The organism is Halorussus limi (assembly GCF_023238205.1).
Classification (GTDB): Archaea; Halobacteriota; Halobacteria; order Halobacteriales; family Haladaptataceae; genus Halorussus; species Halorussus limi.
This window is the reverse complement of the sequence record NZ_CP096659.1, coordinates 333,357-551,140: the sequence shown is the minus strand read 5'-3', so window position 1 is coordinate 551,140 and position 217,784 is coordinate 333,357. Positions and strand designations below refer to the sequence as shown.

Genomic DNA, 217,784 nt, shown 5'->3' with positions numbered 1-217,784 from the left:
TCCCGGAGACGCCACCGATGGTGCCGAGCATGTTCGCCAGCACGGCCAGCAGGCCGACCAATGCGCCGCCGATGACCGTCACCTGCGGGATGTAGCGCTCCATGACCTTCTCGATGACGCCCGTGTTCTGGCGGAAGCCGGGAATCTGCATCCCGGAGTTCTGAATCTGCTCGGCGGTCGCTTCCGGACCCATGTCGGTGGTCTCCACCCAGAAGACCGCGAAGATGGCACCGCCGACGACCATGAACGTCAGGTCGATGAGGACCCGAATGAGGACCTGCCACGGCTCTTGGCCGACCGTCCCGGTCCACCACATCCACTGCCCGCGCGCCTGAATCGGCGCGAGGTAGTAGAACAGCCCGCCGGTCGGCGAGCCGCCCGAGTACGTCCCGAGCCAGTTGGGCATCCCGCCCGCGCCGAGTTGGCTGTAGAGGATGCGGCCGAGGAACTGGATGTTGGCCTGCAGCGCCCGGACGAGAATCATCGGCAGGACGCTGGCGTAGATGAGCTTCACGGGGAACCGACCGCGAGCGCCCTTGACGCGGGCGTGGCTCAGCGGAATCTCGACCCGGACGCTCTCGGCGTACACGACGATTGCGAAGATGAGGACCGTCGTGACGAGCGCGAGGATTCCGCCACCGTTGAGCATGAGATACTGAATCCCGCTCCCGGTCAGCAGGGACGGCGCGTTTTCGGCACTACCGGTGATCAGGCCGATCCACGTCGGGACGAGACCGGTCTGACCCGGAAGGCTCGGCCACGCGAACAGGCCGCCGAGCAGCTTCTGGCTGACTCCTGCGATGATGAACAGCCCGATACCGGAGCCGACGCCCCACTTGCTGATTATCTCGTCCATGAACAGGACGAGGATGCCGCCGACCGCGATTTGGGCGAAGATGAGCCACTTGACGCCCATCGTACCGAACGGCAGGCTCTGGGCGACCTGCTGGTCCACCTGCAGGAAGCCGCCGGCGAACACCATCGGCAGACCGGTCAGACAGATCATCACGCCCACCAGCAGCTTCTGCAGACCCTGATACAGCACCTGGTCGCGGGGGTCGTCGGTGTCGAGTCCGAGCAGGTCGGCACCGCCGAGCAATTGGAGGACGATGCTCGCGGTGACTATCGGACCGATACCGAGTTGCAAAACTGTCCCTTGTCCGCCCGCCAGAATCGAGCGGAACTGGCCGAAGGCGTCGTTGCCTCCGATGTTGACCCCGTACAGGAATACGTTCGTGAGGAAGAAATACAGAACCAACACGCCCGCGGTCCATCCAAGCTTCCGCTTGAACGGAACGTGGCCATCCGGACGCCTCACCGACGGCATCCGGGTGAGTACTGGTTCTGCGGCTTCTTTCCAACTCATATATCGCAATACATCGGACGGGGGCTTGTATGTGCTTCGCTTTGAGTCACGGTCGGGGAGTGAGGCCTTCACACGTTTCGGGCGAACACTGCCACGCGCTCGCGGCGACCGACCCGATGCGAGCGATTTTCCCGGCTTCGATTCGTAGCGAGCGCATGACCGACGAGCGGGCTTCCGACGGCGACGGAATCGGCGACGACGCTCGGACTGACGACGACACTCGAACAGACGACATCTGGCGCACGGACGACCGGTCGGCCGACGGTCGGGCCGCGACCGACGACGGAACCGAGGAGGCCGACGCGGGGGACGGGGACGACCGAACCGCGGACGCCGACCGGACGGCCGACGAGAGGCGCTACCGCGTGCTGGCCGCGCCCGAGGACGGCCCGGTTCGACTTCTCGACCGCCAGACCTTCGAACCGGTCGTCACCGCCGAGTCGGGCCACGACGCTCCCGTCGCGGACCTCCGGCCCGGGTATCTGGTGGACGCCGACCTCGACTGGTCGAGTCCCGACCCGACCGTCCGGTCGCTGTCGGTCCGCCGCCCGACGCTGTACGTCTTCGCCGACGACGCCGAACCCATGTTCGACGCGGCCCGCGAGACGTGGACCGAGGCGCGCACCGCCGGCGACTCGATGAACAGCAGGGTCACGCGCAACACCGACAGCGAGGTCAACGGCGTCCTCTACGTCTTCGGCGAGGACCCGACGAACGGCATCTTCGAGGCGTTCCGCGACGGCACCCGTCCGGTCGAACCGCTGGTCGATAGGGTGAACGAGCAGGAGGGGTCGGCCCCGCGCGAGGTGTTCGTCCTCCGGCCCGAAGGCGGGGAGTTCGTCGTCGTCACCATCGCGCTCCGGAAGGGCGGACAGTTCGCCGACACTCTCCGGGAGACGTACGACGCGACGCGGCCGTCCGAACCGCTCGGATAGCCGTGGACTGCTCTCGTGACGCCGTGGCTCAACGTCTGGAGCTCGCGCCCCGCCATCAGTCGTTCCCGAGGAGGACCGCTCCGAGAACCCGACGCTCGCCGCGGCGCAGTATCTCGCTCGCGGTGGACTTGTCGATTTCCAGCGTCTCCGCAAGGTCGGCCAGCGTACACTCGCGAGGCACCTCGAAGTAACCCTCGCGGAGCGCCGCGTCGAGACACTCTCGCTGGCGGTCGGTCAACAGGCCGCCGTGGCCGGTTAGCCCGCCCTCGCGGTCGGTCCGACTGTCCGTCTCGTCGCCGGTCTCGACCACCGACAGGAGGTCGTAGTCGAAGGCGCTCTCGTCCAGCGCGGTTCCGACCGCTTCGAACTGCTCGCGGGTCGCGGTCAGGTCGAACTCGAAGCGCCCGTCGGTGACGACGACGGGGAACTCCGGCGGGAGCGACGAACGGCCCAGAAACTCGTAGAGCCCCTGATCGGTCGATTCGTACTGGGCGAGTGTCCGCTCCTCGTCGGCGTAGAGCGAGTCGTAGGCGACCACGGCGGGGTGAGTCCGAATCGCTTCCGCGGCCGACTCGCAGTCCCCGCCGACGATTTCGCCCAGTTCCATCGCTCGGTCTTCGACCGGAACGCCGGTGAGTAGCCGGAACGTGGCGTCGGGATGCGACCGCGAAACCGACGAAATCCACGTATCGGGCGGGAGCGTCATTCGGAATCGCGCTCGAATCACGGAGTCGCCTCCCGCTCGGCGGACCCGGTCGCTCGTGCTGGGCAAACCGCCAACATGTTGGTGAAACGTCTAACTTCGGTCGGGATAAATCTACACCTCGTGACCGACGCGAATCGAGTCCGCACCGAGCGCACCACTGCGGAGATGGACGGGGAGTTCGTGGTGTTCGTCATCGGGATGCGAATCAACCGCCTCCGGAAGGTACACAAGTGGCTCCCGGTTGCGCTGGCGATGCCGCGGATGCTCCGGGAACTCGACGCCGACCCGGAGTCCGGACTCCTGCACTACGAAACTGTCGTCGGCTGGCGCGTACTGCTGACGATACAGTACTGGGACTCGTTCGAACGTCTCCGGGAGTACGCCCGGGACTTCGACCGGGAACACGTCCCGGCGTGGGCCTCGTACAACGAATCGAACTCCGGGACGGGTGACGTCGGTATCTTCCACGAGACGTACGTGGTGGACCCCGGCGACTGCGAGAGCGTCTACAACAACATGCCGCAGTTCGGTCTCGGGGCGGCCGGGACGCTCCGTCGGGCCGAGGGTGCCGTGGAAACGGCAGGCAAGCGACTGGGCGTTGCCGACGACGAACTGCTCGTCTCCGAGGACGGACACCGGTCAGGCGGCGAGTGACGCCTCTCGCTACCGCTCGACCAGCGGCCAACCGAACCTTCCGCCTTCCTCAGGCGCTGCAGATTCGGTGGAGGTCGTCCAGCGAGTCGATGTCCCACGTCGGCCAGACGTTCAGGTCCCAGTCTCGGCGGTGGGGCCGACGGATGAACGCCGAGTCGATGCCGGCGTTCTCGGCGGCCCGGATGTCGGACTCGTTGTCGCCGACGAACAGCGCCGAGTCGGCGTCTAAGTCAGACAGCGCCCGGTCGATGTAGTGGGAGTTAGGCTTCCGGCGGTCGAGGCTCTTGATGGTCGCCTCGCGGCCGTACGCTGTCTCGAACAGGTGGTCAACCTCGAAGTGGTCGATGAGGAAGTCGACCGTCTCCTGTTGGTTCGAGCTGACGATTCCCATCGAGGTATCGAGGTCCGCCAGCGTGTGTACGTCGTCGTAGGGCGTCTTGCGGCCCTCGCGGGCCTCCCGCTGCTGGGCGCGCGACGACGTGCTGTCGAGCGCGCGCCAGAACGTCTCGGGGTCGAGGTCGTACGTCCCACAAACTTCGCTGACGCGACTCGGCGTCGCGCCTACCGTCATGTCGTCCACGTGGTCGGGGTCCGGGTCGGTCACGCCGAACTCCTCGAACGTCTCGCAGGTTGCTTCCCGCAGGACTTCGAAGCTCGTCCGACCGACGAGGACACCGTCGTTGTCGAAGACGACGGTATCGTAGGTCATACACCGTATTGAAGTGGTGGCCTCATAAGCGTTTCACCCGCTCGTCGCTGAGCCGTCGGCTCTCGCGTCGAAAAAGAAACGGAAAAGAACGCGGAGATTTCCGCGGAACGGCGCGACTACTCGTCGTCGTCCGATTCGTCGTCGTCTTCGGCTTCCTCGGCTTCCTCGGCGCGGTCGCTGAGGACTGCGTCGCCGCCTTCCTCCTCGATGAGTTCGACCGCGCTCGCGGAGAAGGCGTCGGCGGTGACTTCGAGTCGGTTGCGGACTTGACCGTCGCCGAGCACCTTCACGGCGTCGGCGCCCCAGCCGTCCTCGACGACGTCGCGTGCGTCGAGGCGGTAGCCGGAGTCGGTCTCCTCGGCGTCGCCTTCGGCGGCCAGCAGGGCCGCGTCCTCGTCGAGCTTCTGGACCGTGACGGTCAGGACCTCGTCCTGAACCTTGTCCGGTCGCGAGAAGCCGTGCTTGCCGAGCGGTTCGTAGTTGTGGAACTCGTGTTTGGCGCGACCCGCGCGTCCGCGACCGCCGCGGTGACCGGCTCCGCGCCGGTTCTTGTGACTACCGCCGCCGTGCGTGCGGGAGCCGCGCTGTCGTCGTTTCTTGTCCGTCATGGTTATCGCATCGCCTTCAGGAGCGAATCGATCTGCTCGGTGTCGTGCTTGCCGAGCTGACCGCCCTCTTTAGTGGGGTGTTTGATGCCGTCGTGACCGCCGCGCGGCGGGTGAAGCCGGAGGACCGGGGAGAGACCCTGCTCGCGCAGCGTCGTCTCCTCGTCCAGCAGCGCGCTCGCGAGGGCGCTCACGTCGTCGTAGTCGGTGTTCTCCGCGACCCACTCGTCGTCGACGTCGGCGTCGCCCTCCTCGGGTTCGGCGCGCTTCTCGAGCACCGTCTCCAGCACGTCTTGGCTGGGTTCGCCGTACGCGGTGTAGTCGTTGACCTTCGTGACCATGCCGCGGTAGGCGTCGGTGTCCGGGACGAGCGTGCAGTGGTTGACGCGGTGCAGGTTCAGCATCTTCAGCGTGTCCTGCGTGTCGCCGTTCATGTCGACTTCGCCGCGAATCTGAACGACCGCCTTCATCACTCGGCCACCTCCTCGCTGTAGTCGGTCCGGCCGCGCGGGCCGCGGGACTCCGCGGCGTTCTCCAGCGCGTTGTACGTCGCCTTCGCGAGGTTGAGCGTCGTCCGGGTGTTGCCGTGGCTCTTGGTCCACGCGTTCTCGACGCCGCCCAGTTCAAGAATCTTGCGGACGGTGTCGGTCGCCGCGAGACCGAGGCCGGTCGGGGCCGGAATCAGTTCGACCTCGACGCTGCCTGCCTTGCCTTTCGTCCGGCGGGCCAGCGAGTGAGGTCGTTCGCTTCGGTCCTCCCACGACCCCGCGCCGCGGTTGACCTGAATCATGTTCAGCTTCGCGATGTCGATCGCCTTCTGGATGGCACCGCCGACCTGGTCGTCGCGGCCCTCGGCGTAGCCGACGTAGCCGTCGCGGTTGCCGATGGCGACGACGCAGCGGAACTTCACGCGGCGACCGGAGTCGGTCATGCGCTGGACCATGTTGATGTCCAGCACCTCGTCTTCGAGTCCCGGCAGCAGCTGGTCGACAAGCTCCGGCTCCTTCAGCGGGAGTCCGGAGTTGAGGGCGTCAGCCATCGTGTCGATGTCGCCCTCGGCGACTTTGCGGCCGAGACGGGTCTGGGGTTCCCAGCCGTCGTGGTTAGCACACATACGTTAGTCCTCCATGAGCGTCTCTCGCACTTCGTCGAAGTGCTCGGGTAGTTCTGTGGCGTCGAAATCCCCGCTGTACAGCGGTTCGTCCAACTGCTCGGCGTACTCGGCGATGTGTTCGCCGCGGTTGCGCGACCAGTCGGCCAGCACGCTGTCGTTGTGGGGAATTTCGAGCCCGGCGTCGATTGCGCCTTCCTGTATTGCGAATACTTTGCCTCCGGGTGTCGCGGTGTTGAGACCGATGTCGAGGACGGCCTCCTCGATGCCGGCTTCGAGCGCTCGCTTCCCGGCCAGCAGCCCCGTCAGGTACGCGCTGGGGAGGTTGCCCGTGGGGGCTTCCCAGCCGTACTCTTCGAGGTCGCCGGAAAACGCGCTCGCAACCGTCTCGTCGCCGTTGGGACCCATCGTGACCAGCTGCGCCCTGACGTGCTGGTTGCTCTTGCGAGCGACCAGCCGGGGCTTGCCCGATTTCAGCAGGCGCAACCTCTGATGGTAGTCAGTCCGGACCTCGCGGCGACGGCGCATCGGCACCGTGTATCGTGGTCCTGTTGCCATTGTTAGTAGTTACTCTCGATGTAGTTGAGCAGGTACTGGACGCTACGGAACTCCCCGCCCTTGGCTTTGTCGTACAGGTCTCGGTACTGAGACTGCGTGATTTCGCCTTCGGCGCGGAGTTCGCGGAGCTTCGTTCGCTGCGCGCGAATCGTCTGCTGCCACTGTTCTTTGCCCTGCTGGCGGCCGCCCGACTTCCCTTTTCGGGTGCCAGCGCCGGTCTGATGACCGTAGTCGCGCTTGGCCTTCCGCTTGCGGGCGCGACCGCGGGAGTTGCCCTTCTTGTCTTTCGCCTCTATCGAGCCGTCCTCGACGAGTTCGCGGATGTCTTCGCGGGTAATCGCTTCCGCGATGGCACCCTGCGCTTCGGGGTCGAACCAGACGCGGTTCTCGCCGACGTCGAGGACGTCGGACGCGAGTCGCTTCTGTGCGCTCAGGTCGCTCATTCTTCAACCTCCACTTCGACGTAGGTCGGGTTCAGGACGCGAACGCCCTGTTCTTCGGCCTGTTCCTCGATGCGCTCGCGCTTGCGAGCGCCGACCTTCGAGGCGATGCGGACCGCTTCGCGGTCGCCGTCGACGCCTTCGAGGTCGTCGGTGTTGTGGACGCGGACCTCCTCGAAGCCGCTGGGGTGCTTGCCGCGCACCTCGGTCGGCGTTCGGAAGCCGGCCTGAACCGTGTCGCCTTTGCCCTTGATGCCGCGGCGCTGCTTCGATAGCTTGCCGCGCGGGCGTCGCCACGAGGTCGGGGTCCGCTTCTTCTTGTGGTAGTCCTGCCGGTTGAACTGCGGCTTGCCGACGCGCTTGCGCTGCGTGAGGAGTTCCTCCTCGCGCTCGGTGAGGTCGGGGGTCTTGTCGACCAGCCCGCGGGGCTGGAGTTCGGTCTCGACCTCCTCCTCGGTCTCGGCTTCCGGTTCCTCCGGCTCTTCCTCTTCGATTTCGGCCTCGGTCTCCTCTTCGACTTCGAGACCGCCGACGTCCGCCTTGATACGGGCGGCGAGGGCGTTCCCGATGCCTTCGACCTCTGCCAGGTCGTCCTGACTCGCGGCCTTCACGTCCTGTACGGACTCGAAGCCTGCGTCGCGGAGCGCTTCGGCCTTGCTCGGGCCGACCCCGCTTACGTCTTCGAGCGATTGGGGTTCGTCGTTGTCGTCTGCCATTCGTTAGACACCTCCAGTCTGGGGCTTCTCGGTGATGTAGACGCCGTCCTGGAAGACGCGGGTGTCCTTGTCCTGCACGCGGGTCAACTGCTCGATGTCCGCGGCCGTTTGGCCGACGTCCTCGATGCTCGGCCCGCTCAGGGTGAGGACCTCGTCGTCCACGTCGACGGTCGTCTCGCCGTGAATTTCGGTGGTTCGGGGAGCCTTCTCACCGAGGAAGTTCTCGATGACGACCTCGCCGTTCTCGGCGCGGACCTGCATCGGGAAGTGGGAGTAGAACACCTCCATGGTGTACTCCCAGCCCTCGGTCACGCCGTGGAACATGTTGCGAACGTGGCTCTCGAACGTGCCCACGGTCGCGTTGGTCTTGGCGTCTTCCTCCTCGCTCTCGATGGCCACGGAGCCGTCCTCGACGGTCACCGACACGTCGGGGTACCAGAGGCGTCGCGTAACGGCGCCTTCCGGTCCCTCGACGGTGAGTTCGAGGTGGTCCATCTCCGCGGTCACGTCGTCCGGAATTTCGAGTTCTGTTCGTGCCATTGTTAGTAGACGTAGGCGATGACCTGGCCACCGACGCCCTGTTCGCGGGCCTCGTAGTGGCTCATGACGCCGCGGCTGGTCGTGACGACGAGCGCCCCGTAGTCACGGGCGGGGAGGAACCGCTTCTCCCACTTCTCGAAGTCGTCGGACCCGGCGGAGTACCGGGGTTTGACCGCGCCGCACTCGTTGATGGCGCCTTTCAGTTCGACCTCGAACTGACCGGCCTTACCGTCGTCGACGAACTCGAAGCCGTCGATGTACCCTCGGTCGTAGAAGACTTCGAGTACGCTGCCGATCTCGTTCGAGGCGGGCTGTACGGTGTGGTCCAGATGACCGACGCTCTCGGCGTTGTCGATGCCGGAGAGCGCGTTGGCCAGCGGATCGTTTCCTGCCATAGTTATCGATACTTCTTGAAGCCCATGCTTCGGGCGACTTCGCGGAAACACTGCCGACACAGGTTGATGTCGTACTTGCCGACGAGACCCTGCTTCCGACCGCAGCGCTGGCACTCGTCCGTCTGGCCGGTGCGCTTGGCGGCGTGTTCTCCGGTCGCCTCGGAGTCTATTTCACTTTCACTCATCGTTCAACCTCCACGTCGAAGTTCGATTCGAGGAACGCGATGGCGTCCTCGGCGTCCAGCTTGTGTGCCGAGGGGACCGACCGCGTGACCTTGTCCCGCTTGCTGATTCGGTAGCCCGGTCGCACGAGGTTGACCGTCACGTCGAGACCGTAGATGCCGACGTTCGGGTCGTACTCCTGGCTCGGGAACTCGGTGTGTTCCTCGACGCCGAAGCTGAAGTTCCCGGTCTCGTCGAACTGACGAGCCGCGATGTCGGCCAGCGGTAGCGCCTTCTGGAGGAACTCCCGAGCCTCGTCGTCGCGCAGGGTGACCTTCGTGCCGATGGGGTCGCCCTGCCGGATGCCGAACTCGGGCTTGGTGGACTTGGCCAGCGTCCGCACGCTCTGCTGGCCGGTCACGTCTTCGAGGATGTCCTCGGCGTCCGCGAGTTCCCGACCACCTTCGCCGACGCCCATGTGGACGACGACCTTCTCGACGGTCGGTTCGCGCATCTCGTGGAAGTCGGATTCGGCTTCGCTCATTCGTCATCACCCACGAAGTTCTCGTCGATGACCACGACGTACTCCTCGACCGTCTCGAAGGTGCCGTCGTCGGTCTCGACCACGACGTTGTTCGAGCCGCTGCCCGGCGTGACCTGAATCTCGGTGACTTCGCCGATGTCGCCCGCGTGCGAGCCGCGGACCGCGGTCACGAGGCTGCCTTCCTCATAGGGGAAGTGAGCGACGATTTCGTCGTCGTCGTTGCTGACGACGACCGAGTCGCCGGCGCTGTACTCGTCGTCCTCGACGAGGATGTTCTGCCCGTCGTGGAGGTTGAGTTGGGTCCGGCCGCCCGAAATCATCGTCTTGTCCTCTATCTTCCCGAGTTTGCTCTCGGCGTCGTCGCCGTCGATGGGGGTCAGCGTGAGCCGACCGCCCTCGTCGGGGAAGACGCGGTAGTACTCCTCGCGCTCGGTGAACGCGACGATGTCGAACATCCCGATAGGTCGGTCCTCGGCGGCGTTCTCGTCGCCGTTGACCAGCACGTTGCCCTGGTCGAGGGCGTAGCGTGCTTCCTTCCGGGACTGGACGTAGCCCAGCACGTCCCGCAGCAGGATGATGAGGGGCACGCCGTCCTCGCCGTGCGGGCCGGAGTCGGCCTTCACGGTGAAGGTGTCCGTCTTGCGCTCGACCGGCCAGGACTTCGGAACTGAGAGTCGCTTCTGGTGTTTCGTCATTCGTTCTCACCTCGGAGGCGCTCCTCGCGCAGGTCGTCTTCGAGGTCGAGGTCGGTGACCTTGAGGTTGCTCGCGTCGAGCGGCCGGGGCACTTCCTCGCCGTCGGCCTTCTCCAGGGTCACGTCCTCGACGTGAACGACCGCGTCCCGGAGGTCGACGTTGACGACTTCGCCCTCTTCGCCGGCGAAGTCCCCGCGCATCACCTCGACGGTGTCGCCCGCGTTGACGCGGACGCTGCGGGTGTCGAACTCCTCGCGGAGGTCGTCGGCGAGCGTCGCCTTGACCTGCTCGTGTCGCTCGTGGAGCGAGGCGCGCTCGGTCTGGTTTCGTTGTTTGCGTGGTTGCTGAGTCATACTATCATCGTAGCGGTGCTCGCGATACTTCCGAACCGCTCTGCGACTTCCCGCGCGATGGGACCCTTGATCTCGGTCCCGCGCGGTTCCTCGACGTCGTCGATGATGACGGCCGCGTTGTCTTCGAACTTGACGCGGGTACCGTCGGGGCGACGAATCGGCTTGCGCTGGCGGACGATGACCGCCTCCAGCACCTGCCGTCGCATCTCCGGGGTACCCTTCGTGACCGAGACGGTCACCTTGTCACCGATACCCGCCTTCGGGTGGCGGCTCTTGGTGCCGGAGTAGCCGGAGACGCTGATGAGTTTGACCTCGCGTGCGCCCGTGTTGTCGGCGCAGTTGAGGAGCGAGCCCTTCGAGAGGCCCTGCGTGACGTCGGCTTTGAGCGCTTCCATTATTCCTCGCCCTCCGTTTCGTCTTGCTGTTCGGTTCCGCCCGCTCCGAAGCTCCGCGTCGTCTCGAACTGCTCGACGACGACGTGGCTCTTCGTCTTCGAAAGCGGTCGGGTCTCTGCGATACGAACCGTGTCGCCGACTTCCAGTTCCATGCAATCCGGGTGGTGTGCCGGAACGCGGGACCGGCGCTTCATGTACCGGTCGTACTTCGGAACCGGAACGTCGTACTCTCGCTCGACGATCACGGTTTTGTCCATGTCTGTGGAAGCGACCTCTCCTTCGAGCGTCTGACCGCGCACGGACAGCGTTCCGTGGAACGGGCAGTTCTCGTCGGAGCAGGTCCCTTCCGGCTCTGATACGTTCAGTCCTATTGCCATGTGGATTCACCTGCGTTTTCGGTGCGCAATTCGGGTCGTGAGAGCAGCCGCGCGCCATCCACCGTAACGTAGGCCACGCCCTCGCAATCGCGGGGGTGTCCCCCGGAGTCCGGCGAGCCAGTCTCGCCGGACACACCAGACTGACCGGAGCGTACTCCGGCAGTTTCCGATGCAAGTTTGGACGCGGTCCCCGACCCCTTCGCGAGGTCGGCGGATTCATCTGTGAGCGCGAACTCGAATGTCGAGCCCTCTTTGGGCACCTGCCGCACCCGAGAGTCGGACGCGACGCTCAACGTGCCCTGCGTCTCGGCGACGACCCGGCCCTCGATTCCCACGAGGTCCGGGTTCGGCGCGTCGGCGACGCGGACGTGGAGTCCGTTGAGTTCGTGTCGCGTCAGGTTCTCGGGTGTGAGTGGCATCGTTATTCGTCTAGGTCGCCTTCCTCGCGCTGGACCGTCTTGATCCGCGCGATGGTGCGGCGAAGTTCCTTGAATCGGCCGGGGTCCTCCGGTGCGCCACCGGCGGCCTTCACGGCCTTCGCGTTGAGGAGTTCGGTTTCGAGGTCTTCCAGTTCCGACTCGCGCTCTGCGGGAGTCATGTCGCGGATTTCCTCGGTGTGAAGGATGGCCATCAGTCGTCACCCTCCTCTTCGTCGCTCTCCTCGCCTTCCATCTCGTCCATGAGGTCCTCGGCTTCCTGCTCGACTTCCTCCTCGAGGTCGTCGAGTTCCTCTTCGACGGACTGGTCGGATTCGGTCTCGTCGGCCGACTCCTCGTCGGTCTCGTCCTCGATGACCTCCTCGACGACTTCCTCGTCGAGTTCCTCCTCGCCGGGTTCGGCGGGCTCCTCGCCCGCCTCGTCCTCTTCGCGGAGTTCCTCGAGTTCCTCGTCGGTCGGCTCTTCGAGGAGTTCCTCGACGCCGGCCTGCTCGTTGGCCTCGACGGCCTCGGGGACGACCTCTTCGGGGCTCGCGCCCTCCTGAATCTCGAAGTCGTCGGGCAGGTCGGCTCCCGGCGGGATGATCTTGACGTCCACGCCGATGGTGCCGAGTTTCAGGACGGCGACGCCTTGACCGTGGTCGACTATGTCCTCGGCGGGTTCGCCGTTGTGCTTGATGTACCCGCGGTTGAACTTCTCGACGCGCGAGCGGGCGCCCGTAACCTTCCCGGAGAGGACGATTTCCGCACCGAGCGCACCGGCGTCCATGATGCGGTCGATGGTGGTGTGTCCGGCCTTCCGGAAGTACCAACCGCGCTCGAGCGCGTTGGCGAGTCGGTCTGCGACGATGCGGGCGTTGAGGTCCGGTTCGTCCACTTCCTGGACGTCGATCTGCGGGTCGTCGAGGTCGAACTTCTCCTCGAGTTGCGTGGTGATCTTCCGGATGTTCTTCCCGCCCTTGCCGATGACCATACCGGGCTTCTCGGCCTTGAGGACGATCTGGGTACCCATCGGGGTCTTGGCGACGTCCATGCCGCCGTAGCCCGCACGGCCGAGTTCGTCCGAGAAGAACTCGTCGATCTGGGACCGCTGGAGTCCGTCGTGAATGAACTGTTGTTCGTCTGCCATTATTCCTGCACCTCTTTGAGTACGAGTTCGACGTCTACCTCGGGCGTGTTCCACGCGCTCGCCCGTCCCATCGCTCGGGGCTTGCGGCCCTGCACTTCGCCGATCTTGTGGGCGGCGACGTGCATGATCTCCATCGACTCGCCGTCGAAGCCCTGCTGGTCGGCGTTGTTGACGACGTTCTCGATGAGGGTCAGGAAGGCCTCGCTGGCCTTCTCGGGGTAGCGACCGGCGTCCCAGCCGTCGATGTCGCTACGGTGGCCGACGCCGCTGTTGTGCTGCTTGAACGGCACCGACCGCTCGCCGTCGATGACCTGCTGGAGGTACTCTTGGGCGTCCTCCACGGTCATGCCCTTGATTTCGCGGGCGATGGCTTTGCTGTGCTTGTGGCTCATGTGCCGCTCCCGGAGCATCCCCTTGGCGGTGGTGTCCGGGTCGGTCTCGACGCTGTAACTGATTCCCATGGTATCACTTGAGTGGCACGAACTTCGAGGAGCGGGTCGCGCCGATACCGGCCTGTCCGTGTTCGACCGATTTCCGCGTCAGCTGGAACTCGCCGAGGTAGTGGCCCAGCATCTCCGGTTCGACGTACACGCGCTCGAAGCTCTGACCGGTGTACACCGAGAACGTCTTCCCGACGAACTCGGGAAGAATCGGCATGTTCCGGAGGTGTGTCCGAATCGGGTCGTTGGCCGAGCCTTCCTCGGTGGCCTCGCGGGCCTCTTCGAGCAGCTTCTCCTGCTCGGTGGACAGACCGCGCTCGATGGTTCGCCGCTGGCGTGCGGGAAGCAGTTCCGCGACTTCCTCAAGACTCATGTCCTGCAGTTCGTCGAGGTCGTAACCGCGGAAGGTGAACTCACCTTCGCGGCCGGTTCGGTATTCGCCTTCGCTCATGCTAGTTTCCTCCCCGTCCCGTGCGCCGGGACGAGATGTCCCCGACCTTCCGTCCGGGCGGCGCGTTCCGCGAGACGGACTTCGGCTTGCCGGGGTGCTGGCGGCCACCGCCACCGAACGGGTGGTCGACGGCGTTCATCGCGACGCCGCGCACGTTCGGCCACTTGGTGCCGCGCGATTTCATCTTGTGGTACTTGTTCCCCGCCTTGACCATCGGCTTCTCGGTTCGGCCGCCGCCTGCGACCACGCCGATGGTCGCCCGACAGTCGGGCGAGAGGCGCTTGACCTCGCCGCTGGGCAGTTCCACGACGGCCGCGTCGCGGTCGTGCGTGACGAGGTTCGCGCTCACGCCGGAGGCGCGAGCGAACTTGCCGCCGTCGCCGGGCTGGCGCTCGACGTTACAGACCGGGACTCCTTCCGGAATCTCGGCCAGCGGCAGGGTGTTGCCTTCCTTGATTTCGGCGCTGACGCCGACCTGAATGGTCTCGCCGACGCCGACGCCCTCGGGCACGAGGATGAGGCGCTGGTCGCCGTCCTCGAACTCGACGGCCGCCACCGGTGCGCTCCGGGCCGGGTCGTGTTCGATGTCCACGATGGTGCCGGAGACGGTGTCGACCTCTTCGGGCTTCTTGTGCGTGAGGTCCGCCTTGTACTGGTGCGACGGGGCGCGGAACGTCGGCGTCCCGCGACCGCGTCGCTGTCCTTGAATTCGTCGTCCCATGTGTCAGAACACCCCGATTCGGGAGGCGACTTCCTGCGCGTCGTCGTCCTCCGAAAGTGTCACCGTGGCCTTCTTGTCGCCGTTCATGGTGACTTGCGTGTTGATCTTCTCGATGGTGACCTCGTACTGCGCCTCGATTTCGTCGCGAATCTCGGGCTTCTCGGCGTCGAGGTCCACGATGAACTGAAGCTTGTTGTCGAAGTCCATCTGGTTCATCGCCTTCTCGGTGACCCACGGGTACTCGATGACGCTCATCGGTCGGCCACCTCCTCGATTGCGCTCTCGGTCCAGACGGTGAGTCGGCCGGGATGCGCGCCGGGCGCGAGGTCCTCGGCGTTGAGTTCCTGCGCCGTCGCCACGTCGGCGCCCGCGAGGTTGCGGGCGGCCTTCGAGGGTTCGTCGCCGGTCACGAACAGGACCGACTTGGGCGTCTTGTACTTGCGCCCACGGGTGGTACCGCGACCCGCTCGGACCGTCTTGTTCTCCTCGGCACGCTCGATGTCGGCGTCCGCGCCGACGGATTCGAGGAAGGAGACGACCTCCTTGGTCTTCACGAGGTCCTCGAAGTCGTCGCTCACGACGAGCGGCAGGTCGAGGTCCTCGTCGAACCGGTGGCCGCGCTCGGCCACGAGGTCGGCGTCGGTCGTCGCCGCGATGGCCGACCGAACCGCCTTCTTGCGCTCCTTCGTGTTGATGTCGAGCGAGCGGTCCTTCTCTTCTTTCGGCGGGTGGGCCTTGCGACCCCCGACGGTCTGGGGCACTCGTGCGCCCTGTCCGTTCGTTCGGGGGACGTGAGCCATCCCGCGACCACTGCCGGGCGACTCCGCCGAGGTTCGCATCCCGGCGTAGTCGTCCGCGCCGTAGTCCTGCTTGCGGTTTGCCTGCGCGGCGAGAACGGCGCGCTTGATGAGGTCCGGCCGGACCGTCTTCGAGAAGACGTCCGGCAGGTCGAGCGTGCCGTCTTCCTCGCCGTCGAGGGTGCGGATAGTTGCCTGCATAGTTTATCCTTGGTTGGATTCGGTGCTTACGTACCGCACCTCGGGGTCGAGGCGCGGCTGGTCTTTCGGCCGGATGGCCGGGCGGAAACGCAGGAGACGCTTGTCCGGACCGGGGACCGAGCCCTTGACCAGCGCGTAGGAACCGTCGACTTCGCCGTAGTTGACGAAGCCGCCGTCGACGTTGATGTCGTCGTCCTCACCGATGTCGATGAGGCGCTTGTTGAGTTCGGTGCGCTGGTGGTAGCCGGTCTGGCCCTGCTGGGGCACCGTCGAGCGGACCCGGGAGGGGTTCCACGGACCGAGGTTGCCGATCCGTCGGCGCCATCCCTGACGGGCGTGCTTGCCCTTCCGCTTCTGGACGCCCCATCGCTTGACGGGACCCTGCGTGCCTTTGCCTTTCGTGACACCGCTGACGTCGGTGTACTCGCCCGCGCGGAACACGTCGTTCATGTCGTGTTCCCCGCCGTCTTCGAGGAGGTCCAGTCCGAAGTCGACGCGGTCGCCGAGCGACCCGCCGCCGACGCGAGTCTCCATCACGTCGGGCTTGTTCTTCGGAACGCTGGGCACCTCGTCGGGAACGGTGTGGGTGACGACGCGAAGGTCGGCGATGTCGCCGTCCTCGAGCGCCGCGCGAAGTTCGGACTCGGCGGCGTCGACGTCGTGGTCCTCCGGCACGTCGAGCGTGCGCGAGAGGTCGTCGTGGAAGTCGTCGCCCCACACTTCCGTCAGCGGCTTCTTGCCGTACGGCGTGTCTTCGTAGGCTCGCAGAGCGACCGCCCGCATCGGCGGCGTCTCCACGATGGTGACGGGAACGGTCTCCTCCATCCCCTCGCGCGGGGAGTCGGATTCGTCGTTCACCATCACCACGTGGGTCATGCCTGCCTTGTAACCCGCGAAGCCCTGAAGGGACGGATTACCGTCTCCGTCGGGCCACGAGTTGAAGCGCGGCACCTCACTGGTCGCGCGCTGGCGGGGGCCGAACCCTAGCGAACCTTTACGTGGTCTGCTTGTTTCTGGCATCGTATCACTTCTCTTTGAGGTTCAGGCAGGCGAGGGAGGCGAACATCGCTTCTTCCGTTCGCACGACCTCGCTGCCTTGATTCGGAACCGCGTTCAGCCAGAGGTCAAACCGGCCGGGTGCGCCCGATTCGACTCCGGACTCCGCGTCCGCCTCGTCCTCCCCGTCGTCGCTCGGCCGTTCGTCGGCCAGCGAGTCGGTGGGGAGATCGAGTATCTCCGGCAGGCCGCGACCCGGTGAACCGAACACGACGGTCATACCGTCGCGTTCGGTCCGGCCGACCACGTCGGTCAGCCGCCGGGTCGTCAACTCGACCCCGTGACGGGACGTCGCGATTCGGACGCCCGCGTCGTCGCGGTCGAGTGCCGCCGGAAGGTCCGTGCGCGTCACCGACCAGCCCGGAAGGGGCTCGTCTACGAGTTTCGCACGGACCGGACTTCGCGAAGAGATCCTGACGGTTACGCGCTCTCCCTCGTCGACCTCCATTTCTGGTGGCACGACGAGCGAGATCGGGTGTTGCAGTCCGCAATTGACCCGAACGCGCCCTTCAGGTCCGACCTCGGTCACGATTCCCTGTCTTAACGACCCCGAACCCTCGGATTCGGAGCCGGTCAGCGACGGGGCGCGGAGCGGCGGTAGGATGCCCGCGTACTCCAGTTCGTCCCGCTTGCCGAATACCTCCTTTCGGAGGTAGGGCGGCGTCGCGGCGTACTTCAGCACTGTACTTACGAACCCGCCACCCCACTTCTCCTCCCCCTTGGGGTCGGGAAAGACCCCGAGGCGGTCGGCCCGGAACACCGTCGCCGCGCGGGCGACGTAGCCGATTTTGCGAGTCGCCTCGCGCTTGTCTTCGGCTTCCCGGACGAGGGATGACGGAACGAGTAGGCTGACGGTCATACCGTGACGCTTCGACGCCCCGTCACTAGACTGTAGCGAATCGTACCGGCTTGGTTCTTAAAAGGGTGCCGCTTTGGTTCTACCCGTGGGGGCGCGTCACAAAGCTCGTAGCGCCGGAAATCGGACCTTGAATCGTGTCACCGTCCCTCGATTCTGGTTCGATTCGGAAGCCTTATTTAGTATCCGGGCATTATCGGTAAATGCACTCGCAGGGCGCTGGTAGTGTAGTGGTATCACGTGACCTTGCCATGGTCGCAACCGGGGTTCAAATCCCCGCCAGCGCACTTCTCCCGTTCACAACGCCTCTAACGGAGTCTACGTTCTTCTTCGAGTTCCGGAGATGACGCTACGCGGCAAGTGGAGAGACAGTTCTCCGTCGACGCCCGGACTGCCCGACTCGGTGTACGCAGAGACGTCGTCAATCTCCCGATCATTTCCGGCAAGATGGCCTCCGACTACCTGCGCGAGAACCCTCGTCATCTCTCGTCGCTCCCAGTTCGGTAAGCAGTTCGGGGTTTTCGAGATGGCGAACAGCGTTCTATCGGAGCGACGGGCCCGACCGCAGGCGTTCGATGGTAGCTGTGAGAACGGGCGACCGCCCCAGCAGCGCGCCGAGTGACCCGAAGACGAGTGGCGAGAGGACGACGAAAACCAGCCACCTGCCGTCCCGAACGTTGACCGTCAACGAGGCTGATGCGGTCACGGGGCCGACCGCGCCTGCGAACGCGACCGTCGAAACCAGCATGGCGAACAGATGCCCGGGAATCATGTGTGCGCCGACGCTCACCGGGACGGGCGACGAACGACTCGTTGCGGTCACCGCCACCCCGACCAGTAGGCACGCTACCATCGGGACGAGTCCCAGCCACCCGGGGATTATGCCGAGCCACATCGCCCCGTCGGAGACGAAGTTGACGTCGCCCGACCCGACGTTGATGGGAACTGCGTGGGCGTTCAGCGTGAACCAACCGACGGCCTGCCACAGCGGACTCCCGGCCGAGTGGTACGCGTCGAGGACGCCGACGGCGTTGCTCGGGTCGTGTGTGAGGTACTGGTCAAATCGGGGGACGGTCACCAGTCCAATCAGGACGTACGAGACGACGTAGGCGAACGCACCGGCACCGATGCGACGGAGGGAAGTTCGCATACTAAAACTGCATCTTTGACATTCAGATAAGCCTTGTGCCGCTGGAAATACTGGTATCACTCGAACGTGAAAATACGGGTGACATCGGCTATTTGTAGCTACTTCTGCGTGAAATCGCAGACGGGGTGAGTCCGCTATCTATATTACGGCGACCGCGAACGGGTTCGTCGTGACTTCCATCGAGGAACTCGTCTCGAACGCGGAGGGAGAGTCGGTATCGAGCAAGAAGCTAACCGGCGAAAAGCGGTACTACTCGAACGTGACGCATCTGTGTGAAGACGAGGAGCCACATCATCTCTTGTTCACGAAGTCCAGTGGCGATTCCGTCGAAATCGACAGGACCGAATTGGGCGTCGAATCGGCCTCGTTCCTCCTGACCGATAAGTCGATACAGGTCTACGGCGAGTCCGACCGGGGGAGAAACACCTCTACCGCCCCTACGGCGAACTGACCTCCGCCTACTACGACTCGGTTCAAGCGGGCACCGTGCTTATCGTCCACGCGCGAGGCGTCCGGTACAAGTTCGCGTTCTCCGGGCGACAGAGCGGTGGGTTCATCGACGACGCGTTCGACTACTTGCTCCGAAAGATACGAACGGAGTGACCGTCGGCGGTTCGGCGGTGGCGCGGATTTCTTCGCCCGGCGTCGTCCCGAGAGGCCGACCCACCAGCGCAGACGTCAAAGACAAAGGAACTGCCGCCCGTCCGTCTACTCGCTATGACCGCAATCGCACTCCTGAGTGTCGCGCCCGTGACCGAGGACAGCATGGCCGACGAGGTGGCGAAGGCCGTCGCCGCGCTCGACGACTACGACGTGTCCTACGAGACCAATCCGATGGGGACAGTCATCGAGGCCGACACCGTGAACGAACTGTTCGCCGCCGCGCAGGCCGCCCACGAGGCGGTGGACGGCGACCGCGTGAGTACGTTCCTGAAGATAGACGACAAACGCACGCGCGAGCAACGCGCGCACGAGAAGGTCGATGCGGTCGAAGACGCGCTCGGCCGGGAGGCCAAACGGGAGCGATGACCGAAAAGACGACAAAGCACTTACTACATCGCGGTGACTCCCGACCGTGAACTCCCCCAGACGCCGATTTCTGTGCGCCGCGGGCGGTTCGTCGGCGGTTCTCCTCGGTGGCTGTACCGGGGATTGGAGGACCGAGTCGCCGGACACTGCGCCCGGAGAGACACCGACGACCGAACAGACGCCGACCGCGCTTCCGCAGGAGCGACACGAACTCCCGGAAGGGCCGAAGTCGCCGCCCGAACCTCCCGAGACGTGGACCGAGGAGAGCGCCGAACGATACGCGGTCGCTTACGAGGAGCGTCGGATGTACAACTCGATGTACGGTTCGACCGTGGACGAGATAACCGTCGGCTGTAGCGTCAACGCGGTAGAGGCCGTCCGCGGCGGCTATCGGGTCGTGGTTCTCTGTCAGGGCGCGGCCTACTACGGCGACGACGGACGACACGGCGACTACGTCGGAAAGCCGGTCGCGTATCTCGTCGGGAACGGGGCGGCGATTCGGACCGACGCTGCCTCGCGCACTGCTGACTGATAAACGGTTTACGGAGCGACGCCCAACCCACGCCCATGGACAGTCTCAATCGGAACGCGTTGGAACTTGCCGACGAAGCCCTCGACTTCGCCGAGGAGTTGGACATCGGCGCTCGCGAACTCGAAAACGGAGCCACGGTCCTCGACTTCGGCCACGAGTTCGACGGCGGCGTCGAAGCCGGACTCCTGCTCGCCGAGATGCAGACCGCGGGCCTCGCCACGGTCCAGACCCGGATGGACGAGGTTGCGGGCGCGCCCTTCCAGTACGTCGAACTGACCAGCGACCACCCCGCGCTGGCGCTGCTCTGCTCGCAGAAGGCCGGATGGGAGGTCACGACCGAGGACTTCGAGGGACTCGGGAGCGGCCCGGCCCGCGCGCTCGTCGCCGAGGAGGACGAGTTCGCCCGCGTCGGCTACGAGGACGTGTCGGACTTCGCGGTGCTGGCGGTCGAGAGCGGCGACTACCCCACCGAGTCGGTCGCCGAGCAGGTCGCGGACCTGACCGGCGTCGAGACGAGCAGCGTCTTCCTCGCGTCGGTCCCGACCGCGAGTCTCGCCGGGAGCGTCAGCATCGCCTCGCGCGCGGCCGAGATGGCCGTCTTCCGACTCGCGGAACTCGGCTACGACCCCCTCGACGTGGTGAGCGCCACCGGGTCGGCCCCGGTCGCGCCCGTGGCCGGCGACGAGGAGACCGCCATCGCGCGGACCAACGACGCGCTGGCCTACGGCGGGACGGTCCACCTCACGGTCCGCGAGGAGTTCGACCGCTTCGACGAAATCGTCTCGACCGCGAACGACGAGTACGGCACCCACTTCGCCGACATCTTCGAGTCGGTCGATTGGGACTTCTACGAGGTCGAGGAGAGCGTCTTCGCGCCCGCTCGGGCGACCGTCGACGTAATCGGCGGCGACACCTACGTCGTCGGCGAGCGCGACGAAGACATGCTGGCCGAGAGCTTCGGCATCTGAGACCCGGCGAGGAGACGAGGTGATACCAGATGCAATTCAAACTTGTCCCCGAACCTCCCGAGAATCTCGACTTCGTGGCGGACGCACAGCGCGCGGTTCCGCTGGTGCCGGGGAGCGAAGACGACTGCTGCGCCCGGATGCTCGACCGGACCGACCTGACGAGTCGCGACGAAGCACGGACGTGGCTGACGTTCCTGCGCGCTCTCGGACTGGCCGAAGAGCAGTCGTCGGGATTCACCCGGACGCGCGAGGACCCCGACCCCAAGTTCCTGCGCGAGCAGTTCCGCGAGAACGTCTTCGGCGTGCCCGCGTTGTTGGCGATTCTGGCGGACGCAGAGAGGCCGCTCTCCGCCGAAGAAGCGTTCGAGGAGTTCGAGAGCGAGGTGCCGACGTGGGAACACCACAAGAATCCGAGTTCGTGGCAACAGATTTGGGGCGAGAGGGTGAAGTGCCTACTGGACTGGGCGGTGTTGCTGGGATTGGCCGGACGAGTGGACGGAGAGTACGTAGTCGAGTGACCGCGCCGGTACTCCTCGGCGGTCCGCGCTTGGCCGCTCGCTTAAGTGATTATGGCGACAACAGGCAGATTCGAAGGACTTACTCGCGGGACGTTGCTCTCACGAGCGTCGCTGTCACGTAGCCTACATAACCGAGCTTCAGTAAGCGCCGCTACAGAAATATAATACAGATTACAGTTATGGGCGCGAGGTCCGTATGTTCACGCGCAATGAGATACCCACCTAACGAAGACCCGCGCTCGGACCACAGCGTTCGACGAACCGTCGCGGCAACGGTCCTGACGGCGCTGTTGGCTCCCGCGCTGGTGCTGTTCGTCTCGTATCCGGTGACGGCGACCGGTGTCGCCGCGCTCGGTCTCGCCGGGTTGTTCGCCGCGAAGACGGCGCAGCGCTTCCGTCGGACCCGTCGCCGCGAGAACCGCACTCGGAACGTCTGCGTCGACAGAATTGGGGTCTGCGTGGAGGTGTAGACGAACGTCCCGCCCTGTTTTCGGTCCCCACTGACTCTCTCACCGGATCTTCCGGACGTTACTGACGTCGAAGCCGCCGTCGTGAATCTCGGTCTCGAACCGGATGATGTCCTCCTCCTCCAGTCGCGAGAGGACGCCGCGGAACTCCCGGACGAACATCACCCGGTCGCGCTCGTTGCCGCCGGTCTCCCACTCGAAGGCGATGGTGCCGTCGGCCGCGCCCATCAGACTTCCCATCTGGGTGTCCGACAGGGCCTCCTGATTCACGAGGACGAGAATCAGGCCGTCCCACGCGCGAGACGCTTTCTGGAGGCCCTTCACGAGCAGTGTGATGTTGCTCCAGTCTAGGTGTTCGTTCGGCGCGCGGGCGAGGTCGGTCAGCGAGTCAATGACGACGAGGTTGCCCGTGGCGTGTTCGTTGAGGTACTCGCCGAGGGCCTCCAGCACGCCCCGCCGGTCGCTCCCCTGTCCGAGGTCGGTGATGGTCTGGGTCTTTCGGGTGTACCACTCGCGGGGAATCGCCGAGAGTTGGAAGTACTCCTGGCTGAAGTCGGCGAACTCCACGGTCTCGACGCCCGCGCGGACCAGTTCCTCGCTCATCGTGAACTCGATTTCGCGCCGGAGTTCGTCGCCGCTGGCGGTGAACGAGACGTAGTGGATGTCCTCGGGCACCGCGGCCCGGTCGGACACCTCGCCGTAGTGGAGTTCGAACTGGTCCTCGTCGGTGTGAGCCAACCCGTTGATGGTCGCACTGGTGTAGCAGAACTCGCGGGCACCGGCTCCGGCCTCGCCCGCCAGCAGGACCACGCTTCCCGGCGGCGCGCCGCCGCCGATGATGTCGTCCAGTCGGGAGATGCCGAACGGAACTCGGTCCATGTAGCTCTCGTTACGGGCGTCTCAGCGGGGGTGCTTGGGTCTTTCGTCTACGAGGCCCGCCCGTCCGCTGATTCCCTCGAAATTGCCCCCCGACACGAATCTTCAAATACGAGAACGGACGAACCGTTTTCGGACGTCTCGTGCGGTCGCAAATGGGAAGCCGACGAACCGCTCGGCAGCGTCGCTCGGCGGTGAAACCGCCTCGATAACGGCAGTAAAGCCGCTCTCCTCCCTCGACCGCCAGTCCGACTACTCCGAGAGGACTGCACCAACTCACCCGTCGATGTCAGCGCCTCGATTCCGGGGTTCTGCGACCAGCACCTCGCCGCCGACGCCCGCGGCCGAGAGCGCCTCGCGGGCCGCCTCGCGGGCCGCGGCCGCGCGGCGCTCGGTCGTCACCGCGTAGACGGCGGGACCCCACGACGACTGACCGGCACCGGCTACCGCGGGCGACCCCGAGAGTTCCGCGACGAGTTCTCCGACCGGCGGACGGTAGACCCCGCCCTGCTCGTCGGCGTACCACGCGCCGTTGAGTCGGCCCACCTCGGCGACCGCCGCGCCGAACGCCTCGGGGTCGTCCTCGGCGACGGCCGGGAGGACGCGGCGAGTCACGACCGCGGCGATTTCGTCGGCGAGTTGCGGGTCCGCGCGTTCGACGACCGACCGCATGCTCGCGTCCTCGTCGTCGCCGTTCCGACCGGGTTCCGCGTCGGGGAGGACGACCACGAACCGCCAGTCGTCCGGAACCTCGTGGCTGGCCGCAACCGACGGGACCGACCACGCCCCACGCTCGGGCCGGTCGGCCGTGAATCGCTCGGTCGGGTGGCCCGAGTCGAGGACGAACCCGCCGGACTCGAAGGTCGCTACTCCGATACCGCTCCGACCGCCGCGACCCAGTTTCGGAGCGCGCTCGCGGACCCGTGGCTCGCGGCCGTGAGCGCTCGCGACCGCCGCGAGTACCGCGAGCGCCAACTGCGTCCCGCTCCCCAGACCGACGTGTCGGGGCAGCGTTCGCTCGACGGTCACGTTCGCGCCCGGTACGCCGAGGAGTTCGACCGCGCGGCGGACGTACGCGTCGGCGTCGTCGTGAGAACAGCGTACCGCCTCCGCTCGCTCGGCGGTCACCTCGACCGCGGGCGAGTCGAGCGCGACCCCGAGCGACCCGTATATGCGCTCGTGCGCCAGCGAGAGGTTCTGAAAGCCGAAGTGGAGGCGCGCTCCGGCTGCGACTCGTGCCATATCCTCGGTTGTCGGGGAACGGGGTTCGTAGTTCCGACAGTGGCAAAAACTGGTCAGGTGAGTTCTTCGAGGACGTGGTCGGCCACGCGTTCGACGCCGTTGTCGTGGCTCGGGGACGCGGGCGGGTGGCGAACCGCGCGAGCGACGTGCGTGACCGAGTGTTCGACTTGGAATCCCTCGACGCCGCGGCGCTCGATGACCCGAGTCACGCCGTGTTGCTCGTCGGTGAAGGGGTAGATCACGCAGGGCGTCCCGCCGACCGCGGCCTCCATCACGGTCGAGTAGCCCGAGCAGACCACCACGTCGGCGGCTCGAATCCACGGCAGGAGCGCGGGCACCGCCTCCCAGTGGTCGTCGCCGACCAGCGTCACGCGGTGGCCCTCGGTCCGGAGCGTCTCGGCGAGCACGTCGAAGTTCGTGGAGTAGACGCTCGGCACGACCAGCACGCCGATTTCCTCGTCGGGACCGCGACAGCCCGCGGGGTCGAGCGCGACGGGCGGGACGTGAGTCACGCCCGGCGGGTCGCCCTCGTCGGGCGGCCAGACCGCCGGGTAGAGGAACGACTCGGCCGCGCCCAACTGGTAGCGGTTGAGCAGCCACGTGAACACCTGCTCGACCGCGGCGTCGTAGTAGGAGGCCGCGTTGTGGGTGACGATGTAGAGCGGCGTCCCGGTCAGCGACGCCGCCATCGCGGCGAACATGTCGTCGGTCACCAGCGCCGCGGGGTCCACCCGGCGGAGCCACCGCACGAAGTCGAAGACGCGCTTGCCGCTGTAGGGGAGGCTTCTGGTCAGCACTCGGCCGAGCGACCCCTGCTGGTAGTCGCCGATGTAATCCACCGGGGCGGCCCGGAACACGTCGTAGCCGTTGTGTTCGATGAAGCGAGAGCCGGGGCCGCCGCCGGCGAGCGCGATGTCCGCCCCCGCGTCTTCGAAGGCCTGCCCGACCGCGAGCATCCGAGTGGCGTGGCCAGCGCCTTCGGGATAGTGGGCGACGGCGACCGTCAGGTCCATGGCATCCCTTCGGCGGCCTCCCGAAAAGTATGTTCTCATTCTAGGATTTCGGCGGGTCGCGGACCGTTCGGCCCCGAGTCGCCGGAGCGCGCCCGTCCGCGGTTCGTTTCCCGGCGGGACGACCGAAAGACGCCGGTCCAGCGACGAAGTCGCCCCGAAGTGACAGGAGCGACCGACCTCAGCCTTCCATCCCGCTGAACGACAGTCCGCCCTCGATGTACCGCTGGGCGAACAGGTAGACCAGCATGATGGGCGACGCGAACGTCAGCGCGAACGCCGAGAACCGCGCCCACGGCACCGAGTACTCCGAGACCAGCGAGAACAGGCCGACCGGAAGGGTGTAGTTCTCGGTCCCGAGCAGGGTCTGGGCCACGACGAACTCGGTCCATCCCGTGAGGAAGGTGAAGATGAACACGGTGGCCAACCCCGCCTTCGACAGCGGGAGGATGACCTCGACCACGACCCGCCACGCGGGCGCGCCGTCGACGACTGCGGCCTCCTCGTAGGAGACGGGGATGCCGTCCATGTAGGTCTTCAACAGCCACGTGTTGAACGGGACGGCCGTCGCCGCGTAGTAGACCGACAGCGCGAGTTTGCTGTCGTTGAGTCCGACCTGCACGAACACGGTGTAGAGACCGATGAGCAGCGCGATACCCAGTCCGCCGCCGACCTGCGTGAGCAGGACGTAGCCGAACAGAATCTTCCGGCGGCCGACGAACTTCCGGCGGGAGAGCGCGTACGCGCCGGGCACGACGAGACACATCGAGAGGATGACCGTCGGAACGGCGACCGTGAGGCTGTTCCAAAAGAACTTCTTGAAGTCCGAGGGGTTGTCCACGCCGTGCGCCGACGCGTCGAGGAACGTTATCTGTGGCGTGTCGAACACCAGCGCCGACTCGGTGAACGGGATGGCCAGTCCGATGCGATAGCTCGGAACGATGAGGTCGCCCAGCACCCATACGAACGGCTGTATCGAGGGTTGCTCGGGGAACAGTCGCAGGCCGTCGACCGAGTGTATCGACCCGCCGGACCCCGACAGCGCCGAGATGAGTATCCAGTAGATGGGGAACAGGAGCGCGAGGACGACGACCAGCGCGCCCACCGTCAGGCCCAGACTCTTCAGCGGCCGGACGGGCGAGATGTCGCCCGCCAGCACTCCCTCGGCGGTGTAGCGCGCCTCGCGGTACGTGTCGACGGGCGTCGTCGCCAGTCCGACCGCGTCGTCCTTGACGTTCCGGACGACGGAGCGAAGCAGACTCACGCGTCGTTCACCCCGTCGGCGAGTTTACCGCGCTTGACGTTCAGCCACATGAACACGCCGATGAACGCGACGGCGATGAGGCTAATCGCGGCACCTTGCCCGTACTGGAAGTAGGTGAACGCCTCGCGGTAGCCGTAGACGACCATGAGTTCGTTCGCGCGCGCCGGGCCGCCCTGATTGAACACGTACGGGATGAGGAACTGCTGGAACGAGGCGGCGGCCGTGAGGATGGACGCGAACAGCACCGGGCGCTTGATGGACGGCAGCGTGACGTGAAGAAACCGGGCGAGGTAGCCCGCGCCGTCCACCTTCGCGGCCTCGTGCAGTTCCTCCGAGACGTCCTGCAGCGCGCTCACGGTGATGATGACCATGAACGGGTACGCCAGCCACGCCTCGGTGACGTTGTACGCGAGGAACGCCATCCAGCGGTCGCTCAGCCACGACACCGACGAGAGGCCCACCGCCCGGAGGACCTGATTCGCCAGTCCGAACTCCGCCGAACTGAAGATGCCCCGCCACACCGTGATGGTGAAGATGGCGGGCAGGCCCATCGGAATGATGATGAGCGAGCGCATCAGTCGCTTGCCCCGGACCCGGTCGCCGGTGACGATGAGCGCGACGCCGATGCTCAGAGTTATCTTCAGCGTGACGCTCGTGGCGACGAACAGCCACGTGACGCCGAACGAGTTCCAGAAGTTCGGGTCGGTCAGCACCGTGACGTAGTTGCGGACGCCGACGAACGCCGCCTCCCCGAAGGTCAGCACCGACAGCGCGCCGTCGCCCGCGAACAGGTTCGACGGTTCGGCGTTCGTGAACGAGATGCCCAGCAGGTAGAGGATGGGGAACAGCATGAACGCCGAGAAGACGAACAGTCCGGGGAGGACGAGCAACAGCGACGCGTCTTCTCGTTCGAGGAATGGCACGTCCTCGACGCGCCGGGCGACGCTAGAGGCAGTACTCATGGGTTCGGTCTACTCCCAGTTTTCTCGGACGGTCTTCTCGGCCTGTTTCATCGCCGCCTCGACGCCCGCGTCGCCGTTGAACACCTTGGTGAGCGCGTCGGTGAGCGGTTGCCACACCTTCCCCATCTTCGGATGGGTCGGCATCGGGGCGCCCTGCTGGACCGTCTCGGAGAAGGCCCGGACGTCCGAGGGGAGCGCGTCACTCCCCGCGAGGCTTTCGAGAACCGGGATGCTCCCCTGATTCTTGGCGGCCTTCTCGAGCAGGTCCTCGTTGGTGGTGTACCACTCGGCGAACGACTGGGCCGCGGCGGTGTCGGCGTCGTCCTCGCCCATGGCCTTCGCGAAGTACCACATCTGGATGCCGGTGAGCGGTCGGGCCTCGCCGCCCTTCGGCGAAGGGAGCTTGGCGACGCCGAAGTCCACGCCCTTCTCCTTCAGCGTGGCGAGGTACCACGGGCCGTTGATGGCGAACGCCGCGTTACCCTCCGAGAACGGGGCGGCCTGCGCCTCGTAGCTGGGGTCTTTCGGCATGTAGGGTTTGAAGTTGTCGAGCGCGAACTGGATTCCCTTCACGGTCTCGGATTTCGACAGACCGAGCATCGGGTCCTTCTCGGGGTCGAAGTAGTAGCCCCCGAACGACTGCGCCCACGCGCTGACGAAGTAGGGGTCGAACGGGTAGGCCAGGCCGTACGTGTTGTTCTTGGGGTCGTGGTGTTCGTCCATCACCGACTTCATGTCGGCGACGGTCTCGGGCGCTTCGTCCACCATCTCCTCGTTGTAGACGAGCGACACCGTCTCGGCGGCGTACGGGAGTCCGACCACGTTCCCCTCGAACTGGACGGCCTCGGCCGCGGCGTCGGTGTAGGTGCCGAGGTCCACGTTCAGTTGGTCGCTCCGGTCGGTGACGAACCCGCGCTGGTAGTAGTCGCCCACCCAGTCGTGCGCCCAGTCGAACAGATGCGGCCCCTGTCCGGCCGGAATCGCGCTCGTGGTCTTCTTCTTCAGGTCCGAGACGTCCGAACCCTCGATGGTGTGCTTGGAGTTCTCGTTGAACTGTTTCAAGGCGGCTTTGCGGGCCTGTAGCTCCGTGTCCTGCAGGCGGTACCACGCTTTCGCGGTCCCCGCGGGACCGGACGCGGTGGTCGTCTCGGAGTCGTCCGCGGCAGTCGTGTCGTCAGCGCCGTCGTCGCCGGACGTCGTCGTTTCGTTCTGCTGCTGGACGCTCGCGCAACCCGCGAGACCGCCGATAATGCCCGTCACACCGATGCTCTTGAGCGCTTTTCTGCGATTCATTGTCATGGGGTGAATAAGTGTTGAATTAGTTGTTCATAACTTAAAGCCTTGGGTTTCCACATGGTCTTTCACGCGATACGACCGTTTCGTGAAACCCCCGCCGACCGCCCAGAACGTCGTTTCGTACTCTCCGTCGCGTCGTACGTGGTAAAACCGTCGGTTTCGCTCGGGCGTCGACCCGAACGACCGGACGGTCGTCGTTCCAAACAACGACGAAATAATGCGTCACACATTCACCGAAGAGGGCAAGAACTAAACCATGGGGGACGTACTCACGGAGAAGGATGGCGACAGTAACGCTGGACGACCTCAGAAAAGAGTACACTAACGGTCAGATAGTGGCCGTGGAGGACATCGACTTGGACGTGGACGACGGGGAGTTCGTCACCGTGGTCGGCCCGTCCGGCTGCGGGAAATCCACCACCCTGCGGATGATTGCGGGACTCGAACGCCCGACCTCGGGCCGCATCTCGATAGGCGGAGAGGACGTGACGGACGTCCACGCCCGCAAGCGCGACGTGGCGATGGTGTTCCAGAACTACGCGCTCTACCCCCACAAGACGGTCGAGCAGAACATGGCGTTCGGTCTCCGGATGAGTACCGACCTCTCGAAGGACGAGCGCCGCGAGACGGTGCGCGAGACGGCCGAGATGATGGGCATCGAGGACCTGCTGGACCAGAAACCCGACGAACTCTCGGGCGGCCAGAAACAGCGGGTCGCACTGGGCCGGGCCATCGTGCGCGACCCGGACGTGTTCCTGTTCGACGAACCGCTGTCGAACCTCGACGCCAAACTCCGGACGACGATGCGCACCGAGATTCAGCGACTCCAGAACGAACTCGGAACGACCTCCGTCTACGTGACTCACGACCAGGAGGAGGCGATGACGATGGGCGACCGCATCGTCATCCTGAACGACGGCGAACTCCAGCAGACCGGAGTTCCCAAGGAGGTGTACGACGACCCGGCCAACGAGTTCGTCGGCGGGTTCATCGGGTCGCCGAGCATGAACTTCCTGACAGTGAGCGTCGAGGACGACGGCGCGACGACCCGACTCCTCGGCGAGGACGGGTTCGACTACGAACTCACCGACGAGCGTCTGCGGGACGCGGTTCGGGGTCACGACCGGGTCCGAATCGGCATCCGGCCCGAGGACGTGTCGGTCTCCGGACCGGGGCGCAACGCCGTCGAGACCACGGTCGAGGTCATCGAACCCGTCGGGTCGGACAACTACCTCCACCTCGGCGTGGGCGAGGACTTCATCGCGCGAGTCGCCTCCGACGTGGAACCGGAACAGGGCGAGCAGATTCACGTCGCGTTCGACGCGTCGAACCTCCACTTCTTCGACGCCGACGACGGCGAGTCGCTGCTGTACGAGACCGAGCAGTCGGCGGCCCCGACGGTCTGAGCGACGCAGTGACGCGGAGAAACTGAACGCGGGACCGTCTCTTCTACAATCGCCGTCTTCCGAGCGCTTCCTACTCTTCGGGGACTGCGGCCGGTTCCTCGACCGGCGCGTCGTGCTGGTCCAGCAGTGAGAGCGTCGTCGTCCGAAGCGCGTGCGGCCACCCCAGCGGCGTGGCGCTGTCGGGAGTCCCGTCGTCGAACACTTGCTCGGGGAGTAGCGCCCCGTTCGGACAGAGCGCGCCGTCGGGGAGGACGAGTCCGAGCAAGTCGCGGGCCGTCGCCGCGAACTCCTCGGCGCGGCGGTCGCCGCGGTCGTCCAGCAACGTCGCGAGGTTCGCGCAGGCGAACGCGCCCCACGCGGTCGAGACAGTCCATATCTTCTCGCCGTCCTGCGAGCGCGCCCGCCAGTCGTCGCCCTCGTAGCGCGCGAGACCGCGGACCGAACTCTCCGGCGGGTCGCGGTGGAGTTCGTCCACGACCGTGCTGACGTGCGAGACCAACCTGTCGAGGCGGCGGTCGTCCACCTCTCCCACGCGGGCGTACGCGACGTGAGCGCTCGCCAGCGCGAGCGACCCCGAGTCACACCGGGTGTCGATGTCGCCCGGTTCGAGTCGGTCGAGCGAACCGTCGCCATCGTCGTCGGTCTCGGCGACGAGTCGGTAGCCGTAGATGCCGCGCTCGGGGACCCAGAGGTCGTCGAGCGCCTCGTAGACGCGGTCGGCCTGCTCGGCGGCCCGGTCCGGCAGGTCGGCCGCGCTCTCCGGGAGGTCCGCGCCGGCGGCGGCGACCGCGGCGTACGCTTCGAGGAACGTCGCGGCGGTGTGGACGAACCGGCCGGTCGCGTCCTCCCACGCGTTCTGACACGCGACCGGAAGCCCGTCGGGTTCGAGCGTCCGGTCGAGTCCGTCGAGCGCGTCCGCGAGCGTCCCGGCCGTCCTGTCGGCGAGGTCGGCGTCGAGTTCCGGGAGCGCGTCCGCGAGGAACGCGACGACGCTGGCGGTCTGGTCGGCCTGATACTCGCTGTAGTCGGTGTCGCCGCCGACCGAGAGGTGACTGTTGGCCCACCCCGGCGCGAGCGTCCGGTTCCGCGGCCAGACGCGGTGGGGCCACGTCCCGTCGGCGAGTTGGGTCTCGCAGTAGCTCTCGGCGCTCCGGGCGTGCCAGTCGTCGAGTCCGAGGTCGAACCGGCGGTCGGCGCGCAGGAGGAACCGCGATATCTCGGCGTCGTCGCGGAACCACGTGTAGCCGTACCCGCCCGAGTGGGCGTAGTAGGGGTCGAACTCGGGTCCCGCGATGCGGAGACCGGTCGGGGCCGACAGCAGGCCGAGCGCCCGGAGGTCGGCGGCTACCACGTCGCCGTCCGGCAGGTCGTCGGGGACCTCGGGCGCGCGTTCGGCGGCCGCCCGCGCCAGCGCGTCGGGGTCGGCGTACTCGGCGAGGACCGCGTCGAGGAGGTCGAGCGCCGCCGCGCGGTCGGTCTCGCTCGCGTCGGTTAGCAGAGTCACCAGCGTCGTCGCGCCGTCCTCGAAGGGGAGTTCGCAGAACAGGTCGCCGCTCAGACTCGACTCCTCCCGCCGACCGTCCGCCTCGGCCAGCGGTCGCTCGACGGGTTCGTCGTCGAGGAGTCGCTCGAAGTCGGCGGGGACGCACCCGCGAGCGGTCTCGAACCCGGTCGCGCTCGCGGCGTAGTCGTGTTCGGCGTCGTGGTACAGTTCGACCGCGTCGGCGTGGTGGAGTTGGCTGACGCCCGTGTCGCGGCCGTCGGGCGCGAACCCGAGGAACGCGACGAGTTCGCCGGCCGCCGAGTCGTCGCGCCCCTCGCGCTCGACGTGGGTCACGTGCGCCTGACCGAGCGTGAGGTCGTACTGCGTCACCGTCTCGCCGTCGGGGAGTCGGTGTTCGGTGACGACGAGCGTCGTCTCGCCCCGGTAGCACTGAGAACTCGTCTCGCACTCGTCGAACCAGCGGAGAGCGCCGTCGCGGCGCACGCCGAGTCTGGCGACGTCGAGTCCGTGGCGGCCGGTCAGCGGCGACCCGAAGTCGCGGGGACTCCCGTCGCGGCCGACGTGGACGAGTCGGCCCGCGCCGGCGGCGGGGGTGTATCCCGAGAACCGTCCGGTCGTGGTCCGGCGCTCGCCGGGAAACAGCTTTTCGTGGCTCTCGTGACGCTTGAAGTCGTCGAGAGCGTCGCGAAGTTTCATTGGCGAAAGCTTGCGGGGAGTCGCTTAATAACTTTTGGTGTAATTGTTTTTCACACGTACACGATTTGCAGAACAGTGAAGTGGGTCGCCCCGTCTCGTGGAGGTATGCACGAACCCGGTCCACCGAGATTCGTCCACGCGGGCGAGTCGGTCGAACTCGCGCCGCGCCGCCCGGACCCGACCGCAGACTTCTCGTGGCGGGTCCGCGACCGTCCCGCCGAGAGCGAGGCCAGCGTCGGCGACGGCGCGATCGTCCACTTCACGCCGGACGAACCCGGCGCCTACGAACTCGAACTGACCGCGCCCGACGGAACCCACCGACAGACCGTCCGGGCGTTCCCCGACCCCCGGCGAGAGACGCGGTTCGCGGTCGCCGCGTCGGAGTTCGACCTCCCCGACGAGGAGATAGCGTCGGTCTCGCTGACCGGCCCGTTCAACGACTACACGCTCGGCCGGGACCGGATGACCCGGGAGGGCGAGGAGTACGTCGCGACGTTCGACCTCCCGCCGGGCGACCACGAGGGCATCTGCGTGGCCAACGACGACTTCGAACACTCCCGGACCGTCGACGTCTCCGTGCCGGGCCCCGGGCGTCCCCGGATTCACCTCGACGGGCGCGTCGAGGACGGGACGCTGGTCGTGACCGCGCGGACCGAGGCCGCCCCGGACGGGAGCGACCCCGACGCGGAGTTCCGCCTCGACGACCGCGACGACCTCGACGAGTCGGCCGTCTCGGTCGAGGGGTCCCGACTCCGCGTGCCGGTCGCCGACCTGCCCGACCGGGCGCGGATTCACGCGGTCGCGGTCGCCGAGCGCCACAGCGTCGCCGACACGCTTCTCGTGGAGTCGGATGACTCGGACGCGGGGAGCGCGACCGTCTCGCGGCCCAACGACCCGCCCGAGTGGGCGACGCACGCCACCGTCTACCAGATATTCGTCCGGCGGTTCGCGGGCGAGACGGTCGAGACGACGTTCGAGGAGATAGAGCGCCGGGTCCCCTACCTCGAATCGCTCGACGTGGACTGCCTCTGGCTCACCCCCGTGGTCGAGAGTCCCACCGACCACGGCTACCACGTGACCGACTACTTCGACACCGCCGGCGACCTCGGGACGCGCGCGGAGTTCGAGTCGCTGGTCGCCCGACTCCGGGCGGCCGATATACGGGTCGTGTTCGACCTCGTTCTCAACCACACCTCGCGCGACCACCCCGCGTTCCAGATGCACGCGGCGGGCGTGCCCGAGTACGCCGACTACTACGAGCGAGTGCCCGCGGACCCCGACGAGACCGACCGGGACGCGACCGACGTAGACGACGTCGACTGGGCGGGCGAGGGCACGCCGGGATACCTGTTCAACTGGACCCGCATCCCGAACCTGAACTACGACTCGCCGTCGGTCCGGTCGTGGATGCTCGACGTAGTCGAGGAGTGGGCGCCGCTGGTGGACGGTTTCCGGGCCGACGTGGCGTGGGGCGTCCCCCACGGCTTCTGGAAGGAGGTCCGCGAGCGCCTGAAGACCGAGGACCCCGAGTTCTTCCTGCTGGACGAGACGGTCCCGCGGGACCCACAGTTCCACGAGAACGAGTTCGACGCCCACTACGACACCGCGCTCTACGGGGCACTCCGGGAAATCGGCCGGGGGGACGCCCCTGCCGAGACGCTGTTCGACGCGCTCGACGCCACCCGACGCGAGGGGTTCCCCGAGTCGTCGCTGCTCCTCCGGTACGTCGAGAACCACGACGAGACCCGCTACCTCGCCGAGTGCGGCGAGTCGGCGCTCCGGGCGGCCGCGGCCGCGACGTTCACCCTGCCGGGCGCGCCGATGATTTACTACGGGCAGGAGCGGGGCGTCGAGGACCAGCGCGGCGAGATGAAGTGGTACGACGGGGACGCCGACCTGACCGCGTTCCACCGCCGTCTCTCGGCCCTGCGCGACCAACGGTCGGTCCTCCGGACCGGCGCGGTCGAGCGAGTCGAGTGGACCTGCGAGGGCCGGACGGACGGGGACCGCCCGGCGGACGACCGTTCGGGAGACGGCCGAACGGGCGGTCCGGACGACTCGACTCCCGACCCCACCGTCGCCTACGCCCGCGACGACGGCGACTCGCGGGTCGTGGTCGTCCTCAACTTCGGCGACGACCCGCACGAGGTCTCGGTCGGCGAACCGGTCGGGACCACCGACCTGCTGACCGGCGAGTCGGTCGCGGCCGGGGACGGCGTCGCGGTCGCGGACGCGGTCGTCCTCGAATCCGAGGACTGAGCGCGAACGAGGGACCGAGCGCGCCGGACGAGAACCGCGGTACCAGCCACTGTTAAGTGGCGTCATCGGAGAGATGTGAACAATGGACGACTCGACGCTCTCCCGGCTACTCCGGGAGTTCGGCTTCTCGGACAAGGAGATAGACATCTATCTGACGGTCCTCGACCACGGCGAAGCGAAGGCCAGCGTCGTCGCCGACGACGCGGGGGTCTCCAAGCGGTACGTCTACAGCGTCAGCGAGGAGTTAGAGGAGCGGGGCTTCGTCTCGGTGAACGACCACTCGGTCCCGACGACGGTCCGGGCGGTCCCGCCCCAAGAGGTGGTCGACTCGCTTACCGAGGACGTAGAGCGCATGGGGCCCGCCCTCGAAGCCCGCTACTCGCGGGCCACGCCCCAGACCGACCAGTTCGAGGTCATCAAGTCCCGCGTGACCGTCTTGAAGCGCGCCACCGCGCTCATCGAGGCCGCCGACGAGGAGGTCGCGCTGTCGATACCTCACGCCCACCTCTCGGAGGTCGCCGACGAACTGCGGGACGCGGTCTCGCGGGGCGTCCTCGTGTTGCTGGTCGTGACCGGGGCCGACCCCGGCGACGACCTCGGACTCGAGGGAGTCGCCACGGTCGCCCGCGCGTGGCAGGAACCGATGCCGACCATGATAACGGTCGACCGGACCCGGAGCCTCGTCGCGCCGCCCGAGATGATAGCCCGGTCGAACAGCGGCGAGCGCGCCATCGCGTTCACGCAGCGACAGCTCGCGCCGGTGCTGATAGGCTCGTTCTTCGGCAACTACTGGCCGATGGCCGAGGAGGTGTACGTCGCCGAGGCCCACGATTTCCCCGAGACCTACGACGACTTCCGGCAGGCGGTGCTTCAGGCGACCCTCAAGCTACGGGCGGGCGCGGAACTGACCGCCACCGTCCGGGGTCGTCCGGTCGACGCCGACGACGGTCCCGACGAGATAACCGGCCGGGTCGTCGCGGTCCGACAGGGACTGGTCGAACCCGCGAACAACTCGTTCCCGGTCGAGGCGGCGCTGGTCGTCGAGACCGGCGCGGGGAGGTACAGCGTCGGGGGCGACGGCGCGTTCGTGGAGGACTACGAGGCCCAGTCGGTCGTCCTCGACCTCGCGGAGTGAGCGGACCCGCGGGAGCGACGCTCCCGGAGATGTTCGGCCGTCCCGAGGTGTGACAGCAACATCTGTCCGAGGGCGGCAACTTAAGCACCTCCGCCGTCATGCGGACGTATGACCGAGAAACCCGGAAATCTGCGGAGCAGCGAAGTCACTGACGGCGTCGAGCGGGCGCCGCACCGCGCGATGTTCCGCGCGATGGGGTACGACGACGCCGACCTCTCGTCGCCGATGGTGGGCGTCGCCAACCCCGCGGCCGACATCACGCCGTGCAACGTCCACTTGGACGACGTGGCCGCCTCGGCCTACGAGGGCGTCGACTCGGCGGGCGGGATGCCTATCGAGTTCGGCACCATCACCATCTCGGACGCCATCTCGATGGGGACCGAGGGGATGCGCGCGTCCCTGATTTCGCGCGAGGTCATCGCCGACTCGGTGGAACTGGTCGCGTTCGGCGAGCGCATGGACGGTCTGGTCACGGTCGGCGGGTGCGACAAGAACCTGCCGGGGATGATGATGGCCGCGATTCGGACCGACCTGCCCTCCGTCTTCCTCTACGGCGGGTCCATCATGCCCGGCGAACACGACGGCCGGGAGGTCACCGTCCAGAACGTCTTCGAGGGCGTCGGCGCGGTCGCCCAGGGCGAGATGAGCGAGGACGAACTCGACGACCTCGAACGCCACGCCTGCCCCGGCGCGGGGTCCTGCGGCGGGATGTTCACCGCGAACACGATGGCCTCCATCTCGGAGGCGCTCGGTCTCGCACCGCTCGGGAGCGCCGGCGCGCCCGCGGAGTTCGACGAGCGATACGAAGTCGCCGAGCGGTCGGGCGAACTCGTCCTCGACTGCATCGAGAACGACCGCAGGCCCTCCGACATCCTCGACAAGCGGTCGTTCGAGAACGCCATCGCGCTACAGGTCGCCATCGGCGGGTCGACCAACGGCGTCCTCCACCTGCTCGCGCTCGCGGCCGAGGCCGGCGTGGACCTCGACATCGAGGAGTTCGACGCAATCTCGCGCCGGACGCCCAAGATAGCCAACCTCCAACCCGGCGGCGAGCGGGTGATGTACGACCTCTACGAGCAGGGCGGCGTGCCCGTCGTGATTCGCCGCCTCGTGGACGCGGGACTGTTCGACGGCGACGCGATGACCGTGACGGGTCGGACGATTTCGGAGGAACTGGAACAACTTGATTTGCCGGAAGATTCGGAAATCGACGCCGAGTTCATCCGGCCCGTCTCCGACCCCTTCCACGAGGAGGGAGCCATCAAGATTCTCACCGGCAATCTCGCGCCCGACGGCGGGGTCCTGAAGGTCACTGGTGAGGACGACTTCCGCCACGAGGGACCCGCCCGCGTCTTCGAGGCCGAGGAGGACGCGATGCGCTACGTCCAAGAGGGCCGCATCGAGTCGGGCGACGTCATCGTCATCCGCAACGAGGGACCGCGAGGCGGTCCCGGCATGCGCGAGATGCTCGGCGTCACCTCCGCTGTCGTCGGCGCGGGCCACGAGGACGACGTGGCGATGGTGACCGACGGCCGGTTCTCGGGCGCGACCCGCGGGCCGATGATCGGTCACGTCGCGCCGGAGTCGTTCGACGGCGGTCCCATCGGCGCGCTGGAGGACGGCGACCACGTCACCATCGACATCCCCGACCGAACGCTCGAAGTCGACCTCTCGGACGACGAACTTGACGCCCGACTCGACGCCCGCGACGACCCGGAACCGGCCTACCGGAACGGCGTGCTGGCGAAGTACGGCGCGACGTTCGACTCCGCGGCGAACGGTGCCGTGACGAATCCGGGCGTGAAGCACGACTAGCGGTTCGTCGGGGCTCGTTCGGACTTCCGTTCTACTTCTCGGCCCGCGCCTCTCCGTTCTACTCCTCGGCCTACGTCCCCGCCGCGCGCCACTCGTCGGCCAGCAGTCCGTAGCGCACCACGTCCACGAACTCGCCGCCGACGAACGCCTCGTCGCGGAAGACGCCCTCTCGCTCGAAGTGCAGTTTCTCCAGCACGCGCCGGGACGCCGCGTTGTCGGCGAACGCCTTCGCCGTCACCTTGTGGAGACCGAGGCGGTCGAATCCGTGGTCGAGCAGACTCCCGGCCGCGTCGGTGGCGTAGCCGTTCCCCTGCGCGTCGGGCGCGACCCAGTAGGCCAGTTCCGCCCGGCGGTAAGTCGGGTCGTTCGGTCGCTCGCGTATGAGGAGGACGTGGCCGACGCGCTCGCCGTCGGCCCGGACCACGAGCGAGACGGTGTCGTCGCTGCGGCCGAGCGTCCCGCCCAGTCGGCGGCGCACGTCGTCGGGGCCGGTCGGTGCGGTGGCGCTCCGGGTTGCTCGGACCGCGGGGTGGTTCTCGTTTTCGACCAGAAACGCCACGTCGGACTCCCGGGGAACGCAGAGAGTCACGCGGTTGCCTTCGAGAAACGTCTGTTCGGGCATGTGTGCGGAGCGTCGGGTGCCGGGGTAATAAGCGTCAGTTCGCGGTCGTTTCCGACTCGGACGCGGATGGCCAGCAGTTCGCTCGCGCCGCGTTGGAACGCGAAGGGAACCGGTCGAACTTCTGTCCGGGGTCCGCGGCGGAAAGCGCCCCGCGAAGGTCGTCCATTCGGGGGTCGGTACCGCGGTGGCCAGCCCTGTCCGCGACCTGCGCGCCCCTCTTCGCCGTCGAGTCGCGCCGTTCCACGACACGTGCCGCCGAGCGTGTCGGCAGGCAGTTATGTTTGTAATTCTCCAAATATATCGTTGTATTATCGTATTGAATTGCCAAGAGGGATAGCCTTTTCAACCCTCAATTATCAACCTGATTACGATGTCAGATAAAGAGACGAAAGACAGGATTCGTTCAATTTGCCTAGTGGCGTTACTTCTATTCTCACTACTTTCGTCCGTCCCGGTGGGCGCGGAGGTGACCAGTTCGGGGAACGTGAGCGTCGGAAACACGGCGCCGAGCGTCTCAGTCCCGGACGCGACGATAAACGACACCGCTTCGGCGTCGACCATCGAAGTCGCGTACAACGCGAGGGGTCACGCGGACCTGAGCGACCTGAAACTACGGGTGGCCGGTCCGAACTTCACCGCTGAAGCGACGAAGTCCTCGAAAGCGGGAATCAATCAGACGCTGTCCTCCACCAGCGACGTCGTGGCGTTCACGATTCCGAAGGACGCCTACGGCGGCGGTGCGTTCCGGTTCTCGGCGTTCCTGTTCAACGAGTCCTCGGGTGAAATCGTGGCTGACGACTTCTCGACCGTCACGGTCGAGTCGCCCGTCAGCGTGTCCAACGTCAGCGTCTCCCCGTCGACGGCCTACGCCGAGAACAACGTGAGCGTTGAGGTCACCCTCGACAACGGCGGGAGTTCCGCGGAACCGTTCACGGTCGCCGTCTCGGCCGGTCGCGAGCGCGTCCGCAGAGTAACGGTCCCCGCCGGCGGAACGACCGAGACGTTCAACGTCTCGTTCGAGGAAGCGGGAGAGCGATACGTCCGAGTCAACGTCGAACCGACGAAGTCGGTCACTATCGAACCGAACCCGATCGAAACGCGGGCGGTGACCGCGTCCGAGACCGCCCTGAAGACGTACCAGAACGTCACCGTCAACGCGACGTTGCACAATCCCACGTCGTCGTCGGTCAGCAAGAGTGTCGAACTGGAGGCGTACGATCCCGATTACGGCTTCCGGACGCTGGTCGCCACCGAGACGGTCACGCTGGACGCCGGGGAGACGCGGAACGTCTCGTTCGTCCGCCACTTCGAGTACGCCACGACGAAGCGGTTCTACGTCTCCTCGAAGTCAACCGAGCAGATAAACGTGACCGAGAACCCGGTGAACGTCCTCACCGACGAGACCACTGTCGGTAGTGACGTTTCGGCGGGTGAGTCCAGCGAGATCAACGTCTCGCTGTACAACAGCGGCGAGCGGACGGCCTCGAAACTCGTCTTCCTCGAATGGGGCGGGTCGAAGCAACTCGTCGGGAACGTCACCGTCGACCCCGGTCAGACGGAGACAGTTTCGTTCTCCCCGACCTTCGACGTCGGCGGAACCCACCCGATATCCGTGAACGAACGCGGCGTCGGCGTCGTCAACGTGAGCGTTCCGAGCGTGACGGTAACGAGCTACGACGTTGCCGCGACCGACGTCTACCTCGCGGACGATATCGAAACGAGTGCGACCGTCGAGAACACCGGTGGCTCCGCGCGGGAGTTCGTCGTGACGGCAGTCGCCGAGAGACGGAACGAGGATTCGTGGCGGTACCGCTCCAAGACGGTCTCCGTCGGGGCTGGCGAGAATCGGACGGTCAACCTCACGGCCTCGGTGTATCGCCCCGGTACGTACGACGTGCGAGTCAACGAGCGCGCGCCGACGGCGGTAACGGCCGAGTACGCCGTCAAGACCAGAAGCGCGTCGCTTTCCGCCGACGTGGTCAGCGTCGGTGAGAACGTCACGGTCACCCAGACGTACGAGAACCCCACGAACGAGACGCGGAGTCGGCGAGTGTCCGTCTCGGCGTACTCCCGCGACGGATCGAGTCAGTACGAAAGCCGCGAACTCGTACTCGGTTCGGGGAAAACCGCGACTGAAACGTTCAACTTCAGCTTCGAGTCGACGGGCCGCAAGTACGTCTGGTTCAACCAGACCAGCCACCAACTTATCGTCAGGAACGAGACGGGCGGAACACCGAACCTGACCCTCTCGCGGGTGTACCCCCCGAGCAATCCCGTCAACAACACTACGGCTGGAGTCTACGCCGAAGTGACCAACGACGGTGATGGCGCCGCGGTTCGGTCCGTCAACCTGACCATCGACGGCGCGGTCGTAGACTCGCGGTCCATTTACGTGCCCGCGAACGAGTCGGCGTCGGTGTTCCTCGAACACCGCTTCACAGAAGAGGGCAACTTCAGCGGTGCCATCGTCTTCGGGGACGGAAAGCGCCACACGTTCGACGGAACGGTTCGAGGGTCCGTCCTCGTCTCGGACAGCGTCAGCGTGGACTTCCTCGGCGGGACTCGCCCGTCCACCTCACCGACCGCCCACGCGGAGTACAACGGTGGGTTCGTCAACGCTTGGCTCTCGTCGGGCGATCGCTACGACTACGATCTCTCGGAACTGGGCGTCGATAACAGCTCTCGCTTCGAGATCAGCTTCACCGTCCGGAACTACACGCCCCGTACCGTGATCGGTCGCGGTCAGGGGCTCGAATGGACGACGTCCGAGGGCCCGACGGAGAACACGACGAACGTCACCGTCGAGGTTCAGCCGTCGCAGTTAGACTACAAGACCGAGTTCTCGGGTAGTTACCCGAGTAGCCCCGCCGAGTGGTCCGCCAACGTCAAGAACGACTCGGCGGACATCGGATTCGACGCCGCCGTCATGCTCGGCGTCGGGACTGTCCAAGACGGTCTTGCGGGCGAGAACGCGAGCGCGGTCACCGGGATGCAGGTGACGACCGACGCGCAGATGTACAGCATGCCTCGATACGTCGACGGCAGCGACGGGACCCGGCCGCATCTCGAAATCAGTCTCGCGGCACCGCACCGGACCGCCGAGGGGCGTTTGAACTACGGTCACTACGACGCGTTCCTTCCGAACTCGCTACTCGACGCGTGGGGAGTCACAGATCCGAAGAGCCAACTTCAGGCCTCTTTCACCGGACAGGACGTCCACAGCGACGTCACGGTCGTCAAGAGCGGTGCGTACGTGAACGTGAGCCTCCACTACTCGACCGGAACGCTCACCATCGCGAAGCGGTCGAGTTCCAGCGACGACGCGTCCGGGGCAAGTGCCTCCGTCGGGGGAATCGGCGGTACCTCGGCCGACGAGACCACTACGGAGACGACCGCCGCAGCGACCACGACTGTGAAACCGACGCCGATGGAAACGTCGACGGCGACGACCACCGGGGCGGCACCGACGACCGAAACGACCGCGACTTACACGACCGAAGCCGCGACCACCGAGACCGCTACCGCGAGCAGTGACGGTGGCGTCCCCGGTTTCGGTGCGAGCGTGACGCTCGTTTCCATCGTCGCTGGCGCACTGCTGGCGCTCCGTCGCAGCGACCGAGCCTAACCGACCGCTAGCCGGAATTTCCGGTTTTGCAAATTCCGTTTTTTCGCACACTCGACTCCCCGTTCGGGACGAGAGCGGCAGCTTCGAACGTGAGAACGCGCGAAATCGAGATGGAGAGGCGGCCTGTCGATTGACTGTAGCTATCGCTCTCCAGTTGGCTTCGCGGAAAAGTGGGACCGCCGAGATTCGAACTCAGGTCCTACCGACCCCATCGGCAGAGGATACCACTACCCTACGGTCCCGCAATGCACTCTGCGTGCAACTGGACAAAAGCCCGTCTCCGAGTTAAGCGCTTCGTTTCACGTCGAGCGATTTCGGGCCGAATCCCGACTCACTCGCCCGACTCCGCGTCGGCGTCGCGGGGGACCACGACGTCGCCATCGTCGCGGACCGCTATGCTCGCCAGCGGGTCGTTCTCGTAGACCGCGACTCCGTGCAACCTGCCGATGACGTAGCCGTCGTGGTCGGACTCGACGGTCGCCTTCGTCTCGCCGTGGGGCGTGCAGACGTCGGCGATTGGGTCGCCCTCGGCGACCACGTCGCCCGCTTCGACGCGGTGTCGCGCGACGCCCGGCGTGTCGGTGTGAGGATGGACCGCGCGCTTGACGGGGTACTCGACCGGCGGTTCGGGACCGACCGCGTCGGGGTCGGGGTCGCCCGGGAGCACGCCGAGTTCGCGCATGACGTTCCGGACGCCCGTGACGCCGGCCTCGCGGGTGTCTTCCTCCACGACCTCGTGGCCGCCCAACTCAGCGGTGAACGCCGGGATTCCGGCGTTGTTCAGGGCCGCGCCGGCTGTCGAACGCTGGAGGTTCTGCTCGGTGTACTCCGCGGCGGCGTACTCGTTGACGACCGGCATACCGAACGCCTCGACGAGCGATTCGAGGTCGGCGGCGAGGTCCTCGGCCTCCGATTCCGTCCGCCAGTCTCGCGGCTCCGCCGCTCCACTCTCCGAGGCGCGTTGCGCCTCGCTCTCCCCGTACAGCACGCGGTCCCGAATCAGGAACGGCATCGACCCGACGTGGGCAGTGTGGAGGTCCACGAGCGCGTCGGCCGAGTCGGCGAACGCCTCGTAGACGCGCTCGTCGACCAGTTGCTGGACGCTCGGCGGACGACTGCTCTCGGCGTCGGGGTCGGGGAAGTAGCGATTGGGGTCCTCGTCGTCGTAGTAGGAGGTGCGGGAATTGCGGCGCAGGCCCGCGGGGTTCAGATTCGGGATGCAGACCACGGTGCCCCGGATTTCCGACGCGAGGTCGTCGGTCATCACGTCCTGTGCGACCGCGAGGCCGGTGACTTCGTTACCGTGGATGGCCGCCGTAATCCAGAGCGTCGGGCCGTCCTCTTCCCCTTCGGCGATTAGGACGGGAAGGCGCTCGGGGGCGCCGGTCGGCAGGTCGGTCGCGTCGAGCCACCCGGTAGCGAGTTCGCCGGGTTCGGAGTCCGCGGTTCCGAGTTGCATGGCTTGCAGGTGGCCGGGCGGGGTGAAAAAGATGGGTTTGGCGGCAGGGGACAACCGGTGGAGAGCGGATGTCGGTTCGGTCCTCGTCTGTCACTCTGTCCCGGCCTACACGCGCGATACTCCGAACACGGCGCTTCGAGACCGGACGACCGACTACACCAACACGCGCTCTAACTCCACCACTACCCCCGATTCCGCGTCCGCGTCGCCGACCATCGTTCCCAGACAGACCGCGGCGTCTTCCGGCGTGAAGCACGCGACCAACTGCCCCTCCTCGGCGTCTTCGGCCTCGATGACTCCCGGCGCGTACACCTGCGCGCCCCGCGCGACCTGTTCGGCCGCGCTCGGCGCAATCGTCACCGCGGGGAGGTGCGTCAGCGCGCGCTCGGCCGGGCTGACGACCTCTCGGAGCCAGTCGTCGCTCCCCGCTGCTCGCGGTTCGTCGCTTCGCGCCTCGCCCTCGCGCCACCTCGCTAACCCGTCCGCGAGGTCCTCCATCGTCGCCAGCGTCGAATCGTCGAAGGGGTCGGTCGCGGTCCGGCGGAGGTCGCCCATGTGCGCGCCCGTCCCGAGCGCGAGTCCGAGGTCGTGACAGAGCTTCCGGATATACGTCCCGCTCTCGCAGCGAATCCGGAGCAGGACTCGGCGGTCCGTCACCTCCAGCGCGTCGAGGTCGTAGATTTCCCGGACGCGCAGTCGGCGGGCGACCGCGCTCTTTCGCGGTGGTTTCTGATAGAGCGGCCCTTCGAACTCTGCGACGACGTCCTCCACGTCGGCGGGCGCGTCGTCGTGGAGTTCCAGCACTGCGACGTACTCCTTGGCACCTTCGAGGAACACCTGCGAGAGTCGGGTCGCCGCGCCGGTCAGGACCGGGAGACAGCCCGTGACCTTCGGGTCGAGCGTACCGGCGTGGGCGGCCTGGTCGATAGGTTCCGCGCGCCGGTCGGCGCGCTCTACGGAGGCCACGGCCTCCCCCGCCATGTCGCGGACCCACGCCGCGACCTGGTGGGCCGAGGGGCCGGGCGGCTTGTCGAGGTTCACGACGCCGAAGGCGAGCAGTTCGTCGGGCGACCGTTCGTCTGGGGGTCCGCGGAGCATGGCGTCAGAAATCGTAATCGGTGTCCACCGGGTACCTGCCCTCGTCGGTCTCGGGGTCGTACTCCTCGATTGCGGTCACGAGCATGTCCAGCACCGCGGGGGCGTCCCATCGAGCAGTGTTGACCGAGAGGTCGTAGATAGTGAGGTCGGTGATGTCGATGCCGTAGTACTCCAGATAGCGCTCGGCCTCGCTGCCCTGCCGGGCCGCGGTCTCCTCGCGGGTCGCCTCGACAGACTTCCCCTCGCGGTCGGCGATGCGTTCGGCGCGGACTTCCAGCGGCGCGTCGAGCCAGATGCGGAAGTCGGCGTGGTCGCCCGCCAGCCACCCGGCGAGGCGCGACTCCAGCACCACGTCGTCGCGTTCGGCGGCTATCTGCTGGAGGCGGCGGTCGAGGTCCCGGTCTATCTGGTCGTCCTCCTCGGCGAGTTTGTTGAACTCCAAGGTGGTGTAGTCTCGCTCGTCGGCGAGTTCGCGGAAGATGTCCCCGCCGCTGATGTGGTCGAAGCCGAGCGTCGCCGCCAGTTCGGAGGCGGTCGTGCTCTTGCCGCTACCCGGTGGTCCGGAGACCGTAATTAGCATATCTCATCTCGGAGCGGCGCTCTGAAAGAGGTTTTGAACTTCTCCGGCCGGGGGTTCGTGTCGGGTCGTCTCCGTGCGAGAAACGGCGGGCGCGTCCGTGGCCGCGGAGGTTGCGCGGTGCGGGCAGTGCGGGGCGGTGTCGGTGATATGGGCCAGTGTCGGTTCTGTGGGCCAATGTCGGTGACGTGGCTCGGTGTCGGCGTGTAGAACGGTGTAGGAAATGTAGCGCGGTGGGGTCGATGCGGTGCAGTCTAAGTCGTGGAGTCGATAGCAGCACGCTTCCCCGAAAGTTCCGGTCGAAAAAACGCGACCCGGAAAAACGGAACCCCGGACTCGAAACTTCGGTTCAGGTCGGGGTCGTCTGGATGTTCAGCGACTTCCGGATGAGTTGGGTCAGGCTCATCGAGCAGAGGAAGTACCAGACGATCCACATCTGCATCGGGCCGAGGATCTTCGCGGTCCACTTGGCCTCGCCGACGAGCGGTGCGACGATTCGGAACTCGCCCGGAGCCACGTGGCCGTCCAGCACCATCCAGTATATCCAGAGGAAGACGGGGATGGTGACGAACATCGTCCAGACCATCGGGCGGAACTGCTCTTTGAACATGCCGAGTTGGTCGCCCATGGCGTCCATCTGCTCCTCGCGAATCTGTTCGAGCGCCTCGTCGTCGCCGCGCTCGCGGGCCTGCTTGCGCTTCTCCTGGATGTCCTTCATGCGGTCCTGATACGCGCTCATCTTCTCCATGTCCATCAGGTTCGCCTGCAGGAGGGTGCTGAACAGGCCGGTCAGGAGAGCGACGACCAACACGACGATGTAGAAGGGCAACACCTTGTCGACGGGACCGATGAAGATTTCGACCGTACTCCCCACGATGTTGCGAATCGGCTGCTGGGAGTAGCCGAGGAACAGTCCGCCGGCGCCGACCGCGGCGAGTTTGTCCCACGTGGTCCACGACGACTCCTCGACGTCGTCGTCGGCGTCGACGTCCGGCGTCGCCGTCGAGACCGTCGCGGTCGGTTCGTCGTCCAGCGCCGCCTCGACTGCGTCGGGGTCGGCGATTCGGAACTCGTCGCCGACGCTCTCCAACACGTCCTTTTCGATGAGTCGGCCCCACTGACCGCTCGTGAGGTCGTCGTTGACGTCGGCCCACTCGATGCGCTCGGAGCCGCCGTCGGTGCGGTCGTAGACGACCGCCAAGGCGTCGGCCATCGCCGAATCGTCGGCGATGAGCGACTCGATTTTGTCCGCGGTCCGTGCCATTGTGACAGATTTGGAATCCCCCGGTTAATCAACTTTCGCTCTCGTGCGGCCGCAGTGGGCAGCGCCAGTCGCCCGGACCGCGCGTCGCGGCCGGAGGAGTTTTAAATGAGCTGTCAGACTGTTGCGTATGAACCGTCGGAAACTCCTTTCTTTCGCTACCACGGCCACTCTGCCGTCGCTCGCGGGATGTCAGGTGTTCGGAGGAGCGCTCGACAGCGGACCAGCGACGTTCGAGGACGTGACTCTCTCGGGACCGGACGAGGTCGGCGTCGGCGAGACGTTCTCGCTGTCGGTCTCGGCGACGAACGCGGGCGGCGAGTCGGGGAACTTCACAGACACGCTGACCGCGGACGGTCGCGGGCCGGGCGACGACACCCGGATTCGAATCGGCGACGTGTCGGCCTCGGAGTCCCGGAGCGTCGAGGTCGGACCCTTCTCGCTCTCGCACGCGGGACGCCACCGGTTCCGACTCACCGGGACCGGCGCCGCTCACACCGTCTCGGCCGCGACGCAGTCGCTCCCCGGCGGCCAGCGGTTCGCCTTCGCCGACGGTCTCGCGCTGTCGGTGGCGGACCCGGCCTACCGCGACGCGCTACTGTTCGACGCGCCGGACGGGCGCGACGTCCTCGCGTCCGGCGACGCGTTCGCGTCCGACGACGAGTCCGCGCCCGACGAGTCGGTCCTCGCGGTCGTCCGCATCTGGATGGAGAACCGGACCGGAGGGTCGCTCCCCGTTGGCCCGTCGTCGTTCTCCGTGTCGGACGGCGAGGTCGTTGCGACCCTCGACGGCGCGGCGGACGGTCTCGCGTCCCTCGACGGCGTCGACGGCGACCCGTTCGGCGCGTCGGCGCTCGCGCCCGGCGACTCCCGGACGGGATGGCTGGTCGCCGACGTGGCGACCGAGCGCGCGACCGAGGGGCTTCAGGTCGCGTGGAATCGCGCACGGGGCGACGCCCGCGGCGGCGAGGCCGACGAAACCGCGTCGGGCGAGACGAGCGACTCCGCCCCGGAGGTCCGCTGGCAGTTCGACGCGACCGAACTACCGCGGTTCGAAGTCACCGACCTCTCGCTGCCGGCCGAGACCGAAGTCGGCGCGGCGCTCTCCGCGACTGCGACCGTCGAGAACACGGGGTCGGTTCCGGGGACCTACCGCGGGGTCTTCGAGCACCGATACGCCGACGAGGACGAGTGGCGTGCGCGCGAGACCGTCGAAGTGGAACTCGCGCCCGGCGAACGTCGGACGTGGACGACCGAGCGGACCGCCCCGGAGGCGGGCCGGGCCGAGTACCGCCTCCGGCCGGGACGCCCCGTCGAGACCGTCGGCGTCCGCGCGGCCGAGCGCGGACTCGGCGAGTCGTTCACGACGCCCGACGGCGCGGAGGTGCGCGTGAACGTCGGGAGCGACGCGTTCGACGGCCTGCTCCAGTCGTACGTCTACGACGACGGCCAGAACCAGTCGTTCCGGGCACCCGCCGGAAAGACGTTCGCGTTCGTCCGGGTCGCGGTCCGGAACGCGACCGACGAGCGAATCGCGTTCCCCGGCCCCGGTCGGTTCTCGGTCGCCGTCGGCGAGGAGTCCTACGGCGTGTTCCACCAGTCCTCGAATGGGAACACGACGTTCGCGTCGCCGGTGGAGGGGCCGTTCTACGCGCCGACCGCGGCCTACGACCCCGACGAGACCGAGCGGGGGTGGCTGGTGTTTCAGGTCCCGGCCGACGCGACGGTCGGCGACCTCGCGGTGCGGTGGTCGCCGTCCGAGGACGTGGGCGCGACGTGGTCAGAGTGAGTGTTCAGGCAGGAATATATTTCTCTCACCTGACTATTCCTTTCTAAAACATCGGATTTCGATTCTCTGTCGGAGTGTCCTGAAAAATACCGTGCGGCGAAAAGAGCGGCGGTCTCAGGCGTTCGACTCTATTGCGCCCTTCACGTCGACCCAGACCTCGTCGGGCGTCTGCTCGCCGTCGATGCGGACCAGACGGCCCTCGTCGTCGTAGAACTCCACGACGGGCGCGGTGTTCTCCTCGTAGACGCGGATGCGCTCGCGGGCGGTCTCCTCGGTGTCGTCCTCCCGCTGGTAGAGTTCGCCGCCGCACTTGTCACAGACGCCCTCCTCCTCGGGCGGGTTGAAGTCGACGTGGTAGGTCGCGCCGCACTCCTCGCAGACGCGCCGACCGGTCAGGCGGTCGACCAACACGTCCTCGTCGACGTCGAGGTAGAGGACCGCGTCGAGGTCGGTCATCTCCGAGAGGGTCTCGGCCTGTTCGAGGTTCCGCGGGTAGCCGTCGAGGACGTAGCCGTCGGCCTCCGAGAGCGCCTTCTCGACGATTTCGTTGACCACGGCGTCGGGGACGAGTTCGCCCTGGTCCATGTACTCGCCCGGCGTGTCGTACTCGAGGTCGAGGTGGCTGATGTCCATCTCCTTGTTCGCCCGGAGCGCGTCGCCCGTCGTGACGTGTTCGACGCCGAACTCCGAGACGATGCGGTCGCTCTGAGTCCCTTTGCCTGCGCCCGGTGCGCCCAGTATCAGAATGTGCGGGTCCATGTGTCTCGACCTGCGTCGCCCACATATAAAGGTCTTAAAGAAAGTCGTCGGCCCGGGACGGCGGGTCCGCCCCGCGTCGCCCTCGCGGTTCGGTTTCGGTCGCGCGGAGTCGCCGGTCCGGCCCGGCAGATTTTTGATTTGGCCCTGATTAGCCACGGGCATATGCTCACGGTGCGGGCCCCGGCGACGAGCGCGAATCTCGGCAGTGGCTTCGACGTGTTCGGGGCGGCGCTCGGCCACCCCGCGGACGTGGTGCGGGTCGAGCGCGCCAGCGAGACGACGATTTCCGTGACCGGCGCGGGCGCGGAGTTCGTCCCGACAGACCCGTCGGAGAACACCGCCGGCGTAGTCGCGCGCGAACTCGACGCGCCTGCCCACATCCGAATCGACAAGGGCGTGCGTCCGTCGTCGGGGCTCGGTTCGTCGGCCGCGAGCGCCGCGGGCGCGGCCGTCGCGCTCAACGAACTCTACGACCGCGGCCTCTCGGACGAGGAACTGGTCCGACTCGCGGCCGAGGGCGAGGCGGTCGTCTCCGGGGAGGCCCACGCCGACAACGTCGCGCCCTCGATTCTGGGCGGGTTCACCATCGTCACCGACGACGGCATCACGACGATGGACGCCGACCTGCCGGTCGTGGTCTGCCTGCCCGACATCGTGGTCTCGACCCGCGACGCCCGCGGCGTCGTCCCAGAGACGGTCGGAATGGACCAACTGGTCGAGACGGTCGGCAACGCCTCGACGCTGGTCGCCGGGATGGCCCGGGACGACCCGGAACTGGTCGGCCGGGGCCTGACCGACCCGGTGGTGACGCCCGCCCGCGCCGAACTCGTGGACGGTTACGACGCCGTCACCGAGGCGGCCCGCGAGGCGGGCGCGACCGGCGTGACGATTTCGGGCGCCGGGCCGGGCGTCCTGGCGGTGTGTCGCCACCGCGGCCAGCGGCGAGCGGTCGCCTCGGCGATGGTCGGCGCGTTCGCCGACGAGGGCGTCGATTCGTTCGCTTACCAGACCGAAATCGGTCGCGGTGCGGAAATATATCGCGCGTAAGTGTAGAATCAACGGACGCCGGTGCGGACCGTTTCGTCGGCTTCGCCGTGCTACTCGGTCGAACTCCGCTCGTCCGAGACGGTGACGCCGGTGACGTCGATGCGCGCGCCGCCCGACTCGCTCTCAGTGACCGTCACGTCCCACCCGTGGGACTCGGCGATGCGCTCGACTATCGAGAGTCCGAACCCCGTGCCCTCCTCGCTCGTGGAGAACCCCATGTCGAGCGCGTCGTCTCGCCGGCCGGCCGGGATGCCCGGCCCGTCGTCCGCGACGTAGAACCCGTCGGTCGAGCTCCCGACCCGGACGGTCACGCTCGGACCGCCGTGTTCCACGGCGTTGCAGAAGAGGTTCCCGAGCAACTGCTGGAGTCGGCTCTCGTCGGCGCCGATGGAGCACTCCGCGTCGTTCACGAGGGCCGCCTCCGGCGCGTCGGCGGTCCGCCAGGCCGCCTCGACGGCCGCCCCGAAGTCGACCGATTCGGTCTCTATCGCGGCTTGCCCCTCGTGGGCCAGCGCGAGCAGATCCTCGATGAGCGAATCCATTCGGTCGTGAGCGCGGGCCACGTCGTCGAGGTGGTCGCTGTCGCACTCCCCGCGGGCGAGTTCGAGTCGCCCCGCGGCCACGTTCAGGGGGTTACGCAGGTCGTGGGAGACGACGCTGGTGAACTCGTCGAGTCGCTCGTTCTGCTGGCGGAGTTCGCGCTCCTTCTCCAGTTGGTCGAGCGCCCGCTCCGCGTGCGAGACGAGCAGTTCGGCGAGTTCCAGGTCGTCCTCGTCGAAGGCGTCGACCTGGTCGCTGACGGTCTGGAAGACGCCGTGGTCGCCGATGGGGATGCTGAGCGCCCCGCGGTACGGTCCCTGCGGGTTCGCCTCTTCGGCCTCTCGGACGTCGGCGAAGCGGAACGACTCGCCGGACCGGTAGGTCTTGCCGACGATGCCCTCGTCGACCGACATCGGCGTGGCGCCGTCGGGCGGGACGCCCTCCGATATCGTGGCTATCGGGAGCATCCCGTCTTCCTCGAGATTGATGACGCACCTGTCGAAGTCGAGAATCGTCTCCGCCACGTCGATGGTCCGCTCGCAGACGGCCTCGGGAGTTTCGAACGTCGTGATGTCCGTGGCGATGCCGTGGAGTCCCCGGAGAGCGGTTTCGCGCTCCTGCTGCTTGCAGTTCGAGAGCAGGCGTCGGAACTGGTCGGCGATCTCCCCGGCGAACCGGCGCTCGTCGTCGGTCCACTCGCGGGCGTCGCCGACGTGCTCGTGACAGACGACGCCGATGACCTCGCCGCCGGAGCGGACCGTCGCGTCGAGCATCGAGCCGATGCCCAGCGGTTCGAGGTACGGCTCCGCGAGCTCGGCAGTCCGGGGGTCCTCGCGGGCGTCGGTCACGGCCATGGCTCGGTTCGCCTGCAGTGCGTCGAAGTAGTCGCCGTACTCGCTGGCGGTGAGTTCGCTCCCCGACTCGTGGCTGTCCGTCGACCGCTCGTAGAGGTCGACGTTGCGGAGGACCGTGTTGTCGTGCTCGAACAGCCAGACGCCGACGCGGTCGACGCCGAGCGTCTCGGCCGCCGCCTCGGTTATCGTCCGCGCGCCCGCTTCGAGGTTCCCGCCCGTCACGTCCGCGTCGACCGACACGTCGATGATGGTCTGTCGCTGTCGGCGCTGGCGCTTCCGCTTGCGGTACTCGTCGGTGACGTCCCGGAAGACGATGACCACGCCGTTGACCGCCCCGCTCTCGTCCTCGATGGGGGCCGCGCTGTCGGCGATGAATCGCTCCGAGCCGTCCTTCCGCACGAGCACCGTCCCGTTGGCGAGGCCGACGACCTCCCCTTCCTCGAGCACCCGCTGGGCGGGGCTCTCCTCCGGTTCGCGGTCGTCCTCGCTGAGGATTTCGAAGACGGCGGGGAGCGGCTCGCCGACCGCGTCGTTCTCGTCCCACCCGGTGAGTTCCTCCGCGACCGAGTTCATCCGGGTGACCCGCCCCTCGACGTCGGTGGTGATGACGGCGTCGCCGATGGATTCGAGGACTATCTGGAGGTTCTCGTCGCGCCGGTGGAGCTGACGTCGAGTGCGGTGGTGTTCGACCTCCTGTTCGATGGCCTGCGCGAGTACGCCGTACTGGGAGGTCGGGTCACCCCCTTTCTGGATGTAGCGGTCGGCACCGAGGTTGAGCGCCTCCACGGCCACCTCCTTGCGGCCTCTCCCGGTGAAGATGACGAACGGGATGTCGCTGTCGCGCTCCGAGCGCACCGTCTCGAGGACGTCGAGACCGTCGAGTTCCGGCATCTGGTAGTCGCAGACGACCGCGTCGAACTCCCGCTCGGCGAGCAGCGAGAGCCCCCGCCGCGGGGAGTCGGTCGTCTCGACCTCGATGCGGTCGGTCTGGGTCTCCAGAAAGTCCTTGGTGAGATCGAGGAGGCTCCGGTCGTCGTCGATATAGAGGGCGGATATCGGCGCGTCTGACCGGTCGTCTCGGTTCCGTTGCATTCTGCGGCCTCATTTCGCGGATGACGACAAAAGAGTTATCATCGTTCACCCCCCGACGCGCCGCGTCGAGCGACCCCGCGGCGGACGACGGACCGACTGCCGCCAGCGGTCGTCCGGCGAGGCCCATCGAGTTGGACTCGGTGAACGCAGCCTGCTCAGTTCCCGCGGCCCTGTAGCTTCTCTTCGTCGGGCAGGTCGGCGTTGGCCTCGCCCTTCATGCCCGACCCGATGTCCTTGCTGATGGCGGCGAGTCGCTCGGGGTCGTCCCAGTTGTTCGTCGCCTCCACGATGGCGTCGGCCATCGCCTCGGGGTCCTCCGCGCCGAAGATGCCCGACCCGACGAAGATACCGTCACAGCCGTGGTGCATCATCAGCGCGGCGTCCGCGGGCGTGGCGATGCCGCCCGCCGCGAAGTTGACGACTGGCAGGCGACCCTCCTCGGCCGTCTCGTGGACGAGGTGGGCGGGCGCCTCGATGTCGCGAGCGAACGCCTCGCGCTCCTCCTTGGTCATGCCCTCGATTTCGCGAATCGCGCCCTTGATGTTGCGCTGATGGTGAACCGCCTGATTCACGTCGCCGGTGCCCGCCTCGCCCTTCGTGCGAATCATCGCCGCGCCTTCCTCGATGCGGCGCAGGGCCTCGCCGAGGTTTCGCGCGCCGCAGACGAACGGCGAGGTGAACTCGCGCTTGTCGATGTGATACTTGTCGTCCGCGGGCGTCAGGACCTCCGACTCGTCTATCATGTCCACGCCGACGGCCTCCAGAATCTGGGCCTCCTTGGCGTGACCGATGCGGGACTTGCCCATCACCGGGATGGACACCTCGTCGATTATCTCCTCGACGTCGGCGGGGTCGGCCATCCGCGCGACGCCGCCGCGCTTGCGGATGTCGGCCGGGACGGCTTCGAGCGCCATCACCGCGACGGCGCCCGCGTCCTCGGCGATGCGGGCCTGCTCGCGGTTCACCACGTCCATGATGACTCCGCCCTTCTGCATCTGCGCGAACCCGCGCTTGACGAGTTCGCTGCCTCGCTTTAGCTCCTCGATGTCTGTCTGTTCGGCCATGCGGGTTGGTTGCGACGCGAACGGTTAATGGCTACCGATTGCCACTGTCGCCTGCCGGGACTTCAGAGCGCCCGAGACCGCCAAAGCTTTGCGCCGGACGTGAGACGACTCGGGTATGCTTCCGGACCGCGCCGACCTGCCGCGGTATCTCGCGCCCCTCCCGGAGTCGCTGGAGGACTTCGCGCTTCGGTTCGCGTGGGTCATCGTCGCAGTCAATCTCGCCGGGACCGCGTTCGGCTTCTGGTACTACGGCTTCCATCCGCTCCCGCTCTCGGACCCGCTGATAACGTGGCAGTTCGCGGTCGAACCGCCGGTGATGTGGCCGTTCGTCCCCGACAGCCCGATTGCCACGCTATTCATCGCGGCCAGTCTCGCGCTCTGGAAACTCGGTCGCAACTCCGAGGTCGTCAACGCCTTGGCCTTCTTCGGCTGTCTCAAACTCGGTCTCTGGACGCCGTTCACCCTGTTGGCGTTCATGGAGGGCTTCTCGTACAACTCGGTGCTGATGTACAACTTCCTGTTCTGGAGCCACCTCGGCATGGTCGCCGAGGCGTTCCTGATTCATCGGTACAGCGACTTCCCGGTCGGCGCGGTGCTGGTCGCGGTGGTCTGGTACGGGTTCAACGACGTGGTGGACTACTTCCTCCCCGTCGTCGGTACACCCCACCACACCGCGCTGCCCGGTCAGGAGGCGCTGGTCGAGGGGTTCTCCCACCCCTCGCCGACCCACGAAATCGCGGCGGCCGGAGCGGTCGTGATAACCGTCGCAGCGACGTTTCTCGCGCTGGCGACGCGGGTGAAGAAGTTGGAAGCGAGAACGTAGGCGCGGAACGCTGAAGTGGCAGACCTGAGAGGGAAGCGGTATGAACGAGATTCGGGTCAGAAGCTGGGAGCACCTCCAGTCGCTCCTCTTCGAAGACGAGCAGAACGAGGACCTCGGGCGGTATCGTTCGCCGTACGTCTTCCGAGGCCAGTCGGACGTCGAGTACGACCTCCGGACCTCGCTGATTCGACTCATCGAGGAACAGGACGAGGATGCGGACACTCCTCCAGTCGAGAAGTACGAGAATATCGAAAGCCACCTGCTCCGGAATTTCAGCAAGTACGCGTATCAGGATGTTCCAACTCAGTCTGTATGGCACCTCCTTTCGGTAGCACAACACCACGGGCTTCCAACACGGTTACTCGATTGGACGTTCTCGCCTCTCGTCGCTGCACACTTCACAACGGAGAATACAGAGAAATTCGATTCAGAAGGAGTCATCTGGCGAGTAAATCAGAGAAAGGCTCACGAGCAACTTCCGGACGTGCTGTCTCACGTTCTCAAAGAGGAGCAATCGAGCATCTTCACGGTAGATATGTTGGACGGGGCAGTCCCGTCAATCGTTGAGGAGAAAGAAAGAGTCCGTGATATTAGACGAGAGATGGAACCCGAGATTCGGAAGTCTAAATCGATGGAGGAGAAGCGGAGGGAGTGGGAAAAACAATTTACGGTCGATCCGGAGTCAATCTCCTTCCCGAGCGTTCAGGATTCACTTAGAGAATTCGATGAACTGGGGCACTTCGCTCTCTTTTTCGAACCGCCGTCCCTTGACGAACGAATAATTAATCAATCTGCACTCTTCTCAGTGATGCCAAGTCCGAACGCGAAGTTAGATGAGTGGCTTGAGGACAATCCCGGAGTCGGGGACAAAATAATCATCCCAGCTGATTTGAAACCACAGATCCGGGATTATTTAGACCAAGCAAACATCACTGAGCGAGTTCTGTTCCCCGGACTTGACGGACTTGCGGACTGGCTCAAACGGTACTATACGCCGAAACACAAGTGGGAATCATTGACGCCGGACGAATGAAGACAAGCGGAGTCACCAATCAATCGCCGTTTGCGTGCGCTCGGACCCACAGCTCTCCGATTCTCGACAGGCGCGTTCGGTAGGACTTCCCGTGTTCCTCCTGCTCGATGTACCCCTTGCCGCCCGGTCCCAACCTATCGACGTTGTAGATGACCTTCGACCGGAAGCTGTCGGTGTACTCCTCGTTCAGTTCGCGAGCGAGGGCTTCCGCGAGTTCCGAGACCGACTCGAACTCGCCCTCCTCGCCGAGTTTGAACAGGATGACCTCCTCGAAGGGCTTGACGTTCGAGAACAGCGCGACGGGGAGTTCCACGATGTGGTCGCCGTCGATTTCCTTCGCGCCGATGGTGGTGCCGCGCTCGTCGAACTCCGAGAGCAGGTCGCGGGCGCTCCCGAGTCGCTCCTCGATGCGGTCGTCCTCGACCTCTCCGGAGAGGTCCTCGAGCAGGTCCATCTGACGGCGAAGCTCCTCGGCGAGTTCGGTTTCGAGGTACTTCTCCGGGGCGGTGTAGTAGGTGTGAATCTTCTCGCGGTCCTCCTCGCGTTCGACCATCACGGAGTGGGCCGCGGTGGCGAACGCGAAGCTGACGGTCCGGGGCATCGCGGAGATGTTGACCCAGACTTCCCGGCCTTCGTCCAGTTCGGCGTTGATGAGGTCGTAGGCCTGCTCGAAGGCGGCGTCGTAGTCGTACACGTCCGCGACCACGACGCGCTCGGTGGTCGCCCCGAGCAGGTTCCGGAAGTCCTGCTCCAACCTCTGGGAGAGGTTCCGGGAGTACTCGACGTTGGCCTCGCTCCCGACCGCGCCCTCCAGCAGGATGACGCGGTCCACGTCCAACTGGTCGCGCACGAGCGGCGCGATGAGCCGGTCGTAGTCGAATCCGACCGGGACGATGTGGGTCTGCATATGCTGTACTTAGCAGGGACGTTTATTAATCCCCTCAAGTGGCGTACGGTTCAATTACACATCGTTCTTGCTTGCCCCTTCGCCGTCATGGACTTCACAAGAACCGATAAAGGCTATCGGCTTAATCGTTTGACAGACAAGGACTCTCGGGCACAAGCGTCATTCCGGTGCTAACCAAAGTTGAGAAGCGGGGTAATATGCCGTATTTCAGACGTATTATATCGTAGTGTCAAAATCAAAGGGAGATTTGAGTTCAGGTCTCGAAGTCGGTAGCTATCTATTGAGAGCTGTAATCTATCATATGAAACATGTCGGGTAGGAATGGATAGAGGGCGGTCGGGATACAGATTTAGGTTATCGCGTCAAAAGCCACAGTAGGAGACCGACAACACCGACAACAGCACCGACGACAAAATACGTTATCTGAAGCGGTGCGAACAACGCAACCCGTTCTAACCCGAATCCTACCACCGAGTAGACTCCAATACCGATGAAGAAGATGGACAAGTTAAGGACTCGGCTAATGGCGGAATGGGTCGGCTTAAGCTCACTGACAGATTCTGTTTCATTTGATTCTGACATCGTATCCAACAATGGATATCAATACCTCATTAAAATATTGGCCAGTTAGAAATCATGATGCGTCGAATACTCCAGAGTAAATGCGGTACTGTCGACCAGCGACTGCGGCCGACCGGGGCTTTCTGAAACGGCACGACCTCGAGATACTCCAATTCGTCTATAATTTTCCCGACACTTCTCCGCCGCAGAACCGCCACCTTTACCCAGATTACCGCCCCGATTCAGACCGATGAGCCTCCGAAGTGCAGTCGCCGCTCCGTTCCAGCAGAAGGGCCGCGAGTCGATGCCCGAGAGCGAGTTCGTCGTCGCGCTGTCGCTGGACCGCGACTGGTTCTCGCCCGACCAAGCCGAGCGACTCGTGGACGTAGCGACCGGACAGGGCCTGCTCGCCCGGGAGGACGGCGAAGTCGTCGCCGAGTTCGACCCGAGCGAGGCCGAGATTCCCGAGGAGTTCGTCCCCGACGAGTCCATCCTGCAGGAGCAGTCCACCTTCGAGAAACTGCTCGACAAGGTGGTCTCGGCCGGGACCGACAAGCAGACCGCGGTGGCCGAAATCAACGACCTGCAGGGTCGCCTCGGCGTGACCATCGAGGCCGCCGCGGTGGTCTACGCCCGGCGGCGCGGCGTGGACGCCAGCGCGGAGGCCGCCGAGGCCCGCGAGGAACTGAAAGGCGAGTAGGCGCGCGAGTCCGATTTCGAAGTTCGGCCCGTTCGCTCCGCCACTTCATCTCACCGGGTGGTCCGTCGCATCGAGCGCGCCCCGTCCGGGCCGTCGCCGCGCCGACGCGACCGAAAGCCGAAGGCTGATTCGCCCGCGGTCCGACTCTCCGGGCATGGTCGAGGACCGAACCACCGACGGCAAACGCATCGCGCAACTGCTCTCCTCCGAGGTGTCGAGTCGCGAGGACTCCGGACTCGACGCCCTCGAAGTCGTCAACGCCGAACCCGACGTGGAACCGTCGGCCGACGGCGAACTGGCGTACGAAGTCGCCGTCGGGGATGGCGCGGCCGACGACTCCATCCTCGCGGCAGTCTACGTCCAAGAGGACCGGGTCCGCGTCGAGTTCCGCGAGCGCGTGGACGCCGCGGCCGAGGCCGCCGAGGAGGCCGACCTCCGGGTCCGTCCGAAGGCGGTTCGACCGCCGCGAACGCTCGTCTTCGTGGAGGACGGCGCGGCGGTCAAGCGCGCGACCGACGTGTTCGTTTCGGTGTTATAGGGTCTTCAGTACCTCCGGCAACTCGGTCGCCAGCGCGTCGCGCGAGACGTGGGCGTCGGCGTCGGGATGCGGGTCGGGACCGTCGTCGAAGACGACTTGCACCGCGTACATGCCGGCGTTTTTCGCGCCCTCTACGTCGGCCTCGGGGTCGTCGCCGACGTAGACCGCGTCCTCGGATTCGACGCCGAGGTCCGCGAGGACGGCCTCGAAGGCGCGCTCGTCGGGCTTTCCGGCGTCGAGGTCGCCCGTGATGACGACCGCGTCGAAGTTGTCCACCCAGTCGAAGCGGTCGAGTTTGCTCTGCTGGGCGTCGGTCGGCCCGTTCGTGAGCAAGCCGAGCGCGTACTCCTCCCGGAGGTCCGCGAGCAGACCCGCCACGCCGTCGACCGACACCAGCGAGTCGGCGACCTTCTCGCGGTAGGCCGCGGCCAACTCCTCGGGGTCGGTGTCGTCGCCCTCGGGGAGGATGTCGGCGAAGATGGGCACTCGGTCGGGGCTATCGAGGTGCCGGGAGTGAGCTTCGAGATATTCCTCGCGGGATAGGTCGGGGGCGCTGACCTCCTCAGTGGCGTCGTCCAGCACGGCCTGTCGGGGCCGGTCGGGTACCGTCAGCGTGTAGTCGAAGTCGAAGACGACGGCGGAGAGAGTCATGGCGTGGCCTACTCGGGACTCCCCCTTGAGAGCTACGGGAGCGACCGAATCTACCGCCGTTCCGCGACGCCGACGCGCCCGACGACCCGGAACCTGCCGAAGGCAAGAGCCTTGTCGGACCCGCGGCAACCCCCGGTATGACCGTCTTCGACCGCCTCCGCGAGCGAACCCGGCGGACGGAGGGCCTGCTGGCGGTGGGCCTGAACCCCGACCGCTCGCGGCTTCCCGACGACTGCCGGGAGTACGACTACCCCCGGCGGGCGTTCACGCGCCGAATCGTGGACGCGACCCACGACAGTGTCGCCGCCTACACCGTCAACCCGGCGTACTACGCCGACGCGGAGGGGTGGACCGCGCTGGCCGAGACCGTCGCCTACGCTCGGGGCCGGGGCGTCCCGGTCGTCCTCGACGGCAAGTACGCCGACCTGCCCGACCCGAGCGCCGACCTCCTCGACCGGGTGGACGCCGTGACGGTCTCGCCGTATCTCGGCCGCGCCGCCCTCCGGCCCGCGTTCGACTCGGACCTCGGGGTCTTCGTGACCTGCCGGACGCCAAACCCGGGCGCGGCGGACCTGCAGGACCAGCGGATTGCGACCGGGGAAAACGAGGGGCAAGCCTGCGCCACCGGTGAGAAAGACTTCGGCGACGCCGGAGACGAGGGCGACGACGAGAGCGACGGGGAATCTGACGCCGAAGAGCCGACGCTGGCCGACGGCGTCGCAGACCTCGCGGCGTCGTGGGCCGCCGACGCGCGTGCCGACGTGGGCCTGCTGGTCGGCGGGTCGAGCGACGACCTCCAGCGACTCCGGGAGCGCGCGCCCGACCTGCCGTTCCTCGCGGTCGGCGGCGCTCGCAACGACCCCGAAGTCGCGGCGCACGTCGCGCCCGACGGCGGCGCGAACGAAGCCGTCGGACTGGTCGAAGCCACCCGAGAAGTCCTCTACGCGGGCGAGACCGCCGGTCGCAGTCGGACGCCCGGGCGGGACGACCACGCCGCGGCGGCGGGCCAGTCGGCCCGCCGACTCGCCCGTCAACTGAACCGCCACCGGGAGTGACGGCGGCCGTCGCGCGACTCAGAACCGCATCACTTCGTCGTCGTCGAGGTCGTCGGGGCTTACCGCGCCCTCGTCGGGGCCGCCCCGTTCGACGGTCGCGGCGCACTGCGCGCAGAGACCCCGCGTCTCGTCCCAGTGGTCCTCACACGCGAGGGTCCCGCAGTTGGGGCAGGAGTGTTCGGCTTCGTTCTGCTCGCAGATTTGACAGAGACCTGTGACACTCATTGGCGTCTCACTCGCCTTCGATAGGGCGTCGAGGCGTATGAGTGTGTGGGAGTACTGGGCACGGTAGCGGCGAGACGGGGCGGGAGCGGAGAAAACGTGAGTATGGGGAGGTAGCGATTCTCCGCATCAGAAACGGATATGTACCGGGTGTGCGATGTTCGGGGAAGACGAACCATGAAAGGCACATCGGTCGTGGTTCTCGTGGGTCTGGTCGTCGTTCTCGCCGGACTCGCCATGCCATCGACTCAGACGAACACCGTCGAGGGGTGCGTGGAGGGCGAGCGAGCGGTCTCGGGGGACGGATACTGTTCGGGGATAGAGTCGTCGGCGGAAGTCACTACGCCGAACCCGGCGAAAGCGCCGACCATCGGATTCGGGTTCCTGCTCGTCCTCGTCGGCGGCGCGATGAGTTACAGCGCCGGACGCAGCGGCGGAAGGTCGGACGACCGGAGCGACACCGTCCTGCGGGTCAGTGGCGAGGTAGTGGACCGAGACACCGGCGAGACCACGACGCTGGCGCTCCCGGTTCACACGGACAGCGTCGACGCGGCGACGAGACGGTTCGAGTCGCGATGCCGCAGTGAAGGATACGACGTAGCGGGCGACCCGAGCGTGGACGTGGAGTCGAAATCCGATAACTCGCCCGGACCCGAACCAGCGCGAGTCGCCGACGGCACTGGTGAGAGCGGCAACCTCGTCGTCCGGCGGTGGCGGGCGGCGGACGGCGTGCTCGAGAAGGCGTATCTAGCCGTCGTCGGACTGCTCATCTTCTGGGGCGGTCTCGTGGTCGTCCTCGCGATACTTGGGAGCGTCGCGTAGGGAGAGCGACGAACGACGTCCCGCAGTGCGCTCGAAATTCTCCGTGCGGGCGGAGTCAGCGGAGAACGTCTTCAGAGAGGCGTTACTTGTCGAGCTCTTCGCGGAGCGACCCGACCTCGGCCACGCGCTCGGCGTGGGCGTTGTGCTGGTAGAAGACGAGCGCTTTCGCTCGTCGACACCGCTAAATACTTCTCAGGCCCGCCACCAAAACTGACAAACATCTGCCTTGAGCACGTACTGAATAGATGGTACATAGTCCACAATTACTCTGAGTTCTGGAATCGGATTTAGTCCAGACCGATTATTGGTCAGCAGAGTAGAATGAGATCCGGAACTTTAACGATTGATCAACGAATTGGACAGAGTATGAAAACTTTTCGCTCGTTTGAATACACACATGAGAAGGAGTTACCGACGGGTCACACTAACGAGATTCGTGCTCCAGAGGCTCTTGTTGAGGAGTTTTTAACGGAGTATTCCAGCCCCGGAGATCGAGTCCTCGATATTTTCGCCGGATACGGAACGACTCTCACGGTTGCAGAGCAATTAGACCGAATTCCGTATGGTCTTGAGTACGAACCCGAACGCGCCTCCTATATTAAGGAACAAATCCAACATTCTGACAACGTTCGTCAAGGAGACGTTCTCGAATTAGACCCTTCGTGGTTCCCGGCCTGCGACTGTTGTTACACCTCACCGCCATTTATGGTGCAGTCAGATCACCGCAATCCCTTGCAGAATTACAGCGGAGAAAGTACGTACAAGGAGTACCTCGACGACCTCGAAACTGCGTTCACTCGTCTCGAATCAGTACTAACGTCCAATGCGACCGTCATCGTTGATGTTACAAATATGAAATTTGAAGGACGGGTGACTCCCTTGGCGTGGGATGTCGCCAAACGTGTCTCGAACGTCTTTCACTTCGAAGGAGAAACGGTAATCACCTGGAAGAGTACCGCCAACGACGGGGAGGAATCCTTTGGCTACGGCTACGACCACTCCTACTGTCACATATTTACGACCGGCGATGAGTGAGGGGTTGATATGCCGTTCCACCAGCCAAGTTACTCATAATTGACAAGAACCGCGGGATACATTCGCACCACTTATTTATCAAAAGGAGCCTTCTCTTCTCCTCAGCGTATTCACAATCAGGGCCACCTCAATCTACATTTGACGTGATGTTCCCAGACAACCCAAACCAGAATCTGTCGGGCGGAAAAGTATTTATCTGGCAAAATAATTAAAGAAATATCGCACGACACAGAAGGGGACACTGCACGAGCGGAGATGGGTCTCCTCAGAGATAATTGACTTAAAGGGAGGTCGAATGCACTTCCGAAGGTTTATGTATTTAATTTCTTATAAATTAGATGTAATCGCTATACGGCAGAGACCACGCCCACATGACGTAACAGAATGTAAGCGTCTGAGTCGGCGCTATCAGTGGATCGGATTCAGGAGAAGAAACCCTCTCGACGGCTTTAGCCGTCGAGTTCCTCGCGAAGCGACCCGACCTCGGCCACGCGCTCGGCGTGGGCGTTGTGCTGGTGGATGGACTCGTCGTTGCTCTGTTTCATCGTCACCACGGCGTCGTCCGGCAGGTCGGGGAACTCCGAGACCACGCCCTCGGCCATGTCGCGCACGCAGTCCTCGACGAACTTGGCGTTCGCGTGGGCCTCGAAGGTCATGTGGTCCTCGTCGGGGCGCTTGGCGAGGTTGTAGATGCGGGCGCTCATCGAGTCGCGCGCGACCTCGATGAGGTCCATCAGGTCGACCTCGGGCGCGCCCTCGCTCTCGACGGTCAGGGTCGCGTGGCCGCGCTGGGAGTGGCCCGCCTGCGGGACCTCCTGAAGGAACTCCCGGACCTCCTCCTCGCCGACGCCGAGCGATTCGAGTTTCTCACGGGCGGTCTGACCCATCATGCCCTGCGAGCAGGGACAGACCGTCATGCCCGTGACGCGCGCGCCGATTTCCTCGCGGGTTCCCTCGTCGGTCGCCGTCGCGCTGGCGAGGATGTCGGCGGTCGCCTGCGTCGGCCGGTCGCTCTCGGGCGTCCGGTCCTTTATCATGTACTCGGCCTCCATCTTGACCTCGGCCTTCGAGGTGTAGTCGTGCTTGTCGAGGAGTCGCTCGGCGGCCTCGCCGCAGACGTCCTCGACGCGGTAGGTGGGTTCGCTCACCGCGTCCTCCAGAATCTCGTCGACGACCTCCATGTTGCGACTCATGTCCGCGCCCTTCCGCCAACTCGGCAGGTCGACCAGTACTTCGAACTCCGCGGTCAGCACGATGGGTCGCTTCTCGGGACGAGCGAGTTCGACCAACTTCTTGACGCCAGTCACGCCGACGCGGTTCAGTCCCACGGTCACGTCGGGTTCCGAGGCCTGAACGTCCGGCAGTTGTTCGTCCATTATCGCATCGTAGCCAATCCGACGGATTAGGGCTTTCCTTTCCGGAAAGGCTCGGCGGGTCGGTCGTCCGACCCTCTCAGTCGAGTTTCCCGAGGGCCTCGAAGAAGTCGCTGGAGGGTTCGGCGATGCGGGTCGGTTCCGGGTCGGCGCGGACCCGGACCGACTCGGGCATCTCGAACCGCTTGCGGGTGCTGTCGGAACTCACGTAGCCGAACTCCGCGCCCGTCGCCCGAATCTCGACCGCAGCGTCGCCCGGCACGACCAGCGGCGGCATCGACTCGGCGGCGCACATCTCCGTGACGACGAGCGCGTCGGCGTCGGGGTGGACGAGCGGACCGCCCTCGCTCAGGTTGTACGCGGTGCTTCCGGTCGGGGTCGAGACCAGCACGCCGTCGCCGCGGCCGGCGGTGAAGGTGCGGTCGTCCACCCGGACCTCGTAGTCGAGGCCCTCGCCGTGGCCCCGCTGTGGTCCCTGCACGACGATTTCGTTCAGCGCGGGGTGAACCGACCACTCGCCGTCGCCCTCGGCCCGGAGGCGGGGCACGTCCCGCGAAGGAATCGTGTCGGTCTCGCGGTATCCGGCGACGACCGCCTCGACCGTCTCGACCGCGTCGTCGGGCGCGACGCCGTTCAGGAACCCGACCTCGCCGAGGTTGACGCCCAGAATCGGCGTCGGTCCCGCGCCGCGGGCCGCGAAGAGGAAGGTGCCGTCGCCGCCGATGGACACCACGAGGTCGCAGTCGTCCATCTCGTCGACGGGGCGGCCCTCGAGGTCCAACCGCTCTGCGGTCGCGTCGTCCAATCGGACCGACACCTCGTCCGGCAGGGTTTCGCGTATCTGGTCGGCCAGCACGGCGGCCCGCGAGTTGCCCTTCTGCGCGACGATGCCGACTCTCATCGTCGGTAGTTCTCGCCCGGTCCTGAAAAGTCCGCCGACGCGTCGGCGAGAAACATTGAAATGCGGTCGGTCCGAGGTGCCGGACGTGCATCGCGCTCGACCGACGAGGAGGTGGCTCCCGTGACCGAAGACGACGACTGGTTCGAGCGCGCGCTCCGCGAGGAGGAGACCGAGGAAGACGCCGACGAGCGCGGAGTCCGCGATGGCGAAACCGACGACTCGGCGGACGGCGACTCCGTAACCGACGACGCCGAGAACGCCTCCACCGGCGGGTTCGCGGACGCGCCGGACTTCGACGCCGACGCGGACGACGCCACCGAGACCGACGCGGATGCGGCCGACGCCGACGCGGCCGGGTCGCTCGCGGAACCGTCCGAGGACCTGTCGTCCGTGAGCGAATCTTCCGACTCACACTCGTCGGCGGGCGAGTCTTCCGAACCGGAGTCGTCCGCGAGCGAGTCCGCCGCCGGCGGATTCGCGGACGCCGACCCCTACGACGGCGGGGACGACGAGGACCTCTTCGAGGAGGACTTCGCCAGCGCGTTCGAGAGCGCGCCCGGCGCCGGAGGCGGCCCAGACGGCGACGACTTCGGCAGTGGCTTCGGCGGCGAGGCGGCCGGTAGCGACGACGGGGGCTTTGGCGGCGGGGGCGGCGAGTTCGGTATGGGCGGCGACGACTTCGACGGCGGGTTCGGCGGGGGCGAACCCTTCGAGGACGAGGCGTTCGACGACGAGGAGTTCGAGTCCGACATCCCCCGAATCGACCTCGGAATCGAGGGCCTCGACAACATGATTCAGGGCGGAGTCCCCGAGCGCTCGCTCGTCACGACCATCGGGTCCGCCGGGACCGGGAAGACGACGTTCGGACTCCAGTTCCTCCACGAGGCGCTCGAACGCGGCGAGAACGCGGTGTTCATCACGCTCGAAGAGAGCCACGACCGCATCGTCAACACCGCGACCGAGAAAGGGTGGGACTTCGACGAGTACGAGCGAGAGGGGAGCCTCGCGGTCATCGACTTGGACCCCATCGAGATGGCGAACAGTCTCACCTCCATCCGCAACGACCTGCCGCGACTGATAGAGGACTTCGGCGCGACCCGCCTCGTGCTGGACTCGGTCTCTCTACTGGAGATGATGTACGACGAGCAGGCCACCCGCCGCAACGAAATCTACGACTTCACCAAGAGCCTGAAGGAGGCCGGGGTCACGACGATGCTCACCAGCGAGGCCAGCGAGGACACCGCCTACGCCTCCCGACACGGCATCATCGAGTACCTCGTGGACGCGGTGTTCGTCCTGCGGTACATCCGGAGTTCCGACGACTTCCGCGAGACCCGACTCGCGGTCGAGATTCAGAAGATTCGGGACGCGAACCACTCCCGGGAAATCAAGCCCTACTCCATCACGAACGAGGGTATTAGCGTCTACCGGCAGGCGAACATCTTCTAGCACTTTTTTCCTCGTCGGGTGTCCTCGCTCGCTCCCTCCGGTCGCTCGCTGTGGGCACCGCTCCTCGAAAAAATCTGCACCAAAAAAGGCCGCTCGCTCACTGCGTTCGCTCGCGGTACGACTGCTGAAACTCGACGTGGAAAGACGAGCCCGCGCTCGACTGTTCGCCGACTCAGCGCACCACCGTCACCGGCATCGAGGCGCGCCGGACCACCGTCTCGGCGACGCTCCCGAGCAGGATTCGCGAGACGCCCGACCGGCCGTGGCTCCCCATCACGATTTGGTCGAAGCCCTCGTCTTCGGCGTACTCCACGATGGTCTGGGACGGACGGCCCATCTCGGTGGCCGAGTCGAGGGTGACGCCGTACTCGTCGGCGACCGCTCGGGCCTCATCGAACATCGCCTCGCTGTCCGCCTTGGCCTCCTCGTACCACTCCTCGGACCCGCCGGGGATGCCGACCGGCGCGCTGTACCCCGCGTCGATGGGGTCGATGACGTGCAGCAGCGTGATGTCGTCGTCGGCGAACTCTTCGAGCGCGTATTCGAGCGCGTCGTCGGACTGGGACGACCCGTCGACGGGGACGAGAATCCGCTTGGTCATGACAGACCGTTGGCGGGGAACGGGGTTAAGCTTTCAGGTCGGTAGAGATGTCTCTTCGTCTACCACTCCCGGCAGTCGGACCGAGACCGTGGTGCCGTCGTCGCGCTCGAAGGAGACGTCGCCGCCGAGCGCGCTCGCACACCACTGCACCACCCAGAGGCCGAGTCCACTCCCGTGTTCGAGCGCGTTCTCGCCGCCCTCGGTCAGGACCGCGATTTCGTGGTCGGGGATTCCCGGCCCGTCGTCGCGCACTTCGAGGACCGCCGACCGCGTGTCGCCGCCCGTCCCGTCGGCCGCCGCGCTCCCGTCGACTAGCGCGACTTCGACGCGGGGGTCGTCGGACCCGTGTTCGAGCGCGTTCTCCACGAGGTTCGAGAGCAGGAGTCGGACGATAGCCGGGTCCGTCTCCAGTTCGAGTCCGTCGGGGACCGCCACCTCGAATCGCCCCGCGGAAGAGCGCTCCCGCACGTCGTCGGCGACGTCGGCGACGAGCGCTGCCAGTTCGGCCCGTCGGGAGTCCCGGTCGCCGTCCATCACCTGCTCGAACTCGCGGGCCTTCTCGCCGAGTTCGGCCAGTTTGCGGCCGTTCCGCCGCACGGTCTCGGCGTGGCGCTCGACGGCGGGGTCGTCGGTGCGCTCGCCGATCAACTCGGCGTAGCCCGTCACCGTGGTCAGGTCGTTGCGGAGGTTGTGCCGCAGGACGCGGTTGAGAACTTGGAGTCGCTGTTCGCGGCGCCTGTCGGCGGTCACGTCCTGAAAGACGAGCGTGTGGCCGACGTGGGTTCCGCTGGAGTCCGACACCGCCGAACTGGTGACGCTGTACTCGCGGCGTTCGCCCTCGATGCGGACGGTCGTGGACTGCTCGCTCGCCGACACGTCGACGTCCGCGTCCACGAGGCCGTGGAGGGGGTCGCCCGCGTTGGCGGTCGCGTCGACGGCGAACACGCGCTCGGCCTCCCCGTTGGCGTCGAGGAGTCGGCGCCTGCTGTCGACGATGACGACCGGCGCGCCGAGGTCGGAGATGGCGGCGCGCTCGCCGATTCGGCGGGCCGCGGGCGTCTGCTCGAACATGTTCCGACGGAAGAACGCGTAGTAGTCGAACCCGAGGTGTATCGCCAGCGCCGTCGTCGTGAGATTCAGGCCTTGCGCGGGACCCAACTCGAACAGCCACGCCAGATTCGCCACGAACGGCGCGACGAGCGACAGCGCGACGGCGACGGTCTGGCCCCGGTAGAGTTCGCCGTAACTGACGAACGCCTCGACGAGCAGGACCATCGCGCCCCCGCCGAGGAAGTAGAAGACGAGCATGGTCACGAACAGCCACGGCTGGTGGGTGTAACTGACCGTGGCCGCGCCGAACACCGGGTCGATGTGGTAGTTGCTCCACGCGACGTGGTGGAGCGGGTTCGTCGCGACCAGCAGGACCGACACGGCCTGAATCGCCGCGACCAGACCCATCCACTTCGACCGGACGAGTTCGCCCCGCCCGGTGTACTGGAGGACGAACCCGAGGAAAAAGACCAGGATGAAGCTCTTCGCGAACCAGATGGGTATCTCGAGCAGCCACCGGAGCGTCGGGTCGAAGACCATCAGCGCGAGTCCGTAGCAACCGGTCCAGACGGCCTCGCAGACGATAGTGGCGATGAACAGCCAGCCGCCGGGTTCGTCCCGATAGCGCCAGAGGTGCCGCAGGAAGTACAGCGACATGGCGAACGCCGCGAGCGGACCGAGCGCCAGCCACGTCGGGGAGACGTCCATCTCGGTCGGTACGTGAGAGCCGACCGGTAAAAAGGTACGCCGAACGCGCCGCCTCGCGGCCGCGACGACCGGTTCGCACGGGGCGGCGGGATTCAGTCCCGGCCGTGCTTGGTCACGCACTTCGAGAGGCCGATAATCTCGACCGGTTCGGAGTTGTCCGGCGAGTAGACGACCATCTGACCCTTCTCCATGTAGGGCACCTTCCCCTCCAGTTTCGAGGGGATGTTGACGCTCTTGATGGCGTCCTCGTCGCCCAGATTCAGGACGACGGTGGTGTTTATCTGCTTGAAGACGGCCTCGTGGATGTCTTGGGGGTCCTGCGTGATGAGGAACAGGCCGAGTCGCTCCTTGCGGCCCTGCTTCGCGGCCTCGGTGAACTTCCCGATGACCTTCCGGGCCTGCACGCTGTCGGCGTCGGTCAGGAAGTTGTGGGCCTCGTCCATCCCGACGACGAGCGGCGTCTCCTTCACGCGCCGGTACTGGGGCGCGTTCGACAGTTTCTCGTCCACGAGCAGGCTGGCGAGCGCCAGCACGACGACCTCCGTCGCCCGCGAGTCGTTGACGTGGTAGGTCGGCACCACGGTCAGTTGGCCGGGCTTGACGAACGACTGTATCTGGTCGGTGATGGGCCGGGCGTCTTGGTCGAAGACGTCGGCGAACGCCGACCCGATGACGCGGCGCTTGACCGCGTCGTAGGTGGCCTCGTGGACCCGACCGGACTCGTCCAGTTCCTCGCGGAGCGCGGGGTCGTCGATGTAGTCCACGAACTCGCGGTAGGTCCCCGAGTCGCCGAACTGGTCGAAGAACCGCTTGATGAGCATTCTGAGCGCGTTGTACTGGTTGTCGTTGAGGCTCGCGCCCGCGACCAGCCACGGCCGCGAGCGAACCATCGAGAACGGGATGGTGAACTCGACCTGCTCGGCCCGGTGGTGGTCGGCGGCGTAGGTGCTGTCGCCGACCTTCGGCACGAAGGCGACGGTGTCGTCGTGACCGCCGTGGGCGACGTTCTCGGCCTCCCACCGGCGGCGGTCCGCGGCGGTCACGTCGGGGTTGTCGTCGTGCATCTGGGCGTACTCGTCCTGCGGGTCGAACTGGACGACCGCGGCCCGCCGGGACGCGCCGTCCTCCATCTCGTAGCGGCGCTCGTCGGCGAGGAACTGCCGGAGGACGTTCTTCGCGCCGTGGGTCTTCCCGGACCCGGTGCCGCCCGCGACCAGCGTGTGCCGGAAGACCAGCGGGTCGCCGCCGTCGTAGTCGTCCTTGAGTCGGTAGTCGATGGTCGGCGGTTCCGCGGCGGTCCGGACCTTCTCGCCGCCGACCGAGAGGTGACCGAGGAACACGCCGTCCTCGGGCATCTTGAGGCCGGTCTTGATTTCGGGCTTGTCGCTGGCCTCGCGGACGACCGACTTGGGCTTGGGCACCCGGTCGGTCATGCGGCGCTTGAGTTCGGCCCCGTCCGCCTCGCCCTCTCCGTCCTCGTAGAGAACTGCGACCGGCTCTAAGTCCGCCATCAGTTTGTAGTCGGTCTCCTCGATGTCCTCGCGGCGCATCGCGCGCTTCGAGTGAATCTCGGTCGCGTCGTCCACCCGGTACTCCTGTCGGTACTCCAGCGCGGCGACCCGCGCGAACAGTTTCTCGCCGTCGGGATAGGGGACGAGCAGGTACTTGCCGACCCGCACGTCCTCGCGGTTGTCGGCGGTGACGTACGCCTGCAGGTGGGTCTCGTCCTCGTCCTCGCCGATGCGCAGTCCTTCCGCCGCCGAGAGGGTCCCGATGCCCGTGTCGGTGCCCTGCGGGTCGGTAGTCATGGGGTCGAACCGGTCGTCGTCGCGCGCGGCGGAACTCGACGCGGTCTCGAAGTCGCCCACGTCGGGGTCGCCCGCGCTGTCGAGGTCGCCCGCACCGTCGGGGCCGGGGTCGTCGGACGCGCCGGTCCCCGCGCTCCCGGGTTCGGGAGCGTCTGCGTCGAACTCGCCGGTCTCGGAGGGGTTCGACTCGGAGGCGTCCGCGTCGTCGTCTCCGCTGGACCTGCTGAAGTCGCCGAGGTCGGTCATCGTTCCTCGGCAATGAGCGCATGAGACAAACCGGTTTCCCTCCGGCGCGCAACCGGACTCGCTCGCGACGCCGGCGGTCGAACGGTCGTCGCGCCGCGCCGGGCGGCGCTCGACCGCCGTGAGTGAGAATACTTCCCGCGAACGGGTCGCTTTTACCTCCACGAGACGTACTCGGAGTCATGCTACTCATCCGTGGCGAAGCGGGGGGAACCACCCTGACCGGTACGCTGTACGAGCGGGGGGAGCGCGCGCCGCGGTTCAAGGGCGCGCCCGACGAGGACGCGCCCTACGTCTGGGTCTGCGACGAGTTCTATCAGGTCGAGAGCGGCGGGACGGTCCAGAAGGTCGACGGCGAGGAGGTCAACGTCGCGTTCGAGTCGCCGATGCCCCGCGGGTTCGACACCCGCGACCAGGCGACAGCGGCCGCCGAGGACCACATCCGGACGCAGTTCGCGCGCATCGGCATCGAGGCCGACGACGTAGAGGTCACTATCGAGAAGCAGGACGTCGAGACGGCCGAACCGCAGTAATCTGATTTCCGCGGCTGGTTACCTCTTTCCGGCTATCTTCGCTTCATGGAACAGCGCGGTGTGTCGCTGCCCGTAGATTACGCTATCGCCCTCTACGCCGAGCGAAGCGAGGCGTTTCCCCGACTGCTCGGCTTCCAGCCTCGCAGTCGGCCTTTTTCATCGACGTTTTTGGAGTAGCGAGGGAAAGAGTCCCTCGTACCGTGCGAACGGCGGAGCCGTGAGCAGAGAGGGGTTCCCGAAGCGCCACAGGCGCGAGGAAACCCCTCTACGAAAAGGGTCGCGGTTAGTAATCGCGTCCCCACCGGACCGCGTTGTAGTTCTCGTCGAGTTCGGTGTCGAGCGAGTTCTCGAACGACTTGACGAGCGACCCGACGCTGCCGCGGTCGATGGCCGCGAGGTCGTCGGCCTTCGAGATGGCCCGCGGCGGGCCGCGCTGGAGCGCGACCTCCTGAAGAATCTGCCGCTCGATTCGCCCGCGTGCGTCGGCGTCCTCGGTGAACGCCTTCGGAGCCTCGATTTTGAACACGAGGTCGCGGCGCGGGTCGTAGACGAGACAGAACGTGACCTTGTACTGCTCGGGGTCGAGGCTCCGGTCGAGGTGGCGGTTGGGTTCGTCGTCGAAGAAACCGTCGAGGCCAGCGCGCGACTCGAACCAGTTCGTCAGGGTCAGGTCGTCGGTCAGGCGCTCGAACTCGCCGTCTACGAGTTCCCTGCGTTCGAGAATCTGGGCGAACAGGCCCGCGTCGTGGGCCCACGGCACGGGTCCGAAGTCGGTCTCGCGCTTGAGCGTCCGGACGACCGACTTCGCCGAGACGTTCTTGACGAACCCCGCGAACGGGACCCCGCGCTCGGTGAACGTCTCGACCAGTTCGACGTAGTTGTCGAGGATTCGGGCGACGTGGTCCGAGTCCTCGAACAGGTCGGTCAGGACCGAACTCCGGGAGTACCACCGGAGGACGCCCTTCGGGTATATCGGACCGTCGAGCAGGAGGAAGTCGGTGACGCGCTCGGCGTGTTCGAGCGCGTGACTGCTCTCGGCGAGGTAGAGCGCCAGCGCGTGGACCACGTCCTCCTCGTACTGGTTCTGCGGGAGGTGAGTGTGGACGATTCTGCGCTTGCTCCCGTCGTCGTACTCCTCCCACTCGGTGCCGAACTTCTTCGAGGTGTCGTTGGAGTGGAGCGCCTTCACCACGGTCCGGCAGTCGTGGAGGTCGAGGTCCGACGGTGTGGCGCTCATCGCGGCGTGGGCCACGTCGAGGACCAGTCCGTTCTTGAACGGTCGCGGGTTGAGCGTCCCGGCGTCGAGTCCGTGGGTCGTCGGGAACGGCGGGTCTTCGAGCGCGATGTCCTCGCAGTTCGCCCGGCGGCGCGTCTGCTCGTCGAGCGGTTCGAGAATCGGTTCGGCGTTCTCGCCGCGGAGCGGGTCGAGGAAGTTCTCCCAGACCGCCTCGGCGGAGTCCCGGTGGTCCTGGTCCTCGGCGTCGTAGTCGATGCGGTCGGCCAACCCCGCGATGCCGTCGAAGTGCACCGGGTCGAGGGTCATGGGGCGTTGGTTCTCGCCTCCTCACGAAAAGGATTGGGTTCGACCACCCGCTTCGTTCGCGGCATCGATTCGCCGGCGGTCCGGGGAACCCCGACTCGGTTCGGCGTCCGCCGAAGCCGAAGAGTAGTTAGGACGCGACGCCCTGCCTTCGCGCATGAAAGCCGCGCTCATCGTTCTCGACGGGTGGGGACTCGGAAGCGAAGACGGTGGACGGAACGCCATCGAAGCCGCCGACACGCCGAACTTCGACCGGTACGCCGAGTCGGGCGCGTACGGCACCCTCGACGTGACCGGGCGACGGGTCGGCCTGCCCGAGGGCCAGATGGGCAACAGCGAGGTCGGCCACCTCAACATCGGCGCGGGCCGGGTGGTAAAACAGGAGTACACCCGCATCTCCGACGCAATCGAGAACGGCGAACTGGGCGAGAACGACGCCATCGCGTCGGCGTTCGAGTACGCGCGGGACAACGACGGCACGGTCCACTTCATGGGCCTCGTGAGCGAGGGCGGCGTCCACTCCGACCAGAAGCACCTCTACGCCCTCATCGAGTTGGCCGCCGAGCGAGGAGTCGACGCGGTCACGCACGCGTTCACCGACGGCCGGGACACCCCGCCCGAGAGCGGGGCAGAGTTCCTCGGCGAACTGCAGGAGGTAATCGACCGGGAGGGGACCGGCGACGTGGCGACCGTCTCCGGGCGCTACTACGCGATGGACCGCGACCAGAACTGGGAGCGCACCCGGCGCGCGTACGACGCCATCGTGAACCGAGAAGCCGAGCACTCGGCCGCGTCGGCGGTCGAGGCGGTCGAGGAGAGCTACGAGCGAGACACGACCGACGAGTTCGTGGAACCGACCCTCGTGGAGGGCGGCCCCGCGATGGCAGACGGCGACGCCGCCGTCTTCTTCAACTTCCGGTCGGACCGCGCGCGCCAGTTGACCCGCATGGTCGCCGACATCGACCCCGTCTGGGAGTTCGACACCTCGCCGCCCGAGGTTCTGCTGGCGACGATGACCCAGTACGACGCGGAGTTCGACCTCCCGGTCGCCTTCCCGCCTCACCAACCGGAGGACACGCTCGGCGAAGTCCTCGCGGCGAACGGTCTCACGCAACTGCGCATCGCAGAGTCCGAGAAGTACGCCCACGTGACCTACTTCCTGAACGGCGGCCGGGAAGTCGAGTTCGACGGCGAGGTCCGGAAAATCGTGGAGTCGCCCGACGTGCCGACCTACGACCAGCGACCCGAGATGAGCGCCGCGGAGGTCACGGACACCGCCATCGACACCGTCGAGAGCGACGACCCGGACGTGCTGGTCCTCAACTACGCGAACCCCGACATGGTGGGCCACACGGGGGACTTCGACGCCGCGGTCGAAGCGGTCGAGGCCGTGGACGCGCAACTCGGCCGACTGGGCGAGGCGGTCACGGCCGCGGGCGGCCACGTCCTCGTGACCGCCGACCACGGCAACGCAGACGACATGGGCACCCCGGAGGACCCTCACACCGCCCACACCTACAATCTGGTCCCGTTCGTCTACCTGTCCCCCGAGGCCGACAGCGGGGGTAAACGGGTCCGCGGGGGCGGGTCGCTCTGCGACATCGCGCCGACGATGCTCTCGCTCGTCGGTCTAGAGCAACCCGAGGCGATGACGGGCGAGAGTTTGCTGTAACGGGAGGGCTCACTTTAGATACAGAACCGATAGCGCGAGGAGTCCGGCGAGTCCGCTTCCGACGACGATTGATGCGACGGCTTCGTTACCGCTTTCAAGGTCTGCGAACACTATTATCAGGAGTACTGGGATTGGCGTAATGGGTGCAAACTGTGGGCGCTTCGTGTAAAACCCTAGTCGATAGCAGATGGCTATGGAGACGAGGAGAACGCCCGCCGTTACAAATAAGTAACGTACTGAGAGGGATTGAGAAGTACTCCATACGTAGTAATTCCCGAACAGTATCAGTCCGATGCTCAGGAGAAACGACAGGACGACATCTCGGTCTGCCATATCGCCATATACGGATTGAGGGAATAAATTTCTTCCCCCATATATAATACATATTATAGGAACATTTATTACCTCTCTATTTGATAGTAATCTTTCATGATAGAGGATAATCCAACTAGACGTACAATGTTAAAAACAGCTGGGCTCGCTATCGGTGGCACTTGTTTCACCGGGACGGCTTTTGCGAAGGAATCGAAACAAGAAGGAACGAAGGTCAACGCGAACGTGCCTGAGTTTTCGGTACTCGCCGAGGACAACCAGTCCGGTCTCTACGCAGTCGAGAGCAGGAACAAAATCAGCCTCTACCGAGTCGACGAATCGAAGGGTGGCCAAGTTACCAAGACTCCCCTTGGTAGTGCCGCTGACATAGAGTCGATTTCCGCCTCGGACACGAAGACCGTCGATGTCGAGTGGTCGGGCGTCCAGACCCAGAACGTCGGAATGCAGGACGTGACGACCCAAGGTGCAGGCGTATCGGTCGTCGAACAGTCGAAGGAAATCGACCGTACTATCGGCGATTGCAAGACTGACAACGGCTACAATCACCAGTACAACGGTGTCACCTTCACTCTGAGCGCGACTGCCGACGTTCTCGGGAAAGCAACTATTACGGAGGCTATCGGTGCCCTCGTTGTGTACTACCTCGGAACCGGCATCGTCGGCGGTATTCTCAGTTCGCTGGCGGCCATCGCGGCGACAGCTATCCTTTCACTGTACACCGGTCGAAACTACACGGTCTGTGCTAAAGACGGATACATCGACTGGGACGCGGGCTACTCGCCGCAGATCAACGGCGTCGTCGCCAACAGCTACAACGCCTCCGCGTCGTCAACCACGGACGTTGCGTTCATTCCGGACGTTCACATGGGCGGAGAACACGAAATCAGTAATAGTCTAGCCCACAACAATCCGTGGCAACAGTAGAATAGTACGAACAGTCTGTTCACCCCGCTTTATTATTTTCTCCCTCATTAATAGAGTTAGTAAGTCCGGGGTTATAAGCTCCGACTCTCTAAACGGTAATCCAGCTAGCAGCCTTCGGTCCAAGTCCGAACGCATTTGGTTCGGCGAGTCCGAAGAACACGGTATGTTCCCGCCGCTTCACCTCGGTTTCGAGCATCCGAACGTGCTCTGGATAGCCGCGACTGGTCTGCTGGCGTTCGTCGTCGGTCTCGTCGTCAACCTGTACCGCTCGCCGGACGACGCGCCCGACGCCGAGTTGCGCGGTCCGGACGAGGACCCCGAGTAACTCTCACTCCCCGGTCCGGAACGACAGGTCCAGCGAGTCGGCCGAGTGGGTCAGCGACCCCATCGAAATCACGTCTACTCCGGTGGCCGCGTACTCCGGGATATCCGAACGGTCGATACCGCCGCTCGCCTCGGCCAGCACGCCGTCGGGGAGCGTCTCGACTCCCTCCCGGACTTCGTCGGGGGTCATGTTGTCGAGCAGGACGACGTCGGCCCCGGCCTCGGCGGCACGAACCGCGTCCCTCGGTCGCTCGACCTCCACCTCGATTTTGGTCGCGAACGACTTCTCCTCGCGGAAGCGGCGGACCGCGCGCTCCAGTCCCATCTCGGCGACGTGGTTGTCCTTGACCATCACCATCCCCGAGAGGGTGAGGCGGTGGGTGTCGCCGCCGCCCGCCGCGATGGCGCGCTTCTCGACGCCGCGCAGACCGGGCGTGGTCTTCCGCGTCCCGGCAATCGCCACGTCGTCGCTGACCTCGCGGGCCGCCTCGACCGCTCGCCGGGTCGCGGTGGCGACGCCCGACGCGTGGCCCGCGACGTTGACCGCCACGCGCTCCCCCCGGAGGACCGCCTCGGCCGGCCCCTCGACTTCGAGGAGGACGTCGCCGGGCGAAATCCGGTCGCCCGCCTCGACCGTCGTCTCGCACTCCGCGTCGAGGTAGTCGAAGACCGCGCTGGCGGCGTCGAGTCCGGCGGCGACGCCCGACTGCTTTGCGACGAGTCGCCCCGTCGTCTCGCCGGGAACGTGGTTGGTCACGTCACGGTGTCCCACGTCTTCACGAAGCCAGTCCTCGACTTTCCGGTCAGTCGGTCGCACGGGCATCGACCTCCTCGGGGTCGGCGTCGTCCGTCTCCGGCGCTTCGTCCGCCAGCGCGTGACAGCCCACCGGTTCGGCCTCCGTCGCCTCGCGGGCGACCAGCAGGGCGACCACGCTGGCGTTCCGTAACTCGTAGAGGCTCCGACTCGTCCGGGTCCGAGTGTAGGCGTCCACCTCGCCCTTGAGTCGCCGGAGGACCGCGGTCGCTCGCCGCAGCCCCTCGGGCGTCCGGCGCAGGCCGACGTACTCGTCCATCACCCGGCGCAGGCGGGCGAACTTCTCGCGGGCGAACCCCGCGGGGAGGTCCGGGTCGCTGTCGCGCAGGTCGGGCGCTTCGACGCGCTCGGGCGAGAATCCTGCCGCGGTCTCGCCGGCGCGCAGGCCCCAGACCAGACCCTCCAGCAGACTCGTGGAGGCGAGGCGGTTCGCGCCGTGGACGCCGGTCCGGGCGCACTCGCCGACCGCGAACAGGCGGTCGAGGTCGGTCCGGCTGCGGTCGTCAACCGCGATACCGCCACAGAGGAAGTGTTCGCTCGGTTCGACCGGAATCCCCTCGCGCCAGTCCACGCCGCGCTCCTCGCACTTCGCCGCGAGGTCCGGGAACGCCTCGGCGAAGTCGAGCGGACTCACGTCCAGTCGGACCTCGCCGGTCGCCTCGCGTTCGTCGGCGACGGCGCGAGCGACCACGTCGCGGGGTGCGAGTTCGGCGTCCTCGTGGTAGTCCGGCATGAACCGCTCGCCCTCTCCGTTCCGGAGGACCGCGCCCTCTCCGCGGACCGCCTCGCTGACGAGGAAGGGGTCCTCGCCCGAGTACGCGGTCGGGTGGAACTGCACGTAGGCCATGTCCTCGACCGTCACACCCGCGAGCGCGGCCATGGCGATGCCGTCCCCGGTCGCGGTCTCGGGGTTGGTGGACGTTCCGTAGAGCGCGCCGATGCCGCCCGTGGCGAGGACCGTCGCGCCCGCGAAGACGGGTTCGGGGTCGGTCGCGTCGTCTCGGCCCCCGTCCACGATTGCCCCGTGTACTCGGCCCTCGCGGGTAATCAGGTCGAGCGCGGCGGTGTCTTCCCAAATCGTCACGCGCTCGTGGTCGTCAAGGTAGTTCAGGAACGGCCCGAGGACGTGCTTGCCCGTGCTGGCGTCGACGTGGAGGATGCGCGACTCAGAGTGGGCGGCCTCCCGGCCGTAGTCGAAGTCGGGTCCCCCCGCGCTCGCGTCCGCCCCATCCGCCTCGTCCGCCTCCTCCGCTACGTCCGCGCGGTCGAACGGCACGTCCAGCGTCTCGACCAACACGTCCTCGACGGCGTGGCGCGCCTCCTCGACGAGTACCTCGACCGCTTCGGGGTCGGCGGTCCCGGCGCTGGCGTCGAGGATGTCTCGCTCGAAGGCGTCGGGGTCCGAGCGCGTCGTGGCGACCCCGCCCTGCGCCCAGTGGGATGTGGTCTGCTCGGGCCGGGACGCCTTCGTGACGACCAGCACCTCCGCGCCCTCGCGTGCGGCCGAGAGCGCGGTCGCACACCCCGCGACGCCGCTCCCCACGACGAGAACGTCGGTCTCGGTCGAGATTTCCCCGGTCATATTTCGAGCATGCGCTCCATCGCCACGTTCGCCAGTTCGGCCTCCCGCGGCGCGACCTCGATGACGTTGCGCTCGCGGCCCGCGACCAGTTCCTCCAGCACCCACGTCAGGTAGTTGGGGTCTATCTGGCGCATCGCGTTGCAGTCCATGCACGCCTCGCCGCAGAGCGGCACGACGTTCACCTCGGGGTGCCACCGCTGGAGGTGGTTCGTGAGGTGAATCTCGGTGCCGATGGCCCACGTCTCGCCGGGGTCGGCCTCCTCGATAGTCCGCGTGATGGTCGCGGTCGAACCGGCCCTGTCGGCGGCCTCCACGACTTCTCGCCGACACTCGGGGTGGACGACGACCTTGGCGTCGGGATACTCGTCTCGAATCCGCTCGACGTGGTCCACGCGGAACCGCTCGTGGACCTGACAGTAGCCGTCCCACAGAACGATGTCGCTCTCGGCGACCTCCGCGGCCGACTTGCCCTCGGGGTCCCACGGGTCCCACTCGGCGACGGAGTCCGCCATGCCGAGGCGGTGGGCGGTGTTCTCCCCGAGGTGCTTGTCGGGGAGGAAGAGGACTTTGTCGCCTCGGTCGAACGCCCACTCGAACACCTCGTGGGCGTTCGAGGAGGTGCAGACCGCGCCGCCCTGCTCGGCGCAGAAGGCCTTCAGGTCGGCGTAGGAGTTCATGTACGTGACGGGCACGATGTCGGCGTCGGGCGCGGCCGCGGTTATCTCGGCCCACGCCGCGTCCACCTGCAGGGCCTCGGCCATCCCGGCCATCGGACAGGAGGCCTCCATCGACGGCAGAATCACGGTCTGGTCGTCGTCGGTGATGATGTCGGCCGACTCGGCCATGAACGTCACCCCGCCGAACACCACGTACTCGGCGTCGGCCTCGGCCGCCTCGACGCTCAACTGGTAGGAGTCGCCGACGAAGTCGGCGTGTTCGACGATTTCCCGGCGCTGATAGTTGTGGCCTAAGATTACGAGGTCGTCGCCCAACTCCCGCTTTGCCGCCTCGATGCGCTCGGTCCGTTCGTCCTCGTCCAGTTCCCGGTACGCTTCGGGCAACTGTTCGAGGTTGTCGTATTTGAAGAGACTCAGGTCGGTCTCGATGTCCGCCGTTTCCATTTTTGGCACAGTTGACCACCTACGATTATGATAGGCTTCGGTAGCCACTGTTGAAAATATTTCCTCTTCATATTCCTCCTGTGAACCCGATTTGGTTCTCTGATGTCCCCCGTACGGAATAATGACGACGAAAGACGTAACTGAACTTAAATTACCTTCGTTTATCACCGGGTAGTGGAAAGGAAGTGCAAACAATCGAGCGCGAAAGTCACGGAATCGAAAACGAGAGCGCATCGAGAGCAGTTCCGAGCGTCGCGTACCACCACGCCGCCCGGGAGCAAAAACAGTAACTGAACTGCTACGAAACCCCGGAGACATGAACGAGGTTCTCCCGCGTATCCGCGAACTGTGGGGTGACGAAGACGACTTTCAGGAGGGCGGCTTCGAGTACGTCACGTTCGTCATCGAGAACGACATCCGAGACATGGCCGCAGACGACTGGGACGAGGACGAATGCGTCGAGGAGATGGCGGACATCGCCATCAACGCCCTCCGCGCCCTCGACGAACTCGGCGACGAAGCGCCGTCCGACCTCATCATGCAGCGACTCGGCGACAGGATGGAAGGAGAAGTCGACGAGATAATCGACGAGTACCGGACGATGTACGACAACCGGGACGAGCGCGAATGCACTCTCGTAGACCGGTGACCGAGCGCACCGTATCGCCTCGTCTCCGGGCGGAGACCGAACTCAGTCTCGTCCGTCGTACACCACGTCGCCGTCCACGACGGTCATCGCCACGTCGATGTTCTCGATGTCCTCGGGATGCTCCCACGGCGACCGCTCCAACGCCACGAAGTCCGCCTTCTTGCCCGCCTCGATAGTTCCCAGTCGGTCCTCGTCGAACCCGGCGTAGGCCGCGCCCCGAGTGTAGGCCCGGAGCGCGTCCGTGACCGGGAGGCGCTGGCGCTCCTCGGGCGCGTTGACGGTCTGGTGGACGCCGAACAGCGGGTCCAGCGGCATGCAGTCGCTCCCGAACGCGAGGTGCGCGCCGGCGTCCAGCAGGTCGGCGTAGCGGTTCGAGCGCTTCCGGCGCTCCGACCCGAGTCGGTCGTCGTAGAGTCCGCCCTCCCGTGCCCACTTGAGGAAGTTCGGCTGAACCGACGCCACGACTCCGGTCTCGGCGAACCGCTCGACGCTCTCGTCGTCGGTCAGTTCGGCGTGTTCGACTCGGTGGCGCGCACGTCCGGGGTCGCCGGTCGCCTCGTAGGCCGAGAGGACTTCCTCGACCGCCTCGTCGCCGATGGCGTGGGCGGTCAACTGGAATCCCTCGCCGTCGGCCTCGGCCACGAGGTCCCGCAACTCCTCGGGCGAGACGACCCACTGGCCGGTGGCGTCGTCCGGACCGTCGCCCGCGTCGGCGTAGGGTTCCGAGAGTTTCGCGGTCCGGCCGCCGAGGCTTCCGTCGGTGAAGGTCTTGACGCCGCCGGTCCGGACGAACTCGCTCCCGTGGTCGGTCGCGAGACCGGTCTCCACGAGCGCGTCGAGGTGGTCCGACCAGTAGTTGATTCGGACCCGGAGCGCGAGGTCGCCGTCGAGGTCCATCCGTCGGTAGACCGCGGGGGCGCGCGACTGGCGGACCATGTCGTGGACGCCCGTGACGCCCTTCCGGTGGGCTTCGCGCTGTGCCGCCTCCAGCAGTTCGCGCATCTCGTCGGCGTCGGGTTCGATGGCCTCGTAGATTACGTCCACCGCCTCCTCCACGACGACGCCCGTCGGGTCGCCGCCCTCGGTTCGCACGTCGTCGTCGGGCATCTCGTCGGCGTAGCGGTCCAGCGCCGCCGAGTTGACCGCCGCGATGTGCATGTCCTCGCGGAACGCCGCGACCGGTCGCTCCTCGGAGACGCGGTCCAAGTCCTCGCGAGTGAGATACCGGGACTCCGCCCACGTGCTCTCGTCGTAGCCGAACCCCAGAATCCACTCGTCGGAGGTCCGCTCGCCCTCTTCGGCCGACTCGGCCAGCAGAGCCACGCTGTCGTCGGGCGAGTCGGCCTCGGCGAGGTCGGCGTAGACCAGCGAGCGCCCGAGGTGCGAGAGGTGCGTGTGGGCGTCAATGAAGCCCGGGAGCAACACGCGACCCCCGAGGTCTATCTCCGTCGTCTCGACGCCGTTCAGGAAGTCGAGTTCGTAGGCGTCACCGACCCGGACGACCTCCCCGTCGCGCACCGCGACCGCCGTTGCGGTGCTGTCGGCGTCGTCGAGCGTGTGGACGTTCGCGTTCGTGAAGATGCAGTCTGCGGCCGCTGTCATGCCAGTGACGTGCGTCGGAGAGGCGATAATCGTTGGGGAATCGGAGAACCGACCGGACGAAGAGCCGCCGTAAATCAGGAGTCGTCCAGCACGGAGACGAGACCGTCGCCGTTCACGACGACTTCGTAGCCCGCGTAGGAGAACTGAACTAGTCCGGTCCCGCGGGCCGTGCCGTCGTAGTGGTCCGCGAACAGCGCGTCCACCGCGTCCGGGTCGATGCTGGTCGCGAGCGGTTCCATCGCGCCCGGGTCGGTCCCCGAAGCAGAGGATACGGCCGCTACGACGCCCTCGCTGGGAGTCTGGTCGGCTTCGAGTTCGTGGGTCAATAACGTTTTTCGACGTACTGCTGATTGCTTCTCGCTCATTGTGTATTCGAACTTGCGGAGCGCACGCGTCTCCCCGAAGTCGCTGTCACCCAATTCGGGTTCCGGAAGGGTACCCGGTCCGGTTCGATGCTGAACGGGTTTATAAGGGGCTACTCGTGAGTTGTCAGCGTCGCCGTGACGAGGTTCCGGAGTCCTCCCCGGAGTCGCTTCGAGACCGCCCGTGAGGAGATGTCGAACTCGTCCCCGAGTTCTTCGAGGGTCGTCTGCCGGGGGTCGTCGAAGTAGCCCGCCTCGAAGGCGGTCACGATGGTCTGGCGCTGGTCGTCGGTCAGGCCGTACTGCTCGCCGGTCTCGACCTCTGTGAGGCTGTTGATGCGGTCGAGACGGAGGTCGATGTCGTTGTCGGCGCAGTACCGCTGGAGGCTGGCGACCGCCTCGCGGTCGGGCGACCTGAGCCGGAACCGCCAGACGTTCTCGTAGCGGTTCACCTCCAGCAGGGTGGCCGCCGACTGGAGGATGCCCTCCACGAGACCCGGCGTCGAAGTCCACGTCGCTCGGATGAGCGCACCGTCCTCGACTCGGTCCAGCACGGTGACCGCGTCGATGTCGGTCTGGTCCTCCAGTTCGGCCACGAACGTCTCCACGTCGTCGCCCCACACCCAGAAGAACGGGAGCGCACCGGTGTCCGTCGGGACGATGCGCTCTAACTCGACCTGCATGTCCGGCGTGGCCGCTAGCGCGCGACCCAGCGGAAAGTCCTCGACCGGGACGGACAGTTCCGCGATGACGCTCATTAGTCGTACTTTACCGGCGCGGGGTAAGGCCGTTGCGGTGAGACTGGAACGCGGTGTCCGGCAGGGTACCGACCCGGAGTCGGGGTCGCCCGCTTCCGGAACCACTATGCGAAGGGCGGCCGAACCGCGGCGCATGAACCGCATCATCGGCGAACGCGACCTCTCGGAGACGCCGTTCTCGCCCGAGCAGGCGCGGGAGACCTACCGGGAACTGGTCCGGGCGCGGGCGTTCGACGAGCGAGCGCTGGCGCTCCAGCGCCGGGGTTGGATGAGTAGCTGGCCGCCCTACCGCGGACAGGAGGGTTCGCAGGTCGGGGCCGCGATGGCGATGGCCGACGACGACTGGCTCTTCCCGACCTACCGGTCGAACGCGATGCAACTCGCCCGCGACGTGCCCATCAGCGACGTCCTCCTCTTCCGGCGCGGGATGCCCGAGTACCACTCTGGCCACGAGGTGCCGAACTTCCCGCAGGCGGTCCCCATTGCGACTCAGATTCCCCACGCCGCGGGCGTCGGCATGGCGATGAACTACGAGCGCGCGGTCAAGGGCGACGACGCGGACGGCGAGCGAACGGAAGCCGAGGGCGTGGAAGCCGACGGCGGCGACGGACCGGCGAACCCCGCGGTCCTCTGTTACTTCGGCGACGGCGCGACCAGCGAGGGCGACTTCCACGAAGGGATGAACTTCGCGGGCGTCTTCGACGCGCCCACCGTCTTCTTCTGCGAGAACAACGAGTGGGCGATTAGCCTGCCGCGCCACCGCCAGACCGCCAGCGACACCATCGCCCAGAAGGCCAACGCCTACGGCTTCGAGGGCGTGCAGGTCGACGGCAACGACCCGCTCGCGGTCCGAGAGACGGTGGCCGACGCGCTCGACTCGGCCCGCGACGGCGACCCCGTGCTGGTCGAGAGTCTGACCTACCGGCAGGGCGCTCACACCACCAGCGACGACCCGAGTCAGTACGAGGACGCCGCGAAGGAACTGCCCGACTGGAGGACCGCCGACCCGGTCGAACGCTACGAGGAGTACCTCCGCGAGCAGGGCGTGATAGACGACGAGTTCGTCGCCGAAGTCGAGGACGAGGCCGACGCGGAACTCGACGAGGCGGTAGAGCGCGCCGAGTCGGCCGACCCCGGCGACCCCCACGACGTGTTCGACCGGGTGTACGAGAACCTGCCGCCGAACCTCCGCGAGCAGAAGGCGTGGCTCGACTCGTTCCTCGCCGACCACGACGTGAAAGAGATAGACCACTGACGCGCCGGGAGAAGACCGGACCTCTCAGTCGAGGGCCATGTACGTCTTGGTGTCCGCGACCCCGTCTATCCCCGAGATGTCCGACGAGGCGGCCTGCAGTACGTCGTACACCTCGTCGGCGTCGGCCTCCACGATGACGTCGAACTCGCCGGCCACGACGTGGGCCTCGGAGATGCGGTCCAGTTCGCGGACCGCCGCCAGCACGTCCTCGGAGCGCCCGGCGGCGGTTTTCACCATGATAAAAGCGTGAACCATCGCACTGTGTGGTTCAGTACCATACGAGAAAAACCTTTGGGGGAGAAAAGTTATTCAGGCAGTGTCGCGTAAGCACTACCATGCGATTCGTTATCATAGGCTCGGGTCGGGTGGGGCTTCGGACGGCCCGCGTCCTTCGGGAGGAGGGCCACGAGGTCACGCTGGTCGAGCGAGACGCCAACAAGGTCGAGCGCGCCCGGAACGACGACTTCGAGGTCGTCGAGGGCGACGGCGGCCGCGAGGAGATTCTGAACCGGGCCGACCTCGAATCGGCCGACGCTCTCGGCGCGCTGACGGGCAACCTCAACGTCAACCTCGCGGCGTGCATGGTCGGCAAGCACTACGACTGCCGGACGGTGCTGCGCATCGACGAGGACTACCGCGAGGACATCTACCGGAAGTTCGCCAGCGACGTGGACGAGGTGGTCTACCCCGAGCGCCTCGGAGCCATCGGCGCGAAGAACGCCCTTCTCGGGGGCAACATCCGAGCTATCGCCGACATCGCCCAGAGCCTACAGGTCGTGGAACTCACCATCACCGACGAATCGCCGGTGAAGGGCTACTCCATCAGCGAACTCTCGCTCCCGGCCGACTCCCGCATTCTGGCGTTCGGCAAGGCCGACGAACCGATGGACATCCCGCTGTCCGACGACTCGCTCGAAGTCGGCGACCGTCTCGCGGTCCTCGCGGACTTCGAAGTGCTGGAGGACGTGCGACAGATTCTGGTCGGGGACGCCAGCAGAGCGAGCGCGCAAGCGATGACGGGAGGGAACTGAGATGGTCACAGCCTACGTCATGGTCAAGGCGAACACGGGCGAGGCGGACAGGCTCAAGAGTTCGATTCTCGACATCGACGGCGTGGTGGACGCCCACATCGTCGCGGGCGACGTGGACCTCGTCGCGAAACTCGACGTGGACTCCACCCCGGAGGTCAAGGAAATCGCGGCCGACGGGATTCAGGGCATCGAGGGCGTCGAGGGCACCCAGACCTACATCGCGATGGACTGAGCGGTCTCAGAGGGGCGCGCCGCCCGACTCGGCGGGGCCGTCGGACCCACCCGGCCCGCCGGAACCGTCCTCGTCGTAATTCTGTCTCGCGCGTTCACGTAACCCCGCGGCCGGTTCCCGGTAGTCGTAGCCGGGGATGATTCCCTGTACCCACGTCCCCTCGACGTACTCGACTACCGCCAGCGCGTCCTCGACGGCCTGCTCGGGGTCCGACGACGCGAACTCGACGGTCACGACCACCTCGTCGCCCTCGCGCTCGACGTCCGGCGGCGCGGCGTCGGCGTTGGTGACGGTGTGAGCGTCCTCCAGTCGGAGTTCCAGCGTCTCGAACCAGCCATCTTCGACGACCTCGGCGACCTCCTCGCCCTCGACCACGGCGTCGAGCATCGGCGTTCGGACTTCGACGCTGTACGCGTCGCTCGTCCCCTCACCGTCGTCCTCCGCGTCGGTCACGGAGACGACGCCGGGGAACGGTTTCTCGGGCGTCTCGAACCGACCATCGTCGGCTTCCTCGAAGTCGGGGTGCTCTCGGAACGCGCGCTGGACTCGTTCGTCGGTCATTGTATCCGAGTAGTGGATTCGGGAAAATGGGGGTTTCGACCTCGTTCTGACTGTCGGTAGACTTCGCCGTAGGCGCACGGCCAACGCTTTCGAATCCGTCCTGACCGATTTCCGCGGCGCACTGAACGTGCGAGCGCACGAGGCGCTCGCGGCGTAGCGCGCCGAGAGAAATGCGAGGGATGGGATTCGAACCCATGGACTCCTACGAGAGCGGGTCTTAAGCCCGCCGCCTTTGGCCGCTCGGCAACCCTCGCGCAGGAGAGGATTGACCGTTCGTACCGAAGTGGGTTTCGGTACGGAAGTCCGGCCCCGGTGATTTTTCCCCCGGTCGGCGAAAATTCGGGGCGGACCGTCGGCGGTGGTTAATCATGCCGGTCTCGCCCGGGATTCGAGTCCGAACGCGGGACGGACTCCCTCGAAAAACCGCTCGAAACGGACTGCTCAGTCGTGAATCTCGACGCGTTCGAGCGTCACGTCCTCGTTGGGGCTGTCGTTGTGGTCGGTCGGGACCGAACCGATTTCCTCGACCACGTCCATCCCGTCGATGACCTCGCCGAAGACCGCGTGGCGGTCGTCCAGATGCGGTTGGGCGTCGAGGGTGATGAAGAACTGCGAGCCGTTGGTGTCGGGACCGCTGTTGGCCATCGAGAGGATGCCCGCGTCGTCGTGGCGGAGTTCGTCGTGGAACTCGTCTTCGAACTCGTAGCCGGGGCCGCCGCGGCCGGTGCCGGTCGGGTCGCCTCCCTGAATCATGAAGTCCTCGATGATTCGGTGGAACGGCACGTCGTTGTAGAGCGCGTCGCCTCGGACTTCGCCCGACTCGGGGTCCTCCCACGTCGTCGTGTCGGGCGCGGGGTCCTCGCTCGCGGCGGGGTCGTGTTCCGCCAAGTTGACGAAGTTCTCGACGGTCCTCGGGGCGCGCTCGTCGAACAGTCGGACTTCGATGTCGCCGTGACTCGTGTGCAGCGTCGCAGTCAGGTCGTCTGCCATGCCTTCGAGAAGGAACGCTGGACGGATAACGGTGCCGAACGCGAACCGGGTCCACCGCGCGTAGCGGGTGCTCCGCGCCGAGTGGTCCCCGCGCCGAGAGGTGGGATTACCGCAAGTCCACGTCTGCGGCCGCTCGCAGGCACTCCGCGACGCCCGGCGAGTCGGCGAGTCGAACGGTGTCCGCGTCGGCGTCGTGGACCACGACGCCGACCTCGGTCAGTTTCGGCAGGTGCATGCGGTGGAGTTCGGTCCGGGTCTTCTCGATTTCGGCCGACGTGAGGACCGCGCGGGTCTTCTCGGTCATCGACGCGGCCAGCAGTTCCGCGAGTTCGTCCACCGGCATCGGCCCGCCCTCCTGTGCGAGGTAGTGACAGATACACCGGCGTCGGTGGTCGGAGAGCGCCCGAAATATCGCGTCGAGCGATTCGCTATCGCTGTCTATCGGCAGCACGTCCTTTTCGGAGACGTTCGGTGGGGAGACGGACTCCCCGTTCTGGTCTTGGCTCATAGCTAATCTGGAACGGACGCGGCGCGTCGCCGCTTTCCGCGACCCTCGGTTCGGTTCTCCGCGGTCGATGTCCGAGGGCCGCGCGAGGTGTCGTTCCGTAGTTCGACCACTACGCTGACGGAAATAAGGGTGATGCCCGACTATTCAAGCCGGCCCGGTTAAACGCCCGAAAAGGATAAGAAGCGGCCGTCAGTCGTCGGCCGTCTGCTCGGGCGCTCGCTCGTCAGTTTCGAGCGGCGGACTCTCCCAGTACTCGTGGGACTCGACCCGTCGGAAGCAGGCCGCGCGGTGGTCCTCGTCGTCGACCGGGTAATCCTCGGGGGGCGACTGCGCGCAGGCCTCCCGTGCGTACGGACACCGCGTGTGGAACCGACAGCCGCTCGGCGGGTCCCGCGGCGAGGGCACGTCGCCCGAGAGCGTCTCGACGTCCCGGCCCTGCTCGCTGGTGTCGGCCCGCGGGACGCTCTCCAGCAGGGCCTCGGTGTAGGGGTGGCCGGGGTTCTCGAATATCTCCTCGACCGGTCCGACCTCCACGATTTCGCCCAGATACATCACGGCCACGCGGTCGGAGATGTGCCGAACCACGCTCAGGTCGTGGGCGATGAACAGGTACGTGAGACCGAACTCGTCCTGCAGGTCCTCTAGCAGGTTGAGAATCTGGGCCTGCACCGACACGTCGAGCGCCGACACCGGTTCGTCGCAGACGACGAAGTCCGGTTCGAGCGCCAAGGCCCGCGCGATGCCGATGCGCTGGCGCTGGCCGCCCGAGAACTCGTGAGGGTAGCGGTCCACCTGTCCGGCCGACAGGCCGACTCGCTCCATCAGTTTCGCGACGCGCTCGCGGCGTTCGGCCTTGGTGCCGATGCCGTGAACGTCGAGCGGTTCGCGGACGATTTCGCCGGCGGTCATCCGCGGGTCGAGGCTGGAGAACGGGTCCTGAAAGACGACCTGCGCCCGCTCGCGGAACTCGGTCAGGTCGTCCTTGTCGAAGACGTTCTCGCCGTCGAAGTACATCTCACCGCCGGTCGGTTCCCGGAGTTTGAGCAGGGTCTCGCCCGTCGTGGACTTGCCGCACCCCGACTCGCCGACGAGGCCGAGCGTCTCGCCCTCTCGGACCTCGAAGCTCACGCCGTCGACGGCCTGCACGCTCTCGGGTTCCCGGCCGAGGAGTCGGTCGGTGAGGTTGTCCTGCTCGTAGTAGTACTTCTGGAGGTCCTCGACGCGGACCAGCGGGTCAGTCATCCGCGCTCACCTCCTCGGGTTCCGAGTCCTGCTCCCGACGCGCGTCGCTCTCGAAGTAGTCGTCCGGAAGCGCCCGCGTCGGGTCGTACTCCTGTTGGGCGAGGACGCACCGCGCGCCGTGTTCGCCGGCCTCGGTCCGCCCGCCTCGGGGCTCTCCCGTCTCCACGTCGAACTCCGGCGGGTGGTTCAGACACTCCTCCATGGCTTTCGGACAGCGGTCGGCGAAGTAACATCTGTCTTCCATCTCCTCGTCGTAGAGGTCCGGCACGTTGCCCTCGATGGGTTGGAGTCGCGGCGCTGGGTCGTCCAAGTCCGGAATCGACCCGAGCAGGCCCTGCGTGTAGGGGTGAACCGGGTCGTCGAACACGTCTTCGAGCGTGCCGCGCTCGACGACTTCGCCGGCGTACATCACGCCGACTCGGTCGCACATCCGGGCGATAACCCCGAGGTTGTGGGTAATCATCATGATGCTCATCCCGGTGTCCTCCTGCAGGTCACGCAGGAGGTCGAGAATCTGGGCCTGAATCGTCACGTCGAGCGCGGTGGTCGGTTCGTCGGCGATGAGCAGGTCGGGTTCGCCCGCCAGCGCCTGGGCTATCATCGCGCGCTGGAGCATCCCGCCCGAGAACTCGTGGGGGTACTCGTCGGCCCGTTCGGCCGGGTCGGGAATGCCGACCTGTTCGAGCAGGTCGATGGCCTCGGCCCGACTCTCCTCGCTGACGTAGCTCCGAGACGGGAGGACCGTGCTCGTGAGCAGGTCGGCGAGTCCGAACCCCTGCGTTCGCGACCGAGTCGTCCGCGGGTTCGAGCGCGCGCGGCGCTGGACCTCGACCGCTTCGGCAATCTGCTCGCCGACGGTCAGCGAGGGGTTCAGACTGCTCATCGGGTCTTGGAAGATGGTGCTGAACGACGGCCCGCGGAGCGCCCGCCGGACGTTCTCGGGCACCCGGCGCACGTCCACGAACTCGCCGTCCACGGCCTCTGGGGCGTCGTCCCGGACCTCGTCGGCGAGGTCGGCGTTCCGATACCAGACCTCGCCGCTGGTGATGCGGCCCGGCGACTCCACGAGGTCGATGACCGAGAGCGCGGTCACGCTCTTGCCCGACCCCGACTCGCCGACGATGCCGAAGACCTCGCCGTCTCGCACGTCGAAGTCCACGGACTCGACCGCGTTGACCTGTCCGTCCTCGGTGAAGAACCGAGTCGAGAGGTCCCGGACGCGGAGGAGGTCGTCGGCCATCAGACGCCACCTCCCTCGCCCTCGATACCGGGGTCGAGCGCGTCGCGAAGCCAGTCGCCCACGAGGTTGATGCCGATGACCGTCAGCACGATGGCGACGCCGGGAACCGTCGAAATCCACCACGAGGAGGCCAGATAGTCCCGGCCCTGCGCGATGTCGAAGCCCCACGAGAGGCTGGTTCCCGAGAAGCCGAGGAACGACAGCGCGGATTCGAGCAGGATGATGGCCGCGATTTGGATGGTCGCCAGCACGAGGATGGGCGTCACGCTGTTGGGCAGGATGTGCTTGCGAAGGATGAAGCCGTCGCCGGCGCCCACCGAGCGGGCGGCCTTGACGTACTCTTGGCCCTCGATGGAGAGCGCCTCACCCCGGGCGACGCGCGCGAACCACACCCAGTTGACCAGTCCGACGACGAGGATGACCGTCCCCGGAAGCGCGAAGGTCTCGGGCATGTTCGGCGCGATGCCGGCCTGCACCAGCGGGTCGGGCACTCTGACGACCGCCCGGCCGAACAGGCCGACCAGCGCGACCGCCAAGACGAGCGAGGGGAACGCGAGCATGACGTCGGCGCTCCGCATCAGCGCGTCGTCTACCTTCCCGCCGTAGTAGCCGGCGACCAGACCCACGGTCACACCGACGGTGGCGGCGATGGCCGTGCCCAAGAGACCGACCAGCAGAGAGGTCCGCGCGCCGTAGATGACCCGCGAGAGCATGTCTCTGCCGAGCGAGTCGGTACCGAGGGGGTACTTCGGCGTCGCCGACACCGTGACCGTCTCGTTGACGACCTCTATCGAACCGTTGACCATCTGGGAACTGGTCTGGGTCGTCGTCTTGCTGAACCCGAGCGGCGGCAGTTGCGACCGGTCGAGGTTCTGGTTCGTGGGATTGTGGGGCGCGAACAGGGGCGCGAACAGCGCCACCAGCACGATTGCGACCACGACGACGATACCGACCTTCGCCAGCGCGCTCTGGCGAAGTTCCTTCCGGAGGTTCCGGACGGTCCGCGGGGAGACGCCCCGCTTGAGTCCGTTCCAGAACAGGTCTACGAGTCTCTCTATCGGTCCGGCCATTAGTGAACCACCTGCGGGTTGATGTAGGCGTACAGCGCGTCCACGAAGATGTTGATGACGACGAATCCGGTTCCGATGACGATGAGCGACCCCTGAATCAGCGGCCAGTCGCGGGCGTTGATGGCGTTGATGAGCAGGGTTCCCAGTCCGGGCCACGCGAAGACGGCCTCGGTGATGACCGCGCCGCCGATGAGCGTGCCGAGTTGGAGGCCCAGCACCGTGATGACCGGTATCAGCGTGTTCCGGAGCGCGTGCTTGTATCGGACCAGCGTCTCGGGAAGGCCCTTCGCGCGCGACGACCGGACGTATGGCTTGCCGAGTTCGTCCAACATGCCGCTTCGCGTGAGCCGCGTGATGAGCGCGGTGAAGTAGGTTCCGAGCGTAATCGCCGGGAGCGTGATGTGGGCGAGCCACGTGACGAGTCCGGAGAACTCGAACTCGGTGAACAGCATCGCCACCGCCGGGAGGAACCCGATGCCGCGCCGACTCGTCGGGAACAGGCCGAACTGGACCGACAGAATCAGCACGAGCATGATGCCGAGCCAGAAGTTCGGCGTCGAGATGCCGACCAGCGAGAAACTGGTCGCGGCGTAGTCGGCCGGTTCGTGTCGCCGCGTCGCGGAGATTACGCCCAGCGGAATCGAGATGACGACCGCGACGATACTCGCGGCGACGGCGAGTTCGAGGGTGGCCGGGAGTCGAGCGAAGATGAGTCCGCTCGCCTCGACGCCTCGAATGTAGGAGTAGCCCATGTCGCCCTGCAACAGGTTCCAGAGGTAGTCGAAGTACTGGACGTAGAACGGTCTGTTGAGACCCAACTCCGTGGCTATCTGCCGGCGCAACTCCTGGCTCGCGTCCAGCGGAGCCACGAACGTAACGGGGTTGCCGGGCGTGATGTACCGGAGTCCGAACACCACGGTCACGACGCCCCACACGACCAGTACGCCCTGTGCGCTACGCTTGAGCAGGAATCGTCCCATCGACATCAGGCATCACTCCGTCGAAAACGAAACATGAGTCGAGGCTTACTGACCGTCGGCCGGTGCCATCGCGTAGGCGTCGATGCGCTCGTCGCGGCGAGCCTTCCACTGAACGCGATTTTGGACGCCGTAGACGCTGTACTGGCGATTCAGGAATATCCACGGCGCTTGGTCGTGGAGAATCTTGTTGACCTCCTGCAGCGTCTTATCGCGCTTGCTCTTGTTGCCCTGGTTCTGGGCCTGCTCCATCATGCTGTCGACCTTGTCGTTGCTGTAGGACGTGAGCGCGCCGTCGGTGGTCAGCAGCGGGATGATGGTCTGGCTCGCGTCGAACGTCGCGTTGCCCCAACCGATGAGGTAGAAGTTCGGCGCCGTCTCCAGCTTTCCGTCGGTGAGTTCGCCCGCCAGCGTCGCGAACTCGCGCTGCTTGACCGAACACGAGACGTTCGAGAGCTGGTCGATCTGGTTGGCGACCGCTTGGGCGATTTCCACGTCCTTGAGGTAGCGACCGACCGGGGTGTGGAGCGTGATAGACGCCCCGGCGTGGCCGCTCTCCTCGACCAGTTTCTCGGCCTTCGACTTGTCGTGAGGGAACGGGTTCACGTCGGAGTTGTAGCCGAAGAAGCCCTCGAGCGTGGGCTGACCGGTCGGGTCGGCGAAGTTCGAGAGGACGTTCTTGATGATGCTCTGGAGGTCCACCGCGTGGTTCATCGCGCGGCGGAACTTCGGACTGGAGAACGGTTCGACGTTGTACTTCATCGCGTTGTAGATGATGCGCGTACTCGGTGCCGCGCTGAGTCGGGTGCTTCCCGTACTCTTGACCCGCGAGATGTCCTGTGGCGGCACGTTGACGATGACGTCCGTCTCGCCCTCCAGCAGTTGATTCACCCGAGTGCTCGACTCCTTGGCCGCACGGAACGTCAGCGACGTGACCGCGGCCGGTTCCCGCCAGTAGTCCTGGTAGTTAGAGAACTCGACCTTCACGTCGGACTGGTACTCTTCGAGCTTGAACGGACCGGTACCGTTCATCTGCTTGGCGATTTCGGACTTCGAGCGCTCCTGCACCCACGACTTCTGCATCACGTCGCAGTACGTCGCGAACAGCGAGAACACGACGGGGTTGACGCCATCGGACATCACGTCGACCGCGCGCTGGCCGTCGACGACCTTCGCGCCCGTGACGCCGGCGAGTTGGTCGGACTGAGGGCTCGCGATACCGACGTTCTCCTTGACGATGCGGTTGATGCTGAACGCCACGTCCTCCGGCGTCAGTTGGTCGCCGTTGTGGAAGGTGACGCCTTCCCGGATGGTGAACCGGACGCGACCCGGCTCTTGGCGCTCGTACTTCGTCGCGAGCTTCTGGACGATTTTCCCCTTCCGGTCCCGGCCGAGCAGTCCCTCGTAGGCGTGGAGGACCACGTTGTCGGTCGGCGTCGAGCGGTGGTTCTGGGGGTCCAGCGTGGTCGGCATCTGACCCTGCGTGATGGTGACGGCGAACTCCCCACCGCCACCGCCGCTCTCCTCGGTCGTCTCGGTCGATTCGGCGGTCGTCTCCGCCGTCGTCGTGTCCGTCGCGGTCGTCGTCCCCTGTCCACCGCCGCCGCCGGTACAACCTGCCACCGAGGCGGTCGCGGCCGCGGCACCCGCGGCCGTCAGAAACTTCCGTCGAGATGTGCCTTCGTCGTGTGCCATATCCAGTACAACAGCTACTATGGCATAAATATGCTGTGGTGACACACACCATTCGCCGCTCTCGCGGTTCACTCGGCCGTCCGGTGGTTCGCGGCCGTAAGTTTAAGTTACACCGGACCGATACGTCGTATATGGCCGTTCACGGCCGTTCCTCCCCACTGCGGGCACTGTTCGACGAATCGCCCACGCCGCACATCGCACACCCGCCGCGGACGCACCACCGCGATTTCTACGTCGCCACCGACGGTTCCTACAGCCTTCAGAGCGGCGACGGCGGGTTGGGCGCTATCATCGAAACGCGAGACGGTGAGCGGGTCGCTCGCCTCTCGGTCCCCGACGAATCGGTCACGGACAACAACGTGGCCGAGTATCGGGCGCTCCACCTCGGACTCGACGTACTCGCGGCGCGCGCGCCGACCGGGGCGCGGGTCGGCGTCCTCGTGGACCACGACGACCTCGCGGCCAACGTCAACAGCGCGGCGTTGGCGACCCGTCGGACGGACCACACGCCCCCGCGGGAACTCTCGGTTCCGCCCGCCGGCAAACACCACTGGCGCGGGATTCGAGCGCGGGTCTGTCAGTTCGGCGAACTCCGGGCCGCGGTCCTCGAGAGCGGTCAGAACCCGGCCCACGCGCTGGCGAACGCGCCCGAGGAGTTCGCCCACGTCAACCGCGAACCCGACCGCTGTCTCCTGCCCGAGCGACCCGCCTCCAGCGAGGCCCAGATTCCGCCGCCCTCGCGGGCCGACCGGAAAGCCAGCGACTGACGGAACCGCGGCGGGCGAGCACCGCCGTTTCGCGTTCGGCGGACCGAACCCGCCGTCCGAAGATGCGCCGCGTTCGACAGTCGGTCGCAAACGACGTGGCCGCCGCTATCGGGACTCGCGGAGGGCGGTCGAACGCCGCGTCCGGTCGTCGTTGGGCGGCGGTTTTCCCCGAGCGTGCGGCGGCCTACTCGACCATCCCCACGGCGTACACGTGCCTGCGGAGTTCCTCCTCGGAGTCGAACGACTCCCCGCACGCCTCGCAGACGTACTTCCTCTGCTCCCCCATGTCAGTGCGGACGCCCGGGAGCGGGGTAAACGTTGCTCGAAGCGTCGGATAACGCGCACGAGTAGCGCCGCGACTGGCGGGTACGTCGGCGAAACGGTGCGAGCGAGGCGACGACCGGACACGCGCCGAGTTGGTCTCGCTTTCGGGTTTAAGCGTTCGTGGGACTCGGTACGGCTTCGCACACCACCCTCGCGGATGAAGATGGTATCGAGCAAGAAGCGGTCAGCGTTCGAGGTGAGGTCCGGCGTCGAACCTGTCGCGCGACCGGAAACGATACGGCCCGCCGCCCCGCAGGTTCGAGTATGAACGCCCGCGACCTGATGACCACCGACGTGAAGACGGTCCACGAGGACGACGAAATCAGCGACGTGCTGACCCGTCTGGCCCGAGCGGACTTCAACGGCTTCCCTGTCGTGGACGACGACGAGCGCGTGGTCGGCATCGTCACGCAACACGACCTCGTCCACATCTTTCAGCCGAGCGACCGGACGCTCTGGATTCCGGTCGGCTTCCCGCCGTTCCTCGAAACGCTGGAGTACGCCATCGACCTCTCGTGGGACGAACTCGACACGGAACTCGACCTGCTGAAACACTCGAACAAGCCCGTCCGGACGGTCATGACCGAGGACGTGGTGACGGTCGACCCCGACACCGACTTCGACCGCATCCTCGACCTGCTGGCCGACGACGAACGGGACATCAACCGCCTGCCGGTCGTGGACGAGCGCGGCGGACTCCTCGGAATCGTGGCCCGACAGGACGTGCTTCGGGCGGTCCGCGACGAGCGACGCGCGGCCGAGGCGTCGGCGGAATAACCGGCAAGCGCCGAGGCCCATCGAAACGTTCAGGCCCCGAGAGACGCCAGTGAGAGCGTGAGCAGATATCGGAACGTCGCGCTGTTCGTCGCGCTGGCCGCGGTCTGGGGGTCGGCGTTCATGGCCATCAAGGCCGGACTCGACTACTTTCCGCCCGTACTCTTCGCCGCCATACGCTACGACATCGCGGGCGTGCTGATGCTGGCCTACGCGGTGTACGCGACCGACCGCTGGCGGCCCAGAACCCGCGGCGAGTGGCGACTGGTCGCAGTGGGGGCGACCCTGCTAATCGCGGGGTACCACGCCTTCCTGTTCGTCGGCGAACAGTACACGACCAGCGCCGTCGCGGCGGTCATCATCAGCCTGAACCCCGTGCTAACGACCGGGTGCGCGCGGCTCTTACTCCCGAGCGAGCGACTGACCCCGGCGGGCATCGCGGGTCTCCTGCTCGGACTCGTCGGCGTCGTCGTCCTGAGCGACCCGAACCCGAACAACCTCGTGACCTCGGACGTGGTCGGTCAGGCGCTGGTGTTCGCCGCGGCCGGGTCGTTCGCGCTCGGGAGCGTCCTGACTCGGCGCATCAAGGCCGAACTCCCCATCGAGACGATGGAGGCGTGGTCGATGGTTCTGGGCGCGCTATTGATGCACGCCATCAGTTTCGCCCGGCCGAGCGAGTCGCTGGCCGCGGTCCGGTGGACGCCCGAGGCGATTTGGGCGATGGCGTACCTCTCCGTCGCGGCGAGCGCGCTCGGTTTCCTCGTCTACTTCGACCTGCTGGACCGACTCGGTCCGATCGAAATCAACCTCGTCTCGTACGTCGCGCCCGTCTTCGCGGCTATCTCCGGTTGGTGGTTCCTCGGCGAGGTCATCGACCTCACTACGGTCGCGGGCTTTCTCGTCATCTTCGCGGGGTTCTGTCTGGTGAAACGCGAGGCGCTGGCCCGCGAACTCCCCAAACTCCGCGCGGTCGTGAGTCGGTAGTGGCGCTCGGCCGTGGCGTGGCGGTGACGCCCGGTATGGTTTCGAGGCGGCACTCGACTGTCGCGCGGTGACGTTCGGCGCGGTTCGCTGGTGACGGCCCGGGGCAACTCGGCGAGAGCGCTACCCGGACCAGAAGGACTTTGACGGCCCGCCGAACACCACCGACAAATGACCGAACGGGGAAACGAGTTCACCGGGTTCGCGCCCGAGCGTACCGAAACCGACCGGGGTCGGGCGGAGCGGGTCCGGTCGCGGGCCGCGAAAGTTCTCTTCGTCGTCGGACTGGTGGTCGTCGCCGCGAACAGCGCGCTGTACTTCTTCGACGTGCAATTGCTGTCACACCCGGCAGTCTCGGTCCTCGGACTCGCGCTGTTACTGCCGCTGTATCTGCGTGAACGGTAGGAAACCGCGAGAGACCGCGAGACGAGAGAGCCGCGGAGATCAATCGCGGCGGAGCGAATCTACTTCGCCTCGGCGAGTCGCTGGAACTGCTCGGCCGAGAGGTCGATGTCGGTGGCCGCGAGGTTCTCGCTCAACTGTTCGACCGTCCGCGCGCCGACGATGGGGGCCGTGACCTGCCCGTGTTCGGTCAGCCACGCGAGACTGACCTGCGCGGGACTGGCACCGACCTCCTCGGCGACTGCCTCGACGGCCTCTAGCGCGTCGAAGTTCTCGTCGGTGAGGTACGAATCGCGGAATTGCTGGTCGGTCGCGCCCCGGGTCCCCTCCGGCGGTTCCTCTCCACGACTGTACTTGCCCGTGAGGAATCCGCCCGCGAGTGGACTCCACGGGACGACGCCGATGTCGTAGTCGGCGCACATCTCGAGGTAGTTCCCTTCGATTTCGCGATTGGCGAGGTTGTAACGGGGCTGTGCGAGTTTGAACGGTTCGTAGCCGCGCCTGTCGGCCAGTTCGTTGGCCTTGGCGACCTTCCACGCGTTCGGTTCGAGCGTCGAGGCACCGAGGTAGTTGACTTTGCCGTCGCGGACGAACTCGTCTAACGTGCGCACGAACTCCTCGGCGGGCGTCTCGTCGTCCCAGCGGTGGATGTAGAGCAGGTCCACGTAGTCGGTCCCGAGACGCTCCAGAATCTCGTCGACGTTGTTCCGGAGGTGCTTGCGCGAGAGGCCCTGACCGTTCGGGTCGTCGCGGGTCGGCCAGTAAATCTTCGAAGCGACGACGAAGTCCTCGCGCTCGCGCTCGGAGAGCCAGTCGCCGATGTACTCCTCGGCCCGCCCGTCGCCGTACATGTCCGCGGTGTCGATGAAGTTCCCGCCCGCGTCGGCGTAGGCGTCGAGGAGTTCGTGGGCGCGCTTCTCGCCGATTTCGACCTCGCCCTCGTCGTCCTCCCGACCGAAGCGCCACGTTCCGAACGCCATTTCGCTGACTTTCGTCCCGGTCGGACCGAGCGAGACCGTGTCGAGTTCCATGTTCCGACGTTTCCCGAGCGACCGGTTAAACTCGTCCTTTCGGTCGAGCGACCACCGGTCGGACACTCGCGGAAACGAGCGCGAACGGCGAGCCGAGGAGGGGTCGAGAATAGTAAAGACCGTAGCGAACAGGACAGAGACGCTGAAACGAGACGGAAGCGGGCGAAGGGAGGGCGGTGGAAACGTTGGGGAGGCAGCGGCGAGACGGAGGGAGGGCCGAAGCGGTCGTCACTCGCGCTTGTGACCGTGCCCGGCGAGGAGGGCAGCGAAGTTCAGCGCCAGCAGGCCGACGAAGGTCAGCGATTCCCCCGTCGAGGAGATACCGTTGAACAGGAGCGGGACGTAGAGGAACGGGAGCGCGATAGCCGACCAGAAGCCGAGGACTTCGAACGGCGTCGTGAGGGTGTGTTCCCGATACTGGTCGTACAGCGATGCGAGCTTGGTGCGCCCTGCGGTCGCTTCACCGGCCTCTGCCGGGGAGCCGATCGCGGAGTTGCTTTCGTTTTGGAGGGTGGATTCGGTCATGGGGGCCATCTCGACCTCAATAACTCGTTGAACCGGGAGGGCCATATAACGGGGCGAGCGTTAGCGCGATTTCAGAATAGTTCATCGGCGAACGCGCAAAAATAGTACCTTTCAAAACCGCCTCTAACGCCTTCGTAAAATTTAAAGCCGTTTCTGAGGGTTTTTCTCTCAGATAATCTCTGTTTAGAAATGTGTCCATACTGCGGGGGAAAGCGGGGTAATCAGGCGTTGCCTGTGTCGGAACAGGCGGTGCCGACGGCTGTTTCGGTCGGAGTAGGGCGTCGCCATCGCACCCGTTAGAGAGTCGGTAAGGAGTCGGCTTCTACCGCTGTACCGACAGCGCCGAAAACGCCGACCTGTCGGCGTCGCCGATAAAACGTGAAGGGAGAGCGCGAGAAACGGGTTCGTATGAGCGAGCGAGCGGACTGGATGCACCCCGAGGACGAACACCTGCTCGCCCTGCTCCGGACCGAGCGCAAGGACACGTTCACCGCCATCGCGGCCCAGTTACCGCTGCCCCGAGAGCGGGTCGCGGAGCGTTGTCGGACGCTGGCCGCCCACGGACTCGTCGAACACCTCGGAAGCGACATCTACACCATCAGTCCGCTCGGAGAGCGGTATCTCGACGGTGAGGTCGGGCCGGCCGAACTCCGAGTCACGGAGCACGAGGACGAGTAGTCGTCGGCGCGTTCCGGTCGCCGCTCCCGTCGCTCGGAACGACAGCGGGACGGAACCCTTGCTTGTAGACCGAACTGCAACGGACACAACGGTCGGGAATCGCCGGGAGTGACGGTGGCGTTTACGATACCCCGCTGAGTTGGGAGCAGTAGACGCGGGCACCCCCCGCGACGAACGACCAACCATGGCCGCAACAAACCCCGAACACGTCAGCTTGGAAACGACCTTCGACCTGCTCGGTAGTGCCGTACGCCGGACCCTCGTCCGCGTCCTCGACGAGTCGGGAACCGTCACCCGAGACGACCTCACCGAGAGGGTGGCGAGCGTCGAGGCTGACGGCCCTGCCGACGAACGCGCGCGTCGTCAAGTGCGCATCGCGCTCCACCACAACCACCTCCCGCGACTCGCCGAGGCCGGTCTCGTCGTTTACGACGACGAGACGGTGACGGGAACCAGCCGCCTGGACGCTGTCGCCAGTGAGATTACGCGGTTCGACGAGAGCGAGCGAACGCTCGTTCGGTCCTAACTCGGATGGTCGTTCACGCCCTTCAGTGCACCGAGTGCGAGCAGACTCGCGTCGGGCGCGACACTCGCCGCGGCGTCGAACCGGTCCAGAAGCGATGTCCGGATTGCGGTTCTCGGTCGTACGAACGCTTGGCCGCAGTGCGGAGCGACTGAGTCGCGGCCCGCCGGTTCACTCTTCTCGTGACGGAGTGGAGACTCGTTCGGTAGCGTCTCGAAAAACGGCCGGGAGGGTTCCGCACCCGATTTCCCGTGCCCGACGTGAGTGACTCCATTTAGATGAGCGATAATCCGAGTGACGCTATCGACATACTGCTTGCCGGCCTCGGGGACCCAGTACTTGGCGGAGAAGGGGTTACTCGTCGTACGTGTTCCTGACGGTCTTCCGGTCGACTTCTTCACCATCTACGGAGAGGATAACTCGAAGCTCGAACGGTTCACCGTCTTTGAAGGATTCAGGCGGGTTGATATCGTCGTTGAACTCCTGCATCGTACCGCTCGTGGACGTCCCCTCGAACGTACGCTGGTCCGAGCGTTCTCCATCCGTAATCTGAACGGTGAGCCGAGCAGTATCCTCGAAGTACGTCTCGACATCGAACCCGATGTTGTTCGTTCCGATATCCGATTGGACGTCCACGTCGATTTGACTTATACGAGGGTCGACACTGCTCGAACTACTCTCGGTTTCCATCGATTGAGTCTCAGAACTGTCCGGGTTCGATTGCTCGTTAGAACTACCCGAGCTAGATTGATCTCCGCTCCCACCGCTGACATCGCTTTTTTCTTGGACGTTTGGGTCCTTAGGCGCGTAATCCTCCGAATCAATCATCCCGTCTCCGTCACTGTCGGATGGACCACTGTTACCGGAACAGCCTGAGAGGCCCGCAATTCCGAGTAAGCCAATACCGGTAAGGCACTGCCGTCGTGTTTTCTCCATAACAGCCAGGATTTCCGTGATTCGGAAAAGCATATTGGTCTCGAAAGGTTCTAGATAGAAAGTAGACCAGTGGCGAAGTGCTACCCGAGTCGAGCGAAATAAGCGGAATCGCTCACCGAACCCAACCGCGATTGGAGGTCGTCGATGACCTTCGTTGCTGTCGGCGGTGACAGGTTCGACATCCTCTCGTTTCCGAGTTCGACCGGAGGAAGGACACCACACTTTTCGCAACGCTGCCGGTCCTTATTCGTAGTTATAGAGAACGTGCGCCAAGTCGAACCTCGCACGGGGGGTCTAGAGCTTTCGCAGTTATCGGTCGTCTTTCACCTAAAAGAATGAGATGTTACGTAGAAGGGTCTGTTTCTTTCTGCAGAGTTAGTTAGAGACGGGATTACCTCCGTTTCCCCACCTTCGGTACCCACGGATTTCCCTACGAACTCCGAAGTTGATGAACTGCCGGGACGATAACCCAAAACACGAGCACACCGACTAGAGCAAACCAAAAAAGCGCGTCTTTCAGTACGAGCGCAAACTGTCCATAGGCTCCAACGTTCGTTGGATCCGGAGCGAGCAGCTGTGGTTCCTGTCTCGCTGCGAACGTTGGCGTGTTGTACCAGCCTGCGATAACCATCGAACCGAGACCACCGACGGTGGCAACACCGAGTCCTTTGATAAACTCGTCAGCCATATTACAGCTTCTGGCGGGGGCGAATGTGAACGGATGGGGGCATTGCAGGAGTGTAAGAATACCCACAAGAAATATACCGCGTTTATCAGTAGAACATAATGAGATACCTACAAAGAACGGTTCTCTGTGTACTTCTCGTCACCCAGGAGTGTCATCCGGAATATCTCGAGGTCAAGTAGCCGACGACTGCCAGTTAACGCAGGACGCTTTCGGCTACTGAGGGGGTGTCGTCGGGGCGTGGAGAATGGTCGCGTTGCTCTGTCACCAGATTACTCCGCCATCAAAAGCTTCGGGAGATGCCCGGGGAGGGCTCCGAACCCTCGATCTCCGCATGACCCAGGTACGAGGCTCGGCGGGCCTCTCGGGCATGGGAGGCTTCCAAGGCCTGAGCACCGAATCTCAGTAACCCTATGAGTGCGGCGCTATGTCCAGCTAAGCCACCCGGGCTCAGTTCTCCGTAGGGGGGTGCTACTCTTTAAAGTTCTCATCTTCTCTCGGTTCGGGACTCCGAGGCACGGTGATTTCGGGGCGGAGAAGTTGACGTGCTTACTGTTTCGCGTGGAACTGTTCCGGTTCGGCGGCAGCGAATCGACCTGTAGTTACTTCCCCTCGCGCAGACGCCAGAAGACAAACCGCGACTTTCGAGCCTCTGCTCTCGCAGACGCTCGTACGCATCGGAGTCGAACTCACTCCGAGTACAGGCGAAGCGCGCGAGTCGCCGGGTCTCGCGCAAGCTTTAATCCGATTCGCGGGAGAATCCGGAGTGATGGCCGACGACGAGGAACCGGCGAGCGACGGTCCCGCGGACGACGCCGACCCCGTGGAGGTCGGCGTGGAACTCCTCTCGAAACTCGAGGACCCCGAACTCTCGGTCGCGGAGGCCGTGGACCGCATCGAGACCGTCACCACTCACCCCGCCACGACCCGGAAGATTCTGGACGAGGCCGAGAAGCGCGGCGTCATCGAACGCGAGGACGGCATCGTCCAGACGACTGGCGGCGGCTACGTCAGCTTCCAGAGTGAAGTCGTCACGAAGGAGGGCGATTTCTCCTGTCGGCGGTGCGGCGCGGGCATCTCTACGGGCCACTTCATAAAACTCGACGCGGGGGAACACGGCGCGTTCGGCCCGGAGTGCATCCGAAAAGTCACCGGACGAGACTGACCCGGTCTGACGGCGACGCGTCGAATCAGTCGGCGAGAGGAGTCGACTACCGACCGCGGCTGAGTTCTTCGATGAGTTGCTGGAGCGTGTGCTGTTGCTCGGCCAGCAGTTCGTTCTGTCGCTGGACCGCCTCGGTCAGCGCCGCCAGTTGCTCCTCGGTGGTGTCTCGCTCCAGTTCCGAACTCGCCGGCTCGAACCCCGAGTCGGCGAACCCGCTCGATTCGCCGACTTCGGCCTCCGCGTCTGCGGTTTCGGCGCTCCCGTCGGCGGTGTCGGCTGTTGCGGCGCTGTCGGTCGTAGCGGTGCCGGTAGCGGCGGGGCCGGTCGTTCGTTCCGCCGATTGTGCGCTCTCGGTCGTCTCTTCGAAACCTTGTCCCACGTCGCCGTCCGCCGAGGCCGACTCGGACGACTCCGCTACCTCGGGACCGGCGTCCGCGCCCGCGGCGGACTGGTCCGACGTACTCGCCTTCGCGGCGCGAGCGGCGGCCTCGCTGGCTTCGTCCGCGGTGACCTCGTCGTCGCGTCGGTCGCCGGTCGTCACGCTCGCCTCGTCTTCGATGATGGCACCGTCGTCGTCGAGTTCCGGCGGGTTGGCGTCGATGGGGTCCACGCCGCCGCTGGCGAGCGGGTCGGCCTCCTGCTCGGCCTCGTCGTCGTCCGCGGCGGCCGCGCCCTCGGCCTCGGCCTGCTCCTCGGGGTCTGCGTGTGCGCGGGCGAACTCGTCGTAGGAACTCGCGCCGTGATGAGAGAGTAGCGCGCGCTCGATGCGCTCGCGGACCTCGCGGGTCTGGTCGCTCGGCGTCTTGATTCTCTGGGGTCGGCCCTCGCTCTCGATGATAATCTGGGAGGAGACGCTTCCCTCCTCCACGTCGAGGGCGGTCACGTCGTCGAAGTGGAACTCCTCGTAGTCTTCGTCCCAGACCGCCGCGCCGACGTGCTTGACGACGCGCTCGCTGGTGATGACCAGCGTGAGTTCGCTGAACTGGTAGGTCTGCTTGACCGTCTCGTCGGGACCCGTCACGTCCGCGGCGTTCAGCACGCCCGCCAGTACGGGGTGGAGCGCCTCGTAGAGGCGGTTGCTCGGTATCTTGAACTTCTCCTCGCCGTCGATGCCGTAGTCGAGGCTGATGGCCGACTTGCGCCGTCCTTCGGAGATTTCGATGCGTTCGGCGTCGTGCGGGTACTCCTCGACGGACTCGTCGCTCAGGAGTCCGTCCGCGCGGTAGATGAGGGTCCGCGTTCGAGTCACGTAGAGACCGTCCTCGCCGCCGAGGGAGACCTGCGCCGCGACCTGTTCGCCGTCGAGCCGGGACTGTACGATTCCGGGAACGCTCATGCTCAGGTATGATTAGCCCCCCGGCTTAAATCCGCCGGGTAAGTGGCGCGATGTTTTCGACCCGGCGCGAGACCGGTCGGAGAGCGCACTCTGCGGTAGTCCGTGGTCGGTTCGGCCCGACGAGACCGACCCGAAAAGAGGATACCGACCGAACGGAAACCAACGGGGCGATGGCCGACTTCGCCCGCCGTCAGGTCGCCGGATTCGCCCTCCTCGCGGTCGTCGCGGCTGGAAGCCTGCTCGCCGGACCCGACCGCCTCCTCGAAGTCGCACGGGACCTCACGGACCGCCCGGCGGTCTTCGGAGCGCTCCTCGTGGGCGTCTACCTCGTCCGGCCGCTGTTCGCGTGGCCGACCACGCTCGTCGCGGTTCTCGTCGGCTACGCCTACGGACCCGTCGTCGGCTTCCCGGTCGCGCTGGCGGGCACGACCGCGAGCGCGCTCCTGCCCTTCCTCGCGGCGCGCTACGTCGGCGCGGGGTCGGGGCTGGTCGCGCGTCTCGGCGACTCCGGCGAGCGGTTCTTCGCGGCGACGGGCGACCTGCGGGGGATGGTCGCCTCGCGCCTCGCGCCCGCGCCCTCCGACCCCGTCTCGGCCGCGGCGGGCCTCTCGGGCGTCTCGACCGGCGCGTTCGTCGTCGGGACCGCGGTCGGCGAGGTGCCGTGGACCGCCGCGGCCGTGCTGGCCGGCGGGTCGGTAGACCGCCTCTCGACCGCGGGACTGACCGCGATTAGCTGGGAACTCCTCGCCGCGGGCGGCGCGGTGGCGGTCGCGCTCCTCGCCGGACCGGCCTACCGCGCCGTGAGCGTCCGGCGGTAGTCCCGCCGCGAAGGCACGCTCGAACCCCGGCCGCGACGGCGCGGACCGATCGCGGTCACGCCCGAATCTGGAACGAAATTGGTACGGAGTTGGAGCGAACCGGGAGCGAAGTGGGCTGGAGTTCGAAAAATCCCTTTTGGGGTGGCTCTCGCCGGTAGAACCATGCGTTTTGCAACGCCGATTACGGTGGCGGTACTCGTGTTCACGGTCTGCGTCGCGCCGATTACGGCACAGCAGACGACGACCGAGTGCGGCCCGACGACTACCGAGACGATGGGCGACGAGTCGATGAACGAGACGACGGGGATGATGGGGGAAACGACCAGCGAGACGATGGGCAACGAGTCGATGGAGGGAATGGCGAACGAGACGGAGACGATGGACGACGAGTCGATGAGTGAAACGACGGCGGCGATGGGCAACGAATCGATGAACGGGACGATGGGCGAGACCACCACCGACGCGATGGCCTCGGGGACGACCTGCGCGGACGAGTCGATGGGTGACGACTCGATGGACTCCGCGGCCGACGGTTCGATGGCCGAGACGACCGGCGAGCGCACCAGCGGCGACTCGATGACCGACACCACCGACGCCGCCGACAGCGAGTCGAGCGCGTTCGCGCCCGGGTTCGGCGTCAGCGCGGCACTTGTCGCGCTAATTGGCGCGCTCTACGTCGCGCGGAGGCGACCGTGACCGACCGCCGCGACCCTCGGGTCGCGCTCGGTCGCCCCGACGCCGGTAATCGCCTCGCTTCGACCGCGGCCGCAGTCGCGGCGGGCGTCGCGGCGGTCGCGGGGTCGTACGCCGCGGTCGGCCGGACGCCCGCGTTCGTCGCCGCGCCGATAAGCGAGGTCGTCGTCGCCTCGACGCCCGACGCGGTCGTCGCGTGGTCCATCCAGACGCTCGGGGACCTCGGAAGCCAACTCGGATTCCTGTTGGCGCTCGCGCTGACCGTCGCCCTGTTCGCCGCGACGGTCGCGGCCGGAAGCCTGCTCGCCGACCGGTTCGCGGTCCCGGCGCTCGCGGTCGCGCCCGTGGCCTGCGTCGCCGTCGCGCTGGCGCTCACCGGGTCGGCCGCTTCCACGCTCGCGGCCGGTGCGGGGGCGGGCCTCACGGTCGCGCTCGCTTCGGTCGGCGGTGGCGAACGGACCGATTCGGACGTGTCGGGCGCCGCCACGTCGTCGGCCCGGCGGCGCGTCCTCCGAGCGGTCGCTGGCGCGTTCGCTGTCGGCGGCGTCGGCGCGGTCCTCGGGTCCGACGAGGGCGGCGACGTGCCCGACCCGGACGGCGAGGTATCGGCGGACGTCGGGTCGCTGCTCGACGAGGCAGCGGAGAAGTCCCTCGACGTGGACGGCATCGAACCGCTGGTCAGCGAGCAGTTCTATCAGGTGGACATCAACAACGTGGACCCGACCCCGAAGCGCGAAGACTGGACGCTGAGCGTGACGGGTGCTGTCGAGGAGGAAGCCGAGTTCGACTACGACGACGTAACGGCGATGACGGACTCGGTCGAACACCGGTTCGTCACCCTGCGGTGCGTCGGCGAGGGTCTGAACGGTAAGAAGATGGACACGGCGCTCTGGACCGGGGTTCCCGTGATGGACCTGCTCGACGAGGCGGGCATCGACGCGGGCGGGAACTGCTGTGTCATGCTCCGGGCCGCCGACGACTACTTCGAGGAGTTCCCGCTGTCGGCCCTCCGCGACGGCTTCCTCGCCTTCGAGATGAACGGCGACCCGCTCCCCCGCGCCCACGGCCACCCCGTCCGCGCGCTGATTCCCGGCCACTGGGGCGAGATAAACGTGAAGTGGCTCACCGAAATCGAGGTGTTGGAGGAGGAGGCGAAAGGCTACTGGGAGAAGCGCGGGTGGCACGGAACCGGCCCGGTGAACACCGTGGCGAAACTCCACGCCGTGAATCGCCTCGGCGACTCGTCCGGCGGGACCACCGAGATGCAGGTCGGCGGTCACGCCTACGCGGGCACGCGAGGAATCGAGCGGGTCGAAGTCTCGACCGACGGCGGCGACTCGTGGACGGACGCCGAACTCTCGGACCCGCTCCCGGCCGAGGACGCGTGGCGCCAGTGGCAGTACACCTACGAGGCGACCGCTCCCCACGAGGTGGTCGTCCGCGCGACGGACGGCGAGGGGACGCTCCAACCGAAAGAAGACGCCGAGCCCTTCCCGAGCGGTGCGACGGGGTGGGTCTCGAAGCGCGTCGAGCCGTAGCTATAAGGGTCGTGGCTGAGAACCGAGGGACAGCGCGATGGACAAGGCGCTCTGGTACCTGCTCACGGCGACCCGCGGCGGTGAGAACCGCGCGCGGCTCATCCGCGAACTCTCCGAGCGCCCCCGAAACGCCAACCAACTCGCCGACGCGCTCGACGTGGAGTACAAGACGGTGCGCCACCACCTCGACATGCTCGAAGACCACGGCGTGGTCGAACCGGGCGACAACGACTATGGGAAGCTCTACTTCCTCACCGACCAGTTCGAACAGCACCGCGAGGCATTCGAGGAAATCACGGAACACATCGACTGAGAGGGACATGACATGAGTACGATACAGTTCGCCAGCGGAATCGCGGTCGTGAACATCCTCCTGCTCGGTCTGCTCACGACCGTCTGGGTCCGCAACTACCGGACGTTCCGCAGTTCGCTCCTCCTCGGACTGGTCGCGTTCGGGAGCGTCATGCTCGCCGAGAACGTGGTCGCAATCTACTTCTTCTTCAGCATGAAGATGCTCTACTCGGGCGACCCGACCGTCCAGCAGGCCGTGCTGGTGCTTCGCGGCCTCCAGTTGGTCGCCATCGCGTTCCTGACGTGGGTGACGATGAAGTAGTCAGTAGAAGGTGTCGGCGCAGTCCATGATGACGCCGTGCTGCGGACAGACGTACTTGCAGTGGCGGTGGTACATCGGTTGCTCACAGATGGGACACGGCCGGCCGCCCCGTTCGTCCCCGCCGGCGTCGCCCGGTTCCGCCGAGTCGCTCATGTCCGAACGACCGAGAGCGAGCGCCAAGACTGTTTCGCTGGGCTACTCGCCCGACCGTCGCCCGCGGACCAGCAGGTGTCCGCCCCGAATCCAGAGCGCGAGCGCGACGCCGACCGCCAGCAGGTGGCCCTCCGACACCCAGTAGGGAAGCGCGACGACGTGACGAGCGCCCGCGAGGAGCGTCGAGAGGACCGGAATCCTGCGGTCGAGTAGCCCGGTGTCGGCCGTGTGACCGACGCCGTAAGGCGACACCGACTTCGCCGCCGATTCGCCGTGGGGCAGGCGGTCGGCCTCGTAAGGGAGCGACGGGACCGAGTAACTCGCCGCGAGGCTCCCGTTCTCGCGCACCTCGACCACGCGGTTGTTCCGGCTATCGGTTATCAGCGTGTTGCCGTTGGGGAGTCGGTCGGCGTCCCGCGGCCAGTCGAGCGAAATGCCGCCGACCTTCGCCACCGACCACGCTACTTCCCACTCGCCGGTCGTGTCGTTCCGGTGGAGTTCGACCACGCGGTGGTTCTCGGAGTCGGCGACGACGAGCGCCCCGTCGCCGAGCCAATGGGGGTTGTGCTGTTTGTTCAGCACGTCGGCGTCGCCATCCCGGTTCACGACCTCGACCACGCCCCGTCCCCGCTCGACGACGAGGAGTTGGTTCATGTTCCGAATCGAGACGAGGTAGCGACCGTCGCCGATGCGGTCCACGTCGTTGAGGTGGAGCCAATCGGTCGTCGTCGGGTCCGCGGGACCGTCGTAGTGCTGGCTGGCGTTCCACGTCCAGACGCGCTCGCCGGTCTTCGGATTCAGCACGAAGATGCTCTCGAACTCCATGTCGGCGACGAGGACGTTCCCCGACGGGAGCATCTCGGCGTCGTGGACCTCGCTGTCCTCCCGGGTCCGGACCGGATAGCTCCACTGCCAGACGACGCGCGGTTCGGGTCCGGGGTCGACGATGCGGACCCCGGTGCGCTTGCACGGCGGGTCGTACGGCCCGCAGTTCCGGTAACCCCCCGCCGCGAACGACGCCAGCACGGACCCGTTGTCGAGTTTCTCGACGCTCTGGTAGCTGATGATGTCGCCGAGGCTCCAGCGCACGTCGCCGCGGCCGTCGAGCGCGGTCACGTTCCCGTTCGGTCCCGGCCCCTGCACGCCCACCAACAGCGTGTCGCTGGCACTGATTCGGTCCGAGACGGCGTCGGTGTCCGGGGCGAGCGCCCAACTCGCGCCGAACGCACCGACGAGGAGGACCAGTCCGGCGAGGACGAACGCGAGGCCGCGGACGGACGGGTCACTCAGGTCCGGCATCGGTGTCCCTCCCAGACGACTCGCTCGGCCGTTCTCTCGCGAACCGTCGCGCCGTTCCTCCCGACCGAGTGAATCGAACCCATGGCCGGGAAGGGTATGCTATCGATTCACGTAACCTCTCTGGCTACCGGTCGAAAAAAGAAGCCGTCAGTGCCGAACTACGTCGGAGTCAGCACTCGCTCCAGCCACAGGACTCGCAGGTCTTGCAGCCTTCAGAGTAGTACAGCGAGAGCGACCCGCAGTCAGGACACTCGGGGCTCTCGCCCGAGGCGATGATGTCCTGCTGGTCGGCCTCCTTGTCTGAGGCGGGTCCGTTCCCACTGGACGCCAGGTCCGACGACGCCCGCGAACCGCCGTCGGTCTCGGTGCCGGCGTCGGTCTGCGTGCTGGCTTCGGTCCCGCCGACCTCGTCCTCGACCTCGGTGAGGTTCTTCTGCTGGGGGTAGGCCTTCTCGACTTCGCCGTCGAGATACCGGCGCAGCGCAGTCCCGATGGCGTCCGGGATGGAGTTTATCTGCTCGCCCTTGTCCCACGCGACCTTCGGACTCCGGATGCCCCGCAGTTCGTCGGCGATTTCCTCGGGGTCCACGCCCGAGCGGAGCGCGGTCGAGATGGTCTTGGCCAGCGCCTCGGTGAAGGAGGCGGTGAAGCCGCCGGAGTTGCCGATGTTGGCGAACAACTCGAAGGGTCGGCCTTCGTCGTCCTCGTTGATGTTGACGTAGAGCTTACCGTACCCGGTGTCGATGCGCTGGGTGATGCCGTGGAGCACGTCGGGTCGGGGTCGCTTGCTGGCGTACGGCCCCTCGGCGTCCTCGCCGTCGGCGACTTCGAGGATGGACTCGACTTCGCGGTCGAGCGCGGCCTGCACGTCCCCGTTGTCGAGGAAGCCGTCGATGCCGCCGAAGACCTCCTGAATCTGTTCGACCAACTGCTCGGCGGCCTCGCTCTCGTCGGCGAACTCCTTGTTGTCCGCGCGGGTCGTGAGGACCTGCTTCGAGCGGGTGCCGTCGCGGTAGACGGTCACGCCCTTACCGCCGTTCTCGTAGATGTACTCGTAGACTTCCTGCATGTCCTCCTTGCTGGCGTCGTTGGGGAAGTTGCAGGTCTTCGAGATGGCGGAGTCGACGCCCTCCTGACAGGCGCACTGGACCGCGGCGTGTTCCTTGCCCGAGAGGTCGGAGGTCACGACGAACAGTTCGCCGATGGCGTCCGGGACCGTCTCCAGACCCTCGACGCCGTCGAACTCGTTTTCGGCCATCTGCTCTTGGGCCTCCTGCTTGACGGCGTCCACGTCGATGTCGTTGTCCTCCAGCATGCGGAGGAAGTAGTCGTCGAACTCCACGAGCATCTCGTCGCCCTGCACGTCGTCGGAGACGTTCTTGTAGTAGGCGACGTTGTAGATGGGTTCGCAACCGCCCGTGGTGTTGCCGACCATCGAGGTGGTGCCGGTCGGCGCGATGGTGGTCGTGTTGTGGTTCCGGACCGCGAAGCCGTCCTCCCAGTCGTCGGCGTCGAGACCGGTCTGCTTCTCGAACCACTCGCGGTACTCGGTCGGGTTCGCGTACTTGCTGTTGTCCCACTCCTCGAAGGAGCCTCGCTCCTCGGCGAGTTCGTGGGAGGTCCACTTGCTCTCGTGGTTGATGTACCGCATCAACTGGCGTGCGATTTCGTTGCCGGCCTCGCTGCCGTACTCGACGCCCAACTGGATGTAGAGTTGGGCCAGTCCCATGACGCCGAGACCGATTTTGCGCATCTCTCGGACCTTCTGCTCTATCTTGTCGACCGGGAAGTCCGACATCGTGACGACGTTCTCGAGGAAGCGGGTGCCGTACTCGATGCGGTGGTCGAACTCGTCCCACGCCATCGCGTCGGCGAGGAAGGCGTCGACGGCCTCCTCGAAGTCGTCGTACTCGTCGCCGTGGTCGTCGTACCAGACCCGCCAGTCGGGCGCGTCGGTGTCGGCCAGCGTCGAGAGGTTGATGTGACCGAGGTTACAGGCCTCGTACTCTTCGAGCGGCTGTTCGCCGCACGGGTTGGTCGCGAGGATGCGGTGGTCGGGATGCTCCTCCACGTCGAAGGAGTGTTCCTTGTTGACTCGTTCGAGGTAGATGACGCCGGGTTCGCCGTTCTCGTGGGCGCCGTCAACGATGCGGTCCCAGACGAGTTCGGCCGGAACCGAGAGTTCCTCGCCGACCTCGACGTGTTCGCCGAGACCGAACATCTCGTAGAGTTCCTTCGTGTGTTCGGTGGCGATGTGGGGCTCCTCAGTCCGGGGGTTCGTGAAGGTGAACTCCTCGCCGTTCTGGACCGCCTCCATGAAGTCGTCGGTGATGCCCACCGAGATGTTGAAGTTCGAGAGGTGGCCCTCGGCGGCGTTCCGGAGGTGCTTCGGGACGCGTCCCTCGTCGTCGATGAGTTCGCGGGCCTCCTCGAGGGCGTCCTTGAACGAGTTGTGGGTGTAGTCGTCGGGGTCGTTCAGTCGGAGGCTGTGCGCGAGACTCACGTCCTTGTTCTTCGCGTGAATGAACTGGATGACGTCGGGGTGGGAGACGCGCATGACGCCCATCTGGGCACCGCGCCGGGCCCCGCCCTGCGCGATGGTCTCGCACATCTGGTCGTAGGTCCGCATGAACGTGATGGGGCCGGAGGCGATGCCGCCCGTGCTGCCCACCGCGTCGCCGTAGGGGCGAAGCCGCCAGAAGGCGTAGCCCATGCCGCCGCCGCTCTGGAAGACCTCCGCGGCCTCCTTGGCGGTCTGGTGGATGTTGGTGATGTCGTCGTCGGGAGAGTCGACGAAGCAGGCCGAGAGCTGCTGGAGTTCGTCGCCCGCGTTCATCAGGGTGGGCGAGTTCGGCATAAAGGAGAGGTCCTCCATCAGCGTCTCGAACTCCTCGCGAACGTCCTCGACGTGTTCGCGGATTTCGTCGGGGAGTTCCGGGACGACCGTCTCGTAGGAGAACTTGTTGACGTTGTAGACCGAGAGGGTCGTCTCCGCGTCGTCGTCGGCCGCGGTGCCCTTACCGAAGACCTCCTCGGCGAGTTCGTCGCGGCGGGGGTGGTCGGGCTTGAGTTGGTCGGGCGTGACCGTCACGTCCTCGTCGCGCTTCTCGGCCTCGTAGACGGCCTCGGCGAGCGCGATGTTCTCGGCGACGCGCGGGAACAGGTCCTCCTGTTCCTCGATGAGGTCCCCGTCGGCGTTCTTCCGGAGGTAGCGCGCCGGGAGGATGTTGTGGTATGCGTTGTCAGTGAGTCGGTCTTCGAGGGTCTCGCCCTCGGTTCGCTTGATGGGGAGCGTGAGTTCGTCGGCCGTCAGTTCGCCCGCACCGCTCATGCGTCGGTCACCTCGGGCTTCTGTCCGGCGATTCCCGCTCCTGCGAGTGGCGTAGTTCGTATCATTCGTGACGGCGCTTTCATTCTGAGGCCTCCCAAATAAGCATTTCTTTAACTAACTCAAGTTTATTTGGACTGCGATGCCTCTGTTCCAAATTGTACGATGCCGCGAGGGGTCTTCCCGCCGACGCAAGCGAGACGGAATCGCGGCTCTCGGCTGGTCGCTCAATGGTAGCGTCCGGACCCTAATAAGAGTATGCAGACCGCGGTGAAAGTAGTCAGCGAACCGAACTAGTACTTGAGTAACTGCGCCTTACACCGCCGGTATCACGCGATTCCGGCGGATGGTCGGGTGTTAAGTGAGCGATACGTTTACGGTGAAGTGCGCTCGTTGATTTTACCATGGACGCTGGACTCCTCGCCGCCGGACTGCTCGGGACGCCGCTCGGACAACTACTCGTCGGCCTCGTCGCGCTTGCCGCTATCGTACTCGTCGGGCGCGTCCTGTTGAGCGTCGCGTGGAAACTCCTGCTGGTGGCCATCGTGGTCGTCGGCGGACTCTATACAGCAGGGGTCCTATTGTAACTCACTAAAACTTAAATCCGAAGCCGGGACGAAGGTCGCTCGGACGCTCCGCGCGGTCGTATCGAGGGAGTTGGCGAGTCAGTCAACAGTGTCGATGACCGTACGACCGCCAGTCCGACTACCCTGAGAAGGCTGTGCCGAATCGCCAGGACGAACTGCCTGCGACCAACCGCCAGCGACGGCGCTACGCGACGCCGTCGAGGAAGTTCCGAATCACGTCGTGGCCGACCGCCGTCAGCACGCTCTCGGGGTGGAACTGGACGCATTCGATGGGATGCTCCCGATGGCGCACCCCCATCACCAGTTCCGTCCCGTCGTGGTCAGTGGTCGCGGTCACCTCGAAGCAGTCGGGTACCTCGGTCGCCACCAGCGAGTGGTAGCGCCCGGCGCGGAACTCCTGCTCCAACCCCGCGTACACCCCGCGCTCGTCGTGAGAGACCGGGAACGCCTTCCCGTGAATCGGTTCGGGAGCGCGACCGACCGACCCGCCGTAGGCGTACACTGCGGCTTCCAGTCCGAGACAGACCCCGAGCGTCGGCACCGCGGGACTGACCTCGCGGAACACGTCGAGCGTGACGCCCACGTCGCGCTCGTTCTTCGGATGCCCCGGCCCCGGCGAGACGACGACGGCGTCGGGGTCGGCCTCGCGCACGTCCGCGAGCGAGGCCGTGTTCCGGACGACCTCCGTGTCTGCGTGCTGGCTCGTGTACTCCACGAGATTGTACGTGAACGAGTCGAAGTTGTCCACGAAGAGGACCTGCAGGTCGCGGGTCGCCGTGCGGTCGGGCCCGGCGCTCGCTGTCATCGTCTCGCCTCCGGCGCGTTCGACTCCGCGTCATCGGTCTCGGGCGCGTCCGACGACTCGATGCGTTCGAGCGCGGTCAGCACCCCGTCCATCTTCTGCTCGGTCTCCTCGTACTCGGCGGCGGGGTCGCTGTCCGCGACGATGCCCGCGCCCGCCTGCACCGTGATTCGGTCGGACGCGTCGCCGGCGTCGGATCCGGATTCGACCGTCGCGGTCCGGATGACGATGGCGAAGTCCGCGTCGCCCGACCACGAGTAGTAGCCGACGCCGCCGCCGTAGAGGCCGCGAGCCGTGAGTTCGAGGTCGTCGATTATCTCCATCGCGCGAATCTTCGGCGCTCCCGAGAGTGTTCCGGCGGGGAACGACGCGCGGGTCGCGTCGAAGGGGTCTGCGTCCGCCGCGAGTCGACCGGTCACGGTGCTCTCGATGTGCTGAACGTGGCTGTACTTGAGGACGTTCATGAACTCCTCGACCTGCACGCTCCCGGGGTCGCTGACCCGGCGCACGTCGTTGCGCGCGAGGTCCACCAGCATGGTGTGTTCGGCCCGCTCCTTGCCGTCGGCGAGCATCTCGCCCGCGAGGCGGCGGTCCTCGACCGGACTCGACCCCCGCGAGCAGGTCCCGGCGATGGGGTTGGCCATCACCTCGCGGCCGCGGACCGAGACCAGCGTCTCGGGACTCGCGCCGACCACGGTCAGGTCGTCGTAGCCGAGGAGATACATGTACGGCGACGGGTTCACGTCCCGGAGCGCCGCGTAGAAGCCCAGCGGGTCCACGTCGCCCCGGAGTTCGCGCGTCCGGGAGATGACGCCCTGATAGATGTCGCCGTCGAGGACGTGTTCCTTGGCGGTTCGGACCGCCTCCTCGTACTCGTCGCGCGGCCCGGCCGTCGCCGACTCGCGGACGAAACCGCCGGTCTCGGGGGACACGGCCCGGCCGAGCAGGTCGGCCACGCGGGTGGCCTCCTCCTTGAGGTCGTCGTAGACCGCCCCGGCGTCGTCGTCCGGTCCGACGACCGGCGTGAACACGAGCGAGACCGTCCCGGCGCGGTGGTCGAACGCGACGGTCTTGGTGTTGAGGACGAACTGGGCGTCGGGGAACCGAGAGTCGGGACGCTCGACTCCCACCTCGTCCAACCAGAGGTCGTACACCGCGTCGTAGGCCAGAAACCCGACCAGTCCGCCCTCGAAGTGCTGGCGGTCCTCGTCCGGGAACCCGCGCTGTTCGACGTCGGGCATGGCGTCTCGGAGGGCGTCGAGCGTGTCGCCCTCGCGGTCGGCCGAGACGTACTTCGCGGCCCGGCCGCCGAGCGACTCGACCGCCACTTCGTCGGGGTCGACCGTCACGACCGCGTCGGGGTCGTAGCCGACGTAGGAGTAGCGAGCGTGGCGGTCGCCCGACGTGTCGGGCGAGAACGCGCCGTCGGGGTCGCTGGAAGCGGTCTTCTCGGCGCTCTCCAACAGGAAGGCGTACTCCGAGGGGTCGGTCTCGGTCGAGCGCCCGGTCAGCGCCGCGTAGGCAGACAGCGGTGTGGTATCAACGCCGAGTTCGACGGCGGCGCGAACCACGGTCGGGTCGTCGCGGTCCGCGAGGGCCACGAACTGCTCCCGTTCCGGCATCGCGGCGTCGGACCCGAGCGTCATGGCGTCGGTGCCGAGTGGGTTCGTTTCGCGTTCGCCACGAAGTCGGCGACCGCGTCCGGGTCCTTCCGACCGTCGGCCGATGGCGTCTCGTCACTGACGGTTTCGCCACTGGCGGTCTCGTCGCCCACTCCGTCGCGGTCGACGCCGCTGGCCACGTCGACGGCGAACGGTTCGACCGTCCGCACCGCGTCGGCGACGTTCGTCGGGGTGAGTCCCCCGGCGAGGACGACCGGCGAGTCGAGCGTCGAGACGACCTCGGCGGTCCGGTCCCAGTCGTGAGTCTGGCCGGTGCCGCCCGCGCCGTCGTCGTCCACCGAATCCACCAGCAGCGCGTCGGCGACTTCGTCGTAGCGGCGCGCCTCGTCGGGGTCGCCGGCGTCGACCACCTTGATGACCTTCGCCTCGACGCTGGCGGTGAGATACGCGAGGTCGCCGACGCCCATCTCGCCGTGAACTTGGACCGCGTCGGGTTCGACCGCGCGGGCGAGTTCGACCGCGCGGTCGGGCGACTCCGGCATCGTGACGAGGACGGTCGTGACGAACGGCGGAGCGGCCTCGGCGATTTCGACCGCGCGCTGCGGGTCGATTTCCCGGGGGGAGTCGACGGGCACGTCCACCAGCAGGCCGACCGCGTCGGCACCCGCCTCGACGGCGACCCGGAGGTCGTCGGTCGACGTGAGTCCGCAGATTTTCACGCGTGTCATGCTCTCACGGTGGTCCGTAGTTGCTCGAACCGGTCTGCGGCCCCGCCGTCGTCGATGGCCTTCGCGGCGAGTTCGGCGCCGTCTTCGAGCGAGTCGGCCTCGCCCGCGACGTAGAGGGCGGCCCCGGCGTTGGCGAGGATGATGTCGCGCTTCGCGCCGGTCACCTCGCCCTCCACGATGGCGCGCATGTCTTCGGCGTTCTCCTCGGGGGTGCCGCCCGCGACCGCGCTCACGTCGTGGCGTGCGAGACCGAGGTCGTCGGGCGCGACGGTGTACTCCTCGATTTCGTCGCCGCGGACTTCCGCGGCGGTGGTCTCGTCGTGGACTGCAATCTCGTCCATGCCGGCGCCGTGGACGACGAGCGCGCGCTCGACATCCATCTTGGCGAGCGAGCGCGCGAGGACCGGCACGAGGTCGGGGTCGTAGACGCCGACGACCTGCGCGTCGGCCCCGGCGGGGTTCGTCAGCGGACCGAGGACGTTGAACACGGTCCGCATGCCGAGTTCCTTCCGGGGGCCGATGACGGCCTTCATCGCGGGGTGGAAGACGGGCGCGAGCATGAACCCGATACCGTCGTCCTCGATGGCCTGCTCGACGGCCGGGGGTTCGGCGTCGATTTCGACGCCCGCGACCTCCAGCACGTCCGCGCTTCCCGACGACGAGGAGACCGAGTAGTTACCGTGCTTGGCGACCGGGACCCCCGCACCGCTGGCGACGATGGCGCTGGTGGTCGAGACGTTGATGGTGTCGTAGTCGTCGCCGCCGGTCCCGCAGGTGTCCACGAGCGGCGACCGGTCGGGGTCGATGGTCCGCGCGGCCTCGCGCATCCCCTGCGCGAACCCGGCGATTTCGGTCTCGGTCTCGCCCTTCGCCCGGAGTGCCGTGAGCAGCGCGCCGATTTGCGCCTCGGTCGCCCCCTCGAAGACGGCCGTGGCCGCCTCTCGCGCTTCGTCGAGCGTCAGATTCTCGCCCTCGGTGACGCGTTCGATGTAGTCCTGCATTTGGAATCACCAATGTACTTCTTCGTCTTACAATGAACACAATCGTACATCAACTTAAAGGTGTCGGGGTGCCGGGTCGGCGACGGCACCTCCTGCAGTGTACTATCTTTCTTCCACGAGAGCGACACAGGCCGTCAGCAGTCGCTTCCTCCGCGTGACTCCGTCTCGCTGGTGGCTTCTGGAGACCGTTCGGCCGACTCCGCTTGAGAAACCGCGTGACTGCGACCGAATCCGAAAGGTTCAATTGTATCCCCGATAAACGAAGAAATGCGTCCGACGAAGACCGCACCGAAATGGGTTTGTGGTCTAGTTGGTTATGACACCTCCTTGACATGGAGGAGGCCGGCAGTTCAAATCTGCCCAAACCCACTCCAATTTTACGGGGACACGTTCCCACCGTTTCCTACATATTAGCAGTAGTGAGTCGTCGATAAGCCTCACCGTCTTCTCGGCATCAGTCGCGTGGACAGAGTCTGATGAAGGAAACAGGGGTCACGCCGTGGTCCACCGTTCGTTGACGGGGTTCTCGCGTCCCTGCGTCAGTCGTCCGGCCGCGGGAAGGCGTTGAACGACAGTTCGACCGGCGCGAACGGGTCGTAAACTGACTGGTGACATTGGCAGTACACCGCGTCGGTCGCGTCGAACTTCGAGGCGTCCTGCGAGGCGTTGAATCCGGGCGTGCAACAGAAGTGGGTGCACTTGTCGAGCCACGCGATGAAGTTCGACTCGGTGGCCGCTCGGAGGAACTCGGGGTTCTCGCTCTCGGCGGGGAGGTCCGCAACCTTCGGCGAGCGCAGCACCTGTACCGGAAGCTCGGTCACGTCGCCGCCGTCGGACTGCGAGCGCCACGTCGTCTGGGCTGGCTTCCCGGCGCCGGCAGACCCGATGCCGTTGCTCCACGTCTTGTAGTCGTCGAAGTCGTCCACGTGGAGCTTCTGCCCTCGGTCGTGGTCGGACTGCCAGTCGTAGAGACCGGGCTTGGACCGAAAGTAGTTGTCCTGATCGGCGTCCGGGATCAACCCCTCCGCGTTCTGGACGCCGCAGTACTGGAACCACCGACCGGTGTAGGTTACGCCGCCGATCTCCTGTTCGGTGATCGTGATGGTACTGCCGTCTTTCAGTTTCTTCTCCTTCACGTCGGGCCAGATACCCTTCAGAAACCCCTCGTCGTCGATAGTCAGCGGAATGACCGGCATCCCGCGCGGCGCGGGGCCGTCGGTGTTCTTGATGCCGACGTAATCGGTCGGACCGCCGGTGCCACCGGTGGGAGACGTCGTCGCGTCCAGGGCGGCGGTGGCGGCGGTGCCGGCGCTCGTGAGCGTCGCTGAACCGACCACGCCTTTCACGAATCGTCGCCGGTCGTTCTCGGGCGGATACTTGTCTTCGTCCATCGGGACCGAGTGGCTATTCGGGCCTAACTATTGTATTATTTATGAATTGTTTCCAATATCTGAGAACGACCCCAAAGTTTAGGTTCTGACATATCGTATCGACCGCTGATTCTCCTCCGTCTCGGAGGTCGTACCACTCGTCGGTTTCCGGCTCTCGGTTTGCAGTACGCTACTCGTCGAATCACCCAAAAGCAGTCCCTGAAGAGAGGGTAAGGGACGCCTGAAACCGAAATCGAGGACCTGATTCCGCTATCCGAGTTCGCGCTCGGCGTCGCACATCGACCGCAGTCGCTCGTAGGTCTCGTCGGCGATGGCGTCGGGGTTCGCGCCGTACATCCCGTTGACCTCCCGCGCTCGCACCCGGTTGGTCAGCGTCTGGAAGAACCGACAGACCCGGTCGGCGTCCGCGTACATCAGCAGGACGCCGAGGGCGTCGAGAACGACCCATCCGGTTCCGGACTCGACGTGCCGAATCGCGTCGGAGAACCGCATGGCGATACCGGTCAGGTCGTTCGGACTCACGGAGTCGGTCGTCCACAGGTCGCCGTCGTAGTCGCAGGTCGCGGGAACTACCGGCACGACGCCCACGTTCGCGGGGTCGTGACCGCCCCGTTCGAGTCGCGCTTCGAGTCGCTTCGGATGGTCGCGTGCCGAGACCACCAGTAGATTGCCGTACGCGCGTTCCGGCAGGGCGGCCAGCGGGTCGGCGTCGGTCGGCGTCCGGACGAGCGTCTGGGACCCGCCGGGGGCGAACGCACCCGGCGTCGGGTCCTCGCGTCCGAGTGCACCGTCTCTAGACCGCGCCGCCTCGTCCATCGTCAGGACTCCTGAATCTCCGGGGGCGTCTCGCCGGCACCACCCGCATGGCGGGAGTAGTACGTGTGCGCGACCGCGACCGCGCCGTACGCGGCGACGACCGCGGTCGCGAGTAGCACGTCGGCGACCAGCGAGAAGGGCGGTAGTCCGAGCCACGCGCCCGTCAGCAGGCCGAGTCCTCCGACCGCGAGTCCGAGATACCAGTTACACCACGGAATGTCGGGCTGGGATTCGAGGTCCAGATACACGTCGAGTTGCTCGGCCGCGCCCGAGAGGTCCACGATACCGCGGTTCTGGTTGTAGTCCACGATGCCCGCGTCGTCTAACTTCGGGAGGTGTGACTGGTAGAGCGCGGTGTAGACGCGCTTGCGCTCGGCCGCGGATATCGCGTCGACCGCGATGTCGTTCTCCCACGCCGCCACTTGTTCGGCGAGTTCGGACAGCTGGACCGACCCTTCGGCGCGTCTCAGATAATGGAGCGCGTATCGCCGTCGTCGGTTTTTCAGAACGTCGAAGACGAGGTCGCGAGAGAGTTCAGGTTCGGACTCCTCCTCCTCGCTCTCGGATTCGACGATGTCAGAGACCTGCTGTTCCGCTACAGCCGATTCCTGCTGGTCCGGAGTCTCCTCCGGTTCGGTACTTCCGGTTCCGGATGAGTCACCAATGGTGCTCATTAATATGCCACCCCTTGCTCGTAACCCAGCATGGATTGAACACATCGCCCGGATTAGCCTTTGTTATTCACCATTTACCCACTGACAATGGTTGCTTACGAACAGTTGCGGCTCTGTTTCATCCCGTTGCAGTCCTGCGGTAACCCCCGCTTACCGTTCGATTTCGGCGGCCTCAGACGTACTGCTCACCTCTAGTCGCGCAGGGTCTCGTGGAGACCGAGGACGAACGCCGGAACGACCACCATGAAGACGTGTTCCTCTATCGGAATACCGAGTAGGTTGACGCCAGTTCGAAGTCGGATAGCGAACACGCCGATATGGAGCGTGTACCAGTCCCACAAATAGGCGATTGGATACAGGACGGCGATAGTCCGGAGGGCTTGAACCAGCGCGTCGGCCCGGTAAAGAAGTCCTACCGCGACCGTTCCGAAGACCACCTCGCTCACGAGGTACGTGTACTCGCCGAAGACCGCGCCGATGTCGGGTATCACCTCCGGCGATACGGGCGCTCGCGGCAAAAAAACACGGTTCAAAGGGGTACCGGTCAGTCTCGTAGTCCGACAACTCGGCCAAGTTTCATTATCGCTGGCGGCCTACGTTCGGACGACGATGGACATCGCCGATATCGCAACGACGGACTACATCGAGTTAGACGCCGAATCGAACGTCGGGAAGGCCCGTTCTATCTTCGAGGAGGAGAATCCCAAGGGAATCATCGTGACGCGTGCGGGCGACTACGAGGGTGTCATCACCCAGAAACAACTGCTGCGCTCGCACATCGAGGACCACACCAAAGTCGACACTCTGACCAAGTCGGCACCCCGCGTCGACCGGACCGACAACGTCCGTGACGTCGCCCGCGCCTTGGTCGAGGGCGGCACCAAGGTCGCGCCCGTCTTCGAGTCGGGCACCCTCTGGGGCGTCGTGGACCAAGACCTCATCCTCGAGGCGGTGCTCGAAAATCTCGACACGCTCACGGTCGAACAGATATACACGGAGAACGTCGTCTCCATCGCGGAGGACGCCACGCTCGGACAGGCCATCAACCGCCTGCGCGAACACGGCGTCTCCCGGCTTCCGGTCGTGGACGACGACGGGTTCCTGACCGGCGTCGTCACGACCCAGGACGTGGTGGAGTTCGCGACCCGGAGCGTCGAGAAGACGACTCGGGGCGACCGGTCGGGCGAGGGCGACCGACTCCTCGACCTCCCGGTCTACGACGTGATGTCGAGTCCGGCCATCACCACGAACTTGGACGAGAGCGTGCGCGACGCGGTCGAACGCATGCTCGACAACGACTACTCGGGACTCGTCGTCACCCCCAAGGACGACGACCGAGTGGTCGGCGGCGTCATCACCAAGACCGACGTGTTGCGTGCGCTCTCGTACACTGAGGAGGACGTGATGGACGTGCAAATCACCAACGTGAACCTGCTCGACACCCTCTCGCGGGAGTCGATTCGCTCGTCCATCGCGGAGATTTCGGACAAGTACCAGAAGATGCAAGTTCGACACGCGCACGTGCGCTTCCACGAACACAAGGAGAAACTCCGGGGCACGCCGCTCCTCCAGTGCAAGATTCGACTCCGAACCAACCGCGGGCAGGTCGCCGGGTCCGGCGAAGGCTACGGCGCCGAACAGGCGTTCAGCGTCGCCCGCGACAAACTGGAGCGCAACGTCCTCGAGATGAAGGGCGTCGAGAGCGACCGGGAGTACGAGGGCCAACTCCTCCGAAAACTGGGCGAACTCTGAGTAGCGGGGCGGTCACGTCACCCCTCGACGCTTCGCTGCCGACCGAAGTAGTGGCGAGCGGTCCGTCGTGTAGGCCGTCTGATATCTATTTTATCGAAGATGAGCGAACCGTTGGTGTGTTCTCCGTTCAACCGCTCGGCTACCTCGCGGTGAGTGGCGGGTTCGGCGGAATCACGTCGTCTCCCGAACGTCCGGTCAAAGGTGGAAGCAGTAAGTCGGGTGAAGAACGCGACGAAATCTAATTTTCGGGTCGCGGCGCGGCCTTCTGGAGGGCGGTCTCGGCGATGTTGCCGCCGTAGTCGGCGCTCCGTGACAGCGAGTCGACGACGAGACTGAGTTGCTGGGCGCGTTCGGCGTCCATCTCGCGGATGAGGTCGTCCACCGCGCGGGTGTGTTCGTCTATCTGTCGGACGTGTTCGCGCGCGCTGTTCCCGAGGCGGGTCGCCTCGGAACCGTCCTCTTCGAGCAGGGCGTCCATCGCCATCTCGACGACGTCGGCCGACTCGGCGTGGAGTTCCTCGAGGGCTTCGGAGACTTCGTCGGGAATCTCGCCGAGTTCCAGCGCGTGGTTGCCGATCTTCGCGGCGTGGTCGGCGATACGCTCCAGTTGGCGTGCGCTGGAGTGGTAGTCGAAACACGTTTCGCGCGGGAGGCCGATGTCGGCGGCGGTACTCGGGTTGCGGAGCGCCGACCGGAACACCCGCGAAATCATGAACCAGAGTCGGTCCACGTCGTCGTCGCGTTCGATGACGTCCGTGGCGAGGTCGTCGTCGTTCTCGACCAGTGCGGTCACGGCGTCCTGTAGCATCGTTATCGCGACGAGTCGCATGCGCGTGATGGCGTTGTGAATCGACAGTTCCGAGGAGTCGAGCAGGTCCTGCAGGACCACTCGGTCGCTGGTCTCCTCGATGACTTCCAGTCCGACCAGTCCCTGCGTGGCGTCCCGGACCGTCCGACGCTGGTCGGGGGTCACGCGCGTCGCTTCGAGGTTGATGATGTCGAAGCCGCTGACGTAGAGCGTGAACACCGTCCGCATGAGTTCGGCCCCTTCGAGGTCGGTGATGTCTACGGTGCCCTCCACCGTGTCCTCCGCCGTCCGGGGAGAGAGTAACAGCGAGTCTCCCTCGGGGTGGAACTCGACGCGGTCCCCCGCCTCGATACCGTTCTCGGTGGCCCATCCCTTCGGAATCGAGACGGTGAACGTGGATCCGCCCGTGACTTGGACTTTCCGCGTCTCCATGTCACGAAGCGAGAGTCGATGCACAATAAATCTATTCAAATCTATATACGAGTCGAGTTCTCTGCGGAAACCCGACGGGGAATCGTGCGTGTTCTCCGGAAGGTCTCGACGCTCTCGAGTTCTCCTCTCTGCCCTCTCGGCCTGAGACTGCTCCTATTGGACTTTGCTGACATCCCGGAGGTGATGCCGAACGTGAATACTGATGGGTACGTACATCTATATAGATATAATAGAAGGGTATTTACTTGGCCTGAGGTAAATCCATTCCAATGCGGGAAAGACCCTCTGTGGATCGTCGAACTGTTTTGCTCGGAGGGGGGACCGCCATCGCCGGACTGGCTGGCTGTATCAGCACGAGTCCGACGCCTCCCGGTGGTCGTGGGGGAACGACCACCGAGTCCGGAGCATCGGACGACTCGTCTTTGGAACAGCTAAAGGCGGGCGGTTCCTCGACTGTGTATCCGATTACGAGTACGGCCGCGTCGGTGTGGAACTCCAACCCACCCGCCGACGACGAGGAGTACTGGGGGCCGAGCAACTACGGCATCGACACCGACGAACGACTGGCCAACTACTGGGCCAGCATGTACGGGTTCGACGGCGGAGGCGACACGACGCCGCCGTACAAGGTCAACGTCGGCCTGAGCCACTCCGGGACCGGACTGGAGAAACTCAAGAACGGTCTCATCGACATCGGCAACGCGAGCGCACCCGTCGCCGCCGAACTCACCGACCTGAGCGAGGAGGAACTCGAGAAGTTCAAAGACCACGTCGTGGGCGTGGACGCCCAACCCATCGTCGTCAGCAAGGAGATTTACGAGGCGGGCGTGACGAAGCTGACTGCCGAACAGGTCCGGAAGATATACACCGGCAAGATTACGAACTGGTCGGAGATTCCGTCCTACGAGGGCGAAGACAAGGATATTCAGGCGGTCGGTCGTGCCGAGGGGTCGGGGACCGACACCGCGTTCCGGGCGAACATGCTCGGCGACCCGAACGCCTCGATGTCGGGCGTGGACGTGCGCAAGGGTCAGAATCAGCAGGTCAAGACCATCGTCGCCCAATCGAGCAACGCCATCGCGTACATGGCGCTGGCGTTCGTCACCGACCAGACCCCGCCGGTCAAACTCTCGTTCGACGGGACGGTGTACGAACCCGGCAAGAACCTCGCCGACGAGAACTATCCGCTCTCGCGTGACCTCCACTGCTACACCTACGGGGGCACCTCGAAGAAGGAGGCGGCGTACCTCCGCATGATAATCAGCGAGTACGGACAGCAGAACTTCGTCAAGCCCGAGGGCTACTCGATGCTGACGAAAGAACGGCGAAAGAACCAACTCGAAAAGCTCCCCGACGCCAAATGATCGGTAGCGTCGACGCCCGCGTTCGGTCCGCTCGCACGACCGTCGAGGAGATGGACCGCGGGGAGCAGTTCGTGAACGGCGTCGCGGTCGCGTCGGTGCTGGGTGCGCTGTTGGCGTTCCTCGTCGCGCCCGCCTACACGGTGTTCCCGCTCCTCGCGTTCTTCGGCGTCGTCACGTACGGCTGGAAGGCCCATCAGGCCAACACCGCGAAACTCCTGATGTTCCTGATGACCGCCTCGACCATCGTCATCCTCGGACTCATCACGGTATATCTGATACTCCGGTCGATTCCGGTGTTCCAGGCGATGGGTCTCGACATCGTCCTCAAGACCAGCCAACCGCTCTGGAGCACCAGTCAGGGAATCTACTCGCTGGTTCCGATGATGTGGGGCACCCTCGTCACCACCCTGCTGGCGATGGCCATCGCCGCACCGCTCGGCGTGGCCGGTGCGCTGTTCATCAGCGAAATCGCGCCGGGGTGGGCCCGCGAGGTCATCAAGCCCGGCATCGAGATTCTGGCCGGCGTCCCCTCCATCGTCTACGGCTTCATCGGCTACGTCATCATCAACACGTACATGATGGAGGAGTTCGAGTTGGCCAACTTCGGGAGCCTGTTCGCGGCCGGACTCGTCATCGGCGTGATGGCGCTCCCGACGGTGGTCTCGGTCGCCGAGGACGCCATCGACAGCGTGCCCGAGTCTATGAAGAGCGGGTCGCTCGCGCTCGGCGCGACCGACTGGCAGACCATCAAGAGCGTCACCATCCCGGCGTCGTTCTCGGGGGTCTCGGCCGCGGTCCTGCTCGGCGTCGGCCGGGCGGTCGGCGAGACCATGGCCGTGACCGTGATGCTCCCCCACCAGCAGGTCCTGCCGGACCCGCTCTACGACGTGTTCAAGGGGACCGAGACCCTGACCAGCGTCATCGCGGGCCAGTACGGCGTCGCCTCGGGCAACCAGATGTCGGCGCTGTTCGCGGCCGGGGTCGTGCTGTTCGTGACCGTCCTCGGACTCAGCATCGCCTCGCAACTGGTCGAAGCGCACATGGAGCGTAAACTGGGTGGAAGCCAATGAGCTACGAGTCGAGCAATCTGGTCGCCGAGGAGTCGTCGCTGGCCGAGCGAGTCGCCGCCAGCGTCGTCGGTCTGAACGTGCTGTCGGTCGTCATGGGCTTCGCGGCCATCTTCCAGTGGACCGAGGTCGAGAGCGACTTCTTCGGCGTGAGCCTCTTCAACCTCTACGGGGCCAGCCTCGTCCTCGCGGGCGTCGCCGTCGTCGCACTCGGACTGGCCTCCCGCACCGGCCTCGTGGACACGGCGCCGAACCGGAGCGCCGGACTGCTGACGGGGAGCCTGTTCGGTCTCGTCGGCGTCGTCGCGGGCGCGCTGGTCGCGTCCCAGACGCTCGGTCTGAGCAGCGTCGTCCTGTGGCTTCCGGTCGGGCTCCTCGTCGGCGCGGGCGTCGGCGCGGCGACGGTCCTGCCGCGCGAGGACATCGGTTCGACGCTCCCCGCGGGCGCGCTGTCGATTCTCGTCGGCGCGCTCTTCCTGCTCAACGTCCTCACGGTCGAGTGGGAGTGGGAACCCGAGGGCTTCTCGGCGGCGTTCACCGGGCCGGTCGTCGTCCCGGCGCTGACCATCTTCGCAGGTCTCGTCTGCGCGTGGGCCGCCGCCAAGTCCCACGAGGGCTTCGGGACGCGGGGACGACAGGCCGGGGCCTACCTGCTGGTCGGCCTGAACGCCTTCGGGATGCTCGGAGTCTTGCTCCTGCTCGTCGTCTTCGTCGCGACCAAGGGCTGGTCGCGCATGGTCGAGGGCCTGAAGTTCGGCCTGTTCAGCGAACCCGCGTTCTGGTTCCACGTGCCGGGTCTCGACCAGTATCTCATCTTCGAGATTCCCGGCGTGTGGTTCTACTGGCCGTTCACGATGAACGGCTACTCGCTGTCCAAAGACGTCGTCAACGGCGTCCTGCCCTCCATCGTCGGCACGGTCTGGTTGGTCATCGGGGCGGTGCTGTTCGCGGTTCCGCTCGGCGTCGGTGCGGCCGTCTTCCTCACCGAGTACGCCGAACAGGGCGGGTTCACCCGCGCGGTCGAGATAGCGACCAACGGCCTCTGGAGCACGCCGAGCATCGTCTACGGCCTGTTCGGCTACGCCTTCCTCGTGCCGCGTCTGGGCAACACTACCTCGCTGATGGCGGGCCAGTTGGTCCTCGGGTTCATGCTCCTGCCGCTGGTTCTCATCACCAGTCGAGAGGCCATCCAGACGGTTCCCAAGGAGTACCGCGACGCCAGCGCCGCCCTCGGCGTCAGCCAGTGGGAGACCATCAAGAGCGTGGTCCTCCCGGCCGCGATGCCCGGCGTCATCACCGGCGTCATACTCGGCGTCGGCCGCATCGCGGGCGAGACCGCGCCCATCCTGCTGGTGGCGACCGGTAACCTGCAGGCCAGTTCCGGCCCCGCGGTCCTATCGGGCTTCCGGTTCACGGCGAGTCCGCCCTTCGTGGCGAACCCGGTCCTGCTGGACAGCATCAGCGCCCTGCCCTACAAACTCTACGCGACCATCACGGCGGGCGTCGTGAGTACCGACCCCGCGTTCGGGTGGGCGACCGCGCTGATACTCCTCATCGTGGTCATGTCGTTCTACGCGGTCGGCATCGTCTCTCGAATCTACTTCCGGAGGAAACTCGAACAATGAGCAACGCAGAATTCAAACCGAGCGAGCAAGCCGACGAACAGACAGCGAGCCAGCCCACGACGGTCAGCGGCGAGAGCCAAGAGCAACTCAAAGACGAGTGGACCGAGTACGACTTCGAGGGCGCGCCCAAGATTTCGGTCGAGGACCTCGACGTCTACTACGGCGAGGACCACGCCATCCAGTCGGTGTCGATGGACGTTCCCGAGAACAGCGTCACCGCGCTCATCGGCCCCTCCGGATGCGGGAAGTCCACGTTCCTCCGGTGTCTCAACCGGATGAACGACCGCATCAACTCGGCGCGAGTCGAGGGATCGGTCGAAATCGACGGCGAAGAGATATACCAAGACGGCGTGAACCTCGTGGAACTCCGCAAGCGCGTCGGCATGGTGTTTCAGGCGCCCAACCCCTTCCCGAAGTCGATTCGGGACAACATCGCCTACGGCCCGCGCAAGCACGGCGACATCAACGACGGACTGCTCGACAAACTCCTCGGCCGTGCCGACCCCGACAAGGAGGACGAAATCGTCGAGCGCTCGCTCCGACAGGCCGCGCTCTGGGACGAGGTCAGCGACCGACTCGACGACAACGCGCTCGGTCTCTCGGGCGGCCAACAGCAGCGCCTCTGCATCGGTCGGTGCCTCGCGGTCGACCCCGAGGTCATCCTGATGGACGAACCCGCGTCCGCGCTCGACCCCATCGCCACCGCGAAAATCGAGGACCTCATCGAGGAACTCTCGAAGGACTACACCGTGGTCGTCGTCACGCACAACATGCAACAGGCCGCTCGCATCTCCGACCAGACCGCGGTGTTCCTGACCGGCGGCGAACTCGTGGAGTACGGCGAGACCGACCAGATATTCGAGAACCCCAACAGTCAGCGCGTCGAGGACTACATCACCGGGAAGTTCGGATAGCGGCTTTCGCTGCGCTCGGAGATTCGCCGGAGGGGCTACCCTCGCCGGTGAAACGTTCGCGGAAACACGCCGGGAGACGGACCACGTCTTCCGAGCGGTCGTTCGCTCACGGTGTACTACGGTGGGTCGCGGGGTTTCGAGGGTTTCCGGAGCAGGTCGGCAGTCAGACTCGCCGACCGTCGTACTGCCACGCGCAACAGACTCATCACCACAGCGAACGAAAGAACTTCGACTGCCATGTCTCGAACCGGCTATCGGAACCGACTCGAAGCCCTCCGCGAGAACGTGGTCCGAATGGGGGACCTCGTCGTCACGCGACTCCGGGCGAGTCTCGTCGCGCTCGACCGACAGGACCACGAACTCGCGTGGGACGTCATCGAGGGCGACGAGGAAATTAATCGACTCTACCTCGACATCGAACGAGACTGCATCGACCTGCTCGCGCTCCAACAACCGGTCGCCTCGGACCTCCGCCTCGTCGCCGCGTCGTTCAAGATTATCACCGACCTCGAACGCGTCGCGGACCTCGCCGCCAACCTCGGCGAGTACGCGCTGTACGCCGACCGAGACGTGGTCTCGGACGTCGACCTCCGGAGCCTCGGCGAGCGCGCCGCGGAACTCGTCTCCGACGCGGTGACGGCCTACGAGACGGCCGACGCCGCGGCCTGCGAGGCGCTGGCCGACCGGGACGACGACCTCGACGCCCGGTGCGAGCGCGCCAGCGAACGCGTCGTCCGCGACCTCATCGATACCGAACTCCCCTCCGAGGCCGACAGCGAAGAGGTCGAACTGTTCTTGCAGGACGTATCGCGCGTGTTACTGACGGTTCGAGACTTGGAGCGCGTGGGCGACCACGCGGTCAACATCGCCGCCCGGACCCTCTACATGGTCGAGAGCGACGACAGCCTCATCGAGTAACGTCGGCGAGCGGTCAGCTAGCGCGGGCGAAAGGTACAACAGGGGGACACGCGCATTCGTAACTATGCCCCGAGAGGACTATCAACAGAAGCTCCTCGACCTCCGCGAGAACGTCCTCTACATGAGCGAGGTCGTGATGGAGCGACTCCGAATGGGTCTGGACGCGCTCGAACAGAAAGACACCGACCTCGCGTGGGAGGTCATCGACGGCGACGAGGAGGTAAACCAGCTGTACCTCGACCTCGAACAGGAGTGCATCGACCTGCTCGCGCTCCAACAGCCGGTCGCCTCCGACCTCCGCATGATAGCGGCGTCGTTCAAGATTATCACCGACCTCGAACGCATCGGCGACCTCGCGACCAACCTCGGCGAGTACACCCTCGAAGCCAACCACGACGTGTTCCCCGAGGTCGACATTCAGGAACTCGGCACCTTGACTCTCGACATGATAGAGGACTCGATGACCGCCTACGCCGACGAGGACGCCGAGGGCTGTTACGGCATCGCCGACCGGGACGACGAACTCGACGCCCGGTGCGAGCGCGCCAGCGAAATCGTCGTCCGCGACCTCATCGAGACCGAACTGGAGAGCAACACCGAGGAGGAAGTCGAGCAACTCCTGCAGGACGTCTCCCGCCTCCTGCTGACGGTTCGGGACCTCGAACGCATCGGCGACCACGCGGTCAACATCGCCGCCCGGACCCTCTACATGGTCGAGAACGACGACGAACTCATCTACTGAGACGAGCGCTTTCGGCGGTCCTCGCACGGAAGCCTCGCCCGCCGAACGCTCGACTCCAATCGCGACACTTCTCCCGCCGCTTCGTTCCGGTGGTCGCCCGGTCGGGGCGTCACGGTACAACTGCTGGCGCTCGACTCCTAGGCGGAACCGAAAGGCGGAGAGAGCCACCGTCCCGACGCCCACGACCCGTCCCCGAGACGACCGACCTCCCCCGATAGCTCGCTCCATGACCGAGACACAGATTAAAGACCCCGTTCACGGCTACGTCGAACTCGAACAGTCGCTTCTGGACTACATCGTCGACACGCGCCCGTTCCAGCGCCTGCGGTACGTGCGCCAACTGTCGGCGACGAACTTGGTGTACCCCGGCGCCAACCACACCCGGTTCGAACACAGCCTCGGCGTCTACCACCTCGGGCGCACCGTCTTCGAGAACCTCCGCACGCAGTCGTACTTCACGCGCGACACCCCGGAGTCGGACCTCGACGAGATTCAGCGGACGCTCGAATGCGCCTGCCTGCTCCACGACGTCGGGCATCCGCCGTTCTCTCACCTCGGCGAGCGATTCATCGACACCGAGGACCTCCGAGCGCGCCTCGCCGACCGCGGCCTCGTCGCGGCCTTCGAGGAGGCCGGCATCGAGGACCCGCTCCGGTCGGCCAGCGCCCACGAACTGCTGGGCTGTCTCATCGTCCTCCGGGAGTACGCCGACGGCCTCCGGGACCTCGGCGTGGACCCCCACGAGGTGTGCGCGTACATCCTCGGCTACAGCCTCGTCTTCGAGCGAGGAGGCCGCTGGCAGTACGGCGTCGGCGCCCAGATTCTCCACTCGCCCATCGACGTGGACCGCCTCGACTACATCACCCGGGACAACCAGATGACCGGGGCGGACGTGCTGAGTTTCGACACCCACCGGATGGTCGACGCCTACACCGCCCACCCCGACGAGGGACTCGCGCTCTCGGACAAGGCGCTCAGCACCGTCGGCAACTACCTCGAAGGCCGCATCGCGCTCTACATGTGGGTGACTCAGCACCACAAGTCGGTGTACGCCAACGTCCTGCTTCGGGCGCTCCTCGACGAACTCGCCGACCACGCCGACGCTCCGCCCGTCACCGCAGAGGGCGTGCTCGAGGAGGAAATCGACGACAACACGCTGATGGAGCGTCTCCGGGTGACGGCCCGCGACCGACCCGACTCCACGCTGGCGACGCTCTACGACCGCTTCCGGTCGCGCCAGTTCCCCGAGTCCTGCTGGAAGCACCGCATCGCCTACGCCGACCGGGTGGACGCGGACCTCGACGCGTTCGGCGAGTGGTTGCTCGAACACGACGACCGCCTCGAACGCACGCTCGCCGCCGACCTCGACGTGCCGCGCCACGAGGTCTGGATAGAGCAGTCGTACGTCCCCGAGTACGAACCCGCCCAACTTCGGGACATTCCCATCGCCTACGGTGGAACGACTCGGTCGGTCGGCGAGTGGGGACTGTACGGCGACCGGGCGTTCGACAGTCCGATTCCGTTCGTCTTCGTCCCCCACGGCACCGAGAAGCGCGCGACGGAACTCCTCGTGGAACTGTTCCACGCCGAGCGCGACGCCTGAGCGTCGCGCCGTCAAGTCGGCCGAACGGACCCGGCGTTACCGCGGGGACGGCGTCCCGGCGTTCGCTCCGAGCATCAGCTTGGTGTACCACGCCGAGAACCGCGCGAGACCGTTGAGAAGGTGGAGCGAGGCGACCCCGAGCAGGACGCCGAGGCCCGCCACGCCGAGCGCGGCCGGGAGCGTCGTGACCTGCCACGACCCGATTTCGACGACCGTCTCGACGCCCACGAGCAGGTTCCGCCAGACCACGTACAGCGAGGGATGCAACTGAATCGGCGCGTCGGTCACGATACCGACGTACACGCCGGGGTGGTCGTAGACGAGCGGAACTGCGAGCAGGCTGACCGACGTCACGAGCAACGTCGTCACGGTCACGAACGCGGCGACGCCGATGACCAGTTTCGACCCGAGGTAGACCAGCGCCTTCCACGTCCCGAGGTCGGTCACGAGGCGCTTGGCGCGCTCGGTTATCGGCCCCGACTCGGTCACGACCCACCCGGGCGACTCAACGTCGACGCCGAGCAGGAGCGTCGCCATCTCCCGCTCGACGCTCGCGAGACCGGTCGAAATCGCCAACACCGCCAGCAGAATCGGAATCCCGACGACGGTGACGGCGAGACCGACCCCGAGCGAGAGGCCGACCGACAGGAACACGAAGTACGCCAGTCCGAGCGGGAACGCCAGCACGAGATACAGCAGGTTCCGGTAGGTCTGGAGTCTGAACGGGACGCCGAGGACGGCCCAGAGCCGACTCGCTGGACGCTCGCTTCGGTGGTCGGTCGACATCGAGATACGCCGAACTTCTTGGGCCGACACAATAAATTTTCGGACATTTGCGCAGTCGGCGACCCTCCGTAGTATTTTACACGTCCGCCTTCGAACCGACGGTCGGACGGGAATGCAACGTTGGCTCGACTCGCTCGGCGCTCGCTCTCGGACCAGACCCCGACCCGGAGCGCAGAGTCCGCGACTCACCGCCGCAGGTCGGCGACGACAGCGCCGACCGCACGGGAGGGCCTCGCCGTGACCGAGACGGACGCCGGGGCGATGTTCGAGTTGCTCGACGACGAGTACGCCCGCGACATCCTCGTGGCGACCTACCGAGAACCCAAGTCCGCCGACGCGCTGGCGGAGGTCTGCGACGCCTCGCCCTCGACCATCTACCGGCGAGTCGAACGACTCGAAGACCAGCGCCTGCTGGACGCCGAGCAGCGTCTCGACCCGGACGGCCACCACTACGAGGTGTACGCCGCGTGCCTCCAGCGGGTCACCGTCGAACTGACCGAGGACGGCATCGAAATCGACGTGGACCGCGACGAGGACGCGGTCGACCGCTTCACCAGACTCTACGAGGGGTTCAAATGACGACCGGCGCGCTCCTTCCGGTCTCCGAGTCCGGACTCGTCGCCCTCCAGACGGCCACCGGCGGTCCCGAGACGGTCGTCGTCCTGGCGCTCGCCGGACTGCTGACCGCGGCGGCGCTGTCGCTGGTGGTCGTCTACAAACTGTTCACGGGCTACCGCCGGAACGGTACGTCGCCGATGCTGGCGCTGGCGGTCGGCCTCGCGCTCCTCGTGACCGGCCCCATCTTCCTGCGCCTCGCGTTCGCCAATCTCGTCGCCGTATCGCCCGCGACGCGGTCGCTCGCCACGAGCGCCTCCGAACTGCTCGGCCTCGCGGCCATCCTGTACGCAATCTATGACACCTGACATCACCACGCTGGCGGCGTCGCTCCCGGCCGCCCTCGGCCTGTTCGTCGCCTATCAGGCGTACCGAGGCTACCGACGCCACGGGAGCGCGACCATGGGCCTGCTCGCGGTCGGTATCGCGTGTTTCACCGCGATTCCGTTCGCCGTGCGAGTTGTGGTCGCGCCCGCGCTGGCGTGGTCGGACGGGCTGACGATTCTCGGCATCGTCACGTCGTACAACGCCGGACTGGCGGCGATTCTCTGGTCGCTCCGGGGCGACGCCGATTAGAAGGGCGTGCGAATCCCGACGCCGTTCGAGAGCGTCCAGTCGAGACGTCGCGCCTCGCCGTCGGCGAACGACGCCTCGCAGGTCCCGACGAGCGGAATCGCTCCTCGGTAGAAGCCGTCCCACCGCGTCCGGTAGCGGGTGTCGCTTTCGAGTCCCATCTCGTAGGAACCGTTCGGAACTGTCGCCGTCGCGCCCGCGACGCTCACCCGGCCGCCGCCGGTCGAGAGCGCGCGGTTCGCCGAGAGCTGGTCGTCGCGCTCGGCCTCGACTTCTTGGGTGAGCCACGTGAATGCCGGGTCCTCCCGATAGACGCCCCACGGGTCTACGCCGTACGACCTGCCGAGGAGACGCCCGGCGCTCCAGAGTCGGAGTCGGTAGCGAGCGTCGGCGCCGCGCCGAGTGTCGTCACTGTCGCCGGTCCCGTTGCCACCGTCTAACCGATGGACGAAGACGGCGGCGTCCTGCACCGCGAATCGCTCGTCGGGGACGACTGCCTCCCGCCGGGTGTAAGCGCCGACGAACTCGCCCGCGAGCGACTCGGGGGCCGTCCACGGGAGCGCGGCGTCGCCGTACCGTTCGCGCGTTCGGTCGGCGTAGGCGGCGAACTCGGCGGGCGGGACGAACGCCTCGTCGTCGGGCGATTCGAGGTCGATACCGCCGCCGAAACTCCCGCCGAGTTTCGTGCGGACGAATCCGACGTCGAGGTGGGCCGCGCCGCCGAGGACGGTTCCGACCGCGGCGACTCCGCCGACTCGGCGTAGCAGTTTGCGTCTGGAGGGCATCGTCTCGAAGCGGAGCGCGACGCGGCATATACTTTTCCACGTCGTGACATCTCCGCGTCGCGGAGTCAGTTCCGAACGGTCCGTCCTCGTACAAAAATTCTTCCCCGAGTTGCCGCGCCAGCGACTCTCCTGTCCGGTTTACGGGCCCGCCCGCCGTCTCCCCGAGTACGGTGATACACGTGACGACTACGATTCGAGACGCCGCGGGCGCACTCGTCGGCGTCGCCGCACGCCCACAGACGTACCGAAACCTCCTCTACCTCGGTCTCGCCTTCCCGCTTGGACTGACGTACTTCGTGTTCCTGTCAGTGGGTCTCTCGCTCGGGGTCGGACTCGCCGTCACCGTCGTCGGGATTCCGATTCTGCTGGCGACGCTGGCGGGCGCGACCCTGCTCGCGACGTTCGAGGCCGGCCGCGCGAATCGCCTGCTCGGTACCGACGTTCGGACGCACTCGCTCGACACCTCCGGTGGCGTCGTCGCGGCCGCCAAGCGCCTCGTGACCGACGCCCGGACGTGGCTCGACGTCGGCTACCTCATCGTCAAACTCGGACTCGGAACCGCCTCGTTCGCCGCGCTCGCGACCCTGCTGTCGCTGGCCGTCGGACTGCTGGCCGCGCCGCTGACCTACTCGTCGCGCTACTACGTCGGCCTCCGCCTCGGGACCGCCGTCGGACCGTTCGAGTCGGTGCGATTCGCCGTGGACACGTTCGGCGAAGCGGTCGTCGCCGCCGCCGTCGGGCTGGTAATCGCGCTCGCGTCGCTCCACGCGCTGAACGGCCTCGCGCGACTCTCCGGAACCATCACCGAGGCACTGCTCGACCGGTCGGACGCCGCCGGAGCGACCGGCGAGTTCACCGGCGCGAACTGAACTCGGCGAACTACTGCAGTTCGGACAGTTCGACGCTCCCGTTCTCGGTCGCGAACCGGAGTTCGGGGCCGCCGTCGCCGAGCGTTCCCTCGACGAGATGCTCGCTCCGAACGTCGGCCTCGAAGTTCGGCAGTCGGACGTCGAGGTCGCCGTTGTCGGTTCTCGCCGAGAGGGTCGCGTTCAGGTCGGACGCGACCGCGGCGTCGACGCTCCCGTTCTCGCTCTCGACGGTCGTCGCGCCGCGTATCGCCGGAACGTCGAGTTGGACGCTTCCGTTCTCGGTCCGCACGTCGCCGACGCCCGAGACACCGCGAATCGCCACGCTCCCGTTCTCGCTCTCGGCGGAGACGAACCCGTCGATGTCGTGGGCCTCGACGCGCCCGTTCTCGGTGACGAGGGTCGCGTCGGTCGCGACGCCGCGAACGTCCACGGTCCCGTTCTCGGTCCGGAGTCGCCCGAGACCGACGCTCGACGGGAGTTCGACGCGTATCTTCACGGAAGGCGGCCCCCCGAGCCACGACCCGTCGCCGGTCCGGCGCGTCTTCACGGCGAGTTCGCCGCTCTCGACGCTCATCTCGACGCGCACGTCGCTCAGGTCGGCGAACACCGACCCCGACTGCTTGACGGTCTCGACCCGGACGCGGTCGGCGTCGGTCGGCCGAACGCGAACCTCGCCGTTCTGACCGTTCACCGTCACCGTGTCCACTGAACCGGCGTCGAAGGTTCTGGCGTCTTCGAGTCGCTTGCCGACGAACGGCGTCGCGCCGCTACACCCCGAGAGAGCCGCGAGCGCGCCGGTCGCGCCCAGTCCGAGGAGGCGACGGCGCTGCGTGTCCACGTTCATGACGTTACGAGATACTGTTCAGCCCACCTTAAAGAAGGGAACAGGTTCGCAGGGCCAGCGGCTACCCCAAACGCTTATTATGATGCCGAGTCCGCGGCTCACGACCGCGCATGGCCTCGACGTTCCATCGGCGAACGCTCTCCTCGGCTTTGCACCGAACACCGCAATCGACCGCGAGCGAGGAACGACTGCGCGGCGCGAAGCGCCGCGCTACGTGACGAGCGAGCGGACCAAGGAACCCTCGAAGAAGCGCCGCAGGCGCTTCCGAGGGGGTGACGCCGTGTTTTTGGTCGAGCTTTTGCAAGGGAGAAGATTCGCCTCCGGCGAATCTTCGACCGCTGGAAAAGGTCGTAACGGTTTATTGGAAGCCGATACGGCCGCCGCGCCGACCCTGCGTCGGACTCGACGACCCGCCCTTGAACTCGTCTTCCATCTGCTCGTAGTAGTCGAGCAGGTCTTCGGTGATGGTGGGCCGGACGTTCTCCATCGCCTGCCGGAAGTGGCTCATGCCGACCTCGGTGGCGTCGTCGTCCTCGCGGAGCGCCTCGATGGCGGCCTCGCGGGCGATGGATTCGAGGTCGCTACCCACGTAGCCGTCGGTGATTTCCGCGAGTTCGCGCAGGCTCACGTCGGCCGACAGCGGCGTGTCGTCCGTGTGAATCTTCAGAATCTGTTCGCGGCCCTCCTCGTCGGGTTGACCGATCATCACGAGGCGGTCGAACCGGCCCGACCGGATGAGCGCCGGGTCTATCATGTCCGGGCGGTTGGTCGCGCCGATGACCATGACGTCGCCCTTCTCCTCCAGTCCGTCGAGTTCCGTGAGCAGTTGGTTGACCACGCGCTCGGAGACGTTACTGCCCATCTCCTGACTCCGGGAGGGCGCGAGGCTGTCCAACTCGTCGAAGAAGATGACGGTCGGGGAGACCTGCCGGGCCTTCCGGAACGTCTGGCGGATGGCCTTCTCGGACTCGCCGACCCACTTGCTGAGGAGTTGCGGGCCGCGGACCGAGATGAAGTTGGCGTTGGTCTCGTTGGCCACCGCCTTCGCCATCAGGGTCTTACCCGTGCCGGGCGGGCCGTAGAGCAGGACGCCGCTCGGCGGGTTGATACCCAGCCGTTGGAACCGCTCGGGCGACGAGAGGGGCCACTCGACGCTCTCTTTGACCTGCTGTTGGGCCTCTTCGAGACCGCCCACGTCATCCCACGAGATTTTGGGCAGTTCCACGAGGACCTCGCGCATCGCGGAGGGTTCGACCTCGTTGAGCGCGCCGTTGAAGTCCTCGCGCTTGACTATCATCCGGTCGATGAGGCTCGGCGGAATGTCCTCCTCGTCGAGGTCGATTTCGGGGAGGTAGCGCCGCAGGGCCTTCATCGCGGCCTCCTTCGTCAGGCTCTCGATGTCCGCGCCGACGAAGCCGTGGGTGTCGTTGGCCAGCGAGTCCAGCGCCACGTCGTCCGAGAGGGGCATCCCCCGGGTGTGAATCTGGAGAATCTCCTCGCGGCCGGTCTCGTCCGGCACGCCGATTTCGATTTCGCGGTCGAACCGACCCGGACGCCGGAGCGCGGGGTCGACCGAGTCCACGCGGTTGGTCGCCGCGATGACGATGACCTGCCCGCGGGATTCGAGACCGTCCATCATGGTCAGCAGTTGGGCCACGACGCGGCGTTCGACCTCGCCGGTCACGTCCTCGCGCTTGGGTGCGATGGAGTCCAACTCGTCGATGAAGATGATAGAGGGCGACTCCTCGGTGGCGTCCTCGAAGATTTCCCGGAGTTGTTGCTCGGACTCGCCGTAGTACTTAGAGATTATCTCCGGGCCCGCGATGGAGAAGAAACTCGCGGACGTCTCGTTGGCGACCGCCTTGGCGAGCAGGGTCTTGCCCGTGCCGGGCGGGCCGTGGAGCAGGACACCCTGCGGCGGTTCGATGCCCAGTTTCTTGAAAATCTGGGGGTGCTTCATCGGGAGTTCGACCATCTCCCGGACGCGTTGAATCTCGTTTTCGAGACCGCCGATGTCCTCGTAGGTGATGCCGCCGCCGGTCTTCTCGAAGCCAGAGATGGGTTCTTCTCGCAACTCGACCTCGGTGTCCTCGGTGATGAGACAGACGCCGTCGGGGTCGGTCTCGACCGCGATGAGCGGAATCGCCTGTCCGGGCGACCGCATGAACGGGTGGTTGGTCGAGGACATCACGGGGACGATGTCGCGCTCGACCACCGGGCGCTTGAGAATCTGGCGCTTGACCATCCCTGCGGCGTCGGAACCGAACTGCACGCTGGCCTCCTCGGGCGGCGCGAGGACCAGTTTGTCGGCCTTCTCGGCCTCGGCCTTCCGAATCTCGACGCGCTCGCCGATGCCCACGTCGGCGTTCTGTCGGGTGAACCCGTCGATGCGAACCGTGTCGGTGTTCCAGTCCTGACGGTCCGCGCGCCAGACCTTCGCGGCGGTCGTGTCACCGCCTTCGATTTCGATGATGTCGCCCGGACTGAGCTTCAGATGCAACAGCGTGTCCGGGTCGAGACGGGCGATACCGCGACCCGAATCGTTCGGGTACGCCTTTGCCACCTCTAGTTGGACTTCATTCATGATTTAGTGATACGGGGATTGTTTGTCGATGCGCGCCCGCGAAGGATAAGTCCTTTGCTACCGGGGGTTCCTCCATCGACGCGGCCGACGAGGTCGTCGCGACGGGGGCGCATGCTATGGCTTTGCATACGTGTTCGCGCTACAAAGCCGTTTGGCCTCCGGGTGTACTTTGTGGCTAGACCGGACGTTCGTTCGGGGCCGCCGGCCTTCGAATCGCAGGTACCTCTCGGGGACTCCAGACGCACCCTGTGACGCGAACCTACCACCTCACCGACCCCGGGGAGGTCCGGAACCGACGGCGACCGTCGCAGTTCCGACCGCAACCGCGGTCTTTTTCGCCGCGAGCGACCCACGCTACTCCATGAAGACGCTCGCATTCGACGGTCGGATGGGCGCGAGTGGCGACATGATACTCGCGTCCCTGCTCGCGGCGGGCGCTAACCCCGACGCGCTCGCGCCGGTCGAAGACGCGCTTCCGATGCGCTACGAGGTCGGCGAGACCAGCAAAAACGGCATCTCCGCGACGACCGTCTCGGTACTCCTCGAAGACGAAGGGAACGACGGGGAAACCGACGACTCCGATACCGTCGACGGCGACACGAACCACGCTCACGGAGACGACCACGACCACGGACATTCCCACGACGAGGGGCACGGCCACGACCACACCGACGAGGAGGAACACGACCACCCCCACGACGACCACACTCACGAACACTCGCACGAACACTCGCACGAACACTCGCACGACCACACCCACGCCGAAGGCTCGGGACCGCTCCGGACCTACTCCGAAGTCGTGGAACTCGTGACGTCGATGGGCCTGCCCGAGAGCGTCGAGGCCGACGCGCTGGCGATTTTCGAGTTGCTCGGCGAGGCCGAGTCGAGCGTCCACGGGACTGACCTCGAATCGACCCACTTCCACGAGGTCGGCGCGGACGACGCCGTCGCCGACGTGGTCGGCGCGGCGCTCCTCGTAGACGATTTGGACCCCGAGCGCGTCGTGACGACGCCGCTGGCGACGGGCGGCGGCGAAGTGGAGATGAGCCACGGCGTCTATCCGGTTCCGACGCCCGCCGTGGTGGAACTCGCCGAGCGCGCCGAGTGGTCGCTCCGGGGCGGACCCGTAGAGGCCGAACTGCTGACGCCCACCGGCGCGGCGATTCTCGCTCACTACGCCGAGGGCGTCGAGTCGCTCCCGTCGCTCCGCGTCGAGGCGTCTGGCTACGGCGCGGGCGGGTACGACTTCCCGGCGCATCCCAACGTCCTCCGGGCGATGGTCGGGGAGAGCGAGGCGCAACGCGCCCCGGAAGACGCGGGCGGTGAAACCGCGAACGAGGAAGGCTCCGGAGAGTTAGTCTACGACGACGTGGCCGTCCTCGAAACGAATCTCGACGACGCGCCGCCCGAGATTCTGGGCGGTCTGCAGGAGTCGCTCGCCGAGGTCGGTGCGCGAGACGTGTCCGTCGTCCCGCTGACGATGAAGAAGTCCCGGCCGGGCCACCTCGTGAAGGTCGTCTGCAAGCCCGACGACGCCCAGCGGGTCGCGCGCCGACTCGCCGAGGAGACCGGCACGCTCGGGGTTCGTCAAGCGGGTGCGGCCCACCGCTGGATAGCCAACCGGGAGTTCGAGGACGTCGTCGTCTCGCTCGACGGCGAGCGCTACGAGGTCACGGTGAAAATCGCCAGCGACGACGACGGCGAGGTGTACGACGTGAGCGCGGAGTACGACGACTGCGCCGCGGTGGCGCGGGAAGCGAGCGTGGCCGTCCGCGAGGTGATGCGGCGGGCGGAGAGCGCGGTGCGAGAGGAATAAAATTCTTTCTCAGAGAAATATTTTCGTTCCTCTAATCTTCGTCGCCGTTCCGATGCTCGTCCATCGCTTCTTCGAGCGTCAGGTCGCCCGACGCGACTCGACGGGCCAGTTCCTCGTCGATTTCGCGGTTGTCGTCGGCCCGTTCGCGCGACCGGTTCTTGATGACCTGTAGCTCTCCGGCGGTCGGTTGCACGTCCCGGCCCTCGACGAGTTCGCCCTCCAGTCGGGCGATGTTCACCGCGGCCAGCACGTCGCCCATCCCCCGCGCGCCGGTGCCGAGGTAGGGCGTCGTCCCGGTCTCGTCCACGAGTTCGACCGGCACGTCCTCCAGTTCGCGGACGAGTTGGGACCCCTGCAGGCGCGCGCCGTCGCCGATGCGGACCACGGGGTCCACGGCGTCGGCCACCTCCCGACGCATGGTCTCGGCCACGTCGGCCAGCGGAACGTGGAACGCCGCGACCACCACGTCGCCCGAGAGGACCGCGATGCCGGGTCTGGTTCCGGGGTCGATTCCGACGACGGTCCGACCGTCGCCGCCGCGCAGGCGGGCCAGTGCCTCGTCCACCGCGCGCCGGGGGTTCTCGGGGTCCGCGACGACGGTTTCGACGCTCTCGTCCCCGATTTCGTCGGTGTCGGTCTCCGCGCTCTCGTCGGCGTCGGGAGGGGCGTCGCTCTCGGCGCGGACGAGTATCCTCGCTCCGTCGGGGAGCGGGTCGCCGGGTTCGACCGTGGTGAAGGTCACGCCCCGGTCGCGCAACTCGTTGACCACGCCGTGATACACCTCGAAGTCCGCTGTGGCGACGACGACTGTCACGAGTCGGTGTTTCGCGACCGGGGGTGAAAAGTTTCTCTCCGGTTCGCGCCGGTTCGTCGGCGGTGGAGCGCGAGAATCGACTGAACGCGGATGAATCGACCGAACGCAGAAATTTCGCTCGCCGCACGCGCCCGGGGGCAAACCAAGTGATTCCGTAGCCAGCGTCCCAGAGCGCGTCCGCTGTCGGTCCGCGAAACCGCCGCTCCGGACTCGATTCAGGCCGCCTCCGGGTGCGGACCGTCGGCGAGCGTGCCGCAGCATCGCATCCGCCAGACGCCGTCGCCGTCTACCAGTTCCCCCGTGAACTCCGCGTGGTCGTCCTCGCCGCACTGGGGACACTCCAAGACGGTCGCGACAATCATGCCACAGACGATATCATCGTTCGAGAACATAAGTAATACGATAGTCGTTGTCTCGCTTACCAATCCCGTCTCGGTTCGGGCCGCCCGCGGCGGACGGCGAACCGACGCGCAGACGCGAATCCGGGACCTTTTGACCGGGTAGGCCCAACCCTCGGTCGTGAATCAGGAGTCCATTCCGACCGGGTGCGGGCCGCTCGACGACTTGCTGGGCGGCGGGTTCGAGGCCGGGACCGTCACGCAGGTGTACGGCCCGCCCGCGGCGGGCAAGACCAACGTGGCGCTCGGCGCGGCGGTCGAAGTCGCCGCGAGCGGCGGGACCGCGGTCTACATCGACACCGAGGGCCTGTCGCTGTCGCGCTTCCAGCAGGTCGCCGAAGCCCGCGTGGACGCCGCGAGCGACGCGGACGACGTGGAGGAACTGACCTCTCGCATCATCGTCAAGGAGGCCTACGATTTCGAGGAACAGGAGGAGGCCGTCCGGGACACCGCGGAACTCGCCGAGCGGGCCGACCTCGTGGTCCTCGACAGCGCGACCGGGTTCTACCGCCTCAAGCGGAGCGAGGACGAGGAGGGCGGGGAGGCGCTCCGCGAAGTCGCCAGTCAGGTCACGCACCTGCTGTCGCTGGCGCGCAAACACGACCTCGCGGTCGTATTGACCAATCAGGTCTACACCGACCCCGACGGCGACCGCGCCCGACCGCTCGGCGGGCACACCCTCGAACACTGGACCGGCACGGTGGTCCGCGTCGAGCGGTTCCGCGGGGGCAACCGGCGCGCGACGCTCGAAAAGCACCGCGCCAAGTCCGCCGGCGAGAAAGTCCAGTTCCGAATCACGGACACCGGACTGGAGTCGGTCGAGGACGGCGTCGGCGTCTAAAACAACAACTCGAAAACTACTCTCTTCTAACATATAAATCGTCGCCCCGATTCCCGGCGAACCAAAACTGGCGGACCTAACATGTGCGGTACCGGCGAAGTGCGAGCGAGGTTCGACAGATGAACGTCCTGAACCCCGCTCGACCGCATCGCGCCGTCGAATCGACCCCGCGACCGAAACTGCGCCCTCTGCGCGAGGTGAGGCGATGAATCGCCGACTCACGGTCGCCGCGCTCGCGTGTTCGCTCGTCCTCGCCGGTTGCCTCGGCGGGTCCGCGGGCTCGCCGGACTCCACGACCGTCGAAACGACTGCGACGACGCAGACGACGACGGCGGCGACCGAGACGACTAGGACCGCCGAGACGACCGACCCCACGACGACCGCCGAACGGCCGCGCCACCGCACGTACGACACCCGCGAGGCGCTCGCGGCAAACGCCTCGTTCACGGTGCCCGAACCGAACGTCTCCGAACCCTTCGCGTTCGAGAGCGGTGTCGCGGTGGACCTCGCCAACGGGGAGTACGTCGCGATGGCCTACCACGACACGGAGAACGGGAGCCTCGAAAACGTCGTCTCGATTCGGAAGGCCGTAAACGAATCACACTACGACTCGACCGCCGGAAACGCGACGACGGTCGGCGACCGAGACGCGCGCTACGTCGCCGAGGATTCGGACGGGAAGTTCCTCTGGCAATGCAACGGCTACGTCTATCGAGTGAGCGTCCAGCAGTTCACCGACGAGTTCGGCGAGTCGGAGTTGCGCGCGGTCGCCGAGTCGGTCGGATGCGAGTGAGAAATCGCGCCGCGAGTACGATTATTCGTCCACGAGGACGGCGTTCACGTTACCGGTCTGGCCCGGACGGGAGGTGACGCGGGCACGGCCCTCGCTGGTCTCGATGAGCGCGCCCTTGGTGACGATGTTCCGTCGGACGTAGTTCGGGTTGGCGTCGTTCTCCACGACGTCCTGAATCTCGGCCTGCACCGTCTCGCCGTCCGTAGCGACGCTGGCCACGTCGGTCGAGAGCGCGCGGACCTTCTCGGTGTTCCCGTGGGCGTCGATGGTTCGGAGTTTGGTCTCGCCGACCGTGGTCTCGGTGGGTTCGCGGCCCAGTTCGTGCTTCTTCTTCTTGTGGGAAGGTCGGAGTCGGCCGCCGGTACGCTTCCGCGTGGAACGTCCTTGGTCTTTCATACCCGAGAAATCGGCCTCGGGCGTACTTATATCCTTTCTATCCGGGCCGCGGTCGTCGCCCGGTCGTCGCGCGACCGAACGCCGGGCCGTGGAACGACGAATCGAATCGACCCGCCCGTTCGAAGAGAAAAGTTCTCCAATCGCCGCGTCTGTTGTCTGATTTCCTCATTTTTAAGTACGTTCGATACTCAGTCTCGAACAGAGGGTGTCACAAGATGGCAAAGGGCGCGGCGACGGACGAGCGAGTGAGCGTCTCGCAGGTGATGGACCGAATTCCGGTCGGGCGATTCCACCGCAGACTGCTGGCCATCTGCGGGAGCGCGTGGGCCTTCGACGGGATGGAGGTCATCATCATCAGCTTCACGCTTCCGGTCCTCATCTCGGCGTGGGGGCTGACCGGTCTCGCGGCCGGTCTCCTCGGGAGCGCGAGTCTGATGGGCATGATAGCGGGCAACTGGGCGTGGGGGCGGTACGCCGACGAACGCGGGCGCATCGACGCCTTCCAGTGGACGGTGCTGACCTACTCGGTGTTCGCCGGCCTGACCGCGTTCGCCACCGGATTCTACTCCGGGTTCGCGCTCCGGTTCCTGACCGGCGTCGGGTTGGGCGGCGCGCTCGCGGTCGACACCTCCTACCTCTCGGAACACCTGCCGACCGACCGGCGCGGACGCTACCTCGTCTACCTCGACGCCTTCTGGCCGCTCGGCAACGTCTTCGCGGTCGCGCTGGCGTGGCTGTACCTCTCGGCGCTCTCGACCGGCGGGACCGTCGCGGTGCCACTCGTCGGCGCGGTCGCTGGCTGGCGACTCCTGTTCGCCAGCGCGGCGTTCCCGGCCCTGCTGGTGTTCGTCATCCGGAGCCAACTCCGCGAGACGCCCTACTACCTCGCCCGGACGGGCGACGTGGAGGGCGCGAACGACCGCATCCGGGAAATCGCGGAGGAGAACGGCGAGGAGTTCACGCCTATTACGGCGGCGTCCGTCGAGACCGGGGAGTCGCCGAGTTACGCGCGACTCTTCGAGACCGACCTCCGCAAGCGCACCGTGACGATAGCCCTCGCGTGGTTCGCTATCAACTTCGGCTACTACGGCGTGTTCATCTGGCTCCCAGACACGGTCGGCGCGGCGGGCGTCGTCGGGAGCTTCTCGGTGGCCGGAGCGACGATAGAGGGCATCTACGTCTACTTCCTGCTCATCGCGCTGGTCCAGTTCCCCGGCTACTTCAGCGCGGCCTACCTCGTGGAGAAGGTCGGGCGCAAGCCCACCCTCGGGAGCTATCTCGCGCTTTCGGGGCTCTTTACCTTCGTCTTCGCGGCCTCGATGCCCGGCGTCTCGCTGTTCGGGGCGGGCCTCTCGGGGTTCTGGCCGTTCTTCGGCGGCCTGCTCGGCGCGAGTTTCTTCACGCTCGGCGCGTGGGGCGCCATCTACGCCTACACGCCGGAACTGTTCCCCACCGAGGTCCGGGCGACCGGCAACGGCTTCGCCGGCGGCGTCGGCAAAATCGGCGCGGTCCTCGGTCCGATTCTGGCGGGCGCGCTGGTCGAACCGAGTTCGCTGACCGAACTCCTCCCGGTGATAGAGCCCGGCTACCTCGCCGCGCTCGCGCCCCTCGCGGTCGCGTTCGTCCTCGGCGGACTGGTCGTCTTCGCCTTCGGCCGCGAGACGATGGGCGAACCGCTGTTCTGAAACCGGCGTCGCCCTCGCGGTTGCCGCGATTTCGCCATGGCGCCCCCGACGACTTATTGTTCGCGCGCCGAACACTCTGGCATGGGCTGGGTACGAGAGTTCTCGTTCGACCGCGAGCGAATCGCGTGGTGGCTGGTCGCCGTCGCGCTGCTCGTCGCGCTGGGCTACGTCGTGTCGTCGTTCCTCGGGACCTTCCTGCTGGGACTGTTCGTCTACTACGCGACTCGGCCGATGTACCGGCGGCTACTCGGCCGCATGCACCAACCGACGCTGGCCGCCGCGACCGCACTGCTCGGACTGGCGTTTCCCGGTCTCGTCCTGCTGGGCTACACCGTGGTCGTGAGCGTCAGCGAACTGAGTTCGCTCGCCGGAGTCGGTGTCGAGGAACTCGAAGGCGTCCTCGGCCCCGGCGTGGACCTGTCGCAGTTGTTCGACCCCCAGCAACTGCCCGCGCTCCTCGAGACGACGCCCCAACAACTGCAGGCGGACATCCAGCAGTTCGCCGCTCAACGCGGGGCCGAGACGGCCCGCGAGATTCTGGGGTCGCTGTTCACCCTGCTCGGCGTCCTCGCCAGTACCGCGCTGGGCATCGTCATCACGCTCGTCGTCGCGTTCTACCTGCTCCGGGACGACCACCGACTCGCGGAGTGGTTCCGGACGGAGGTCGCCGACGAGGACAGTCCGACGGTCGCGTTCGCGCGGGCCGTGGACGACGACCTCGAAACCGTCTACTTCGGCAACATCCTGACGGCCTTCGTCATCGGCGTCGTCGCCGCGGTCAGCTACAACCTGCTGGACCTCGTCGCTCCCGCCGCGGTCTCGGTCCCCTCGCCGACGCTCCTCGGACTGCTCAGCGGCCTCGCCAGCCTCGTCCCCGTCGTCGGGATGAAGTTAGTGTACGTCCCGCTCGGCATCGTCCTCGGGGTCGTCACGGCCGTCACCGACCCCGGCGCGCTGTGGTTCCCGGCCGCGTTCCTGCTCGTGGCGTTCGTCGTGGTCGATACGATTCCGGAACTCGTCCTGCGGCCGTACGTCTCCGGCCGGGACCTCCACACCGGTCTCGTCCTGCTCGCGTACGTCCTCGGACCGGTGCTGTTCGGCTGGTACGGGCTGTTTCTGGGACCGCTGTTGCTCGTGCTGGTCGTCCACTTCGTCCGGGTCATCGTGCCGGAACTGGTCGAGCGCGGCGAGTTCGACGTTGACCCCGACACGCCCGAGTCGGGCGTGCTCGGCGAGTCGGGGACGCGCCGCGCCGAGGCCCTCCGCGCCGGCGTCCGCGCCCCCGTCCGGGCGCTCTCGCGACGCGAGCGCACGACCGACGGGTCGGGACGCGCGCCCGACGGCGAGTCGGGGCGAGCGGACGACTCGAAGACGTAGCGTCACTCGCGCTTCTCGAAGACGGGCGTTCCGGGGGCCCCGGTGTCGGCGTACCCCCGGCGGCGGAGCGCGAACACCAGTTCGCTCAGGGCGCACGCGCCGTCCAGAATCGGCTCGCCGTCGTCGGTGAGCGCGGCCGTCTCGCGGTTCAGGTCGTCGAGCGCGACCGATTCGCCGACGCGCTCCAGCGTCTCCCCGACGACCGCGTCGTTCTCGTCGGGCGCGTAGGCCTCGACCTTCGCCGTCACGCGGTCGGCCATGTCGTCGTAAGTGCGCCTCCCCGACCGCTCGGGGTCCCGAATCTCCTTGGCGTAGTCGAGCATGCGCTCGCTCTCCGCGACCGCCTCGTCCCAGTTCTCGACCGCCCAGACCGCGAGGTCGGGTAGCTCCTCGATGGTCCCGGCCAACTCGTAGTCCCGGGGGATGGCGTCGTAAATCCACGGCTGGTTGCGGGCTATCAGGACCTGCCCGCTCCCGGCCTGCTCGAACCACGTCCGGGCCAGCGTCTCGTACTCGGTCGCCGAGATGCAGAGGTCGCCCATCGCGAGCGCCGCCTCGAACTCCCGCCGGGAGGCCTTCGGGTAGGCCTCGACCCACGGCAGGTCGGCGAACTCGGCCGGAATCTTGCTCATGCTGGTCATCACGGTCCGGATGCCGAACCGGTCGTGGAGCAGTTCGGCGATGCCCATCACGGTCCCGACCTGCTTCTTGTCCCAGATGGACCCAGCGATGTGGAGGTACTCGGGTTCGTCGGCGTACTCGGCCTCGAACTGCGAGAAGTCGATGGGACTGCCGGTCTGGACCGCGTCGTCGAGCGCCGAATCGACCACCGACTCCTGTAGGAACTCGTGGCCGTGGTCGCGCAGTCCCTCCCAATCGACCCCGGCCTTGAACCACATCCCGTCGCTCAGGACCGCGTCGGCGATTTCGGTCCGGCGCTGGAACTCGTCGCGCCACCCCGTGCCCGCGTACTTGAACGGGAGTTGGAGGTCGTGGACGTTGGTGACGATGTCGACGGGCCACGGGTGGCCGACTCGGTGGCCGTCGAGCGCGAACAGCCACTTGGCGAGGTCCGCGCGGCCGCGCCGGAGTTGGTCGATTACCACGTCCACGTAGCCCAACCGGTCGTACGTCGCCTCCGCGAGCGCTTCGAGTTGCTCCTCGCTGTAGCCCGACTCGGTGAACGCGTTCTGATGGCGACGGCCGTGCATGAACGGTTCGGCCTCGACGAGGGTCACGCGCTCGCGGTCGGCGAGGACGTACTCGGGGTCGTAGTTGGCCACCTCGGGCGGGGAGAGGAGCCAGTAGACGTGGAGGTTCGGGTCGATGTCCAACCACTCCTCGACCCACACGGTCGCGTCGTTGAGCGTGCCGTTGGCCGTCGCGTCGTCCGGGCGATAGAGTTCGGGAACGATGAGTACGCGCATGAGCGAATACTCGGAAAACGAGCGGCTGACCCTTGAAACTACGTCCGGGGCGCGGAGCGAGGTTCAGACGACGCGGTTGTCCATCGCCTCGGACTCGCCCGCGACGAACCGTTCGTAGTTCTCGGCGAACAGGTCGGCACACCGGTCGTAGTAGTGTGGCGTCGAACCCGCCATGTGGGGCGTGAGAATGACGTTCGAGAGGTCCCAGAGCGGCGAGTCGCCGGGGAGCGGTTCCTCCTCGAACACGTCGAGGGCCGCACCCCGGAGGTGACCCTGCTGGAGCGCGGTGGTCAGGGCCTTCTCGTCTACGATTTCGCCGCGAGCGACGTTGACGAGGACCGCGGAGGACTTCATCGTTCGAATCTCGTCCTCGCCGACCAATCGGCGGGTCTCGTCGGTCAGCGGAACCGTGACGACCACGTAGTCGGACCGAGCCAGCACGTCGTACAGGCCGTCGGGACCGTACGCCTCGTCCACCGCGTCGGGTGCGGTCTCGGGGTCGCGCTTGGTGCCGACGACCCGGGTGCCGAACGCCGACGCGAGTTCGGCGACCCGGCCCCCGATAGCGCCGAGGCCCAGAATCCCCACCGTCTCGTCGCGCAACTCCCGCCCGCCGTAGTTCTCCCAGACGCCCCGATGCTTCTGGGCCATCCCTTTCTGGACGTTGCGCTCGAACGCGAGCAGGTAGGCCAGCACCTGCTCGCCGATGGGTTCGGCGTGGACGCCGGAGGCGTTGGTCAGCGCGACGCCGGCGTCCGAGAGCGCCTCGTGGGGGAAGCGGTCCACGCCCGCGGTGAGCGCCTGCACCCACCGGAGGTTCGGCGCGGCGTCCACCTTCTCGGCGGGCAGGCGGTCGCTCAGAACCACCTCGGCGCTCGACAGGCCCTCGTCGGTCTCCGGCGGCGTCGCGGCCAGCGTGAGGTCGGCGTCCGGGAGCAGGTCGGCGAGGCTCTCGCGGAGACTGGCCCGCGCCTCGTCCGAGACGTAGTGGGGAATCAGCAGTTCGGGACGGTCGGTCATGGCTTCCGCATCGGTCGAGAGCGGTTAATAGCTGGCGCCCTCACGGTGACGCGTCGGACGCGTCCACCGACGCGTTCGCCGGACGCGGGTTCGTAGCGAGAGCAATCTATTCATCTGGTAGAGAAACATATTTCGTTATTATAGAAATATATAGATTTCTGCGGCGAGCCAATCGTCGCTCGCCCCACCGAAGACTCCGCGTGTCACACCGACCGACGCGACGGCCGGCGCAACAATCGATTTACACCGCCGCGCCGTAGCCTCCGCCATGCGACCGGCGATTCAACTCTACACGCTCCGAGAACTGGACGACTCGCTCCCCGAACTCCTCCGGCGCGTCGGCGACACCGCGTTCGAGGGCGTCGAGTTCGCGGGTCTGGGCGACGCCGACCCCGCCGAAATCCGCGACGCGCTGGACGACGCCGGACTCGACGCGGCCGGGGCCCACGTCGGCATCGAGGACCTCGAAGCCGACCCCGAAGGTGTCGCCGAGACCTACCGGTCGCTCGACTGCGACCGACTCGTCGTCCCGTATCTCGACGACGCCGAGTTCGCCAGCGAGACCGCTACCACCGACACCGCGCGCCGCCTCCAGACGCTCGCCGGCCGACTGGACGAGGCGGGCGCCGCGATGGGCTATCACAACCACGACCACGAGTTCGCCGACCTCGGCGACCGGTCGGCCTTCGACCTGCTCGCCGACGAGACGGACTTCGACCTCGAACTCGACGTCGGGTGGGCGAACGCCGCCGGTCACGACCCCGTGGCGCTGCTCGGGCACCTCCGGAGTCGGGTGCCGCTGGTCCACCTCAAGGACGTGGCCGACACAACGCCGGTCGAACTCGGCGAGGGCGACATCGACATCGAGGCCTGCGTCCGGGCCGCCCGCGAGGCCGGGACCGAGTGGCTGGTCTACGAACACGACCAACCGACCGACCCCGAGGAATCGCTGGAACACGGAGCGGAGACGCTGTCGTCGCTACTCGACTGAGACGGCGTCGCGCGACCACGGCCGACTCCGAGAGGCCGTCCGATTTTAGTCATCCGTTAGAGTGACGTGTGTTAACGTATCCATCTCGTGCCGCCAAACCCGGTACCATAGGTAATTATAATTAATTTTCTTATATCTCCGCGTATCTGTGGTAATCGGTCACAAGGGGGCCGACGACAAATGACCGAACGGGACCAAAACGGCACACGACAGCGATTCGACGGCGTAGACATCGACCGAAGACAGTTCGTGCGACTCGCCGCGGCGACGGCGGGAACGCTCGCACTTCCCGGAGCGGCGACGGCGCAGGCGGACTCGGAGAAGATGACCGAGACGTACCGGTTCGTCGTCAACCACACTCCAAAAGACGAGCGGATTCCGACGCTCGCGACGTTCGACGGCCGGTCGGGAATCGAAGCCTTCTCGCAGGTGGCGGACAGTCCCACGACGACGACTTCGCCCACGGCGGCCGCGTACGGCCGACTGACGACCGAGCAGGCCCAGCGAGCGGCCGAAATCGATGCACTCTCGGAACTGCAGTTCTCGCCCGGTTCCAACCCCTTCTGGAAACTCGAAGCCTACGCCGACGGGATATTCCCGGACCCCTCCGACGCTGTCGGCTTCATCGACTTTCAGGAGATGATTCAGGGGATGGAGCGGTTACAGGACCAGCACTCGGACCGACTCCGGTTCCGGTCCGTCGGCGAGAGCCCCGGCTACTTCAACCTCGTCAGCGGCCGCGAGGAACCGAAGCCCGTCTGGGTGGCGGAGGTCACGAACGCCGTGGGCGACCAAGCGAGCTTCCAGCAGAAGGAGAAGGTGCTGTTCAGTCTGTCCATCCACGGCGACGAGCGGGCCGGCGCGGAGGCCGGGTGCCGGTTCATAGAGTCGCTGCTCGCGGGCGAGGAGCAGACGGTCGGGGGACTGCTCGACGACGTGGCGCTCCTGTTCGTCTTCACGAACCCAGACGGCTGGGTCGCGAAGTACCCCCAGTACAACGACGGGGGAACGGGATACCAGCGAGGGAGCGCCGGCGTCGAGGACACGAACCGCTCGTACCCGACCGTCGGATGGCTGGACGCGACTCACTTCCCCGCGGAGACGGCCGGGTCGAACCTCGCAGACGACTACCCCGGCATCGACGCAGACGTCGGTAGCGAGTACACCGAACGAGTCCCCGACGCGCTCGGCATCGTCGAACACTTCCGGAGCTACGACAACCTGAACTACGGTTCGGACCTCCACGGGATGTACGCGTCCGAGCACATGATAGAGGGGCTCCTGATAAACGACCAGTTCAGCGTCGGGGAACTCCACGACCTCTACGAGGTCAACCGGACGACGCAGAAGCGACTGGAGGAGGCCATCGGCCAGAAGGTCCAGAACCGGCAGCGGCTCTTCGAGCAACTGAACGCGCAGGCCGACAGCGACGAGGAACTGCCGACTCCCCAGAGCAGTTTCAACTACGGCACGGTGTACGACACGCTGGAGTACTCCACCTCGGGCATCCTCGTGAGTTGGATGGCACAGCCGGTGGACCAAGGCGGCCTCGGAATGAAAGCGATGGCCCACGAGATGGCCTACTCGAACGACGAGACGCCGCGAACGTGGCGGCCGACCGAGGAGTTCGACGCCGACGTGTCCCAACTCGTCGACCTGTTCGTCGACGGGTACGGGACCGTCATCCGGACGTTCGCGGAACACGCGGCGCGCGACCACTCGGCCCGAATCGAGACGAGTGGTCGGTCGACGGCCGTCTCGACGACGGACTCGCTGACGCGCACGTCTCGGGACCTGATTCACGTCGGCCGGGAGTCGCTCACCGTCTCGGAGGCGACCCGCGAGACCGCACTGACCGGTTCGGTCGTCGAGGTCGACGGCGCGCGGAAGGCGCTCACGCCGGACCCGACCGAGGTGATCGGTTACGAACAGCGGTCGTACGCCGTCTCTCCGTTCGTCTTCTTCGAGCGGACGGAGCAGTTCACTCCCGACGACGAGGACACCTTCGTCAACCTCTCGGTGGGTCGCATCGCCAACGCCGGACTCGTCGGCGAGGACGGCAGTCCGACCCACGCGAACGTGGTGGTCACGCACGACGAAGGCATCGACAATCAGGCGTACGTCGACTCGCTGGACGCGTTCGTCGAGAGCGGCGGGAACCTCGTCCTGACCGACACCGGAGTCCACCTCCTCGGTCGGATGACCAACGGGTTGGCGCAGGGAATCGCCCCGGCGGACGTCCGGACCGAGCAGACCCTCTTCGCTATCTTCGAGGAGGACAACTATCCGCACCGACTCCTGACGGACACGCGGGAGTTCAACGACGAGATATGGAAGCTCGCGCCGCTGGGCTACGCGATTCAGCCGAACGCGGGCGAAGCGCCCATCACGCTCGTCGACCCCGACGCGTTCACCGGGGCGGGCGGGGACGTCGCGGCCCGGACGAGCGGGCGAGTCGCCGCGGGGTCGATAACGTCGAGCGATGGGTCGGCCGGGGTTCACGTCGTCGGGACGCTGCTCCCGCCCGCCAAGCAGACCCACCTGCACCCGTTCGGGATGGTCGACCACACGCTGTCGTTCTTCGGTACGCTCGTGTTGACCAACGCGCTCGGATACCGCCAGCGGCGACTCGTCGACGGCGAGACGGTGCGGACGTTCGGCCCCGACGGAGGGTGACGCCGGCGTCGCCTCGGTAGGCAGGCGGGCGACGGGGGTGCGTCTCCCGGTCGCGCCCCGCCGTCACTCGGGCGGACGGAACACCGGCGTCCCCGCGTTTCCGGCGTCCTCGTAGCCGAGCGACCGGAGCGCGTACACGAGGTCGGTAATCGCGGCGTCGGCGACTCGGTCTGCGAGTTCGTCCAGCGAAACGCCGCCGTCGGTTTCCGAAACGACTCGCTCCACCACGTCCCGACACTCGTCGGCCTCTCTCTCGAACGCAGCGACCCGCCGGTCCACGCGCTCGGCGAGGTCCCGGTAGGTCCGGCGGCCGCACTGCGCCGGCCCGCGAACGTCGCGGACGTGTCGGACCATCCGGCGGTTCTCGGCGACCGCCTCGTCCCAGTTCCGAACCGCTCGGACCGCGAGCGCTTCGAGGTCGGCGAGGTCCCCGGCGAGTCGGTAGTCCTCGGGCACGCAGTCGTAGGCCCACGGTTCGTCCCGAACTACGAGGACCTGTCCGCTGGCGGCCTGCTCGAAGGGCGTTCGGGGCATCGTCTCGTGGTCTGAAGCGACGATGGCGAGGTCGCCCGCTTCGAGCGCGGCCTCGTAGCGCTCCCGGGAACACTCGGGATAGGCGTCCACGAACTCGCGAGCGGCCATCCCGTCGGGAATCGGGTCCATGTTCGTCATCAGCGTCCGAATCCCGAACTCGTCGTGGAGCCGTTCGGCCGCGTCCAGCACCACGTCGAGGTTCTTCTTGCCCCATCCCGACCCCGCGACGTGGAGTCGCTCGGGGGCGTCGGCGTACCGCTCCTCGAAGTCGGCGAAGTCGAGCGGACTCCCGGTTTCGAGCGCGTCGGTAACGAGTTCGTTCAGCAACTCCTCACCGAGGACGCCGGTGCCGTACTCGCCCAGTCGCTCGGCGTCCACCCCGGCCTTGAACCAGAGGCCGTCGGTGTAGGTCATCGCCGCCATCTCGGCCTTCGTGGCGGCGCCGTCGGGCATCTCCCGGCCGTGGCGCTTGAACGGGAGTCGCAGGTCGTGGACGTAGCCGACGAGTTCGGTCGGTTGGACCGCGGCCTCCCGGCCCCCGCCGAGTCGGTGGAGCCACTTGTAGAGGTCGTACCGGCCCGTCACCTGCTGGTCGACGACCACGTCCACGTAGCCCGACTCGTCGAAGATTTCGGCCTCGATGGCCCGGAACTGGTCCTCGGTGTATCCCGTCTCGGAGAAGGCGTCTTCGTGTTCGTGGCCGTGCATGAACGGTTCGGCCTCGACGAGGGTCACGCGCTCGCGGTCGGCGTGGACGTACTCCGGGTCGTAGTCGGCGACCTCCGGCGGCGACAGAAGCCAGTAAACGTGCAGACCGTCGTCGCGGTCTAGCCAGTCGGCGACCAGCGCCACGGCGTCGTTGAGCGTGCCGTTCGCGGTCGCGTCGTCCGGTCGGTAGAGTTCGGGAACGACGAGGACGCGCATCGTCTGTACCGGCGAACCGACGGCCGAGACCGTCTTCACCGTGACGGCCGAGCCAGCGCCCCACCTATCAAATTTCGGTAAAGGAACTCCCGTAAACAGTTCTGCTGACGACAGGTATTTCAGTTGGGCCGTACGATTTTAAAGTATCCATGGCCGCGCAGTTCATGGACTCATCACCATCACGCCCCTCTCCGGGGCAGTTCATCACTCATGGACGATACAGCAAAATACGTCATTCACGCGGACATCACGGCCGACGGGGTGGTAGAACGGAGTGACGTCGTCGGCGCGGTCTTCGGCCAGACCGAAGGCCTGCTCGGCGACGACTTAGACCTCCGAGACCTCCAGCAGTCGTCGAAACTCGGTCGCATCGACGTGGACGTCGACAGCGAGAACGGACAGTCGTTCGGGACCATCACCATCGCGTCGAGTCTCGACAAGGTAGAGACCTCCATCCTCGCGGCGGCCCTCGAAACCATCAGTCGGGTCGGCCCCTGCCGGGCCACCGTCGCCGTCGCGGGCATCGAGGACGTGCGCGCCGCCAAGCGCCGGAAAGTGGTCGAGCGCGCCAAGGAACTGCTGACCGACTCGTTCGACGAGGACGTGATGACCTCTCGGGAGATTCTCGAGGAGGTCCGCCAGAGCGTCCGCGTCGAGGACATCGCGGAGTACGAGGGTCTGCCCGCGGGGCCGCGGGTCGAGGACAGCGACGCCATCATCGTGGTCGAGGGCCGGTCGGACGTGCTGAACCTCCTCCGGTACGGCGTCAAGAACGCCGTCGCGGTCGAGGGAACCAACGTCCCCGACGCGGTGGCCGACCTGACCCAGAACCGGACCGTCACCGCGTTCCTCGACGGTGACCGGGGCGGCGACCTCATCCGGAAGGAACTCGCGCAGGTCGGCGACATCGACTACGTGGCGTTCGCGCCAGCCAACCAGTCGGTCGAGGACCTCGCGCGCCACGAGGTCATGTCGGCGCTCCGGAGCAAGCGACCGTTCGACGAGTCGATGGTCGGCGAGGAGGGCGAGACCGACGAGTCGGACGCGACCCCGACCGACGCCGAGGCGACCCCGGCCGACGCCGAGGCCGGTCCCGCGGCGACCGACGGGAGCGCCCGGCCCGCGCCCGAGAGCGACGACGCCGGACCGGACGGTCCCGCGACGCCCGACGCGGACCGAGAGAGTAGCGGGGCGTCCGCGTCGGCCGACCCGGACGCCGCGACGGACGCCGAGGAGATTTCGGAGTCGGACCTCTTCGACGGCATCGAGGCGGAAGTGGAGGCCGAGACGATAGACGACGCCGAGTCGCTTGCCGGGGCGGCGTCCGACGACGCGACGGCCGACGCCGCGGAGGCCGCGGCGTCGGCGACGGAGTCGCCCCGAGAACCCGCGACCATGCAGGGCCACGTCGAGGCGGTCGTGGACGGCGAGACGGGGACCGCCCGTCTGCTGGACGAGTCGTTCGCCACGCTCGCGGAAGTCGCGGGCGAGAACGCCTTCGACGCCGTGGAGTCGGCCGACGAGGCTCCATTCGCGGTCGTGCTCGACGGGACGCTCGACCAGCGACTCCTCGACGTGTCGGCCCAGCGCGGGGTCGGACAGGTCGTCGCGCGCGACCTCGGCGAGTTCGTCAAGCGACCCGCGAACGTGCGAGTTCGGACCGCCGACCAGTTCTGAACGCCGGGCTACCGGCCGGACGTTCGGAACACCGCGGTCGGGTGAAGACGCCTCACCTTCCGGTCGGAACCGCCGACGTTTCTCGGAAAGAAATCGACCTCAGAGCTCTCGGCTCATCGTAATCGCGTCGCTCCCGTCGTCGTAGTACTCGCCCTCTCGCCCGCTTTCCTCGAAGCCCATCGACTCGTAGAGGCGTCTCGCGGCGTCGTTCGCGGGGTGGACCGAGAGCCGGACTCGGGCGCAGTCTCGCTCGCGCAGGTAGTCGAACGCGGCCGCGAGGAGGCGACGTGCGCGTCCCTCCCGGCGGTACGCGGGTGCGACGACGATTTCCGCGACGTAACTCGTCTCCGCGTCGTGGAGCGCGACGAGATAGCCCGCGAGGTCACCGTCCGGGGTCGCGGAGACGAGGACGACCGGCGGGCCGTCGACGGCGTACGCGAGCAGGGCCGGATTCGGCTCGCCGAGGTGCGTCTGTATCTCTCGCAGGCGCTCGCGGTCGTCCGGGCGGGCGAGTCGAATCACGGCAGGACGACCACCGCGAGACCCGCGCCGACGAGCGCACCGGTCAGGGTGGCGAGGAAGTTGACGCCCTGATTGCCGAGCGCGTCGCCTTCGAGGGTCGCGCCGAGCAGACTGTCCATCGTCATGCCGCTGACGCCCGCGACGGCGACCACCGCGGCACCGGTCGCGCCGACGTTCCCGAAGAGGGCCGCCGCGATGGCCGCGACGACTACCGCGCCCGCCGCGCCGGCGAGTTCGCCCTGCCACGTCACCGCGCCGTCGGTGCCGGGTTCGACGCGCTGGAGCGTGGTGATGAGTCGCGGGTCGTCGAACACGCCGCCGATTTCCGACGAGAGGGTGTCGCTCATCGCGGTGGCGATGGACCCGGCGAACGCGAACAGGAACACCTCACCGCCGACGGCGGGGAACTTCGTGCGCGCGGCGTAGGCGAGGACGGCGGCGAGCGCCACCGCGGCGTTTCCGAGGACGTTACCGGTCCCGCGTGCGCCCTCGTTCTCCTCGGCGACGCCCCGGGCCTCCTTCTCCTCGTAGCGGAACTTGGTCGAGAGGCTCCCGATGCCGAAGAAGGCGATGAGGACCGCGAACCACGCGTAACCGCCGAGGACGATGGTCAGCATGGCTAACAGCGCGCCGGTCATCATCCCCGGAATCGAGGCGGCGTCGAGCGCCCACGAGACGTAGCCGAACAGCGCGGTGACAGCCAGCGCGACCGCGATGCCCTCGACGGTCACCTGTACCGCGAGGTCGGCGAACAACCACAGCAGGAAGGCGACCGAGAGCATGACCAGCGGGTCGTCGCGGGCGAACAGCACCGACCGCAGGAGACCCGCGAGGAGCGCACCGCTGGACGCCAGAAAGACGATTTCGGGCAGGACCGGCGCGACCGGCATGCCGACGAGGCTCAGCGCGACGGCCTGTCCGGCCGCGGCCGCCACGATGCCGCCCGCGACGAACGCGCCGGTGCGGAGTATCGGTTCGGCGTCGAACTTCCACGCCACCTGCTGGGCGAGGTTGCCGTAACCCACGACGAGGACGCTGGCGACGAGGACGTGTTCGGGCAAGCCCGCGAACGTCGTGAGGAGCGCGATTCCGGTCGCGGCGAAACCGAAGGCCGCGAGTCCGTGGAGGCGTCCCTCCTGTCGGTCTGCGGGTCGGGCGAACCACTCGAACACCGGTCCGTCGGTGACCGAGAGCGCGCCCACGGCGACCGCACCGAACGCCACGGCGGTCGCCCACCCCAGCGTCGGGGCGGCGAGCGCCAGCGTCGAGACGACGGCGTATGCCGCCGCACGCCGAACTCTGGTGGTCACGTTATCCCCCCGTTCCGCCGACGCCCACTTAATCCTCCCGAAGCAGTGGGCGTCCGCGGGCGTCGAATCGTCAGACGGGTGTCCGACAATCGCCGGACGGCGACGGGGTCTGCGGACTCGAGCCGTTTTCTGTCGGCTCGCCATCGACGAATTTTTGACCCCGAGAATCAGCGATTCGGCTCACGACTTCTGCGTGAAACGGAGGGTTTTCCATTTCGGTCCGTTCCGGCGCAATGCGGTAGATTCCGTGTTCCGTCCGATGCTATCGTGGTGTCCGACCCGGCCCAGACTCGAACGCGCCAGCCAAACACTCGCACCTCCGGCGCGTTCCGAGACGACGACTGACCTCCCCGAACGACCCGTCTACGCCGGACGGCGTTCGGGGGCGAGTCGCAGTCCGTGACGTTTAGGACGGTGGCCGTCGAAGCCGAATGGCGTGGGAGTCTACGACCGCTATCTCGCCGCCCGCCTCCGCAGACACGACGCCGACACGCCCGACCACATCGCGGTCATCATCACCGAGCGCGACCTGCTGGAACAGGGCGCGTACGCGACGCTCGAAGCCTTCTTCGAGTGGGCGTTCGAGTACGGGGCCGAGCGCATCACCGTCTACGTCAGCGTCCTCGACCCCGAGGCGGCCCCGACCCTCCGGCGGGAACTCGAAGGAGTGTCGGTTCCGCGCCGCTTGGCGGTCCGCGGGCCGGAGGACACTCAGCGCGCCGACGCGCCGATTCAGGTCTCCATCGGCTTGGGCGGCAAACACGAGTTCGCGGGCGCAGTTCGGAAGATCGCTAAAGACGTACAGGACGGCGAACTGACCGCCGGACAGGTCGACGAGTCGGAGGTCGAGAAGCATCTGGTGTTCCCCGAGAACCCGGACTTGGTGCTGAAGACCGGCGCGGAGCGCCTCTCGGACTTCATGATATGGCAGTCGGTCTACTCCGAGTTGTACTTCACCGACGTGAACTGGCGCGACTTCCGGAAGCGCGAGTACCTCCGGGCGCTGTTGGACTACAAGAACCGACAGCGGCGGTTTGGCCGGTAGGCCAAATCTCGAAAGACGGAGAGCAGGAGTCTTTCGCCGGTTCGGCGATAGCTCACTCCACCGACGACTCGCTCTCGACCTCTAACTCCTCGACGCCGAGTTCCTCGACGCTCGACTCCTCGGGCAGACTCTCGCGGAAGCGGTCGATGACGCTCCGGGCCTCGGCGAGTTCGACGCCGCCAAGCGCCTTCACCAGCGCCAGCGCGCGGTTGGCCCTCGTGCGCCGCCACGACTGTTCGCGCGACTCGTACGTTCGGATTCCGCGGAGGAAGTCTATCTTCGAGAACTCGGGCCAGTAGGGCGTACAGAAGAAGACCGCCGCCTCGTTGCCGTTGGCGTGCCACGGCAGGAAGTTCGACGTGCGCTCGTCGCCGCCGGTCCGGATGATGAGGTCCACGTCCCGGACCGGACTGTCGTACAGTCGGTTCTCTATCTCCGACACGTCGATGTCGTCGGGGTCCAGTTCACCGTCTTCGACCGCGCGCGCCACCTCGCGGGTAGCCCCGAGCAGTTCGTTCCGGCCGCCGTAGGCCAGCGCGACGTTGAGCGTGAACGAGTCGTAGTCGGCAGTCCGGCGCTCGGCGTATCGGACTGCCTCCCGGACGCGCTCCGGGAGGCGGTCGCGCTCCCCGATGACCCTGATGCAGACCTCCCCGTCGTGGACTCGGTCGTCGTCGCCGAACTGGTAGAGTTTCTCCTCCAACAGGTCGAACAGCGCCTGATTCTCGTGGTCGGGCCGGTCGAAGTTCTCGGTCGAGAAAGTGTACAGCGTCAGTTCCTCGACGCCCATCTCCTTGCACCAGTCCATGACGCGCTCGGTGGTCTGTGCGCCGGCGCGGTGGCCGTCGGGTGCATCGCCGCCCTGCTTGCTGGCGTAGCGCCGATTGCCGTCCTGAATCACCGCGACGTGGGTCGGTGCGCCCGAGATTTCGCGCCTGAGAAGACGTTCGTAGGCGGCCTGAACTCGCCGCTGTGCCCACTGTAACATCCGTTAGTCGAACCGACACCGCCGAGGGCAATTAGCCTTTTGACCACGGAATTTCTTCTCCGCGAGTAATTTCAGCCATTCAACTCCATCTCGGTGCATACCTTTTTAAGCGTGGAGCGTCTTAGGACAGATGCAATGGCGAAAGGTACGGTTGATTTCTTCAACGACACTGGCGGTTACGGTTTCATCGACACTGAGGACGAGGACGAAGACGTGTTCTTCCACATGGAAGACATCGGCGGTCCCGACCTCGAAGAGGGGCAGGAAGTCGAGTTCGAGATAGAGCAGGCGGACAAGGGTCCGCGCGCGAAGAATCTCGAACGCCTGTAAACGCATCGCGTAGAACTGAGCTTTTATTGACGCCGACTCGGTAGCGACCGCTCTCTCCGGCGAACCGTAGCGCGTTTAACCGGTGGTCGGCTTGCTTCGAAGTATGGAAGACGCACTCGACGAGGACCTCTACCGGCGGACGAAGCAGTTGCTCGAACCGGGTGACATCGAACTCAACGGGGCCGTCGTCCACACCGACTTCGGGAGCGACGAGGAGACGGAGATGCACCAAGCGACCGTGGACGTGGGCGAGGTCATCGCCGAACACGCGGGCCACGACCCGACGGACACTTTCGTCTACTCCGGCACCGACGACACCGACTTCGCCTCGAATCAGCATCAGGGCCTGACGCTGGACGACGAGTCGTTCGTCTGGGAGTGTCAGCAACTCCTCCGCGAGGGCACCTTCGACGTGGTGTTCTACTACGAGGCCAGCGCCGACCACGAGGCCATCCTCGACGACGTGCGCGAACTCGGCTTCGAAGTGACCGGCGTCGAGGGGTGACTCGCCCGTTGCAGGTACCCGCAGACGTGTCTCGTTTGGAAGGGTTTACGTACTGGCCGGACAAACCTCTCGATAAGAGCGGTGCGACGGCTACACTCAAAGGGTGACAACATGACTCTCGGAATCTCTCTCTCTGGCACGCGGTGGAGGAGGCGGTGCCCGTGAGCGCGGCGACCGGCGTCGTCTCCGGGATTCGAATCAGCCACGACCGCGCGAGTCTGGACGACGTGGAGGCGGCCTGTCACGCCGACGAGTCCGCGGTCCTCCGCCGACTCGTGGACGTGCCGGGCGTCCAAGAGGCGTTCGCGCTTCAGACGTGCAATCGCTTCGAGGCCTACGTCGTGACCGGCGCGGCCGCGACCGGCCGGGCCGTGCTGGCGGACTTCGCGCCCGACGTGGGCGACCACTCGGTCGTGGAGATGGGCCACGGCGAGAGCCTCCGCCACCTCATGCGGGTCGCGGCCGGACTCGAATCGCTCGTCCTCGGCGAGGACCAGATTCTCGGACAGGTCCGTGACGCCTACGAGTCGGCCCGCGAGGCCGGCGCGGTCGGCCCGATGCTCGACGACGCGGTGACCAAGGCCATCCACGTGGGCGAGCGCGCCCGAACCGAGACCGCCATCAACGACGGCGCGGTGTCGGTCGGGAGCGCGGCGGTGAAACTGCTGGACGAGCGGACCGTCCTCGACGGCGCGACGGCGCTGGTCGTCGGCGCGGGCGAGATGGGCACCATCGCGGCCCACGCGCTCGCCGACGCCCCCGTCGAGACGCTGTACGTCGCGAACCGGTCGCTCGACAGCGCGACCGAACTCACGGAGACGGTGGCCCACGACGAGGCGCTGGCGGTCGCGCTCGACGGACTCCCCTCCGCGCTCGACGCGGCCGACGTGGTCGTCACGGCGACCGGGAGCGAGGGTCACGTCCTCGGCGCCGACGACCTCCGGGAGACCGGCGAGACCGTCGTCGTGGACATCGCCCAACCGCGGGACGTCTCGCCCGCCGCGGACGCGGTCGACGGCGTAACCGTCTACGGCATGGCGGCGCTGGAGTCGGTGACCGACGAGACCGAGCGCCGTCGCCGGACGGCCGCCGAGTCGGTCGAGGCGATGATAGACCGGGAGTTCGAACACCTGCTGGAGAGCTACAAGCGCAAGCGCGCCGACGAGGTCATCTCGGCGATGTACGAGAGCGCCGAGCGCGTCAAGGAGCAGGAACTCTCGGAGGCCCTCTCGAAACTCGACGCCCACGGCGACCTCTCGGACGACCAGCGGGACGTCGTCGCCTCGATGGCCGACGCGCTGGTCTCGCAACTCCTCGCGCCGCCGACGAAGAGCCTGCGCGACGCCGCCGCGGACGACGACTGGGGAACCATCAACACGGCGCTCCAGTTGTTCGACCCCGACTTCGGCGAGCGAGGCGACTCGGAGGGATCGAACGGCCGAGCGCCCCCGGAGTTCGTCCGCGAGCAGTTCGGCGGCGAGATTCCCGACGAGGCGGCCGAACAGATGCCCGAGGACGTGCGAGAGATAATCGCCGACGACGACTGACCTGCGTCCCGGCAGTCCGTCTCGGCACCGACCTTTTTGACCGAGAACCCCGAACCGCTACCCATGGCAGACCTGCTTTCCGACGACGAGATAGAGTCCGGACTGCCCGACGAGTGGGAGCGCGTGGACGACGAAATCGTCCGCGTGTACGAGTTCGACGACTACCTCGAAGGCGTCGCGTTCGCCAGCGAGGTCGGTGAACTCGCCGAGGAGGAGTTCCACCACCCGACCATCGAGATTCGGTACGACGAGGTCGAGGTCCGGTTCACCAGCCACGAGGCGGGCGGCATCACCGAGGACGACCTGAACATGGCGGAACTGACCGACGACCTGCGCTGACGAGCATGGACGCCCGCTACGTCTTCGCGGTGCGGTTCCGCCTCGACCCCGCGGTCGGGGGCGTCTCGGTCGAACCGAACGAGTTCGAGACCCGACTCGCCCGCGACGCCGACCCGCCGGGCGAGGAAGGGTGGCTGTTCTTCCGTGACAACCTCTGGCGCGGGGAGATAAACGACGAGCGCCACTTCCGGCGACTGACCGAGGAGGCGCTGGACGTGACCGTGCTGTCGGTCGAGTACCGCGCGCTGGAGACCGACGAGGAGTATCTGGAAGCGCTGAAGGACGAGATTCGGGCGGATTTAGAGACGTTCAACGACGACTCGGTGTCGGCGGTGTTGAACAAGTACCTCGGCAGTTCCGTCGAGGTGCAGTCGGGATAGGTGTCAGAAGTAACGAATTCGGAAAACGTTTAAATTACCCGAGCGCTTACTCCGTTGTCCCTATGGTCGCCCGTGAGTACGATTACTGGCTGCTCGACTTGGACGGCACCCTCATCGACGTGGACTGGTCGTATCCCCGCTCGGTGTTCGACAGGGTCGGCGACCGTCTCGGCCGGGAGTTCTCCGACCGCGAGGCCGAAATCCTCTGGCACGGTCTCGGCGGGAACCGCAACGACCAGTTGCGCGAGTGGGGCATCGACCCCGAGGACTTCTGGCCGGTGTTCCACGACATCGAGGACCCCCAGCGCCGGGCCGAGGAGACCTACCTCTACGACGACGCCGCGTTCGTCGGCGAGTTGGACTGTCCGGTCGGACTCGTCACCCACTGCCAGCCGTTCCTCGCCGACCCCGTGCTTGACGAACTCGGCATCCGCGACTGGTTCGACACGATCATCTGCTGCGACGAGGAACTAGGCTGGAAGCCCGACCCCGCGCCGCTCCACCACGCCATAGAGCAGATGGGGGTCCGCGAGAACGGACACGAGGGGGTCTCCGCGAGCAAGGCGAGCGGAGGCTCGTCGGACCTCCGGTCCGACGGTGTCTACGCGGGCGACGGCGCGAGCGACGTGGGCGCGGCGTGGAACGCGGGCCTCGACGCCATCCACGTCGAGCGCCACGGCCACCACCGCCGCGAGCAGTGCGTCCTCGGCGACTACCGCGTCGAAACGTTCGACGAACTGCTCGCGACGGCGAACTCGAAGTGAGGGCCGCCGGGCGTTACCGGTCGAACCCCGGCAGGTCCGCGAGGACGGCGTCCAGTCGCTCGCCCAGCGCGGCGTCGAGTTCTCGGACGCCGGACTTCTCCGCGCGGTCGGGGTTCGCCAGCACCCGGACCGTCTCGGTGCCGACCGGAACGAAACCCAGTCCCAACTTCTCGGCGGTGGCGCGCAAGCCGAGTCCGGCGTCGGCCCGCCCGGCGGCGACTTTTCTGGCGGGACTCTCGTGGGCCTTGGCGGCCAACTCGAAGCCGTCGATGGACTCCACGAGGTCGTGGCGCGTCGTCCCGCGCTCGTCGGCGAGGGCCGCGAACGCGTTACCGAGATTGGTCCGCAGGCCCGAGTCCGACCCCCGGTTGACGAATCGGAGGTCGCGGTCCACGAGGTCCGCGAGTCCCGCGATTTCCTCGGGGTTCCCGGCGGGCACGACCAGTCCCCACTCGCGGGAGTACGCGCCGAGTTCGGTCGCGTCGACGCCCCGGTCGTCGGCCGACGTGACCGCGAAGTCCGGCACGCCGTCCCGGAGTCGGCGTAGGCCCTCGCGCGACCCGACCGAGAGGTAGCGCGGGCGCTCCAGCGTATCGAGCAGGCGGGCGAGCGCGGGGTCGTCCTCGCCGACGCCCAGCACCGTCGGCGGGCGAACGTCGGGCGAGAACAGTTGCACCTCGACGGTCTCGCCCTCGGCGACGTAGGCGGTGTCGGCCGGAACCTCGACCACGCCGTCGGCCTCCACGAGGCTCGTCGTCGCGCCGCTGCCCTTGTCCACGACGTAGGCCAGCAGGTCGCCGCTCGCGGAGTCTCGCTCCGCGCTACTCGCGTTCGAAGCGCTTTGCGCCTCGCCAGTCTCGGTCAGCCCCACCGGCATCATCCGCATCCGCCCCTCGCCGTAGCGCTCCTCGGTCGCCATCCGGGCCTCGACGGTCGCCGTCGCGGGTTCCGGAACCCCGGCGGCCCGCCGAATCGCGGGCGCGACGAACGTCCGGAAGATGGTCAGCGCCGAGACGGGATAGCCCGGCAGGCCGACGTAGGCGGAGTCGCCCACTCGCCCGACCAGCATCGGTTTTCCGGGCTTGACCGCGACGCCGTGGAGGAGCAGTTCGCCCCGCTCCTCGATGACCCGATAGATGACGTCCACCGCGCTCGCGCTCGTAGACCCCGACGAGAGGACGAGGTCGCACTCGTCGGCGGCCGACCGCAGAATCTCCTCCATCTCGTCGTAGTCGTCGCCGGCGTGCGGGTAGAGTTTCGGCTCGCCGCCCGCCTCCTCCACTGCGGCCGCGATGGTGTAGCTGTTGACGTCGTAAATCTGGCCCGCCGCGCTATCGACCGCTTCGCCGGGCCGGACCAACTCGTCGCCGGTCGAGACGATACCGACCGTCGGCGTCCCCCGGACCGGCACGGAGTCGACGCCGAGCGCCGACAACAGGCCGATTTCGCGGGCCGTGAGTCGAGTTCCGGGGCCGAGCGCGCTCTCGCCGGCGGCCACGTCCGCGCCCGCGAGCATCACGTTGTCTCCGGGCGCGACGGCGGCCCGGACGAGAACCGAGTCGCCATCTTCCGACTCCTCGGTGCGCTCGACCATCACCACGCTGTCCGCGCCCGGCGGCATCACCGCGCCGGTCGAGATTTCGACGGCTCGGCCCTCGCTCACTTCCACGTCGGGTTCCTCGCCCGCGTGGACGGTTCCTACGAGGTCGAGGCTCGCGGGGTCGGTCTCGTCCGCGCCGAAGGTGTCGCGGGCGCGCACCGCGTAGCCGTCCATGCTCGCGCGGTCGAACCCCGGCACGTCGAGGCCAGCGTCGATGCGCTCGGCGAGGACGCGGCCGCGGGCCTCGGCGAGCGGGACCGCTTCCGGTTCGGGCGCGAGGTCGAGCGATGCGATGGCGTCTCTGGCGTCGTCGGGGTCCGCGAGGTCCCTGAACTCCTTTCGGTCGGTCATCGGCTATCAGCTCCCAGTTTCGTCCGTGGAGTCGGTGGCTGCGTTACTGTCGAGCGGTTCCCATCGACCGTAGGACACGGAGGGAAACGATTCACGCAGACCACTCCCAGTCCTGCACCGCGACGGTCTCGCCCTCCGGAATCCCCTCGCGGCCCTCGGGTACCTCGACCCATCCGTCGGCGAGCGCCACGCTCGACAGCACGCCCGACCCGGAGGCTCTGGTCGGCGTCGCTACCTTCGCTCGCGGTTCGTCACTGCTCGCGTCCTCCGAGGCACGCTTCGCCTCGCGCTCGCCGTCTGCGTCCGTCTCCAGTTGCACCCGCGCGAAGGTCCGGACGCCCGGTTCGCTCCGGATCTTCCGGTCGAGTCGCGCGTCGGTGGTCGGGAACCCCTCGTCGGGAAGGCCGCCGACCGCCTTCAGCGCGGGCCGGAGGAACTGGACCGCGTTGACGATGCAGGCCACGGGATACCCCGGCAACATGATGACGGGCGTCTCCTCCACGATACCTACCGCGACGGGGTGGCCGGGCTTGAGCGCGACCCCGTGGAACAGAATCTCGCCGAGGTCCGCGACGACTTCGGGGAGCAGGTCGCGTTCCCCGACGGAGGACCCGCCGGTCGTGACCACCACGTCCTTCGTCAGGTCGCGCTGGACGGCCGCCCGGAGCGCGTCGCGGTCGTCGGTCACCACGTCGCGGTAGGTCGCTCGGCCGCCCCACCGCTCGACGTAGTGAGAGACCGTCAGTCCGTTCGTCTCGACGACTTCGCCGGGGTCGGGGTCGGACTGGACCAGTTCCTCGCCCGTGGGAATCACCCCGACCGTCGGGCGCTCGCGGACTTCGACGGTATCGACGCCCACGGACTTGAGCAGGCCGAGGTCCGAGGGCCGAAGGCGGTGGCCGGGGTCGTAGAGGTGCTGGCCGGACTCTACGTCTTCGCCGACCGGCGCGACGTTCTCGCCCTCGGCCACGGCGTCGAAGACCTCCACGTCGTCACCGAACTCGTCTACCTGCTCTATCATCACCACGCTGTCCGCGCCCTCGGGGAGTTCGCTCCCGGTGTGGACGCGGACCGCGCTCTCGGGACCCATCTCCTCGGCGCTCCGAAGCACCTCGGGCGACCGGTCGCTCGCGCCGAAGGTGTCGGCGGCGCGGACCGCGTAGCCGTCCATCGCGGCTCTGGGGTAGTGAGGGACGTTGCGCTCTGCGACGACCTCCTCGGCGAGCGCCCGACCGTCCGCGGCCCGCAGCGGGACCGTCTCGGTCCGGTCGTGGGGCGCAATCGCGTCGAGGAGGCGCTCGCGGGCCTCGCCGACGCGGGTCTTGTCCTTGAACCCGGACTGCTTCCGGTCCGGTTGTTCTTCGCTCATAGGTGGAAATCGGCCGTCCGCGGCCAAAAACGTGTGGGAAGGCCCCGCAGACCGCGACCACACCCTTTTTCGCCCCGCCGTCCTAACACGGAGGTATGTCAGCGCTTCGTGAGGCCATGCGGGAGTTGCCGGACGCGGTGTTCGCCGACCTGCTGGAGAGCGACGACGCCTACCTGCTGGTCATCGACCTGCCGGGGGCCAACGAGGAGACGGTGGACGTAGGCGTCACCGACGGGCGACTCGAAATCGAGGCGCGCCGCGAGAAGGACGTACCGATGGAGTTCTCGTACCTCCGAGAGGACCGCTCGCTGTTCCTCGACGCCGACCTGCCCCTCCCGCCGGACGCCACCGGCGCGGACGCGGAGGCGACCATCGACCGCGGCGTGCTGGAGATTCGCCTGCCGAAGCGCGAGGCGACTCCGGAACGGAGCATTCCCATCGAGAGTCGGTGACGTCGCGGGGTGGTCACACTGGCTAACCTCCGTGCGTACCGGCGGTTCTTCGTCGTCGCGTACCACTTCCTGCCGCTGTTGCTGAGTTACGCCCGCGACCGCCGCCGGTACCTGCTGTTCGGCAGTCGCCGCCGAGTCGATAGCCGGACGCGCGTCGAGCGAGCCAACACCCTGCTGGAGTCGCTGCTCACGCTAGGCCCGACGTTCATCAAACTCGGCCAACTGCTCTCGACGCGGCCGGACGTTCTACCGCCGGAGTACGTCGACGTGCTGTCGAAGCTACAGGACGAGGTGCCGCCCGCCGACTGGGCCGAGGCGCGGGCGGTCCTCGAAGACGAGGTCGGACCCATCGAGGAGCGGTTCGACGAGTTCGACACCGACGCTATCTCCGGCGCGAGTCTCGGGCAGGTCTACACCGCCGAAATCGACGGCGAGGCGGTCGCCGTGAAGGTCCGACGGCCGAACATCGAGGAACTGGTCAACGCCGACCTGCGAGTCATCCGGTGGTCGCTCCCGATTCTGCTCCGGTTTCTCGGACAGGCCCGGGCGTTCTCGCTGGAGAACCTCGCCGACGAGTTCGGCCGGACGATTCGCCAAGAGATGGACTACGACCGCGAGGCCGCCATGCTCGAAGAGATTCGGTCGAACTTCGAGGGCAACGACGACGTGGCGATTCCCGCGGTAATCGACTCTCACTCCGGGCGGCGCGTGCTGACGATGGAGTACGTCACCGGCACGAAGATAAACGACGTGGAGGAACTCGACGCGGTGGGTATCGACCGCCACCAACTCGCGGTCAACTTGCAGGAGGCGTACCTCCAGATGCTGCTGGAAGACGGCGTCTTCCACGCCGACCCCCATCCCGGTAACCTCGCGGTTCGGGACGACGGCACCATCGTCTTCTACGACTTCGGCATGTCGGGCCGGGTGGACGAGTTCATTCAGAACAAGATAATCGACTTCTACATCGCCGTCGCGAACCAGGACATCGACGGGATTCTGGACGCGCTCATCGAGATGGGCACTCTCTCGCCGGACGCCGACCGCGCGACGATGGGGAAGGTGATGGAACTCGCCATCGAGGACGCCCGGGGCGAGGACATCGAGACCTACCGGGTCCAGCAGATAGTCGAGCAGGTCGAGGACACCATCTACGAGTTCCCCCTGCGCCTGCCCTCGAACCTCGCGCTGGTCCTGCGGGTGGCGACCGTCGTGGAGGGCGTCTGCGTCACGCTCGACCCCGACTTCGACTTCATCTCGGTCGCGACCGACTACCTGTCGGCGCAGGGCTACCGCGAGGAGTCGATAAAGCAGTTCGCCAGCGAGACCGGCGACCAGATTCAGCGCTCGATACAGTCGTCGGTCCGGGTCCCGCCGAAGTTGGAGAGCGCGCTGGACCGCATCGAGCGCGACGACTTCTACGTCCGGGCCGACGTGGAGGACGGCAACGACGTGTTCGCGAAACTGGCCAAGCGACTCGTCTACGGCATGTTGCTGGCCTCGGGCGCGTTCTCGACCGCGTTCCTCTACGCCCTGACCTCCGTCGAGGCCGCGGCGGTCGCGGCGGCCTTCTCGCTCGTCATCGCGGCCCTGCTCTACCGGACCTTCCGCGAGCGCAAGGGGACCAGAGTGACCCCGCAGTTCACCCGCCACGAGATGCGCCAGCGGCGAGGCGGAGAGTGACGACGACCGCCTCCCAATGTCGCCCGAGGGAGTCGCTCTGAGTACCTCCTGCTCGGCGTGGCGATGTGGGTCGGTATCGGCGTTCCGCTCGCTGCACTCTATCGACGACACAACTACGTCGGCGTTCCGTGAGTCGCTTCCGGCGGAGTCGCCCGTCAGAGCCGTCCCGCGGGGTCCGTCCCCGCCACCTAGTTTAGGATAGCCAAAAACAGATTCGTATTTTGGAAACTCTTTTTTGCCAGTGGTGAGAACGATTGGACATGGCACTACTCGAGAACCTCGTGTTGGTGTTCGTCGCGGGCCTCGTGACGGCGCTGGCGACGGGGCTCGGCGCGCTCCCGTTTTTCGTGGTCGACGACTTCAGCGACCGCTGGAACGTGGCGCTGTGGGGACTCGCGTCGGGCATCATGGTCGCCGCGTCGCTGTTCGGCCTGATAAACGAGGGACTGGCCTACACCTCCGGGGGAGTCCCGACCCTGATGGTCGGCGGTCTGCTCGCGGGCGTCGTCCTCGTGGAGGTCGCCGACCGGGCGCTCGACGCCGTCGACATCGGCGGCGACGAGGACGCCCACGACTCCCATCGGGACGCCGGCCCGCGCCACGACGCCGACCGCGGTTCCGACGGCGACGAGCGCGATGGCGCGGTCCACGCCGACGGCGGCCACGGCGACCACGCGATGGAGGCCGAGGCGTTCGCGGAGGGCGACCTCAAGAAACTCGTCCTCATCCTCGGCATCCTGACGGTCCACAGTTTCCCCGAGGGCGTCGCGGTCGGCGTCTCGTTCGCCGAGTTGGGGCTGGAGGGCGGCGTTCCGGTTCTGGGGTTCACCGTGCCGCTGCTCGCGGTGTTCATGACCGCGGCCATCTCGATTCACAACGTTCCGGAGGGACTGGCCATCTCCATTCCGATGCGCGCGATGGACGTGAGCAAGTGGCGGATGGTCGGCGCGGCGGTCTTCTCCAGTCTCCCCCAACCCATCGGCGCGGTCATCGCCTTCGCGTTCGTCCGGTGGGCCGAATCGTTCCTCCCCTTCGGGTTCGGGTTCGCCGCCGGCGCGATGATATATCTGGTCGCCACTGAGTTCGTGCCGGAGGCGCTCGAAACCGGCGAGGACCTTCCCGGCGACGGCTACAAGGAACTGCTGGCCGGACTGGCCGTCGGGATTGCCGCGATGGTCCCGCTGATGTACGTGTGATTCAGTAGACGTAACTTCTCGGAGCTAATTCGGTTCGACGTGAGCAGTTCCGTACGAAAGGACGAACTCGCCGTGTCGCTGCTCGCGTCGGTCTTCGTCGGCTTCGCGGTCGTTCTCGCCGCGAGGCGACTGTCGTACCGGAACTGTCCGGTGGCGGTCCCGGCCGACGCCTACGGAGTCGTGGAGTTGGGCGTCTGGACCGTCCACCTCGACTGGGCGGGTTGTCGGGTAATCGCACCTCTCGGACCTGCGTACCTCGGCGGTCTCTTTCTGCTGGGACTCGCGGCGTGGACGTGTCGGTGACCGCCGGGTCCGAATTTCCGGCTTCCCCTGACTTTACCCTCCTCCCGACGTACCCCTCCGCATGGACATCGCGCCCTTCGAACTCGAACGCTGGTTCGCGGAGTACGAACACGAGGCCGACATCATGCTCGCCGAGAGCGGGATTCGGAGCCTCCGTGCCGACCGCTTCGACCTCGACCCCGGCAAACTCGACTACGTCATCCCGACGAACGGCGACCCCGAACTCCGGGCCGAAGTCGCGGAGCGATACGACCGAAGGGCCGACGAGGTACTGTTCACTTGCGGAGCCCAAGAGGCCAACTTTCTTGCGTTCTTGTCCGTTCTCGACCAGAACAGCCACGCGGTGGTCGTCACGCCGACGTATCAGGCGCTCCACGCCGTGCCGGAGGCGATAGGCGACGTGACCAGAGTCGCTCTCGAACCGCCGAACTGGGAACTCGACGTGGACGCGGTGGCCGACGCGATTCGACCCGAGACTTCGGTCGTCGTCCTAAACAACCCGAACAACCCGACCGGGCGCTACCACCCCGAAGAGAAGGTCCGGGCTCTCTACGACCTCGCTGCGGACAACGACGCCTACCTGCTCTGCGACGAGGTGTACCGCCTGCTGTCGTCGGACCCCCTGCCGCCCGCAGCGAGCATGGGCGAGTACGGCATCAGCACGACCAGTCTCACGAAGGCCTACGGTCTCGCCGGCCTGCGGTTCGGGTGGATTGCGGGCCCCTCGGAGGTCGTGGAAGAGGCGTGGCAGTGGAAGGACTACACCACCATCTCGCCGTCCATCTTCGGCCAGCACCTCGCGCGGCAGGCGCTCGGCGAGCGCGAGGCGTCGATTCTGGCCGAGAACCGCGAACTCGCGGCCCACAACTGCGAGCGCGTCCGGGAGTTCGTCGCCGAACACGACCTCTCGTGGTACGACCCGGTGGGCGTCAACGGGTTCGTCTCGGTTCCCGACGGGTTCGACGGGAGCGTGGAGTTCTGCCGGTCGGTCGTCGAGGAGGAGAGCGTCGTCCTCGCGCCGGGGGAACTGTTCGGCTACGACGACTACTTCCGCATCGGGTTCGGTCTGCCGACCGACGAACTGGAGGAGGGCCTCGCGCGGGTCGGCGACTGCATCGAGCGCCGCGACTGAGCGTTCGGGTCGCGGGAGAGGACTCCGTCGCGGTCGGTCCCGAGTCCGACCCGGTTCGCACCGTCGGAGTGCGGGAGCGCACCGCGATTCAGATTTTCTGGCGAAACGCCATCTCGTCCGGCTTTAAAACTTCTAGAGGTTTCTGGACCGGTTATAAAACGTCTCTCGGCCCGCGTGAAACCGGCGAAAACCTCTCCGTCGGGGGTAAAAGACGCGAATTTCCGCTAACGCTCATCCCTTTATATGGGACTGGGGGTCCAAGCGGGAGATACGTGACCTCCCCAATGTCGAACGCTCCCTCCACCCTCGACACCCCGCTCGCGGACGAACTGTCCGACGACCGACTCGCCGACGCGCTCGGACTCGGCCAGTCGGCGCTCGACGCGCTGGCCAAGCCCTTCCAGTTCGCCGGGTTCTGGTCCGCGGTCCTGTTCCCCCTGCTCTACGTCCCGGTGCTGCCCGGAGCGATACCCGGCGTCGAGCGCGCGTCGCTGGGCGCCCTGCTGGTCGCTCACGCCGTCGCGCTCGTCGCGGGCCACGGCTACCGGTCGGAGTGAGCGGTCGAACTGACCGCTCGCCCGAAGAATCGCTCGGTCGAAATGACGGGAACCCGGGGAAAACCCATTCCAAACTGTTTATACCGTCGCATCTGCTATCCGGCCATATGGCAAAAGAGCAGAAGGAAGTGCGGGACCTGCAGGAAGGCAACTACGTGATGATCGACGACGCGGCGTGCGAAATCAACGCCTACAGCACGGCCAAGCCGGGCAAGCACGGCAGCGCCAAGGCACGCATCGAGGCCGAGGGCGTCTTCGACGGCAAGAAGCGCAGTCTCTCCCAGCCGGTCGACGCCAAGATTTGGGTCCCCATCATCAACCGCAAACAGGGTCAGGTCGTCTCCGTCGAGAGCGACGACGTGGCGCAGGTCATGGACCTCGAGACCTACGACACCATCACCATCAAGACCCCCGGTGACGTCTCGCTGTCCCCCGACGACGAGATCGAGTACCTCGAGATGGAAGAGCAGCGCAAGATTCTCGAATAGATGTTCCCCGGCGCGTCCGCCGACCGCGAGGAAGCCGAGTACGTGGTCGTCGGCGCGCCGCTCGACGTTTCCACGACGTTCCAACCCGGTGCGCGGTTCGGCCCGGAGCGGATTCGCCGCTTCGCCCGGACCTACGACGACTACGACGCGCGCACCGACCGACACTTTTCCGACCTCGGAGTCCACGACCACGGCGACGTGCGCGCGTGGGATGACGCCGCGGAATATCTGGAGTATCTCGAGGGCGTGCTGACGGACGTGCGGTGGGACGACGCCGTTCCGCTCACGCTCGGTGGCGAGCATACGGTCACGATAGCGGGCGTGCGAGCGGTCGACCCGGACGTCTTCGTCTGCCTCGACGCCCACCTCGACCTCCGCGAGGAGTACGACGGCAACGAGTTGAGTCACGCGACCGTGACCCGCCACGCGCTCGACGCGGCCGACGAGGCCCTGATTCTGGGCGCGAGGACCGGGAGCGAGGCCGAGTACGAGCGCGCCGCCGAGGCGGACGTGACCGTCGTTCCCCCCGAATCGGTGGGCGAGTGGTCCCCGGAGTTCGACGCCGACGAGTCGGTCTACCTCAGCGTGGACATCGACGGCGCGGACCCCGGATTCGCGCCCGGGACGGGCACGATGGAACCGTTCGGCCTGACGCCCCGGGAGATGCGCGACGCGGTCCGCGACGTGGCCGACACGGGCGCGGTCGAGGGCTTCGACGTGGTGGAAGTCAACGACCGCGACGACGGGCAGGCCGCCGCGCTCGGCGGGAAGTTGCTCCGTGAGTTCGTCTTCGCGGACGCAGCGGTCGCGGACTCGGACGACTGAGTCGTCGAGCATCGGCGCCGAATCTCACGTCCGGCAATAAAATTGTTTGTTAAAGGTACAGATTTATTTCTGAGAGGGTTCTTTTTATTGCTTGCGAGGCGTCCCGTGACTCTCGTCGCTCCCGAACACTCTCGTCTCGACGGGACCCTCAGATGACTCGAAAGCCGGGCGAACACATCAGACCTATGACTACAGGCGTTGCCTGAACCCGACGAAACAGGCAGTAAAGGCTTCATACTTAATCGGACAGTCCGCTTTGATATATGGTGTGACTCGACATACCACAAGCAGGCGAGAACTGCTGAAGTACAGCGGCGCCGCGGTCGGCACCCTCGCTTTCGGAAGCCACGTCGCCGGAGCGGCCCGGAGCGGTCCGGCGGCGAATCGGTTCGTCGTAGACACGAAGAAGGCCGGACAGGGCGCGTTCGAGGGGACGGACCTGACAGTGACCCACGACCTCGACGCTATCGACGCGGCGGTGGTCCGCGGCGCGGAAGACGACGTGGCGTCTGTCACCGACGCCTACGCGCCGGACGTTCGAATCTCGCGGAACGAACCGGTCGAGCGGGTCGGGCCGGACGCGCACGAGAAAGACGGCTCCGAGGAGTCGCTGTACGAGTACCAGTGGGACAAGCAGGTTCAGGACATCCGCGAGGTCCACGAGGAGACCAAAGGCGAGCAGACCCGCGTGGCCGTCATCGACTCCGGCGTGGCCGCGGACCACCCGGACTTGGCCCACGCCGTCAACGAAGACCTGTCTCGCAACTTCACGGCGGACGATTACGGCGCGGCCGGCCCCTACGGCGGCTATCACGGGACCCACGTCGCGGGCATCATCGCGGCAGGCGACAACGACTTCGGCGTGCTGGGGTCGGCACCCGAGACGGAAGTCGTCGACTGCCGGGTGTTCTCGACGGGACCGTACGCCTACTGGGGCGACATCTTGGCCGCGATGCTCTACAGCGCCGAAATCGGCGCGGACGCGGCGAACCTCAGCCTCGGAGCCTATCCGGTCTCCCGCGAGGGCTACGGCAGTTTCTACGGCAAAGTGCTCAACCGCACGACGACGTACATCGACCGGCAGGGCACCCTGTTGGTGATGTCTGCGGGCAACGACAGCGCGGACCTCCAGCACGACACGCCGTACTGCTACGAGAACGACGCCGGGGAGACGGTGTGTTTCAACCCCATCAGCGTCCCGAACGAGGCCGCGAGCGTGATGAGCATCAGCGCGACAGGTCCAATCGGCTTCGAGTGGGGCGAAGACGGCGTGGAAGACTCACCGAAGAGTCCGGCGTTCTACACCAACTACGGGACGAACGCCGTCAACGTGGGCGCGCCCGGCGGTGACGCCGACCTGAGCGCGCTCGGGAACTACGGCGGTGCGGCGTACCACGACCTGGTTCTGAGTACGATTGCGGTCCCCTCCTACGGCGACGACGGCGAGTACGAGGGTGCCGAGTACGGCTACGGCTACGCGGCCGGGACGAGCATGGCCGCGCCGCAGGTTACGGGCGCCGCCGCGCTGGTCAAGAGCAGCGCCGCCGACCTGAACGCCAATCAGGTGCAGAACGCGCTGGAACAGACCGCCTCGGTGCCGGACGGCTACGACAAAGCCTACTACGGGCACGGTTTCGTCGACCCGCTCGGTGCGGTCCAGTCTCGGTAAGCGGACTCTCTTTTCGGAAATCGTCTTCGACCCCGCTGGGACGACCGGAGATACAGATACAAACCCCTGCCGCCCCACAGGTCGAAACGAGAACCATGGACCTCGCCGAACTCGTCTCCCGATACGACGACCGACTCCGAACCGACGACTTCGCCGACGTGGACGCCAGCGCCAACGGCTTGCAGGTCGGCCCGGACCACCGCGAGGTCGAATCGGTCGCGTTCGCGGTGGACGCCGCCGAACAGACCGTCGAAGCCGCGGCCGACAGGGGTGCGGACCTGCTCGTCACTCACCACGGCCTCTCGTGGGGCGGCATCGAGCGCGTGACCGGTCGCCAGTACGACCGCATCGCGCCGCTGGTGGAGAACGACGTGGCGCTGTACGTCTCCCACCTGCCGCTCGACGCCCACCCGCAACTGGGCAACGCCGCCGGAATCGCCGACCTGCTCGGACTGGAGGACCGCGAGTCGTTCGGCGAGTTGGGACCGGAACACGTCGGCCAGCGGGGCCGCGCGCCAGACCCGATTCCGACCGACCGCGTTCGCGAGACGCTGGAGGCGGAACTCGACCACTTCGGGCAGGGCGTGCGCGTCCTCGACTTCGGTCCCGAGCGAATCGAGGACGTGGCCGTCGTGACCGGGAGCGGCGTCGATTGGCTCGACGAGGCGGTCGAATCGGGCGCTGACGCCCTGATTACGGGCGAAGGCAAGCAGAAGGCGTACCACGAGGCGCGCGAGGCCGGACTCACCGTCTTCCTCGGCGGCCACTACGCCACCGAGACGTTCGGCGTGCAGTCCCTGCAGGCGCTCGCCGACGAGTGGGGTCTCGAGACGACGTACATCGACGCGCCGACCGGACTGTAACGAGGGAACACCCTATGCCGGAACTCCGCGACACCTACCACGCCGCGCTCCAGCACGGCCACGCGACCCCCGACGAGTCGGCCCTCGTGGTCGGCGTCGTCCGGCGGCCCTCCTACGGTATCGAGAATTACCTCGACCGGAACGTCCCGGCGCTCGCGCCGCCCGACGACCTCCTGCGCGAGTTCGAGGAGCGCGTGAACGAGCGCGACGACGCGACCCACGACGAGGTCTGGGACGAGGTGAACTTCGGCGAACGCTACCGCGACCAACTCGGGACGGCCGAAGCGCAGGCCGCGATGGACGACCTGCTCGCCGAACTCGAATCGCAGGACGTGTGGCTGGTCTGCTACGAGAACACCGACGAGAAGCGGTGTCACCGGACGATTCTGCGGGACGTGCTTCGAGAGCGGGACCGGAGAGAAGGGTCTCAGAACTCGTCGCGCTCCCGAACCTCGTAGTGTCGCGCCCGGTCGTCCCATCGCGAGAGGACTTCCCTCGCGACGTCGGGAACGTGGGCCCGCTCGTAGTCCTCGCCGGCGAACTCCCGCACGGCGTCCAGCGAGTCGAACCGCATCGCGGTGACGAACTCGACTTCCGCCGCGTCGTCGGTCTCGCCGTCCCTACCGCCCTCGCGGTTTCCGCCGTTCCTGTCTTCGGCACCTCCCACATCGCTCTCGCGTCGCAGGACGCGGAACCCGCGGTACCCCTCGATGTTCCGGTCGGCGAAGCCCGGGAATATCTCCTCGCGCAGGAGTCGCTCGTACTCGTCGGCGTTCTCGGGCGTCGTCCATCCGTGCCAGATGCGTTCTATCACGGTCGGGGGCGTCTTCGTCGCGGAGGGAGTTAACCGCCGCGCTCGACGCAGTCGGCTTCGAGTACCGCTCGGAGCGACGCACTGGACTCTCGGGCCAATCGTCGGTAGCCATACTCAAGTCGCTGCTATCTGAAACACGACTGTGAGTTCCCACAACTTCCTCTTCGTTTCTGCCGACGCGGCGCTCGTCACCGACCTCGCGTGGCAAGTCCACGGGGAGGGTCACGACGTGAAGTACTACATTGAGGCCGAGAACGACCGAGAAATCGGGGACGGGTTCGTTCCGAAAACCGACGACTGGCGAGGGGAAATCGAGTGGGCCGACGTGATAATCTTCGACGACATCTGGGTGGGCGACGACGTCGGAACCGGGGAACTCGCCCGGGAACTCCGCGAGCGGGGAAAGGCCGTCGTCGGTGGGTCGCCGAACACCGACCGTCTCGAAGAGGACCGCGGATACGCGATGGACGTGCTGGAGGAACACGGCGTCAACACCATCGAGCACCACGTCTTCGAGGACTTCGACGCCGGCATCCAGCACGTCCGAGAAAACCCCGCACCATACGTCATCAAGCCGCTCGGGGAGGTCCAGAACGTCAAGCGACTCCTCTACGTTGGAAACGAGGACGACGGCAGCGATGTGGTCGATGTCCTTCGTGCCTACAAGAAAGCGTGGGGGCATCGCATGAAGGGGTTCCAGCTCCAACGGAAAGTCGAGGGCGTAGAAATCGCCATCTGCGGGTTCTTCGACGGCGAGGAGTTCGTCGACCGGGTGAACTTCAACTTCGAACACAAGAAGCTGTTCCCGGGAAACATCGGCCCGTCGACGGGCGAAATGGGAACGTCGATGTTCTGGGCCGGTCGCAACAAACTGTTCGCGGAGACGCTCGGCAAACTAGAAGGCTGGCTCGCCGACGAGGGCTACGTCGGCAGTATCGACGTCAACTGCATCGTCAACGAAAGCGGGATTCACCCGCTGGAGTTCACGCCGCGGTTCGGCTACCCGACGATTACGCTCCAGGAGGAGTCGCTCGAGTCCTCGACCGGGCAGTTCTTCTACGACCTCGCCCACGGGAACAGTCCGGAGCCGGAGGTCCACGAGGGCTACCAGATAGCGGTCCGAATCGTTCTCCCGCCGTTCCCCTTCGACGACGAGAAGACCTACGACGAGAGTTCCCGGAACGCCGCGGTCGTCTTCGAGACGGACAGCCGTGAGGGGATTCACCTCGAAGACGCGAAGAACGTCGAGGGCCAGTGGCGCGTCGCGGGCGACAACGGAATGCCGCTCGTCGTAACGGGCAAGGGAGAGACGATGCAGAAAGCGCGGGAGCAGTGTTACGAGCGCGTCGACGACGTCATCGTCCCGAACCTCTACTTCCGAGACGACATCGGCGAGCGGTGGATGGACGGCGACGGCGACCGACTCCAAGCGTGGGGGTACCTCGGACCCGAGACGTAGCGCGAAGCGAACTCCCGACACGGAATCGAGGCGTCGGGTGAACGTCCGAACCGGCGAGCGACCGGTTCGGGCCGGACACTCGGTCTCGTCTTACCTGCCGAGTCGCTCGCCGACGCGACCGACCGCGGCCAGCGCCGCGCCCACGGCGTACGCGACCACTTCGAACGCGACCTCGAAAGTCACGCCCGCGACCGCCGCCACCAGAACGAGGACGACGAGGACGCCGAGAAACACCGCGACTCCGGCGAGTCCGAGTAACTGGACTAACCCGACGAACAGCAGGGCGACGAGGGCGAGAATACCGACGACGACGAGTATCGTCACCTGCTTGGCCGGGCCGGTGGTAGACACCATGCGGAAGGTTATCTCTCGACACAGGTATCGTTGACGGTCCGGCGGAACCGGTCGGCGAGCCGACGTTCACCGAAAGGGATAATATTAAAACCCCTCCGTTCAACTTGAATCACGTGTCCGCCGGGTTTCAACAACCCTTGACGGTTGCCGGAGCAACGGTCACGCGACGGTTCTCGGCGGAGACGGGCCGCGGCCAACCGGCCCCGACAGCCGACCCTCCGGGTGCGGCTAATTGAACCGCCGCTGGCGTCCGACCCGCGCCACGCGGGCCCCCGCGGTAGTTGGCATTACAGTTTTCTGACAAACGTAGAGTGGCAGATTCGAAACATCGGTTATCATCGTTGATACCAGCACCTACGCTTATTTTTCTCGAATACTTATCCGTTTCCGAGAAAAACCAAAATGGGAGAACGAACGCCATCTCTGGAGCGGATACGACGAAGCTATGCGCTCAAACTCGCTATCGCGCTGGTGTCGGTCGTCGCTATCACCGTCGCAGTCGGTGCGATAGTGCATGCACAGACCGCCGAGCAGGTGCGAAACGACGCCCAAGAGGAGTTGAAGACCGTATCGAACTCGCGGGCCGAAAGCTTGGACGCGTGGCTGTCGAGCGTGAAGACCCAGACGCAGGTGACCGCTCAGCATCCGGTGTTCCAGAGCGGCGACCGTGACCGCATCCGCGACCGCCTGAACGGACTGGTCGCCGACGGGAACGTCCCCGACGGCGTGGTCGCGGTCCACTACTACGACGCCGCCGAGAAGACCATCGTGACGAGTTTGAGCGAGAAACTGGTCGGGGTCAGTCCCGCCGCGCAGGGCGCGCCGTTCGCCACCGACCCGCCGAACTTCGACGGGAAGGACGTTCACGTCTCGGAACCGTTCACGGTTCCGGCCGTCGACTTCCCGGTCGTGGCGGTCGTCGCGCCGGTCCCCGACGCGCCCGACAAGCGCGTTATCTACATGGTCAACATCGAGAAGTACACGCGCTCGCTGACCGGCGGCGTCGAGGGCGGCTACACCGTCGTCCTCAACTCGTCGGGGAGTTACCTCGCGCATCCGGACGAGAGCAAACTCCTGACGACCCACCACGGCGGCGCAGACACTACCGCCCTCCAGCAGGGTCTCGCCGGGAACTCCGGGTTCACCCAGATGGACAGCGGGATGCTGATGGCGTACGCGCCGATGGAATCGACCGACTGGGTGGTCGTCGTTCACGCGCCCGCCAGCGAGGCCTACGCGCTCAGCGACGCCGTGACCTCGAACATCCTCGGTCTCATCCTGCTGGCGGTCGTGAGCCTCGCGCTCGTCGGCGTGACTATCGGGAGCAACACCGTCATCTCGCTCCGACAACTCTCCCGGAAGGCCGACGCGATGGCGGGCGGCGACCTCCAAGTCGACTTGGAGACCAAGCGCCGCGACGAGTTCGGGTCGCTGTACGACTCCTTCGCCCGGATGCGCGACTCGCTGCGCGAGCAGATACGCGACGCCGAGACCGCGCGCGACGAGGCCGAGGAGGCCCGCGAGAGCGCGGAGGCCGCGCGCCGCGAGGCCGAGAGCCGTCGCGAGGAGGCCGAAGCCCTCTCGTCGCACCTCGAATCGAAGGCCAGCCACTACGAGGACGTGATGAACGGCGCCGCGGACGGCGACCTCTCGGTCCGGGTCGATACCGAGAGTCGCAGCGAGGCGATGGTCGCCATCGGCGAGTCGCTCAACGACATGCTGGACGACATAGAGCGCACGGTGGCGAACGTCAAGCGGTTCGCTTCCCACGTCTCGAACGCGGTCGTAGACGTGGAGAGCAGCGCCGAGGAGGTGATGACGACCGGCGAGGAAGTCAGCCACTCGGTCGCCGAGATTTCGGAGGGCGCGGCCCGCCAGACCGACCAACTCGGCGAGGTCGCCAGCGAGATGAACACGCTCTCGGCCAGCGCCCAGCAGGTCGCCGCCACCGTCGACGACGTGGCCGCGACCTCCCAGCAGGCCGCGGCCGCGGGCGAACTCGGCAGGGAAGCCGCCGAGGAGGCCCTCTCGGAGATGGACACGGTCGAGGCCCAGACCGAGCGGACCGCCGAGGAAATCGAGGAACTCGACGCCGAGATGGAGGCCATCGGCGACATCGTGGAGGTCATCACCGAAATCGCCGAGCAGACCAACATGCTCGCGCTGAACGCCTCCATCGAGGCCGCGCGGACCGACGCCGAGGGCGACGGGTTCGCCGTGGTCGCCGACGAGGTCAAGAACCTCGCGGAGGAGACCAAGGAGTCGGCGGCCGAAATCGAGGGCCGCATCGAGCGAGTCCAAGAGAAGACCGCCCAGTCCGTCGAGGGCATGTCCGAGACCAGCGACCGCATCAGCACCGGAGTCGAGACGGTCGAGGGCGCCATCGACGCGCTCGAAGAAATCGCTGAGTACGCGGAGGAGACCGACGCGCGGATTCAGGAGATTCAGGCCGCGACCGACGACCAGGCCCAGTCGTCGTCCGCGGTCGTCCAGATGGTGGACGACGTGGCCTCCATCAGCGAGGAGACGACGAGTCAGGCAGAGTCGGTCTCCGAGGCCGCCGAGGCCCAGACCGAGACGTTGGCGGAGGTCCGAGACGACGCCGACGACCTCGCCGAACGGGCGGCGGAACTCTCGCAGCTATTGGACGACTTCAGAGTGACGCGCGGGGCCGGGCCGCTGGACGACACCGACTTCGAGACCGCGGAGGTGAGCGACCGATGATGGACCTCACGTCGGTCTGGTTCTGGCTCGGCACGCTCGGGATGGCCGTCGGAACCGCCTTCCCGCTCTGGCGACTCGCCACCGACCGCCGGTACGGGACCCACTACGCCGTGCTGGCGGGCGTGACCGGGGTCGCCGCGACGGCGTACCTCGCGATGGCGCTCGGTCTCGGAAAGGTGCAGGTCGGCGACGCCGCGCTGTTCCTGCCCCGGTATATCGACTGGTTGGTGACGACGCCCCTGTTGGTGCTGTACCTCGGGATGCTCTGTCGCCCCGAGAAGAGGACCTATCTCGCGCTGGTCGGCGTGGACGTGCTGGTCATCGGGTCGGGCGTCGTCGCGGGCCTGCTGTCGGCACCGTACAGCTACGTCGCGTATCTGGTCGGCTGCGTCGCCTACGTCGGCCTGCTGTACCTGCTCCTGCGGGTCCTGCCGCGACAGGCGACCCTCCAGGGCGACCGCGTGAGCGCGGTGTTCACGAAGCTCCGGAACCTCACGGTCGTCCTCTGGACCATCTACCCCGTGGTCTGGATTCTCGGCCCACTCGGTTTCGGCCTGTTACGGGTCGGGACCGAGGTGATGGTCGTCACCTACCTCGACCTCATCAGCAAGGTCGGGTTCGTGTTCATGGCCGTCAACGGGGCGGACGCGCTCGACCAACTCCGGACCGGGGCGGCGCTCGCCGACCCCGCGAGCGACGAGCGCGCGCCGACGGCCGACTGAGGACGGCGGACCGACGGTCGCGACGGACATCGGACCCTGCGCCCCGCGCCGGACCGACCACAACTCGTTTTTCGCTCGCCGCCGTCTTCCCGCCGGATGGGGGAGACCGACGCCGCGGTCGCCGAGGGGGACGCGCACGACGAACACGAGCATCGGAGTCGCTGGCCCATCATCGGGGCCGCGGGCGCGGCGATACTCTACGTCGGGGCCGCGCTCGCAATCGCTGGTAACCGAGCGGGCATCTTCCCGACGCGGGTCGGGGTCGGTATCGCCGTCGTGGGGTTCGCCGTCTTGACCGGCGGACTGGTCGGCTGGCTCCGACAGGCGTATCTCAGCGGCTACTGGGAGCGAGCGACCGGCGACCGGAAGCGCCGGTCGTACCGCGCGACGATGGTCCTCTTTCTCGTGACCGACGTGGCGACGTTCGGCGCGGGGTTCGCCTACTACTTCTACGTCCGCATCGGGACGTGGCCGCCGGGCGAACTCCCCGAACTGCTCGGGTCGCTGGTCCTCGTCAACACCGCGTTGCTAGTCGTTAGCAGTTTCACGCTCCACTTCGCTCACGAGGCGCTCGGCGACGGGAAGCGACGCCGGTTCCTCGCGCTGCTCGGCGTGACGTTCGCGCTCGGGGTCGTGTTCCTCGGCGGTCAAATCGCCGAGTACGCGACGTTCGTGGGCGAGGAGGAGTTCACCCTGACCAGCGGCGTCTTCGCCTCGGCGTTCTTCGGCCTGACCGGCCTCCACGGCCTCCACGTCGCGCTCGGGGTCGTCCTCATCGGCATCCTGCTCTGGCGCGCGCTCCGGGGCCAGTACGACGCCGAGCGCGACACCTCGGTCTCGACGGTGTCGCTGTACTGGCACTTCGTGGACGCGGTCTGGCTGTTTCTCGTCGCCGTGCTGTACGTCGGCGCGGTCGTAACACTCTGAGTCCGCGCGTCCCGCCCGTCTCGGCGGACGCGCGGCCTCCCGCTCACCTGCCGAAGCGCCCGGCGTCGCCGCGTTCGAGGAGTCGCCGGTACGCAGGCGGCGTGAGGACGCCGCCGATGCCGAGCAGGATGGCGACCAGTCCGAGGGGCAACACCAGCGGGTCGACGCCGAGACACTCCACCGACGAGACGAGCGTCACGTAGTAGCGGTCCCCCTCGACGCGGACGACCGCGCCGCGCCGGAAGGATTCCTCGTGGGGGAACGCGCCGCGCACGTCCGCCTGTCCGCCCGGTTCCGCGAGCGCGCGCTCGACGGCCCTTCGCTCGGCCGGAGAGAGGTCCGAGACGTCGAACTGGGCCAGCACCGGGCCGCCGCCCGCCAACTCTGAGGGTCCGGCCCCCGCTCCCACCGCGGCGGGCGAGTCGGAGACGCCGATTGTCGGGTCGCCACAGAGGCCGAACTCCTCCTGAACGACCGCGTACCCGCCGAGGACGCTCCCCGCGATGCCGACCGCGACCAGCAGCGCGCCGACGAACGGCGCGCCGTAGGTCAGCAGGGCGCCGCGCGTGGTCCGGTCGGTCCGCGGCGGGCCTGGGCGCTCGCTCACGGCGAATCACCGACCGAGGCCCCGGTCGGACTCGGTGCGACGCCCCGCCGGTGAGGGGTCGGCTTCATCGCTCGACACCTCGCAGCGACACCGCCTGTATCGTCGCGGCGAGACCGAACCCGTAGAGCCAGTGGGCGACCAGCGCGAAGACCACGAACCCGACCAGTTCGAGTCCGGACTGCCCCGAGTAGAACGCGACCATGAACCCGGCCGAGACGATGGTGGCGTACGAGAGGCCCCGAACGACGAGGACCCGACCCGGGAGGTAGGACGCCAAGGCGACGAACAACAGCGCCCACGTCGTCATCCCGCCGGCGAGGAACAGGCCGTAGCCCAGCGCGATGCTCCGGGGCAGGCCGACGAGTTCCGCGACGTCTGCGAACGCCGCGAGGTCGAACACGCCGATGATGGTCGCGGGGAAGAGGACCCCCGACAGCAGGAGCGTGCCGACGAGTCCGCCGAGCGCGGCGACGGCGGCGTTGTCGGTAATCGCGCCGGTGACGGAGGTGATGTCGGTGAGAACCTGCGGCGACCCCTCTCCCGGTTCGGTCGCCGCGGCGGGCCGGGTCGTCTCGGGTTCTGTCGGTTCGATGGCGTACTTGCGTTCGAGTTCCTCCTCGAACCACTCCCACTCGCGGGTGAACTGCTCGGTCTCCTTTAGGTTCCACACGTCGGCCGAGCGCACCGGCGTCCCGTTCCACGCCGACCAGACCATGTTGTAGAGCCACAACAGGACGCTGATTCCGACGAGGAACGCGCCGATGGTGGCCACCTGCTGAACCGGCGCGAACACCTCGGGGTAGACCGCGTGACGGCGCGGCAGTTCCATGAACCCGAGGACGACGAGCGACCCGAACGCGACGACGGCACCGAACACCAGCAGGACCGACTGGAACAGCGCGAGTTCCCGGTCGTACAGGCGGCCGGTGATGATGGGGTACCAGTAGTAACTCGCGGCGACCATCATCAGCGGGATGATGCCCATCACGATGAAGTGGAAGTGGCCGACCACGTAGTAGGTCCCGTGGTAGAGCAGGTCCACCGGGATGGCCGCGAGGAAGACGCCGGTGACGCCGCCGATTACGAACATGCCGATGGAACTCACGCAGAGGACCATCGGTGCGGTCAGCCTGACCGTCCCGTCCCAGATGGTCGTCAGCCAGTTGAACACCTTGATGGCGGAGGGGACCGCGATGGCGATGGAGACGAACATGAAACTCGCCCGGACGCGCGGGTCGATGCCGGTCGCGAACATGTGGTGTGCCCACACGCCGAACGAGAGGACGCCGATGGCCAGCGTCGAGTAGACGATGTACGTGAACCCGAACAGCGAGCGCCGGGCGAACTTGGGGAGGATGAGGCTCATCAGCCCCGTCGAGGGCAGGAAGATGACGTACACCTCGGGGTGGCCGAAGTACCAGAAGAGGTGTTGCCACAGCAGGGGACCGCCCCCGCCCACGGTGAAGAACGTCGTCCCGAAGTTGCGGTCGAGCAGGAGCATGACGAGCGCACTTCCCAGCAACGGGAACGCGAACAGGACGATGCCGCTCGTGGTGAGCATCGTCCACGAGAAGATGTCGAGGTTCTCCCACTCGACGGACGGCCCGCGCTCGTAGACTATGGTCACGACGAAGTTGATGGCTCCCAAGACGGTGGCGATGCCGCTGAGGTGGAGACCCAGTAGGAGCAGGTCTATCTGAGGGTTCTCCACCGTTATCGAGAGCGGCGTGTACATCGTCCACCCCAGACCCGGCGCTTCGACCGACTCGAAGAATCGGACGACGTTCGAGAGCGCGTCGGGCGCGAGCAGGCCGAGGAACTGGCCCGACACCTGCGAGAGCAGACCGCCCCGCGCGAGCAGGAGGGCGGGCGGGAGCAACCAGAAGCCGATGGCGTTGACCCGCGGGAACGCCATGTCCTCGGCGTCCACCAGCAGCGGGATGAAGTAGTTCCCGATGCCGAAGAACACCGGCGTCACGAAGAAGAACAGCATCGTCAGCCCGTGCGTGGTGAACAGCGCGTTGTACGTGGTCTCGGACCAGATATCCGCCGGGGGCGTCAGGAGTTCGGTCCGCATCATCATCCCGTCGATGCCGCCCCAGACCGCCGCGAACGTCCCGAAGGCGATGTAGAGCAAGCCGATGTCGCGGTGGTTCGTCGTGGTGGTCCACCGGACGACTTGTTCGGTCAGCGAGTCGACGTCGAACCAGCCCTCGCCGCCGGGATACTCGCCGCCGTCGGCGCGCGCCCGACGCTTGGCGCGGCGAGCGAGCGCTCCCACGCTCGTCACGACCAGACAGAGCGCGGTGAACTCGACTGCAGGTCCGTTCATGGTCTCCCCGTCGCTGTCGGCGTCCCCGTTCGTCCCCCTCGCATGGACTCAGGCGTCGACACGAATCGGGATAAAACTACAGGCCCGGACCGGTGGGCGAGGCGGTCGGCCGTCTGACGTATCGACGCCGGAGGGTTCGACGGGCGGCAGTTTCTTGACGCCGACCGTTGTCGAGCGAGTGCATGGGAACTCGGGGGGACTCGCAGTGAGTCGACGGAGGGGACCGAGCGGGACTCGACGGCCGGGACGCACCGCGATTCGGCGGGGCGTCCTCGCGGGCGCGGCGCTGGTCGCGCTCGGACTCGGGGCCGTCTCGCCCGCCGCCGCCCAGTCGGTCAACCGGAATCTCATCGACAGGCTGAACGTGCAGTTGCTCTACGTCGCGCTACCGCTCACGCTGTTCGTCGAGGTCATCCTCGTCTACGCGGTGATACGGTTCCGGAACAACGACGACCCCGAACCGACCGCCGAGAACCCCACGCTGGAGGTCACGTGGACCGTGGCGACGGCCATCGTCCTCGTGTTCGTCGGGTGGTCGGCGTACAACGTCCTCGCGAGTCCGTACATCTCGCCGACGCCCGAGGCAGAGGCCGCGCAACCGGAGGTGAACCCGGACGTTCGAGTCGACGTGCTGGCCTACCGGTGGGGGTGGCAGTTCACCTACCCCGACGCGAACGTCACGACCCAGAACCTGCTCGTCCTGCCCCGCGGCGAGGACGTGCGCTTGAGTCTCAGGGCGAACAGGGTGATTCACTCGCTGTTCGTCCCGAAACTCGGACTCAAGCAGGACGTGTTTCCGGGCCACGACACGACGCTCCTGACCCGGGCGCTGGAGAACGGCCGATACCGGGGCTACTGCACGGAGTTCTGCGGCGACGGCCACGCCCGGATGCGCGCGGCGGTGTTCGTCGTGGACCCCGAGACGTATCGCCAGTGGCTGGCGGCCCACGCGGACGAGCGACTCGTGACCGCGCCGCCGAGCGGGAACGTTTCGGCGAACGGGTCCGGCGCGGCGAACCTGACAGCGCCGTCGAACGCGACCGCTCCGCCGAACGCGACCGTCCCGCCGAACGCGACCGCTCCGCCGAACGCGACCGTCCCGCCGAACGCGACCGCTCCGCCGAACGCGACCGCCCCGCCGACCGGTACGCTCGCCTGAGCGTCGGGGGAGACGCCCTCCGACGCCGGCGCGGCCGCTCTCCGGTCAAACCAAGACATTCAACCCACTCCGCGAGGAGGCTCTACTATGAGCGACGAGTCCCACGACGGGCACCACGAACCCGAACGCGAGGAGTTCCACCACGACCCCATCGGCCACGCCGAGGTCCGGGCGGGCATGACGGTCGGCGAACTGGCCGACTCGTACGGCGACGCGGGCATCGGCGCGGCCGACGTTCACGAGGCGGTGGACATCTACGCCGAGATGCTCGGCGACGAGGACGTGACCAACTTCTTCGGACTGGCGGGCGCGATGGTCCCGACCGGCATGCGGAAAATCGTCGCGGAACTCATCCGGGACGGCCACATCGACGCGCTGGTCACGACCGGCGCCAACCTGACCCACGACGCCATCGAGGCCGTCGGCGGCAAGCACCACCACGGGCAGGTTCACGCCGAGGGCAAGACCGAACGCGACCACGACGAGCAACTGCGCGACGAGGAGGTCGACCGGATTTACAACGTCTACCTGCCCCAAGAACACTTCGCGCTGTTCGAGAACCACCTGCGCTCGGAGGTCTTCCCCGCGCTGGAGGGCGACCGGGAGGACGGCGGGGACGACGGCGTGGTCAGCATCCAGCGCCTGACCGAGGAACTGGGCCGGGCCAACGGCGAGGTCAACGACCGGGAGGGCGTCGAGGAGGGCGCGGGCGTCGCCGCGGCGGCCTACGAGAACGACGTACCGATTTACTGCCCGGCGATTCAGGACTCCGTGCTGGGCCTGCAGGCGTGGATGTACTCCCAGACCGCCGAGTTCACGCTCGACGCGCTGGCCGACATGACGACCATCACCGACCAAGCCTTCGAGGCCGAGAAGGCGGGCGCGATGGTGGTCGGCGGGGGCGTCCCGAAGAACTACGTCCTCCAGACGATGCTGGTCTCGCCCGAGGCGTACGACTACGCGGTCCAGTTGACGATGGACCCGCCCCAGACCGGCGGCCTCTCGGGTGCGACGCTGGACGAGGCCCGGTCGTGGGGGAAACTGGAGAAGGCCGCGCGGAACGTCTCGGTGTACGCCGACGCGACGATTACGCTCCCGCTGGTGGTCGCGGCGGCCCGCGAGCGAATCGACGCGGAGTGAGCGCAGGTCGCTGACTCCGGGCTCGCGGTGACGGAACTCGTCGGTGAACGCACGGGTACGTAATCGACCGCTCGGGCCCGTCCGCACTGCTCGTACTCGTTCGCGTCGCTGTCGGCGACCAGTAGTCAGTCTCGCTCGTCGTCCCCGTCGGGGAGTCGACGGACCGACTTCTCCCACCGGTCTCGGGCCGCCTGCCCGGGGTCCGCGAACGGGTCGTAAGTGATGTCCGCCGCGGTACCGAGACCGTTCCGCCCGTCGCTGTCGGTCGTCCGCCGCAGGCCGAGCGCCGTCACGGCCACTAACAACGCGAACAGGGACGCTAACAGGACGCTGGCGGAACTATCGAGGGGAAGCGCCACGAAGACCAGGGCCAGCAGGAGCGCGGCTAATTGGAACGCGTAGAGGAGGAGACGGAGCCAGCTGCCGGAAAACTCGATAGTCCGCTCCATCTTTTTCCCAATAGTGGACCCCCAAACGAATAGTTTTCACGAGCGGCAGTCGCCCTCACGTTCGCCATCGCTACCATTGAACTGCTCTGTGAACCGCTCTAACTGTGACTCAGCAGCTGTTTACCACGGCAGAAAAGAGGCTGCTTGGAAGGATGGCGCAGGTCCGAACCGGCCCGTGGGAGGCCGACAGAGAGGATTAGCCTTCGGACATGTCCGTTACTGCCATTCCGATTCCGTACGTCAGTGAGACTAACGCGACACCGAACATGAGAAGCCACAAGATAAGGATGAGGTTAAACGGAACGGCCCTCACTCCCTCGGGGAGGACGCGCTTTACTGCGATCTTATCTGTAACGATCGGGCGGTAGACCAGTTGTACAACCATCATAACGAGTCCGGTGGTGGCACCGAAGGCAATCGTCCACCAACTCCCGCCATCGTAGGGGGTCTGTCGGAGGATACTGGCATAGTCGATTATGAACGTGACTCCGACGGAGTACAGGAGACAGATTGTGATAGATACTACAGAATAATCCAGTATCAGAAAATGCGAACTTAGGCCGAGACATATCCCTACAACCCCACCAACGAGTGCTGCTCGCTTCGTTGGCGGATTTCGAGTTGCCTTCTTGGATGCTGAAGACGGAGTGGAGTGGTTTGATCGATCGGGGTTCATCTGATACTTACCAGCTATTGACGGGGAAATCGATTCGGGGGATACCGTTCAATATACACAAATATAACTTATACTATAATAAAGGGTCCGATATTCTATCGCGAATTGTTCGCGAGTTCTCGCCGTCTACAGAATCGCGGCGCACGAGCGGAGACGCTCTAAATCGGGTCGTCGGGGTCGTGTTCGTCGGCGACCCGCGAGGCCTCGGCGGCGTACTGTTCGCGCTCCTCGGGGTCTTCCACGGTGCCGAGGTTGTCCGCCGACACGTCGAGTGCCGCGGTCGTGTCGCGCTGGTCGGTGAAACTAGTCAGCGCCCGTTCCTTCCGGAAGTAGCGCTCACCGTCGGGCGTCGCGTAGACGAGGATGACGAGGTTCTGCTCGTCGTCCGAGTAGGTGCGCTCGACCAACCAGACTCGGACCTCGTTGCTCCCGTCCCCGCCGGCCTCGGCGTCCGCGTCGGCGTCCGTTTCCATACTCGAACAGAGGGCCGACGCGAAGTTAGTCGTTCGGGACACTCTTGAGGGAGGCGTTCGTCGGGGCCGCCACGGAGCGAACTGCGTGACCGAACCCCACCGCCTCTCGCCCGACGTCGACCCCGAGCAGTCCCCGACGGTCCGGGCGCTGGCACACGCCGAGACCGACGAGGAGTTGATTCTGGGGTCGCGGGCCTACTGCCGGGAGGCCATCCGCGAGTACGACCTCGACGTAGATTTCTCGCCGGTCGAGTGGGAGGTATCGACCCGCGCGAAGCGCCGGGCCGCCGCGGTCAAGCGCCCGAAGATTCCCGACGCCGAGGTCGGGACTCCTCTCGATTGGCACGCCGCGGCCGAGCGGGTGGGGTCCGACCTCGACGACCTCCGGACCTGCACCCTCTCGCTGACGCGGGCGGCGTTCGAGGAGTTCGACGTGGGCGAGTGGACTGCGACCCTCCGTCACGAACTCGTCCACGTCGAGCAGTTCCAGCGGTTCGGCACGACCGACCACGGGCCGGCGTTTCGCGAGCGGGCCGCCGCGGTGGACGCCACGGTCCGGTGCCCGCCGTTCGCCGACCCGAAGTACGTCCTGACCTGCGCGGACTGCGGGGCCGTGGTCGGACGCCGGTACCGCGAGTGTAAACTGGTCCGGAACCACGAGGAGTACCGGTCGTCGTGCTGTGGCGCGTCGGTGGCGTGTTCGGGGGCGGACGAGAGTTGAGACAGACGTAGGATAGCTAAAGAAGTATTTTCACTTCTTTGGGACAGGTACGGATGTTTAGCAGCCGGCGCGCGCTCGCAGTGCAGCTGCAGTACGAGCGGTGTCGCCAGTAGCTAACTTCGACTTTGACTCGGTTCCGCGACGGCGACTCGAACCACCAGCGCGAACCGATTTCCGACCGTGAGTCAGTAGTCGCTCCGAAGCCGATGCCAGTCGAGTCGCAGGTAGTGATACAGCGTGCCCGTCAGCCCCGACTCCGCGATGCGACGCCCGGAGGTTTCGACCAGCACGTCCGGATGATACCCCGTCGCTCGCTCGCGGCCCAACTCGCGGCTGAACGCGGTATCCTCGTTGGGAACGTTCGGGAATCCGCCGGCCTCGAAGTAGGTCTCCCGGCGGACGAAGCAGTTGAACCCCGGCAGAATCGGCCGGTCGAGGCGCGGGAACACGCGGTTGATGACCGCCTCCATCGCCTTCGCCCGCACGGGACCGGTCACGCGACACCGCGAGGAGGCCGCCGCGAGGCCCTCCTCGCGGGCGAACGCCAGCATCGAGTCGAGGTAGTCGGGCCGGAGCGCGGTGTCGGCGTCCACGAACGCCAGCCAGTCGCCCTCTGCCCGGCGCGCGCCGCGGTGGCGCGCGTCGCCGATGTCCGGACCGACGCGCTCTCGGGCGTCCGAGTTCGGACCGCCGTCGGCCGCTTCGTCGCCCTGACTGACCACCGTGGCGTCGTACCGTCGGGCGACGGCCGGGGTGGCGTCGGCGCTGTCGCCGTCCACGACCACGATTTCGTAGTCGCGGTCGGTGCGCTGGCCGCGCATGCTCGCCAGAGTCGTCGGGAGGGTCGCTCGCTCGTCTTTCGCGGGGACGACGAAACTGACCGCCGGACCCGTCATCGTTCGCGGCCTGTCGGTAGCATCGGTCGTGGCTCCCGGTAACGTCGTTTCGCGAGCGTCGGAAGCGGTACCGCTGTCCGCTCGGGGGTCGCGTTTCCGGCGCGCCGCGGGTGGTCGCTCGTTCGCCCGGAGTTCGCCCGGAAGGAGTAAGGGTCTTTTCGCCGGAGCAGATAGAACGGAGTGGCCGATGACGAGGCGATGGCTCCGAACTGGTCTCGGCAACCAGTCGTGACGAGCCCTATGAGTGCCGAGGCCGTCCATTCGCACTTTCTCCGGGCCGTCACCACCAGACCAGCGAAAAGTAACGCAGTCGTCTGCCGGAATTGGGGTGCCGTCTCTTCGCCGGACGCCAATCGCCCGGTGGTCGCGTCGCCCGCTCGTTTCGCGCCAGTTCATCCGGGGGCGTCGGTATCCAGTAGTCGCTTCCCGTGGTGGTCCCGGAAGTGGCGCACGCGGAGTTTCCACGCGTTGTTCTCGTCGTCGCCCGGCAGTTCCATCCCGCAGAGCGCGCAGGCGTCGGTCCCGTCTCGCTCTGCGGTCACGAGTCGCTCGTCGTGCGTCGCGGCGAAGTGGTGCAACAGCGACTCGACGCGCACGTCTCGGTTGCACCGGGCGCAGGGGTACATCCGCTCGCGGAAGGGCGTCCTGCTCACAGGCGAACGAACGCGCCGCGGTTCCAAAAGAATTCCTCGAACGCTCACCGACCTGAGAGACCCTCGTTCGGGCCGCCGTGGGTTCCGGTATGGCCGGTCGAGCGAGTTCGACGGACGACCGCGACTTCCGGGAGTCGGTGTGATTCTACCTTCTCGACCGCGAGACGAGTCTCGACAAGACAATCGACGTGGCGCTGCTCGCGCTGAACCTCGCGTTCGTCGGCATCTTCGTCGCCGAGACCCCCCGTCTCCGAGGCGGTCGAGACGCTGCTCTGGCGGGCAGAGGTCGCCATCACGGGCGTCTTTCTGGCGGAGTACGGCAGCGAGTAGACGGGGCGAGAGAAGGCCGCGCTCGCGGTTACACGTCCAGTATCGCGCCGCCGACGAGCGCGACGGTGCCGACGAACGCGACGCCGACGAACGCGAAGTACGGCGCCGTCGGCGGCGGGTCGAAGGGCGGAGTCCCTACCGCGAGACCGACGACGGGAATCAGCGTGAAGACGACGATGGCGGCGAGAAATCCGACCCAAATGACCGTCCCCGCCGTGTCGAGTTTGTCGGCCAGCGACGACGAGTCGCCGTTTCCGTCGTTTCCCCCGTTCTCGCCGGTCGTCGCCCGCTCGGCCCCCGCGTCGGCCGACTCGTCTGGACCGGAGACGACCGTCGCGTCTCGTCTCGACCCGGCGTCCGAGGCTGTCGAATCCGCGTCAGCGGTAGTCGCCATGTGTCCCTTCTCGGGCGCCGGGGAAATCGGTCTGTCGGTCGAAACGGAGCGGTACGTCCGACTCGGCCCGCCGGTGGCGGGTCGGCCCGCGTTACTTGCCCGCGTCCGAAACTGGAGGCACGGGGAGTCGAATTGCAGACCGAATCCGGGTCGGCCACACGACCTAACAGCGCGGCCGCCGACCCTCTATCCATGCCAGACTACGACCGACTCGGCGGCGCGTCAGTCAGCGGCGACTCCCGGGAGCTACCGGTGCCACAGAAGGCCGTCAACCTCGAACTGGTGAAGTCCGGCGGGGAAGTCTATTGGGGCGTCCGCGAGGCGGACGGTGCGGTCTTGGTCTCGCAACTCTACGACCCGCTGGAGGACGACCCCGGCGTTCGGTTCCTGACCAGCACCGCCATCGACGACGACAGCCGACAGCTACGGGTGCCCGACGCGGTGTACGACCACTGGGACGACGTGGCGGGCGGGGGAACCGCGGTGAGGGGCGGCGACCGCCTCGAATTCGTGACGACCGACGAGATGGCCGACGACGAGCAGATGCTGGTCCTGCCCGAGTGGCAGGTCGAGGACGTTCTCGGCGAGGACGAGGCGTAATCCGGTTACTCCTCGGCCCCGTCTCCGCGTTCCTCCTTGCGCGCTCTGCCGTGGTCTCCGCAGAGGATGTCGCCCGCGTCGGTGTCGAAGAAGAACTCGTCGCCCGCCTCGATTCGTTCGCCGCCCGCCGCGCACCCGTCCTCGTGGTTCAGGAAGTACTTGCCCTCGGAACGGCCGGTTTCGAGGCGGTCGGCTTGCCGCGCGAACTTGACGATTCCCTCGCCGATTTGAGTGCGCTCGGCGGAGTCGGCCGCCTCGAAGTGGATGACTGGCATGGGTCGGAGACCCGGATACCACCCCGATTCGGATAAGGGCTCGGCCTATTCTGTCGAGAGTCGCGGTCGTCCCCGACGTTCGAGCGACGTGGTCGCAGCGTAGACTCAATCGGGAGCGCCCTACTCGTCGGCGAGAGTGAGCAGTTGGAGCGCCTCCCGAATCCGGTAGTCCTTCTCGTCCAATTCGTCGGTCTCCAGCGCCTCGGTGAGGGCTTCGACCGCTCGCTCTCGTTCGCCCGCGGGCGTCTCGTCGTCACGCGTCGTATCTCCGTCGAACTTGCTGGACGGCTTACCCATTACGCGTCCGTAGACAGGCCGCACGGTTCATCCCTGTTTTTTAGTATACAAACTCCTTTTAGCCCTGCTCACTCCGGAGGTCGCAGTTCGGACAGCGTCTCCGCGAGTATCGAACTGATTCCGCGACGGAGTCGAGACGCGACCGCTTGCTGTGAGATGCCGAGTTCGCCGCCGAGGTCCGCCATCGTCACGTCGCGCGGCGTGTTGAAGTACCCCCGCTCGTACGCGAGTACCAGCGCCTCTTGCTGGGTGTCGGTGAGCGCCGCTTCGGTTTTGGACTTCAACGGAGTGAGCGCGTGAAGTTTCGTCAGCGTGATGGGGATGTCTAGCTCCCGACACCGTTCCTGAAACGACGCGATGTCTCGGCGGTCGTCGCCCCGAATATCGAACGTCCACTGCTGGTTCGTGCCGACGGCTTCGATGAGCGCGATTTTCGTCTCCGTCAGCGTGGTCAACACGTCCTCGTACTCCAACGACCACTCGACGCGCAACAGATACTGGTCGGTGACGGAATCGACGAGTTGGATGTTCTCCACGCCCGGATGGTCGAGAAACGCGTCCTCGATATCGTCGACCTCGGTCCCTCGAACCCAGAAGTAGGGAATTACGACGTCCTGCGCCGGGATAATCCGCTCTAGTTCGACTGTCACTCCCGGTAACTGCTCGAAGACTGTTCCCAAGGGAAACTGGTCGGAGGGAACCGTAAACGTCGCCTCAGTAGCCATGTCCTTCCGTCGTACTCCGCCAGTAAAGGGTTGGCGTCACCACGACCGAATCGAGAGTCGGACCCGGACACCTCCGGCCCAAACCCTCAATCCCGCGCGACCCGTACTCGATTCCGACTACGGGGGTTCCGTCGCTGGCGACCCCGTAATTCCCGCCAGCGGCCACACTACAGATGGACATCGAAGCATACGAGCGCCACGAGCGAATCGAGCGCGTCGAGCAGGCCGAAGCGACCGAGAACGACCTCGTGACCGTCGCGATTCCGCCCGACAAATCGCTCGGCGAGGCGCTGGAGCGAGTTGAGGAGGACCGCGCGGAGGCAGAGTACATCGACACCGAGGGCGAGGACGCCGCGTATCTGGAGGCGCTCGAAGCCGTCCGGAGCATCCTCCAGCACCACGAGACCACGCCCGAGAACGGACTCGTCGTCTACGCGGGCGTCGTTGACGGCGAGGTGGTCGAGTACGTCTTCGACGACCTGCCCTCGCCCGTCTTGGAGTTCGTCTACGAGCGCGGCAACGAGTTCGACGCCGGACTTCTCGACGCCGCCGCGGAGGGCCCGACGAAGACGTTCGGCCTGCTCGTCGTGGAACGCGGCGGCGCGGCGCTCGGCCTCACCGAGAACGAGGACGTGCGGGTGGTCGAGACCTTCGAGAGCGACGTGATGGGCAAGTCCAAGGCGGGCGGCCAGTCGGCCCAGCGGTTCGAGCGCGACCGCGAACGCCAGAAAGAGGAGTTCTTCGAGACGGTCGCCGACGAAGCGAAGCGCGCGTTTCTGGGCGACCACGACGACGAGTCGGCCAGCGCCGCGACCGACGTGGACGGCCTGCTGCTCGGCGGCACCAGCGTCACTGTCGCGGACTTCCGGGAGGGCGACCACCTCGACCACCGACTCGAAGACCGACTCGTCGGCGACCCGGTGTCGGTCGAGTACGCCTCCGAGCAGGGTCTGCGCCAACTCGCAGAGAAGGCCAGCGACCGCATCGAGGACGCCGAGCGCCGGGAGATGCGCGAGACGCTCGACCGCTTCTTCGACGCGCTCGAAGCGGGCGGTGGGTCGAGCGACGACAGCGACCCGGTAGTCTACGGCCGGGACTCGGTCGCCGAGGCGCTGGAGTACGACGCGGTCGAGACCGCGCTGGTCTCGGCCGACCTGCCCGCCGAGGAGGTCCGCGAGATTCAGGACCTGACCGACGCCGAGGGCGGCGACTGCGTGGTCGTCCCGACCGACTTCGAGCGCGGGCGCCGGTTCGGCGAGGCGTTCGACGGCGAGGCCGCGATTCTCCGGTTCCCCATCGAGTAATCAGTAGGTCTGATAGCTCGCCGACCCGACTTCGACTCGGACCAGCACGTTCTCGGGGTACTCGTCGGCCTCCGCGCCGTATTTGGGGTTGATGCGCTCGGCCGCCTTCCGGCGTTCGTCCTCGTCCTCGACGATTTCGGCGGTCCCGCGCAGGGTCACCATCCACTGGGCCTTCCCGCCCTCGTCCTTCTGGACGGAGACCGCGACGCGGGGGTTCTCGCGGACGTTCGCCAGCTTTCGCCCGCCGGTCAGCACCTCCAGCACGCCGTCGTCGTAGCGGTACCAGACCGGCGCGACGTGGGGCCGACCGTCGGCGCAGGTGGCGAAGTGGGCCATCAGGGGTTCGCTCGTGAGCAGTTCCTCGGCCGGGGCCGGAACAGTGTCGGTCACGGTGGTCGTTCGGTCGGCGCGAGAAAAAGCGTTCCCGCCGTGCTGCGGTCGCGGAGCGTCGCTACAGCACCAGCCACGCCACCAGCGCGACGATAATCAGTTTCTTCACGAGGATGACCGCGATGACCGTCTGCTTGGTCGTCATGGTGCGCGAGAGGCGGACGAGTCGCCGGACGACCTTCGGCGACCGGGCCAGTTCCCGGCCGAGGAGACGGAGTTCGGTCAGGAACGTCGCGCCCGCCGACCCCTCGCCCTCGACGTAGTCTATCTGGGCCTCGGGGACCCACTCGTCGCCGGTGTAGACGACCGAGAGCGTCTCGCCCTCCAGAAACGACACCTGCTCGAAGTCGAACCCCTTCGCCTCGGTCAGCGCCTCCAGTTTGAGCACGTCGCGGTCGGCGTCGAGGTCGTAGGCCAACCGCTCGGTGTCGGTGGTCCACGGGAACCCGACGGTCAGGACGACCCGGCGCTCGCCGACGAACACGTCGCGGACCTCGGCCCGTTCGGCGTTGCCCCGGCGCTCCTTCTTCTTGGTCCGGAGGCGCTCGTACTCGGGCGTCTCGGCCGCGTCTTCGGTCCGGCCAGCGGAGTCGCCGGTCTCGCCGGCCGAGTCGTCGGTCCCGTCGGCCGATTCGTCGGTCGTCGCGGCGGCCGCGCTCGGGGGTCGGTCGCCTGCGCTCCGGTCGCTGGCGGTCCCGTCGCCCGCGTTGGCGGCCCCGTCAGTGGAGGGTCGGCTCATCGGTTCTCGTCTCGAAATAGTCGCTGTGACATGATAAGTGTGACTCGGGGACGCACGGAACCGGATGCCCACCGACCAGAGGCCGGACTCGCCACGTCGCAGTGAGGCCGCGGCCGGACCGACGCGGCCCGAACGCATTCCCGACCGGAAAGCGAACGGCAGGCATGGCCGACTACTCGGACGACCACATCGGAAAGCGGGTCGTCACGCAGAGCGGCGTCGAAATCGGCACGGTAGACGACGTCCGCAACGGTGACATGTACGTGAGCGTCACCACCGACGACACGAACGAGACGGTGGACCAACTCGGCTGGGAGGGACCGGTCGAACAGGACGTGCATCACCTCCGCGACCAGTACGTTTCGGACATCACGGAGAACACGGTTCGACTCCGGGTGTGACCGCGCCCCGGCCAGCGGAACGCCGGACCGCGAGCGCTCGCGTCGCGCTCCGAGTAGTTACTCGTCTTCGTCGAAGTCCAGCGCGACCGAGTTGATGCAGTAGCGCTTGCCGGTCGGTTCCGGGCCGTCCTCGAAGACGTGGCCGAGGTGGCCGCCGCAGTTCGCGCACAGCACCTCGATTCGGTCCATCCCCTTGCTGGTGTCCCGTCGGGTCTCGATGCGGTCGTCGTCCGCGTCGTAGAAACTCGGCCACCCGCACCCCGAGTCGTACTTCGTCTCGGCGTCGAACAGTTCCGCGCCACACCCCGCGCAGGCGTAGGTGCCGTCGTCTTTCCGGTCGACGTGTTCGCCCGAGAAGGGGCGCTCGGTCCCGGCCTCTCGGAGGACGCGGTACTCCTCGTCGCTCAGGCGCTCGCGCCACTCCGCGTCGTCCTCGGGCAGGTCCTCGCGGGTCTCTCGCTCCTCGTGTTCACTCATACCCTCACTTGGGTCTCGGCAGGGTTAGGGGTTGCGCGGTTCCGGGCGGAATTGCCCGGCTACGGACGCTCGGGCGCGACGATCTCCGTCGGAAGCCCCTCGGCGTCCGTCGGCGGGTCGTCGGGGAACGTCACGCACTCGCCGTCGGCCGCGCTCTCGGCCGTCGCGTCCAACTCGTCGCGCTCGACGGCCGCGAGTTCGTACGTCTCGTAGTACCGCTCACCGTCGCTCTCGACGGCCGCGAGTTCGTACGTCTCGTAGTACCGCTCACCGTCGCTCTCGACGGCCGCGAGTTCGTACGTCTCGTAGTACCGCTCACCGTCGCTCTCGACGGTCACGACGATGGACGAAGGATACCCCCAGTCCACGTCGAGGACCGTGCCCTCGACTCGCGTCGGTCGAACGAGACGCCCCGCGACCGTGACCGTCTCGTCGCTCGTGACGGCCGTCTCCTCGTTCGTCATGCGTGACTCGTCTCACAGAACGTGACCGTCGCACAGTTCATACGGACCCTGACCGGGCGAGAAAGTATAAGTATTCTATTCTGTTCAACTCGATTTACTGCCGGGGACGCGGGCAGACGTGCCGTGAACGCTTTGAACGGTTCCGATTTCGCGGTCTCGGTCGGCGGACTCGAACTATTCGACTCGTTTCTCCATGACGATTTCGTCGTACTCGCGGTACGAAAGCGGGTACTCGCCGGTCTTCTCGTAGCCGCGACTGCGGTACAGGTCGGCGAGGTACGGATGTCCGTCGGGCGTCGTGAGCCACACGGTCTCCCGGTCGCCGTCGCGGACCGCTCGCTCCGCGCAGTCTAGCAGTTTTCGGCCGACGCCCTCGCCCTTCCAGTCCTCGCGGACGCCCAGACGACTGAGTTTCGTCCGGTCGGGGTCGGTGGCTTCGACCCTGACCCCGCCGACGAGTTCAGTTCCGACTTCGGCGACGAAGACCCGACTCTCCCGCATCCACTCCGCGACCTCCTCGGCGGTCGCGGACTCCGCCTTGGCCGGAAAGCCGAGTCGGCGGTTCTCGGCGTACGCGCTCCGATAGACCGCTGCGAGTCGCTCGGCGTCCTCGGGGGTCGCTCTACGAATTCGAGGCTCGGTCACGCGTCGAACCGAAACGGTGGCGCGTCCTGAGTCTGTCGGTGGACTACCCCAACACGATGTCGAGGTACAGCATCACCGCGACGCCGAACATCGTTCCGAGGGTCGCCACGCGCTCGTGGCCGCGGGCGTGGGTCTCGGGCACGATTTCGTCGCTGATGACGAACAGCATCGCGCCCGCAGCGAACCCCATCGCGTAGGGGAGTATCGACCCGGCGACGCCGACCGCGAGCGCACCGATTACCGCGAGCGGAATCTCCACGAGACCCGCCCGGACGCCCGCGACGGTCGCGTAGAACAGCGACCCGAACCCGGCGTTGGCGGCCGCGACCGCCACCGCCAGCCCCTCCGGCACGTTCTGGATGCCGATGGCGAGCATCAGCGCGAGTGCGTCGCCGACCTCGCCCGACCCGAAGCCGACGCCGACCGCCAGCCCCTCCGGCATGTTGTGGAGCGTGATGGCGACGATGAACAGCAGGACCGAGGCGGTCCGGGCGTCGTCGGGGTCGAGTCGCTCCCGGCCGGTCGCGGTGTCCTCCTCGATTCTGGGGGCCGGGTCCGTCGCGCTCGCCTTCGCTTCGTCGGCCAGTTCGTCGCCCGCTTCACCTGCCGCGTTCGCCTCGTCCGGTCGCTCGTCGCTCGTCGGTCCTCCGTCCGAGTAGTCCCGTCTCCGACCGGTGACGACGACGTGGATGTGGGGCACCCACTGGTCGGCCCGGTCGAGCAGGAGGACCCCGAGCGCGAATCCGACCAGCACGGGACCGATGCCGCCGATTTCGATGCCGGGCAGGATGAGACTCGTAAAGCTCGCCGAGAGCATCACGCCCGCGGCGAAGCCGAGCGCACCGTCGAGGGCGCGGTCGGAGGGGTCGGGCCAGACGACGACCAGCGCGGCCCCGAGGGTGTTCAGCGACGCGATGAAGACGCCGCCGGCGAGTCCCTGTATCACGGGGTCGGTACCGACCAGGCGGACGAACCACTCGCTCAACATCGCTCCGTCCTCGTAGTCCGTGTCGGGCGCTCCGCTTCGACCATTACGGGGAACGTCGGCCGACGAGACTAAAAGTCCGCCGCCGGGCGACGACGCCGCCGGACCGAGCGCCCGACGACCGAAGCGGCGTTCGACCGGCCGAGCGCGAGCGAACGCCCGAGAGATTGAAACATCAGGGCGGCGAACCTCTTGTATGCGCGTCTGTGACATCTGTGAACGCCAGAAACCGGGGGGTACTCGGTTGGTCTCGCGCACCGGCGGCGACGTCTGGGTGTGCCGGGGATGCATGATGCAGGCGGTCACCAACAAGGCCGACGAACTCACCTACCGAGACTGGTGAGTCGGTCGGCGTTGTTCCGGTAGCCACGGTCGGCGAGACCCCGGTCGGCTATCGATTCCGCGGTTTTCAGGCCAATTTCGCGGTGTTCGCAGTCGATTCGTGAGTTCCGTTTCCGACCGGCCGAGGCCGCGATAGGGCGTGAACAACCATTTGATTTCTTATATAACAGGTTCTAGAGATTCGCGTAGTTTTATTTCCCCTGTGTGAGAACAACTATCTCACTCATGAGTCAGTCACCGAGCGACTCGACCGAGGGACGGACTGCAGACGACGCCGACGGGAACGGTCTCGGCTCGGTGGACGACTCGCTCGACGCGATTTTCGAGGTCCTCGTGGCCGAGCGACGCCGTCGCGCGCTCTACGTCCTCCACCGCCGTGGCGGGCCGGTCGCGCTCTCGGACCTCGCCGAGGCGGTGGCCTCCTGCGAGGGCGAGGACGCCGACGTCGAGCGCGTCGCCGCGTCGCTCCACCACGTCCACCTCCCGAAACTCGTCGCGGCGAACGTCGCCGAGTACGACCCCGAAGACGGGACTGTACGACCGCTCGGCCACCCCGAGCGGCTGTACCGCCATCTCAGCGCCGCCGCCGAGGACGAGTACCGGCCGCTCCGCCGCGCCGCCGAGAGCGCCACCCTCTCGGAGTTCTGAGGTCGCGCGTCAGTCGAGTCGCCACCCGTCGTCCGTCCGTTCCACGTCCGACAGCGCCGCCAGCGAGGGCCGAACGCAGGACGTCCACCACTCGTCGGCGTCGTCGTGGCCCGCGGGATAGTCGGGGTACACCGCGGTCCGGAGTCGGTCGCCCGTCGCGGGACCGTCCTCCGACAGGTAGTAGCAGGCGGCGTAGACCGCCGCGCGCTCGCGCTCGTCCGGGGCCGAGAGCGTCGAGATGTCGTTCTCGAGTTGCTGTGGGAGACCGCCCTCGTACTCGTTGGTCGTGCCGGGCATCGGCCCGTCGCGCGCCTCGGTCGCGGTGTGGCCGGGTAGCCACCAGACCGACTCGCCGTCGACCGACTTGCGTTCGAGGACGCCCTCGGTGGCGAGTCTGTCGAGGGCCTCGCGGGTCCTCGCCCGGCGGTAGGGAACCGACCCGCCGACTTCCTCGGTCGTCAACACCGGGTCGTCGGCGTCGCGGAACGGCGCGAGGAGGGCGTCGTCGGCCAGCGACGAACCGCGCTCGGGGAGGGCGCTGCGGGGTGCATCGTCGGAGTCCGGAGTCACACCGGTAGCAGGCCGCCGACGCTGAAAAGGGTTGTCGCCCCGCCGACCGTCGGCAGGGTCGCCGCGCCGGTCGCCGACGGGAGGGGCCCGCCGGTCGCAACTACGCTTCCGAGATACGCCGCCGCGGCGGTGGCGAACACCCCGAGCGCGAACAGGCCGTAGTTCCACGTCGTGCTGTCGGCGGGGGTCACCGACAGCGAGTAGCGACGGCCCGAGACGGGCCACAGCAGGGCCACGCCCATCGGCGTCAGCAGGTCGCCGACGAGGTGCGCGAGGACCGCGAAGGCCGCGATACCGCCCGCGAACGCCGGGAGCGGCGCCGGGCCGGCAGAGAGACCGCCGAGACCGGTCGCCGACGCGCCCGCGCTCGCGGCGGTCCACGTCGCGCCCCCGACCAGCGCGGCGAACGCCAGCGTGTGGGTCGGTCCGCGGTGGGAGACGCCCGGTATCCGGTGGTCCACGTCGGGGAGCATCGCCAGCCAGCAGACCGCCGCGCCGCCCGCCACGGCCGCGGTCGGGTGGCCGCCGGCGAGGAGCAGGCCGCCGAGGGGAGCGTACAGCGCGAGCGAGACGCCGTAGTGGCCGATTCTGAACACGGCCGACCGTGGCGACTCCGGCGACGTAACTGTGGCGGAGTGGCCTACACGGAGGTCGCCCGATGCAGAAACCGGTTTGGCCTCGGAGTCCGTCCGTGACGTATGGACGGACAGACTGCGGTCGTGACGGGCGCGAGTCGAGGCATCGGCGCGGCGGTCGCGCGGCGGTTCGCCGCCGAGGGCGCGCGAGTCGTCGTCTGCGCGCGGGAACAGGACGGACTCGACCGCGTCGTCGCCGACATCGAGGCGGCGAGCGGCGACGACGGGGGCGAGGTCGAGGCGATGCGCGCCGACGTGCGCGACGAGTTCGACGTGGAGCGACTGATGGAGACCGCGGCCCGCGGGAGCGACGGCGGCATCGACGTGGTGGTCGCCAGCGCCGGGGTCTTCCACGGCACGCCCGGCGAGTCGCCGCTGGCCGACGACGCCTACTCGGCGTTCGACGACTCGTTCCGGACCAACGCCCGTGGGGTCTTCGCCGCGGTCAAGGAGGCCCTGCCGCACCTCGCCGACGACGCGCGGGTACTGGTCCCCTCCGGGAACGTCGCCCGCGAGGCGAAACCGGGGTACGGCGCGTACGCGGTCTCGAAGGCGGCGGCCGAGGCGGTCGTCCGGCAGTTCGCGGCCGAACTCGACCACACGGTCGGCGTCGTGGACCCCGGCGTGGTCGCGACCGACCTGACCGGCGGGCAGGGCCGGGACCCCGAGGACGCCGCGGACCTCGTCCACTGGGCCGCGACCGAGGCGCCCCCGGCGGAGTTCGACGGCGGCGTCGTCGGCCTGACGGAGTTCAGGAAGGCGACCGCGTAGAGACGGCCGTCGCGGTTCGACCGGACCCCGCTACTCCGCCGTGTCGCGTCCGGCCGTCCCGGTCGCGTTCTCGTCCACGTAGACGACCATGCTACTCTCGTGACAGCCGCTGTCGTGGAGGAAGCGGTGGACCTCGTGGCGCTCGTAGTCGCGCAGGTGGCGGTCGATATCGCTGGCGTTGGCGTACGACTCGTCGCAGGTCTCGACCTCACCGAGGGCGACGACGACCGGCGGCGGGTCCTCGGCCACGATTTCCGGTCGGGTCGTGCTGTCGACCGTCGCGCCGAAACTCTCCAGATACCACGCGAAGGGGAGGCGGTCGAACCAGCCGCCGTGTGCGGGTTGGTTCGGAGTCAACAGCGCCTCTTCGTCCGCCGCGTCGAAGGTCTCGCCGTAGTACAGCACGTCGACGCCGCGGTTCGACTGCGAGACTGCCCGGACCTCGTGGAGGAGCGGTTTCATCTCGCTCGACGACTGTGCGTACTGGACGAACTCGTTGCCGTCGCTCTGGGGGTGGCGGTACGAGGTGGCGACCGCTGTCGCGCCGACCTGTCCGACGACGACCAGCAGGACCAGCGCGGCCGCGGTCGCCGAAATCGCGTCGCCGTCCGCCACGCTGGCGGCGCCGAGGCGGCCGACCAGCGCGAGACCGACGGCGGCCGGAACCGCCAGCGGGACGACGACGTGGATGACCTCCCACGGGAACGGGTTGTCCACGATGACGGGGTAGCCCGCCAGACTCGCCGCGCCCCAGAAGAACGCGAACCCGACCACGTCGCGGGGACGCTCGCCGGAGTACCGGTCCGCGACGAATCCGAGCGCGGCGAACGCCAGCACGACCGCTCCGCCCTCCGCGAGCGCCGGCCAGAGCGCCTTCGCGGTCCAGAGGTACGAGTGGTCGTTGCCGCCGACCCACTTGCCGGTGAACGCCCGCCACGACCCGAGCGTGGCCTCGCCGACCAGCGCGGGGAGCAGGGTCGGGTCGCGAGCGGTCGCGCCGAGCGTGGGCGAGGCCTCCGCGCCGGACCCCCGCGGCGCGTAGAAGAACACCACGACGGCGAAGAACTCGACGACCGCGAGCGCGAAGTGAGTCCGCCAGCGCCAGACCTCGCGGGCGGTTCGGCGGACGCGCCCGGTCGCGGCATCGAGCGCGCTCGTCTCGGCGCTCTCGCGGAGGAGTCGCCGGTCCCAGAGCAGGGCCGCGGCCCCGGCCCAGCAGACCGGGTAGACGAGCGCGTTCTCCTTGGTCGTGAGCGCCAGCGCGAACGCTGCGGTTCCCGCGTAGAGGTAGGCCGGGCGGCGAGCGTCGTACGCCCGGACGAAGAAGCCGAACGCGACCAGCATGAACCCCGCCAGCAGCAGGTCGTTGCGGTAGAACCGCGAGAAGTAGAGCAAGAGCGGGTTCGCCGCCAGCAGGAGCGCCAGCGCGACCGTCTCGGAGTCGCGCAGTCGCCGGCGGAACAGGAGCGCCGCGAGGGGAAGCAGGCCGCCGACCAGCGCGGGCACGAGTCGCATCGTGAAGTCCGACGCGCCGAGGACCTCGAAGACGTAGCTGTTGACGATGGTCAGGAACGGGCCGTGGACCACGGGCCGGTACCAGTAGACGCCCGACTCCATGTAGCGGTACGCCCAGTAGGCGACCCGGGCCTCGTCCTGATGGGCCACTCGCGCGCCGAGCGCGAACAGTCGAGCGGCGACGGCGAACAGAGCGATTAGCGCGACCGCGACCCGGACGCGGCCGAGGTCGGAGACGGTTCTGCGGACAGTGCCGACCGGTCGAGAGCGGAGCGCGCCGGACATCGTCAGCAGATGGCGTAGACGATGCTCAGCGACCCGTCCTCTCGGAGAGTGACGTGGGCGTTGCCGTGGCACTCGTTGGTGGCGATGGTCGCGCAGTCACGGCGCGGCGAGTCGGTCGCGGTCGTCCGTGCGTCGGTCGCACCCGCCTTCGAGTCCGCCGGGGTCTGAGTGTCCGCCGCGGTCGCGGTCCCGTTCGACGCGACCAGTTCGGCGCAGACTCGGAACCGCTCGACGCCGTCGGGGTCGGCCTCCCGGAGGTTGTAGAGGATAGACTCGCCGCGCGGGAACTCCTCGGTCGTCTCGAAGACCGTCTCGCCGGTCGCCTCCCGGACGACCGCGACTCGGAGCGTCCGCGGTCCGGACAGTTCGTTCTCGACGGTGATTTCGTGGTCCGGTTCGGGAGTGTTCGAGGCTTTGGCTATCCAGTCGCCGTTCGTGTCGTCGGTCTCGGTCGGGTCGCTCGCCGAGTCGGTCGTCCCGCCGGTCGTCTTCTCGGTGGGCGGTTCCCGGGTCGTCCTCTCGGTGGACGATTCGGGGGTCTGACCGCCGGTCGTCGTCCGGTCGGCGGCCACACCGCCGGCGTCGGAGAGACAACCCGCGGACGCGAGACCGACGCCGACCGCCGCGAGGACCGAGCGTCGTGTAAGTCCGGTCATACGTTCGACTCCGGAACCCGCCGGGATAAGTGTTAAAGAGACTGAAAGACGCCTTTCAGTCTCGGGTCGAGTTCCGCACAGAGCGCGAGTCCGGCAATCGGAGGGCTTATTAATTCGAGTTTTAGATTTAACAACATGCGAATCTCTCGTCTCGGTCTCGCCGGTCCGGTCGCACTCGTCGCGCTCACGCCGTTCGCGTTCTGGGCGGACGCGCCCAAGGTCGCGGCCATCGCGTGGGTGGCGTTCGCCGCGATGGCGGGCGCGGCGCTGGTGGGCGAGCGGACCGGCGCGACGACCGACGCCGGGCGGTTGGTGTGGGGCTACGGCCTCGCCAGCGGCGCGATGATAACCAGCGCGGCCGTGTTCGTCGTGCCGGGGGCCATCGACCACCACCCGAAGTTCGGCGGCTTCGGCATCGCGCTCGGCGTCCTCGTCGGCTTCTCGGCCCACACGCTCGGCCACCGGGCGACCCACATGGAACTCCCCTTCGACCACACCGCCGCGGAGTTGACCGCCCACTCGTTCGCCGCGGGGTCCATCATCGGTCTCGTCTACGGGAACATGACGGACCTCGGACTCCTGCTCGGACTCGCCATCGTCTCCCACAAGGGTCCCGCGGGCTACGCCGCGGCCGACCGACTCCGCCGGGCGGGCAAGCCGGTGTCGGTCCTCCTGCTCCCCGCGGCGGGCGTCGGCCTGACCGCGATTCCGGCCGCGTTCCTGCGACTCCCGTCGAGCGACCCGGTCAACGCCGTCGTCTTCGGGTTCGCGGCGGGCGTGTTTCTCCACGTCGCGATGGACTTCCTGCCGCGGTGCGAACTCGGCGGCGAGGTGTACGAGGTGGCCCAGATTACCGACGACGCCCACGACCTGCTCGACCGACTCCGGGCGCGGGCCGTGATGAGTACCGGTCTCGGCGGCGTCGTCGTCTTCCTCGCGTGGCTGATTCTGCGGCCCGGCCCGTAGGGAGTTGCGCTCCGGTCGGTCGCCCGGGTCGGGACTCGTCTGCCCCAACCGATAACCGGCTCTCGCTCCTCTCTCCGATAATGTTCACCGTCGACCTTCACACCCACACTCGGTTCTTCCACGGCGTTCCCGCCCTCGGACGCGCGTTCGACCCCGTGGGGGCGCGCCTGCTCGCGCGGACCGCCCGGTACCGGGATCTCGACGCGGTCGTCACGACCAACCACGACTACTACCGCGAGTTCGACCTCGGCGGCGAGTCGTTCGCGGTGCTGCCCGGCATCGAGGTCACGACGACACGGGGCCACGCGCTCGTCGTCGGCCCCGACCCGCCGGCGCGCACGCCGGAGGGCGAACTCACGCCGACGCAGGTGGTCGAGTTGGCCCACGACCGCGACTGCGCGGCCATCATCGCCCACCCGTTCCGCAACAGCACCGTCCGGGAGGCCGACGCCGACTTCGACGCGGTCGAGGTCAACGGCAAGGGGACCGACCCCGCCGAGTGGGTCGAGCAGTTGGCCGAGGCCCGCGACCTGCCGCTGGTCGGCGGGAGCGACGCCCACTACCCCGTCGAGGTCGGGCGGGCCTACACCGAAATCGAGGCCGACGAACTCACGCCCGAGAGCCTCACGGCCGCGATTCGGGACGGCCGGGTCGAACCCCGCGTGGACCGCAGTCCCTCTCAGCAGTTGCTCCGCCGAGCGTACAAGGCGATTCACGGCCAGAAGGGCTGGCTGGAACACCCCGCGCCGGAACCGCCGGGACTCGGGACGCCGCCGGGCGAGGACGAGAACGCGCCGCCGCCGCGCGAACCGGAGGCGGGCGACGCTCGCACTGACACCTGACTGTGGATTTTTCAACGGTGGAGAAATATTGTTGAGAGCATTCTATACCCACCGTTAACTCTCCCGACTTCGCCCGAGTGCCGTGAGACCACACCTCACACGTGGAGTACCTTTTTGCCGCTCTCGGCGGAAGTCGCCGACATGTCGAACGCGGCGTGACGCTCCGACCGTAGCCCCGACGACGCGGGACCGCCAGCTTTCGGCTTCGACACTTCCGGCGGCGGCCGGCGTCGAGACTGTTTCCCACGTCACGCCAGATGTTCCGCCACACTCGCAGTTCGACTCGACGGTATCGCTTCCCGGAGACGACGCGTCAGCGACCGCGGACCGGTAGTCGCCACGACCGGCGGTGGTCGCGGTGAACGACCTCCGGCGGGCCGTGCTGACCTACTACGCCTACCGGTGTGTCAGCGCAATCGGCTTCGTCGCGCCGTTCCTGAACGTCTTCCTCGTGAATCGGGGCGTGACCTTCACCGACCTCGCGCTCGGCGGGTCGGCGATGGCCGCGGTCACGCTCCTCGGCGAGGTGCCGAGCGGCTACGTCGGCGACCGACTCGGCCGCAGGTGGAGCCTCCTGCTGAGTCAGTCGCTGTTCGCGGTCGGCATCTCGTCGTGGTTCTTCGCGCGCTCGACGGCCCCAATCGTCGCCGTCTTCGTCGTCACCGGCCTCGGCGCGGCGTTCCAGTCGGGGAGCACCCAAGCGTGGCTCTACGACGTGCTGGACGAGGAGGGCGCGGCCGACCGCTACGCCGACGTCGAGAGCCGCGGTTCGGCGCTCCGGCTCTGGGTGACGGCGACGACGATGGTCGCGGGCGGCCTGCTGTACGTCCTCGACCCTCGGGTTCCGTTCGTCTGCGCCGCCGCGCTCAGTTGGTCCGGCGTCGGAATCGTCGCCTCGCTCCCGAGGAACGCCCGGTACCGCGGCGGAGACGGCGAGGCGAGCGACTCCGGCGACGACGCCGACGACCCGCTCGGCCCGCGCCGCGCGCTCGCGGTCGTCCGGCGGTTCCTCGCCCGGCCGGACCTCCGCGCCGTCGTCGCCGTCGTGGCGGTCTACGCCGGAGCGTCGGTCGCCGCGGGCGACTACCTCCAACCGGTGGTCGTCGGCGTCCTCCCGCGGACCACCGCCGCGGTCGCCGGGGTCGCGCTCCCGGAGTTCGTCGTCTTGGGCTGTCTCTACGCGGCGTTCACCGCGCTCTCGGCCGCGGCGGTGGACCGGGCCGGCGCGCTCCGCGACGCGCTCGGAGCGACTCCGGCCCTGCTGGCGCTCGTCGGTCTCGGCGGGACCGCGATGGCGGTCCCGGTCGTCGCCACCCGCGCGCTCGGCGGACCGGTCGCCGTCGGCGCGACCCTCGCGGCGGTCGTGGGCTTTCGGACCTGTCGGGAGGTCGTCCACCCGATTCACAGCGCCTACCTGAACGACCGCGCGGAGTCGGTCGGCCGGGCGACGACCCTCAGCGCCGTGTCCTTCGTCTCGGCGCTCGTCCGGGTCCCGTTCCTGCTGGTCGGCGGGCGCGTCGCCGACGCGACGACGCCCGCGCTGGCGCTCGCGCTCGTCGGTCTCGTCGCGGTCGTCGCGGTCCTCGGCGCGGCGGTCACCGCGCACCCGCTCGACTCCGAAACCGCCGTGACCGGGCCGGTCGAGGAGTGAGTCGGACGCTGTACCCTCGTTCGAGTCCGTTTCGGTTCACTTCGCCGACCACTCCGTGCCGCCACACCGAGTTTTAAGCCCCACTCCGACAACCTACCACGCATGAGAGTCGCCGTACTCGCACACGAGAAGTTTCCCGACCGCGCGAAGACCGCGGTCGGCCTGTTGCGCTACGCCGATTACGAGGTCGAGGCGGTCCTCGACCGCGACAACGCCGGGAAGCGGGTCTCGGACTTCGTGGACGACGTGCAGGACGCGCCCATCGTCGCCGAGATGGCCGACGCGCCCGAGGTGGACGCGCTCATCGTCGGCATCGCGCCCATCGGCGGCGGGTTCGACGAGTCGTGGCGCTCGGACGTGACCACCGCCCTGGAGCGCGGGTGCGACCTGATTTCGGGCCTCCACTACTTCCTCGAAGACGACGAGGAGTTCGCGCGCCTCGCCGACGAGAACGACGCCGACATCTGGGACGTGCGCAGGCCCCCGGAGGACCTCTCGGTCGCGCAGGGCGTCGCCGACGAAGTCGAGGCGGAGGTCGTCCTCACGGTCGGCACCGACTGCTCGGTCGGGAAGATGACCGCCACGATGGAACTGCTGGAGGCGGCCCGCGAGCGCGGCGCCGACGTCGGGTTCGTCCCCACCGGCCAGACCGGCATCATGATAGAGAACTGGGGCACTCCCATCGACCGCGTCGTCTCGGACTTCACCGCGGGAGCGGTCGAGGAGATGATTCTGGAGCGAGGCGACGACCACGACTACCTCTTCGTGGAGGGGCAGGGGAGCATCGTCCACCCGGCCTACTCGGCGGTCACGTGCGGTATCCTCCACGGGTCGATGGCCGACAGACTGGTCCTCTGCCACGAGGCGGGCCGCGAGGCCATCCACGGCTACGAGGACACCGCCGTCCCGCCGCTGGCCGACTACGTGGACCTCTACGAGGACCTCGCCCGGCCGGTCCACGAGACCGAAGTCGTCGCCGGCGCGCTCAACACGTGGGAGATCGCCGACGATGCCGCGGCCCGCGACGCGGTCGAGACCTTCGCCGACGAACTCGACGCGCCCGCGACCGACCCGGTTCGGTTCGGCGACGCGGACGACGACGGCATCGACGCGGTCCTGGAGGCGATTCTGTGAGCCTCGAAACCGCGTTCGAGCGGGTCTCGCTCCCGCTCGAAGACGCCTTCACCATCTCGCGGGGCACGCAGGAGACCGCCGAGAACGTCGTGGTCCGGGTCGCCGACGGCGAGGGCAACGAGGGCGTCGGCGCGGCAGCGCCCTCGGAACACTACGGCGAGACCGCCGCGACCGTCGAGGCGGTCCTGCCCGACCTGCTCGACGTCGTGGCGGAGGTCGGCGACCCCCACCAACTCGACCGAATCGAGCGCCGCATGGAGGAGACGGTCGCGCGCAACCCGGCCGCCAGATGCGCGGTCAGCGTCGCGCTCCACGACTTGGCGGCCAAGCGCGCCGACCTCCCGCTCTATCGCTACTGGGGACTCGACCCCGCGGAGTCGGTCCCGACCTCCTACACCATCGGCATCGACACCACCGAGCGGATGGGCGAGAAGACCGAGACCGCCGTCGAGCGGGGGTACTCGGTCCTCAAGGTCAAGGTCGGCACCGACCGCGACGAGGAGATAATCTCGACGGTGCGCGAGGCCGCGCCCGAGGCCACGATTCGGGTGGACGCCAACGAGGCGTGGTCGCCCCGCGAGGCGGTCCGGAAGATAGACCGACTCGCGGAGTACGACCTCGAATTCGTGGAGCAACCCGTCTCGGCCGACGACCCCGAGGGGCTGAAGTTCGTCCGCGACCGGTCGGTCCTGCCCATCGCGGCCGACGAGTCGTGCGTGACGCTCGCGGACGTGCCGCGAATCGCGGGCAGCGTGGACATCGCCAACCTGAAACTGATGAAGTGCGGCGGCCTGCGCGAGGCCAAGCGCATGATTCACACCGCTCGCGCCCACGGACTGGAGGTCATGCTCGGGTGCATGGTAGAGACGAACGCCGCGATTTCGGCGGCGGCCCACCTCGCGCCCCTGCTCGACTACGCCGACCTCGACGGGTCGCTCCTGCTGGACGAGGACCCATACGACGGCGTTCCGATGCCCGAGGGGAACATCGACCTCGCCGGACTCGACCGACCGGGGACCGGCGCGCGAATCGAGTAGAATCTGCGTATAGGCGGAGTAGGGTCGCCTTACCCTGCGATTCCGCCACAATCGCTTTTATCGATTACTGAGTTGTTGTGGTACGGATGGGGGACGCCGAGACACCTGCGGAGACGGCGCGCGAGACCGGCGAACTGCTCTACGACGGACTGCTCAGCGTTGTCGTGACGGGCATCGCGATTATCGTTCCGCTCGTGGTGACCGTCTGGGTGCTGGCGACGATAGTCGAGTTCATCGCGGGGGCGTTCGCGCCGGTGGTCGCGGTCCTGGAGTGGACCGGTCTGGTCAGTTTCCTCCGGTCGCTGTGGCTCGGCCAGTTCTTCGCGGAGTTGGGTATCTACAGCGCGGTGTTCGAGTACGTCCCGGAACTCGTCGCGGTGACGGTTCTGCTCGGAAGTATCGTGGGCGTCGGTAGCCTCGCGCACGTCCGGTACGGCGAGCGCCTCGTGGTCGCGGTCGATTCGGCGCTGGCCGAAATCCCGGGCGTCGGCACCGTCTACAAGAGCTTTCGGCGGGTCGGCGACGCGATGCTCGGGAGCGAGGCCGAGAACTTCGAGGACGTGAAGGTCGTGGAGTACCCCCGCGAGGGGTCGTACATCCTCGGTTTCGAGACGGCCGACTCCCCGGAGGCCATCGGAGATGCGGTCGGCGAGGAGGACCTCGTGGCGATGTTCCTCCCGTTCGCGCCCAACCCCGTAATGGGCGGCTACCTCGCTCACATCCCGGAAGACCGGGTCTACGACGTGGACATGACCGTCGAGGAGGGAATCCGGACCATCATCACCAGCGGCATCGCCTCGGGCGAGGGCGACGGCGAGACGGCCGTCGGCAACATCCCGGGCGTCGAACACGAACCGGACGGTCCGGCGAAGGCCGACTGACCGGGGATGTCGGCGGCGGGCGACCCGAATTCAGTCGTCGGCCGACGCGGCCGCCGACGAGTCGGCGGTGTTCTTCGGGGTGGTGGCGCGGCCGGTCAGCGCCATGGCGAACAGGACGAGCGGCGAGAGGAAGGCGAAGAAGTAGTACGGGAAGTACGCCATCGTCGAGACGCCGAACACCGAGGCCATGTACACCCCGCCGGCGTGCCACGGGATGAGCGCCCCCGTCGGCGTCCCCGCGGCCTCGACCGCACGGGAGAGGTCGCTGCTCTCTAGATCGTACTCGTCGTAGAGGTTGCGCAGCGTCATCCCCGGAATCACGATAGCCATGTACTGCTGGGCGCTGAACAGGTTGACCAGAATCGCGGAGACGCCCGAACTGACGACCAGTCCGGTCCTGCTCCGGATTCCCTCCGCGAGATGGTGAGCCAGCACCGCGAGGATGCCGAGTCCTTCGAGCAGACCGCCCAGCGAGAGCGCGGCGACGACGACGGTGATAGTCCACGCCGACCCCGAGAGACCACCGGCGGCCAGCAGGTCGTTGACCAACTTAGTGCCGGTTTCGGGGGCGGTCCCGTTGAGGAACACGTCCCACGCGGCCGTGAAGCCGGCGCCCTGCACGAGGATGGTGGTGAACACGCCCGCGAAGACCCCCGCGACGAGCGAGGGGAGCGCGGGGTAGCCGTAGAGCGCGAGGCCGAAGGTGACGACCAGCGGGAGGAACACGAGCGGCGAGAGGTTGTAGGTACCCGCGAGTGCGCCCTGAATCTCGGCGACCTGTCCCTCGGGAATCGCTCCGCCCGCGCGGAGACCGAGAGCGGCGTAGAGTATCAGCGAGATACCCAGCGCGATGGCGGTTCCCGTGCGCATCGCCCGGATGTGGTCGTAGAGGTCGGTGTTCGTGACCGCGGCCGCGAGGTTGGTCGTGTCCGAGAGCGGCGACTGCTTGTCGCCCGCGTACGCCCCGCTCAGAATCGCACCGGCGGTCATCGGTTCGGGGATACCGAGGCCCGAACCGATACCGATGAACGCGACGCCGAGCGTCCCGGCGGTCGTCCACGACGACCCGATGGAGAACGCGACGGCCGCGGCGAGAATCGCGGTCGCGGGGAGGAATACCTTCGGGGTGAGAATCGACAGCCCGTAGTACATCAGCCCCGGTATGGTCCCGGAGCTAACCCACGTAGCGATGAGCGCGTAGATGGTGAACAGGATGAGCAGCGCCTGTAGTCCCATCAGGAGGCTGTCGGCGATACCGTCGTAGATTTCCTCCCACGAGAGGTCCATCCAGTAGTAGCCGACGAGTCCAGTCAGCACGATACTCCAGAGCAGCGGACCGTGGGGCGCGAGTTTGAGATACCCCGACCCGATGCCGAGGAAGACGATGACGCCGAGTACGGGCACGAGCGCCTGCGCCAGCGTCGGCCGCCGCTCGGGCGACAGTTCTCCGTACGTCAGCGGTTCGAAGTCGAGTGAAGCCATTGTCGTCGCAGAATATTACCTGAAGGTATTAAACAGGAACGATTTTATTCGTATAAGGTATATTCAAATTGCGGTCTGGTATCGATACACACGCCTACGAGCGGTCGAGAGCGTCGCTGGCGAGTGAATAGGAATTTCCGACCGCGGACTACGTCGGCGATATCGCGGTCTCGCCTACCGACTCGTGAAGTGTGGCCGCCTACTGACGTGTTTCGGGAGGTATCGCCGCTCGTTCGGCAAGTCACCGACGTCGGCAAGGACTGCCGACTTCAGTTCGTCGAAGGTCATCTCGCGCTCCGCGCCCTCGGCCCGGACGGTGACCTTTAGGCCCGGGCCGTCCGTTCCGTCGTCGGACTCGATTTCTCGGTCGCCGACCACGGCGTGGTAGGGCACCCAGTCGTTCTCGGCCTTCGCGATGCGCTCGCCGACCGACTCGTCGCGCTCGTCCACGTCGGCCCGGACTCCGGCCGATTCGAGGTCGTCGGCCAGCGCGTCGCAGTAATCGACGTGTTCCTCGCCGACCGGGACGAACCGGACCTGCGCGGGCGAGAGCCACGTCGGGAGTCGGGGCGGTTCGCGCTCGGCGGCCGTCTCCAGCAGGGCGGCCAGCACGCGCTCGATGCCGCCCGACGGCGAGCAGTGGACGACGGGCGGGTGGCGCGACTCCTCGCCGGCGTCGTACGTGACGTCGAACCGCTCGGCGCTCTCGACGTCGAGTTGGACGGTCGGGTTCTCGACGGGGCGGCCGAGTCGGTCGACGGTCGCGAAGTCCACCTCGACCGACCAGTAGTGCCGGCGCTCGGGCAGAATTTCCAGCAGTGCGGGTTTGCCGAGGTCCTCGACGAGCGACTCGACCCACGCCTCGTTGCCGTCGTAGAACTCGCGGGTCACGCGGACCGCGGGTTCGTAGCTCAGACCGAGGTCGTCGCCGGTTCGGAGAGCGAGTTTCGCCTGCGCCCGGAGTTCCTCTTTGGCCTGCGCCACGTCCCGGGTCGCGGTGTGCATGTCGGGCGTCGTGAACGCCCGCTGGCGCGTCAGGCCCGTCACCTCGTCGCGCCGTTCGCGCCGGAACGAGTAGGCTGGCGTCTCGTAGAGTCGCAGGGGCAGGTCCGACTCGGCGAGGTCCATGTCCCGCATGACGGAGAAGTGGCCGAAGCAGGCCGCCGGCCGGAACACCATCGGCCGGTCGCCCGACTCGGAGCGGTACTGGCGCTCACCGAACTTTTCGGCGTGCTCTCGGACCGCTCGCACGCCGAGGTCGTACATCACGGGCGTCTCGACCGGCATCCCGCCGTACTCGACCGCGAGGTCGTCGACGTACTCCATCAGCGAGTCCCGAATCAGTTTCCCGCGGGGGTACCACCGCAGGTTGCCCGCGTCGCTCGACTCGTCGTAGTCGGCCAGTTCCTTGTCCCGCATCAACTCGACGTGCGGTGGCCGTTCGCCCGCGCTGGCGGTTTCGCCCTCGACTTCGGCGGCGACGAACGCGCGCATGTCGTCGCTCACGCGGTCGGACCGTTTCGCTTCGCGTGCGTCTACTGTCTCGCCGTCGGGGAACGCCATCTTCCACTCGCTCGGCGCGCGTTCCGGAGATTCGTCGCTCTCGCGTCGCTCGGACGTGACGTGCCGGGAGAGTTCAGAGAGCGGGTGGCCCTTGCACGACACCTCGAAGGTCTTGTACCAGCCGAACGGTGCCCGCAGGACCTCGTAATCGGCTTCGAGGCCGGTTTCGAGGTTCCGGAGGACGGTCTTGGCGGCGTCGGGGTCGGCGAGGTCGTCGCTCAGGTGGGCGTAGGGGTAGAGGACGATTCGCCGGGTGTTCAACCGGTCGGTCACGTCGCGCAACTCGTCGGCGGCGTTCTCGACCACGGCGTCGAGGTCCGCCTCGTCTTCGGTCTCGACGCTGACGAACGCGGTGACGCAGTCCTCCATGCGGCCCTCCATCGGGACGCCCTCGGTCTCGGCGAGTCCCTCTCCGGCCTCCGTGGTGGTCTCGAACTCGAGGTGGTCGGAGTGGACGAAGAGCAGTCGCATGCGGGGAGTGACCGCGCCTGCGATGAAAAGTGTGCCGAGGTCGCTGTCTCCGCGGGGTCAGTCGTCGGCGGACGCGGGCGGTTCCTCCGTCTCGGCCACCGTCTCCTCGGGCGGCGCGTCGAACAGCGGACTCTGCTCGCCCGGCGTGAGAGTGTTGAGGACGAGCGCGGTCAGCGCGGTCACGACGACCGGTTCGCCGAAGAAAGTCCGGGCCGCGCTCGGGAGCCCCGAAATCGCGTCGGGACGCGTGGCGACGCCGAGACCCAGACCGAGCGACACCGCGAGGATGACCATGTTCCGGCGGTCGAGGTCGGTGTGGAGGAAGACGAGGCGCGCGCCGCTGGCCGCGACCATCCCGGCCATCAGCAGGACCGCGCCGCCGAAGACCGGACTCGGGATGGTGGCGACCGCCGCCCCGACCTTCGGACTCAGGCCGAGGACCGCGAGGATGACCCCGGCGACGCCGACGACGTGGCGACTCATGACGCCCGTGAAGTTGACGATGCCCGCGTTCTGCGAGAACGACGTGACGGGGAACGCGCCGAACGCCGCGCCGAGCGAACTCAGCAGACCGTCGGTGAACAGGCCGCCGCGCAGTTCCTCGCTGTCGGGCGTGCGACCCTCGGCCGACGTGACGCTCGACACGTCGCCGACCGTCTCCATCGCCGAGACCAGAAAGAGGAACGCGAAGGTGACCATCGGCACCGGTTCGAACTCGAAGCCGAACGCGCCGGGTTTCGGGACCGCGACCCACGACGCCTGCGCGACCGGGGCGAAGTCCACGAGACCCAGCGGGAGCGCCGCGAGGTAGCCGACCGCGAGACCGACGAGCGTGCTGAGGAGTCGGGTGACGCCGTCGGTGAAGAGGTTGAGCGCGACGGCGACGAACAGGACCAGCGCGGCCAGTCCGACGTTGTGGGCCGCGCCGTAGTCGCTCGCGCCGACGCCGCCCGCCGAGTAGTCCATCGCGACCGGAACGAGGTAGAGACCGATAATAATCACGACGAGGCCAGTTACGAGCGGCGGGAAGAACGGTTCGATGCGGTCGAACTGCCAGCCGATGAACCCTTCCACGACGAAACCGGTGACGAGTATCGCGCCGAAGACCGCCCCGAGTCCGTAGTTTACGCCGATGGACGAGGCCGCGCCGACGAAGGTGAAACTGGTTCCCATCACGATGGGGAGTTTGGCGCCGACCGGACCGACGGTGTAGGCCTGCACGACGGTCGCCAGTCCGGAGAACAGCAGGACCATCTGGACGATGTAGGCGGTGTCGCCCGCGCTCAGTCCGACCGCGCCCGCGACGATGAACGCCACCGCGGTCGCCGGAACCAGCATGACCGCGACGTGCTGGAGTCCCAGCAGGATGGACTTGGGCCACGGCGGCCGGTCGTCGAGTTCGTAGTCGAGGTCTATCTCTCCGTCCGTGTCTGTCATATACTCCGGACGAACGGGTCGGGTTCAATAATAGTTTCGCGTTCGAGCGCATATTTTGTCTTTCGAGGAAGGAAATATGCACGTTCTCGCATTAATTCGCGTCCGGACTCGATGCGCTCGGTCCACTTGGCTTCGAGTCGAACGTAGTGACTGCGGGTCGGACAGTCCACTGACTGCAGGTCGGACGTTCGAACTGGCGTGTGCGGACGCATCGTCTAAAAACCGCGAGTCAACCTCGAGTCTACAGAACAACCACTCCCTCAACTCAGTCCGAACTTCTTCGACCCCCATAGAATCGACTTCCGAAACGAAACCCCGCGACCGGGGTTCGCAGTTAGTGAATCGTGACTTCGTAGTCCTCGACGGTGATGTCTATCAGACTCGTCGCCTCGTAGTCGGTCTCGTCGAGCGCCGTCTCGCCGAGTTTCCGGATGACGACCACGATGTCCGCGATTTCGGCACCGATCTCGTCCATCGCGTCGCAGATGGAGGCCAGCGTCCCGCCGGTCGAGAGCAGGTCGTCCACGATGAGGACGCGGTCGCCCTCCTCCACGTCGTTGATGTACATCTCCGACTCGGAGTATCCCGTGGTCTGGTGGAGCGCGACCTCGCCGTCGAGTCCGTACTCGCGCTTGCGGATGACGACCAGCGGGATGTCGGTCTGGAGCGAGAGCGCGGTGGCGATGTGGATGCCCATCGCCTCGGGGGCGACGATTTTGTCCACGTCGAGGTCGGCCTCGCGCGTGACGCCGACCACGACCTCCCGGAGGAGTTCGGGTTCGAGCATCGGCACGCCGTTGCTGATGGGGTGGACGAGATACTGGTAGCCGTCCTTGTCGATAATCGGTGCCTCGTGGAGTGACTCGCGGAGTCGGTCCATGCCGGTGGTTCGAACAAACGGTGGAAAAACAGTTCGCTCTCGGGCGAGCGAACGCGGTCTGGTGAAGGACCCGCCGGGCGTCCGACGCGGGACCGCTCGCGGCACCTAAAGGGTTTTAGGGCATGACCGACTAGTTTCGGACAAGACAGTACTGATGAAACGCGTACTCTTCGGACTGCTCCTCATCCCGCTGCTGGACGCGCTGTTCCTCGTCGTGGTGGCGAGCGAACTCGGCGCCGCGCTGACGGTGGCGCTGGTCGTCCTGACCGCGCTGGTCGGGACGCTGTTCGTTCGGGCCGAGGGTCGCCACACTATCCGGAAGCTACAGGACGCCGTCGGCGAGGGTCGGGTCCCGACCGACGAACTGACCGACGGGGCGCTCCTCATCGCGGCGGGCGCGTTCCTGCTCACGCCCGGTCTCGTCACCGACGCCGTGGGCTTCCTGCTCGCGTTCCCGCCCTCGCGCATCCTCGTCCGCGAGGCGGTCCAGAAGTGGGTCGTCAAGCCCTACGTCGAGAAGAAGACCGGCGGCTTCGTCTCGGGCAACGTCTACACCTTCGGGTTCCCGAACGCCGAGGACGTGAGCGCGAGCGGAACGGGCGCGGGCGCGAGCGGTGCGAGCGCAGGCACCTCGGGGTCTGGAAGTCGGGACGGTTCCGAGGACACCTACCGCGTGGACGACGACGCCTACGACATCGAGTTCGAGGACGGCGAGGACGACGAGTAGCGGAGTGACGAGCGGGCAATCAGTCCGGAAAACACCGTGAGGGCGTCCCGAACCGGCGTCGAAAGGAAACGCTTAAACATTCAAGGGCGCAAGCAGTGAATGCGTTCACGGGCCAATAGCTCAATCAGGTTGAGCGCTCGGCTGATAACCGGGAGGTTCGCGGTTCAAATCCGCGTTGGCCCACTTTCTTTCCGGACGGTCTTTCGGCGTTCGGAATCCGCATCCACAACTCACTGTCCCTTTACTTCGAAATTTCACCGTCTCCAGTAGTGGGCGTCTTTCTAGAGTAGCGCCACGAGACCGGAGGCCTCTAGAATCTACTACGAACCCCTATCGTTCGC

At 66.6% G+C, this 217,784-nt stretch carries 229 protein-coding genes, 6 tRNA genes and 2 pseudogenes (2 of these 237 cut by a window edge); 106 read left to right on the top strand and 131 right to left on the bottom strand.

Going from position 1 to position 217,784, the window contains the following annotated elements; all coding sequences use genetic code 11:
• Positions 1 to 1,366 carry the 5' portion of a preprotein translocase subunit SecY gene (gene secY / locus M0R89_RS02905; protein WP_248651067.1) on the bottom strand. Its footprint begins 107 nt before the window's first position, so the window shows 1,366 of its 1,473 coding nt (coding positions 1–1,366); the start codon lies at positions 1,364 to 1,366; its stop codon lies beyond the left edge, outside the window.
• A gap of 155 nt (positions 1,367 to 1,521) precedes the next feature.
• Between secY and M0R89_RS02900 the strand changes: the two genes are divergently transcribed.
• Positions 1,522 to 2,301, top strand: coding sequence for a DUF6663 family protein (locus M0R89_RS02900; RefSeq protein WP_248651066.1), 780 nt, complete (start codon positions 1,522 to 1,524; stop codon positions 2,299 to 2,301).
• Positions 2,302 to 2,356: 55 nt separating this feature from the next.
• On the opposite strand, the gene M0R89_RS02895 is transcribed toward M0R89_RS02900, so the two are convergent.
• Positions 2,357 to 3,028, bottom strand: coding sequence for a helix-turn-helix domain-containing protein (locus M0R89_RS02895; RefSeq protein ID WP_248651065.1), 672 nt, complete (start codon positions 3,026 to 3,028; stop codon positions 2,357 to 2,359).
• Positions 3,029 to 3,127: 99 nt separating this feature from the next.
• On the opposite strand from M0R89_RS02895, the gene M0R89_RS02890 reads away from it, so the two are divergent.
• Positions 3,128 to 3,661, top strand: coding sequence for a DUF4188 domain-containing protein (locus tag M0R89_RS02890; RefSeq protein WP_248651064.1), 534 nt, complete (start codon positions 3,128 to 3,130; stop codon positions 3,659 to 3,661).
• Positions 3,662 to 3,710: 49 nt separating this feature from the next.
• Here the strand turns inward: M0R89_RS02890 and M0R89_RS02885 are convergent, their stop codons facing one another.
• From M0R89_RS02885 to M0R89_RS02765, 25 genes are all read right to left on the bottom strand, one after another.
• On the bottom strand, positions 3,711 to 4,370 hold the full coding sequence (locus M0R89_RS02885) for an HAD family hydrolase (RefSeq protein ID WP_248651063.1): 660 nt from the start codon (positions 4,368 to 4,370) through the stop codon (positions 3,711 to 3,713).
• Between the two features lie 116 nt (positions 4,371 to 4,486).
• Positions 4,487 to 4,978: an uL15m family ribosomal protein gene (locus M0R89_RS02880; protein WP_248651062.1), complete on the bottom strand. Its 492-nt coding sequence runs from the start codon at positions 4,976 to 4,978 to the stop codon at positions 4,487 to 4,489.
• A gap of 2 nt (positions 4,979 to 4,980) precedes the next feature.
• Positions 4,981 to 5,445: a 50S ribosomal protein L30 gene (gene rpmD, locus M0R89_RS02875; RefSeq protein ID WP_248651061.1), complete on the bottom strand. Its 465-nt coding sequence runs from the start codon at positions 5,443 to 5,445 to the stop codon at positions 4,981 to 4,983.
• Positions 5,445 to 6,089 (bottom strand): 30S ribosomal protein S5, encoded by a 645-nt coding sequence (locus M0R89_RS02870; RefSeq protein WP_248651060.1) that lies wholly within the window; start codon positions 6,087 to 6,089, stop codon positions 5,445 to 5,447. The genes rpmD and M0R89_RS02870 overlap by 1 nt, the downstream gene beginning before the upstream one ends.
• Positions 6,090 to 6,092: 3 nt before the next feature.
• Positions 6,093 to 6,644: a 50S ribosomal protein L18 gene (locus M0R89_RS02865; RefSeq protein WP_248651059.1), complete on the bottom strand. Its 552-nt coding sequence runs from the start codon at positions 6,642 to 6,644 to the stop codon at positions 6,093 to 6,095.
• 2 nt (positions 6,645 to 6,646) lie between these two features.
• A complete protein-coding gene (locus tag M0R89_RS02860) occupies positions 6,647 to 7,087 on the bottom strand; it encodes a 50S ribosomal protein L19e (RefSeq protein ID WP_248651058.1) in 441 nt (146 codons plus the stop codon).
• Entirely contained in the window at positions 7,084 to 7,800 is a 717-nt protein-coding gene (locus M0R89_RS02855; protein WP_248651057.1) for a 50S ribosomal protein L32e, read from the bottom strand. Before M0R89_RS02855 ends, M0R89_RS02860 begins: the two co-directional genes overlap by 4 nt.
• A gap of 3 nt (positions 7,801 to 7,803) precedes the next feature.
• The gene (locus tag M0R89_RS02850; RefSeq protein WP_248651056.1) at positions 7,804 to 8,340 is read right to left on the bottom strand and encodes a 50S ribosomal protein L6; all 537 of its coding nucleotides are present in this window, start codon (positions 8,338 to 8,340) and stop codon (positions 7,804 to 7,806) included.
• A 2-nt stretch (positions 8,341 to 8,342) separates the two neighbouring features.
• Entirely contained in the window at positions 8,343 to 8,735 is a 393-nt protein-coding gene (locus tag M0R89_RS02845; protein WP_248651055.1) for a 30S ribosomal protein S8, read from the bottom strand.
• Positions 8,736 to 8,737: 2 nt separating this feature from the next.
• Complete coding sequence (locus M0R89_RS02840) at positions 8,738 to 8,920, bottom strand: 30S ribosomal protein S14 (protein ID WP_248651054.1); 183 nt, start codon at positions 8,918 to 8,920, stop codon at positions 8,738 to 8,740.
• Positions 8,917 to 9,441, bottom strand: a complete 525-nt coding sequence (locus M0R89_RS02835) for a 50S ribosomal protein L5 (protein WP_248651053.1) — start codon at positions 9,439 to 9,441, stop codon at positions 8,917 to 8,919. The genes M0R89_RS02840 and M0R89_RS02835 overlap by 4 nt, the downstream gene beginning before the upstream one ends.
• The gene (locus tag M0R89_RS02830; RefSeq protein ID WP_248651052.1) at positions 9,438 to 10,136 is read right to left on the bottom strand and encodes a 30S ribosomal protein S4e; all 699 of its coding nucleotides are present in this window, start codon (positions 10,134 to 10,136) and stop codon (positions 9,438 to 9,440) included. The genes M0R89_RS02835 and M0R89_RS02830 overlap by 4 nt, the downstream gene beginning before the upstream one ends.
• On the bottom strand, positions 10,133 to 10,489 hold the full coding sequence (rplX, locus tag M0R89_RS02825; RefSeq protein ID WP_248651051.1) for a 50S ribosomal protein L24: 357 nt from the start codon (positions 10,487 to 10,489) through the stop codon (positions 10,133 to 10,135). The genes M0R89_RS02830 and rplX overlap by 4 nt, the downstream gene beginning before the upstream one ends.
• Complete coding sequence (locus M0R89_RS02820; RefSeq protein ID WP_248651050.1) at positions 10,486 to 10,884, bottom strand: 50S ribosomal protein L14; 399 nt, start codon at positions 10,882 to 10,884, stop codon at positions 10,486 to 10,488. The genes rplX and M0R89_RS02820 overlap by 4 nt, the downstream gene beginning before the upstream one ends.
• Positions 10,884 to 11,261 (bottom strand): 30S ribosomal protein S17, encoded by a 378-nt coding sequence (locus tag M0R89_RS02815; protein ID WP_248651049.1) that lies wholly within the window; start codon positions 11,259 to 11,261, stop codon positions 10,884 to 10,886. Before M0R89_RS02815 ends, M0R89_RS02820 begins: the two co-directional genes overlap by 1 nt.
• Positions 11,252 to 11,680: a ribonuclease P protein component 1 gene (locus tag M0R89_RS02810; RefSeq protein WP_248651048.1), complete on the bottom strand. Its 429-nt coding sequence runs from the start codon at positions 11,678 to 11,680 to the stop codon at positions 11,252 to 11,254. Before M0R89_RS02810 ends, M0R89_RS02815 begins: the two co-directional genes overlap by 10 nt.
• 2 nt (positions 11,681 to 11,682) lie before the next feature.
• A complete protein-coding gene (gene rpmC, locus M0R89_RS02805) occupies positions 11,683 to 11,892 on the bottom strand; it encodes a 50S ribosomal protein L29 (RefSeq protein ID WP_248651047.1) in 210 nt (69 codons plus the stop codon).
• Positions 11,892 to 12,827, bottom strand: a complete 936-nt coding sequence (locus M0R89_RS02800) for a 30S ribosomal protein S3 (RefSeq protein WP_248651046.1) — start codon at positions 12,825 to 12,827, stop codon at positions 11,892 to 11,894. Before M0R89_RS02800 ends, rpmC begins: the two co-directional genes overlap by 1 nt.
• On the bottom strand, positions 12,827 to 13,288 hold the full coding sequence (locus tag M0R89_RS02795; RefSeq protein ID WP_248651045.1) for a 50S ribosomal protein L22: 462 nt from the start codon (positions 13,286 to 13,288) through the stop codon (positions 12,827 to 12,829). Before M0R89_RS02795 ends, M0R89_RS02800 begins: the two co-directional genes overlap by 1 nt.
• Before the next feature lie 4 nt (positions 13,289 to 13,292).
• Positions 13,293 to 13,718 (bottom strand): 30S ribosomal protein S19, encoded by a 426-nt coding sequence (locus M0R89_RS02790; protein WP_248651044.1) that lies wholly within the window; start codon positions 13,716 to 13,718, stop codon positions 13,293 to 13,295.
• A 1-nt stretch (position 13,719) separates the two neighbouring features.
• On the bottom strand, positions 13,720 to 14,439 hold the full coding sequence (locus M0R89_RS02785; RefSeq protein WP_248651043.1) for a 50S ribosomal protein L2: 720 nt from the start codon (positions 14,437 to 14,439) through the stop codon (positions 13,720 to 13,722).
• 3 nt (positions 14,440 to 14,442) lie between these two features.
• A complete protein-coding gene (locus M0R89_RS02780; protein WP_248651042.1) occupies positions 14,443 to 14,694 on the bottom strand; it encodes a 50S ribosomal protein L23 in 252 nt (83 codons plus the stop codon).
• A complete protein-coding gene (rpl4p, locus tag M0R89_RS02775; protein WP_248651041.1) occupies positions 14,691 to 15,437 on the bottom strand; it encodes a 50S ribosomal protein L4 in 747 nt (248 codons plus the stop codon). The genes M0R89_RS02780 and rpl4p overlap by 4 nt, the downstream gene beginning before the upstream one ends.
• A 3-nt stretch (positions 15,438 to 15,440) precedes the next feature.
• Positions 15,441 to 16,457 carry a 50S ribosomal protein L3 gene (locus M0R89_RS02770; protein WP_248651040.1) on the bottom strand — a complete coding sequence of 339 codons (1,017 nt, stop codon included), beginning with the start codon at positions 16,455 to 16,457 and terminating at the stop codon, positions 15,441 to 15,443.
• A gap of 4 nt (positions 16,458 to 16,461) precedes the next feature.
• Positions 16,462 to 17,352, bottom strand: a complete 891-nt coding sequence (locus tag M0R89_RS02765) for a putative RNA uridine N3 methyltransferase (protein WP_248651039.1) — start codon at positions 17,350 to 17,352, stop codon at positions 16,462 to 16,464.
• Between the two features lie 213 nt (positions 17,353 to 17,565).
• Between M0R89_RS02765 and M0R89_RS02760 the strand changes: the two genes are divergently transcribed.
• A tRNA-Gly gene (locus tag M0R89_RS02760) sits at positions 17,566 to 17,636 on the top strand.
• Between the two features lie 254 nt (positions 17,637 to 17,890).
• Here M0R89_RS02760 and M0R89_RS02755 read toward each other — a convergent pair.
• Positions 17,891 to 18,499, bottom strand: a complete 609-nt coding sequence (locus M0R89_RS02755) for a DUF7978 family protein (protein ID WP_248651038.1) — start codon at positions 18,497 to 18,499, stop codon at positions 17,891 to 17,893.
• 169 nt (positions 18,500 to 18,668) lie between these two features.
• Here M0R89_RS02755 and M0R89_RS02750 point away from each other — a divergent pair, with 169 nt between their 5' ends.
• The 6 genes from M0R89_RS02750 (at position 18,669) to M0R89_RS02725 (ending at position 22,016) form a co-directional block, all read left to right on the top strand.
• Positions 18,669 to 18,950, top strand: coding sequence for a hypothetical protein (locus M0R89_RS02750; protein ID WP_248651037.1), 282 nt, complete (start codon positions 18,669 to 18,671; stop codon positions 18,948 to 18,950).
• A 266-nt stretch (positions 18,951 to 19,216) separates the two neighbouring features.
• The gene (locus tag M0R89_RS02745) at positions 19,217 to 19,528 is read left to right on the top strand and encodes an MTH1187 family thiamine-binding protein (protein WP_248651036.1); all 312 of its coding nucleotides are present in this window, start codon (positions 19,217 to 19,219) and stop codon (positions 19,526 to 19,528) included.
• Between the two features lie 46 nt (positions 19,529 to 19,574).
• A complete protein-coding gene (locus M0R89_RS02740; RefSeq protein ID WP_248651035.1) occupies positions 19,575 to 20,060 on the top strand; it encodes a hypothetical protein in 486 nt (161 codons plus the stop codon).
• Positions 20,061 to 20,095: 35 nt separating this feature from the next.
• Entirely contained in the window at positions 20,096 to 21,028 is a 933-nt protein-coding gene (mch, locus tag M0R89_RS02735) for a methenyltetrahydromethanopterin cyclohydrolase (protein WP_248651034.1), read from the top strand.
• Positions 21,029 to 21,057: 29 nt separating this feature from the next.
• On the top strand, positions 21,058 to 21,546 hold the full coding sequence (locus M0R89_RS02730) for a double winged helix-containing putative transcriptional regulator (protein ID WP_248651033.1): 489 nt from the start codon (positions 21,058 to 21,060) through the stop codon (positions 21,544 to 21,546).
• 209 nt (positions 21,547 to 21,755) lie between these two features.
• Positions 21,756 to 22,016 carry a hypothetical protein gene (locus M0R89_RS02725; RefSeq protein WP_248651032.1) on the top strand — a complete coding sequence of 87 codons (261 nt, stop codon included), beginning with the start codon at positions 21,756 to 21,758 and terminating at the stop codon, positions 22,014 to 22,016.
• 39 nt (positions 22,017 to 22,055) lie between these two features.
• Here M0R89_RS02725 and M0R89_RS02720 read toward each other — a convergent pair whose 3' ends face one another.
• From M0R89_RS02720 to M0R89_RS02695, 6 genes are all read right to left on the bottom strand, one after another.
• The gene (locus M0R89_RS02720) at positions 22,056 to 22,892 is read right to left on the bottom strand and encodes an RAD55 family ATPase (protein ID WP_248651031.1); all 837 of its coding nucleotides are present in this window, start codon (positions 22,890 to 22,892) and stop codon (positions 22,056 to 22,058) included.
• Between the two features lie 273 nt (positions 22,893 to 23,165).
• Positions 23,166 to 24,131, bottom strand: coding sequence for a beta-ribofuranosylaminobenzene 5'-phosphate synthase family protein (locus M0R89_RS02715; RefSeq protein WP_248651030.1), 966 nt, complete (start codon positions 24,129 to 24,131; stop codon positions 23,166 to 23,168).
• Between the two features lie 53 nt (positions 24,132 to 24,184).
• The gene (locus M0R89_RS02710) at positions 24,185 to 25,144 is read right to left on the bottom strand and encodes a glycosyltransferase (RefSeq protein ID WP_248651029.1); all 960 of its coding nucleotides are present in this window, start codon (positions 25,142 to 25,144) and stop codon (positions 24,185 to 24,187) included.
• A 178-nt stretch (positions 25,145 to 25,322) separates the two neighbouring features.
• Positions 25,323 to 26,405, bottom strand: coding sequence for a sugar ABC transporter permease (locus tag M0R89_RS02705; RefSeq protein ID WP_248651028.1), 1,083 nt, complete (start codon positions 26,403 to 26,405; stop codon positions 25,323 to 25,325).
• Positions 26,402 to 27,367 (bottom strand): carbohydrate ABC transporter permease, encoded by a 966-nt coding sequence (locus tag M0R89_RS02700; protein ID WP_248651027.1) that lies wholly within the window; start codon positions 27,365 to 27,367, stop codon positions 26,402 to 26,404. The genes M0R89_RS02705 and M0R89_RS02700 overlap by 4 nt, the downstream gene beginning before the upstream one ends.
• A gap of 9 nt (positions 27,368 to 27,376) precedes the next feature.
• A complete protein-coding gene (locus M0R89_RS02695; protein ID WP_248651026.1) occupies positions 27,377 to 28,666 on the bottom strand; it encodes an extracellular solute-binding protein in 1,290 nt (429 codons plus the stop codon).
• A 278-nt stretch (positions 28,667 to 28,944) separates the two neighbouring features.
• On the opposite strand from M0R89_RS02695, the gene M0R89_RS02690 reads away from it, so the two are divergent.
• Positions 28,945 to 30,069, top strand: a complete 1,125-nt coding sequence (locus M0R89_RS02690) for an ABC transporter ATP-binding protein (RefSeq protein ID WP_248651025.1) — start codon at positions 28,945 to 28,947, stop codon at positions 30,067 to 30,069.
• A gap of 70 nt (positions 30,070 to 30,139) precedes the next feature.
• On the opposite strand, the gene M0R89_RS02685 is transcribed toward M0R89_RS02690, so the two are convergent.
• Positions 30,140 to 32,269 (bottom strand): DUF7997 domain-containing protein, encoded by a 2,130-nt coding sequence (locus M0R89_RS02685; RefSeq protein WP_248651024.1) that lies wholly within the window; start codon positions 32,267 to 32,269, stop codon positions 30,140 to 30,142.
• A gap of 105 nt (positions 32,270 to 32,374) precedes the next feature.
• Here M0R89_RS02685 and M0R89_RS02680 point away from each other — a divergent pair, with 105 nt between their 5' ends.
• From M0R89_RS02680 to ilvD, 3 genes are all read left to right on the top strand, one after another.
• Complete coding sequence (locus M0R89_RS02680) at positions 32,375 to 34,528, top strand: alpha-amylase family glycosyl hydrolase (protein ID WP_248651023.1); 2,154 nt, start codon at positions 32,375 to 32,377, stop codon at positions 34,526 to 34,528.
• Between the two features lie 82 nt (positions 34,529 to 34,610).
• Positions 34,611 to 35,663 carry a TrmB family transcriptional regulator gene (locus M0R89_RS02675; protein WP_248651022.1) on the top strand — a complete coding sequence of 351 codons (1,053 nt, stop codon included), beginning with the start codon at positions 34,611 to 34,613 and terminating at the stop codon, positions 35,661 to 35,663.
• 108 nt (positions 35,664 to 35,771) lie between these two features.
• Positions 35,772 to 37,478: a dihydroxy-acid dehydratase gene (gene ilvD, locus M0R89_RS02670; RefSeq protein ID WP_248651021.1), complete on the top strand. Its 1,707-nt coding sequence runs from the start codon at positions 35,772 to 35,774 to the stop codon at positions 37,476 to 37,478.
• Positions 37,479 to 37,548: 70 nt separating this feature from the next.
• Here ilvD and M0R89_RS02665 read toward each other — a convergent pair whose 3' ends face one another.
• Complete coding sequence (locus M0R89_RS02665; RefSeq protein ID WP_248651020.1) at positions 37,549 to 38,100, bottom strand: GNAT family N-acetyltransferase; 552 nt, start codon at positions 38,098 to 38,100, stop codon at positions 37,549 to 37,551.
• A 484-nt stretch (positions 38,101 to 38,584) separates the two neighbouring features.
• Here M0R89_RS02665 and M0R89_RS02660 point away from each other — a divergent pair, with 484 nt between their 5' ends.
• Entirely contained in the window at positions 38,585 to 41,725 is a 3,141-nt protein-coding gene (locus M0R89_RS02660) for a PGF-CTERM sorting domain-containing protein (protein ID WP_248651019.1), read from the top strand.
• Positions 41,726 to 41,896: 171 nt separating this feature from the next.
• Here the strand turns inward: M0R89_RS02660 and M0R89_RS02655 are convergent.
• The 5 genes from M0R89_RS02655 to M0R89_RS02635 form a co-directional block, all read right to left on the bottom strand.
• A tRNA-Pro gene (locus tag M0R89_RS02655) sits at positions 41,897 to 41,967 on the bottom strand.
• Positions 41,968 to 42,056: 89 nt separating this feature from the next.
• On the bottom strand, positions 42,057 to 43,184 hold the full coding sequence (locus M0R89_RS02650; RefSeq protein WP_248651018.1) for a succinylglutamate desuccinylase/aspartoacylase family protein: 1,128 nt from the start codon (positions 43,182 to 43,184) through the stop codon (positions 42,057 to 42,059).
• A 153-nt stretch (positions 43,185 to 43,337) separates the two neighbouring features.
• A complete protein-coding gene (locus M0R89_RS02645; protein WP_248651017.1) occupies positions 43,338 to 44,282 on the bottom strand; it encodes an RNA-guided pseudouridylation complex pseudouridine synthase subunit Cbf5 in 945 nt (314 codons plus the stop codon).
• A 4-nt stretch (positions 44,283 to 44,286) separates the two neighbouring features.
• Positions 44,287 to 44,862 (bottom strand): (d)CMP kinase, encoded by a 576-nt coding sequence (cmk, locus tag M0R89_RS02640; RefSeq protein ID WP_248651016.1) that lies wholly within the window; start codon positions 44,860 to 44,862, stop codon positions 44,287 to 44,289.
• A gap of 346 nt (positions 44,863 to 45,208) precedes the next feature.
• Positions 45,209 to 46,123, bottom strand: a complete 915-nt coding sequence (locus M0R89_RS02635; RefSeq protein ID WP_248651015.1) for a DUF106 domain-containing protein — start codon at positions 46,121 to 46,123, stop codon at positions 45,209 to 45,211.
• A 127-nt stretch (positions 46,124 to 46,250) separates the two neighbouring features.
• Here M0R89_RS02635 and M0R89_RS02630 point away from each other — a divergent pair, with 127 nt between their 5' ends.
• Entirely contained in the window at positions 46,251 to 47,909 is a 1,659-nt protein-coding gene (locus M0R89_RS02630) for a hypothetical protein (RefSeq protein WP_248651014.1), read from the top strand.
• A gap of 114 nt (positions 47,910 to 48,023) precedes the next feature.
• Here M0R89_RS02630 and M0R89_RS02625 read toward each other — a convergent pair whose 3' ends face one another.
• A complete protein-coding gene (locus M0R89_RS02625; RefSeq protein WP_248651013.1) occupies positions 48,024 to 48,668 on the bottom strand; it encodes an adenylate kinase in 645 nt (214 codons plus the stop codon).
• Positions 48,669 to 48,830: 162 nt separating this feature from the next.
• On the opposite strand from M0R89_RS02625, the gene M0R89_RS02620 reads away from it, so the two are divergent.
• Positions 48,831 to 49,715, top strand: a complete 885-nt coding sequence (locus M0R89_RS02620; protein WP_248651012.1) for a homoserine kinase — start codon at positions 48,831 to 48,833, stop codon at positions 49,713 to 49,715.
• 50 nt (positions 49,716 to 49,765) lie between these two features.
• On the opposite strand, the gene M0R89_RS02615 is transcribed toward M0R89_RS02620, so the two are convergent.
• Together M0R89_RS02615 and pdxS are read right to left on the bottom strand one after the other, a co-directional pair.
• On the bottom strand, positions 49,766 to 52,201 hold the full coding sequence (locus M0R89_RS02615; protein ID WP_248651011.1) for a GAF domain-containing protein: 2,436 nt from the start codon (positions 52,199 to 52,201) through the stop codon (positions 49,766 to 49,768).
• Positions 52,202 to 52,356: 155 nt separating this feature from the next.
• Positions 52,357 to 53,265, bottom strand: a complete 909-nt coding sequence (gene pdxS / locus M0R89_RS02610; RefSeq protein WP_248651010.1) for a pyridoxal 5'-phosphate synthase lyase subunit PdxS — start codon at positions 53,263 to 53,265, stop codon at positions 52,357 to 52,359.
• A gap of 115 nt (positions 53,266 to 53,380) precedes the next feature.
• Here pdxS and M0R89_RS02605 point away from each other — a divergent pair, with 115 nt between their 5' ends.
• Positions 53,381 to 54,088, top strand: coding sequence for a DUF1405 domain-containing protein (locus M0R89_RS02605; protein ID WP_248651009.1), 708 nt, complete (start codon positions 53,381 to 53,383; stop codon positions 54,086 to 54,088).
• 40 nt (positions 54,089 to 54,128) lie between these two features.
• Positions 54,129 to 55,121 (top strand): FRG domain-containing protein, encoded by a 993-nt coding sequence (locus M0R89_RS02600; protein ID WP_248651008.1) that lies wholly within the window; start codon positions 54,129 to 54,131, stop codon positions 55,119 to 55,121.
• A 19-nt stretch (positions 55,122 to 55,140) separates the two neighbouring features.
• On the opposite strand, the gene M0R89_RS02595 is transcribed toward M0R89_RS02600, so the two are convergent.
• Entirely contained in the window at positions 55,141 to 56,028 is an 888-nt protein-coding gene (locus tag M0R89_RS02595; RefSeq protein ID WP_248651007.1) for an HFX_2341 family transcriptional regulator, read from the bottom strand.
• A gap of 811 nt (positions 56,029 to 56,839) precedes the next feature.
• Between M0R89_RS02595 and M0R89_RS02590 the strand changes: the two genes are divergently transcribed.
• Together M0R89_RS02590 and M0R89_RS02585 are read left to right on the top strand one after the other, a co-directional pair.
• The gene (locus M0R89_RS02590) at positions 56,840 to 57,289 is read left to right on the top strand and encodes a DUF2240 family protein (protein ID WP_248651006.1); all 450 of its coding nucleotides are present in this window, start codon (positions 56,840 to 56,842) and stop codon (positions 57,287 to 57,289) included.
• A 154-nt stretch (positions 57,290 to 57,443) separates the two neighbouring features.
• Positions 57,444 to 57,827 carry a DUF7993 family protein gene (locus M0R89_RS02585; RefSeq protein ID WP_248651005.1) on the top strand — a complete coding sequence of 128 codons (384 nt, stop codon included), beginning with the start codon at positions 57,444 to 57,446 and terminating at the stop codon, positions 57,825 to 57,827.
• Here the strand turns inward: M0R89_RS02585 and M0R89_RS02580 are convergent.
• Entirely contained in the window at positions 57,822 to 58,478 is a 657-nt protein-coding gene (locus tag M0R89_RS02580) for an HAD family hydrolase (protein WP_248651004.1), read from the bottom strand. The genes M0R89_RS02585 and M0R89_RS02580 overlap by 6 nt on opposite strands.
• A gap of 137 nt (positions 58,479 to 58,615) precedes the next feature.
• On the opposite strand from M0R89_RS02580, the gene pyrF reads away from it, so the two are divergent.
• Complete coding sequence (pyrF, locus tag M0R89_RS02575; RefSeq protein WP_248651003.1) at positions 58,616 to 59,533, top strand: orotidine-5'-phosphate decarboxylase; 918 nt, start codon at positions 58,616 to 58,618, stop codon at positions 59,531 to 59,533.
• Positions 59,534 to 59,551: 18 nt separating this feature from the next.
• Here pyrF and M0R89_RS02570 read toward each other — a convergent pair whose 3' ends face one another.
• The gene (locus M0R89_RS02570; RefSeq protein ID WP_248651002.1) at positions 59,552 to 59,758 is read right to left on the bottom strand and encodes a hypothetical protein; all 207 of its coding nucleotides are present in this window, start codon (positions 59,756 to 59,758) and stop codon (positions 59,552 to 59,554) included.
• A 174-nt stretch (positions 59,759 to 59,932) separates the two neighbouring features.
• Between M0R89_RS02570 and M0R89_RS02565 the strand changes: the two genes are divergently transcribed.
• Positions 59,933 to 60,577, top strand: a complete 645-nt coding sequence (locus M0R89_RS02565; protein ID WP_248651001.1) for a hypothetical protein — start codon at positions 59,933 to 59,935, stop codon at positions 60,575 to 60,577.
• A gap of 366 nt (positions 60,578 to 60,943) precedes the next feature.
• Positions 60,944 to 61,612, top strand: coding sequence for a DNA methyltransferase (locus M0R89_RS02560; protein WP_248651000.1), 669 nt, complete (start codon positions 60,944 to 60,946; stop codon positions 61,610 to 61,612).
• A 449-nt stretch (positions 61,613 to 62,061) separates the two neighbouring features.
• Here the strand turns inward: M0R89_RS02560 and mptA are convergent, their stop codons facing one another.
• Entirely contained in the window at positions 62,062 to 62,988 is a 927-nt protein-coding gene (gene mptA / locus M0R89_RS02555) for a GTP cyclohydrolase MptA (protein ID WP_248650999.1), read from the bottom strand.
• A 76-nt stretch (positions 62,989 to 63,064) separates the two neighbouring features.
• Positions 63,065 to 63,886, bottom strand: coding sequence for an NAD(+)/NADH kinase (locus tag M0R89_RS02550; protein WP_248650998.1), 822 nt, complete (start codon positions 63,884 to 63,886; stop codon positions 63,065 to 63,067).
• 120 nt (positions 63,887 to 64,006) lie between these two features.
• Between M0R89_RS02550 and M0R89_RS02545 the strand changes: the two genes are divergently transcribed.
• The gene (locus M0R89_RS02545) at positions 64,007 to 65,335 is read left to right on the top strand and encodes a KaiC domain-containing protein (protein WP_248650997.1); all 1,329 of its coding nucleotides are present in this window, start codon (positions 64,007 to 64,009) and stop codon (positions 65,333 to 65,335) included.
• 172 nt (positions 65,336 to 65,507) lie between these two features.
• Here the strand turns inward: M0R89_RS02545 and M0R89_RS02540 are convergent, their stop codons facing one another.
• The 3 genes from M0R89_RS02540 to M0R89_RS02530 all read right to left on the bottom strand — a co-directional run bounded on the left by M0R89_RS02540 (position 65,508) and on the right by M0R89_RS02530 (position 69,748).
• A complete protein-coding gene (locus M0R89_RS02540) occupies positions 65,508 to 65,936 on the bottom strand; it encodes a universal stress protein (protein WP_248650996.1) in 429 nt (142 codons plus the stop codon).
• A gap of 33 nt (positions 65,937 to 65,969) precedes the next feature.
• Positions 65,970 to 67,694 (bottom strand): sensor histidine kinase, encoded by a 1,725-nt coding sequence (locus tag M0R89_RS02535; protein ID WP_248650995.1) that lies wholly within the window; start codon positions 67,692 to 67,694, stop codon positions 65,970 to 65,972.
• Between the two features lie 92 nt (positions 67,695 to 67,786).
• Entirely contained in the window at positions 67,787 to 69,748 is a 1,962-nt protein-coding gene (locus tag M0R89_RS02530; protein WP_248650994.1) for an ATP-binding protein, read from the bottom strand.
• 179 nt (positions 69,749 to 69,927) lie between these two features.
• On the opposite strand from M0R89_RS02530, the gene M0R89_RS02525 reads away from it, so the two are divergent.
• A complete protein-coding gene (locus tag M0R89_RS02525) occupies positions 69,928 to 70,278 on the top strand; it encodes a DUF7113 family protein (protein WP_248650993.1) in 351 nt (116 codons plus the stop codon).
• Between the two features lie 283 nt (positions 70,279 to 70,561).
• On the opposite strand, the gene M0R89_RS02520 is transcribed toward M0R89_RS02525, so the two are convergent.
• Positions 70,562 to 71,821 (bottom strand): DNA double-strand break repair nuclease NurA, encoded by a 1,260-nt coding sequence (locus M0R89_RS02520; RefSeq protein ID WP_248650992.1) that lies wholly within the window; start codon positions 71,819 to 71,821, stop codon positions 70,562 to 70,564.
• A 154-nt stretch (positions 71,822 to 71,975) separates the two neighbouring features.
• Between M0R89_RS02520 and gpmI the strand changes: the two genes are divergently transcribed.
• Complete coding sequence (gpmI, locus tag M0R89_RS02515) at positions 71,976 to 73,490, top strand: 2,3-bisphosphoglycerate-independent phosphoglycerate mutase (protein ID WP_248650991.1); 1,515 nt, start codon at positions 71,976 to 71,978, stop codon at positions 73,488 to 73,490.
• A gap of 9 nt (positions 73,491 to 73,499) precedes the next feature.
• Here gpmI and M0R89_RS02510 read toward each other — a convergent pair whose 3' ends face one another.
• On the bottom strand, positions 73,500 to 73,823 hold the full coding sequence (locus M0R89_RS02510) for a hypothetical protein (RefSeq protein ID WP_248650990.1): 324 nt from the start codon (positions 73,821 to 73,823) through the stop codon (positions 73,500 to 73,502).
• Between the two features lie 96 nt (positions 73,824 to 73,919).
• Between M0R89_RS02510 and M0R89_RS02505 the strand changes: the two genes are divergently transcribed.
• Positions 73,920 to 74,747, top strand: coding sequence for a hypothetical protein (locus M0R89_RS02505; RefSeq protein WP_248650989.1), 828 nt, complete (start codon positions 73,920 to 73,922; stop codon positions 74,745 to 74,747).
• A 163-nt stretch (positions 74,748 to 74,910) separates the two neighbouring features.
• Positions 74,911 to 75,072: a hypothetical protein gene (locus M0R89_RS02500; protein ID WP_248650988.1), complete on the top strand. Its 162-nt coding sequence runs from the start codon at positions 74,911 to 74,913 to the stop codon at positions 75,070 to 75,072.
• A 3-nt stretch (positions 75,073 to 75,075) separates the two neighbouring features.
• Here the strand turns inward: M0R89_RS02500 and nadC are convergent, their stop codons facing one another.
• Genes nadC through nadA form a run of 3 tightly spaced genes read right to left on the bottom strand, consistent with a single transcriptional unit; the run spans position 75,076 to position 78,588 of the window.
• The gene (nadC, locus tag M0R89_RS02495; RefSeq protein WP_248650987.1) at positions 75,076 to 75,894 is read right to left on the bottom strand and encodes a carboxylating nicotinate-nucleotide diphosphorylase; all 819 of its coding nucleotides are present in this window, start codon (positions 75,892 to 75,894) and stop codon (positions 75,076 to 75,078) included.
• Positions 75,875 to 77,467, bottom strand: a complete 1,593-nt coding sequence (locus tag M0R89_RS02490) for an L-aspartate oxidase (protein WP_248650986.1) — start codon at positions 77,465 to 77,467, stop codon at positions 75,875 to 75,877. Before M0R89_RS02490 ends, nadC begins: the two co-directional genes overlap by 20 nt.
• Positions 77,464 to 78,588 carry a quinolinate synthase NadA gene (gene nadA, locus M0R89_RS02485; protein ID WP_248652309.1) on the bottom strand — a complete coding sequence of 375 codons (1,125 nt, stop codon included), beginning with the start codon at positions 78,586 to 78,588 and terminating at the stop codon, positions 77,464 to 77,466. The genes M0R89_RS02490 and nadA overlap by 4 nt, the downstream gene beginning before the upstream one ends.
• 316 nt (positions 78,589 to 78,904) lie before the next feature.
• Between nadA and M0R89_RS02480 the strand changes: the two genes are divergently transcribed.
• Positions 78,905 to 79,237 (top strand): hypothetical protein, encoded by a 333-nt coding sequence (locus M0R89_RS02480; RefSeq protein WP_248650985.1) that lies wholly within the window; start codon positions 78,905 to 78,907, stop codon positions 79,235 to 79,237.
• Positions 79,238 to 79,279: 42 nt separating this feature from the next.
• Here M0R89_RS02480 and M0R89_RS02475 read toward each other — a convergent pair whose 3' ends face one another.
• From M0R89_RS02475 to M0R89_RS02465, 3 genes are all read right to left on the bottom strand, one after another.
• The gene (locus M0R89_RS02475) at positions 79,280 to 80,839 is read right to left on the bottom strand and encodes an amidohydrolase (protein ID WP_248650984.1); all 1,560 of its coding nucleotides are present in this window, start codon (positions 80,837 to 80,839) and stop codon (positions 79,280 to 79,282) included.
• A gap of 74 nt (positions 80,840 to 80,913) precedes the next feature.
• Complete coding sequence (gene ddfA / locus M0R89_RS02470) at positions 80,914 to 81,204, bottom strand: DdfA family disk-determining factor (RefSeq protein WP_248650983.1); 291 nt, start codon at positions 81,202 to 81,204, stop codon at positions 80,914 to 80,916.
• A gap of 110 nt (positions 81,205 to 81,314) precedes the next feature.
• A complete protein-coding gene (locus M0R89_RS02465) occupies positions 81,315 to 81,959 on the bottom strand; it encodes a helix-turn-helix domain-containing protein (protein WP_248650982.1) in 645 nt (214 codons plus the stop codon).
• Positions 81,960 to 82,092: 133 nt separating this feature from the next.
• On the opposite strand from M0R89_RS02465, the gene M0R89_RS02460 reads away from it, so the two are divergent.
• Complete coding sequence (locus tag M0R89_RS02460; RefSeq protein WP_248650981.1) at positions 82,093 to 83,214, top strand: thiamine pyrophosphate-dependent enzyme; 1,122 nt, start codon at positions 82,093 to 82,095, stop codon at positions 83,212 to 83,214.
• A gap of 24 nt (positions 83,215 to 83,238) precedes the next feature.
• Here the strand turns inward: M0R89_RS02460 and M0R89_RS02455 are convergent, their stop codons facing one another.
• Complete coding sequence (locus tag M0R89_RS02455) at positions 83,239 to 83,469, bottom strand: Lrp/AsnC family transcriptional regulator (protein WP_248650980.1); 231 nt, start codon at positions 83,467 to 83,469, stop codon at positions 83,239 to 83,241.
• A gap of 80 nt (positions 83,470 to 83,549) precedes the next feature.
• Between M0R89_RS02455 and M0R89_RS02450 the strand changes: the two genes are divergently transcribed.
• A complete protein-coding gene (locus M0R89_RS02450; RefSeq protein WP_248650979.1) occupies positions 83,550 to 84,245 on the top strand; it encodes a potassium channel family protein in 696 nt (231 codons plus the stop codon).
• 1 nt (position 84,246) lies between these two features.
• Positions 84,247 to 84,477, top strand: coding sequence for an Lrp/AsnC family transcriptional regulator (locus M0R89_RS02445; protein WP_248650978.1), 231 nt, complete (start codon positions 84,247 to 84,249; stop codon positions 84,475 to 84,477).
• A 6-nt stretch (positions 84,478 to 84,483) separates the two neighbouring features.
• Here M0R89_RS02445 and M0R89_RS02440 read toward each other — a convergent pair whose 3' ends face one another.
• The 9 genes from M0R89_RS02440 to M0R89_RS02400 form a co-directional block, all read right to left on the bottom strand.
• Positions 84,484 to 85,038: a DUF5813 family protein gene (locus M0R89_RS02440; RefSeq protein ID WP_248650977.1), complete on the bottom strand. Its 555-nt coding sequence runs from the start codon at positions 85,036 to 85,038 to the stop codon at positions 84,484 to 84,486.
• 171 nt (positions 85,039 to 85,209) lie between these two features.
• Positions 85,210 to 85,292, bottom strand: a tRNA-Leu gene (locus tag M0R89_RS02435).
• 187 nt (positions 85,293 to 85,479) lie between these two features.
• The gene (locus M0R89_RS02430) at positions 85,480 to 86,028 is read right to left on the bottom strand and encodes a peptidylprolyl isomerase (protein ID WP_248650976.1); all 549 of its coding nucleotides are present in this window, start codon (positions 86,026 to 86,028) and stop codon (positions 85,480 to 85,482) included.
• Positions 86,029 to 86,134: 106 nt separating this feature from the next.
• Positions 86,135 to 86,536 carry a DUF7344 domain-containing protein gene (locus M0R89_RS02425; RefSeq protein ID WP_248650975.1) on the bottom strand — a complete coding sequence of 134 codons (402 nt, stop codon included), beginning with the start codon at positions 86,534 to 86,536 and terminating at the stop codon, positions 86,135 to 86,137.
• A gap of 189 nt (positions 86,537 to 86,725) precedes the next feature.
• Complete coding sequence (locus M0R89_RS02420; protein WP_368408851.1) at positions 86,726 to 87,778, bottom strand: ABC transporter ATP-binding protein; 1,053 nt, start codon at positions 87,776 to 87,778, stop codon at positions 86,726 to 86,728.
• Positions 87,771 to 89,018, bottom strand: coding sequence for an ABC transporter ATP-binding protein (locus tag M0R89_RS02415; protein WP_248650974.1), 1,248 nt, complete (start codon positions 89,016 to 89,018; stop codon positions 87,771 to 87,773). Before M0R89_RS02415 ends, M0R89_RS02420 begins: the two co-directional genes overlap by 8 nt.
• Positions 89,018 to 90,088, bottom strand: coding sequence for an ABC transporter permease (locus M0R89_RS02410; protein ID WP_248650973.1), 1,071 nt, complete (start codon positions 90,086 to 90,088; stop codon positions 89,018 to 89,020). Before M0R89_RS02410 ends, M0R89_RS02415 begins: the two co-directional genes overlap by 1 nt.
• Entirely contained in the window at positions 90,088 to 91,074 is a 987-nt protein-coding gene (locus tag M0R89_RS02405; protein ID WP_248650972.1) for an ABC transporter permease, read from the bottom strand. The genes M0R89_RS02410 and M0R89_RS02405 overlap by 1 nt, the downstream gene beginning before the upstream one ends.
• A gap of 39 nt (positions 91,075 to 91,113) precedes the next feature.
• Positions 91,114 to 92,760, bottom strand: coding sequence for an ABC transporter substrate-binding protein (locus M0R89_RS02400; RefSeq protein WP_248650971.1), 1,647 nt, complete (start codon positions 92,758 to 92,760; stop codon positions 91,114 to 91,116).
• 131 nt (positions 92,761 to 92,891) lie between these two features.
• On the opposite strand from M0R89_RS02400, the gene M0R89_RS02395 reads away from it, so the two are divergent.
• From M0R89_RS02395 to M0R89_RS02380, 4 genes are all read left to right on the top strand, one after another.
• Entirely contained in the window at positions 92,892 to 93,527 is a 636-nt protein-coding gene (locus M0R89_RS02395) for a reverse transcriptase-like protein (protein ID WP_248650970.1), read from the top strand.
• A 588-nt stretch (positions 93,528 to 94,115) separates the two neighbouring features.
• Positions 94,116 to 94,628 carry a CBS domain-containing protein gene (locus M0R89_RS02390; RefSeq protein ID WP_248650969.1) on the top strand — a complete coding sequence of 171 codons (513 nt, stop codon included), beginning with the start codon at positions 94,116 to 94,118 and terminating at the stop codon, positions 94,626 to 94,628.
• A gap of 57 nt (positions 94,629 to 94,685) precedes the next feature.
• Positions 94,686 to 95,609, top strand: a complete 924-nt coding sequence (locus M0R89_RS02385) for a DMT family transporter (RefSeq protein ID WP_248650968.1) — start codon at positions 94,686 to 94,688, stop codon at positions 95,607 to 95,609.
• Between the two features lie 168 nt (positions 95,610 to 95,777).
• Positions 95,778 to 96,011 carry a hypothetical protein gene (locus M0R89_RS02380; protein ID WP_248650967.1) on the top strand — a complete coding sequence of 78 codons (234 nt, stop codon included), beginning with the start codon at positions 95,778 to 95,780 and terminating at the stop codon, positions 96,009 to 96,011.
• A gap of 59 nt (positions 96,012 to 96,070) precedes the next feature.
• Here the strand turns inward: M0R89_RS02380 and M0R89_RS02375 are convergent, their stop codons facing one another.
• Both M0R89_RS02375 and M0R89_RS02370 read right to left on the bottom strand, forming a co-directional pair.
• Complete coding sequence (locus M0R89_RS02375) at positions 96,071 to 97,039, bottom strand: aldo/keto reductase (protein WP_248650966.1); 969 nt, start codon at positions 97,037 to 97,039, stop codon at positions 96,071 to 96,073.
• 228 nt (positions 97,040 to 97,267) lie between these two features.
• Positions 97,268 to 97,564, bottom strand: coding sequence for a DUF8028 family protein (locus tag M0R89_RS02370; RefSeq protein WP_248650965.1), 297 nt, complete (start codon positions 97,562 to 97,564; stop codon positions 97,268 to 97,270).
• Positions 97,565 to 97,972: 408 nt separating this feature from the next.
• Between M0R89_RS02370 and M0R89_RS02365 the strand changes: the two genes are divergently transcribed.
• Complete coding sequence (locus M0R89_RS02365; protein WP_248650964.1) at positions 97,973 to 98,242, top strand: winged helix-turn-helix domain-containing protein; 270 nt, start codon at positions 97,973 to 97,975, stop codon at positions 98,240 to 98,242.
• A gap of 184 nt (positions 98,243 to 98,426) precedes the next feature.
• Positions 98,427 to 98,768, top strand: a complete 342-nt coding sequence (locus M0R89_RS02360; protein WP_248650963.1) for a DUF7344 domain-containing protein — start codon at positions 98,427 to 98,429, stop codon at positions 98,766 to 98,768.
• A 351-nt stretch (positions 98,769 to 99,119) separates the two neighbouring features.
• Here M0R89_RS02360 and M0R89_RS02355 read toward each other — a convergent pair whose 3' ends face one another.
• The 3 genes from M0R89_RS02355 to M0R89_RS02345 all read right to left on the bottom strand — a co-directional run bounded on the left by M0R89_RS02355 (position 99,120) and on the right by M0R89_RS02345 (position 100,836).
• Positions 99,120 to 99,701: a hypothetical protein gene (locus M0R89_RS02355; protein WP_248650962.1), complete on the bottom strand. Its 582-nt coding sequence runs from the start codon at positions 99,699 to 99,701 to the stop codon at positions 99,120 to 99,122.
• 430 nt (positions 99,702 to 100,131) lie between these two features.
• On the bottom strand, positions 100,132 to 100,389 hold the full coding sequence (locus M0R89_RS02350; RefSeq protein ID WP_248650961.1) for a DUF7314 family protein: 258 nt from the start codon (positions 100,387 to 100,389) through the stop codon (positions 100,132 to 100,134).
• Positions 100,390 to 100,686: 297 nt separating this feature from the next.
• A tRNA-Met gene (locus tag M0R89_RS02345) sits at positions 100,687 to 100,836 on the bottom strand.
• A gap of 319 nt (positions 100,837 to 101,155) precedes the next feature.
• Between M0R89_RS02345 and M0R89_RS02340 the strand changes: the two genes are divergently transcribed.
• The gene (locus M0R89_RS02340) at positions 101,156 to 101,551 is read left to right on the top strand and encodes a DUF5830 family protein (protein WP_248650960.1); all 396 of its coding nucleotides are present in this window, start codon (positions 101,156 to 101,158) and stop codon (positions 101,549 to 101,551) included.
• A 46-nt stretch (positions 101,552 to 101,597) separates the two neighbouring features.
• Here the strand turns inward: M0R89_RS02340 and M0R89_RS02335 are convergent, their stop codons facing one another.
• Positions 101,598 to 102,887, bottom strand: coding sequence for a DUF7115 domain-containing protein (locus tag M0R89_RS02335; protein ID WP_248650959.1), 1,290 nt, complete (start codon positions 102,885 to 102,887; stop codon positions 101,598 to 101,600).
• Between the two features lie 170 nt (positions 102,888 to 103,057).
• On the opposite strand from M0R89_RS02335, the gene M0R89_RS02330 reads away from it, so the two are divergent.
• From M0R89_RS02330 to M0R89_RS02310, 5 genes are all read left to right on the top strand, one after another.
• Positions 103,058 to 103,705 carry a TVP38/TMEM64 family protein gene (locus tag M0R89_RS02330; RefSeq protein ID WP_248650958.1) on the top strand — a complete coding sequence of 216 codons (648 nt, stop codon included), beginning with the start codon at positions 103,058 to 103,060 and terminating at the stop codon, positions 103,703 to 103,705.
• Positions 103,706 to 103,867: 162 nt separating this feature from the next.
• On the top strand, positions 103,868 to 104,401 hold the full coding sequence (locus M0R89_RS02325; protein WP_248650957.1) for a PGF-CTERM sorting domain-containing protein: 534 nt from the start codon (positions 103,868 to 103,870) through the stop codon (positions 104,399 to 104,401).
• A complete protein-coding gene (locus M0R89_RS02320) occupies positions 104,398 to 105,936 on the top strand; it encodes a molybdopterin-dependent oxidoreductase (protein WP_248650956.1) in 1,539 nt (512 codons plus the stop codon). Before M0R89_RS02325 ends, M0R89_RS02320 begins: the two co-directional genes overlap by 4 nt.
• A gap of 37 nt (positions 105,937 to 105,973) precedes the next feature.
• Positions 105,974 to 106,249, top strand: coding sequence for an ArsR/SmtB family transcription factor (locus M0R89_RS02315; RefSeq protein WP_248650955.1), 276 nt, complete (start codon positions 105,974 to 105,976; stop codon positions 106,247 to 106,249).
• 12 nt (positions 106,250 to 106,261) lie between these two features.
• Positions 106,262 to 106,549 (top strand): DUF8036 family membrane protein, encoded by a 288-nt coding sequence (locus M0R89_RS02310; RefSeq protein ID WP_248650954.1) that lies wholly within the window; start codon positions 106,262 to 106,264, stop codon positions 106,547 to 106,549.
• Here the strand turns inward: M0R89_RS02310 and M0R89_RS23400 are convergent, their stop codons facing one another.
• The 3 genes from M0R89_RS23400 to M0R89_RS02295 form a co-directional block, all read right to left on the bottom strand.
• The gene (locus M0R89_RS23400) at positions 106,550 to 106,702 is read right to left on the bottom strand and encodes an HVO_2523 family zinc finger protein (protein ID WP_248652330.1); all 153 of its coding nucleotides are present in this window, start codon (positions 106,700 to 106,702) and stop codon (positions 106,550 to 106,552) included. It abuts the gene before it with no gap.
• Positions 106,703 to 106,744: 42 nt separating this feature from the next.
• Positions 106,745 to 108,001, bottom strand: coding sequence for an arylsulfotransferase family protein (locus tag M0R89_RS02300; protein WP_248650953.1), 1,257 nt, complete (start codon positions 107,999 to 108,001; stop codon positions 106,745 to 106,747).
• A gap of 169 nt (positions 108,002 to 108,170) precedes the next feature.
• Positions 108,171 to 111,332, bottom strand: coding sequence for an adenosylcobalamin-dependent ribonucleoside-diphosphate reductase (locus M0R89_RS02295; protein WP_248650952.1), 3,162 nt, complete (start codon positions 111,330 to 111,332; stop codon positions 108,171 to 108,173).
• Positions 111,333 to 111,733: 401 nt separating this feature from the next.
• Between M0R89_RS02295 and M0R89_RS02290 the strand changes: the two genes are divergently transcribed.
• Positions 111,734 to 111,916 carry a DUF8029 family protein gene (locus M0R89_RS02290; protein ID WP_248650951.1) on the top strand — a complete coding sequence of 61 codons (183 nt, stop codon included), beginning with the start codon at positions 111,734 to 111,736 and terminating at the stop codon, positions 111,914 to 111,916.
• Between the two features lie 184 nt (positions 111,917 to 112,100).
• On the opposite strand, the gene trpG is transcribed toward M0R89_RS02290, so the two are convergent.
• The 4 genes from trpG to trpD are packed head-to-tail and all read right to left on the bottom strand — an operon-like array spanning position 112,101 to position 116,069.
• Entirely contained in the window at positions 112,101 to 112,721 is a 621-nt protein-coding gene (gene trpG / locus M0R89_RS02285) for an anthranilate synthase component II (protein ID WP_248650950.1), read from the bottom strand.
• A complete protein-coding gene (trpE, locus tag M0R89_RS02280) occupies positions 112,718 to 114,340 on the bottom strand; it encodes an anthranilate synthase component I (protein ID WP_248652308.1) in 1,623 nt (540 codons plus the stop codon). The genes trpG and trpE overlap by 4 nt, the downstream gene beginning before the upstream one ends.
• 20 nt (positions 114,341 to 114,360) lie before the next feature.
• On the bottom strand, positions 114,361 to 115,068 hold the full coding sequence (locus M0R89_RS02275; RefSeq protein WP_248650949.1) for a phosphoribosylanthranilate isomerase: 708 nt from the start codon (positions 115,066 to 115,068) through the stop codon (positions 114,361 to 114,363).
• Positions 115,065 to 116,069: an anthranilate phosphoribosyltransferase gene (gene trpD / locus M0R89_RS02270; protein ID WP_248650948.1), complete on the bottom strand. Its 1,005-nt coding sequence runs from the start codon at positions 116,067 to 116,069 to the stop codon at positions 115,065 to 115,067. Before trpD ends, M0R89_RS02275 begins: the two co-directional genes overlap by 4 nt.
• A gap of 295 nt (positions 116,070 to 116,364) precedes the next feature.
• Here trpD and M0R89_RS02265 point away from each other — a divergent pair.
• A tRNA-Val gene (locus M0R89_RS02265) sits at positions 116,365 to 116,438 on the top strand.
• Between the two features lie 170 nt (positions 116,439 to 116,608).
• Here M0R89_RS02265 and M0R89_RS02260 read toward each other — a convergent pair.
• The 4 genes from M0R89_RS02260 to M0R89_RS02245 form a co-directional block, all read right to left on the bottom strand.
• On the bottom strand, positions 116,609 to 117,460 hold the full coding sequence (locus tag M0R89_RS02260; protein WP_248650947.1) for a Rieske (2Fe-2S) protein: 852 nt from the start codon (positions 117,458 to 117,460) through the stop codon (positions 116,609 to 116,611).
• A 249-nt stretch (positions 117,461 to 117,709) separates the two neighbouring features.
• Positions 117,710 to 118,276 carry a DUF7504 family protein gene (locus M0R89_RS02255; protein ID WP_248650946.1) on the bottom strand — a complete coding sequence of 189 codons (567 nt, stop codon included), beginning with the start codon at positions 118,274 to 118,276 and terminating at the stop codon, positions 117,710 to 117,712.
• 2 nt (positions 118,277 to 118,278) lie between these two features.
• The gene (locus M0R89_RS02250; protein ID WP_248650945.1) at positions 118,279 to 118,950 is read right to left on the bottom strand and encodes a DUF7344 domain-containing protein; all 672 of its coding nucleotides are present in this window, start codon (positions 118,948 to 118,950) and stop codon (positions 118,279 to 118,281) included.
• Positions 118,951 to 119,141: 191 nt separating this feature from the next.
• On the bottom strand, positions 119,142 to 119,441 hold the full coding sequence (locus M0R89_RS02245) for a lycopene cyclase domain-containing protein (RefSeq protein WP_248650944.1): 300 nt from the start codon (positions 119,439 to 119,441) through the stop codon (positions 119,142 to 119,144).
• A gap of 118 nt (positions 119,442 to 119,559) precedes the next feature.
• On the opposite strand from M0R89_RS02245, the gene M0R89_RS02240 reads away from it, so the two are divergent.
• A complete protein-coding gene (locus tag M0R89_RS02240) occupies positions 119,560 to 120,702 on the top strand; it encodes a CBS domain-containing protein (RefSeq protein WP_248650943.1) in 1,143 nt (380 codons plus the stop codon).
• Between the two features lie 238 nt (positions 120,703 to 120,940).
• On the opposite strand, the gene M0R89_RS02235 is transcribed toward M0R89_RS02240, so the two are convergent.
• Complete coding sequence (locus M0R89_RS02235) at positions 120,941 to 121,942, bottom strand: phosphate signaling complex PhoU family protein (RefSeq protein WP_248650942.1); 1,002 nt, start codon at positions 121,940 to 121,942, stop codon at positions 120,941 to 120,943.
• Positions 121,943 to 122,211: 269 nt separating this feature from the next.
• Between M0R89_RS02235 and M0R89_RS02230 the strand changes: the two genes are divergently transcribed.
• The 7 genes from M0R89_RS02230 (at position 122,212) to M0R89_RS02200 (ending at position 130,175) form a co-directional block, all read left to right on the top strand.
• Positions 122,212 to 123,306, top strand: a complete 1,095-nt coding sequence (locus M0R89_RS02230) for a PstS family phosphate ABC transporter substrate-binding protein (protein WP_248650941.1) — start codon at positions 122,212 to 122,214, stop codon at positions 123,304 to 123,306.
• Entirely contained in the window at positions 123,303 to 124,376 is a 1,074-nt protein-coding gene (gene pstC, locus M0R89_RS02225) for a phosphate ABC transporter permease subunit PstC (RefSeq protein ID WP_438267673.1), read from the top strand. Before M0R89_RS02230 ends, pstC begins: the two co-directional genes overlap by 4 nt.
• Positions 124,373 to 125,998: a phosphate ABC transporter permease PstA gene (gene pstA, locus M0R89_RS02220; RefSeq protein ID WP_248650940.1), complete on the top strand. Its 1,626-nt coding sequence runs from the start codon at positions 124,373 to 124,375 to the stop codon at positions 125,996 to 125,998. The genes pstC and pstA overlap by 4 nt, the downstream gene beginning before the upstream one ends.
• The gene (gene pstB / locus M0R89_RS02215; protein ID WP_248650939.1) at positions 125,995 to 126,912 is read left to right on the top strand and encodes a phosphate ABC transporter ATP-binding protein PstB; all 918 of its coding nucleotides are present in this window, start codon (positions 125,995 to 125,997) and stop codon (positions 126,910 to 126,912) included. The genes pstA and pstB overlap by 4 nt, the downstream gene beginning before the upstream one ends.
• A 237-nt stretch (positions 126,913 to 127,149) precedes the next feature.
• Positions 127,150 to 127,830 carry a phosphate signaling complex protein PhoU gene (gene phoU / locus M0R89_RS02210; RefSeq protein WP_248650938.1) on the top strand — a complete coding sequence of 227 codons (681 nt, stop codon included), beginning with the start codon at positions 127,150 to 127,152 and terminating at the stop codon, positions 127,828 to 127,830.
• A 64-nt stretch (positions 127,831 to 127,894) separates the two neighbouring features.
• Positions 127,895 to 128,572 carry a phosphate signaling complex protein PhoU gene (gene phoU / locus M0R89_RS02205; protein ID WP_248650937.1) on the top strand — a complete coding sequence of 226 codons (678 nt, stop codon included), beginning with the start codon at positions 127,895 to 127,897 and terminating at the stop codon, positions 128,570 to 128,572.
• Positions 128,573 to 128,798: 226 nt separating this feature from the next.
• Positions 128,799 to 130,175: an HD domain-containing protein gene (locus M0R89_RS02200; protein ID WP_248650936.1), complete on the top strand. Its 1,377-nt coding sequence runs from the start codon at positions 128,799 to 128,801 to the stop codon at positions 130,173 to 130,175.
• A gap of 36 nt (positions 130,176 to 130,211) precedes the next feature.
• Here M0R89_RS02200 and M0R89_RS02195 read toward each other — a convergent pair whose 3' ends face one another.
• On the bottom strand, positions 130,212 to 130,961 hold the full coding sequence (locus M0R89_RS02195) for a sensor domain-containing protein (RefSeq protein ID WP_248650935.1): 750 nt from the start codon (positions 130,959 to 130,961) through the stop codon (positions 130,212 to 130,214).
• 261 nt (positions 130,962 to 131,222) lie between these two features.
• Here M0R89_RS02195 and M0R89_RS02190 point away from each other — a divergent pair, with 261 nt between their 5' ends.
• Genes M0R89_RS02190 through M0R89_RS02180 form a run of 3 tightly spaced genes read left to right on the top strand, consistent with a single transcriptional unit; the run spans position 131,223 to position 132,152 of the window.
• The gene (locus M0R89_RS02190) at positions 131,223 to 131,540 is read left to right on the top strand and encodes an ArsR/SmtB family transcription factor (protein WP_248652306.1); all 318 of its coding nucleotides are present in this window, start codon (positions 131,223 to 131,225) and stop codon (positions 131,538 to 131,540) included.
• Positions 131,537 to 131,884: a DUF7521 family protein gene (locus M0R89_RS02185; RefSeq protein ID WP_248650934.1), complete on the top strand. Its 348-nt coding sequence runs from the start codon at positions 131,537 to 131,539 to the stop codon at positions 131,882 to 131,884. The genes M0R89_RS02190 and M0R89_RS02185 overlap by 4 nt, the downstream gene beginning before the upstream one ends.
• Positions 131,874 to 132,152: a DUF7521 family protein gene (locus M0R89_RS02180; RefSeq protein WP_248650933.1), complete on the top strand. Its 279-nt coding sequence runs from the start codon at positions 131,874 to 131,876 to the stop codon at positions 132,150 to 132,152. Before M0R89_RS02185 ends, M0R89_RS02180 begins: the two co-directional genes overlap by 11 nt.
• Here the strand turns inward: M0R89_RS02180 and M0R89_RS02175 are convergent.
• A complete protein-coding gene (locus M0R89_RS02175) occupies positions 132,149 to 132,934 on the bottom strand; it encodes a hypothetical protein (RefSeq protein WP_248650932.1) in 786 nt (261 codons plus the stop codon). The two genes, M0R89_RS02180 and M0R89_RS02175, sit on opposite strands and share 4 nt — an antisense overlap.
• 179 nt (positions 132,935 to 133,113) lie before the next feature.
• On the opposite strand from M0R89_RS02175, the gene M0R89_RS02170 reads away from it, so the two are divergent.
• Complete coding sequence (locus tag M0R89_RS02170; RefSeq protein WP_248650931.1) at positions 133,114 to 133,803, top strand: sensor domain-containing protein; 690 nt, start codon at positions 133,114 to 133,116, stop codon at positions 133,801 to 133,803.
• Between the two features lie 10 nt (positions 133,804 to 133,813).
• Here the strand turns inward: M0R89_RS02170 and M0R89_RS02165 are convergent, their stop codons facing one another.
• A complete protein-coding gene (locus M0R89_RS02165) occupies positions 133,814 to 134,647 on the bottom strand; it encodes a DUF4097 family beta strand repeat-containing protein (protein WP_248650930.1) in 834 nt (277 codons plus the stop codon).
• A 358-nt stretch (positions 134,648 to 135,005) separates the two neighbouring features.
• Positions 135,006 to 137,231, bottom strand: a complete 2,226-nt coding sequence (locus tag M0R89_RS02160; RefSeq protein WP_248650929.1) for a CDC48 family AAA ATPase — start codon at positions 137,229 to 137,231, stop codon at positions 135,006 to 135,008.
• A 361-nt stretch (positions 137,232 to 137,592) separates the two neighbouring features.
• Between M0R89_RS02160 and larC the strand changes: the two genes are divergently transcribed.
• Entirely contained in the window at positions 137,593 to 139,047 is a 1,455-nt protein-coding gene (larC, locus tag M0R89_RS02155) for a nickel pincer cofactor biosynthesis protein LarC (protein WP_248650928.1), read from the top strand.
• 31 nt (positions 139,048 to 139,078) lie between these two features.
• Here larC and M0R89_RS02150 read toward each other — a convergent pair whose 3' ends face one another.
• Positions 139,079 to 139,861 carry a hypothetical protein gene (locus tag M0R89_RS02150; RefSeq protein ID WP_248650927.1) on the bottom strand — a complete coding sequence of 261 codons (783 nt, stop codon included), beginning with the start codon at positions 139,859 to 139,861 and terminating at the stop codon, positions 139,079 to 139,081.
• A 215-nt stretch (positions 139,862 to 140,076) separates the two neighbouring features.
• Positions 140,077 to 140,223 carry a hypothetical protein gene (locus M0R89_RS02145; protein ID WP_248650926.1) on the bottom strand — a complete coding sequence of 49 codons (147 nt, stop codon included), beginning with the start codon at positions 140,221 to 140,223 and terminating at the stop codon, positions 140,077 to 140,079.
• A gap of 157 nt (positions 140,224 to 140,380) precedes the next feature.
• Between M0R89_RS02145 and radB the strand changes: the two genes are divergently transcribed.
• On the top strand, positions 140,381 to 141,100 hold the full coding sequence (gene radB, locus M0R89_RS02140) for a DNA repair and recombination protein RadB (protein ID WP_248650925.1): 720 nt from the start codon (positions 140,381 to 140,383) through the stop codon (positions 141,098 to 141,100).
• Positions 141,101 to 141,305: 205 nt separating this feature from the next.
• A complete protein-coding gene (locus tag M0R89_RS02135) occupies positions 141,306 to 141,893 on the top strand; it encodes a hypothetical protein (protein WP_248650924.1) in 588 nt (195 codons plus the stop codon).
• 21 nt (positions 141,894 to 141,914) lie between these two features.
• Here M0R89_RS02135 and M0R89_RS02130 read toward each other — a convergent pair whose 3' ends face one another.
• Positions 141,915 to 142,289, bottom strand: a complete 375-nt coding sequence (locus tag M0R89_RS02130) for a 30S ribosomal protein S8e (RefSeq protein ID WP_248650923.1) — start codon at positions 142,287 to 142,289, stop codon at positions 141,915 to 141,917.
• A gap of 215 nt (positions 142,290 to 142,504) precedes the next feature.
• Between M0R89_RS02130 and M0R89_RS02125 the strand changes: the two genes are divergently transcribed.
• Entirely contained in the window at positions 142,505 to 143,974 is a 1,470-nt protein-coding gene (locus tag M0R89_RS02125; protein WP_248650922.1) for an MFS transporter, read from the top strand.
• A gap of 81 nt (positions 143,975 to 144,055) precedes the next feature.
• Positions 144,056 to 145,351, top strand: a complete 1,296-nt coding sequence (locus M0R89_RS02120; protein ID WP_248650921.1) for an AI-2E family transporter — start codon at positions 144,056 to 144,058, stop codon at positions 145,349 to 145,351.
• A gap of 2 nt (positions 145,352 to 145,353) precedes the next feature.
• On the opposite strand, the gene M0R89_RS02115 is transcribed toward M0R89_RS02120, so the two are convergent.
• A complete protein-coding gene (locus M0R89_RS02115) occupies positions 145,354 to 146,778 on the bottom strand; it encodes a hypothetical protein (protein WP_248650920.1) in 1,425 nt (474 codons plus the stop codon).
• A 63-nt stretch (positions 146,779 to 146,841) separates the two neighbouring features.
• Positions 146,842 to 147,798 (bottom strand): D-2-hydroxyacid dehydrogenase, encoded by a 957-nt coding sequence (locus M0R89_RS02110; RefSeq protein ID WP_248650919.1) that lies wholly within the window; start codon positions 147,796 to 147,798, stop codon positions 146,842 to 146,844.
• Between the two features lie 268 nt (positions 147,799 to 148,066).
• On the opposite strand from M0R89_RS02110, the gene M0R89_RS02105 reads away from it, so the two are divergent.
• Positions 148,067 to 148,789 (top strand): sugar phosphate isomerase/epimerase family protein, encoded by a 723-nt coding sequence (locus M0R89_RS02105; RefSeq protein WP_248650918.1) that lies wholly within the window; start codon positions 148,067 to 148,069, stop codon positions 148,787 to 148,789.
• A gap of 180 nt (positions 148,790 to 148,969) precedes the next feature.
• Entirely contained in the window at positions 148,970 to 151,465 is a 2,496-nt protein-coding gene (locus tag M0R89_RS02100) for a M14 family zinc carboxypeptidase (RefSeq protein ID WP_248650917.1), read from the top strand.
• A gap of 63 nt (positions 151,466 to 151,528) precedes the next feature.
• Here M0R89_RS02100 and M0R89_RS02095 read toward each other — a convergent pair whose 3' ends face one another.
• Positions 151,529 to 152,962: a glycosyltransferase family protein gene (locus tag M0R89_RS02095; RefSeq protein WP_248650916.1), complete on the bottom strand. Its 1,434-nt coding sequence runs from the start codon at positions 152,960 to 152,962 to the stop codon at positions 151,529 to 151,531.
• A 171-nt stretch (positions 152,963 to 153,133) separates the two neighbouring features.
• Here M0R89_RS02095 and dnaG point away from each other — a divergent pair, with 171 nt between their 5' ends.
• The gene (gene dnaG / locus M0R89_RS02090; RefSeq protein ID WP_248650915.1) at positions 153,134 to 154,600 is read left to right on the top strand and encodes a DNA primase DnaG; all 1,467 of its coding nucleotides are present in this window, start codon (positions 153,134 to 153,136) and stop codon (positions 154,598 to 154,600) included.
• A 99-nt stretch (positions 154,601 to 154,699) separates the two neighbouring features.
• Here dnaG and M0R89_RS02085 read toward each other — a convergent pair whose 3' ends face one another.
• Positions 154,700 to 155,122 carry a GNAT family N-acetyltransferase gene (locus tag M0R89_RS02085; protein WP_248650914.1) on the bottom strand — a complete coding sequence of 141 codons (423 nt, stop codon included), beginning with the start codon at positions 155,120 to 155,122 and terminating at the stop codon, positions 154,700 to 154,702.
• On the bottom strand, positions 155,119 to 156,432 hold the full coding sequence (locus tag M0R89_RS02080; protein ID WP_248650913.1) for a DUF92 domain-containing protein: 1,314 nt from the start codon (positions 156,430 to 156,432) through the stop codon (positions 155,119 to 155,121). Before M0R89_RS02080 ends, M0R89_RS02085 begins: the two co-directional genes overlap by 4 nt.
• A 436-nt stretch (positions 156,433 to 156,868) precedes the next feature.
• On the opposite strand from M0R89_RS02080, the gene M0R89_RS02075 reads away from it, so the two are divergent.
• Complete coding sequence (locus M0R89_RS02075) at positions 156,869 to 157,477, top strand: undecaprenyl diphosphate synthase family protein (protein WP_248650912.1); 609 nt, start codon at positions 156,869 to 156,871, stop codon at positions 157,475 to 157,477.
• Positions 157,478 to 157,529: 52 nt separating this feature from the next.
• On the opposite strand, the gene uppS is transcribed toward M0R89_RS02075, so the two are convergent.
• The gene (uppS, locus tag M0R89_RS02070; RefSeq protein WP_248650911.1) at positions 157,530 to 158,465 is read right to left on the bottom strand and encodes a polyprenyl diphosphate synthase; all 936 of its coding nucleotides are present in this window, start codon (positions 158,463 to 158,465) and stop codon (positions 157,530 to 157,532) included.
• A gap of 135 nt (positions 158,466 to 158,600) precedes the next feature.
• Here uppS and M0R89_RS02065 point away from each other — a divergent pair, with 135 nt between their 5' ends.
• The 6 genes from M0R89_RS02065 (at position 158,601) to M0R89_RS02040 (ending at position 162,330) form a co-directional block, all read left to right on the top strand.
• Positions 158,601 to 158,795: a cold-shock protein gene (locus tag M0R89_RS02065; protein ID WP_248650910.1), complete on the top strand. Its 195-nt coding sequence runs from the start codon at positions 158,601 to 158,603 to the stop codon at positions 158,793 to 158,795.
• 103 nt (positions 158,796 to 158,898) lie between these two features.
• Positions 158,899 to 159,300: a DUF5778 family protein gene (locus M0R89_RS02060; protein WP_248650909.1), complete on the top strand. Its 402-nt coding sequence runs from the start codon at positions 158,899 to 158,901 to the stop codon at positions 159,298 to 159,300.
• Between the two features lie 161 nt (positions 159,301 to 159,461).
• Positions 159,462 to 160,847: a glutamyl-tRNA reductase gene (gene hemA, locus M0R89_RS02055; protein WP_248650908.1), complete on the top strand. Its 1,386-nt coding sequence runs from the start codon at positions 159,462 to 159,464 to the stop codon at positions 160,845 to 160,847.
• A 63-nt stretch (positions 160,848 to 160,910) separates the two neighbouring features.
• Entirely contained in the window at positions 160,911 to 161,186 is a 276-nt protein-coding gene (locus tag M0R89_RS02050) for a 4a-hydroxytetrahydrobiopterin dehydratase (RefSeq protein ID WP_248650907.1), read from the top strand.
• Between the two features lie 5 nt (positions 161,187 to 161,191).
• Complete coding sequence (gene lwrS, locus M0R89_RS02045) at positions 161,192 to 161,566, top strand: LWR-salt protein (RefSeq protein WP_248650906.1); 375 nt, start codon at positions 161,192 to 161,194, stop codon at positions 161,564 to 161,566.
• Between the two features lie 62 nt (positions 161,567 to 161,628).
• Positions 161,629 to 162,330, top strand: coding sequence for an HAD family hydrolase (locus M0R89_RS02040; RefSeq protein ID WP_248650905.1), 702 nt, complete (start codon positions 161,629 to 161,631; stop codon positions 162,328 to 162,330).
• A gap of 13 nt (positions 162,331 to 162,343) precedes the next feature.
• Here M0R89_RS02040 and M0R89_RS02035 read toward each other — a convergent pair whose 3' ends face one another.
• Positions 162,344 to 164,281 carry a molybdopterin biosynthesis protein gene (locus M0R89_RS02035; RefSeq protein ID WP_248650904.1) on the bottom strand — a complete coding sequence of 646 codons (1,938 nt, stop codon included), beginning with the start codon at positions 164,279 to 164,281 and terminating at the stop codon, positions 162,344 to 162,346.
• Between the two features lie 91 nt (positions 164,282 to 164,372).
• Positions 164,373 to 165,650 carry a molybdopterin molybdotransferase MoeA gene (locus tag M0R89_RS02030; RefSeq protein ID WP_248650903.1) on the bottom strand — a complete coding sequence of 426 codons (1,278 nt, stop codon included), beginning with the start codon at positions 165,648 to 165,650 and terminating at the stop codon, positions 164,373 to 164,375.
• A gap of 95 nt (positions 165,651 to 165,745) precedes the next feature.
• On the opposite strand from M0R89_RS02030, the gene M0R89_RS02025 reads away from it, so the two are divergent.
• The 11 genes from M0R89_RS02025 (at position 165,746) to M0R89_RS01975 (ending at position 175,276) form a co-directional block, all read left to right on the top strand.
• Positions 165,746 to 166,102 carry an Hsp20/alpha crystallin family protein gene (locus tag M0R89_RS02025; protein ID WP_248650902.1) on the top strand — a complete coding sequence of 119 codons (357 nt, stop codon included), beginning with the start codon at positions 165,746 to 165,748 and terminating at the stop codon, positions 166,100 to 166,102.
• A gap of 9 nt (positions 166,103 to 166,111) precedes the next feature.
• Positions 166,112 to 167,785, top strand: coding sequence for an ABC1 kinase family protein (locus M0R89_RS02020; RefSeq protein WP_248650901.1), 1,674 nt, complete (start codon positions 166,112 to 166,114; stop codon positions 167,783 to 167,785).
• A gap of 260 nt (positions 167,786 to 168,045) precedes the next feature.
• Positions 168,046 to 168,981 carry a ZIP family metal transporter gene (locus M0R89_RS02015; protein ID WP_248650900.1) on the top strand — a complete coding sequence of 312 codons (936 nt, stop codon included), beginning with the start codon at positions 168,046 to 168,048 and terminating at the stop codon, positions 168,979 to 168,981.
• A 39-nt stretch (positions 168,982 to 169,020) separates the two neighbouring features.
• On the top strand, positions 169,021 to 169,284 hold the full coding sequence (locus tag M0R89_RS02010; protein ID WP_248650899.1) for a hypothetical protein: 264 nt from the start codon (positions 169,021 to 169,023) through the stop codon (positions 169,282 to 169,284).
• Between the two features lie 61 nt (positions 169,285 to 169,345).
• Positions 169,346 to 170,416 (top strand): aminotransferase class I/II-fold pyridoxal phosphate-dependent enzyme, encoded by a 1,071-nt coding sequence (locus tag M0R89_RS02005; RefSeq protein WP_248650898.1) that lies wholly within the window; start codon positions 169,346 to 169,348, stop codon positions 170,414 to 170,416.
• A gap of 284 nt (positions 170,417 to 170,700) precedes the next feature.
• Positions 170,701 to 170,973: a DUF8028 family protein gene (locus M0R89_RS02000; protein WP_248650897.1), complete on the top strand. Its 273-nt coding sequence runs from the start codon at positions 170,701 to 170,703 to the stop codon at positions 170,971 to 170,973.
• A 107-nt stretch (positions 170,974 to 171,080) separates the two neighbouring features.
• On the top strand, positions 171,081 to 171,461 hold the full coding sequence (locus M0R89_RS01995) for a translation initiation factor IF-5A (RefSeq protein WP_248650896.1): 381 nt from the start codon (positions 171,081 to 171,083) through the stop codon (positions 171,459 to 171,461).
• A complete protein-coding gene (gene speB / locus M0R89_RS01990) occupies positions 171,462 to 172,286 on the top strand; it encodes an agmatinase (protein WP_248650895.1) in 825 nt (274 codons plus the stop codon).
• Between the two features lie 268 nt (positions 172,287 to 172,554).
• Complete coding sequence (locus M0R89_RS01985) at positions 172,555 to 173,955, top strand: S8 family peptidase (RefSeq protein ID WP_248650894.1); 1,401 nt, start codon at positions 172,555 to 172,557, stop codon at positions 173,953 to 173,955.
• A 95-nt stretch (positions 173,956 to 174,050) separates the two neighbouring features.
• Positions 174,051 to 174,818 (top strand): Nif3-like dinuclear metal center hexameric protein, encoded by a 768-nt coding sequence (locus M0R89_RS01980; RefSeq protein ID WP_248650893.1) that lies wholly within the window; start codon positions 174,051 to 174,053, stop codon positions 174,816 to 174,818.
• A 14-nt stretch (positions 174,819 to 174,832) separates the two neighbouring features.
• Positions 174,833 to 175,276 (top strand): DUF488 domain-containing protein, encoded by a 444-nt coding sequence (locus tag M0R89_RS01975; RefSeq protein ID WP_248650892.1) that lies wholly within the window; start codon positions 174,833 to 174,835, stop codon positions 175,274 to 175,276.
• Here M0R89_RS01975 and M0R89_RS01970 read toward each other — a convergent pair.
• On the bottom strand, positions 175,246 to 175,632 hold the full coding sequence (locus M0R89_RS01970) for a hypothetical protein (RefSeq protein ID WP_248650891.1): 387 nt from the start codon (positions 175,630 to 175,632) through the stop codon (positions 175,246 to 175,248). The genes M0R89_RS01975 and M0R89_RS01970 overlap by 31 nt on opposite strands.
• Positions 175,633 to 175,774: 142 nt before the next feature.
• On the opposite strand from M0R89_RS01970, the gene M0R89_RS01965 reads away from it, so the two are divergent.
• Positions 175,775 to 177,091, top strand: coding sequence for a phosphoribosylamine--glycine ligase (locus M0R89_RS01965; protein ID WP_248650890.1), 1,317 nt, complete (start codon positions 175,775 to 175,777; stop codon positions 177,089 to 177,091).
• A 90-nt stretch (positions 177,092 to 177,181) separates the two neighbouring features.
• Here the strand turns inward: M0R89_RS01965 and M0R89_RS01960 are convergent, their stop codons facing one another.
• Positions 177,182 to 177,445 carry a hypothetical protein gene (locus M0R89_RS01960; RefSeq protein ID WP_248650889.1) on the bottom strand — a complete coding sequence of 88 codons (264 nt, stop codon included), beginning with the start codon at positions 177,443 to 177,445 and terminating at the stop codon, positions 177,182 to 177,184.
• Positions 177,446 to 177,847: 402 nt separating this feature from the next.
• Here M0R89_RS01960 and M0R89_RS01955 point away from each other — a divergent pair, with 402 nt between their 5' ends.
• From M0R89_RS01955 to M0R89_RS01945, 3 genes are all read left to right on the top strand, one after another.
• Positions 177,848 to 180,169: a methyl-accepting chemotaxis protein gene (locus M0R89_RS01955; protein WP_248650888.1), complete on the top strand. Its 2,322-nt coding sequence runs from the start codon at positions 177,848 to 177,850 to the stop codon at positions 180,167 to 180,169.
• Positions 180,166 to 180,891 carry a bacteriorhodopsin gene (locus M0R89_RS01950; RefSeq protein ID WP_248650887.1) on the top strand — a complete coding sequence of 242 codons (726 nt, stop codon included), beginning with the start codon at positions 180,166 to 180,168 and terminating at the stop codon, positions 180,889 to 180,891. Before M0R89_RS01955 ends, M0R89_RS01950 begins: the two co-directional genes overlap by 4 nt.
• Positions 180,892 to 180,987: 96 nt before the next feature.
• Complete coding sequence (locus tag M0R89_RS01945; protein WP_248650886.1) at positions 180,988 to 181,818, top strand: cytochrome c oxidase subunit 3; 831 nt, start codon at positions 180,988 to 180,990, stop codon at positions 181,816 to 181,818.
• A 43-nt stretch (positions 181,819 to 181,861) separates the two neighbouring features.
• Here the strand turns inward: M0R89_RS01945 and M0R89_RS01940 are convergent, their stop codons facing one another.
• Together M0R89_RS01940 and M0R89_RS01935 are read right to left on the bottom strand one after the other, a co-directional pair.
• Complete coding sequence (locus M0R89_RS01940) at positions 181,862 to 182,425, bottom strand: DUF7979 domain-containing protein (protein WP_248650885.1); 564 nt, start codon at positions 182,423 to 182,425, stop codon at positions 181,862 to 181,864.
• Between the two features lie 64 nt (positions 182,426 to 182,489).
• Complete coding sequence (locus M0R89_RS01935) at positions 182,490 to 184,757, bottom strand: DUF6789 family protein (RefSeq protein ID WP_248650884.1); 2,268 nt, start codon at positions 184,755 to 184,757, stop codon at positions 182,490 to 182,492.
• Between the two features lie 205 nt (positions 184,758 to 184,962).
• Here M0R89_RS01935 and coxB point away from each other — a divergent pair, with 205 nt between their 5' ends.
• Together coxB and M0R89_RS01925 are read left to right on the top strand one after the other, a co-directional pair.
• Positions 184,963 to 185,916: a cytochrome c oxidase subunit II gene (gene coxB / locus M0R89_RS01930; protein WP_368408850.1), complete on the top strand. Its 954-nt coding sequence runs from the start codon at positions 184,963 to 184,965 to the stop codon at positions 185,914 to 185,916.
• Positions 185,917 to 186,003: 87 nt separating this feature from the next.
• Entirely contained in the window at positions 186,004 to 187,056 is a 1,053-nt protein-coding gene (locus tag M0R89_RS01925; RefSeq protein WP_248650883.1) for a deoxyhypusine synthase, read from the top strand.
• A gap of 125 nt (positions 187,057 to 187,181) precedes the next feature.
• Here M0R89_RS01925 and M0R89_RS01920 read toward each other — a convergent pair whose 3' ends face one another.
• The 3 genes from M0R89_RS01920 to M0R89_RS01910 all read right to left on the bottom strand — a co-directional run bounded on the left by M0R89_RS01920 (position 187,182) and on the right by M0R89_RS01910 (position 188,654).
• Complete coding sequence (locus M0R89_RS01920) at positions 187,182 to 187,505, bottom strand: DUF8000 family membrane protein (RefSeq protein ID WP_248650882.1); 324 nt, start codon at positions 187,503 to 187,505, stop codon at positions 187,182 to 187,184.
• A 196-nt stretch (positions 187,506 to 187,701) separates the two neighbouring features.
• The gene (locus M0R89_RS01915) at positions 187,702 to 188,181 is read right to left on the bottom strand and encodes a hypothetical protein (RefSeq protein ID WP_248650881.1); all 480 of its coding nucleotides are present in this window, start codon (positions 188,179 to 188,181) and stop codon (positions 187,702 to 187,704) included.
• 158 nt (positions 188,182 to 188,339) lie between these two features.
• A complete protein-coding gene (locus tag M0R89_RS01910; RefSeq protein WP_248650880.1) occupies positions 188,340 to 188,654 on the bottom strand; it encodes a DUF7967 family protein in 315 nt (104 codons plus the stop codon).
• 148 nt (positions 188,655 to 188,802) lie between these two features.
• On the opposite strand from M0R89_RS01910, the gene M0R89_RS01905 reads away from it, so the two are divergent.
• Positions 188,803 to 189,375 (top strand): SprT-like domain-containing protein, encoded by a 573-nt coding sequence (locus M0R89_RS01905; protein WP_248652305.1) that lies wholly within the window; start codon positions 188,803 to 188,805, stop codon positions 189,373 to 189,375.
• A 185-nt stretch (positions 189,376 to 189,560) separates the two neighbouring features.
• Here the strand turns inward: M0R89_RS01905 and M0R89_RS01900 are convergent, their stop codons facing one another.
• Together M0R89_RS01900 and M0R89_RS01895 are read right to left on the bottom strand one after the other, a co-directional pair.
• Positions 189,561 to 190,271, bottom strand: coding sequence for a glycosyltransferase (locus M0R89_RS01900; protein WP_248650879.1), 711 nt, complete (start codon positions 190,269 to 190,271; stop codon positions 189,561 to 189,563).
• Positions 190,272 to 190,663: 392 nt separating this feature from the next.
• Entirely contained in the window at positions 190,664 to 190,924 is a 261-nt protein-coding gene (locus M0R89_RS01895) for a hypothetical protein (RefSeq protein ID WP_248650878.1), read from the bottom strand.
• An 89-nt stretch (positions 190,925 to 191,013) separates the two neighbouring features.
• Between M0R89_RS01895 and M0R89_RS23530 the strand changes: the two are divergent.
• Positions 191,014 to 191,242, top strand: a pseudogene (locus M0R89_RS23530) (ion transporter); the annotation flags it as partial.
• A gap of 40 nt (positions 191,243 to 191,282) precedes the next feature.
• On the opposite strand, the gene M0R89_RS01885 reads toward M0R89_RS23530, so the two are convergent.
• Positions 191,283 to 191,648 carry a hypothetical protein gene (locus M0R89_RS01885; protein ID WP_248650876.1) on the bottom strand — a complete coding sequence of 122 codons (366 nt, stop codon included), beginning with the start codon at positions 191,646 to 191,648 and terminating at the stop codon, positions 191,283 to 191,285.
• A gap of 192 nt (positions 191,649 to 191,840) precedes the next feature.
• On the opposite strand from M0R89_RS01885, the gene M0R89_RS01880 reads away from it, so the two are divergent.
• Entirely contained in the window at positions 191,841 to 192,248 is a 408-nt protein-coding gene (locus tag M0R89_RS01880) for a hypothetical protein (RefSeq protein ID WP_248650875.1), read from the top strand.
• A 5-nt stretch (positions 192,249 to 192,253) separates the two neighbouring features.
• On the opposite strand, the gene M0R89_RS01875 is transcribed toward M0R89_RS01880, so the two are convergent.
• The 3 genes from M0R89_RS01875 to M0R89_RS01865 all read right to left on the bottom strand — a co-directional run bounded on the left by M0R89_RS01875 (position 192,254) and on the right by M0R89_RS01865 (position 193,545).
• Positions 192,254 to 192,523 (bottom strand): DUF8075 family protein, encoded by a 270-nt coding sequence (locus M0R89_RS01875; RefSeq protein ID WP_248650874.1) that lies wholly within the window; start codon positions 192,521 to 192,523, stop codon positions 192,254 to 192,256.
• A 120-nt stretch (positions 192,524 to 192,643) separates the two neighbouring features.
• Positions 192,644 to 192,820, bottom strand: a complete 177-nt coding sequence (locus M0R89_RS01870; protein WP_248650873.1) for a hypothetical protein — start codon at positions 192,818 to 192,820, stop codon at positions 192,644 to 192,646.
• Positions 192,821 to 192,888: 68 nt separating this feature from the next.
• Positions 192,889 to 193,545: a helix-turn-helix domain-containing protein gene (locus tag M0R89_RS01865; RefSeq protein ID WP_248650872.1), complete on the bottom strand. Its 657-nt coding sequence runs from the start codon at positions 193,543 to 193,545 to the stop codon at positions 192,889 to 192,891.
• 173 nt (positions 193,546 to 193,718) lie between these two features.
• Between M0R89_RS01865 and M0R89_RS01860 the strand changes: the two genes are divergently transcribed.
• Positions 193,719 to 194,849, top strand: coding sequence for a Vms1/Ankzf1 family peptidyl-tRNA hydrolase (locus tag M0R89_RS01860; protein ID WP_248650871.1), 1,131 nt, complete (start codon positions 193,719 to 193,721; stop codon positions 194,847 to 194,849).
• Here the strand turns inward: M0R89_RS01860 and M0R89_RS01855 are convergent, their stop codons facing one another.
• Together M0R89_RS01855 and M0R89_RS01850 are read right to left on the bottom strand one after the other, a co-directional pair.
• Positions 194,850 to 195,239 carry a pyridoxamine 5'-phosphate oxidase family protein gene (locus M0R89_RS01855; RefSeq protein ID WP_248650870.1) on the bottom strand — a complete coding sequence of 130 codons (390 nt, stop codon included), beginning with the start codon at positions 195,237 to 195,239 and terminating at the stop codon, positions 194,850 to 194,852.
• A 61-nt stretch (positions 195,240 to 195,300) separates the two neighbouring features.
• Complete coding sequence (locus tag M0R89_RS01850) at positions 195,301 to 195,978, bottom strand: hypothetical protein (RefSeq protein WP_248650869.1); 678 nt, start codon at positions 195,976 to 195,978, stop codon at positions 195,301 to 195,303.
• 164 nt (positions 195,979 to 196,142) lie between these two features.
• Here M0R89_RS01850 and M0R89_RS01845 point away from each other — a divergent pair, with 164 nt between their 5' ends.
• Positions 196,143 to 196,379 carry a DUF8593 domain-containing protein gene (locus M0R89_RS01845; RefSeq protein WP_248650868.1) on the top strand — a complete coding sequence of 79 codons (237 nt, stop codon included), beginning with the start codon at positions 196,143 to 196,145 and terminating at the stop codon, positions 196,377 to 196,379.
• Between the two features lie 57 nt (positions 196,380 to 196,436).
• On the opposite strand, the gene msrB is transcribed toward M0R89_RS01845, so the two are convergent.
• From msrB to M0R89_RS01825, 4 genes are all read right to left on the bottom strand, one after another.
• Complete coding sequence (gene msrB / locus M0R89_RS01840) at positions 196,437 to 196,856, bottom strand: peptide-methionine (R)-S-oxide reductase MsrB (RefSeq protein ID WP_248650867.1); 420 nt, start codon at positions 196,854 to 196,856, stop codon at positions 196,437 to 196,439.
• Positions 196,857 to 196,915: 59 nt separating this feature from the next.
• Entirely contained in the window at positions 196,916 to 197,320 is a 405-nt protein-coding gene (locus M0R89_RS01835; RefSeq protein WP_248650866.1) for a hypothetical protein, read from the bottom strand.
• Between the two features lie 174 nt (positions 197,321 to 197,494).
• Positions 197,495 to 197,965, bottom strand: a complete 471-nt coding sequence (locus tag M0R89_RS01830) for a GNAT family N-acetyltransferase (RefSeq protein WP_248650865.1) — start codon at positions 197,963 to 197,965, stop codon at positions 197,495 to 197,497.
• 43 nt (positions 197,966 to 198,008) lie between these two features.
• Positions 198,009 to 198,953 carry a ZIP family metal transporter gene (locus M0R89_RS01825; protein ID WP_248650864.1) on the bottom strand — a complete coding sequence of 315 codons (945 nt, stop codon included), beginning with the start codon at positions 198,951 to 198,953 and terminating at the stop codon, positions 198,009 to 198,011.
• Positions 198,954 to 199,146: 193 nt separating this feature from the next.
• Here M0R89_RS01825 and M0R89_RS01820 point away from each other — a divergent pair, with 193 nt between their 5' ends.
• Together M0R89_RS01820 and M0R89_RS01815 are read left to right on the top strand one after the other, a co-directional pair.
• Positions 199,147 to 199,293: a hypothetical protein gene (locus M0R89_RS01820; protein WP_248650863.1), complete on the top strand. Its 147-nt coding sequence runs from the start codon at positions 199,147 to 199,149 to the stop codon at positions 199,291 to 199,293.
• A gap of 224 nt (positions 199,294 to 199,517) precedes the next feature.
• A complete protein-coding gene (locus M0R89_RS01815) occupies positions 199,518 to 199,940 on the top strand; it encodes a DUF7344 domain-containing protein (protein ID WP_248650862.1) in 423 nt (140 codons plus the stop codon).
• Between the two features lie 9 nt (positions 199,941 to 199,949).
• Here the strand turns inward: M0R89_RS01815 and M0R89_RS01810 are convergent, their stop codons facing one another.
• The gene (locus M0R89_RS01810; RefSeq protein ID WP_248650861.1) at positions 199,950 to 200,510 is read right to left on the bottom strand and encodes a hypothetical protein; all 561 of its coding nucleotides are present in this window, start codon (positions 200,508 to 200,510) and stop codon (positions 199,950 to 199,952) included.
• A 110-nt stretch (positions 200,511 to 200,620) separates the two neighbouring features.
• Positions 200,621 to 201,106, bottom strand: a pseudogene (locus M0R89_RS01805) (metal-dependent hydrolase); the annotation flags it as partial.
• A gap of 102 nt (positions 201,107 to 201,208) precedes the next feature.
• On the opposite strand from M0R89_RS01805, the gene M0R89_RS01800 reads away from it, so the two are divergent.
• A complete protein-coding gene (locus M0R89_RS01800) occupies positions 201,209 to 201,916 on the top strand; it encodes an SDR family NAD(P)-dependent oxidoreductase (RefSeq protein WP_248650859.1) in 708 nt (235 codons plus the stop codon).
• Between the two features lie 30 nt (positions 201,917 to 201,946).
• On the opposite strand, the gene M0R89_RS01795 is transcribed toward M0R89_RS01800, so the two are convergent.
• Both M0R89_RS01795 and M0R89_RS01790 read right to left on the bottom strand, forming a co-directional pair.
• Positions 201,947 to 203,716 (bottom strand): flippase activity-associated protein Agl23, encoded by a 1,770-nt coding sequence (locus tag M0R89_RS01795; RefSeq protein WP_248650858.1) that lies wholly within the window; start codon positions 203,714 to 203,716, stop codon positions 201,947 to 201,949.
• 2 nt (positions 203,717 to 203,718) lie between these two features.
• Positions 203,719 to 204,372 (bottom strand): hypothetical protein, encoded by a 654-nt coding sequence (locus M0R89_RS01790; protein WP_248650857.1) that lies wholly within the window; start codon positions 204,370 to 204,372, stop codon positions 203,719 to 203,721.
• Between the two features lie 135 nt (positions 204,373 to 204,507).
• Here M0R89_RS01790 and M0R89_RS01785 point away from each other — a divergent pair, with 135 nt between their 5' ends.
• The 6 genes from M0R89_RS01785 (at position 204,508) to M0R89_RS01760 (ending at position 210,883) form a co-directional block, all read left to right on the top strand.
• The gene (locus M0R89_RS01785) at positions 204,508 to 205,338 is read left to right on the top strand and encodes a ZIP family metal transporter (protein ID WP_248650856.1); all 831 of its coding nucleotides are present in this window, start codon (positions 204,508 to 204,510) and stop codon (positions 205,336 to 205,338) included.
• 80 nt (positions 205,339 to 205,418) lie between these two features.
• A complete protein-coding gene (locus M0R89_RS01780) occupies positions 205,419 to 206,180 on the top strand; it encodes a CehA/McbA family metallohydrolase (protein ID WP_248650855.1) in 762 nt (253 codons plus the stop codon).
• A gap of 358 nt (positions 206,181 to 206,538) precedes the next feature.
• Positions 206,539 to 207,831, top strand: a complete 1,293-nt coding sequence (locus tag M0R89_RS01775; RefSeq protein ID WP_248650854.1) for an MFS transporter — start codon at positions 206,539 to 206,541, stop codon at positions 207,829 to 207,831.
• A 102-nt stretch (positions 207,832 to 207,933) separates the two neighbouring features.
• The gene (locus M0R89_RS01770) at positions 207,934 to 208,965 is read left to right on the top strand and encodes an N-acetyltransferase DgcN family protein (protein ID WP_248650853.1); all 1,032 of its coding nucleotides are present in this window, start codon (positions 207,934 to 207,936) and stop codon (positions 208,963 to 208,965) included.
• Positions 208,962 to 210,002: a dipeptide epimerase gene (locus tag M0R89_RS01765; protein WP_248650852.1), complete on the top strand. Its 1,041-nt coding sequence runs from the start codon at positions 208,962 to 208,964 to the stop codon at positions 210,000 to 210,002. Before M0R89_RS01770 ends, M0R89_RS01765 begins: the two co-directional genes overlap by 4 nt.
• An 86-nt stretch (positions 210,003 to 210,088) precedes the next feature.
• A complete protein-coding gene (locus M0R89_RS01760; RefSeq protein WP_248650851.1) occupies positions 210,089 to 210,883 on the top strand; it encodes a DUF502 domain-containing protein in 795 nt (264 codons plus the stop codon).
• Positions 210,884 to 210,913: 30 nt separating this feature from the next.
• On the opposite strand, the gene arcD is transcribed toward M0R89_RS01760, so the two are convergent.
• The 4 genes from arcD to hpt form a co-directional block, all read right to left on the bottom strand.
• Complete coding sequence (gene arcD / locus M0R89_RS01755) at positions 210,914 to 212,365, bottom strand: arginine/ornithine antiporter ArcD (protein ID WP_248650850.1); 1,452 nt, start codon at positions 212,363 to 212,365, stop codon at positions 210,914 to 210,916.
• Between the two features lie 174 nt (positions 212,366 to 212,539).
• Complete coding sequence (locus M0R89_RS01750; protein WP_248650849.1) at positions 212,540 to 214,399, bottom strand: threonine--tRNA ligase; 1,860 nt, start codon at positions 214,397 to 214,399, stop codon at positions 212,540 to 212,542.
• A 57-nt stretch (positions 214,400 to 214,456) separates the two neighbouring features.
• Positions 214,457 to 215,836: a uracil-xanthine permease family protein gene (locus tag M0R89_RS01745; protein WP_248650848.1), complete on the bottom strand. Its 1,380-nt coding sequence runs from the start codon at positions 215,834 to 215,836 to the stop codon at positions 214,457 to 214,459.
• Positions 215,837 to 216,170: 334 nt separating this feature from the next.
• On the bottom strand, positions 216,171 to 216,716 hold the full coding sequence (hpt, locus tag M0R89_RS01740; RefSeq protein WP_248650847.1) for a hypoxanthine/guanine phosphoribosyltransferase: 546 nt from the start codon (positions 216,714 to 216,716) through the stop codon (positions 216,171 to 216,173).
• Between the two features lie 154 nt (positions 216,717 to 216,870).
• Here hpt and M0R89_RS01735 point away from each other — a divergent pair, with 154 nt between their 5' ends.
• Both M0R89_RS01735 and M0R89_RS01730 read left to right on the top strand, forming a co-directional pair.
• Entirely contained in the window at positions 216,871 to 217,443 is a 573-nt protein-coding gene (locus M0R89_RS01735; protein ID WP_248650846.1) for an FxsA family protein, read from the top strand.
• Positions 217,444 to 217,552: 109 nt separating this feature from the next.
• Positions 217,553 to 217,626: transfer RNA gene (locus M0R89_RS01730), tRNA-Ile, on the top strand.
• A 137-nt stretch (positions 217,627 to 217,763) separates the two neighbouring features.
• Here M0R89_RS01730 and M0R89_RS01725 read toward each other — a convergent pair.
• Positions 217,764 to 217,784, bottom strand: partial view of a hypothetical protein gene (locus M0R89_RS01725; RefSeq protein WP_248650845.1) — the 3' portion only. Its footprint extends 651 nt past the window's final position; 21 of the gene's 672 nt are visible here — the last part of the coding sequence; its start codon lies off the right edge, out of view; it ends in the stop codon at positions 217,764 to 217,766.

Bases quoted from the DNA above. Each gene is read 5' to 3' on its own strand.
- M0R89_RS02790 (WP_248651044.1), bottom strand. From the start codon at position 13,718: ATGAGCGAAGGCGAATACCGAACCGGCCGCGAAGGTGAGTTCACCTTC.
- M0R89_RS02595 (WP_248651007.1), bottom strand. From the start codon at position 56,028: ATGCAGACCCACATCGTCCCGGTCGGATTCGACTACGACCGGCTCATC.
- M0R89_RS02405 (WP_248650972.1), bottom strand. From the start codon at position 91,074: ATGTCGATGGGACGATTCCTGCTCAAGCGTAGCGCACAGGGCGTACTG.
- M0R89_RS02695 (WP_248651026.1), bottom strand. From the start codon at position 28,666: ATGACAATGAATCGCAGAAAAGCGCTCAAGAGCATCGGTGTGACGGGC.
- M0R89_RS02860 (WP_248651058.1), bottom strand. From the start codon at position 7,087: ATGAGCGACCTGAGCGCACAGAAGCGACTCGCGTCCGACGTCCTCGAC.
- M0R89_RS01950 (WP_248650887.1), top strand. From the start codon at position 180,166: ATGATGGACCTCACGTCGGTCTGGTTCTGGCTCGGCACGCTCGGGATG.
- M0R89_RS02030 (WP_248650903.1), bottom strand. From the start codon at position 165,650: ATGAGCGAAGAACAACCGGACCGGAAGCAGTCCGGGTTCAAGGACAAG.
- pyrF (WP_248651003.1), top strand. From the start codon at position 58,616: ATGACCGTCTTCGACCGCCTCCGCGAGCGAACCCGGCGGACGGAGGGC.
- phoU (WP_248650937.1), top strand. From the start codon at position 127,895: ATGCCCCGAGAGGACTATCAACAGAAGCTCCTCGACCTCCGCGAGAAC.
- M0R89_RS02250 (WP_248650945.1), bottom strand. From the start codon at position 118,950: ATGAGCACCATTGGTGACTCATCCGGAACCGGAAGTACCGAACCGGAG.
- ilvD (WP_248651021.1), top strand. From the start codon at position 35,772: ATGACCGAGAAACCCGGAAATCTGCGGAGCAGCGAAGTCACTGACGGC.
- M0R89_RS02445 (WP_248650978.1), top strand. From the start codon at position 84,247: ATGGTCACAGCCTACGTCATGGTCAAGGCGAACACGGGCGAGGCGGAC.
- M0R89_RS02520 (WP_248650992.1), bottom strand. From the start codon at position 71,821: ATGACCCTCGACCCGGTGCACTTCGACGGCATCGCGGGGTTGGCCGAC.
- M0R89_RS01865 (WP_248650872.1), bottom strand. From the start codon at position 193,545: ATGGCTACTGAGGCGACGTTTACGGTTCCCTCCGACCAGTTTCCCTTG.
- M0R89_RS02295 (WP_248650952.1), bottom strand. From the start codon at position 111,332: ATGAGCGGTGCGGGCGAACTGACGGCCGACGAACTCACGCTCCCCATC.
- M0R89_RS02500 (WP_248650988.1), top strand. From the start codon at position 74,911: ATGTTCCCGCCGCTTCACCTCGGTTTCGAGCATCCGAACGTGCTCTGG.
- rpmD (WP_248651061.1), bottom strand. From the start codon at position 5,445: ATGAAGGCGGTCGTTCAGATTCGCGGCGAAGTCGACATGAACGGCGAC.
- M0R89_RS01825 (WP_248650864.1), bottom strand. From the start codon at position 198,953: ATGTTGAGCGAGTGGTTCGTCCGCCTGGTCGGTACCGACCCCGTGATA.
- rplX (WP_248651051.1), bottom strand. From the start codon at position 10,489: ATGACTCAGCAACCACGCAAACAACGAAACCAGACCGAGCGCGCCTCG.
- M0R89_RS02290 (WP_248650951.1), top strand. From the start codon at position 111,734: ATGGACGCTGGACTCCTCGCCGCCGGACTGCTCGGGACGCCGCTCGGA.
- M0R89_RS02050 (WP_248650907.1), top strand. From the start codon at position 160,911: ATGGCAGACCTGCTTTCCGACGACGAGATAGAGTCCGGACTGCCCGAC.
- M0R89_RS02120 (WP_248650921.1), top strand. From the start codon at position 144,056: ATGGGCTGGGTACGAGAGTTCTCGTTCGACCGCGAGCGAATCGCGTGG.
- rpl4p (WP_248651041.1), bottom strand. From the start codon at position 15,437: ATGCAGGCAACTATCCGCACCCTCGACGGCGAGGAAGACGGCACGCTC.
- M0R89_RS02335 (WP_248650959.1), bottom strand. From the start codon at position 102,887: ATGAGCGTTCCCGGAATCGTACAGTCCCGGCTCGACGGCGAACAGGTC.
- M0R89_RS01745 (WP_248650848.1), bottom strand. From the start codon at position 215,836: ATGACAGACACGGACGGAGAGATAGACCTCGACTACGAACTCGACGAC.
- M0R89_RS01850 (WP_248650869.1), bottom strand. From the start codon at position 195,978: ATGAGCCGACCCTCCACTGACGGGGCCGCCAACGCGGGCGACGGGACC.
- M0R89_RS01975 (WP_248650892.1), top strand. From the start codon at position 174,833: ATGCCGGAACTCCGCGACACCTACCACGCCGCGCTCCAGCACGGCCAC.
- M0R89_RS02490 (WP_248650986.1), bottom strand. From the start codon at position 77,467: ATGACCGGGGAAATCTCGACCGAGACCGACGTTCTCGTCGTGGGGAGC.
- M0R89_RS01750 (WP_248650849.1), bottom strand. From the start codon at position 214,399: ATGCGACTGCTCTTCGTCCACTCCGACCACCTCGAGTTCGAGACCACC.
- M0R89_RS01760 (WP_248650851.1), top strand. From the start codon at position 210,089: ATGGGGGACGCCGAGACACCTGCGGAGACGGCGCGCGAGACCGGCGAA.
- M0R89_RS02340 (WP_248650960.1), top strand. From the start codon at position 101,156: ATGGCCGACGACGAGGAACCGGCGAGCGACGGTCCCGCGGACGACGCC.
- M0R89_RS02700 (WP_248651027.1), bottom strand. From the start codon at position 27,367: ATGAGTACTGCCTCTAGCGTCGCCCGGCGCGTCGAGGACGTGCCATTC.
- M0R89_RS02605 (WP_248651009.1), top strand. From the start codon at position 53,381: ATGCTTCCGGACCGCGCCGACCTGCCGCGGTATCTCGCGCCCCTCCCG.
- M0R89_RS02475 (WP_248650984.1), bottom strand. From the start codon at position 80,839: ATGACAGCGGCCGCAGACTGCATCTTCACGAACGCGAACGTCCACACG.
- M0R89_RS02850 (WP_248651056.1), bottom strand. From the start codon at position 8,340: ATGGCACGAACAGAACTCGAAATTCCGGACGACGTGACCGCGGAGATG.
- M0R89_RS02855 (WP_248651057.1), bottom strand. From the start codon at position 7,800: ATGGCAGACGACAACGACGAACCCCAATCGCTCGAAGACGTAAGCGGG.
- M0R89_RS02360 (WP_248650963.1), top strand. From the start codon at position 98,427: ATGGCCGCAACAAACCCCGAACACGTCAGCTTGGAAACGACCTTCGAC.
- M0R89_RS02535 (WP_248650995.1), bottom strand. From the start codon at position 67,694: ATGGACGTCTCCCCGACGTGGCTGGCGCTCGGTCCGCTCGCGGCGTTC.
- M0R89_RS02540 (WP_248650996.1), bottom strand. From the start codon at position 65,936: ATGACCAAGCGGATTCTCGTCCCCGTCGACGGGTCGTCCCAGTCCGAC.
- M0R89_RS02645 (WP_248651017.1), bottom strand. From the start codon at position 44,282: ATGCTCCGCGGACCCCCAGACGAACGGTCGCCCGACGAACTGCTCGCC.
- M0R89_RS02770 (WP_248651040.1), bottom strand. From the start codon at position 16,457: ATGCCAGAAACAAGCAGACCACGTAAAGGTTCGCTAGGGTTCGGCCCC.
- M0R89_RS01910 (WP_248650880.1), bottom strand. From the start codon at position 188,654: ATGGAAACGGACGCCGACGCGGACGCCGAGGCCGGCGGGGACGGGAGC.
- M0R89_RS01900 (WP_248650879.1), bottom strand. From the start codon at position 190,271: ATGACGGGTCCGGCGGTCAGTTTCGTCGTCCCCGCGAAAGACGAGCGA.
- M0R89_RS02160 (WP_248650929.1), bottom strand. From the start codon at position 137,231: ATGAATGAAGTCCAACTAGAGGTGGCAAAGGCGTACCCGAACGATTCG.
- M0R89_RS02665 (WP_248651020.1), bottom strand. From the start codon at position 38,100: ATGCCCGAACAGACGTTTCTCGAAGGCAACCGCGTGACTCTCTGCGTT.
- M0R89_RS02755 (WP_248651038.1), bottom strand. From the start codon at position 18,499: ATGCGAACTTCCCTCCGTCGCATCGGTGCCGGTGCGTTCGCCTACGTC.
- M0R89_RS02650 (WP_248651018.1), bottom strand. From the start codon at position 43,184: ATGCAACTCGGAACCGCGGACTCCGAACCCGGCGAACTCGCTACCGGG.
- M0R89_RS02505 (WP_248650989.1), top strand. From the start codon at position 73,920: ATGATAGAGGATAATCCAACTAGACGTACAATGTTAAAAACAGCTGGG.
- pdxS (WP_248651010.1), bottom strand. From the start codon at position 53,265: ATGGCCGAACAGACAGACATCGAGGAGCTAAAGCGAGGCAGCGAACTC.
- gpmI (WP_248650991.1), top strand. From the start codon at position 71,976: ATGAAAGCCGCGCTCATCGTTCTCGACGGGTGGGGACTCGGAAGCGAA.
- M0R89_RS02430 (WP_248650976.1), bottom strand. From the start codon at position 86,028: ATGGCAGACGACCTGACTGCGACGCTGCACACGAGTCACGGCGACATC.
- M0R89_RS02115 (WP_248650920.1), bottom strand. From the start codon at position 146,778: ATGCGCGTACTCATCGTTCCCGAACTCTATCGCCCGGACGACGCGACG.
- M0R89_RS02480 (WP_248650985.1), top strand. From the start codon at position 78,905: ATGAACGAGGTTCTCCCGCGTATCCGCGAACTGTGGGGTGACGAAGAC.
- M0R89_RS02420 (WP_368408851.1), bottom strand. From the start codon at position 87,778: ATGACTGACCCGCTGGTCCGCGTCGAGGACCTCCAGAAGTACTACTAC.
- M0R89_RS02190 (WP_248652306.1), top strand. From the start codon at position 131,223: ATGTTCGAGTTGCTCGACGACGAGTACGCCCGCGACATCCTCGTGGCG.
- M0R89_RS02240 (WP_248650943.1), top strand. From the start codon at position 119,560: ATGGACATCGCCGATATCGCAACGACGGACTACATCGAGTTAGACGCC.
- M0R89_RS02885 (WP_248651063.1), bottom strand. From the start codon at position 4,370: ATGACCTACGATACCGTCGTCTTCGACAACGACGGTGTCCTCGTCGGT.
- M0R89_RS01815 (WP_248650862.1), top strand. From the start codon at position 199,518: ATGAGTCAGTCACCGAGCGACTCGACCGAGGGACGGACTGCAGACGAC.
- M0R89_RS02550 (WP_248650998.1), bottom strand. From the start codon at position 63,886: ATGAGAGTCGGCATCGTCGCGCAGAAGGGCAACTCGCGGGCCGCCGTG.
- M0R89_RS02715 (WP_248651030.1), bottom strand. From the start codon at position 24,131: ATGGCACGAGTCGCAGCCGGAGCGCGCCTCCACTTCGGCTTTCAGAAC.
- M0R89_RS01795 (WP_248650858.1), bottom strand. From the start codon at position 203,716: ATGTCCGGCGCGCTCCGCTCTCGACCGGTCGGCACTGTCCGCAGAACC.
- uppS (WP_248650911.1), bottom strand. From the start codon at position 158,465: ATGTTACAGTGGGCACAGCGGCGAGTTCAGGCCGCCTACGAACGTCTT.
- M0R89_RS02820 (WP_248651050.1), bottom strand. From the start codon at position 10,884: ATGGAAGCGCTCAAAGCCGACGTCACGCAGGGCCTCTCGAAGGGCTCG.
- pstA (WP_248650940.1), top strand. From the start codon at position 124,373: ATGAGCTACGAGTCGAGCAATCTGGTCGCCGAGGAGTCGTCGCTGGCC.
- M0R89_RS02455 (WP_248650980.1), bottom strand. From the start codon at position 83,469: ATGGTTCACGCTTTTATCATGGTGAAAACCGCCGCCGGGCGCTCCGAG.
- M0R89_RS02530 (WP_248650994.1), bottom strand. From the start codon at position 69,748: ATGACCGACCTCGGCGACTTCAGCAGGTCCAGCGGAGACGACGACGCG.
- M0R89_RS02110 (WP_248650919.1), bottom strand. From the start codon at position 147,798: ATGACCGACCGTCCCGAACTGCTGATTCCCCACTACGTCTCGGACGAG.
- M0R89_RS02375 (WP_248650966.1), bottom strand. From the start codon at position 97,039: ATGGAACTCGACACGGTCTCGCTCGGTCCGACCGGGACGAAAGTCAGC.
- M0R89_RS01880 (WP_248650875.1), top strand. From the start codon at position 191,841: ATGCCAGACTACGACCGACTCGGCGGCGCGTCAGTCAGCGGCGACTCC.
- M0R89_RS02795 (WP_248651045.1), bottom strand. From the start codon at position 13,288: ATGGGAATCAGTTACAGCGTCGAGACCGACCCGGACACCACCGCCAAG.
- M0R89_RS02510 (WP_248650990.1), bottom strand. From the start codon at position 73,823: ATGGCAGACCGAGATGTCGTCCTGTCGTTTCTCCTGAGCATCGGACTG.
- M0R89_RS02845 (WP_248651055.1), bottom strand. From the start codon at position 8,735: ATGGCAGGAAACGATCCGCTGGCCAACGCGCTCTCCGGCATCGACAAC.
- M0R89_RS02580 (WP_248651004.1), bottom strand. From the start codon at position 58,478: ATGACTCTCTCCGCCGTCGTCTTCGACTTCGACTACACGCTGACGGTA.
- M0R89_RS02690 (WP_248651025.1), top strand. From the start codon at position 28,945: ATGGCGACAGTAACGCTGGACGACCTCAGAAAAGAGTACACTAACGGT.
- M0R89_RS02865 (WP_248651059.1), bottom strand. From the start codon at position 6,644: ATGGCAACAGGACCACGATACACGGTGCCGATGCGCCGTCGCCGCGAG.
- M0R89_RS02230 (WP_248650941.1), top strand. From the start codon at position 122,212: ATGCGGGAAAGACCCTCTGTGGATCGTCGAACTGTTTTGCTCGGAGGG.
- M0R89_RS23400 (WP_248652330.1), bottom strand. From the start codon at position 106,702: ATGAGCGACTCGGCGGAACCGGGCGACGCCGGCGGGGACGAACGGGGC.
- M0R89_RS02680 (WP_248651023.1), top strand. From the start codon at position 32,375: ATGCACGAACCCGGTCCACCGAGATTCGTCCACGCGGGCGAGTCGGTC.
- M0R89_RS01870 (WP_248650873.1), bottom strand. From the start codon at position 192,820: ATGGGTAAGCCGTCCAGCAAGTTCGACGGAGATACGACGCGTGACGAC.
- M0R89_RS02570 (WP_248651002.1), bottom strand. From the start codon at position 59,758: ATGAGTGTCACAGGTCTCTGTCAAATCTGCGAGCAGAACGAAGCCGAA.
- M0R89_RS02425 (WP_248650975.1), bottom strand. From the start codon at position 86,536: ATGAGCCAAGACCAGAACGGGGAGTCCGTCTCCCCACCGAACGTCTCC.
- M0R89_RS02195 (WP_248650935.1), bottom strand. From the start codon at position 130,961: ATGTCGACCGACCACCGAAGCGAGCGTCCAGCGAGTCGGCTCTGGGCC.
- M0R89_RS02800 (WP_248651046.1), bottom strand. From the start codon at position 12,827: ATGGCAGACGAACAACAGTTCATTCACGACGGACTCCAGCGGTCCCAG.
- pstB (WP_248650939.1), top strand. From the start codon at position 125,995: ATGAGCAACGCAGAATTCAAACCGAGCGAGCAAGCCGACGAACAGACA.
- rpmC (WP_248651047.1), bottom strand. From the start codon at position 11,892: ATGGCCATCCTTCACACCGAGGAAATCCGCGACATGACTCCCGCAGAG.
- speB (WP_248650895.1), top strand. From the start codon at position 171,462: ATGTTCCCCGGCGCGTCCGCCGACCGCGAGGAAGCCGAGTACGTGGTC.
- M0R89_RS01955 (WP_248650888.1), top strand. From the start codon at position 177,848: ATGGGAGAACGAACGCCATCTCTGGAGCGGATACGACGAAGCTATGCG.
- M0R89_RS02025 (WP_248650902.1), top strand. From the start codon at position 165,746: ATGTCAGCGCTTCGTGAGGCCATGCGGGAGTTGCCGGACGCGGTGTTC.
- M0R89_RS02355 (WP_248650962.1), bottom strand. From the start codon at position 99,701: ATGGAGAAAACACGACGGCAGTGCCTTACCGGTATTGGCTTACTCGGA.
- M0R89_RS02165 (WP_248650930.1), bottom strand. From the start codon at position 134,647: ATGAACGTGGACACGCAGCGCCGTCGCCTCCTCGGACTGGGCGCGACC.
- M0R89_RS02780 (WP_248651042.1), bottom strand. From the start codon at position 14,694: ATGAGCGTCATCGAGTACCCGTGGGTCACCGAGAAGGCGATGAACCAG.
- M0R89_RS02260 (WP_248650947.1), bottom strand. From the start codon at position 117,460: ATGGACGAAGACAAGTATCCGCCCGAGAACGACCGGCGACGATTCGTG.
- M0R89_RS01845 (WP_248650868.1), top strand. From the start codon at position 196,143: ATGGCCGACTACTCGGACGACCACATCGGAAAGCGGGTCGTCACGCAG.
- M0R89_RS02615 (WP_248651011.1), bottom strand. From the start codon at position 52,201: ATGCAACGGAACCGAGACGACCGGTCAGACGCGCCGATATCCGCCCTC.
- M0R89_RS02410 (WP_248650973.1), bottom strand. From the start codon at position 90,088: ATGGCCGGACCGATAGAGAGACTCGTAGACCTGTTCTGGAACGGACTC.
- M0R89_RS01995 (WP_248650896.1), top strand. From the start codon at position 171,081: ATGGCAAAAGAGCAGAAGGAAGTGCGGGACCTGCAGGAAGGCAACTAC.
- M0R89_RS02635 (WP_248651015.1), bottom strand. From the start codon at position 46,123: ATGGCACGGACCGCGGACAAAATCGAGTCGCTCATCGCCGACGATTCG.
- M0R89_RS02180 (WP_248650933.1), top strand. From the start codon at position 131,874: ATGACACCTGACATCACCACGCTGGCGGCGTCGCTCCCGGCCGCCCTC.
- M0R89_RS02370 (WP_248650965.1), bottom strand. From the start codon at position 97,564: ATGACCGAATCCACCCTCCAAAACGAAAGCAACTCCGCGATCGGCTCC.
- M0R89_RS02390 (WP_248650969.1), top strand. From the start codon at position 94,116: ATGAACGCCCGCGACCTGATGACCACCGACGTGAAGACGGTCCACGAG.
- msrB (WP_248650867.1), bottom strand. From the start codon at position 196,856: ATGAGTGAACACGAGGAGCGAGAGACCCGCGAGGACCTGCCCGAGGAC.
- M0R89_RS02525 (WP_248650993.1), top strand. From the start codon at position 69,928: ATGCTACTCATCCGTGGCGAAGCGGGGGGAACCACCCTGACCGGTACG.
- M0R89_RS02330 (WP_248650958.1), top strand. From the start codon at position 103,058: ATGGCCGACTTCGCCCGCCGTCAGGTCGCCGGATTCGCCCTCCTCGCG.
- M0R89_RS02685 (WP_248651024.1), bottom strand. From the start codon at position 32,269: ATGAAACTTCGCGACGCTCTCGACGACTTCAAGCGTCACGAGAGCCAC.
- M0R89_RS02200 (WP_248650936.1), top strand. From the start codon at position 128,799: ATGACCGAGACACAGATTAAAGACCCCGTTCACGGCTACGTCGAACTC.
- phoU (WP_248650938.1), top strand. From the start codon at position 127,150: ATGTCTCGAACCGGCTATCGGAACCGACTCGAAGCCCTCCGCGAGAAC.
- M0R89_RS02465 (WP_248650982.1), bottom strand. From the start codon at position 81,959: ATGAGCGTCATCGCGGAACTGTCCGTCCCGGTCGAGGACTTTCCGCTG.
- M0R89_RS02185 (WP_248650934.1), top strand. From the start codon at position 131,537: ATGACGACCGGCGCGCTCCTTCCGGTCTCCGAGTCCGGACTCGTCGCC.
- M0R89_RS02785 (WP_248651043.1), bottom strand. From the start codon at position 14,439: ATGGGACGACGAATTCAAGGACAGCGACGCGGTCGCGGGACGCCGACG.
- M0R89_RS02275 (WP_248650949.1), bottom strand. From the start codon at position 115,068: ATGACACGCGTGAAAATCTGCGGACTCACGTCGACCGACGACCTCCGG.
- M0R89_RS02765 (WP_248651039.1), bottom strand. From the start codon at position 17,352: ATGACCGTCAGCCTACTCGTTCCGTCATCCCTCGTCCGGGAAGCCGAA.
- trpE (WP_248652308.1), bottom strand. From the start codon at position 114,340: ATGCCGGAACGGGAGCAGTTCGTGGCCCTCGCGGACCGCGACGACCCG.
- arcD (WP_248650850.1), bottom strand. From the start codon at position 212,365: ATGGCTTCACTCGACTTCGAACCGCTGACGTACGGAGAACTGTCGCCC.
- M0R89_RS02135 (WP_248650924.1), top strand. From the start codon at position 141,306: ATGAATCGCCGACTCACGGTCGCCGCGCTCGCGTGTTCGCTCGTCCTC.
- M0R89_RS02630 (WP_248651014.1), top strand. From the start codon at position 46,251: ATGAACCGTCGGAAACTCCTTTCTTTCGCTACCACGGCCACTCTGCCG.
- M0R89_RS02130 (WP_248650923.1), bottom strand. From the start codon at position 142,289: ATGAAAGACCAAGGACGTTCCACGCGGAAGCGTACCGGCGGCCGACTC.
- M0R89_RS02440 (WP_248650977.1), bottom strand. From the start codon at position 85,038: ATGACCGACGAACGAGTCCAGCGCGCGTTCCGAGAGCACCCCGACTTC.
- M0R89_RS01860 (WP_248650871.1), top strand. From the start codon at position 193,719: ATGGACATCGAAGCATACGAGCGCCACGAGCGAATCGAGCGCGTCGAG.
- M0R89_RS02675 (WP_248651022.1), top strand. From the start codon at position 34,611: ATGGACGACTCGACGCTCTCCCGGCTACTCCGGGAGTTCGGCTTCTCG.
- M0R89_RS02015 (WP_248650900.1), top strand. From the start codon at position 168,046: ATGGCACTACTCGAGAACCTCGTGTTGGTGTTCGTCGCGGGCCTCGTG.
- M0R89_RS02835 (WP_248651053.1), bottom strand. From the start codon at position 9,441: ATGAGCGAAGCCGAATCCGACTTCCACGAGATGCGCGAACCGACCGTC.
- M0R89_RS01920 (WP_248650882.1), bottom strand. From the start codon at position 187,505: ATGGAGCGGACTATCGAGTTTTCCGGCAGCTGGCTCCGTCTCCTCCTC.
- M0R89_RS02145 (WP_248650926.1), bottom strand. From the start codon at position 140,223: ATGATTGTCGCGACCGTCTTGGAGTGTCCCCAGTGCGGCGAGGACGAC.
- M0R89_RS02035 (WP_248650904.1), bottom strand. From the start codon at position 164,281: ATGACCGACCGAAAGGAGTTCAGGGACCTCGCGGACCCCGACGACGCC.
- M0R89_RS01785 (WP_248650856.1), top strand. From the start codon at position 204,508: ATGCGAATCTCTCGTCTCGGTCTCGCCGGTCCGGTCGCACTCGTCGCG.
- M0R89_RS01735 (WP_248650846.1), top strand. From the start codon at position 216,871: ATGAAACGCGTACTCTTCGGACTGCTCCTCATCCCGCTGCTGGACGCG.
- M0R89_RS02900 (WP_248651066.1), top strand. From the start codon at position 1,522: ATGACCGACGAGCGGGCTTCCGACGGCGACGGAATCGGCGACGACGCT.
- M0R89_RS02125 (WP_248650922.1), top strand. From the start codon at position 142,505: ATGGCAAAGGGCGCGGCGACGGACGAGCGAGTGAGCGTCTCGCAGGTG.
- M0R89_RS01835 (WP_248650866.1), bottom strand. From the start codon at position 197,320: ATGACGAACGAGGAGACGGCCGTCACGAGCGACGAGACGGTCACGGTC.
- lwrS (WP_248650906.1), top strand. From the start codon at position 161,192: ATGGACGCCCGCTACGTCTTCGCGGTGCGGTTCCGCCTCGACCCCGCG.
- M0R89_RS02880 (WP_248651062.1), bottom strand. From the start codon at position 4,978: ATGACGGACAAGAAACGACGACAGCGCGGCTCCCGCACGCACGGCGGC.
- M0R89_RS02065 (WP_248650910.1), top strand. From the start codon at position 158,601: ATGGCGAAAGGTACGGTTGATTTCTTCAACGACACTGGCGGTTACGGT.
- M0R89_RS01800 (WP_248650859.1), top strand. From the start codon at position 201,209: ATGGACGGACAGACTGCGGTCGTGACGGGCGCGAGTCGAGGCATCGGC.
- M0R89_RS01945 (WP_248650886.1), top strand. From the start codon at position 180,988: ATGGGGGAGACCGACGCCGCGGTCGCCGAGGGGGACGCGCACGACGAA.
- M0R89_RS02815 (WP_248651049.1), bottom strand. From the start codon at position 11,261: ATGGCAATAGGACTGAACGTATCAGAGCCGGAAGGGACCTGCTCCGAC.
- M0R89_RS02000 (WP_248650897.1), top strand. From the start codon at position 170,701: ATGTCGAACGCTCCCTCCACCCTCGACACCCCGCTCGCGGACGAACTG.
- M0R89_RS02395 (WP_248650970.1), top strand. From the start codon at position 92,892: ATGGCCGTTCACGGCCGTTCCTCCCCACTGCGGGCACTGTTCGACGAA.
- M0R89_RS02350 (WP_248650961.1), bottom strand. From the start codon at position 100,389: ATGGCTGACGAGTTTATCAAAGGACTCGGTGTTGCCACCGTCGGTGGT.
- M0R89_RS02720 (WP_248651031.1), bottom strand. From the start codon at position 22,892: ATGGACCGAGTTCCGTTCGGCATCTCCCGACTGGACGACATCATCGGC.
- M0R89_RS01770 (WP_248650853.1), top strand. From the start codon at position 207,934: ATGAGAGTCGCCGTACTCGCACACGAGAAGTTTCCCGACCGCGCGAAG.
- M0R89_RS02310 (WP_248650954.1), top strand. From the start codon at position 106,262: ATGAGTACGATACAGTTCGCCAGCGGAATCGCGGTCGTGAACATCCTC.
- M0R89_RS02315 (WP_248650955.1), top strand. From the start codon at position 105,974: ATGGACAAGGCGCTCTGGTACCTGCTCACGGCGACCCGCGGCGGTGAG.
- M0R89_RS02450 (WP_248650979.1), top strand. From the start codon at position 83,550: ATGCGATTCGTTATCATAGGCTCGGGTCGGGTGGGGCTTCGGACGGCC.
- M0R89_RS02105 (WP_248650918.1), top strand. From the start codon at position 148,067: ATGCGACCGGCGATTCAACTCTACACGCTCCGAGAACTGGACGACTCG.
- mch (WP_248651034.1), top strand. From the start codon at position 20,096: ATGGACAGTCTCAATCGGAACGCGTTGGAACTTGCCGACGAAGCCCTC.
- ddfA (WP_248650983.1), bottom strand. From the start codon at position 81,204: ATGAGCGAGAAGCAATCAGCAGTACGTCGAAAAACGTTATTGACCCAC.
- M0R89_RS02585 (WP_248651005.1), top strand. From the start codon at position 57,444: ATGGTCGAGGACCGAACCACCGACGGCAAACGCATCGCGCAACTGCTC.
- M0R89_RS02060 (WP_248650909.1), top strand. From the start codon at position 158,899: ATGGAAGACGCACTCGACGAGGACCTCTACCGGCGGACGAAGCAGTTG.
- mptA (WP_248650999.1), bottom strand. From the start codon at position 62,988: ATGGACGAACAACTGCCGGACGTTCAGGCCTCGGAACCCGACGTGACC.
- trpG (WP_248650950.1), bottom strand. From the start codon at position 112,721: ATGACAGCGAGCGCCGGGCCCGACCGCACGGCGACCCGCGACCTGCAG.
- M0R89_RS01915 (WP_248650881.1), bottom strand. From the start codon at position 188,181: ATGAACCCCGATCGATCAAACCACTCCACTCCGTCTTCAGCATCCAAG.
- nadC (WP_248650987.1), bottom strand. From the start codon at position 75,894: ATGCCCGTGCGACCGACTGACCGGAAAGTCGAGGACTGGCTTCGTGAA.
- M0R89_RS02100 (WP_248650917.1), top strand. From the start codon at position 148,970: ATGACCGAACGGGACCAAAACGGCACACGACAGCGATTCGACGGCGTA.
- M0R89_RS02255 (WP_248650946.1), bottom strand. From the start codon at position 118,276: ATGGACGAGGCGGCGCGGTCTAGAGACGGTGCACTCGGACGCGAGGAC.
- M0R89_RS01790 (WP_248650857.1), bottom strand. From the start codon at position 204,372: ATGACCGGACTTACACGACGCTCGGTCCTCGCGGCGGTCGGCGTCGGT.
- M0R89_RS02365 (WP_248650964.1), top strand. From the start codon at position 97,973: ATGAGCGAGCGAGCGGACTGGATGCACCCCGAGGACGAACACCTGCTC.
- M0R89_RS01935 (WP_248650884.1), bottom strand. From the start codon at position 184,757: ATGAACGGACCTGCAGTCGAGTTCACCGCGCTCTGTCTGGTCGTGACG.
- M0R89_RS01925 (WP_248650883.1), top strand. From the start codon at position 186,004: ATGAGCGACGAGTCCCACGACGGGCACCACGAACCCGAACGCGAGGAG.
- nadA (WP_248652309.1), bottom strand. From the start codon at position 78,588: ATGGAAACGGCGGACATCGAGACCGACCTGAGTCTCTTCAAATACGAC.
- M0R89_RS02810 (WP_248651048.1), bottom strand. From the start codon at position 11,680: ATGCCACTCACACCCGAGAACCTGACGCGACACGAACTCAACGGACTC.
- M0R89_RS02590 (WP_248651006.1), top strand. From the start codon at position 56,840: ATGAGCCTCCGAAGTGCAGTCGCCGCTCCGTTCCAGCAGAAGGGCCGC.
- M0R89_RS02380 (WP_248650967.1), top strand. From the start codon at position 95,778: ATGACCGAACGGGGAAACGAGTTCACCGGGTTCGCGCCCGAGCGTACC.
- M0R89_RS02300 (WP_248650953.1), bottom strand. From the start codon at position 108,001: ATGCCGGACCTGAGTGACCCGTCCGTCCGCGGCCTCGCGTTCGTCCTC.
- M0R89_RS02235 (WP_248650942.1), bottom strand. From the start codon at position 121,942: ATGGAGACGCGGAAAGTCCAAGTCACGGGCGGATCCACGTTCACCGTC.
- M0R89_RS02625 (WP_248651013.1), bottom strand. From the start codon at position 48,668: ATGGACCCGCACATTCTGATACTGGGCGCACCGGGCGCAGGCAAAGGG.
- M0R89_RS02600 (WP_248651008.1), top strand. From the start codon at position 54,129: ATGAACGAGATTCGGGTCAGAAGCTGGGAGCACCTCCAGTCGCTCCTC.
- M0R89_RS01885 (WP_248650876.1), bottom strand. From the start codon at position 191,648: ATGGCGACTACCGCTGACGCGGATTCGACAGCCTCGGACGCCGGGTCG.
- M0R89_RS02840 (WP_248651054.1), bottom strand. From the start codon at position 8,920: ATGAGTGAAAGTGAAATAGACTCCGAGGCGACCGGAGAACACGCCGCC.
- M0R89_RS02560 (WP_248651000.1), top strand. From the start codon at position 60,944: ATGAAAACTTTTCGCTCGTTTGAATACACACATGAGAAGGAGTTACCG.
- M0R89_RS01820 (WP_248650863.1), top strand. From the start codon at position 199,147: ATGCGCGTCTGTGACATCTGTGAACGCCAGAAACCGGGGGGTACTCGG.
- M0R89_RS02400 (WP_248650971.1), bottom strand. From the start codon at position 92,760: ATGGCACACGACGAAGGCACATCTCGACGGAAGTTTCTGACGGCCGCG.
- M0R89_RS02730 (WP_248651033.1), top strand. From the start codon at position 21,058: ATGCAATTCAAACTTGTCCCCGAACCTCCCGAGAATCTCGACTTCGTG.
- M0R89_RS02745 (WP_248651036.1), top strand. From the start codon at position 19,217: ATGACCGCAATCGCACTCCTGAGTGTCGCGCCCGTGACCGAGGACAGC.
- M0R89_RS02460 (WP_248650981.1), top strand. From the start codon at position 82,093: ATGAACCGCATCATCGGCGAACGCGACCTCTCGGAGACGCCGTTCTCG.
- M0R89_RS02175 (WP_248650932.1), bottom strand. From the start codon at position 132,934: ATGCCCTCCAGACGCAAACTGCTACGCCGAGTCGGCGGAGTCGCCGCG.
- M0R89_RS02415 (WP_248650974.1), bottom strand. From the start codon at position 89,018: ATGGCCGACGACCTCCTCCGCGTCCGGGACCTCTCGACTCGGTTCTTC.
- cmk (WP_248651016.1), bottom strand. From the start codon at position 44,862: ATGCTAATTACGGTCTCCGGACCACCGGGTAGCGGCAAGAGCACGACC.
- dnaG (WP_248650915.1), top strand. From the start codon at position 153,134: ATGGACGATACAGCAAAATACGTCATTCACGCGGACATCACGGCCGAC.
- M0R89_RS02565 (WP_248651001.1), top strand. From the start codon at position 59,933: ATGAAAGGCACATCGGTCGTGGTTCTCGTGGGTCTGGTCGTCGTTCTC.
- larC (WP_248650928.1), top strand. From the start codon at position 137,593: ATGAAGACGCTCGCATTCGACGGTCGGATGGGCGCGAGTGGCGACATG.
- trpD (WP_248650948.1), bottom strand. From the start codon at position 116,069: ATGCAGGACTACATCGAACGCGTCACCGAGGGCGAGAATCTGACGCTC.
- M0R89_RS02870 (WP_248651060.1), bottom strand. From the start codon at position 6,089: ATGTGTGCTAACCACGACGGCTGGGAACCCCAGACCCGTCTCGGCCGC.
- M0R89_RS02325 (WP_248650957.1), top strand. From the start codon at position 103,868: ATGCGTTTTGCAACGCCGATTACGGTGGCGGTACTCGTGTTCACGGTC.
- M0R89_RS01980 (WP_248650893.1), top strand. From the start codon at position 174,051: ATGGACCTCGCCGAACTCGTCTCCCGATACGACGACCGACTCCGAACC.
- M0R89_RS01960 (WP_248650889.1), bottom strand. From the start codon at position 177,445: ATGGTGTCTACCACCGGCCCGGCCAAGCAGGTGACGATACTCGTCGTC.
- pstC (WP_438267673.1), top strand. From the start codon at position 123,303: ATGATCGGTAGCGTCGACGCCCGCGTTCGGTCCGCTCGCACGACCGTC.
- M0R89_RS02830 (WP_248651052.1), bottom strand. From the start codon at position 10,136: ATGACGAAACACCAGAAGCGACTCTCAGTTCCGAAGTCCTGGCCGGTC.
- M0R89_RS01875 (WP_248650874.1), bottom strand. From the start codon at position 192,523: ATGCCAGTCATCCACTTCGAGGCGGCCGACTCCGCCGAGCGCACTCAA.
- M0R89_RS02005 (WP_248650898.1), top strand. From the start codon at position 169,346: ATGGACATCGCGCCCTTCGAACTCGAACGCTGGTTCGCGGAGTACGAA.
- M0R89_RS02620 (WP_248651012.1), top strand. From the start codon at position 48,831: ATGCTCACGGTGCGGGCCCCGGCGACGAGCGCGAATCTCGGCAGTGGC.
- M0R89_RS02710 (WP_248651029.1), bottom strand. From the start codon at position 25,144: ATGGACCTGACGGTCGCCGTCGCCCACTATCCCGAAGGCGCTGGCCAC.
- M0R89_RS01780 (WP_248650855.1), top strand. From the start codon at position 205,419: ATGTTCACCGTCGACCTTCACACCCACACTCGGTTCTTCCACGGCGTT.
- M0R89_RS02040 (WP_248650905.1), top strand. From the start codon at position 161,629: ATGGTCGCCCGTGAGTACGATTACTGGCTGCTCGACTTGGACGGCACC.
- hpt (WP_248650847.1), bottom strand. From the start codon at position 216,716: ATGGACCGACTCCGCGAGTCACTCCACGAGGCACCGATTATCGACAAG.
- M0R89_RS02725 (WP_248651032.1), top strand. From the start codon at position 21,756: ATGAGATACCCACCTAACGAAGACCCGCGCTCGGACCACAGCGTTCGA.